We start from the raw sequence: 220,408 nt of genomic DNA on the forward strand, positions 1-220,408 counted from the left end.
TCGGGCCGATGCTCGATGATGCGAACTTTGCGAACGACGTCGTTACCGAGGCAATCCTTGTCGTCGATGTAGGCGGTGGACCCGGCATACGGGTACGGGGCGCTGACGTTCAGCATGTCGTTCTCCAGCAGGCGGGGTGCCTGATGGACCAACACATGCGATATTCGCACTTACGGCGTCAAGCGATAAAAGTGCGAATATCGCATTCCGCGTTTTCACGCCTTCAATTGGTTCGCTTTTTGTTCTTATAATGACGCTGAACTTTTGAGCGAATCTAGATTGGAGGTAACGATGCTGCTCTATCGGGTACGAGTTTTCGGGAAGCCTAAGGCACCTTGGAGGCGCGTGAAAAAGCAGGCGCAGCAAGACGCGCTTCAGCTGGGCCTGGGGGCATTTGATGAGTGGGGTAAGTTCTTCGTCTCAGTGCCGGGAGAGATCGAAGAGCTTCATGAGCGGTTTGTCAGCGAGACCGCCTAGGAAGGTCGACGTCACGCATCGTGTACGAGTATACCCGTCCAAGGATGATGATGGGCTCACTGCCGAGGAGCATTTCTTCGTGGCTATCGTCGGTTGATAGCGGAACAAGCCGAGCAGGATCGGCCTGGAATTCCTTGAAGGTCGTCTGCCCATCTTCGGTTTGAATTACGTAGCGTTTGCCAGGCCAAAGTGCCTTGTCATCGGGATCAATCGTTAAGGTGGTTCCATCTGGGACCACCAGATCCATGGAGTTACCGTCCACTGTCAGGGCGTAGGCATTGGGCGGTGTCTCTGGATCGGAAACAGCGATACGGCGACCGCCAATTTGTTCGGCAGCACGAAATTTGCCCGCCGGCACTGAACCGAGCAGCGGTATGGTCCGGATCCGGTTCCCCAAATCTTCTGGCGCCAACACGCCTTGGATCGCGATCATCTCATCCGCAGTGAGTTTCCGTCCCCCGCGTAGAGCTTTCCCTAGGTAATTGCTGTTCATGCCGATTGCTTCGGCAAGGTCGACGATCGACATGTTTCGAGCGTCTAGCTCGGCTCTGATCTCCTCTGGGCGCATAAGCCCTACCTGAATTGGGCTGCGATTATCGCAACGTCTTAAATCGCACTCACCCCACTTGACTGCAAAGTGCGAATATCGCATTCCACAGGCATGAACTTGCTCGCGAACATTGTGATCGATCATCTCGGCGGCACCTCAGCCGTGTCGAAGATGGTCGAAGCGCCGATGTCGACCGTCCATAGCTGGCGGAAGAATGGGATTCCTCGTTCGCGGTTGGCGCATCTTCGCCTTGCCGCCAAAGCGGATGAAAAGCCGCTGCCAGATGATCTCAATGAACTGCTTCATAGCGCTTCCAATGTCGCATCGCAGCATGACGGGTCTACCGGACAAAAATCTGAAATGTCCGGTTCGCTTGGAGGTGTGGCATGATCCCCGCCCTGGGCCGCATCAAGCGCGCCGTTCGTGAGGCCATAGCTGTGTGCGGTGGCATCGACGGCGCGGCGGCGACGGTATCTCGGGGTCGCTCGGTCGTTGGCGACTGGAACAACCTCAACCATGCCGCGATGCCGCCGCTCGACTGTGTGCTGGCGTTGGATGAGGTGAGTGTTGCAGCCGGCAGCAAGCCGGCGGTGCTGATGGCTCTGGCGCGCGAGCTGGGCCATGTCGCCATCCAGCTGCCCAGTGTTGACGGCGCTACCATGAACCTTGGCGAAGCGCTGATCTCCGCGATGGCAGAGTTCGGCGATATTGCCGCCGCCATCCAGGTGGCGCAGCGGGATGGCAAGGTCTGCGAAGACGACTGCGCAGAGATCCGGCGACAGATCCATGAGGCCCAAGTCTCGCTGGCGTTGCTGGACGCGCTGTATGCCATGAAGGCGGGGGCGGCGTGATCATGTCGGGGCGGCTCGATCGAGACAGCGCGCACTACCGGATCGGACCGCTGACGACCTATGTCGATGCGGCCGAGTTGGAGCGCAACTTCCGGCGTGCCCGTGCAGGCCAGCGCGTCACCTACGCGATCGGCCCTGCGGTCAGCCTGACCGCAACCACGGCGGCACTAGCACGCGCGTGGCATGACGAAGGTCTGTGCTACCTCCATCGCGAACGCGAGGCGACCGGGCGCGGCTTCCTTTACTTCGTGCAGAAGCGCCACGCGGCCACGACCAAGGCGAACGCGGTGTCGGCGGCTTGTCCGATCCGGGGGCGGCCGGAAGAAAAGCTGCTGCACGTCCTGACCGACATCGCAGAGCGCGGCGGCCTGCTCCCCAGCCTGGACCTTCTGGCCGACCGGGCGGAGCTGCCCACGCGGAATGCCGCCGACTACCGCCTTCGCCTGCTGGTGGAGGGCGGGTTCGTGCAGGTCCGGCGCGAGGGCGTGAACCGATACGTGGACATCCTGCGGCAGGAGGCCAGCCAGTGATGAAAGAAGACGAAGAACGCAGCGTCCGGATGCTGCCGCTGTACGCGATCGCGCTGGTGATCGCCTGCGGCGGCGCGGCGGTAGGATACGCCTGTGGTCTGGCTCAGCTGCTGGTCCGACCCTGAAGCCCGGCGCCCGCCGGCACTGATTGCAGCCTGTTTTTGATGAGGTGACCATGGCTACGAAACGTAGTCCGAAGACGCGCGTCCATCGCAGGGCGGCGCGGTGATGTCGGCGCATTCGGATCTAGGCCCGCAGGGGCCGACGCGGATGCAGGTTTGCCTGCTGGCGACCGAAGTCATGCGGATGGCAGGGCAGGCGCGCGAGCTTTGTGGTGCCGGGCCCGGTCTGGATGTCGCGCGAGCGGTCCGCACCCTGCAGAAAGCACGCGACTTGCTGGGCGACCTGACGAGCGATCCGGAGGCCCGCGATGCCGACGGTTGACGAGCGCAAGGCCGAGGTCCGGCGGCGACTGACTATCGGCGCGGTGATCGAACGGCACGTGAAGCTGACCGGCAATGCCAGCAGCGACCGGCGACGTGGCAAGTGCGAGTTTCACGGCAGCACGTCCCTGTCGTTCTCGGTCAAGGCCGCAAATTCCGGCGAAGGCTATGGCCATTGCTTCGGCTGCGGGTGGCATGGCGACATGTTCACGTTCCTGATGGAGCTGAAGGGCTGGCCGTTCATGGAGGCGCTGGCCGAGTTGGAGCGCATGGCGGGTATCTGCGAGACCGGCGGAGACGATCGCGCGGCGCGGGGCACCGTGCAACGCGCGAAGGTCGATCAGCCTCGGCGCGCGCCACGGCAACGCGAACCGGTCGAGCCGATCGATATGGGCCGGTGGATATGGAAGAACGCCGCGCGCAATGACCAGGCCGTGCGCCGGTACTTTATGGGACGGGGCATACCGCAGGCTCAGTTAGGCGCGGAGCGCCTCGCGCATTTCCTCTACATGTCGGACTGCCCGTGCATCAGCTGGCCGCAGGGATCGGACCCGCGGAAGGCGTTGCACGCCCCCGCTGTAATCGCTCTGGTGCGCGTGCCGACGATGGTGGGCAATCCCGCCGCGCTGGAATGGGTGCCGGTGGGTGTCCACGTCACCTATCTGAACCCCGAGGGCACCGGGACGATGAAACGGCGCGCGCCCTGGGCGAAGCCCGATTCGTCGGACCCGTGGCTGCCCAAGCGGCGGATGCTCGGCCCGGTCGGTCGGGGCTGCGTTGTGCTGGGCGACTATCGGCCCGATGCCCGCCTTTGGGTCGGCGAGGGCAACGAAACGGTGCTGTCGGCCATGGCGCTGGGCGATGCTGCTGTCGGCGATGTGGGCATTGCGACCCTCTCCCTCGGCAACCTGCAGGGCGAGATGCGCAAGTTCAATAACAACGTCTGGCCGCTCTATCGCGTGCAACCCGATCCGGAGCGGCCATGCTTCACCGTGCCGCGGCACCGTGGCCCGGTCATGGCCTGCATCGATGCGGACATGAAGCCGCTGAAGGGCATGAAGCACCGCAGTACCGGCGCGTTCCTCGGCGAAGCGCTGGTGGAACGAAAGGGCGGGCCGATCGTGCGGCGCGCGGTCACCGGCGCCGAGCGCGCGCGGATCTGCGCCGAGCTGGTCGTGAAAGGCTGGCAGGCGATCGGGTGCCACGCGCGGGCCGTGCAGCCGCCGCCGGGACAAGATTTCAACGATGCAATTCAGGAGGGATTATGAGCGCGCAGGATGTAGCTGGCGCAAGGGGACCGGCATGACCGGGGGCGAACTGATCGCATTGGCGGAGTGGTGTGAGGCTGCGGCGGGCGCCGACAGGGAGTTGGACGCAGCAGTGTTCCGGTCCATCGGCGCGCCTGTTCCGTTCCAATTTGCCAACAAGCTGTTGGCCTTGACGTTTGACGAGGCCAGGAACGCCTATTTTGCCGACATCGGTGAAATGCGCGTTCGATACGAGCCGCCAGCGTTCACCGCCTCCGTCGACGCAGCGATGACGCTGGTGCCGGAGGGGTGCCTTCACATGGCGCGCACCATTTGGGACGCAGCAGGCAAGACGGCAGGGATTGGGCGCGTTGACCGTTATGTTAGCGGCAAATGGACTGATGGCTTTGACAGCTGCGCAGCCTCGCCCGCGCTCGCCCTAACTGCTGCCGCTCTCCGCGCCCTCGCTTCCATGAAGGACGCGGCATGAGCGACGATCGCCTTCGAGGGCTCGTCCAACGCATCCAGCGGCTGCAGGCAGAGCGCGCCGATATCAGCAAGGACATCAGCGACGTATTCAGCGAGGCCAAGGCGGTCGGGTACGATACCCGGATTATTCGCCAGCTGCTGAAGCGCCTCGCCATGCGGTCGGAGGATCGCCACGAAGCTGATGAAATGCTCGAGCGGTATGAGGCGGACGTCGGGATCACCGGCTCCTCGACGCCGCACGTCGACATGGCGCCGCGTCATCGCGAGCCGTTCGTTGCGCCTGCCGGAGCGACCAGCGAGGAGCAGCTGCGCGCGATCATCAGCAAGATGCTGGAGCTGCGCGCCGAGCGGGTCGAGATGAACGCCGGCATGGCGCTGGAACTGAAGCGGGCCCGATCTGCAGGGTTCGATCCGCGCAAGATCGTGGAGGCCTGCATGTGGATCGAGAAGTGCGACAAGCATGGCCGTCCGCAGATGCTGGCGGCTGAGGAGCTGTTCCAGATTTACCGCGAGATCGGTGAAGGCCCGCGGCCTGAACCCAGGGTCGAGGGCGACAGCAAGCTGGTCGAGATGTTCGCCGGGCCCGCCCCGGCCGAGAAGAAAGCGCCGACGCTGAAGCAGCGCAAGGTCAGCGACGCGCTGGCCTATGCGCAGATCAGCCGGAAGAACAGGGGACTGACGTGAGCGACAAGATAATTGAGGTTCCCGTAGACGACCCGGCCGAGCTGGCTTGGTGGGAACTGAACGACTACGGCAATGCGCGGCGGCTTGAAGTGCTGTCGAAGGGTCTGCTCAAGTGGGTGGACGACCGATACTGGGTAGCGTTCGATGGTCAGAGGTGGTCGGAGCGTGAAGGCCAGTTCCGCGCGCGGGCTGTGGCGCACCTGGTGGCCCAGCATATCCACGATGAGGCGTTCGCGCTGGGCGAGCTGCTTGGCGATCCCACGAGGTCGGACGGGAAGGCACTGGCCGAGCGATACGGAGAATGGTGCACGCCAGAGCGCGCCAGCGACAGGCTGGACATGTTGCACAAGTGGGCGATGAAGAGCGGCAATGCCGTGCAGACCAATGCCATGCTGTCTCAGGCACGCGATATGGAGGGGATGCGCGCCTGGTCAGAGGACTTCGACAAGGATCCCCTGACATACAACGTCCAGAACGGCACCTTGCGGTTCGTGCGGCGCGCCGATGACGGCAAATGGGTGGTACTGTTCCAGGAGCACCATGCGCCCACCGACATGCTGATGCAGATCTCCAACTTCGTCTACGATCCGGCGGCCGAGTGCCCGATGTGGCGGGAGCGCCTGGCGCTGATTCAGCCGGAGCCGGAGCAGCGGGCCGTATTTCCGCGCATGTACGGGCAGACGCTGACCGGGCTGACGGACTGCGAGGAGTTCTACGTCCACAAGGGTGCCGGCGGCGATGGCAAGACGAAAACGCACGAAGTGATCGCGCATGGGCACGGCGATTACTACCGCCATGCCAAGGTGGCGACGTTCCTGAAGGCGGCGTTCCAGAAGGGCGGCAGCGAGCACCGGTCGGACCTTGTGCGCCTGTCAGGCGACGTTCGCATGGTGATTTGCGATGAGCCACCGCTGCATGCGACATGGGATGGCGAAACGCTGAAGCAGGTGACAGGCGGCGGCAACGTCACAGCCCGCGGGGCAAACGAGAAAACCGAGATGACCTTCAAGCCGCGCTGGAAGCTGTTCGTGGAGGTCAATCCGACGCCGAACATGCCCGGTGACGACAAGGGCTTCCGGCGCCGTTTCCGCCTCATCCGGTGGCCAGTGGACCTTTCCAAAACAAAAGATGGGTTCGAGCCTCCTGCCCAGCTGTTCAAGCGACTCACCAGTGAGCTGAGTGGCATCCTGAACTGGATGATCGAAGGCTGCCTTGAATGGCTTGGCGATCGACGTGTGCCTGTGCCGCAGATCGAGGCGGAGCAGCTGGCCGACTTCTGGGCGTCATCCAGTCCGCTGGGCGAATGGCTGGGCGAGCGATGCGAAACCAACGATCGAGAAGCGCAGACGTCATCCAAGGTGCTGCTCGAAGACTTCCGCGCCTGGATGGAGCGGAACGACATCGATGAGGATACGCGGAAGAAATGGACGCCGACCAAGTTCGGTCGCGATCTGTCGCAGCGAACATTCATCGGCAAAAAGGACGGACGGGGCAACAAGGTGCGGGTGGGCATCCGATTGCGTGACCCGAACGCCCATCCGGGTGGAAACGGTCTGGATTACCCCGATAGGGCAACCGAGCAGCCGGCGGAGCCGGCTCGCGATTTCTCGCATGGAACGGGCGGCTTTGATCAGCATGAAAGCTGGGCTGGGCGCGGTTTCGATGACGACGATTTGCTGGGTGACGACTGAAATGCAGGCGGCAATTTCCAAGGTACGGACGGTTACGGACGGTTGGGGTTCAACTGTCCGTATATTGCAGGGCGGCGCGGTTGCGCGTAACCTGATTGGCACCGCCGCTGGGACCAATCGCGCTCGATACGGACGGCTTTACGGTCGGTTTACGGTCGGTTTAAAGGCCAACAGTCCGTATGGTAAGGCCCCGCAAATGCTGGGTTTTTCGGCAATTACGGACGGTTACGGACGGTTCACTAGGGTTCTGGCCCCTTACATGTGCGCCTGCGCGCCTTACGCGTAGCCCCATAACCTACCAACCGTCCGTACCGTCCGTACCTCATCCCATCTTCAAATCATGGTTGTTGATAAAAGGGGAAAATGAATGACTTTGGTGACGTGGCAGGAAGCCGAAGACACCCTGACCGCCGCCGTGGAGTACCTCGGCGCGATGCCGGATCGGGAGCGCGGCTTCCTCGCCGCAGGGCAGCGCTCGGCGTGGCCTGCCATCGTGCGCGATCTGCAGGCCGACTATGCCGATGTGGATGCCAGCCCGTCGCCGCAGCTGACCAGGCGCTGCGCCAACCTCGTGGAGCGCATGCTCACCGGCGAGCGGCCGCTGGCCAATGCGATTCCGGAAGGGCACCGCCCGCTGGTCGGCCGCGTGATCGTGATGAAACGATGGCCTGGGCCTGATGGCTTTGGATGGGATCGTGTGTTCCGCGCGCTGGGTGGCGAGCTTTACAACCTTGCCCGGCGCGATGTGCTGCCGACCACCAGCGACGGTATGCGCAAGGCCTATGAGCGCGCCATCGGGCGGCTTGCCGTGCAGTTGGAGCGGGCGGCGGTGGCAGTTTGAACAAGAGGCAGTGCCAACGAATCGTGGTTGTCCCTGTGTTCAACGCGTCAAGAGTCCCAGATTTTGAACACGAAAATATTGGGTGTCCGTTTGAACAGCTTTCCGGTGTAGCCAGTGGGCACGCTGATCGACGTATGCGGATACAACGGTCGGCTCTCTCCCCTCGTGATGGCGGGCGGCAGTGGCTTAGGCTCCTGCCGCCCGTTCCGTTTGGAACCGTGATGGGTCGCCTCAAGTCCATGCCCTCGCGCCTCGGGGCGCTGCCCTCACGGGTGAAGGCGATGCCCAAGGTGGCGGACCGGTTCTACCAGTCGGCGGAGTGGGCAGAGGCGCGCAAGCGCCAGCCCAACAAGTGGTGCGCGGTATGCGGATCGACCAAGCGGCTGATCCTCGATCATAAGCAGGAGCGAAAGGACGGCGGCGCCGATCTGGACCCTGCCAACCTCGAATGGCTCTGCACCCCCTGCCACAACACCAAGACGGCCGAGGCTAGGGCGAGGCGGGCGAGGGGAGGGCGCTGACCCGCGCCCTGACCGGATGGTTCAGGCAGACGGCGATAAGGCTGAACGGAGGGGGGTGGTCGAAAGTTCGGAGGCCCGGCGGCCCCATGACCGCCGCCCCTCTCATTCGGAGATTTTTTTTGTCGGACGACGGAATTTCTGAGGGCCAGACCGACATGTTCGGCCTGCCGCTGCTGCCTGAAAAGGGTCGCGGTAGGCCTGCGCATGTATGGACCGCCGAGAATTCCAACAAAGTCAGTCTGTTATTCGCGTGCGGGCATAAGGCGGTCGACATTGCCAAGGTGCTCGGCATCACTAAGCCCACGTTTTACAAGCATTATTTTAACGAAATTGCCCGGGCTGGCCACGCGCCGCTGATGATGCGGGCGCGCCAGTTGGAGCGGCTCAACAATGCTGCCGAGGCGGGCAGCGTACCTGCGGAGAAGGCTCTGGCCGGGATGATCCAGGCGGAGCAGGTCCGCACCATGGGCGAGAAGATCAAGGATCGCGGGCGAACCGATGCGCCGCCGGCACCGCGCCTCGGCAAGAAGGAAGCCGCCAAGGAAGCGGCCGCCAGCGCCAGCGGCAAGTTTGCTGCGCGCACGCCGCCGCCTATGCTGCTGAATTGACGGCATGGCTGCCGCGCTGAATTGGTCTACCGCCTGCCCAGACTGGCGGGAGCGGATCGTGGCGCGCGAAAGCCTAGTGCCCTGTGAGCCGCTGTTCCCCAGCAAGGCCGAAGATGCCCTCGGGGTTTTCAAGTCCTTGCAGGTGGTCGACCTGCCGAAGAACGAGAGCGGCCAGCACCCGACGCTGGGCGAAGTTTGCGATCAGTTCGTGTTCGACCTGGTCGCAGCCATCTTCGGTGCGGAAGATCCCGACACGGGCAAGCGGCTGATCAAGGAGTTCATGCTCCTGATCAGCAAAAAGAATGGCAAGTCGATGATCGCGGCCGGCATCATGGTGACGGCGCTGATAGTAAACTGGCGCCCGAACGCGATCCTGCAGATCCTGGCGCCGACGCTGGAAGTCGCCAACAACAGCTTCGAGCCCGCTATGGGAATGGTCCGCGCCGACCCGGACCTGTCTGTGGTGCTGAAGGTCGTCGAGCACCAGCGGCAGATCAAGCACCTGGACACCGGTGCGGTACTGAAGGTCATTGCTGCCGACAGCGATACGGTGGCTGGTGGCAAGGCGTCGATTACGCTGATCGAGGAGCTGTGGCTTTTCGGTAAGAAGCCGAAGGCTGCGGCGATGTTGCGCGAAGCCTTGGGCGGTGGTTCGGCACGGCCCGAGGCATTCACGCTGTACATCACCACCCACTCTGACGAACCGCCCGCCGGTGTGTTCAAGTCCAAGCTGGCATATTTCCGCGACGTTCGTGACGGGGTGATCGACGATCCCGCCACCATGGCGATGCTCTACGAGTGGCCACTGGAGCTCCTGGACGCTGAGACGTACCTGGACCCCGCATTCTTCTACGTCACCAACCCCCACATCGACCGGTCGGTAACGGTGGAGTGGCTGAAGGCCGAGCTGGCCAAGGAACAGATCGGCGAAGGCGAAGGCCTACAGATTTTCCTCGCGAAGCACCTCAATGTCGAGATCGGCATGCGGCTACGCCGGGATCGCTGGCGCGGCGCGGATTACTGGGAAATGCGTGCAGACAGCACGTTGACCCTGACCAGCTTGCTAGCCCGCTGCGAAGTCGTCGTGGTTGGCGTCGACGGCGGCGGACTGGACGACCTTTACGGGCTGTGCGTTGCCGGTCGCGAGCGCGGTACCGGGCGCTGGCTCTACTGGTTCAAAGCCTGGTGCTGGCCTGACGTTCTGGCCCGCCGCAAGGAAATCGTAGCGCAGCTGCTCGATTATCAGAAAGCCGGCGATCTGGTCATCTGTGATGAGGTCATGACCGACGATGGTCTGGGTGAAGACGAGGCCGATTATGAGCGCCCGCAGGACATCCGTGAGATCGTAGCGACGATCAAGCAGGTGAAGGACAGTGGTCTGCTCCCCGAAGCCAGCGCGATCGGTCTGGACCCGCAAGGTGTCAGCGACCTTGTCGACGCATTGGCGGAAATCGGCCTTGAGGCTCCTGCGGTAGTGTCGGTCGGTCAGGGCTATCGCCTTATGTCGGCTATCGTGGGCCTCGCGCGAAAACTGAAATTCTCCGGCGCACTGCATGACGGGTCGGCCATGATGGCTTGGTGCGTCAGCAACGCCAAGGAAGAGCTAGGACGGCAAACCGTGATGATCGTGAAGAACACCCAGGGGACGGGCAAGATCGACCCGTTCATGGCTGGTCTGAACGCCACGAAGCTGCTTGAGCTGAATCCCGTGGCCGCGAACGATAATTCGACGTCGGTCTACGAAAGCCGCGGGCTGGTCGTCCTATGAGCATCGTAAGCGGCTATCGCCTGTCGGCTCAAGCCGCAGCGCGGGAACGGGCGTGGAGCGCGTCGCCCCAGCGCGATGCAGGCATGCACGCAGCTGGCGCTTCGCCGCGGGCGTACTCAGTCGTCGATCTCAAGGCGGAGAGCCTGCCGGACTATCTGCGCGGCGGATATGCATATGGTGCCGGGCGCGCGGTGACCGAGAAGTCGGCGCTGTCCAATGCTACCTTCTTTCGCGCCGTGAACCTGATCGCGTCCACCATCGGCATGCTGCCGCTGAACCTGCATGTAAAGCGGGGCGACAAGCGGGATAAGGCTGACAGCCACCCGGTTTGGAAGCTGTTGCGCACGAAGCCGAACGATTGGCAGACGCCGTATCAGTTCAAGAGCTACATGCAGGGCCGTGCCCTGCTGCGCGGCAATGCCTATGCGTACAAGGTGCCGGGCGTTCGCGGTGTCCAGGCCCTTGCTCCGCTCGACCCCGCGCGCGTGCGGCCGGTGCTGGGTGACGATTTCACGCTTGCTTATGAGTATCAGCCCAAGGTGGGCGGGGTAAAGCGCTTCAAGCCCAGCGAGATCTTCCATCTGCGAGCGCCCTGGTCCAGTGACGGCATCTGCGGGGACGGGTTGCTGAAGGTAGCTGCCGAGGCGCTGGGCCTCGCGCAGGTCACGGACGAGGCCGCAGCGCGCCTCCTGCGCAACGGTGCCTACGTCGGCGGTGTGCTGGAGCATCCGAAGTCTCTGTCGCCCGAGGCCGTGCTGAATCTGCGCGGCCAGTTCGAAGAGCGCTTTGTCGGGACCGAGAACGCGGGTCGATGGGTGGTCGCCGAAGAGGGCATGCAGGTCAAACCGTTCGGGGCGACGGGCAAGGATGCCGAGGGCCTCGCCCAGCGCAAGCACCAGGCTGAAGAGGTCAGCCGCTATACCGGCGTCCCCCGGCCCCTGCTGATGTTCGACGAGACCAGCTGGGGTAGCGGCATCGAGCAGCTGGGCCTGTTCCTGGTCACTTACTGCCTGCTGCCATGGTTCAATGCCTGGGAAGAGACGATCGCGGCCTCGCTTCTCAGCGATGCCGAACGGGACAGCTACTACGCCAAGTTCAACGAAGCCGCCCTGCTACGCGGCTCGCTGAAGGATCAGGCGGAGTTCTTCGCCAAGGCAATCGGTGGACCAGGCGCTGGCGGCTTCATGGTGCCGAATGAGGCGCGCGAGAAAATGGACATGAACCCCGAGCCCTGGGGCGACACCCCGGCATGGATGCAAGGAACTGACGATGCGTAATTCCCCTCGCGTGATGGCGATGGCGCGTCCCGGCGCGCTGCCTGTGCCGGCCGATCGCAAGATATCCGCGCTGACGATGCCATCGGTACTGGACCGGTGGAGCGAGGATGCCGCAGGCCTGCGCGCTCTGGCGCAGGGCGACGCCACCATCACCATGTTCGACGTGATCGGCGAGGACTTCTGGTCCGGCGGCGGGATAACCGCGAAGTCGGTGGCTTCCCAGCTGCGCGCGATCGGCGATCGTCCCGTCGAAGTGCAGGTCAATTCGCCTGGCGGGGACATGTTCGAGGGCATCGCGATTTACAACGTGCTGCGCGAGCATGCGCAGCCCGTCACGATCAAGGTGATGGGCATGGCGGCCAGCGCTGCCTCCATCGTCGCAATGGCCGGTGACCGGGTCGAGATCGGGGCAGCATCATTCCTGATGATCCACAATTGCTGGGTCATGGCGATCGGCAACCGTCACGACATGGCCGAGACCAGCGAGTGGCTGGCGCCCTTCGATCAGGCCATGGCCGAGGTCTACGCCGCGCGCAGTGGCCGCTCCGCTGCGGAATGCGCGAAGTGGATGGACGCCGAATCGTACATGAGCGGGTCGGTTGCCATCGAGCGGGGCTTCGCCGACGCGCTGCTTCCCGCCGATCAGGTGAAGGTGGACGACGACGCGAAGGCCCGCGAGCAGTCCGCCAACAAGCTGCGCTCCATGGAACTGACCCTCGTATCTGCCGGGATGTCCCGCAGTCAGGCGCGAGCGCGCATCAACGAAATCAAGGGCACGCCCGGCGCTGCCCCGGATGACGGCACGCCTGGCGCTGCCGGTGACCAGACCGCCGATATTCAGGCGGATCTCACCTCCCTCCTCGCTGCCGTCACCGGCCGCTAACTCAAGGACTGCCCATGAAAAAGATCGCCTTCGTGGCGGGCACCTCGCTCGCCGCTCTCGCCGCCATGCCCGCTCCCCGCGCGGTACAGGCCGCTCCTCGCGCCGATGCATCCGACCCCAAGGCGCTGATCGCGCAAATTCAGGCCGCCGTGCAGGAGATGCGCGAGACCAACGACACGCGCCTGAACAAGATCGAGGCGAAGATCGACCCGCTCGACGTCGCCAAGTTCGACCGGATCAACAGCGACGTCTCCGCGCTCGAATCCTCTCTCGACGACGTCATGAAGCAGCTGGCCGCCGCCAAGCTGGGCGGCAATGGCGTCGGTCCGACCAATCCCGAGCATACCGAGCAGATCTCTGCCTACATCCGCAAGGGCGTGGAACCGACCGTTCAGGCGGCCATGTCGGAAGGAACCGACTCCGCTGGCGGCTATATCGTTCCAATCGAGTGGGACCGCACGATAACCGACAAGCTGAAGCAGCGTAGCCCGATCCGGGAGAACGCGCAGGTCATCACTGTGGGCGACCGGGGCTTCATCCGCGTCTACAACGATGGCGTGGTGGGCTCCGGCTGGGTCGGCGAGACTGCGGCGCGCCCGGAAACCACGACCCCCGGCCTGTCCACGCTTCAGTTCGACCTGGGCGAGATCTACGCGAACCCGGCCATCACCCAGCGCATGCTGGACGATGCCGGCTTCGATCTGGAACAGTGGCTGACCAGTGAGGTCGACGGCGAGTTCGCCATCCAGGAGAACATTGCCTTCATCTCCGGCAACGGCGTCAACAAGCCGTTCGGCATCCTGACCTACGTCACCGGCGCGGCCAACGCGGCGAAGCATCCGTTCGGCGCGATTGCGACGACCACTGTTGCCGGCGCCGCGGCAATCACGGCGGACGAGCTGCTGACGCTGGTCTACTCGATGCCCAGCGAGCGCGAGGACAACGCCAAGTTTTACCTCAACCGTTCGACGCTGGGCGCGCTGCGCAAGCTCAAGGATGGCCAGGGGAACTACCTGTGGCAGCCCAGCTACGTTGCGGGTGAGCCGCAGAACCTGGTTGGCTATCCGGTGGTCGAAGTGTCCGGCATGCCGACGCTCGCGACCGGCAACGTCACGGTGCTCTTCGGCAACATGGAGAAGACGTACCTCGTCATTGATCGCTTCGGCACTCGCGTCCTGCGCGACCCGTTCACCAACAAGCCCTACGTCCACTTCTACACGACCAAGCGCGTCGGCGGCGGCGTGCAGAACCCCGAATACATGAAGGCCATCAAGCAGGCCTGACGAAACAGGCGGGCGCGGCCTCGGTCGCGTCCGCCCTCCTTCCGGCTCGCGCCGAGTGCGCGAACCTGAAGGGGTGGCAATCGAAGGAGTTTTCGCATGACCGCAACCAAAGACACCAAGGCTAAGTCGGACGACAAGGAACTGGCCAACAAAGACAATCTGACCCCGGCGACTGACGTGGCTGCATCTGGCGCGATCGTCGAGCCCGAGATCCTGGAAGGCATCGATACCTCGCACCCGGCAGTCGACGCAAATCCCCGTGCCGAGGTGCCGAAGCAAAGCAATCAGATCGACTTCAACGATCCGACCATCAGCCAGGAGGAAGCGGTGGAACGCAACCTCAAGGGCGACGACTGACCACGCTGGCTGACCGGACCCGCAGATGATCTTCGAGCTGCTGCATGCGCCGTTTCCGAACGGGTACAGCGATGCCCTGCTACCGCTGGCGGAGTGCAAGAAGCATCTGCGGGTTACCAGTCCCGATGAAGACGATCTGATCAAGGTGCTGCGCGACGCGGCGATCGAATTCATCGAGCAGTATTGCGCGGTGCGGCTTGGGCCCATGACGGGCCTGCGGTGGCGGGCGCAGGCATTTCCATGCGCTGCCAGCATTCCGCTGATGCTGAGTGTCTCACCAGTCACAGAGATCTCGGCGGTGACCTGGCGCGATGGGGCTGGGGTGGAGGTAATCGGGGTGGCGAGCAACTATCGCTTTTCCGCGTCGGGCGATGTGCTCCCTGCCATCAATGGCCGGTGGCCTACCGGGGTTGGGGGATCGGTGGTTATCGAATTCAGCGCGGGATATCCCGCCAACGGCGCGCCGCGGTCGCTGCTGATGGCGGCGAAGATGTTCCTGGGGCACCTTTGGATGCATCGCGAAGCGGTGGTCGACAGCGGTTCCACCGGCGAGGTGCCGTTCGGCGTTCGTCAGCTATGTTCGCCTTTTCGCCGGGTGCTGATCTGATGCGGCCGGCGGGGCAGCGGGACAAGCTGGTGCGGATCGAACGGACCAGCGCAGCAGAGGACGATCACGGCGAGCAGGTTTCGGACTGGGCCGAGATCGGGCGCGAGTGGTCCCGGGTGCTGTTCGGCACCGGCTATGAGCGTCGATCCGGCGCCGTCCAGGCGGGTGCACAGCCGGCGACGTTCCAGGTGCTGGACAACAGCCTGACGCGCGATCTGACAGTGCGCGACCGGATCGTCTGGAACGGCATGGCGTGGAGCATCGTCGGGATCGCGCCGATCAGCCGGGGTGAAATCGAGATCACGACTCTGGGCGTCGCGCTGTGAGCTTCGAGGCCGATCTGCGCAAGCGCCTGCTGGACGATGCCGCCGTGGACGAACTTGCCGCTGGAAAGGTGCACTGGGCGCTGCGCCCCGACGGGGAAGAGCCGCCCAGCGTGGTCCTGCTGGTGGTGTCCGACAACCGGGGGCAGCACCTGGAGGGGTTTCACAGCCTGTGGGACACGCGGGTGCAGCTGGATTGCTATGGCGCGCGGCATACCGATGCCTGCGCGCTGCGCGACGCGGTGATTGCCTGCATCGCCCCCTACGCCGTGGTCGGCGGAACCCGCTTCGACCACGCCGAGATCAACAACGTCATGGACCGGGGCGAGGACGCCCCGTCCTCCACAGCGCCGATCAAGTTCATCCACCGCCAGATGATCGACGCGACATTCTGGCGCGGAAAAGCAGGAGCATAGTACCATGCCTTCAGAAGTGACGACGGGCCACGGCTCCCAGCTGTGGATCACGATCGCCGGCACGCCCGTGCGTGTCGCCGAAGTCGACGACATCCCCGAAGAGCCCAATTTCACCACGACGCTGTACGAAACCAGCAGCTTCGACACCGTAGCGGTCAAAGAATTCAAGAAGCACCCGCTGAAGGAAGGTGCGGAATTCACCATCAGCGGCAACCGCGTACTGGGATCGGCATCGCAGGTGGCACTTGCGGCGGCCGAGGCGGCGGAGGGGGCGCTGCCCTATCGCATCGTCCTGCCGCAGGGCGAGGATACCTACGAGGTGACCGGTTCGGCGCTGTTCTACAACCTCAAGTACCTGAATAACGCCAACGAAAAGCGCCGCTTCCAGATCACCATGAAGCCGACCAGCGCATCCACCACCGCCGAAGAAGACGAGACGCCCTGATGCTGGCCCCGTTCGACGCGCGCACGGCGCTGGAAGTTGAAGGCGAGGCCGTGACGCTGCGGCTGAACTTCGCCGGGATCGCCATGTGCGAGGAACTGGGCGTGGACCTGTTCAGCGCCGACGGCGTGCCCCAAACGATGAGCCGCATCGCGCTGGTGGTGAAGGGCCTTGCCATCAGCGAACATCCCGAGATGACGGCAGACCAGGCGCTGGCGATCGTGGCCGCCCTGGGCCCGGTGAAGGTAGTGGAAGCCGTGCTGGCCCTGATCGGCCGGTTCGGCGCGCAGGCCGAGGAAACGGAGGGAAACGTGCAGACGGCGAAGGAGAGCGTGCCGACTGTCAACTAACGGTCCCCGATTTCTTCGCCATGTGGTGCCAGGCCGGTTTCGATCCGGACCGGTTCTGGCGCCAGACGCCGCGGCATTTCCAGATGGCGATGCGCGGGGTGCGCAAGCGGTTGCGGTCAGAGGCGGACGGCCGGCTGCGGCAGGCCCACATGACGGCGACGTTCACGGCGCTGACGCAGAGCAAAGGCGGGCTGAAGCCGGTGGACCACTACCTGCGGCGGGAGGCGCGCAGGCAGTCGCCCAAGGAACTGCACGGCATCTTCAAGGCGATGAAGGCCAGCGGGATGCCGTTGCGGATCAGGAAGGTGCGGAAGGGTAGAACGTAACGCTGCGTGATGTATTCATGCCGTTATGCGAATCGCTTTTCTTTTGTTGGTCATGGCAGTCGCGGCCTGCGGTGCAGAACCTGATGCACGCGATAGCCGAGATCCGATTGTTTGGGAGCCAGCGCCCGGCGGCGGATTCTTTCGTCTCGAACGTCGCCTTGTCGGCGATACTTCGATGCCTGAAGCCGAGCGCTGCTGGGGCGAAAAAGGAAATTACACATGCGTGAACGTCCGTGGCATCGGCGAGCACACAACTGTTAAGAAGATCTTCTACAAAAGCCTGCCCAGCAATGCGCAGCGATATCCAGATTCAACAGAGAGCGCCTATAGCTGCGGCTACTCGACGTTGATGGGAACAACCATCGATGAGAGAATTAGTAAAGGCGATGCGCTGCTATTAGAGAACACGGTTAAACCTCCGATCGGAGAGAATAGAAAACCGTGGCGCAAAGGATATGTCCTCGGGTTCTTGCGGGACAATAAGCTGAAATCGGAAGAAGCATACTTCGAATGCTTAAGAATCGTTGATGTAATTCGCGATGGGAGTTTGGAGTCGCTTGGTACCACCCTACTCGCGAAATCAGCTCTCGACTGAAAGTTTTGCCCTGAGAAGACGACGAATTGCCTCAGGCCTTGACGGAGCATCTTTCTGGTCAGCGATCCAAGCATCCAGCAAGTCCAGGAGCGAGCGCTCAACTCGAATGTTCACTGCCTCGCTGTCGATACGCGGGCGGCCACGGGACGGTTTTTTAGCAGGATTTATTGACACGCGCATTTTATAGCGCGATAAAAGCGGGGACGGAAGAGTGTTCGAGCACTCCTCCGCCCCTAACCATCAACATGGAGTCACCCATGTATCAGGCTGATTTCGCCCCTAGCACGGGGCTGCTGGTCGCTGCGACCGGATTTTTCCGCAGAAAGTCCACCCCGTGGTTGGACGTGCTGTTCTGTTCCCATCGCGAGGTGGCGACCCTGCGGATCGCCGCGCCGGGCATGACCGACGAGGCGCTGTCCGATGCCGCCGACATTCTGGTTGCCAACATCGAGGCGGTGCAGTTTCCCAAGGTGTTGCAGCCGCTGGCGAACGGCGCGGTCAACGCGTTGATCTCCATCGCCAGCGTGGGGGATACGCTGCGCCGCGATGAAGCGAACGTGGAATGCGAACTGGCCGAGGCGGAGGATTACTTGGCGACGGCCCTGGCGCTGGTGGAGACGGTGCGATGACGAGGCTGTCCCGCCGGGCCGCGATCACCGGCGCGCTTGTGGCCATGCCGATCGCGGCGATGCCGGTGATAGCGGCTGCGCCTGTGGACGCGCAATTCTGGGGAGCACACGCCACGTGGCGGAACGCGCACCAGGCATGGGTGACCGATTGCGACATGTCCGACGAGAGCTGGGGCTGGCATGTCAGTGCGGTTTCCTCCGCCTACATCACGATGCTGCGGATGCCGGTCCAATCGGTGAAAGCCGTGATGGCGAAGCTGGAAGCGGCGCAGCCGGACGAATGGGATAACCACGAGGCAGGCGATATTCTGGCTTTGATCAAGGCTGACCTGATCCGCCTGACTGAGAACGGAGTGGCGGCGTGAACGCGCTGGTCCGGGTGGCCGAGGGCCGCGTGGTGGCGGACAGTCGCGATGTGGCAGCCGAGTTCGGCAAACGCCATGACAATGTGTTGCGCGCTATTGATACGATGCTGAAGGATCAGTCGGGGTTCGCCCTCAATTTTGAGGTCGAAGCCTATCCTGCGGTCGCAGGCTCTGGTGGCACTCGAATGGCCCGCCGGTTCGACATGGACCGCAAGGGCTTTATGCTGCTGGTGATGGGCTTCTCCGGATCGAAGGCACTGGCCATCAAGAGCCGGTGGATCGATGCCTTCGATGCGATGGAGCGGGCGCTGCTCGACGGCCCTGTCCGCGCCAGCAACGATACGGCGGTGCCGCCGATCGGCGAGATGACGCGGAAGGTTGCAGTGTGCGAAGCCTATCGCCGGATGTTCGGCCCCGACGCCGGGCGCTGGATGGTGGGGGTGCTGGGCCTGCCGGTGCCGCCGGCCGCGATGATCGCCTACGAACCGGATGGCATGGTGCTTGCCGCCGACAACGTGACGGCTTGGGTAACCGAATGCTGCGTGCGCGATCCGGAGGCGAAGGCGGCAGCCGGAGACCTGTACGCCAGCTATGGCGAATGGTGCGCCGAAGGAAAGCGGGTGCCGGAAACCCAGACCGGGTTCGGCCGCGCGCTGTCCCGCATGGGGTTTGCGCCGTACAAGAGCGGCGCGGGCCGGATGGTGCGGCGGGGCCTGTCCCTGCTGATCTGATTTCGCAGACGAGTGATCAATTTCAACCGCCTCCGGCAGCGATGCCGGGGGCTTTCTGGCGTGGAGCGTGCGATGGCGGAGGACATCTTCGACTTCCAGATCAGCAGCAACGTGCTGGAGAGCCTGGAAGACCTGAAGAAGGCGACCGAGCGCACCCTGCTGCGCCGGATGGCGATGCAGGCGCTGGAGCCGATGCGGGATGAGGCCAAGCGGCTTGCCCCGCGACACGAAGGGTATCTGCGCGATTCCATCGTGATCGGCACAAACCTGACCGCAGGCGCGGCGGCGGAGATGCGGGAGCAGCCCAGCGGCGGTGTGCGCGTGTTCATGGGCACCGCCAACCGCAAGGCCATACCGCTGGAGTTCGGTTCGATCCGCGCCCGCGCCTTTCCGTTCATGCGGCCCGCCTTCCAGACGAAGGTGCAGGCGGCGATCAACTTCGTCATCGACAATCTGGAAACCGAAATCGTGAAGACCGCAGAGAGGGCCGCGAAGCGCGCGGCGAAGCGCGTATGAGCATCAAGATCGGTTCGGCCAATGTCGACCTGACGATCAATTCCGCCCGCTGGGCCAGCAGCCTTGCCGAAGCGCAGACGCGCCTTTCCGCTGCGACGCGGGGCTGGAAGGCCGACTTCACGCAAGTGAAGCTGGCCGCGAAGGACGTGGGCATCACCACCAACCAGCTGGTGCGCGAATTCAATACGCTTCGCGCGGAGCTGAACCCGGCGGCCACCGCGGCGGCGGGGTATCGCCAGCAGATCAAACTGCTAGACCAGGCGCTGAAGCTGGGCGTCATTTCCCAGAAGGAATGGGCTGCCAGCGTCAAGACGGCGCACGTGGCGTATCAGCAGAACATCAGCAAGACAGCATCCGCCAATGCCCAGGCGCAGGCGGGCATGCAGCAGCTGTCCTTCCAGCTAAACGACATCGCCACCATGTGGGCCATGGGTTCGAAGCCCATGCAGATCTTCGCGTCTCAATCCGGTCAGGTCATCCAGGCTGTCCAACTGATGACCACTACAACATCCCGGTTCGGTGCCTTCATGGCAGGGCCATGGGGGATCGCAGTGACGGCGGGCATCATCGTTCTATCGGCATTGATCCCAAAATTGCTCGAAACCGAAGATGCCATGAAAGACGTGCAATTTGCGTCCAACGCGATGGCTGACGCCCAGAGCATCCTCGGCAATGTCATGGATCTCACCACAGGCAAGATCACGACGCAGTCGAAAGCGCTGATGGGCCTTGCTCGCGCGCAGGCGATCGCGGGACAGATCGATGCTCGCCGCAAAATTGTGGATGCGAGAGCCGAATTGCAGGGCCTGACCAATCAGTACGGCGGTTCCACGGTCGATGCCCTTGTCGGAAAGGGCGTCACGGCTGGCAGCGCCGCCGAGGCACTGGCTGGCGGTAAGGTCAATCGATCGATGCTGACGCCCTCGGCGCGTGTTGCCACGTCCGTTCTGGCGGGCTGGAATACCGATGCTGCCGTGAAGGCGTTGGATAAGCTGCGCGAATCCGGCAAGATCACCGACAAGCAATTCCTCAGCCTCGGGAAAACTATCTCAGACCTTGGTGTGGAAGGAGAGAACCTCAAGAAGTTCGAATTGCTGGAGAAGGCATTGGACGGGGATCGCGAGGCGATCTCCGCATTTCTCGATCCCAAAAAACCTGCAAAGGGCAAGCAGAAGAAAGCCCCTGACATGGCCACCACCGCCGAGCAGGCGGAAGCGCTTGGCCGCTACGACATGGAGATCCTGCGCGCCCGGCTAGACCTTGCCACCACGGCCGAGGATCGCGCCGATCTGGAAGGCCAGATGCTCGATCTGGAAAAGGCCCAGCGCTACGCGGAGATCGAGACAGACAAGAAGCTGACCAACGCGCAGAAGGCCCAGCAGCGCAAGAAGCTGGAAGCGCTGTACGGCCCGCAGGCCAGCGCGAACGGTGACATCACCGTGGGCAACGGACTGCTGTACCAGCAGCAGCTGCGCCGCGATGCCGAGCAGCAGGCCCGCCTGTCCGCAGACATGCTAGCGCGGCAGGCGGATTCTCTTCAGGCCTGGGCGGTGATCGAGCCCAACACGCGCCGTCGTGCGGAGATGGAGGAACGCGCGCTCGTCATGTTGCAGAACATCGAGCGGAGCCGCCTTGAAGAGCAGATCGCTGCCGGGCAAGTAGCCAACGCCGTGAAAGCGCGGGCCGATCTGGAATCGAAGCTGGCGGCCCAGCGTGAGCAGCAATCGCTCAGCACGATGACGCCCATGCAGCGGTATCAGTACAACCTGCGGGCGGACGTGGCGAACATCAACGATGCCATGGAAGGCGTGCAGGTGGACGCGATGGAGGGTCTGAACGACGGCATAGCCAACGCCATCGCCGGAACGCAGAAGCTGGGCGACGTGTTCAAGCAGGTGGCCCAGCAGATCATCGCCGACCTGATCCGCATCCAGATCCGCAAGGCCATCGTCGGATCGCTGAGCAATGCGCTAAACCTGTTCGGCGGAGGAGGCCGGACCGCGTGGGAAGGCAGTATCAACGTGTTGGGTGGCAGCGGCGGTCCGCTGAGCGTGGCGGGCGACAACACGCTGAGCGCTGTGCCGCGGTTCGCCAAGGGCACTCGCTTTGCGATGGGCGGACTGTCCATGGTGGGCGAGTACGGCCCAGAGCTGGTGGACATGCCGAGGGGATCGCAGGTGATTTCCAACCGCGAACTTGCAGAACTGGGCGGCGGGGGCGGTGGGGATACCTACATCTCGTACACGCTGCCCTCCGAAGAGTTCTGGGGCCAGGTGGACAACGCCGCATCGAACCGGGCGAACATGACCATGGCGCGCGAGCGGAAGACCAGTGTGCGCAAGGGCAACCGCAAGCTGGGGCGCAGCTGATGATCGACCTGACCAAGCTGCGCTGCATGGCCGCTGATCCCGCGTTGCTGAGCTGGGCAGTGTTGCAGGAGCCCGCGATGGGCGCCGGCGTGACGCAGCGCGTAGGCCGGATGGGCGATCGGTTTTCGCAGGGGTTTTCCACCCCGGAGATGACTTACGAGTCCGAAGGGCGCCGGGCCATTGCGCTGTTGCAGATGGCGCAGCGCCAAGGTGGCCGTGTGCGGTACCGCCAGCCCGGGTTTCGCGTGGGCGCGCCGGGAGCGCCGCTGGTCAACGGCGGGCATATGGGCGGGACCACGCTGGCGCTGAAGGCGCTGACGCCGCGCTATGCCGTCAGCCAAGGGCAGGCGCTGAACGTGACGGTGGCAGGCCGTTCCTACCTGTACTTCGCGGCGGAAAACGCGATCGCGGACGCGGCCGGCAACACCAGCGTGTTGCTGACCACGCCGATGCGCACTTTCCTGTCCGGTGAAGAAGCGGTCGAACTGGCGCGCCCCGTCATCGAGGGCTGGCTTGACGGCAATCAGCGCGACTGGAGCGTAGACACGGCCTGCACCGTGGGGCTGAAATTCACCGTGACGGAGCGGGCGTGACCGATCTTTCCCCGGCGCTGGACGCCGAACTGACCAAGGATGTGGTGACCGTGTTCGCGGCGCTGACCCTGAACATGGACGGCGGGCATGTGATGCGCCTGCTGGACGGTTCTGCCCATCTGAGCCTGCTAGGGCAGATCTACACCGGTGAGGACGCGACGCTTGGCACCTGGGGGGCGATGGACAGCCTTGACGATGGTGCGGGTGACGAAGCGCCGGGACTGGCCATCACGCTGCTCCCTGCGGACGATGCGGCGGCGCTGGCGCTGTCCGGCCCGGCGATGCAGGGCCAGCCGGTCCAAGTGCACATCGGTGCGCGCAACGACGCCACCGGCGCAGTGGTGGGCGATCCGTTCCTGCTGTTCGACGGCGAAGTGGACGTGACGAAGCACGAGTTCGGCAAGAACATGCTGCAGGTCGAACTGGAATGCGTGGGCGGCATGGAGCGCCTGTTCTTCGACGACGAAGGCATACGGCTGGCGCCCAGTTTTCATCAGCAGGTCTGGCCGGGCGAGACAGGCTTCAACCATGTGACCGGCATTCGCGACACTATCTACTGGGGATCGAACGCCCCGACCCGCCAGACCGGCTACACCTTCAACAGCTCCTGGACCATGTAGCGGATATGAACCTTGCGGAACGGGCGGAAGTGACGCGAGCAACGCTGGAGCGGTTCGCGGGGAAGCCGTTCGCCTTTGGCACGTGCGACTGCGGCCTGATCGTGATTTCCCACCTGAAAGCGATGGGCTGGCAGATCCGCACCGGCGGCACGTGGAAATCGGCGACGGCGCTTCGCCGCTTCCTGAACCGGCATGGCGGATCGGGTGCGGCCTGCATCGACAGCTGGGGCGTATCCCGCATTCCGCCGGCGGCGGCGATCGTGGGTGACATCGTGGAGATCGAAGGCGAACCGCCCTTCGGGGCCTTCGGCGTGTGCCTGGGCAATGGCCGCATTCTGGCGTTTCATGAGGACGTCGACACAGCGGCGGTCCTGCAACCGTCTACGCCGCCCTTAGCGGCTTGGAGAACCTGATGGCAAAGGCGCTTCGTATTGCCGCGCTGGTCGTGGCGGTAGCAGCCGCGATCCCATCCGGTGGTACATCGTTGTTGGGCGCAGGCCTGGTCAGTGCGGGCGTTGCCACGACTGTCAGTGTCGCCACGGCGGGGCTTATCGCCTCAGCCGTGGGCCTCGCCTCCGGACTGGTGTCGACACTCACGGCGAAATCCCCTGCCATCGAGGGCGGGCAAACCGAATGGCAAAGCGATCCCAACGGCGCTAGCCCGATCGTTTTCGGTGACACGCTGGTCGCGCCGTCGATCACCTACCGCAAGACGAGCGGCAGCAAGAACAAGTACCAGTTCCTGTGCGGCGTGATTTCCGCCTGCGGACCGATCGAGGCGATCGACGCCACCCGCATCGACGAGGTGACGACGACTTTCGCCGGTTACAACGCGGTGGGCAGCCTGCACGACCGCGTATACCAGCGAACCCAGCTGGGTGCCTGTCCCGAGCCATCGGCGCTGATCCCGACCGGGCCGTGGGGTGCGATCCCAGGGTGGAGCGCTGCAAGCAAGCTGTCGGGCTATGCCGCGGCGATGACCGTCTACGTCTTCGACGGCAAGGGCAAGAACACCTTTACGCAAGTGCCGACGACCCAGTACCGCGTGCGGGGCGTGAAATGCTATGATCCGCGGTACGACAGCACATATCCCGGCGGATCGGGCCCGCAGCGCTGGAACGATCCGACGACGTGGGCATACAGCGCCAACGGGTGGATACAGGCGCTGACTTTCGCCCTGGGCTGGCATCAGGGGCCGAACGCGATCCGGGTGGGGGGCGTAGGGATGCCGCTGACGTCGATCGATGTTCCCGCCTTTGTCGAGGCGGCGAACATCGCCGATGCCAACGGGTGGCTTTCCGGTGGCCGCACGAAGTCCACCGACAGCAAGTGGGACGTGATGAAATCCCTGTGCCAGGCGGGCGGCGGTGAGCCGGTGCGTCTGGGGGCAAGCCTGTCGTGCATCATCAACACACCGCGCGTCTCGATCGGCACGATCAGCCGGGGCGACCTGATCGGCAACGCTTCGGTCACCACGACGCAGACGCGCCGGGACCGGGTGAACGGCATCATCCCGACCTATCGCAGCGAGGATCACGGATTCGAGCAGGTTCCTGCCGGCGTCGTCCGCAACCCCGCATATCTTGCGCAAGATGGCGGAATCGAGCGCACGCGCGAGAAAACGTACCCGATGGTCCAGTGCTATGCCGGGGATAGTCCGGACCAGGTGGCGCAGCTGGCCGGATACGACATCGCCAACGCGCGCGAGGCGGGTCCGGCCGTATTCCCGCTGAAGCTGCGGTGGCTGGGGTATCGCGCGGGCGACTGCCTGACGATAGAGGACACGCCCGAGTTCGGCTATCTGGCGGGCAAGGACGTGATCGTGCTGCGCCGGCAGTTCGATCCGGACACGGCCAGCGTGGTACTGACGCTGCGCGAAGAAACCCGCAGCAAGCATCCATGGGCGCTGAGCCTGATGGGCGTTGCCGCGCCGACCACGACCGGCAACCCAGTGTTTGAGACTGAAGCACCGGCGGAAGGCAGCTGGTCGGCTTCGACGCACATCGAGTACCTTGAGGGCACCCCAACCGGCACAATAGAACTGGAAGGCTCCGTCGACGATGACAGCGCCACGCAAGTGCTGATCGAATACCGGGAAACTGGCACGACGAACTGGATACAGGCCGCGCTGCTGCCGGCATCGACCACCAGCTATGAACTGATGGGGCTATCGGTCGCGCGGACGTACGATGTCGCGATCAGCTATTTCAACGAACTGCGCCTGATCTTCACCGGGCTCGACTTCGATTACACGGCGCCAGTGCCCACGGCCACCGGCGTCACGGCCGATGCTTCGAGCAACCCGCCGATCATCACCTGGCAGATGCCGAGCATCGCCGGGTGGACGACGGCGCGGGTGTTCCGCAATACGACGGACAACCCGGGCGCTGCAGTCGCAGTGTCCGATCCGGTCACCGGAGGCTTATTCGCCGACATGACTTTCGAGGACGATCCGCTGCCCGCCGGAACCTACTGGTGGTGGGTGCGGATCTTCAACGGCGCGACGCTCGTTTCAACATCGATCGCCGCGACGGGGACGGTTGCCTGATGGGCCGGTTCCTGCGCCCGCCGGCTGTCATCCGTCAGGGCGAAAGGCTGATCCCAGAGTTCGACGGGAAGGTGGCAATCCCCGATTTAGGCGTGCTGATGACGGGCGGGCGCGCCGTCATTCGCGTTGACGGCCTCATTATGGGCGACATGGGCAGCGTGTCCGGCATGTACGTCGCACCGGATGGCCTTACGTCCGACCCCTCGCTAGCCACGGATATTCGCGGAGGGCCGGGGCAGAGCGTCAAGGGCGATGCCGGCAACCCGGCATGGACGCCGATGCTCGCGATCGAGACTGACGGCACCGCACGCTATCTGAAGGTGACGGACTGGGCCGGCGGCGCTGGCGCCAAGCCGGCTACGGGATATGTCGGCACGACGGGCATCACCACAAAGGCAAATGCGCCCAACCTCAATGCCGCCAAGAAGTTCGGCGTCTTCAGCGGTGTGAGCAACGCCCAAGGCATCGCCACGATCAGCTTTGGCACTACCTTCGCCGATTCCGCTGCCGCTCCGACCATCGGCCACTGGGGCATTCCAGCGACAGCTGTCGGCGGCACGAGGACGTCGGTCGTAGCAAACACGCTCAGCAAGACGGGCGTCCAGATCAAAGCGGAGGCTCCCGGCTTGCTGGGGAGCGTCCTGAACCTTCTCGTCGGCGCCACCGTCTTCGTCATCGCTACCGAGCAATAGGGAGCACCCATGCCCATCCAACCGCTGTACGCGGCGCGGAACATCGATTTCGCGCCGACGCTGAACTTCGACTATCGCGGCGGGCCTCTACCGCTGACCGGGGCGACAATCTCCATGCAGGTGCGGCTGTATCCCGGCGCCGCCGGGACGCCGCTGGCCGCCGATGCGTCCGCCGACTTCACCGACAGCGTGCATCCCGATCTGGAGCCCGGCAGCGCCGAGGACTGGCGCCGCCTGATCGTCACCCCGAGCATCGGCAGGGCCGCGCTGGCGGCACTCCCCGGCCAGAACACGCCCGACCCCGGCGATCCGCAGACCTTCGCCTACGAAATCAAGATCACCTACGCCGATGACATGCAGGACAGCCTGCTGAGCGGCGAATTCATCCTCTCCGCCGGAGTTGACGCCACATGAGCCGCCTGACGACCCAGCTTACTTTTCAAATCGCCGGGATGCGCGGGCCGGCCGGGATCATCACGGCTGATCTCGCCGCGCTGGAGGCCAATGTCGTAGAGCTGGCAGATCGAACAGAGACGATCGCTGCCGCAGCGCAGTCGGCCGTAGCCCTTGCTTCGTTGGCGGTCCCTGGCTTCACGTTCGGACTTGGCTTCGCCACCGTCGACAAGACCGGCCGAGGCTTTGTCCTTGGCCCGCCTTCGTCATCGACGACCGGCGCATCCAGCGAAATCGCCCGGGGCTTCACGTTCGGAATGGGGCTTGCCACTGTCGATGCGCGCGGCGCGGGATCGGCAGTGATCGAGCCGGCGGGTGTAGGCTTCATCCCCCAGGAAATCGGAACTTATCCCGCCCGCGACGTCGCGATGACCAGCAACTTCGGCACTGTAAGGCTCACGTATTCCCAAGGGGACAACGCCGCGCCGCAGGTCACGCCAACTGGCGTGCGATGGGTCAATACCTCCGCGGCCGGGGCGAGCTCAATTCTTTCGGTCGATCTTCCCGCAAACCCGGCACCCGTTGCTGCTGGTGTCACCGAGATCAGCATGATCGCTGGAATTGGCCAGTCCCTGTCCATCGGAGCGAAGGGAGGGACGCCGGACCCTGATGGCATCATCGATCCATCTGGCCATCTGATGATGTTTTCCGGCGGGATCATGCCGGGGGCCGACAACACCACGACACCCATCCCTGACAGTCGGCTTGGACCGCTGGTTCCGCTTCAGGCAGGGGCGCAGGAGCGATCGGTCTATCCGCGGGCGGGAAACCGCCTTCGACAGGCGGTGGGTGCCTCGAAGGCCATCCTCATGGGTACGTTCGGTGTCGGCGGTGCCGCTTATGGATCGTTGCTGAAGGGCACCGTGCCTTATTCTCGCCTGGTGCGCGCCATGCTGCGCGCGCGGCTTCTTGCGTGGACGGGGCGCCTGCCGGTCAAAATGCGAGGCCTTATCTGCATCCACGGCGAAGCTGATCGTGAGGCTTTGAAGGCCACCTACATGGCGTGGCTGAATGTCTGGCGCAGTGATTTCCAGACGGACGCGCGGGCGATCTGGAATGACGCGGGCCTGATTCTCCCGATGTTCGTCAGCCAGGTCTCCAGCTGGACCCATTACAACATCGCGCGATCCGAGGTTCCGCTGGCGCAGCTTCAGGTGGCCTTGGACAGCCCCGCGCTCTTCTTCATGGTCGGACCGAAGTATCATCTTCCTTATGTCGACAACCAGCACCTGACGGGACCCGGTTACGCCCAGCATGGCGAGGAGATCGGTCGGGCGCTCGCTGCCGTTGCCAATGGCGGAACGTGGGATGGATCATGGTCCCCCTTGCGTGCTGGCTCTGCAACCCGATCCGGCACGACGATCACGGTGACGACGGTAGGCGGTGTAGGCAACACCGTCATCGACACCGGTGTTGTGAGTGATCCGGGCAACTTCGGCGTCACCTATCGCGATGGCAGCGGCGCACAGGTCGCCGTGTCAGGCGTCACCGTCTCAGGATCGACCATCCAGTTTACCATCGCGTCGGCAGTCGCAGGCGTAGCGGAGTTTGGGATGCGTGGCATTCCAGGGAACGGCGGAGGGCCGACGACAGGCCCGCGCACCTGCTTCCGCGATAGCTCCACCGATACTTACGCAGACGGGACAACCATGTCGAAATGGATGGCCCACTGCGAAGTCCCTGTTGCCTGAAGGAGAATACCAATGCCCGGACGCATCTTGAGGATGGCCGACTTCTCTTACCCGGCCTCGATGCAGGCCAGCTTGACGAAATTCCCCGTCGATGCCTTCAACATGGGGCTTGCAGCCATTGCCACAGACTTGGGGCTGACCCATCTTTTCGACCCAGCTTACCTTGCCGATGGCGTCGCGCCGGATCTGGAAACGACCGGCAAACTGGTCGCTACTGCCGTCACCACCCCGACGGGCGGCGATGCATCATTCACCATCAGCACTACGGCCGGATCGGCCACGATCAACGTCACAGCCGTCGGCGCTGGGAACCTGGTCGTTGGTCAGCCGGTAGCCGCTGCCGGCCTGCCTGCGGGCACTTACATTTCGGCGCTGGGCACCGGCGCCGGCGGGACCGGAACCTATACCGTATCCGCGAACGCGACCGCCACAGCGACGGGTGTCGCCATGACTGCCCCTGCGATGGCCCAGTTCGCCATCGCCAACAGCTCTGGAATACTAGCCGATTTCGCGAAGACCGAGACGAGCTTTTCGGCCCTGGTAGTTATCAATCAGACGGCAGCAGATATGGCGGTTGCTGGTTCGAAGGTGGCGCTCGGGACCATCAACGCATCGTTCTTCCTCGTGACCGCTGCAAATGTCCTGACAGTGGGCTTCAACGGCACGAACTCAACTTTCTCGCTCGCCGCAGGCACCCACGTTCTGCTCATCTCCTACGATGATGCGTCGAAGATATGGCAGTTGCGCGGTGCCGCCGACAATCTCATTGGGACGGGCACATTGACGGCGACGCCAGCTAATGGATCGCCCTGGCGCGTCGGCAACCTCGACACCGGGCGCCCCTTCCAAGGCCGGATCGGAAACGCGATCATCTTCAATAAGGCGCTGCACTTGCCGGGCAACGCGGCTTTGCGCGCGCAGCTGCTAGCCTTGGCCCGTGCGAAATACGGCCTGTGAGGGCCTCGCTGGAACAAGCCTGATGACGAGAGGTGCATCATGACCACACTCGGATTGCTCAGCGCGGCGACCAGCCTCGTGGCCAGATCCGTCGAGGCGGGGCCGGTCACACCGATGCCGCCAAGCTTCAATGGGGACGGGCCGCTGTTCATGTTCAACCTGTTCCTGATGACGGCAACGACCTTCATCGGGATCATGATGGCGGGAAAGCAGGCGCGCAGGATCTGGATACAGCGGTATTTCGATCATCCCTTAGATCCGGTGTCGATCTACCGCTTCATTCTACTCTTCGCGGCTTGTGGTATCACCCTGCGATGCGCGGCGGCCGCGATGGAGCTGTGGGGCTGGAACCCTAAAGACCCCGTCACGGTCGCCCGGGTCATGATGGCTAAGCGCTGGCTCGATCCCATTGCCGTATTTTGCGGCCTACTGTGGATGCTCCTCGCCAATCTCGGGGAGCCGGGCGTGGAGCACCAGCTTCGCAAAGCTCCGCTCCCTGTCGACATGTGGAGCCGCTGGCCCACTCTCGCTCGCGCCGCAGGGGTCGTCCTGCTTAGCTTTGGCGCTGCTCTGGCAGCTGTATGTCTCCGCTGAAATTCTTCGCGGTGTTGGGGGCCGCCGCCATGGGTTCGTTCGTATCGCATCAGCAGCAGCCGGTGATCTGGTGGATCGCCGGGTATCCCTTCGTTGCAGGCCCGATGGTGGTCTGCATTCTCGCCGTCATCATCACCCGTCTCGTCATCGGCCTTCAAGCTGAGGGCAAGGCGCAATGGGCGCTGGACGTCGCCGTCTCTGCCCTGTGCCTGCTCGTCACCGTGCTTTGGGTGCAGGCCCACAATCTCGATCTGCTGAAAGCCGGGATTACCGGCATCGGCATCGGCTCCGCCGGCGCTGGCCTGATCGGCATCGCCAAGAATATCACGCTCGGCAAATGGAAGCAGGCGGCGTCCGCCGCGATCGACGTCTTCCGTTCTCCACCGAAGCCCTGACCTCATCTAGGAGACTGATCAATGGACGCACGCAAGCTGCAGTCCTCGCTTGGTGTCGTGCTCGACAACAAGCCGGGGCCGATCACGTTCACCGCGCTATTCCGCAAGCTCGGCGCTAAACCCGACCGGGCCGCCGTCCTTGGACAGGCCGCCGCCGCATACTTCCCTCGCTACGGGATATTGGAAAACCCGCTGCGCCTGATCCACCTGATGGGCCAGCTGACGCACGAAAGCGGCGCCTTTGCCTATATGGAGGAGGTCTGGGGCCCAACCCCAGCGCAAACCCGGTACGAAGGGCGCGCAGACCTCGGGAATACGCAGCGCGGGGACGGTAAGCGGTACAAGGGCCGAGGCCCTATCCAGATCACAGGCCGAGCCAACTACCGTGATTATGGCAAACGGCTTGGTCTCGATCTGGAAGGCAATCCGAACCTCGCCGCCGATCCCGCCATCGGGCTGCGAATCGCTTTGGAATATTGGAGCGTGAACCGTCTGAATGCGCTGGCTGACAGTGACGACCTGGTCGGTATCACGAAGCGGATCAACGGCGGTACCAACGGCCTAGAGGATCGACGCGCTCAGGTTGCGAAGCTGAAGGGCTGGGTCGGGTGAACCCTATCCCTATAGGCTGGTGCCTTGCGGGCGCCGGCGCGGCGGCGCTGCTGGGCGCGTGGGGCGGATACGCCGTCTGCGACTGGCGGCGGGACAGCGCCGACTTGGCAAAGCTGCAGGCGGCGGTTGCCCAAGTGGAAAAGGAAACCGGCCGCCTCAAGGCCGCTGGAGACAAGCTGGAGGAAAGTCGTGCCATCGAACGATCCGCGTCCACCGTGCGAGAGAGCACCATCCGTGAGATCTACCGCGATCGGCCTGCTGCTGCTGATTGCGCTCTCGATCCCGCTGCTGGCCGGGTGCTCGACGACGCGATTGCCACCGCAAACCGCCGCGCAGCAGGCGAACCTGACGGCGCCGTGTCCGCCCGTCGAGGCCCGCCCTGATCCCTTCGTAGACCCGGAGCGCGGAGCATGGGAAGCTCGCCTGATCAGCCAGTACGGCGACTGCGCCGAAGGCAAGCGCCTGCAAGCGGCCTCCTGAGGCCTTTGTGCGCGATGGCGGCCGTGACCACCTCGTTCCCTTTGCAGAGGGGCGCGCCCGCGATGGAGGTTCGCGGATCGTGGATCAGTAGCTGGCCCAGTCCAGTTCCGCGTCGTCCAGCGCCTCATGCATGTCCGGATCAGCACCCAGCGAGCTGATCCGCTTGCGCACCTCCTCCGGGTCACCGTCTTTGGGAAATTGGCGATCACCCTTGGCTGCCTTCGCCAGGTTGCCGATCAATCCCGGCCGGTCAGCTTGATCCAGCAACCAACGTCCGAAGGAAGGGCGGCCGTCTGCCGTCTTGGTGCGTCCCGCACTCGCAAGGCGGGCATCTGGCGGAGCCGGCGTGAATGCGCGGTAGTCGGTCGGCTTGGAAATGTCCTGCCAAGTGCCGCCGCCTGCCGCAATTCGGCCGACCTCACGCCGCAGATCTTCCAGCGATTGTCTTTCCATCGTCTTCTCCTGGATCATCTTACCCTCCTACATGCGGCCTTCCATGCGTGCTCGTCTGGCCAAGGCAGCGCGAAGTCACCCGGCATGGACGTCACCCCTTCGATTGAGATCGGTCGGACTTTCGCTCGCCACTTCGAGCCGCAGATCCGACACCAGAAGCGTTTTCGCGCTTCGCCAAACCGATCGTCCCAGTGCCGCTTCTGAAAGTGCCACCATAGCGGCGGCGCGTGAAAACGTGACGCATGTCCACATTTGCACTTGAGCTCCACAGACCCGCCCAAGGTGCCTGCCTCGAACAATGTTGTTGGGATCATGAATCCCTTCTCGGCCCATTTCACCAGTCATGCCGCCGCTCATTCCGGTTGTGGCAGCAGCATCTCGATCTGGGCTTCATCGCGCAAAGCGGTGCCACACAGGCGCGAATTTGAGGTCGGTGGGCCGAGTGTTTCAGGCTCGGCCACAGCGCGTTCCCGAAGCCGGTGCAGCAGGGCCGGAACGAAATCACGAAGCGCGGCCTGGTCATTCTCCGTTGCGTCGGAGCGATCGGCCATGCGGAAATACTGGCAGCCTAGCGAGATCATCATTTCGTCAGATAGTGGGCAGGTCATGGGTACAGCCTTTCGCGAATCAACATCGCTGGCCGTTATATATGTTCCACGTTTGTTCTTAAATCCCCGTCGGACCGCGATGGGGCGCCTGACAGGTAAATAGGATAGACAATGCCCGTCGGACGCCGCGGGAATGCGTCGGATAAGCCGGGTAGGTTAAACATCGACTCGCAGCGGATTTCTGCAAATCGCGAAGCCCGGCTCAGAATGCGATCGCTCCATTCATCCGCTAGACAATTTAATCAGCTCGCCGTGCAAAATTGACCCCCACATCAGGAAAAAGGCCCACGGGATCGTGCCGATGAGAGTGCCTATGGTGGCGGTTTTCAGAAACCCGTATTTACATTTTAAGATCTCGGCGTTGCGCCATATTTGTCCGCCAATATCAAATTTCAGATCGTCTTCAGTGAGCTTGGAATACTGTGAAACAAAATCAGCCTCTCGTAATTGTGCTATTTCGTTGAAATAGACCAAGGATCTTTGCCCGCCGGTTAGGTGCGGATATGTGCATCTATAAAGTTGCACATACACATAGGCTGCTGATAGCAAAAACAGGGCAAGCGGGATGGCAAGCGTACCCACCCGTAAGTCTCCCCATTTCGTATTAACGGCGGCGATTGCGATCTGCGCAGCAACTACTGCTAGTAAAGCAGTAACCTTGCTGTCGATTCTGGGAAAGAAATTCAAGGTCCTGTCAAGCTGCCGCTCGTAAACCTCAAGGCTAATTAGGTTTGGATCATCCATTTTTAAACTGACCACGTCCAACCTGACCGATAGACGGAAGCGTTATTCATCTTTGTCCAGCTTCGAGCTTCCCACATATTCTGTTTGGTGGGGCCACCGAATTTGGCTTCGTCTAGCATCTGATCGTAGACGGCTTTCGTAATCCAAGTGGGATAGTCATGACCTAGCGTGCACAGTTTAGCAGCCCAGTTTGCGGCGCGACCAACCCAAACCAAATCGTTATCACCACGTACGCCGATCCTAGCGGCCATAAGTTGCGATGTATCAATTCCAACTGTGTGGCGAACCACATAAGTTTCGTTGGTGTAGATCTTCTTCATCTCTGGCGTCACAATATTTTTGACAGCCCAATTGATTTTTAGTCCTGTTTTAACCGCGTCGGTATTTTTACGCCGTCCTACAAAGACAGCCATGATGCGGTCGCCGTCATACGCCGTGATTACCCCATTGTGGGCTTTTACAATCTTTGCTGCGCAATGTAGAAAGGACTTATACACTTCAGCGGAAAATTGCTTTGCTTTGGTATCAACTAACTTTGTGGACTCTGATAAGTCTGCATAAAGCACAGTACCTTCTAGGTTAACCCCGTCGTTTGACAGTTTAACTGTGTCCGCGGCAGGTACAACTGTCCCATCCCGCTCCGTCCAGACTGCGCGAAAGATAGAGCTGCATTCGGTTCTCAGGTCGTCAACTAAAGCCATGTTGCCCCCATGCGTTAATTGTCAAAGCTGGGGAGCTTGTGCGAAATTCCAAGTCACGATCACAGCTTGTGTATCATTTTGACGCAATAGTGTGTGAACAGGTTGCGGAAGGCGATGATGGAAGGGGCCTTCACCCCTGCATAGGTAGTCTATAGCGCCAGCTTCTGGGTGTGTGATCAGTCGGCGTTGACCTAGTCTGGTATCGCTCGCGCTACAGCGGTAATGGCATTATCCAACCCAATTAGGTTTTCAGCAATCTGTTCGAGTGCCCACACTTGCTTGAGAGCCACGTACGCTTGCACCATATCGAGCGGCAGCTCTTCTCCGGGTTGAGCGTCGAATGCGATTCGCCGGCCAGCTTCGTCCTCAATGTACGTGAATTTCGCCATCTTCGTCTCTTTCGCCAACTAATCGATCAAAAAGTCATCTTCATCGCCTGACACCCTCGATCTCATTGCGAGCGGCCTGGGTGATAAATGCGCTACGGGTCAGGCTACGTTCGCGCGCTGCCGTATCAATCGCATCGAGCATACCCCTTTCCATTGAGAGGTTGACGCGGGTGACCCGGTGATCGTTTACGATGCGAGGGACCGCAATCAGGGTGCCGCCGTTCGCTAGATCGTCGACGGCCATGTCGCGAACTTGATCAAGACGGCTCGGCTCAATCTCCAGCTGATCATCGAACCACAATTCTAGTGCTTCGCATGCATTAGGAAGCACGTCTTTGATGTCGTCAGCCGCCGAATTGCAACCCGGCAGATCGGGGAAGGTAACACCAAATGCGCTATCGCCTTCCTGATGCATGACTGCATAAAAATACTTCATGTCGTTTCCTTTCGCATCCTTAGCCGAACGCCTTAAGGGCGCGGGGGATGATGGGGCTGGTCAAAGCCAGCCCGCTATCTTTGCAATGCTCCGTGCTAATCCGCTCGGAAGGTCTTTTTTGGGGTGTGGGACGATCACTGTCTGGCTCCCTCTGCGAAACTTGGCGTGTGAGCCCTTGGTTGAGATATGTTCCCAGCCTTCGCTTTGGAGGCGTTTGACTATCTTCTTGCTATCCCGTTCCATGCGCAAATAAATACACATTTCTTCGCAAGCGGTCAAGTGGATTTGCGCAAATATATGCGCATCATTAGCTTGGAGGTTTTGCTTATGCCCTGATCAAAGCCGCTCTCAACCAGCTGCTGCCAGTCGTCAGCAATCGCACGGACGCGGCCGAAGATCATGTCAGTGGGAGGTTTACAGTCGAGGGACAGGCTACGGAAATCTGCGGCGCGGGGAGGGTGGCGTTTACAGAACTATCGTTTATTATCAGCGCTGCATTGGAAATCATAATCCGCGTGTCGGGGGTTCGAGTCCCTCCTCCGCTACCACCTATTTTCCTACGTTTTTCCCGAAAATTTGTTAGACGCTAATTGTCCGGTTGGGCGATTAGTCGGGCGAAATGGTTCTGCCTTCGAGCTTTCGAATGGCAGCTTCGCCCAGTGCCGGGTCACGGTGTATGTAGTGGGCGTCGAGGATCGTCCCGACTTCCTTCAGGCTGTGACCAGTGATGGCGGCGATTTCTGGAACCGTGGCGCCTGCGATGGCGAGGCGTTACTGCCGTGCCGCGCAGGTCGTGGAAGGTGACGCCGGTTACGCCCGATTTGATGCATGCCTTGCGCCATGAGGCGCGGAGACCGGATTCGGTCCATGCCGTGCCGCGTTCAGTGCGAGGATGGTCAGGGGCAAGGGCTTGCTGTCCCGTGCGCTGCTTGCCTTAGCAGCGTCCAGCGCGGCCTTTAGGGGTGCGCCGACGGGCACGACAACGGCGACTTTGGTTTTGCGCTGGCGGAGGCGGATCGTCTGGCCGTCGTAAGCTGCCCATTGCAAGCATAGGAGACCGGCGGTTGCGGATCTCGCTGGTGAAGTCGGTGGCGCGGGCGCGGATGGTGATCTGATCGGGCGGGCCGGAATGGCTGACGTCGTCCACCTTGAAGCTGCCCTTCGATCAGCCCCAGCGTGACGTCGCGGCCCTGCTTCCAGCCTAGCTGCAGATGGAGCACGGCACCTTCGGGCGGGATGCCCAACATGCCGTCGTGATCGCTCAGCACGATGTCCAGCTGGTTGGCCTCATCCCCGCGCTTTTCCGAGAGGGTGAGCGAGACCGGGCGCGGGCGGATGCGATCGGACAGATCCTGCCCATCAAGCGTGACGCGCCAGTCAGGTGTATTGTTCACCGCGCGGTTCATGCGTCGGTCTGCTGCGTGGTCAGAGCGGCGGGATCATCGACGCCGAGCAGATCGATGCCGAAGTCGATCCGGCGCGGGGTTCCAAGGATTTCGCGGACGGACTGCGCGATGTGCTCGATGCCATCGAGCGCGGTGCCGCCGGTGCGTGACATGCCAGCCATCAGACCGGCCCTCCGCTCTGCGCACCGCCCGCCTGAACGCCTGTGTGCTTGTGGCCCTTGAGGCTGATGCCGCCGCCAACAACGTCTTGGGAGACCGTGACGGTAGAATTGACGGTGACCGCATCGTTGAAGGTTATCTTCCTCGACGGGCTTTACGACTACCAGCAGACATGGTGGAACGCGCTGAGCCAGCGCACCCGCATGATCCTGAAGTCGCGCCAGATCGGCGCGACGTATTACTTCGCCTTCGAAGCGCTGATCGACGCGATCGAGACCGGGCGCAACCAGATCTTTCTGTCAGCGTCGAAGGCGCAGGCCCACCAGTTCCGCTCCTACATTGTCAGCTTCGCCAAGCTGGTGGGCGTGGCGCTGACAGGCGATCCGATGCTGATCACGTCGGACCTGCGGCCCGAGGCGGAAGCCGCAGCCTAGATGCACTTCCTCGGCACGAACTTCCGAGCCGCCCAAGGCCGGCATGGCAATTTCTACTTCGACGAGTTCTTCTGGGTCCATTCGTTCGAGGAGTTGAACAAGGTCGCCTCGGGCATGGGGACGCACAAGAAGTGGCGCAAAACCTACTTCTCGACGCCGTCCACCGTCGCCCATCCTGCTTATCCGTACTGGACGGGGGAGCGGCGCAACCGGCGCCGGAAGAAGGAAGACAGGATCGACATCGACCTCAGTCATGCCGCGCTGGCGGCGGGCAGCGTCGGGCCGGATCGCATCTGGCGCCACATCGTCAATATCGAGGACGCGGAGCGCGGCGGCTGCTACCGGTTCGACATTGAGGAACTGCGCAACAAGTACGCGCCGGACGAGTTCGCCAACCTGTTCCTGTGCGACTTCGTGGACGACAGCCAGTCGGCCTTCAAGTTCAACGACAAGATCGCGTGCGGCTGTGACAGCCTGGTGGACTGGACCGACTTCAACCTTGAAGCCGATCGTCCCTATGGCAACCGCAACGTATGGGCGGGGTACGATCCGCAGGAGAGCGAGAACGGGGAACATCGAAGCGTTTTTGGATGAAGAATGCGTGTGAGGCTTGTTTCGGCCGTCGCGTTGCCTGTCTCGGCTTCCAACGTTTTGGCAAGGCGTGCTATGCTTGCAGGTCGCAGGCTCATGGTACCCAGCGAAGAAAAGCTTCAAGAATTTCGGGAAAGTTCGGGCGATGGATATCCGGCAGGATTTCAGACCGAAGTCGCTGGTCCGAAGCCCACCACGGATGCTCCTTCCTGCTGGCAGAGGGCCGGACAGGGTGCCTGGAACGCTCTTGAAAGCAATTCCATAACGCTGCCTTGATTCCGGCGGGCTGTTCGAGCAGATGAGCGGCGTGCATTTCGCGGGGGCAACTATGGGTACGATTATGGGCGAAGGCGCGGTAAGCCATGTGCGGCCACCCGCTGAAAATCACCTCATCAATCTACTCCGGTTTGGTGCAGCCCTTGCCGTAGTCCTGTCTCATGCAAGAACGGTTCTGTTCGTGGACTACGATGCTGCTCCGCACGATGTCCTTACGACTTTGGCTTATGGGCTTACGGCTCTTGGCAAGGAAGCAGTCACGGTATTCTTTGTGCTCAGCGGCTTCTGGGTGGGCGGTGCGGCCATGAGAAAGGTCGAAAGCGGCAGGTTCGCCTGGCATGATTATCTGAGTGACCGGGCAATTCGGCTCTGGCTGGTATTGGTTCCCGGCTTGATACTGACTGCCCTGATCGATGTGATCGGCATGCAGTTCTTCGGGGAAGCCAGCGTCTATGCGGGGGACGGTCGATACCAGGGAGTGGTCGGGCCGGACCCTTTCCCTCGGGAAGCCTGGCTGTTCGGCGCGAACGTCCTGTTCCTGCAGGGCCTGTTTGTCGAGCCATTCGGGAGTGATGGCGCCTTATGGTCGGTCGGCTATGAGTTCTGGATGTACGTCGTAGGTGCCGCCATCATCGTTTGCACCTACCGCCGGTCGGCGATCAACTTCGTGATTGCGCTGCTGCTGTTGGCCGGGTGTACGATGGGCGAGCCGGGCAGATTCCCGCTTTACATGATGATCTGGCTGCTGGGTGCGATTGTCGCTCGGGCATCGCCGTACCTCAAAAAGGCGTCGTCGAGGCTGAGCCTGACTTACGTCAACGTTGTCCGGATCGGCTGTGCGGCGCTTCTGGTGGCGGGCGCTCTCATGGTCCGGGGGCTGAAGCTGCCGTTTGAAGCAGGCCTGTTCACCGTGGCGGCTTTGACGGCGGTTCTGCTGGCCACGCTGGTGGTCCGCGACGATGCTATTCGGCACGATAGTCCGTTTCGCTGGGCGTCCTGGATGGCGGCGTTTTCGTTCTCCCTGTACGTGATCCACCAGCCGCTGCTTCTGTTTCTTGTGGCCTTCGCAGGGATCGACATCGACAATCGTTGGCAACCGGATGCAGTTCATTGGATCGCATTCGGCGGCGTTATCGCCAGCCTGCTGGTGGCGGCGTATGCCTTTGCAGCGGTAACGGAGAAGCATACCGCCACGGTACGCTCCAGTCTCAAGGCGGCCATTCGTTTGCGCCGGATGCCGGCGGGTTGAGGTTCGTCGTCCTCGGCTGGTGTGCGTGCTGTCAGGGGTTCACCGAATAAGTCTGCGCTCTCGCTTAAGCCTCGCGCAACTGCCCGGACTTGAGCGAAGGCTTTTCCGCCAGACCGCCGCGTTCCATGATCATCTCGCGGAACTCGTCGCGCTTTTCGTGGATCGAGGCGATTACCGGGCCCATCGCCACGCCGGTTTCGACCAGCGCGGCTTCGGACAGCTGCAGCGAACTTTCCAGCGTTTCTGGCACGGCATAGCTGGCGCCGGCGCGGTAGAGCTGGGCGGCGTGTTCGGCATCGCGGGCGCGGGCGAGGATCGGGAGTTCGGGGAATTCAAGTCGCAGCTTGCGCACGATGCGCTGGGCGGTGACGGGTTCGTCCATGGTCAGGATCACCGCCGCCGCATCGCCTGCGCCCAGTCGCAGCAGTGCGTCGCCGCGCCCGGCATTGCCGAAGGCTACGGTGTAGCCAAGGCGGCGGCCCTGTGCGACGAGGTCGGCGTCGCTGTCGATCGCCAGATAGGGGCGGCCGTGGCGGGTCAGCATGTCCGCGACGAGATGGCCAACGCGGCCGAATCCGACGATCAGGGTGCGCGCCTTGCTGTCATCCGCCGTGGTTCCGGGGGCGGGGCGTTGCTGTGGCTCCAGGCCGTCCACCTGCTTAGCCATGACCTTACCCGCCAGCGCCAGCAGCGGCGTAACCGTCAGGCCAAGCGCGGTGACGATCTGCCAGAACTGAGCGGTGCCCGGCTGGATCAGCTGGGCGGTGCTGGCCGCCGTCAGCACGATCAGCGTCGTTTCCGAAGGGCTGGACATGAGGATGCCGGCCTCAGTCGCGGTGCCGCGCCGCGCGCCCATCAGGCGCAGCATCACGCCGGTGACGACCGACTTGAGCACGATCACCGCCACCGTCGCGACCAGGATCGACCACAGGTTCTCCCACACCACGGCCAGGTCGATGCTCATGCCGATGGTGATGAGGAAGACGCCCAGCGCCAGGCCCTTGAACGGGTCGGTCATTTCCTCGACCTCGGAATGGTACTCGGTCTCGGCGATGAGCAGCCCGGCAACGAGGGCGCCGACGATTGGCGACAGTCCGGCGGCGGCGGTGGCCAGCGAGGCGACGATCACCACCAGCAGGCTGGCGGCCAGGAACAGCTCCGGGCTTTTTGTGCGGGCGGCCTGCGCGAACAGCGGGGGAAGCAGGAAGCGACCGAAGATCAGCAGCCCGCCGACCACCACGGTGCCCCAGAACAGGGTGTTCAGCAGGTTGCCCACCCCGTCGCCAGCATGCGGCCCCAGCGCGCCCAGCAGGAAGATGATGGGGACGAGGGCGATGTCCTCGAACAGCAGCATCGCAAGGGCCGCGCGGCCGACCGGGGTAGTTGTTTCGGTGATCTTGAGCACCAGCGCAGTCGAGGACAGTGCCAGCGCCAGCCCCAGCGCCATCGCGCCGGACATCGACTGACCCAGAGCGGCGAGGATGAAGGTCAGTGACGCCGCGATGACGATCAGTTCCAGCGAACCCAGGCCGAAGACCATGCGCCGCATTTCCCACAGGCGCGCGAAGGACAGTTCCAGCCCGATCGAGAACAGCAGCAGGATGATGCCGAACTCTGCAAACAGGTCCAGCCCTTTGGGGTCGGTGATCGTCACGTAGTGCAGCCACGGCAAGTCGAAGACGTGACGGCCCAGCCCGAACGGGCCGACCAGCAGGCCGACCAGGATGAAGCCGATAACCGGCGTGATGCGGAACCGGTTGAACACCGGGATGACGATGCCCGCCGCGCCCAGGATCACCAGGGCGTCGGACATGACGGGGGAATAAAGGTCGCTGCTGCCTGCCATGGAGACAGCCTAGGGCGTGCGAGGCGGTTTGGAAATGCGCGCGACGCGGATTTCGCAGCCGCTATCGCGTCGGAAATGCTTGGGGGAATTTCCCGAACACCCCTTGCGACAATTGCGCTGTCACAACTTGTGCAACTTCACTTGGCGTTCAGCGATGCGCTGGCTATAGACCCCTCCATGTTCGCACGTTCGTCGCTCAGGATCGCCATTCTCGCTGCCGCTACCGGGGCGATCGTTCTCACTGCCGGATGCGGGGGCCGTGCGAAGACCCGCGATACCGCCTATGTCGCGCGCGATGTGGATACGCTCTATGCCGCCGCGCAGGAACGGCTGGAAACCGGCCGCACCAAGCAGGCCGCCGCCCTGTTCGACGAGGTTGAGCGTCAGCACCCCTATTCCCCCTGGGCCCGCCGCGCCCAGCTGATGAGCGCGTTCAGCTATTACGCCGCACGTGACTACAACAAGGCGATCCAGTCTGCGCAGCGCTTCCTGTCGATCCATCCCGGCAACAAGGACGCACCTTACGCCTACTACCTGATCTCGATCTGCTATTACGAACAGATCAGCGACGTCACGCGTGACCAGAAGACCACGCAGCAGGCCAAGCAGGCGCTCACCGACGTGATGCGCCGCTATCCCGGCACGCCTTATGCGCGCGACGCACAGCTCAAGATCGATCTCGTCAACGATCACCTTGCCGGCAAGGAAATGACGATCGGCCGTTCCTATGAAAAGAGCGGCAAGTGGCTGGCCGCGACGCTGCGCTTCCGCAACGTGGTGGACAACTTCCAGACCACCAGCCACACGCCCGAGGCGCTGTTCCGTCTGGTGGAAGGCTATCTGTCGATGGGCGTTCCCGAAGAAGCCCAGAAGGCCGCTGCCGTGCTGGAGCACAACTACGCCGGCTCCGAATGGTACGCCCGTGCCTACAAGCTGATGCAGAAGCACGCGCCGCAGGACGTCGCCGCCTGAGTTCAGCCGGATAGCGATTTCAAAAGGCCCTTCCGGAAACGGGGGGCCTTTTCGTTTTTGGGGAAGGCAGTCTCCCTCTTCGTCGTCCCGGACCTGATCCGGGACCGCTGGCGGACTTTAGGCGAGCACTATCGGCAGGGCGGCTTGCTGCGATGTGGGCTGTTCACGGCCAACGGTCCCGGAGCAAGTCCGGGACGACGGGCACGCGAAAACGTCCGCTGGCGAATGCGGACTTTACGCCGGGGAATTTCTCGACCGAAGGGTAACATCGGGTCGGCATCGGGGCGTCCCTGCGGGTGTGCGAGGGAGCATGGCACTGCATGATGCGACCGGACGGGTAGTGGCCACCAACACCTCGTCTCGACCCTTGGCGGAAGAACGGTCCGGATCGTCGGCGCGGGCTCGCGGACGGCGACGATCCTGCCTGCTGCGCCGTGCTGGACCTCGCAAGGTACAGGCTCGGGCGGCGACAGATTGGGTGGGCAGGCGAGGTTCCACGGAAAGAGCCGGGGAACGGGATCGCATGGCCGGTGAACCGTTTCCGGGAGGACGCTCGCGGCGTGGTCCACGGCTTTACGCTCGTACACCGCCCACGACACCGACCCGATACACCGCTGAAACCGAAGGCCTTCGGTTCGGCGGATGCTGCGGCATATAACCTAAATGGTTCATAAAGTCAATAAGCCGGAGCGCGCCTGCAGTTTCGCTTTGCCCCCTGATAGTGGAAGTCTATTGTCCACCAATTGAGTTGACTTTAGGCATGCGCATCAAGAGGACACGATGTCCCGAATGATGACGCATGAGGGCGCGCGGCGCAGGGCACCGCGATCTTTCCCGCATCTTCCGTTCGGCATTGCCTGCATCCCGTCCTGCAAGGGATGCGAAGCAGGCGTCCTTGCAAACCTGTCGGCCCTGAGAGGGGGCGGGCCGATGGCAGGCGCTGGCCGGGCAACCGGGCGGACGCGTTCAATTCCCCGACGAAGGGTTTGAATAATGAATTCGTTCGCCGGTAAAAATCATTGGCGCAGAACGCTTTGGGCGTCCACGATGCTGGCGTCGATGACTGCGGGGCTGACCGTTTCCGCCCAAGCCGAAGAGGCCGCGCCTGCCGACCAGAAATCCGAAAGCTCCGTTGGTACCGGCGCGCATGACCGCGGCGGCGACATCGTCGTCACCGCCCGCCGCCGCCAGGAGTCGAGCCAGGAAGTGCCGCTGGCGATCTCCGTGGTCGGGGGCGAGCATATCGATTCGACCGGCTCGTTCAACGTCGGTCGCCTGCAGCAGCTGACCCCGACGCTTCAGTATTATTCGTCGAACCCGCGCAACACCGCCGTCAACATCCGCGGTCTGGGCGTGCCGTTCGGCCTGACCAACGACGGCATCGAGCAGGGCGTGGGCATCTACGTCGACGACGTCTACAACTCGCGCGTGGCATCGGCCACGTTCGACTTCCTGGACGTTGCGCAAGTCGAAGTGCTGCGCGGGCCGCAGGGCACGCTCTATGGCAAGAACACCACCGCAGGCGCGATCAATATCACCACCAACCAGCCGACCTTCGACTTCGAGGGCAAGGCCGAAGTCTCGGTGGGCAACTACAACTTCAAGCAGGCCAAGGCGGCGATCTCCGGCCCCTTGAGCGAAACGCTGGCGGCTCGGATCGCGGTGTCGTCCACCAACCGCAAGGGCACGATCTACAACGTCACCACCAGCGAGCACATCCAGAGCCAGGACAATCTCGGCCTGCGCGGGCAGCTGCTGTGGAAGCCGATCGACACGCTGGAAGTGACCCTGGCCGGTGACTTCAGCAATCAGGACGCCAACTGCTGCGGCTCGGTCTACGTGCGCACCGGCCTGACCCAGCGTGCGCTCAACCGCCAGTTCGAGGCGCTTGCCGCCGCGCAGGGCTATGCACCCGTCAGCCGCAATGCGTTCGACCGCCTGACCGATCTCGACACCCCGCTGCGCGCGAAGAACAAGATCGGCGGCGCCTCGCTGCGGGTGAAATGGGATCTGGGCGAGGGCACGCTGACCTCCATCACGGCCTGGCGTTTCTGGGACTGGGATCCCTCGAACGACCGCGATTTCACCGGCCTGCCGATCGTCGCGCTTTCGCAGAACCCATCGCAGCAGGACCAGTACACACAGGAACTGCGATACAACTACAGCAGCGATGCGATCGATTTCGTGGTCGGCGCCTTCGGGTTCTACCAGCGGATAGACACGCAGGGCACCGAAGCGCAAGGTGCCGCCGCCAGCCGCTGGAGCATCGCGCCGTCCAATGCGCTGTCGCGCGACCCCACCGTGCTTGACGGGCTGGTCGCGTACAACACGCAATACCTGAAGAACACCAGCGCCGCGCTGTTCGGGCAGCTGAGCTGGCACATCACCCCGGAACTGACGCTGCAGCCCGGTGTGCGCCTGAACTACGACAAGAAGGAAGGCTTCTATCAGCGCCGCGTCTTCGATGGGCAGGGCACCGAGCTGCTGCTGAATGACGGCGTCACCAACGCCCGCAAGACCGCGCAGCTGGCGATCTACACGCCGCAGGAAATCGCGCCTGAATTCAGCGACTGGAACTTCAGCTACGACTTCACCGCCAGCTACAAGGTGGCACCGGACGTGCTGGTCTATGCAACGTATGCCAAGTCGTTCAAGTCAGGCGGGATCAACCAGAACGGCGTGCCGGTGGACGGCAGCAACAACCCGATCCTGGCCACCGCGACGGTTAAGCCGGAATCGGTCCACCATTATGAAGCGGGCATCAAGACCCAGTTCTGGGATCGCAAGGCCACGTTCAATCTCTCGATCTTCCGCACCGACATCTCCAACTATCAGGCCAACGTGAACAACGGCCAGTATGGGGTTCTGCGCGGCTACCTCGCCAACGCCGGCGAAGTGCGCTCGCAGGGTGTCGAGGCGGACTTCTCGATCCGGCCAAGCGAGCGGTTCAACGCCTATGCCAACGGCGCCTATACCGACGCGACGTACCGCAAGTTCGTCGACGCGCCGTGCCCGCCGGAACTGTCGGGCGGCACCACCGTCACCGGCACCCAGACGCCCAGCGCGCCGGGAACGCCGGGCGGCCTCAGCCCCGCCAACTGCGACATCTCGGGCTCGCGCCTGCCGGGCGTGTCGAAGTGGTCGTTCTCGTTCGGTGCGGAGGCCAACACCCCGGTCACGCTGCTGGGCAAGGAAGGTCAGGTCTACTTCGGCTATGACGGTTCGGTACGCTCGAACTTCTCGTCCAACCCGACCGCATCGGCCTATACCTGGGTGGACGGTTATAGCCTGCACAACTTCCGTGCCGGTTTCCGGACGGACAGCGGGTTCGACGTCTATGGCTGGGTGCGCAACGCTTTCGATGCGAACTACTATGAGCAGCTGTTCGTCGGGCCGGGCAACACGGGCCTGATCGCGGGGCTTCCGGGAGACCCGCGCACCTGGGGCTTTACCATCAAGTCCAACTTCTGAGTTAGTGCCTTTGCATCATGCCCTGTCCTGCATCCGTGCAGGGCAGGGCATTTCATATGCCATTCCCGCAATTTTTGACGGTGCGACGATGCGTAAATTCGCATAAATCGATTGCACTGTGAACTTTTAGTAATTTCTCGAAATCATAAATTGCGCTTATCCTGCCATTTACCAACTAGGGTTATCCTGCTGAGAGGAACCGGGGGCGAACCCGGAATACCGTCAGCAAGCCGGGGGCAGGTCTTTTTTCACGATGGACATGAAGCACGATTTCAAGCCGGATCCCGAAGTTGGCGCTGTCGATGCGCCGCGCTCGGGTCTTCCGGTGGAACTGATCCTGATCGGCGCGATCTTCGTTGCCGTGTGGCTGGCTTTCGGAGTGCAGCTGCTGGTCAGCGGGGGCCGCTGGTAAGGCAAAAGCGTGGCTGGCGCGTGAAGCGGGGTGACGGGGCTTTTTCCATCCGCTAGAACGCTTCGCGAACATGCTGAGCCGCCTTTCCATCCGCAACATCGTCCTGATCGAGGCACTTGACCTCGATTTCGCTCGTGGCCTTGGCGTCCTCACGGGCGAGACCGGGGCGGGCAAGTCCATCCTGCTCGATGCGCTGGGGCTGGTCCTTGGCAACCGGGCGGACAGCGGGCTGGTCCGCAGCGGGGAGGATCGCGCCAGCGTCACCGCCAGCTTCGACGTCGCGGCGCTGCCGCCGTCGGTGCTCGAAACGCTGGACGATGCCGGGATCGAGATCGAGCCGGGCGAACCGCTCATCCTGAAGCGCCAGCTCAAGGCGGACGGTGGTTCCAAGGCTTTCCTCAACGACCAGAGCGTGGGCGTGGCCCTGCTCCGCGAACTTGCGCCTGCGCTGGTGGAAATCCACGGCCAGCACGACGATCGCGGGCTGGTGAACGCGCGCGGTCACCGCGCCCTGCTGGACCGTTTCGCCGGTGGCGAGGTTGCGGGGGTAGAGGCTGCGTGGAAGGACTGGCGATCCGCGCAGGACGCGCTCGACCTTGCACGCGAACGGGTGGCCCGCGCCGCAGAGGATCAGGATCTGCTGCTGGCGCATCTGGCCGAACTGACCACGCTCGCCCCGGTGGAGGGGGAGGAGGACGAACTCGCCAGCGCCCGCGCTCAGATGCAGAAGGGCGAAAAGCTGGCCGACGATCTCTCCGCGCTGCAGCACTTGTGGCACGGCTCCGATTCGGCGCTGGCCCAGCTGCGCACCGGGTCGCGCCGGCTGGACCGTATCGCCGGGGAGCATGAACTGCTCGGCGAAGCGCTGGCCGCGCTCGACCGCGCCGTGATCGAGGCGAGCGAGGCCGAGGACAAGCTGGACAAGGCGGCAGAGGCACTGGCCTTCGATCCAGCCGAGCTGGACCGCATCGAGACGCGCCTGTTCGACCTGCGCGCCGTTGCCCGCAAGCAGGGCTGCCAGGTGGACGACCTACCCGCCAAGATGGTGGAGATGCGCGCCGCCCTTGACGACATAGAGGGCGGCAACGAACACATCGTCGAACTGGAAAAGGCCGCGCAGAAGGCCGCGCTGGCTTATCGCGAAAAGGCGGGGGCGCTGCACGACCTGCGCCGGGCGGCGGCGAAGAAGCTGGACGCGGCGGTCGCGGTCGAACTTGCCCCGCTCAAGCTGGACGCCGCGCGTTTCCAGACTTCGGTGGTGCGCCTGCCTGAAGAGCGCTGGGGTGCATCGGGTATGGACGGCGTGGAATTTCTCATCAGCACCAACCCCGGATCGGACTTCGCGCCACTGGGCAAGATCGCCAGCGGCGGCGAACTGTCGCGCTTCATCCTGGCGCTGAAGGTGGCGCTGGCGGAGGAGGGCGGCGCGGCGACGGTGATCTTCGACGAGATCGACCGCGGCGTGGGCGGCGCGGTGGCGGACGCCATCGGCGAGCGCCTGTCGCGCCTGGCATCCGGCGGGCAGCTGCTGGCGGTCACTCACTCTCCCCAGGTCGCCGCGCGAGGAGACCGGCACTACATGATCGCCAAGTCCAGTCAGGGCACGGTGACGCGCACCTCGGTCACCCCACTGACCGCCGCCGAACGCAAGGAAGAGATCGCCCGCATGCTCTCCGGTGCCGAAGTCACCGACGAGGCACGGGCACAGGCGGACAGGCTGCTGGTGCGGGTGTGAGGCTTGGAGCGATCATCGTCGGCTGCGCGGCAATGGGTGCTTGTTCCTCCCCTGTTATGTTTGCCGTGGCAATCGATGAGCCGGTAGAGCGGGCGTCCTTATCTCTGAACGGTAAGTCCGCAGCGTTGATGCTCAACGTCGATGGAGCTTATTGGGGCAAGTGGAATGGTTCCGATGCGCATGGCTACATCGAGGTCCGCTACCCTGATGGAGCGGTTGCGCGTTGTGCCGTTGGATACGTGACGCAGGGGCTGGACACGCAGCGTTTTGCGGTGAGCCGTCGGGTATGTTCGTCCGCTTAGCTATGAAAGTTAAAAAGGGGCTTGCTGCAAAATCGGGTTGCGCGGTCTGGCCCATCGCATCGTCTTTCGCGTGTTCATCGGGTTATCCTCATCGTTGCCGCGCGAAAGCGAGACTTCGCCAGAGCTGACGTCTACACGTCCGCAATGACCCGCCTTCGCCAAGCAGATGACTCATGACCGATACCCCGCCCACCGGACTGCCGAACGAAGCAGAAGCCGCCAACGAACTCATGCGGCTGGCCCGCCAGATCAACCGCGCCAACCGGCTCTATCATGCCGAGGATGCGCCGGAGATCACGGACGCCGAGTACGACGCACTGGTGCGGCGCAATGCGCAGCTGGAAGCGGCGTTCCCGCATCTGGTCCGGCCTGATTCTCCCAGCCAGAAGGTAGGGCACGAAATCGTCGCCTCGCCGCTGGGCAAGGTGGCGCACGAGGTTCGCATGATGAGCCTCGACAATGCCTTCACCGATGAGGAAGTGGGCGAATTCCTGGCCCGCGTGCGCCGGTTCCTGTCGCTGCCTGCCGACGAGCCGCTGGTGGTGACGGCGGAAGACAAGATCGACGGCCTGTCTTGCTCCCTGCGGTACGAGCATGGCAAACTGGTGCGCGCGGCGACGCGCGGGGACGGGCAGGTGGGCGAGGACGTTACCGCGAACGTCGCCCATATCCCGGATATCGTGCAGGACCTGCGTGGCGACGACGTGCCCGATGTGTTCGAGGTGCGCGGCGAGGTCTACATGGAAAAGGCCGCGTTCCTCGCGCTCAACACGCAGTTGATGGAAGAGGCGCGCGCCGTGGCGGAAGCGCGGGGCGAGGCGTTCGAGGACACGAAGGTCCGCCAGTTCGCCAACCCCCGCAACGCCGCCGCCGGATCGCTGCGCCAGAAGGATGCGGGCGTCACGGCCAAGCGCCCCCTGCGCTTCTGGGCGCACGGCTGGGGCGCGGCAAGTGATGTTCCGGGCGAGAGCCAGCACGAGGTGATCCGCCGCATCGAAGCGTGGGGCCTGCCGGTGTCACCGCAGTTCCGCCAGTGCCACTCGCTGGACGAGATGCTGGCCGCATATCGCGCGATCCGCGACGGGCGCAGCGCCCTGCCGTTTGAGATCGACGGCGTGGTCTACAAGGTGGACCGGCTGGACTGGCAGCAGCGCCTGGGCTTCGTGGCGAAAGCGCCGCGCTGGGGCATGGCGCACAAGTTTCCTGCCGAACGCGCCGAAACCACGCTGGAATCGATCGACATCCAAGTGGGGCGCACCGGCAAGCTGACACCTGTGGGCCGCCTTAAGCCAGTGCTGGTCGGCGGCGTGACCGTCACCAACGTGACGCTCCACAATCGTGACGAGATTTCGCGGCTGGGTGTTCGGCCCGGCGACCGCGTGGTGCTCCAGCGCGCCGGCGACGTTATTCCACAGGTTGTGGATAACCTGACGCGCGAGGAAGCGCGGGAGCCTTACCTGTTCCCCGATCATTGCCCGCAATGCCAATCAGAAGCGGTGGCCGCAGAAGGCGAAGTGGACGTGCGCTGCACCGGCGGGCTGATCTGCCCCGCTCAGCGGACCGAGCGGCTGAAGCACTTCGTCAGCCGTGCCGCGCTGGACATCGAAGGGCTGGGCGAGAAGACCATCGACGAGTTCTTTGCCCATGGCTGGCTGGAAAGCCCCGCCGACATCTTCCGCCTGCGCAGGCGCCGCGAGGAAATCCTGGCGCTCGAAGGGTGGAAGGACAAGTCTGTGGACAACCTGTTGGCTGCTGTGGAAAGCAAGCGTCGCCCGGATGCCGCGCGGCTGTTGTTCGGGCTGGGCATCCGCCACGTGGGCGCAGTCACCGCGCGCGATCTGCTGAAGCGCTTCACGACGCTGCCGGACCTGCGGGCGCTGGCCGAACAGGCCCACGTCAAGCAGGTCGAGGCGGAGGTTAAGGCCGCCAGCGATGCCTATGCCGAACTGGTATCCATCGACGGCGTCGGCCCGGTGGTGGTCGAAGCGCTGGGCGACTTCTTCCACGAAGAGCATAACCGCGCGGTGTGGGACGACCTGCTGAGCGAAGTTTCGCCGCCGCCCTATGTCGTCGAGACGAAGGAAAGCCCCGTCTCGGGCAAGACGGTGGTGTTTACGGGCAAGCTGGAAACCATGAGCCGCGACGAAGCCAAGGCGCAGGCTGAGCGGCTGGGCGCGAAGGCGGCAGGCTCGGTATCGCCCAAGACCGATCTGGTAGTGGCGGGGCCGGGCGCGGGATCGAAGCTGAAGAAGGCGGCGGAGCTGGGCATCGAAGTGATCGACGAAGCCGCATGGGCCGAGATCGTCAAAGCTGCCGGGTGATGATGCTGAGCTTTTCGCGCTGCGGGCAGGGGGTTGCCGCAGCGCGAAATGCTCAACAGCTGAAACCGGTCAGCTGAAACGACCGCGGCGCTCATGCACCTGGCGGTAATGCTGCACGCGCGTGGCGCGCAGGCCTGCCATGCCCTCACGCTCGATGGAACGCTGCCATGAGGCTAGCTCTTCCAGTGTGAGGTCGTAGCGTTCACAGGCTTCCGCGATCGTCAGCAATCCGCCGTTGACTGCCGAAACCACTTCCGCCTTCCTGCGCACCACCCAACGTCTGGTGTTGGCGGGCGGCAGGGTATCCCTGCTCATCGGTTCCCCGAGAGGTCCGGTCACCACGTTCGGGCGATCGGTCTTGATATCTTCCATGGTTGGCCTCGTAATCCTTGGCTGCCAACCCCCTGTCGATGGGTAATCTGCGTAGAAAACCTTAATATGCGGCGATCACGATTGGTTAACGCGCATTTACGATGATTTACCTGATGCCGAGCGGACTATTGTGAAAATACAATCGTTTCAGGGCGTAAATCTTTACGGACCGTTAACCAGTGTTAATTACCTTTCGGGAAGTTCGGTGAAGCCCGTCAGGAGAGGTAAACGTGTCCACCCGCCGCAAGCCATCCACACACGCCTCCGCAGTGGCGCGGCATGTCACGGCGGATGGCTGCCAGTTCGTGATCGAGCGAATCGGCGTGTCGGCGGGGCAGTGCTTCAGCTTCGTGCTGGACGATCACCCGCCGGTACGTGGCACCGTGCGCTGGGTGGTGCGCGACCGGATCGGCTTCGCCTTCGACCGCCCGATCTCACGCGCCACGCAAATGGCCATGCTGCGCCGCAGTAAAGTGGTGCAGGGGCTGGACCTTCAGCCGGCCTGATTTCCCTGCCCGGCGACGCCGGATCAGCGCCGCTTCCTCAGCCACAGGATTGACCAGTCACCATTGACCATGCGCGCGGCAAGGCGCAGCCCCGCTTTGCGGCAGGCGGCACGGACGGCGGCTTCCTGCGTTTCCAGCAGTCCCGCCAGCAGCAGGTGGCCGCCCGGAACCAGCGCCTTGCCGAAATCGGGGGCCAGGCTCACCAGCGGTCCGGCGAGGATGTTCGCCAGAATCAGATCATAGGGGCCGCGCGCTTCCAGCACCGGATGGGCCATGCCGTCCGCCACCGTCATTACCAGTTCGCCGTGGCGCGCGCCCATCGTCACACCGTTGGCGCGGGCATTGTCCTCCACCACGTCGACACAGACCGCGTCGATGTCGCTGGCGGTGGCAAGCGTGCGCGGCCATAGCGACAGCGCCGCGAAGGCAAGCAGGCCGGTTCCCGTGCCGATGTCGGCGCAGTTGCGCACCACAAGGCCCTGCGCCTTCATGTGCGTCAGCATCGCCAGGCAGCCGGCGGTTGTCGCGTGATGGCCGGTGCCGAACGCCTGACTGGCGGGGATCGCGAAGTCGAACACGCCCGGCTCGTCGACGGCGGGATGATCGGGCGTGTGGACGTGGAAGCGGCCGGCGCGGATCGGCTCAAGCCCTTCCTGGCTGACGACCAGCCAGTCGGTTTCGGGCAGTTCCTCGACGATCAGCTTTGGTTTCCCGTCAGCGAAAAGCGCGGTGATCGCGGTCTTGTCGGCCTTGGTGGGCTTGCGGTCCAGCCAGGCCTCCAGCGTCCAGTCCTCGGGCTGGTCCTCGGCGACTTCGCGGCCAGAGAGGACGATCTCGTGATCCCAGTCCCACGCATCTTCATGGGCGACGAGCGCGCCCTCAATCACGGGGCGAGGGGCGAAGACGGTGACTTTCCAGCTCACTTGGCGGTGTTCCCGGATTTCTCCCTGCCAAGTCGCTCGGCAAGGCGACCTTCGGAGGCTTTGGCGTAAGCGCGGCAGGCATTGGCATCGGCCAGCGGCTTTTTGCCTGCGAACCGTTCCATCATGTCGCTCTGGCTCGGATGTGGGGTTAGCAGGACGTCGCACGGGAGGGCGGCCATCACCGGCAGCCCCTTGCGAATGGCGGCAACCCGCTGCGGATGGTCCGTGAAGCGATAACCGTCGGACGAGATGGTCGAGGAACTGTCGGCATAGGCGATCCGGCGGCAGCCGCCCTTCGGCGCGCACGAAGTCCAGGTCCAGCTGGTGGAGCCGGGGGCATGGACCGGCGTGGCATGGGCGGTAAGCGCCAGCCTGCCCAGCGTCACGACTTCGCGGTCCTTCAGCACGCGATCAACGCGCACCGGATCGATCGGGTCGAGCCCGGCATACTGCGGGTCTTCGGCGCTGGACCTGCCGCTGGCGAGTGCCGCTTTCTGCGCGGGCAGAGCTGCAACTTTTGCACCTGTCGCCCGCTGCAGCGCCGCCAGCCCACCGACGTGATCGAAGTGTTCGTGCGTGGCGACGATCCAGCGCACTGCCTTGGGATCGAACCCGGCGCGTCGGATGTTGGCAAGGACCTGGGGCGCTGCCTTCGCCACGCCGGCATCGACAAGAATGTGCCCCTGATCTCCGGTCACCAGGATGGCGGAAATCCCGCAAGTCCCGACATACCACGTATTGCCGTATATATGTGCCGGCGGTGCGGGATCGGCCCATCCGTCCTTTCCTGCGCAGGCTTTGGCCAGAGCTGCGGGCGTCAGGGTGTCCCGGGGCGCGGCGTGAACCGCCAGTGGGACGGCCACCGGGAAAAGGGCGGTCATGATGGCCAGCGCGGCGGCCTTGCGGGTGCGACTCATGTGCGCTGCTTTACGGCTGACCGGCATGTTAGACCAGTGCACTATAGCCATGTTGCACCGCGACAGCTTGCACCATGGCGCGATTTGTCTAAGGGGGCATGCAACAGGGCAGTTCATGACACTGCCGCAGGCAAGGGGATTCGTAAGCGCCATGGCCAACGCCGGGACCAAGAACCGTCCGCTCTCGCCGCACCTCCAGATCTGGAAGTGGGGCCCGCACATGTTCGTGTCCATCCTGCACCGCGTCACCGGCGACGGCATGGCCTTCGCCGGCCTCGGCGTGCTGCTGTGGTGGCTGGGTGCACTCGCCGGAGGCCCCGCCTCCTACGCGACGTTCACTGCGGTGATGACCTCGCCGATCGGCTACCTGGTGCTCGTGGGCATCTCGTGGGCGTTCTTCTCGCACATGAGCAGCGGCCTTCGTCACCTCGTGCTGGACACCGGCGCGGGCTACGAACTGAAGACCAACAAGACCTGGGCCCTGATCTGCCCGGTCGTGGGCGTGCTGCTCACCGTCGCCTTCTGGGCGATCCTGCTGCTTCGCTGAGGTAAGGGAATATGGGTAACGGAACCTCCATCGGCCGCGTCCGCGGCCTCGGCTCGGCCAAGGGCGGCGTCCATCACTGGCTGCTGCAGCGCTTCACCGCGATCGGCAATCTGCTGACGGTGCTCTTCCTCGTCGTCTCGATCCTGCTGCTGCCGGACCTGTCCTATGGCACCGTGACCGAATGGATCGCCCGCCCGGTTCCCGCCGTGGCGATCATCCTGCTGGTCCTCTCGACCTTCTGGCACGCACGCCTCGGCCTGCAGGTGCTGGTCGAGGACTACGTGCACGAACACGCCAACAAGTTCGCTGCGATCGCCGCGCTGAACCTGATCGCTTTCGCAGGCCCGGCCTTCGCCGTGTTCTGCATCGTCCGCATTGCGCTGGGAGCACACGCATAATGTCCGCCCCTGCTTACAAGATCATCGACCACACCTACGACACCGTCGTCGTCGGCGCCGGCGGCTCGGGCCTGCGCGCCACGATGGGTGCTGCGGAGGCCGGTCTCAAGACCGCGTGCATTACCAAGGTGTTTCCGACCCGTTCGCACACCGTGGCGGCGCAGGGCGGCATCGCGGCCAGCCTCAAGAACAACACGCCGGACCACTGGACTTGGCACATGTACGACACCGTCAAGGGGTCGGACTGGCTGGGCGACCAGGACGCCATTGAATACATGGTGCGCGAAGCCCCGGCTGCGGTGTATGAGCTTGAGCACGCCGGCGTACCGTTCAGCCGCAACGCGGACGGCACCATCTACCAGCGCCCGTTCGGCGGCCACATGCAGAACATGGGCGAAGGCCCGCCGGTGCAGCGCACCTGCGCCGCTGCCGACCGCACCGGCCACGCCATGCTTCACGCGCTGTACCAGCAGTCGCTGAAGTACGACGCGGACTTCTTCATCGAATACTTCGCGATCGACCTCATCATGGACGGCGGCAAGTGCGTCGGCGTGATCGCGCTGTGCATGGATGACGGCACGATCCATCGCTTCCGTTCGCAGGCCGTGGTGCTGGCGACCGGCGGCTACGGTCGTTCGTACTTCACTGCTACTTCGGCGCACACCTGCACCGGCGACGGCGGCGGCATGGTCCTGCGCGCGGGGCTCCCGCTGCAGGACATGGAGTTCGTGCAGTTCCACCCGACCGGCATCTACGGCGCCGGCGTCCTCATCACTGAGGGTGCGCGTGGCGAGGGCGGCTACCTGACGAACTCCGAAGGTGAGCGCTTCATGGAGCGCTATGCACCCTCGGCCAAGGATCTTGCCAGCCGCGACGTCGTCTCGCGTTCGATGGCGATGGAAATCCGCGAAGGTCGCGGCGTCGGCCCGCACAAGGACCACATCTACCTGCACCTCGATCACATCGATCCCAAGGTGCTGGGCGAACGTCTGCCGGGCATCACCGAAAGCGGCAAGATCTTCGCAGGCGTGGACCTTACCCGCCAGCCGCTCCCGGTCGTCCCGACCGTTCACTACAACATGGGCGGCATCCCGTGCGACTATAACGGCCGCGTAATGACCATCGGCCCCGATGGCGATCCCGAAACCGTGGTTCCGGGCCTGTTCGCGGTGGGCGAAGCGGCCTGCGTGTCGGTCCACGGCGCCAACCGCCTCGGCTCGAACTCGCTGATCGACCTTGTCGTGTTCGGCCGTGCAACCGGCCTGTACCTGAAGGAAAACCTGACGCCGAACGGCACGCAGGCGGAACTTCCCAAGGATTCGGCGGACCTTGCGCTCACGCGTCTGGACCACTTCCGCAATGCCAACGGCTCGTCCTCGACTGCGGAAATCCGCACCGAGATGCAGCGCACCATGTCGCTTCACGCGGCGGTGTTCCGTACCGACGAACTGATGGTCGAAGGCAAGGAAAAGCTTGCCCAGACCTACCAGCGCATGAACGACATCAAGGTCACCGACCGCGGTCTGATCTGGAACTCGGATCTGGTGGAAACGCTGGAACTGGACAACCTGATCTCGCAGGCGACCGTCACGCTTCACGGCGCGCAGAACCGCAAGGAAAGCCGCGGCGCCCACGCGCACGAGGATTACCCCACGCGCGACGACGTGAACTGGATGAAGCACACCGCCACCTGGTTCAACGGCTGGGGCGGCAAGGGCGGCGAAGTCCGCATCGACTATCGCCCGGTCCACGAGTACACGCTGACGGACGATGTGGAATACATCAAGCCCAAGGCGCGCGTGTACTGATCTTCGGCGCAAGCTGAACAACGAGAGGAGGGCGGTGCAGCGGCAAGGCTGCACCGCCCTTTGTCGTTCCGGTTCGCGGCATTCAGGAGGAACCCCCCGGCGTTCCACGCATTGCAGCGGGTGAAAGGAACCCGCCCCCATGCAGCGCACCAAGATCGACCCGCTCCTCGAACCCAACGTGGACCGCGACCCACTGGTGCGCGAAATGGAACGTGCGCCCGGCAGCACCTGGGGCTGGGTGATGGGTTACGGCGTGCTGCTGATCCTCGCGGCGCTGATCGTCCTGCTCAATCCACTGGTCGCAGGCGTGGCGACAGGGCTGATGCTCGGCGTGATCCTGGTGGTAGCCGGCGTGGCCGCGATCGCGGCGGGCTGGACCTCGCTGTCCCACCGTGCCCGCTGGCCGGAAATACTGCTTGGCGCACTGGCGCTGCTGGCCGGCATCTTCGCCATCGCCGACCCGGTGACCGGCGCGCTGACGCTGGTGATCGCCATAGGCCTGTGGCTGATCGTCTCGGGCGCGATCCAGATTTCCTTTGCGCTCAAAGCGCGCCACGACAAGGGCTGGCGCCTGCTGCTGGGCGCTCTGGACGTGGTGCTGGGACTGGTTCTGCTGTTCTCCAGCCCGGCAACCGGCCTGGCTTTCCTGGCCATCATCGTCGCCATAAGCCTGACGGTGCGCGCCGTGTTCCTGATCCAGCTCGCTTTGGCACTGAAGAAGGCGCGCTGAGGGTTAGGCTTGCCAATCTGTAATCCGCCGCGCGCATAACGAGGTTGATCACGACGCACCGCTTTCGCCGATCTTAGGATCGCCGCTGACAGAGCAAACGACGGCAAATTGAACTAATACGCTGGCACTTACCATTCATCTGACGTTCATGTTTACAAACGTAGTCGATTACGTATGTAAACAATGGAGGAATGGGTGTCTGATTCCGCCCAGCAACCTGAAGCGCCGCCGGACAGGGTTTCCGCCGAGATCACCGGAGCGGAATACGCGGTTATGGAAGCGTTGTGGCAGCGTAGCCCGCTGACCGCCCAAGAGGTGTGCGAGGAAGTCTGCGGCCCGCGCGGATGGAGCCTCGCCACCGTCAAGACGCTGCTTTCGCGGCTTGTCGCCAAGCAGGCGGTCGACACTGAGCCCGATGGCAAGCGCTTCCTCTATTCCCCCCGCATCGAACGCACGGACTATGTGGGGGCCGAAAGCCGCCGACTGGTGGATCGCCTGTTCGGCGGGCGCGCAGCGCCGCTTTTTGCGCATCTTGCGCAAAGCGAAGCGCTGACGCACGATGACATCGCCGAGATCGAAGCCCTGTTGAAGGAGCTGAAGTCATGATGGAATGGCTTACCGATACGCTGGTCGCCACTGGCGCGCTGATGGCGCTGGTGCTGCTCGTGCGCCGCCCGGTCGGGCGATGGTTTGGCCCGGGCGCGGCTTATGCCTTGTGGGCGTTGCCGATGATCCGGCTGGTGCTGCCGCCGTTGGCACTGCCACGGTTTCTGACGGTTCCTGCCATTCAGTTCGACGTCGAGCCGCTTACCGCGTCTGCCAGCGCCGTCCGGGCCGCTCCGGTCGAGGGCACGCTTCGTCCCGCTGCGGAGACGCTGGCGGCCGTTTCTGCGAACGCGCCGACCGTGCCGGTTGAGCCGGGCCTGTTAGACCAGATCCCTTGGATGACCGTTGCGCTGGCCGTATGGCTTGGCGGCGCGCTGCTGTTCCTACTGTGGCGCACGGTGACCTATCGCTGGATGCGCAATGACCTGCTTTCGGGCGCACACCTTGTCGCGCATTCCGGGGCGGTGCGTATCGTCGAAACGCCTGCGATCAGCGCTCCGCTGGCGTTCGGCGTGTTCGACAAGGTGATTGCCCTGCCGCGCGGGTTCCTGGCGACTGCCGATTCCGAAACTTCCGACTTCGCTATCGCACATGAAATGGAGCATCATGCGGGAAGCGACCTGCTGGCCCTGATCGCGCTGCAGCCGCTGTTCGCGCTGCACTGGTTCAATCCGATCGCCTGGGCCGGCTGGCGTGCGGTGCGGGCTGACCAGGAGGCTTTCTGTGATGCTCGCGTGATGGCGGGCCGGACCCGGGCCGAGCGGGCACGCTATGGTCGCCTCATTGCATCGATGGCTGGCGGCACACGGCTGGGCCTCGCCGCGCCGATGGCCGGGCCGCTTTCGGGCGAGAAGCCGATCATTCAGCGGCTGAAGGCGCTGGCGGCGGCCGATGTTTCTCCGGCACGGCGGGTTCTGGCGCGCAGCCTCTTTGCGCTGGCGATCGTCGCCGTGCCTGCCACCGCGACTGTCAGCTATGCGGCGAGGGGTGCAGCGTCGGCGGAGCCGGAGGAGCAGGCATTCGTCCATGCGCAGGAACATGCGGCCTCCGCGCCAGAAGCGCCATTGCCGCCGACCGCTCCTGCGGCGCCGGCGCAGCTTGCCCATGCCGATGTTCCGCCGGCCCCTGCTGCACCCGAACCGCCCGAAGCACCGGCTGCCGATGGCGCGGAAGACATGGTCGCGCCGGTACCCCCGGTTCCGCCCGTGCCCCCCGAACCGCCAGTTCCTGCCGTCAGGGCAGCCTATCAGATGCAGGCGGATCATGAACGGATGACGCGCGATGCGATGCGCAGGGCAGCGGACGCCGGACGCATTGCTGCCGACGCCCAGCGCCGCGCCGCGCAGGCCTGGGCGCGAGCGCCCAAGGTGGAAGAGCATGTTTCCGCCGACGGCAAGCGGCACACCATTCGCATCGTCCGCAAGGACGGCGTCGTGGTGAGCGATCATACCATGGTGCTGGACGAGACGTGCCCCGCCGACCGCCCCCGTGCGCCAACGCCTGACGGCGTGCAGTTGATCTGTACCGGGGAACCCAAGGCGGCCAGGCAGGCAGCGCTGAACGGGCTGCGGGCGGCACGGGCCTCGATCGCAAGCCAGCGCTCGATCGACAGCGGCATACGCGCGCAAATTCTGGCTGAGCTTGATGGCGAAATCGCCCAGGCGCACCGCCAGGCGGGCGGGAACTGACCTCGCAAGTCAAAGGCAAAGTAGGGGCGGAGGCAATGCGCGCTACCGCCCCTTTTGCATGGCTCCGGTCAGGCGGGGCGCAGCTTCGCCGTGGTGATGTGCCAGCCCTGCGATATGCCCATGCCGCGATTGATCTGGCGCAGGGCATAGCTGCCAGTGAAGCGCTGGCGGGTGCCGTCGTCCAGTTCGGCGTCGATGGTCACGGGCACCGTGACATAAAGCGATCCGGCGCCCCCTTCGACATCTGACACCTTGCCTATGTCCACATGAACCCGGCGGGTGTGAACGAAACCGTCCTGGAACGCGGTGAGGGTCTTGCCGCTTGCGCCGCCGTCCGGCCCCCACAAGGCCCAGGCAGAGGCATAGTCACGCGCGTTGATGGCGTCGTAGTAGCGTTCGACCATGTCCGCAGCCGCCTGTTTGCCGATCGGGTCGACGCCGCTGCATTCGGCAGTCCCGGCGGCATCTTCGCCTAATATCGCACAGCCGCGCGCCACTTCGTTGCGGATCATCGCACAGGAGTTGGCCGCATTGCACGGCGGGCGGGTGGCTGGCGACACGGCAATACACTGCGCCACCAGCTTGCGCGCGGCGGCGTCGCCGACTTGCGCGGCGCAGGAGAGAGGCTGCGTATCGGCAACGGCGACGGATGCCGCCTTCGGTTCGCTCGATGGCGGACTTTGCGGCGCGGCAGCGGCTGAGGCTTCCACGCTGGCGGACGCAGCAGGCGTGGCATCAGAGGATGACGGGCCGCCGTCGCCACAACCGGAGACCAGCAATGCCAGCGTCGACACCACGGGCAGCATCAGGCGAGCCATGGTCATCCACGATCCTCACATTTTGACTGAATAACGGCCATCAACATGCTGCCGATATTCAGTTCTTCGGGCTTGTCTGTCGGACATCCGGCTCGGACTTGAAAGCAAGTTCGCCATCCTTGCCGCCCTTTTTGTTCTTTTTGGACGCCTTCTGCTGTTCCTCCGCTTCCATCGCAGCGGCATGAGCCTTTATAACGCTGGCCGGGGCGGGCGAGGCGGGGTAGCGGCATCCCTTGGCAGCGCCCACGCCCTTGAGGAACCCGCGTCGCGTCAGCCCGGCCTGGATCGCTGCGTTGACCTTGCGATCCTGGGCATTGGCGCCGGACACTTCACGGATCAGGCCCCGGAAGGGGATGAACGATGCGACGACCCATTTGCCCACGCGGCCTGCGTTGATGCGGTCACGCTCGGCGGCGGGCAGGTCGATGTCGGGCCCGAGCACTTCGTCCAGTTCCTGGATTGCGCCGGCGATCTGGCGGCATTTGGCCAGGTTCTGCAGCGCATAGGGCTGCTCCGTGGCGCTGACCAGCAGCGCGGGGATTTCGCCATCGCGCCCTACGTTCAGGTCGGTGATCGGCGTCTTGGCAACGTCCATCGCGTCGGGATCGCGCGACGTGATCGGCTTCTCATCCTGTCGTGCCATCGTAGGGGTTGCGGTCATGCTGACCATGACCCCGGCCAAAACCGTCGCACCCAGCCATTTGCGGCTCATGTCCCTGTTCTCCTGTACCGGCAACGGGCAGCCGCCAAGCCGCCCGTGTTTTCGGTGTCATCCTGTTGAAGAGAACGTGTCACAAGCATCCTCGTTCCCGGTGTCCAGGCCGCGCTTGAGCCAGCGCATCCGTTCTGCGCTGGATCCATGCGTAAAGCTTTCGGGGCTGATCGCCTGCCCGGCGTTCTTCATCAGCGTGTCGTCGCCGATGGCGCTGGCGGCGGTCAGGCCTTCTTCCATGTCGCCCGGCTCGATCCTGTCGCGGTTCTTCGCGGCCCAGACGCCGGCATAGCAGTCCGCCTGCAGTTCCATCTTCACCTGCAGGGCATTCTCCTGCCGCGGGTCGCTCTGCTGGGCCTGTCGCACCTGGCGGTCCAGCCCGGTAAGATGCTGGACATGGTGGCCGTACTCGTGCGCCATCACGTAATAGCGCGCAAAGTCGCCGCCTGCGCCCAGTTGCCGGTCCATCTGGTCATAGAAGCTGACGTCGATGTAGATGCCTTGGTCCGCCGGGCAGTAGAACGGACCCATCGCGCTGCTGGCCGCGCCGCAACCGCTGCGGGTGCCGCCGGTGTAGAAGTGCAGCGTGGGCTGTTCGAACGGGATCTGCGCCTTCTGGAACAGCGGCTGCCATGTGCGGTCGAGCGACGACAGTGCGTTGCAGGATTCGACCGAATAGGCATTCGATCGGCAGATTTCGGCAACGGAACGATTGCCCTCAGTCTGCCGGGTGGGGGCGGGGGCCTGCTGCTGGACGTTCTCCAGCGTACCCAGCATCTGGCCGGGATCGACCCCGAAGACCAGCGCGCCGATCAGCACGATCACCAGCGTTCCGCAGCCCAGCTTGCCACCGACGAAGGGCAGGCCGCCGCCGCTGCCGCCCTCTGTCACGCGGATGTTGTCGGGATCGAAATCGTCGAGCCGCATCGTCGTCCTGTCCTTTTCCTGCCGCCGTCCGGCGTCACGTTTCCACCGCGTGGCCCGGGTGGAACCAATGCGCCAGACTGCAAGGTGTTCCGCATCCCCAAGGGTGTTGCAAGCCTGCGTCATGTTGCGGATGCGGTCTTGAAAAATGCTGCACTGCGCGAATGCGGTGGAGATTTTTGAAGCACCGTCGGATTTGTGTCGTATAGATGGGCGGAAATGAAATCGGGCATCCGGGCAAGCAGGCGGGCAGAAGGAAGATGGACGTGGAGAACGGGGGCGTTCTTCGCGGCTTTGTGCGTGCTGGTTCCCGCGTCGGCCATCGCCGCTGGCGTCAGCCGCGCCGATCGTGAGATCGAGGAACGCCTGCGCGCTCATATCCAGATCCTTGCCAGCGACGATTTCGATGGCCGTGAACCCGGCACCGACGGTGAAGCCAAGACGCTGCGCTACCTGGCGAAGCAGTGGTTCGACATCGGTCTGGTGTCCGGCACCAATGATCCGGGGAATGAATGGTTCGCCCCTGTCACCGTCATCGCGCACGAGCCGCAGGCGGGCACTGCCCGTTTCCTGCGCAAGGGGTACCGCGCCACCATCGCGCCGAAAGACGTGCTGGTCTTCACATCCGGCAAGCGCGCGCTGGTGCGCAATGCGCCGATGCTGTTCGTGGGCCGCGCCCGCAGCCAGGATTTCACCCGCAACGAACTGGCAGGACGCATAGCCGTGGTTCTCGATGGTGACACGCCTGACAGCGTGCGCCAGAACGATCTGCTGGCGATGGGCGCATCGGCCGTGCTGACCGTGCTGGATGGGGAGCGCACGCTGGACGAAGTCGCCGCGCGGCGCCGCCGTTCGGGCTATGCATTGTCGGACGAATCGCTGGGCGGCGACCTTGAGGCGTTCATCGGCAAGGCGACGATGGAAACCCTGCTCAAGGGCACCGGGCAGTCGCTGGCCGAACTGGAGGAAGCTGCCGGTCGTGACGATTTCACGCCTGTCGTGCTGGACCTGACAGCCTCGCTCGAAGCCAGCACCGATGAAACCACGATCCGCACCCACAACCTGATCGGCAAGCTGCCGGGCCGCAACAGGCAGGCTGGTGCGGTGCTGTTCGTAGCGCATTGGGACCATTTCGGAGAATGCGGCGAGCCGCCCGCCGAAGACGTCATCTGCAATGGCGCGGTGGACAACGCCAGCGGGGTAGCGGCCATGACCGAAGTGGCGCGCCGCCTTGCCAAGGGTCCGCCGCTGGACCGCGACGTCTACTTCCTTGCCACCACGGCAGAGGAACTGGGACTGCTGGGCGCCCATGCCTTCGCCGAAAGTCCCCCGATGCCGCTGGAGCGGATCGTCGCTGCCTTCAACATCGATTCCGTGGCCATCGCCCCACGCCGCACGCCTTTCGCCATCGTCGGACGCGGCATGACGGGTCTGGACCCCGAGATCGCCAAAGTGGCGAAGGCCGAAGGGTTCAAGCTGCGCGACAACGACGATGCCAACGAATACGTCAAGCGGCAGGACGGCTGGGCGCTGCTCCAGCATGATATTCCCGCCGTGATGGTGACGACGGCCTATGGCGACATCGAACGCATGCGGGCCTTCTTCGACGGCGATTACCACCGGCCCGGAGACGACCTTTCGCACCCCATCGAACTGGGCGGGGCAAGCGACGACGTGAAGATGCTGACGGCGCTGGGGCGCTGGTACGGCGACACGCGGCGGGTGCCCGTGGCAGCACCGGGCAGCCGCGCGAAGAGGTGACCGCGGACGCGGTGCGCCGAGTGACTTGGGGGCTGCGGCTGCGCACCCGCGAAAAACCGGGATTCTCCCCCTAGCCCAAACCGCCCCCTTTGATTACATGAGCCGCCACGATTCTCCCCTCGAAGACATTGGTGGCGCACATGGATATCCAGCTCGGACTCACTTTCGACGACGTACTTCTGCGTCCCGCCAAGTCCGACATCGTGCCCACGCAGGCCGATACGCGCTCCATGCTGACGCGCACCATCGGCCTGAACATCCCCGTTATCTCCTCCGCAATGGATACGGTGACCGAGGCGCAGATGGCCATCGTCATGGCGCAGATGGGCGGCATCGGCGTGCTGCACCGCAATCTTTCGATCGAGGAGCAGGTCGCCGCCGTCCGCCAGGTGAAGCGCTTCGAAAGCGGCATGGTCGTCAACCCGATCACCATCAGCCCTGATGCCACCCTGGGTGAAGCGCAGGCGCTGATGCTGGCTAACAAGATCAGCGGCATCCCCGTGGTGGAGGCTTCGGGCAAGCTCGTCGGCATCCTGACCAACCGCGACGTTCGCTTTGCCGACAACGCCGCGCAGCCGGTGCGCGAACTGATGACGCACGAAAACCTTGCCACGGTAAAGGTCGGCGTGGATTCGGAAGAGGCGCGCCGCCTGCTGCATGCCCGCCGGATCGAAAAGCTGCTGGTGGTGGACGATGCATTCAAGTGCGTCGGCCTGATCACCGTCAAGGACATCGAAAAGGCCGTCCTCTTCCCCGAGGCCACCAAGGATGAGGCAGGCCGCCTGCGCGTCGCCGCCGCCACCACGGTGGGGGACAAGGGCTTTGCCCGTACCGAGGCGCTGCTGGCGGCCGAATGCGACGTCGTCGTCATCGACACCGCGCACGGCCACAACAAGGACGTCGCGCTGGCGGTGGAACGGGTGAAGAAGCTGTCCAACTCGGCGCAGGTCATCGCCGGCAACATCGCCACCGCCGAAGCGGCCAGGGCGCTGATCGACGCCGGCGCGGACTGCGTGAAGGTGGGCATCGGCCCCGGCTCGATCTGCACCACGCGCATCGTCGCAGGCGTGGGCGTGCCGCAGCTGACCGCCGTGATGGAAGCAGCAGAGGAAGCCGACAAGGCCGGCGTCCCGGTCATCGCCGACGGTGGCCTTCGCACTTCGGGCGACGCTGCCAAGGCGCTTGCCGCCGGTGCCTCGACCATCATGGTCGGCTCGATGCTGGCTGGCACCGAGGAAGCGCCGGGCGAGACGTTCCTGTATCAGGGCCGCGCCTACAAGTCGTATCGCGGCATGGGTTCGGTCGGCGCAATGGGCCGGGGGTCTGCGGATCGCTATTTCCAGGGCGACATCAAGGACCAGATGAAGCTGGTGCCCGAAGGCATCGAGGGCCAGGTTGCCTACAAGGGCCCGGCCAAGGACGTCATCCACCAGCTCGTCGGCGGCATCAAGGCCGCCATGGGCTACACCGGATCGCCGACGATCGATGCGCTGCGCAAGAACTCGCAGTTCATCCGCATCACCAACGCAGGCCTTCGCGAAAGCCACGTCCACGACGTGACGATCACCCGTGAAGCACCGAACTATCCGACGCGCTGAGAGGGGCGGGCTTAACCCGTGACCCCCGCAGCGCGCGTTCAGGCCGCGATAGACGTGCTCGACCTCGTGATCGAGGCGGCACGGGCGAACGGTGCGCCTGCCGACCGGCTCATTTCGGAATGGTTCCGCGCGCGCCGCTGGGCAGGCAGCGGGGATCGTCGTGCTGTGCGGGAACTGGCTTATCGCGCCATCCGCGCCTGCGGAGAAATCCCCGAAACAGGACGCGCCGCAATGCTGCGGGTGGCGACTGATGACGCGCCCTTGGCCGCTCTGTTCGACGGATCGCGCCATGCGCCCGCGCCGATCGACCCCGCGGAACCCGCCGCCGCCGCCGGTGTCGCGCCGGAATGGCTGATGCGGCGGCTTTTCGAGAGCGAAGTGGAAGGGCCGGAGGCGTTGCTCGACCGCGCGCCGCTGGACGTCCGCGTCAACACCCTGAAGGCGGCTTCGCCCGATCTTCCCGAGGGCGCAGAGAAAAGCGTGGCGGCCCATGGCTGGCGCTATCCGCCCGAAACCCGGATCGAACAGTCCGCCGCCTATCTTTCCGGCATGATCGAAGTGCAGGACACCGGCTCGCAGCTGACCTGCGAAGTCGTGGCCGCGCGCCCCGGGGAGACGGTGATCGACCTGTGCGCCGGGGCAGGCGGCAAGACCCTTGCGCTCGCCGCCGCGATGGACAACGCCGGAACGCTTGTGGCCTGCGATGCCGATCGGGCACGTCTGCAGCGCCTTCCGCCGCGCGCCGAGCGGGCCGGTGCTACCAATATCCGTACCGTCCTTCTCGACGCCAACCGCGAGATGCAGGCCCTCCAACCGTTCGTCGGCGCGGCGGACGCGGTTCTGGTGGATGCTCCCTGTTCCGGCACCGGGACATGGCGGCGCAACCCCGAAGCGCGCTGGCGGCTGACCGAAAAGCAGCTGGATCGCTACGCCGCCATCCAGTCGCGCCTGCTCGATGTGGCGGCCACGCTGGTGAAGCCGGGCGGGCGGCTGGTCTTCGTGACCTGTTCGCTGCTCGATGTCGAAGGCGCGGATCAGGCGCAGGGTTTCCTGGCCCGGCACCCCGACTGGCGCAGTGACAGGCCGGTTCTGCCCGCTGGCACCGCGCGGGGTCAGGGCATGCGGCTGTCGCCTTTCCATGATGGAACGGACGGATTTTTCGTCGCGCGCTTCGTTCGCCTGTGATAGCGTCGCGGCCATGATGAGGACGTCGAAGACCTCGGCCAAGGACTTGCTGATGCGTTATACGCCTGTTGCCGTTGCCCTTTCCCTGCTTGCCGCGACTTCTTCCAGCGTCCTTTTGTCGCAGCCGCCCGAACAGCTCGATCCGCGTGCATCCGCGCTGCTGGAAGAGGGGCGTAGTGCGGCTGCTGCCGGCAATATCGACGGCGCCATCGATGCATTTGAATCCGCGCTGACGGTTGAGCCGGGCAGCGTCACGGTGCTGCTCTCGTTGGCAGATGCCACCCGCCGGCAGGGTATGCAGGGCAAGGCGCTGCACTATTATCGCGTCGCCCTGACCACCGATCCGCGCAACGTCGCGGCGCTGGCGGGCGAAGGCGTGGCGCTGGCGGAAAAGGGCGCGACGGAAAAGGCCAGTCGCAATCTGGCCCGCCTGCAGACGCTTTGCGGCAAGGACTGCTCGGAAGCCCGTTCGCTGGCCTCCGCCATTGCCAAGGGTCCGTCGCCGCGCGTAGTCACCGCCGACGCGGTGACGCCCAAGACGGCGATCTCGGAGAATTGACGGCAGACGTCCCGGATCAGGCCCGGGACGACGGATCGATCAGATCAGCGCGCGAAATTCTTCGAGCACCGCGCGATAGACGCGCTTCTTGAAAGGCACGATCAGGTCAGGCAGCAGTTCCGGCTCGATCCACTTCCAGTCGGAAAACTCGGCAGGCTTGTGGGCGTTGAGGTCGATGTCGGCCTCCGTCCCATCGAAACGTGCAAGGAACCAGTGCTGGCGCTGGCCGCGATACTTGCCCTTCCATAGCTTGCCCATCAGTTCGGCAGGCAGGTCGTAGAGCAGTTCGTCCTTCGTCTGCGACAGCAGCGTGGCGGTCTTCGACGTAACGCCGGTTTCCTCCCACAGTTCGCGCAGGGCCGCTTCTTTCAGGTCTTCGCCGTCATCGACGCCGCCCTGTGGCATTTGCCAGAAATCACCTTCCTTGGTGTCGATCCGCTTGCCGACGAAAACCTTGCCGGCGGAGTTGACCAGCATGACGCCCACGCAGGGACGGTAGGGAAGGGACGAGAAGTCGTTCATCGAAATATGAAAATCCAGTGTGAAAAGGACCGGCTCTCTACGCGGATGTCCAGGAGGAGTTCCCATGCGTCGGCCATCCCGTCACGATGGCCGAACGGCGCGATTCGGGCCAGTCGATATTGTGCTTCACTGCGACGGACCGTGCGTTCGCCGGGCGATGACCGCAGGCGGGCTTGCCATCGTCGATCTCGAACCCGATAAAGCTTCGCCATGCAACCAGCGACAATCCATGGATAACCTGACGCACAGCCTGATGGGCTGGGCATTGGCCGAAACGGGCCTGAAGCGCCGCACGCGCAAGGGGCTGGCGGCCTGCGTGCTGGCGGCGAACATGCCCGACATCGACGTGTTCTTTGGCTGCGCGCCGTGGGAACCACTGGCGACCCATCGCGGGTTCACGCACGGGCTGGTGGGCGGGGTGCTGCTCATGCCGCCGCTGCTGGCGCTGCTGTTGTGGTTGCTCGACCGCTGGCAGGTGTCGCGGGGAGCGCTGTTCAGGAGCGGGCTTCCGATGCGGTTCGGCTGGCTGCTGGCGCTCTGTTACCTGGGCGCGATCACGCATCCGCTGCTGGACCTGCAGAACACTTATGCGATTCAGTTGCTGTCTCCCGCCAGCACGCAGTGGTTCCATACCGATGGGCTGTTCATCGTCTCGCCCTGGCTGCTGGCGATGGTGGGGGCCGGGATATGGGGCGCGCGGCGGCGAGCAAAGCCGGGTGCGGCAATCGCTGTCGTGGCGGGGGCGGTGGGCTTCATCGCCGTCAATATGGGAATTTCCGCTTTGGCGTGGCAGGCGACGCCGGGGCGCCCTGATCGCGTGTTCGCTTCGCCGCAACCGCTGCTGTTCTGGCGCCGGGACATGATTTGGCGGGGGAACGGCCTGATCGCCTACGGTCGGTTCGATCCGTTCAGGGGCATCGCCGTCGTGCCGGATGGGCCGCCGATCCCGGACCGCATGGACGATCCGCTGGTGCGCCGCGCCGGGGAGGCGACGGTGGAGGCGCGCAAGTTCCTGGCGTGGTCGCAACTGCCGATGGCGCGCGTGGACAAGGGGCATTGCATGGCGACCGTGACGTTCGGCGACGCGCGCTTCACCGGACCCCGGCTCAGCCGCAATTTCAACGTTTCGGTTCGGGTGCCGGTGCCGGGCTGCCGATGACCTCCTCCAGCGCTGCAGCCGTCATCCGGGCCGGGCGCGGGAGCAGGGCGGCGGCCAGGAACGCCCAGCCCGCACCGCCCAGCCATCCGGCGATCACGTCGGTCGGCCAGTGGACGCCCAGCCAGACCCGGCTCCACGCGATCGCCAGGGACAGGGCCATGGCGGTGCCGATGACCGTCCGGCGCACCGCTGGCCGCTTGCTCAGCGCCGCGAAAGCCAGCGCCATCGCGATATAGACGACCGCCGCGTTGAAGCTGTGGCCGCTGGGAAAGCTGTTGCCGCCCGCTTCCATCAGATGCGGCACGATCTGCGGGCGAGGGCGACCGACCAGTCCCTTAAGAGCACTGTTGACCGCCCAACCGCTCGCCACCGTCAACACCATCAGCGCCGCTTCCCGGCGCAGCCGCAGGAACAGCAGCGCCACTACCGCGCCCACCGCGAAGAGATTGCGCAGCAGCACGCCGCCCAGCGCAGTGACGTCGCGCACCGTTTCCAGCAGGCTGGGCGAGCCGGAGGGCTGCAGCGTGTCGTCGCGCCAGAACAGCAGGCCCGCGCGGTCCAGCCCCTGCGCATGGCCTGAATGAAGCGCCCAGGCAACGGCCAACACCCCCAGCCAGCAGCATAGCCCGGCGGCCACCAGCTTTGCAGGGGTAATACGAAAACCGTGTGCAGGAAGCGTCATCGGGCTAGGGAACGCGTGTAAGAGAAGGACGTTTCGCCGCTCATGAGTTCTCCTGTCATCGTCTGGCTGCGGCGCGACCTGCGCCTGTCCGACCAGCCCGCCATCGCAGAGGCCGCCCGCAAGGGGCCGGTGATACCCGTCTACGTCTGCGATGACGAGACGCCGAAACATCGGGCAATGGGCGCGGCTTCGCGATGGTGGCTGCACCATTCGCTGGAGCGGCTGGACGCCGACTTGCGGGACAAGGGGTCGCGACTGATCCTGCGGCACGGGCGCAGCGACGAGGTGCTTTCCGGGCTGGCCGAGGAAACCGGCGCCACGGAAGTCCACGCGCTGCACCACTACGAACCGTGGTGGCGCAATGCCGAGAAAGCCGTGGGCAACCGGCTGACGCTGCACCTGCATCATGGAAACTATCTGGCCCCGGCTGGGTCCGTCACCACCGGATCCGGCGGCCTCTACAAGATCTACACGCCGTTCTGGCGGGCACTGCGCGAACGCCTGCCCCCGCACGAACCGGAGCGGCGACCGCAGAGCATTCCCGCGCCGTCGAAATGGCCCGCTTCGGACAAGCTGGCCGACTGGAACCTGCTGCCGACCAAACCAGACTGGGCGGGAGGCATGCGCGCCATGTGGACGCCGGGAGAGGAAGGTGCCCGCAAGCGCCTGCACGCCTTCGTCGAGGAAGCTGCAGCCTACGAAGGGCAGCGCAACCTGCCGGGGGTGGAAGGCACGTCCATGCTGTCCCCCCACCTCCATTTCGGCGAGATTTCGCCGGCGCAGGTGTGGCACGCAGTGGCGGATGCGGGCGGCTCGGTGGGGACGTTCATGGGCGAGCTGGGCTGGCGCGACTATGCGCAGAACGTCATCCTGCAGTACCCCGACTACGGCAGCCATCATGCGCGCGATCCGTTCGGCGACTTTCCGTGGCGGCGCAGCACCCGCGATCTGGAAGCGTGGCAGCGGGGCCGCACCGGGTATCCCATCGTCGATGCCGGGATGCGCCAGCTGTGGCACACCGGCTGGATGCACAACCGCGTGCGCATGATCGTCGCCAGCTTCCTCGTGAAGCATCTGCTGATCGACTGGCGACAGGGCGAGCAGTGGTTCTGGGATACGCTGGTCGATGCGGACTACGGCAACAATTCGGTCAACTGGCAGTGGACCGCCGGATCGGGCGTGGACGCGAACATGTTCGTGCGGATCATGGCTCCGCTGACGCAGTCCGAGAAGTTCGATTCGGCCAGCTACATCCGCGAATGGGTGCCGGAACTGGCCGAACTGTCGGACGCGGACATCCACGATCCTCCTGCCGCAAGGCGCCCGAAGAGCTATCCCGAGAAGCTGATCGAGCACCGCGACGCGCGCGAACGGGCGCTTTCGGCATGGCAGCAGGCCAAGGCAGGCTGAGGCTCTCTTAGGCAATTGCCCAAGGTCGCTTTCAAGTCCATGATCCGCGCATGAACGCACAAGTGCCGGGCAGGGGTGGGGAACTGGTCGCAGGCGGACGCGCCATCGGCGTCGGATCGCAGTGGCTTGCGCGGTTGTGGTCGGGCGGGGTGCATCGCATCCTCGACCGCATCGACCGGGGGCTTGAGCGTGGCTCGATCCTGGCAACCCTTCCGGGCGGTGAAACGCGGCTGCTGGGCGGGCGTGCATCGGGCTTCGATGCCGTGGTGGACGTTCGCAGCTGGCGCGCGCTGCTGCGGCTGGCAACGACGGGGTCTGTGGGCTGGTATCAGGCCTGGGATCTGGGCGAATGGGACAGTTCCGATCCCGTGCCGCTGTTCGCGCTGTTCATGGACAATGCCATCGCGCTGGGGGACACGGGCCGCGCGCATGGGCCGTGGCGGTGGCTGACGCGCACGATCCACGCGCTTAACCGCAATACCCGCAAGGGTTCGCTGCGCAACATCCACGCGCACTACGATCTGGGCAACGACTTCTACGAGCAGTGGCTGGGCGAGACGATGCTCTATTCCAGCGCGCTCTACGAAGGCATCGCTCCCGGACCCAACCCCTATGCGCAGTTCGTGACCGAACTGGACGTGGCGCAGTCTGCGAAGACGGGTGCGATCCTCGACCGGCTCGAACTTCAGCCCGGCGACCGCGTGCTGGAGATCGGCTGCGGCTGGGGCACGCTGGCGGCCTTCGTGGCCAGCCATGCGGGCGTCCATGTCGATGCGATCAGCCTTTCGGACGAACAACTGACTTATGCCCGCAGCCGCTGGAGCATCGAGAGCGGCGGCAGCGTGGACTTTCGCAAGCAGGACTATCGCGACGTGTCCGGCCAGTACGATGCGATCATGTCGGTGGAGATGGTGGAGGCGGTGGGCCGTGCCTACTGGCCAGCGTTCCTCGACTGCATAGCGCGCACCCTCAAGCCCGGCGGCGTCGCGGCGCTGCAGCTGATCTCGATGCCGGACGACATCTTCGAAGGGTATGCCGCCAGCGCCGACTTCATCCAGACCTTCATCTTCCCCGGCGGTATGCTGATCAAGGAAAGCGAGTTCCGCGCCCTTGCGCAGCAGCGCGGCTTGCAGTGGAAGGATCGGCGCGGGTTTGGCCCCGATTACGCCCGGACCTTGCGCGAATGGCGCGCGCGTTTCGATGCCGCAGTGGACGAAGGGCGTCTGCCTGCCGGGTTCGACGAACGCTTTGTGCGGCTATGGCGCTTCTACCTGATGTACTGCGAAGGCGGGTTCCTGGGCGGCGGCATCGACGTGGCGCAAGTGACGCTGGTGAAGACGCCTCAGGTCAGCGCCGGTCGCGGTTCCAGCGGGTCATGATCGCGTCGAGATCTGCCGGCTCCAGCAGATGTTCGAAGGCGCAGCCGACCAGACCGTTTTCCCACCACACGACTTTGGCGGGTAGCGCCCCTTCCTTGCCGGGCAGGGTCAGCCAGCACATCGTGCGCGGCGCGATGGGATTCATCACCGTGGCGGAAAAGCCGGAGAGCGACAGGTCGCGCACCGCCGTCTGCAGGCTCTTGGCGCCGGATGGACGCAGCGTGGCGGGGATGGAAATGCGGTTGCGCACGGCGCTGCGATCTTCCTGCGCAGCGGCGGCGTAGCGTTCCTGCTGGGTATGATCCATAAGCGGCCTCGCGCGTTTCCGACGCCTTTACAACGCCGGATCAGCGGGATGTGTCCCAGATCGGGGTTACGATCCGCTTACTGCGGTTCGTTAACCGGCGCGTTAACCGTTTCGCGATGGCCGGTGGCGAAGCCTTCGCCGAGCAGCGCCGTCAACCGGTCCGCCACGGCTTCAGGCGGCTTGACAGAGGCAGGCGCTTCGCCGGGATAGGCGCGCGCGCGCATCGCCGTGCGGGTGGCGCCGGGATTGACGATGGCAACCCGGATCTTCGAGGTCTTTTCGGTTTCCTGCGCGTAGCAGTCCAGCAGCACCTCGAACGCGGCCTTGGTGGCGCCATAGGCACCCCAATAGGCGCGCGGAGCCTGCGCCACGGTGGTGGTCAGGCCAACGACGCGGGCATTCGCGCTCTTCTTCAGCAGCGGATCGAAGTTGGCGATCAGCGCCTGCGTGGAGAGCACGTTGGTGGTGAGCGCCTTGTTGAACGCGCGCTGGTCGATGTCGGCCACGCTGGTCAGTTCGGGCAGGACCGCCGCGTTGATGACCAGCATGTCCAGCCTGCCCCAGCGGTCCTGTATGGCGCTGGCAAGGCGGGCGATGCCATCCGGCTCCACAAGATCGACAGGCGCGATGGTGGCAGAGCCGCCCGCTTCGTAGATGCGCTCTTCGACCCGTTCCAGCGCCTTGGTATCACGGCCCGTCAGGACGACGTGCGCACCCTGCGCCGCCAGTGAGACTGCCGTGGCCTCGCCGATGCCACGGCTGGCGCCAGTGACCAGAGCGACCTGATCCGCGAACATCATGCCCCCGGAACTCATGCGGCGTTCAGTTCCGCGAAACGGTCCGTGAAGTCGGTCAGCTTCGTCGGATAATCGCCGGTGAAGCAGGCGTCGCAGAACTGCGGGCACTTCTTGGCGCGCTTTTCCTCTCCGACCGCACGGTACAGGCCGTCGATGGAGACGAAGGCAAGACTGTCTGCCTTGATGAAGTCAGCCATCGCTTCCGTATCCATGGTCGCGGCGAGCAGCTTGGAACGTTCAGGCGTGTCGACGCCGTAGAAGCACGAGTTTTCGGTCGGCGGGCTGGCGATGCGCATGTGCACTTCGGCAGCGCCGGCATCGCGCATCATCTCGACGATCTTCTTCGAGGTCGTGCCGCGCACGATCGAATCGTCGATGAGGATGATGCGCTTGCCTTCGACGATGGCGCGGTTTGCGTTGTGCTTGCGCTTGACGTCGGCATGGCGCGCGGCGTCACCGGGCTGGATGAAGGTGCGGCCCACGTAGTGCGAGCGGATGATGCCCAGTTCGAACGGGATGCCGGACTGCTGCGCATAGCCGATGGCGGCGGGGACGCCGCTGTCTGGCACCGGGATCACCACGTCGGCGTCGGCGAAGGCTTCCTTGGCCAGTTCCATGCCGATCTGCTTGCGCACCTGGTAGACCGAGCGGCCATCCATGACCGAATCGGGGCGCGAGAAGTAGACATGCTCGAAGATGCACGGGCGCGGCGAGGGGTTGCCGAACGGGCGGTGGCTGGAAATCGTGCCCTTATGATCGACCTGCACCAGTTCGCCCGGTTCGATCGAGCGGACGAACTCGGCACCGATGACGTCGAATGCCACGGTTTCGGATGCGAAAACGGTGGCGTCGCCGATGCGGCCCATCACCAGAGGGCGGATGCCCAGTGGGTCACGGCACGCGATCATGCCTTCTGCCGTTGTGCAGATCAGCGAATAGGCGCCCTCGACCATGCGCAGCGCATCGACGAAGCGGTCGAGCAGCGTGGGATAGCGGCTGGTGGCGACGAGGTGAATGATGACCTCGGTGTCCGAGGTCGATTGGAAGATCGAACCCTTGGACACGAGGTCGCGTTTCAGCGTCATCGCGTTGGAAATGTTGCCGTTGTGGGCGATGGAGAAACCGCCCGCCGCAAGGTCGGCGAACAGCGGCTGGACGTTGCGCAGACCCGAACCGCCGGTGGTGGCGTAGCGCACATGACCCGACGCCATCGAGCCGGGCAGGGTGTCCACTTCCTTCTGGCTGAACACCTGCGCAACATGGCCGATGCCGCGGTGGGAGTGGAATTCAGCCCCCGAGAAGCTGGTGATGCCCACCGCCTCCTGCCCGCGATGCTGGAGGGAATGAAGTCCGGCGGCAGTGATCGCCGCAGCTTCGTTCGCACCGATGACGCCGAAGATACCGCACTCTTCGCGCAGTTTGTCCCCGTCGGCATCAAGGAAGGGGTGTGTCATGTTCATGGTGTTTTTCCAGCCCGCTGGCGCGTCTCAACGCGAGGCGCATTTGGCTGCGATCGCGTCGAAAAGCAAGGGGGAAGGAACAGTCCGCCGGACGCGGCGTTATGTGCGCCCGCGTTGTGACGGGAGAATGACGGCTGTCCCTTGCGCAAGATGGCTTTGACAAGCGCAGTGCAAGCGGAGTTTGAAGCGGAACCTGAACGCATCTGCTTTGTTCCCGCTCAGCCTGAGCCTGTCGAGAGCCTTGCGCCCTCGGCGCAACCTTGCCAGTCGCTCCGCCGCCCCCTAATGCCTCCTGCATCTCTTCAAGACGGACTTCCTCGCTTGATCCTATCCCCTTTTGAATGGACCATCGCCAAGCGCTACATGCTGCCCGGCAAGGGTGAGCGCTTCATCGCGCTGGTCGCCGGCATCAGCCTTGTCGCGGTGATGCTGGGCGTTGCCGCGCTGGTCATTGTCATGAGCGTGATGAACGGCTTTCGCGCCGAGCTTTTCGACAAGATCGTCAACCTCAACGGCCATGGGATCATCCAGGCCTACGGCGGTCGGCTCGACAACTGGGAAGGCGTGCTGGCTGACGTGCGCAAGACGCCGGGCGTCGTCCATGCTTCTCCGCTGATCGACCAGCCGTTGGTGGTGACGTTCAACGGACGGGTCGAAGGCGTGCAGGTGCGCGGCCAGACGGGCGAGGACATCAACCGCATCTCGGACAAGGTGAAGGCGGGCAACCTTGCGGAAGTTCGCCCCGGTTCGGACACGGTCGCGATCGGCACGCAACTGGCGCAGAACCTGGGCGTGCAGGTGGGCGATGTCATCACCGTGCTCAACCCGCTGGGCCGCTCCACCCCGTTCGGGACGGTGCCGCGATCGGTCGCCTACCGGGTGGCGGCGATCTTCGAGATCGGCGTCTACGACTATGACAACAGCTTTGTCGTCATGCCGATCAAGGACGCGCAGACGCTGCTGCTGACGGGCGATTCGATCGGCATGATCGAGGTCACCACCGACAATCCCGACCGTGTCGGCCAGATTCTTGCACCGCTGTCCCGCCAGCTTCAGGGACGCGCCGTCGTCACGGACTGGCGCACCATCAACGCCTCGCTGTTCGAGGCGCTGGCGGTGGAGCGCGTGGCGATGTTCGTGATCCTCTCGATCATCGTGCTGGTGGCGGTGTTCAACATCCTCTCCTCACTCATCATGCTGGTACGCGCGAAGACCCGCGACATCGCCATCCTGCGTACAATGGGCGCCACGCGGCGTTCGCTGCTCAAGGTCTTCGTGACGGCGGGCTTCTGCATCGGCGCGATGGGCACCGTGGCGGGCGTGATCATCGGCTTCATCTTCCTCTATTTCCGCCAGCCCATCGTGCATCTGGTCGAGATCCTGACAGGCCAGAACCTGTGGGATCCCTCCATCCGCTTCCTGACCGAGCTGCCCGCGCGCTCCGACCCGGTGGAGATCGCCACGATCTGCGTCATGAGCCTCGTGTTCAGCTTCCTTGCCACGCTCTACCCCGCATACAAGGCGGCGAGCACCGATCCCGTGCAGGTACTGCGTTATGAATGACGTTTCCAACCCCGTAGTTCGCCTGACCGATGTGACCCGCAGCTTCGAGCAGGGCGGCGTCCGCATCGACGTTCTGCGCGGCGTGAACCTTGAGGTTCGCCCCGGAGAGATCGTGGCGCTGCTCGGCCCGTCAGGCTCGGGCAAGTCGACGATGCTGCAGGCGATCGGCCTGCTCGAGGGCGGCTTTGGCGGAAAGATCGAGATCGCCGGCATCGACGCAAGCAGGCTGGGCAAGGACGAGCGCGCGGCCGTGCGGCGCGACCACATCGGTTTCGTCTACCAGTTCCATCACCTGCTGCCCGATTTCAACGCGATCGAGAACGTGGTGCTGCCCCAGCTCATCACCGGCAGGCCGCGCGCGGAATGCGAGACCCGCGCCACCGAACTGCTGACCGCGCTGGGCCTCGGCCAGCGGCTGGAGCATCGTCCCAGCAAGCTGTCGGGCGGCGAACAGCAGCGCGTTGCCGTGGCCCGCGCGCTTGCCAATCGCCCGCACATGGTCCTGGCGGACGAGCCGACCGGCAACCTCGACGAAGCCACCGCGGACAAGGTCTTTGCCCAGTTCCTGGCGCTTGTAAGGGGTGAGGGCAGTGCGGCGCTGGTGGCCACGCATAACGAACGGCTGGCCGCTGCCATGGACCGGGTGGTCCGTCTGCACGATGGGGTTCTTACTTAACACAAGTTACGGAACCGCCGTTGCGCTCAGGGTTTTCCTTTCCCACATCAGACGTCCAAACGACCAGTAAAAAGGACCGCGCCCATGAGCGACACTCCGTCCACGATCGAGACCGGCAACACGTATCCCAAGGGGTTCGGCTGGGACGATTCGGCCGAACTGCATAAGTGCGAGGACGGGGGCGGGCTGTTTCACCGGTTCAAGACGATCCGGCGCGGCACCGTGGCGCAGCTGATCGCTTTCGTGATGGGCCTGCCCGAGGACAAGCAGGATGATTACGCCATCCAGAAGGACGGCGACCACACGCTGCGCATCGGCGAAATCCGCCGCCTTTCCCGCCGCGACGATTTTCCCGCGCAGTAAGGGGCTCCGTGCAATTATGGCAGCCGATCCCCGCACAATTGCGGACTTCACCGCCACGCTGCCCAATGGCGAGAAGACCAGCCTTGCCGATCGCGTCGGCAAAGTGGTCCTCGTCGTCAACACCGCCAGCAAGTGCGGCTTCACCCCGCAGTATGCCGGGTTGGAAGAACTGTGGCGCAGGCACCGGGACCAGGGGTTCGAGGTGGTCGCCTTCCCCTGCAACCAGTTCGGCGGGCAGGAGCCGGGCGATGCCGACGAAATCGCGTCGTTCTGCGACGTCAATTTCGGTCTGTCCTTCCCGCTGATGGGCAAGGTGGATGTCAATGGCCAGAACGCCGATCCGCTGTTCGACTGGCTCAAGGCCGAGGCGCCCGGCGTGCTTGGATCGAAGTTGATCAAGTGGAACTTCACCAAGTTCCTGATCGACCGTGCCGGCAAAGTGGTGCGCCGCTATGCTCCCACGGATAAGCCCGCCGCGCTGGAAAAGGATATCGAACGCCTGCTGAAGGCGCCTGCGCAAACCTGATCCGATATCGCGGCATCTGCCGCCGCACCTCTTGGCAGGATGGCCTGCCGGATGGCACTCGGTCTAACGCCGACCCGCTCTGCGTAAGGTGGCGATTCTCAACGGGGGACGTTGCGTGAAGTTCCATTCTCTCATGCTGCCTGTCGCGGTGGTTCTTCTGGCCGCCATCGCCTGCGCGCCGCTCGCCGTGGCCGATCCCGTCGCCGGGACGCCGGGCGGCGAAGTCAGGGGCGCGCAGGCTCACGGCGTCGTCAGTTGGAAGGGGATCCCGTTTGCCGCGCCGCCGACTGGTGACCTGCGCTGGCGGGCGCCGCAGCCGGTCGCATCCTGGCAGGGCGTGCGCGATGCGACCGCCTACGGGCATGATTGCATGCAGAAGCCGTTCCCCAGCGATGCAGCGCCCCTTGGCACGCCACCGGCAGAGGACTGCCTCTACCTCAACGTCTGGAAGCCCGAAGGGGCAAAGGGCAAGCTGCCGGTGCTGGTGTGGATCTATGGCGGCGGCTTCGTCAACGGCGGCTCCTCGCCCCCCACGTATGCGGGGGATGAACTGGCGCGCAAGGGCGTGATGGTGGTAAGCTTCAACTACCGGCTCGGTCGTTTCGGTACGTTCGCCCACCCGGCGCTTGCGGCCGCGAATGCCGATGGCGGGCTGCTGGGGAATTACGGCACACTGGATCAGGTTGCCGCGCTCAAGTGGGTGCGCGCCAATATTGCGGCCTTCGGTGGCGATTCGGCGAATGTCACTGTCATCGGAGAAAGCGCGGGCGGTATGTCGATCCACATGCTGCTCACTTCTCCGCTCAACCGTGGCCTGTTCGACCGCGCCATCATCATGTCCGGCGGCAACGGTTCTGCGCTGGGAACAGGCGGACTTGCCGAAGCGATGGAAGTCGGCGCGGCTTTTGCTGCACGCAAAGGCGTGAAGGCCAAGGATCCACGGGCACTGGCAAAGCTGCGCGCGCTTCCGGCGGAACAGGTAGTGGACGGCCTGAACCTGGCTGGCGTGTTCGGCGGGCCCAAACCGCCATTCTCGTCCCCCTTCGTCGATGGCCGGATCGTGGTCGATCCTGCGAAGGCCTACATGGCAGGGCAATTCGACAAGATCCCGGTGATGATCGGCGCAACCAGCGGCGACATCGGCGGCGCGGATGGCTTCATGGTCAAGGGCGCCCGTGATCTGGCCGGTACGCTGGCCAGAGCAGGATCGCCGGTCTACGCCTATCGCTTTTCCTATGTGGCATCGTCCCTGAAAGATCCTGCCGCCGGTCATGCCAGCGACATCCCGTTCTTCTTCGATACGCAGGCGATCAAGTATGGCCACGCCACCACTGCGCGCGACAATGCCGTGGGCGAGACGATCAGCGATGCCATCGTCGCCTTTGCGAAGTCGGGCGGCCCCAATGGCGGTACACTGCCCGCATGGCCCCGCTACGATCCCGGCAAGGACGTAATCATGGATTTTGCCGCCGACGGCACGGCCCGCGTCGGGCCTGATCCGTTGACGAAACGCCACTGATCCCTTCCCGCCAAGGTATCCCCCGCCTTGTCATGCCGCGGTCTTGATACGTCGGGGGGAGGGTGCCTAGATTTACCGTATGCCGCACGCCAACTTCGTACCCCTTCGCATCTTCTCCAGTTTCACCATGCTGGACGGCGCGATCGATCCGAAGGCGATCGCCAAGCTGGCCAAGGAGCGCAAGTTCCCCGCCGCCGCCCTGTGCGACCGCAACGGTCTCTACGCCGCGCCGATCTATGCGGGCGCTGCCAAGGGCATGGGCGTCCAGCCGGTGATCGGCACATTTCTGGCGATCGCGCGTCCCGGCGCGGCGAAGCAGGGGCAGGACCGTCCGATAGACTGGCTGGCCCTGTTCGCCCAGAACGAGGCGGGCTGGCTCAACTTGTGCCATCACGTCAGCCGTGCGCACCTCGACCGCCCGCTGGAGCTTGATCCGCATGTCGAGCTGGAATCCCTGCGCGGCCATACCGACGGATTGATCTGCCTTACCGGCGGGAACGAGGGGGCGCTGGCCCGGCTCTACGCCGCCGGTCGCCACGAACAGGCGGAAAGCTACTGCGACACGCTGCAGTCGCTGTTCGGCGACCGCCTCTACATAGAAATCACCCGCACTGGTGAACCCGAAGAGGACGAGAGCGAGGAAGACCTGATCGCGCTCGCCTATAACCGCGACATTCCGCTAGTTGGCACCAATCCTGCGCAGTTCGCGGAGAAGACCTTCCACGCGGCGCACGATGCCATGCTGTGCATCGCCAACTCCACCCAGGTCGATGCGCCTGACCGTCCGCGATCTTCGTCAGAGCGCTGGGTGAAGCCGGCCTCCGAAATGGCGGAACTGTTCGCCGACCTGCCCGAAGCGCTGGCGAACACGCTGGTCGTGGCGCAGCGCTGCGCCTATGTGCCCCCGCGCCGCAAGCCGCTGTTGCCCAGCCTTGCCGGCGACCGCGAGGGCGAGGCGCGGATGCTGGCTGACGATTCGCGTCGTGGCCTTGCCGCCCGTCTTGCCCCGTACTGGCCTGACGTGACCGAGCAGGAACTGGACGAGGCGATGGCGCTGAAAGGCGACGAACGCCGCGCTGCCTACGAAGCCCTGCGCGAAAAGGGCGTCACCGAAGACTTTCTGGAATATGCCGACCGTCTCGATTTCGAGGTCGGCATCATCGTCGGCATGGGCTTTCCCGGGTACTTCCTGATCGTTGCCGACTTTATCAAGTGGTCGAACGACAACGGCATTCCGGTGGGGCCGGGACGTGGCTCGGGCGCCGGTTCGCTGGTGGCTTGGGCGCTGACCATCACTGGGCTGGATCCGCTGAAGCTGGGCCTGCTTTTCGAACGCTTCCTGAACCCTGAACGCGTCTCGATGCCCGACTTCGACATCGATTTCTGCGAAACCCGGCGCGGCGAAGTGATCCGCTACGTCCAGAAGAAGTACGGGCACGACCACGTCGCGCAGATCATCACTTTCGGCAAGATGAAGGCCCGCGCGGTGCTGCGGGACTGCGGGCGCATCCTGCAGATGGGCTATGGCCGCGTGGACAGCCTGTGCAAGATGGTGCCCAACCATCCGACCGATCCGTGGACGCTGACCGAGACCATCCAGGGCCGCAAGGCACATGGCGTGACGAAGGATCCGCCGGTCGCCGAGTTCAAGCGCGAATACGACAACGACGCCGAAGTGCGCCGTCTCGTGGACCTTGCCGTGCAGCTGGAGGGCCTGCCGCGCAACTCGTCCACGCACGCAGCGGGCGTGGTGATCGGTGATCGCCCGCTGGCGCAGCTGGTCCCACTGTACCGCGATCCGCGGTCCGACATGCCGGTGACGCAATTCGACATGAAGTATGTCGAGGATACCGGCCTCGTCAAATTCGACTTCCTCGGCCTCAAGACGCTGTCTGTGCTGCGCAAGGCATGCGACCTGCTGGAGCGGCGCGGCATCACCATCAACCTGTCCACGCTGGCGTGGGACGATCCGGGCGTCTACGAACTGCTCAAGCGTGGTGATACCGTTGGCGTGTTCCAGCTGGAATCGGAGGGGATGCGCCGCACGCTGGCGGCGGTGAAACCCACCAACTTCGGCGATATCATCGCGCTCGTCTCGCTCTATCGCCCCGGCCCGATGGACAACATTCCGCTGTTCGGCCAGCGCAAGAACGGCCTTGCGCCCATCGAATACCCGCACGAAAAGCTGGCCGGCATCCTGAGCGAGACGTACGGGATCTTCGTCTATCAGGAGCAGGTCATGCAGGCCGCACAGATCCTGGCAGGCTACTCGCTGGGCGACGCCGACCTTCTGCGCCGCGCGATGGGCAAGAAGGTGCAGGCCGAGATGGACAAGCAGCGCCAGCGCTTCGTCGACGGCTGCAGGCAAGTTTCCGGCATCGAAGCGGCCAAGGCCAATGAACTGTTCGATTTGATCGACAAGTTCGCAGGCTACGGCTTCAACAAGTCGCATGCTGCGGCTTATGCGCTGCTGGCGTACCACACCGCGTGGTTCAAGGCGCACTATCCGCACGAATTCTATGCCGCGGCCATGTGCTTCGACATGCACCAGTCGGAAAAGCTGGCGATCTTTGTCGATGACGCGCGCCGCAACGGTATCGAACTGGCCGCGCCGGACATCAACAGGTCGGAAGCCGAGTTCATCGTTGAGGAGACGGCGGAAAGCCATGCGGTGCGCTATGCGCTGGCAGGCATCCGCAACGTCGGCGAAAAGGCGATGGACGCCATCGTCGCAGAGCGCGAGGCGAACGGGCCGTTCGTCGATCTCGACGATGTATTCCGCCGCGCGCCCGCCGGGTCGATGAACCGTCGGCAGCTGGAAAGCCTGGCTGCGGCGGGCGCCTTCGATGCGCTGGAGCCCAACCGCGCAAAGGTGCTGGCCAATGCCGACACTCTGCTGGCCGAGGCCGACCGCTCTTCGCGGGAGCGCAATTCCAGCCAGCACGGCCTGTTCGGGGGCGAAGACCATGTCGAGCAGGGCTTGCGACTGGTCGAGGCGGACAAGTGGGACCGCGCCGAGCAGATGGCCAAGGAGCGCGAGACTTTCGGCTTCTACTTCGCCGCGCACCCGGTGGAGGCCTATCGCGCGGTGGCGTCTGCCAATGGCGCGCGTACATACTCCAGCCTCATGGCGGGCGGGGGCGGCGGTGGCCGCACCGGCGCGGTGATGGCGGCGATGGTGGAGAACGTCCAGAAGCGCAAGACGCGCAAGGGCAAGGACTTCGTGATGGCGGAGTTCTCCGATTCGTCAGGCAACTTCTCCGCCTCGTGCTTCGAGGAAAGTCTGGTCGAAAACTTCGTGAAGTGGGCCCGGGAAGGGGAGTGCATCCTCCTCAACGTCGAGTTGGATTCACCCAGTCCGGACGAACCGCCGAGGGTGACGGTGCGCGGCGGACGCCCACTCAGCGAGGTCAAGGCGGACGCTCGGATGGTGCTGAAGCTGGAACTCGATCGGGTGGAGGCGGTGCAGGAACTGGCGCTGTTGATGCGTCCGGGCGCGCAGGGCGCGGGCGAGGTCATCGCCACGCTCCTGCTCGGAGATGGTCGCACGCAGAAGGTGCGCCTTGGCCGGGATTTCGCGCTGGACGGCGAATTTGCCGAACATCTTCAGAGCGTGGAAGGCATCGCGAACGTCTCGCTCACTGCCAAACGCGGGCCAGAGCGGGTCGCGATGGCCGCCTGATCGTTTGCACACGATGAAGTCGTCCCGGAGGAGGTCCGGGACGACGCGTGATTACTTGTCCTGCTGCACCGCGTCCTGCGCGGCGTCGCCCACCTTGGTGGCAGCATTGCCGACGTCGTTGGCCGCTTCGGCGATTGCATTGTCCTTGATGGATTCGCTGCTGTTCTGACTGAACAGATAGATGCCGCCGACGATGGCAACCAGCAGGATCACCGCCAGAACGATCCCGGTGCCGCCGCCAGTACGGGTTTCGCGGATGATTGTCGTATGGCCCGGAGCGGCCTGAGGCGCGGCGGACTGCTCAGTAGTGACGGTTTCTTCAGCCATGGATGGCTCCTGTCCCTATTGGATACTGCCCGGATGAACGCTCCGCCCTTCAGGAGGTTTCCGAAGGGGGTCACAGCAGGCTCAACTGTCCGTCAAGCGAGGGCTGCCTGAACTGCGCGCAGTCCAGATCGACGTGCGGGCGCGTCATGCCCAGCCTGGCAGCGGCGACGCGGAACCGGCGGCGGAACAGGTCGGCCCAGACGCCCTCGGGGCGCATTCGGGTGACGAAGTTCGGATCGTTGTCTTTCCCGCCCCGGATGGAGCGGATCGTCGCCATGACCTTGCCGGCACGATCGGGAAAATGCGTGTCGAGCCATTCGCGGAACAACGGTGCGACTTCGTGCGGCAGGCGCACCACGATCCACGATGCAGAGCGCACCCCGCGCCCGGCAGCATCTCCCATGATCGCCTCCATGAAACTGTCGGTGATCGAAGGTATGACGGGCGCGATCGAGACATGCGCCGGCACGCCTGCCTCTGCCAGCCTGCCCAGCGCCGCCATCCGCTTGGCCGGAGAGGCTGCGCGCGGCTCCAGCTTCTGCGACAGGACCGGGTCGAGGCTGGTGATGGATATGCCGACATGGACGAGGTTGCGCGCGGCAAGTTGCTCCAGCAGGTCGAAGTCGTGCAGCACGCGATCGGACTTCGTGGTGATCGTAACCGGGTGGCCGGTTTCCAGGCACAGTTCCAGCACCGCGCGGGTAATGCGGTAGCGGCCCTCTATCGGCTGGTAGGGATCGGTGTTGGTGCCCATGGCGATCGGTGCCGGGCGATAGCCGGGCTTTGCCAGTGTCTGGCGCAGGAGCTTTGCCGCTGCGGGCTTGGCGAACAGCTTCGTTTCGAAATCGAGGCCGGGGGAAAGGTCGTGATAGGCATGGGTGGGTCGCGCGAAGCAGTAGATGCAGCCATGTTCACATCCGCGATAGGCGTTCACCGAACGGTCGAACGGCACGTCGGGCGATTTGTTGAACGAGAGGATCGAACGCGGATGTTCTTCGGTGACCGTGGTGGCCGGGTGCCGGGCCGGGCCGTCCACCGTTTCCAGCGCATCGAGCCAGTCGCCGTCGACCTCCCGCGTGGGCAGGTTGAAACGGCTGCTTGCCGCATCGCTAATCGCGCCTCTGCCCTTGATCGCTGCCATGGACCATGGATGAACAAAAGAAGAACAAATGTCAATTCGCGCGCGAGCAGGCCATGAAAAAGCCCGCCCCTCTTGCGAAGGGCGGGCGCTTTTTCGTCGAAGTGGCTGGGGCTTAGGCCCAGGTAGCCATTTCGGTTTCGAGGTTCTCGACGATGGCTTCGAAGAACTGCTCGGTGGTCATCCAGCTCTGGTCCGGGCCGATCAGCAGCGCGAGATCCTTGGTCATCTTGCCCGATTCGACGGTCTCGATGCAGATGCGCTCAACGGTTTCGGCGAACTTGACGACGTCGGGCGTGTTGTCGAACTTGCCGCGATAGGCGAGGCCGCGCGTCCAGGCGAAGATCGACGCGATCGGGTTGGTCGAGGTCGCCTTGCCCTGCTGGTGCTGGCGGTAGTGGCGGGTGACGGTGCCGTGCGCGGCTTCGGCCTCGACGGTCTTGCCGTCGGGCGAGAGCAGGACCGAGGTCATCAGGCCCAGCGAGCCGAAGCCCTGCGCCACGGTGTCCGACTGGACGTCGCCGTCGTAGTTCTTGCACGCCCACACGAACTTGCCCGACCACTTGAGCGCCGAGGCGACCATGTCGTCGATCAGGCGGTGTTCGTAGACGATGCCCTTGGCCTTGAACTGCTCGGCAAAGCCTTCGGTGTCGAATACTTCCTGGAACAGATCCTTGAAGCGGCCGTCATAGGCCTTGAGGATTGTGTTCTTGGTGGACAGGTACACCGGCCAGCCGAGGTTGAGGCCATAGTTGAACGAGGCGCGGGCGAAGTCGCGGATCGATTCGTCCAGATTGTACATCGCCATGGCGACGCCCGGAGCCGGGAAGTCGAACACGTCGAGGTCGATCTTGTCGCCGTTCTCGCCGTCCCACACCAGACGCAGCTTGCCGGCGCCGGGGATGAGGGTGTCGGTGGCCTTGTACTGGTCACCGAAAGCGTGACGGCCGACGACGATCGGGCTGGTCCAGCCCGGAACCAGACGGGGCACGTTCGAGATCACGATGGGCTCGCGGAACACGACGCCGCCCAGGATGTTGCGGATGGTGCCGTTGGGCGACTTCCACATCTTCTTGAGGTCGAATTCGGTGACGCGCGCTTCGTCCGGGGTGATGGTGGCGCACTTGACGGCAACGCCATACTGCTTGGTGGCGTTGGCGGCGTCGATGGTGATCTGGTCTTCGGTCTCGTCGCGCTTCTGGACCGAGAGATCGTAATACTTCAGGTCGATGTCGAGGTAGGGGAGGATCAGACGTTCACGGATCCACTGCCAGATGATGCGGGTCATTTCATCGCCGTCCATCTCGACGATGGGGTTCACAACCTTGATCTTTGCCATTCTAGAAATACTCCCCAGGGGTGAGAATTGCCGCCGTACTAGGCAGGCAGGGAGCGCATGGCAAGGCCAAGGCGTTCCGAATCGGGCCACGCAGACCTGACACTTTGGAGGCTATTGCACCTGATTGGCATTATCTGAAGCCGGCGCGCCGGGCGGACCGGCGGCGTGTAATGAAAAACCCCGCTAGATCCGAAGATCCGCGGGGTTTTCTGGAATGGTGGGCGTAGCAAGGATTGAACTTGCGACCCCTACGATGTCAACGCAACGCCACGACTCGGAAATGACGGTAATCTGCGGTTCCGTTCCGGAGCGAAATCCCAGAAAACGCGAACGATCCGAGAACAAACCGGCCTTTTGCGCGAGCTTCACGCAAAACTCACGCAAGGATTTCGCGGGTCGAAGTTGGTGGCGCTGCTCGCAGGTATCGAACTTGCGACCCCCGGTTTTCGAACTGCAAAGGAGGGCTAATCATGGCTGATAAAGGCATCATCTTCAGCGCCGCCATGGTACGCGCGCTACTCGACGGCAGGAAGACCCAAACGCGGCGGCTCTGCGCCTGGGCGAACAATCCGAACAGCCCGCCGCTATCGCGCATCGTTCCTCTCGATCACGCGCCGGGCTGGTTCGGTGACGAGGAAGGCGAGGTCTGCTTTTCCGCCGGGTATGCGCCTGGGCAGCGGCTGTATGTCCGCGAAGCGTGGACGCTGCGGGGTCAGTTCACCGACGTGGTTGAGGTTGGATACCGTGCGTCGGAGAACCGGGGCCACACCGAGTATGTCGAGCAATGGCCGGTCGCGGTGGCGGTCCCAGGCAAAGCAAAGCCGGGGCGGCCGGCGCCCAAGTGGCCGGAGTGGCCCAAGTACGGGCCGTCTATCCACATGCCCCGCTGGGCGTCGCGGATGTGGCTGGCGGTCACTGAGGTGCGCGTGCAGCGCCTACAGGAATGCAGCGAAGCCGACGCGATCGCAGAGGGCATCGAGGGTTTCGCCTGCATAGGCGGCCAGGCTTGGCGCGACTACGGCGGCGGCTCCGGGTTCAACAAAACCGATCCCGCGTCCCCGGCGACGCGCAGCTATCACACGCTCTGGAACAGCCTGCACACCGCTGAGGACGAACGCTGGGAGGACAATCCTTGGGTCGTCGCCGTCACCTTCAAGGTGCACCACGGCAACCTTGATGCAGAGTAGGGAACTAGACTGGCATGCCACGGCGTAGCCTTACGCCGGCAGCACGCCAGCCAGAGACCATCCTGCTCCGAAAACGAAACATACCAGAGAGCCAATGATGATGAGGACGCCGATATTCACGTATCTATTTCCGCGCTGAAAGAACGCTAGCTCCCTGGTCATATCTCTGTCGACGACACCGGTCGTAAGGGAGCGCCGGTGTCGCCACATTTCTTGTGCAGATTGATTGTAAAAGGCCAGCTGGCTGAGAAATGCGAAAATGTGGGCGACTAAGCTAAGTACGACGCCCATCGCAAAGCACGTAAACGCCGCCCACAGGAATGTAGCATTCAGCCGAAGTGGCGCTTCTGACTTGCCGACCGTATTCCCTATGAAAGTGAACATCGCGATTAGGGCCCCCCCGTTCGCGAGCATGATCGCCGCCAAAGCTTTCTCTGCGAACGTCATTTGGTTTTTCAACCGGTCGACTGTGTCTACCTGCGCATTCTTCAGATCAAACTCAATGTCCTCGCGAACGTTGGGGGTGAGAGCATCGGTCATCGGTCGGCCTCGTGTTTTGAAGTGCTTGGCGCAGTGAGGGAGGTAAGATAGCCTCTCGGCATGACGAATGATAATCACCCTGTAGAAAGCAATGACAACCTGCGAGACCTCTCGGAGGCCGATGTCATCAAAGCAACGGAAGTGGCCGGCATCAGTCTGCCGATCAGCGATTCAAGCGCTCTGATAAAGGCGGCGACGGCGGTGCTAGATCAGCCCGTTTCGCCGGCTGAGATCGAAACAGCGCTGCGAACCGCCTACGTCACTCTGCCGCTCAACACGCCCGCGGATCTGCTTGATGCAGTCAATCGGGTGCTCGACGTGAAGCTTGGTGATCCCGGGGAGGGCGAGGGCGAGTGAACGCGGCGGGGTATCGGCGGAGCATTTTACGTCCGAGAGGCCGCTCTTCCTCGCGATCGCGACGGACGAGGTAACCACCGTTAAGGTCCTAACGATGCCAGCGATGGCAGAAAACGCACGTCTTTTCGGAGCCGAACTGTCAATGTCGGAAAGTAGCAGCATTTGGGGTTCTTACTTGCGTCTCGTGAGAGCCCTTTCCAAGAACGCGGTAATTCCGGTGCTCGTCGCTGGTTTGGGGATGGCATCCTTTGGCATGTTCATAACCCTCCGTGATGAGGGGCAAAAGGGACTGCTCGCGTTCACGTCTGGCATGTTGAGCGTTGGCGCCTTGACCGCTGCCCTTGGTATGTTCTCCGTAACATTTCTACAGAAGACGGCGAAGGTTCGAACCATAAGACCTTCCCGTGCGGGGTCGCGAACGGTCGCAGGTCGGCCACTCACCCAAAGCCCTGTCACGAAGGATCTCGAATACCGGCTTTCTCGCCTCGAATCCGGGGTGAGCGCCTTCAATGCAGCCTCAGCAAGCCAGCAAGCGAAGATTGCTGCTGATGTCCTTGGTGAAGTGCATCTCGCCCTCACTGATGAACTGATTGATCGCGCCCGCGAGAGACTAGAAGCGCAGTTGAGCAAGGAAACTGCTACAGCATACGTCCGCGAAGCCTTCGAGGGAACGTGCGGTAGATTGAGCCGTGAGGGCGAAAAGACGAGAATAGCAGGGACGTACATGCTTGCCATCGGCGGGGCCATCAGTGTTTTTGGAATGAGTATACTTGCCTTTTACCTTTTTGTTGAAAAACCCTTTTCGCTAACCAACGGGATAGCGGAAGCTGCGATGCATTACGTGCCTCGGTTGAGCTTGGTCGTAATCGTCGAGGGCTTTGCTCTATTCTTTCTGAAGCTTTATAAATCCTCTTTGGAGGACATGCGATATTTCCAAAACGAGCTTACAAATATAGAGCAAAGAGTAGTGGCTTACGAAATCGCGTCAGCGCAAGAAGAAGATAGTTTGCTTAATGAGGTCGTGCGCACCGTTATAGCGACTGAGCGCAACTTCACTTTGAAAAAAGGTGAAACGACTATCGGGATAGAAAAGGCAAAAATTGAGAGTGGTGCTGGAGCCTTGGCTGCACTGAAGGATTTAGGTCCTATCCTAGGATCCCTGCGCGCAAAGTGAGGCTATGTGCTGCTCGCGGCGAAGGGTGTTTTCGCTGGTTTCCAAATACCCGGGCACAAGACGTCAGGCTGACATTTACGCTCCGACCCGGGGGCGATCGTCTCGCGCGCTGCATCGAAAAGAGGCCACTGCGTGACTGATGCCGATGCGCGGCCTCAAAGCAAAAGGCCCTGTCGGGGCGGCGGGGGCTGTACCGGCTTGAACCACGCTTCTGCGGTACGGTCGACCGCCAGTCTGCCGGACCACACGTTCAGTAGCGCTGCGGCCTCCTCCGGTGTGCCATCGGTCCAGCGCGAATAGTCTTCGGGCTTTAAGATGGTCGGCATGCGGTCGTGCACGTCTGCCATTTGCTCAGAGCCGTCGACCATTACCATCGAATAGGCATTCCCCCACTCGGACGTTGCGCGCCAGACACCAGCGACGGCGAATATGTCCTGATCCGGCAGGGAATACCAAGTACGGGTCATCTTGCCTCGCGGGCCTTCAGCCTCCGCCCAGGCGGTCACCGGGATCAGGCAACGGCGCTTGTTGAAGCTGTCGCGCCAGAAGGCAGTGCCCAGCTTGTTCTCGCGTGCATTGTTCACCGGCTTCGGCTTGAGGGGCAGGCCGGTCGTCTTGCTCTTCAAGACCAGCGGGAATCCCCATGCCATGGACGCCACGCCTTCACCCGTCACTACCAGACCCGGATAACCAGGGTAGACCTCGGCGGCGGAGTTGGCGCCAGCGTCCGCGGGCACGCGGAACAGATTCGCCACCTCGGTCTGGGCTTTGTTTATGCGGTACAGGTTGCACATCAGGGCATGATGCGGGGTTGCAACCGGGAGTCAACGCGAGCCGGTAGCCATCGCCCGCCACCGGGTGACGCAGATCGTCATGTCGCGGGCGCGGCAGTAGGGCCCCATGTTGGCGTCGAAGGGCGGCTTGGTAGGGCGGTCCAGTACTGCTTGACCTGCCAATCCTCGGAAACGCCATTGAGGTTCAGCCACGCCAACGCCAGGCGAACTTCGGGGCCAGGCTTGATCGGCTCCTTCTCGCCGAGATCCCGCGCCGCTTCCAAGACATCGATCGCCAGCCGGTTCATTCGTCCCAGCGCTGGCTTACCCATCGTGCTGATGATCCCGCTGGGCGGCGTTGAGAAAGACGCGGGCGTAGTTCCGGAACATGCCCTGCCAGTACGGTCCGGCCTTCTCCCATTCCCGCGTCCAATCGGTCCACTCGTCGACCGTCTCGCATGACGCCCACATCTTGGCGGCCAGCTCTTCAATTAGCGCCTCAGTGTCATTGGTGGTGCAGAAGCGGCAGGGCATCAGTCGTGCGCCGCCGGGCCGCACTGAACATCACGATTGTCGCAAGCCGAGCACTTCAACCGGGCGCGGATCGCCGGGATGCGGAGGTCGAGGCCCTTGCGGACACAGACCTTCGAAACCTCCTTTGGATCGAGAAAGGCCTTATGCCGACAGGCACACATGACCGCGATTACGCAGCCATTCTTGCTGCAGTCGAAGACGGTATCGAATCGTCGCGTTCCCATAACGTTCTCATAACGCATTGCGGAACGAATGTGGAACAGATACCAAGGCAGCAATCCCCACCGGAGTGATTCTGCCATGCCCACCCTGATGAAAATGGAAGGTCCGCTCGACCTCGAAGGCTATGAAACCGAAGCCAGGCCGCTGCCGTTTGGCCGCTGGATCTTGGAGCAAGTAGACCGGGGCGGCTTCATCGGCCAGCTTGCGACCATCGCCAAAGCCGACAGGGGATTTCCTAAAGAAGGCGGCCCCGACGCCGTACGCAAGCGGCTGGGCGACACCGGTGCCGATCCTGAGATGTTCGACGCGATCGACGACGCGGAGCTAGACTGGGCAGCGCTATGACCCAGCCGATGTCGGATGACGCGCTGATCGCGCTGGCAGAACATCGGTTTGCCCAGGCGGATCGTGCAGGGGCGACGCATGAGGACTGCCGGCAGTTGCGCGACATCTTCCCTGCGGTGTTGCAGCGGTTGCGCGAGAAAGTCGAGATCACCCGCGATCTCGTCTCGATCGAGTACATTGACCTGCGTGACCAGAAGGCGTGGGAGCGGATGGCCGCTGCCGCCAACAAGAACGAACCTGACGACCAGCTGCAGCTGGCGCTTACGCACCTCTGATCAAGAGGTCAGCTATCAGGCCCTTGCCCCGGGGCGCTGATGACGGTGGGTGCGGTAATCCGCACGCCGCACCCACATTTTTTGAGGCGTCAGCAACTATGTGCATCCGTGACGCCAGGCGGCCCTGCGAGGGCTACGCAGCGTTAGCGAATGGCGGTATGTTGGGTCCGTCCACAACGATCGAAGGCAGGGACCGGAAGCCCGGCTTTGCCAAAAAATAGCCCTGAGCATATCGTATGCCGATCTGGCGTATGGCGTGCAGTTCTGCGGCGGTTTCTATGCCTTCTGCAATCAGTGCGACGCCCAAGGACTTTGTAATCTCTACGATGCCCTCCACGATCAGCCTGCGACGCGGGTTCCTGTCGATGCCGCGTATCAATGCCATGTCGAGCTTGATGAGATCAGTCGGCAAATCGGCAAGCAGGCCCAAGCCTGCATACCCTGCACCGAAATCGTCGATGGCCGTGCTGAATCCCATCTTTCCGTATGTTTCAACAATTCGGCGGACGTGGGAAGGATCGCGCATCTCTTCGTTTTCCGTGAACTCGAAGATGAGCCGTTCCGGAGGGAAGCCAGTGGCGCGCGCTGTCTGAAGCGTCAGCTGTATACAGGCCATCGGTGAATAGACCGCATCCGGCAAAAAATTGATCGAAAGCCGTGCGCCAGTCGCGAGTATGCCCGCTTCTACCGCGCCAGCAATTGCCGCCACACGGCACTGCTGGTCAAAGGCATATCGATTTTCGGGCGTGACAGCGGCGAGTACCTCAGCAGCCCCCTGCCGTTCAGGACCGCGCACCAGCGCCTCGTAAGCGAACGGCAGTCCTGTGGTCATGTCCACGATGGGCTGGAACGCCATCGCCAGATCGAAGGTCTGCGCTTCGGACCGGCATCCCTGACAACCTGCTTGCATCTAATCACTCCTAGCCCCGCAAAAGCATACAAAATTACGACCTAAGAAGGAGTTAACCAAAATGCCTCGAGAATTGAGCTGACTATGGGCTGATGAACCTTTGGTTCTTGGACCGATGAGGTCGGGAACAGACGTATGGAGACATTAGAAGAAAAAAAGGGCCGACCCTTGGGCCAGCCCTCGTAGAAGTTTGGGAGAGGTGCCTAAAAAGGCACGATCTTTATCCCAAAACTCCTTTTATGCTGCAAGCGCGAAATTAGCCGATGGGGTGCGCTAATTTCCCGATGACCCCGTACTGATTGATGTCGATGAGCGGCGAGGCCACGGGACAGGTGGCCTCGCCGCAAGGTGTCAAAGCGTGCGGTCACGGGCACGACTAAGATCTTCGGCAGGTTATGTACCCCCCCGCTTGAAGCGAGCGCGCTTTATCAATCAAATGCGTCGCTCCAAATGAAATATCATTTTGTGAAATCGCTATCCGTTTGTCGGTTATTACCTTCCATGCGTTCGCCGGGAAGCAGGTGGCCCGCTTCGGGCTCAAACTATTAACGCAGCATCATCGGTGGCACGTGTCAACGGCATGCAGAATAATGAAACTGCGACTTATAACTGACATAAACACTAAATCTCATGGTTTGTATTTAATTCGCGGTTCTTAAGCGCTTTTCACAATGAATAGTCGCAGGGAGGACCCGCAATTTATTGTAGACGAGCGCGTTTTTTGCTTGCGCTGCGCTCGCCATCATGTCTTTCTTGTCCCTGCCGCTGGTCACTTACCAGCCTGATACAGAGAGACATGACATGATCGCTTCGAACAATGGACGCGCTTCGCGCCGTCCTACTCCCTTCTTCCTCTTCCCCATCATCGGCCTTGGTCTGCTTGGCGCCTCCGCGCTGCATGCCTCTTACAGCTGGGGTCCTGCTGAGGCTGGCTATCAGCTAGTCATGGAATACCGCAGCGAGGCCTACGTGCTCGACAGTGACCTGACGAAGGATGACTGCAACGAGGCTTTGCCGTTCGGTGATCAGCTCAAGCACGTGCACTTTGTCTGCGTGGCGGAGGGCTGAGCCATGGACGCCATCGCACTTCCCACCACAGTGGCCGATATCATCGACGAGTACGCCAGCAAGGACGCTGCTATCGAGCAGGCCATTGCCGACTTCGAGCAGGCCTATGACCGCCTCGGCATGTCTGCCACCGTGCAGGGCGTCTATGTCGAGAGCGTGGGCGGATCGAAGCCCTACCTTCACGCCGGTAGCCTGCGCGGCAACCTGCTCAAGTCCGCATGGCGTGCGGTCTACAACCGCCTGCAAATCGACAGCATCGCGCCCGTGAAGGACAAGAAGCTATTCGACCAGGCGCTGGCGTCGCCTCCGCCTCTCACCATGGAGACGGCCAAGGCGACCTTCGGTGATTACCTGACTAGGCCACGTTTCCATATCCTGCGTGGCTTGGCTGAGGTCTTCACCACCTTGGATCCAGCATACAAGTCGCACGGCAAGGTTCGCATCGGCGTCAAGGGTTTGCCCAAGCGCGTCATCCTCAACAGCTTCGGCGAGTATTCCAGCAACTACGGGCGCGAGAAGTTCAAGGACATGGCCAACGCTCTTGCGGCGGTGCGGGGCCAGCCCGGCTTTGAGTGGTCCGAGTGGAGCGCCATGGATTGCGCTTTTCGCCTCGGCGAAGACGCCATGCTTGATGGGCGGGAATACAGCCGCACCGATCGCTACGGGAAGACGGAGACGTTCAAGACCGCCGACCGTGGCCTGACCGTCCGCAAGTTCGCCAACGGCAACGCGCACGTCTTCTTCGACAAGTGGGCGCTTCTCGACATCAACAAGGCGCTGGCCGAGTTCTATGGCGAGGTGCTGCCGGACGCGGAAGAGGAGGACGTGAGGCCCAGCGCCAGCACGGCGGTTGCCAAGGATCTGCAGTTCTACTGGTCGCCGCCGGAGGTCATCGAGGCCGCGCTAGAATTCGCGCATGTTCCGAACCCGGCTCATTACAGCTCTAACCGCCATCAGTGCCCTGTCGTGCGGGTACTCGAACCCTCCTGCGGCGACGGTCGTATCCTCGATATGATTCGCGCGCGCGGCCATAAGTCGTTGGGCATCGAATACCACCCGAGCCGCGCAGACGAGGCGAAGGCCAAGGGCCATGCCGTCCTTGCTGCCAATTTCCTTGAGCATCCAGCCACGCCCGATTTCGACGCCGTCGTGATGAACCCGCCGTTCTATGGGCGGCACTATGCCCAACATGTAAGGCACGCTTACAAGTTCCTGAAGCCGGGCGGGACGCTCGTTGCTATCCTGCCAGCGACGGCGCGCTACGATCATGACGAACTGACGGGAGAATGGCGCGACCTGCCAGTGGCCAGCTTTGCGGCGGCGGGCACCAACGTGCCTACCACCATGCTGCGTCTTGTGAAGCCGAGGGCTTGAGCCATGGCAAACGCAGACACCATCGCGGGTTGTATCAACAGCCCCTTCCTTGATGCCCTATCGGCAGAGCGGTCGGACCGCCTGCTATTGGATTGTCATCGCAGGGACGGATACTGCCGTGTTCGGGGTAAGGCGGGCCACCTGCTCTTCATTCACCGAACCCCTTGTGCCGCAGCTTGGGCAGGCAAAGAAGCTCACTCCACCGGCGCAAAGCTCATCGTCGATGTCGAACTTGTGCCCGCACGAGCATTCCGCGGAAACGTGCATGTGATGGTGGTTCATAGGTCGTTCCCCCTCCAGAGAATCGGTTCCTCGTATTCGCCCCTTGGATCGAGGATGCGCGTTATCCACAGGGAGAGCAATGGGGGGCGAGGGGGCCGCCGTTCTTCTGCCTCGCGTACGCGACGAGTGGTGTGCCCGGGTATTGCCGCATGAGCAGTCTGTGTCAGCTCGCCGGCGACTGGGACGGCACCACGCCCACCGGAGGTCTTATGGTAGAGCGGAAGTGGGACGGGTGGCGCGCGCTCCGCTTCCGCGGCATCGACCGCAAGCCTCGACTCTGGTCCCGCAACGGCCAGCCGCTCAACGGTGCCGACCATATCGCGTACCAGCTCGACCTGTTCGAACGGGTCGCGGGCGTGCCGCTCTTCCTCGACGGCGAAGTTGTGGTCGACGAGACGCTGAACGCAACGAAGCACTGGTTCGAAAGCGGCTGGCGCAGGGGAGGGGGTAGGGGCCGCCTCTACCTTTTCGACGTGCTGACGGAGCAGGAGTGGCGCGCAGGCGGATCGGACAAGCCGCTACACGAGCGCAAGGCCTGGCTGCAGCAGCTGGCGGGCGCGGTACGGGATGATCCGGCGCTATCCTGGGACTGGCGGCCGGGAAGCCGGGGCGGCGACGATCCGGAAGCGGTGCAGGTCGTGGCCGACGAATGGGCCTTCACCGAATCGGACGTCGAGGACATGGTGCAGCGGGTGTGGGCCGATGGGGGAGAGGGGCTGATGCTCAAGGATCCCGAAGCCCCCTACCGGCGCAAACGCGGGCCAGCCTGGCTCAAGGTGAAGTTGGAAAACTGGTCCAAGTGGGCGATGCCCAGGCGGGCCGCATGATGATGCTTATCGCCTCGAATGAGGCACCCCACCGGGGGAAACCGAGGAACGCGACGACCGTGGAAATGCAGCAGAAGAGCATCAGGCAGCGGCGCGGGCCGACGATCAAGTTCACCGGCGCGTTGATTGCAAAGGCAGAATTTGAGATCCGTGGCGGCCGGGAGATGCGATTGGAGATCTGGGAGACGAAGGGCAGGGCGCTCATCCCGATCTCGATCACCGACGAGGAAACGCGCGCGGCGATCGTTGACCCCGGCGATGAGACCGAAATGCGCTGTGCCGTGATGGACTTCTTCGACTGGGACAGTCGTGCCCGGGAAATGGTAAAGGATCAGCTCAAATGGCGCCTTCACATCCACGTGCAGTAAAACCTGCGCTCGAGCGTATGGCGCGGGCACTCTGCACCGCTGACGGTCTACCGGAGAACACGCATTTCGAGGGCAAGCCGATGTGGGAGAACTTTATCCCCAGAGCCCGCGCCGCGTTGGAAGCAATCCGTACTCCAACGATGGCAATGGCGAAGGCTGGCGACAAGCTCCTGTCAGATGACCGGGGCCATTCGTTAAGCGCGTTGGATCTGGCCGACGCTTGGGAACTGATGGTCGACGCGGCACTGCAGGGAAACTGACTGAACAGGCAATAAAGCGGCGATGACGGAGCCAAGCGCGATCGCACTATGCCCCCTGAGAACTACCAATGTCATCTGGGCCGCGTTGGTCCATCATGGTGTCGCTGGGCGCGAAGGGGGCGCCCATCATGTCGGTAGCTGTCGGCCACGGGCAGTCTTCGGCGGTAAGCGGGCGCGACGGTAAGAGATTGCCGCCGCGCCCGCCCCGGCGGCCACCCCATGGCGCCGAGCTGCAACCGAATGATGTTCTTCGATTCATCGAAGAAGAGGAGCCTACGTGCAGAAGTGCATAGTCACCGCGACCCATCCCGCGTCTAGCGCGCATCGGACGCGGCGACTTGCAGGGGATCGTCGCGGCCGATCACTTCCTTCAACAGCATTCTTGTTGTCGTGTCTTGAGGCAGCCCGGCAGGACCTCTAAGGCCCGGGCAGCAGGTGAAAGCGTCGCCCGTGCTTTCCGATGCAGCCCCCGTTGTGCAACCTGGGGTCTAGCAGTCCTCAACGGGCAATGAGAATGCTTCTCATCTGGAACTGGCGCAAAACAATTCTGTTCAAGATTCCGATCCAGTTCAGGAGAGGTACCATGGCAGAAGTTCGTGAAGACGCTTACGGAAATCGAGTAGTCGTAGAGAAGCGCAGTAATGCTGGCCGTACGATCGCGATTATCGCGCTGATAGTGCTGGCAATTGTCGCCCTCTTGTTCGCAACCGGTTTTTGGAAGGCTGACGTGTCCGGCGGCGATCTGCCGGAGGTGAGCGTGAAGGGTGGAGACCTGCCGAAGGTCGATGTCGATTCCAAGGAAGTCGTGGTCGGCACTAAGAAGACCGAAGTCGACGTTCCCACCGTTGGCGTCAAGGACAACGGCGAAGACTAAGCTCGAAAGTTTCTAAGGTCAGGCCCTCAGCATGCGCTGGGGGCATTTTCATTTGTCCTGCCGACGCGTTGCTTGTGATCAGATCAGCGACCTGATTTGCAACTCCATCGCCATCGTCCGAGGCTTCGCACTGCCGCGCGCGAACGGCGCGCGCCCTAGGAAGCCGAGATAGGTCCGGTTCTGCCGCCACGGCGTCTCCCCCGGATCGAAGCAGCAGTAGAGCGGCAGCGATGTTCCCAGCCTGTAGGTCAGAGGCGCGAAGGTTTCCTCGTACTCGGCCTCGCCCAGCCAGGACAACGTGAACAGCAGCGTGCGCAGCGTGACGCCGAGGGTGGTGCTGGGCACTCCGAAGCGGTTGATGTCGACCCCGCCCAGCGGTTCGATCCCGCGCTCGAAATCCCGATCGTAGAAGCGGGCCGGCTCAATGGCCTCGCCCATGACGATGCCACCCGCCTCGAACGCGCCGGTGTGGCCCTCGACATCGATCCGCCAGAAAAGCGTGCTGACCGGCGCGGCCAGGCGGAGGAAGCTATGATAGAGGCCGTCATCGCGCGTAATCGCTGGTGAGATGAAGGGTAGGGCACCACTGTCATACGGGGCCGCGCCGTCGACCTCTGCCTGGGTCGCCCCCAGCCGCAGCCGATACGTAGTCCCGGGCTGGGCGTTGGCCGAGATGATGGCTAGGAAGTCGATCGCCTTCTCCTCCTCAAACATACCGCGCGCCCAGATTGCGCCGGTGCCCGAGCTGCGCCAGGTCAGCCCCATCGTCTCGAGACGGCCGAGCGCGGAGGCGGCATGCCCCGCCTGTGCCGAGCTGACCGCCACGGTGCCCAGCGGAACCGGGTCTACGAATATGGGCTTCTTGATCTCGGCCATGCCTTACCCCCAGACCTTTGCTGTGGCGACGTTCGCTTCGGTGTCCACGACCACATCGGTGATGATATAGCGCCCATCGATGCCGCGCTCGGGATCAATCAGGCGTGCGGTGACGATCTCCTCGCTGTCGAGCAGGTCCAGCGCCGTATCGACGTCGAGGATGGCCATGCTGAACCGTCGGCGGTCGGGGGAGAGCAGGTCTTGGCGCTGATCGGCACGTTCCTGCGCATCCAGGACCGTAGCAAAGTAGGATTCAAGCGGATCCGCGGTCTCGCGGGCGAGGTTGCCGTGACGCGCGGTGACGGCAAGCGTTTCGGTCACGGCACGGCGATAGGGCTCGATCACGAACCCGATCCGGGCGGGGGTGGCGGTCATGATTTGCTGTCCCAAAGTTAGATTGCTGCAGTGCAGTATTACAATTCTGTAATTGCACGATCTGGTGTAAGGAGGGTGCTGCGCCGATCTCGGAAGATGACGGCACGGAGGTCGCAGATGGTAAATTTGTTAGTTCGCACGGTCTGCTTCCTGGGGAAGCATTCGCCGGATAGAACTCGCGTAAAGTGGGACGGCCTGCGATACGCAACGACCTGCGAAAGCTGCGGGTGTTCGATGTACCGTGTCCGAAAAGGCGTGTGGCGTAAGGGCTAGGAGTTATGGGCTGGGCGTGTCGGAGCCAGCCCTGCGTGAGCTAAATGCTGCAACTGGCGCTTACCCACTTTTGATCAAGAAGGTTTGTTATCAGGTCCCGCCCCGGAGCTTTGATGACGTTGGACGCGCTAATCAGAACGCTGCATTCGAATGTTACGACGAAAAGGATTCAGTTATCCAGCCTCGATTCACTCAATGCCAACGTAAATATGTGAAAGCGAATCCCGTTCGGCCAAGGGGCAGAAAACACATTTAGCCAGGAGGGCGCAGTGGTTCCTAGACGTCTTCTTTGCGTATTAAATCGACATGTGCCTCGGCCATCTCTGGATTGGGATGGCGTGAGATATTGCATCCGCTGCCGGCACTGCGGTAGCCGCATCAAGCGCGTCAGCCGCGGCAAATGGCGTCGGATGACGCTCGACGAATTGAGGTTTGGGCATGCTGGTGGCGATGAACCGTCACGCCCAAGCAAGTTCGACTAATAGCTTAATGCCGCTTGAGGTTGCCTAATGGGCCGGGCAGCATTTGCACCAAGTACTTGCAGCATAGACCGCCCGGAGCTCATTTGCCGCAATCGGCCTTCGGCAACCCGCTTCGCTTGTAGAAGCGGCACAACCGCATTCCCGCGGCATGCAGTCGGTCGCCCCAGCCTTCCAATGAGCTGTTGTACCGATCGTTTGCTATCGGATCCGTCAGGGTCTCCGGGCCAGGTCTCGGTTTTGCTTCCGTGATCGCTGCGATGTCCTTCGAATCTGGATAGCCGCTGCCTGTTTGACACATCGCACCAGGCAGACACAGCATGATGGCCGCGAGGCCGGCAATTATCTTCACTTTACTGCTCCCGATAGGATTAGGTGTTCGCGCGGCCGATGCGGCCTATAGCTCCGGCGCGCGCCTGGGGTTATGCGTGCCGGCCAGTTGAATACGTGTGACCGGGGAAAACGATGACCACTGCCGATACGCCCTTGGGCGGAGCAAGCGCCAAGCCTGCTGCCGTGATGCAAGAGCCAGCGAAGAAGCCGCGCACTCGTCTGCTGCATCTGGATGCGAGCAAGGGGATGCTGATCATCCTGGTACTGTTTGGCCACTCCATACAGTATTTCTCTTACTCGAGCAGCGGGCAGTTCTGGGCCGACCCGGTATTCAAGCTCATCTACATGTTCCACATGCCTTTGTTTGCGGCCTATAGCGGGTACTTCTCTCCCGGTCGCCCGGTGGGCCAGAATGACGTCAGAAACCGATTGTTCTCGCTGATCTTGCCCATGATCGTTTGGGTCCTGATCGCCTATGTGATCCATGCCGCGATCACCGCAGACCTGAGCCGGGCGCCAGTAAACATCGCAAAGGGGGTTATAGGTCGCTACTGGTTCATCTGGGCGATCTTCTTCTCGCTAGCGGCCTGTTGGCTGTGCGAGAGCATACTGCGCCGGCCGCGGCTCGGCTACGCGGCGATATTCCTGATGCTGTTGTTGCAGGGCACTGGGTCGGACAGCATCGCCAAGTTTGGCTTCATCTTCCCCTACTTCGTGGCCGGACGCCTGTTTCGAACGCAGCCCGGCCTTGCGGCATTCGCCAGTGCCAACAGGGCAGTGATCTTCGCGGTGGGGGCGGTGGGCACGGCCTTCGCCTATCGATACTGGACGTTCGACACCTACATCTACAACAACCACCTGCAGACGGTGGCCCTGCCTGGCGCGATCGGCCTGATGCTTGCGGGATCGGCATGCGCCACTGCCTGCTCCGCCATCGGCATCGACTGGATCGCCCGGCTCGTGGTGAACACCTCGCCCGGGCGGGTGCTCCAACGGATCGGCGTGGTCACAATGGAGATCTACCTGGTGCAGAGCATCTTTTTCGCCGAAGCACCTAGATTGACCAAATCGTTTCTGGGGCAGGATGCAGCGGCGCTGGGCGCACGACTGGCGGTGGCGGTTGCCGCATGCATAGTGTGCTTGAGCTTGATTATGGCCGTGATTGCCCTCACCCGGCGGTCCCCGGCTGTAGGTAAGGCACTGTGGGGACGCTGATGAGCGAGGTCGCCCTTCCAACACCTACATGGTCCGGGCCATAGGCGCGCACACTCGCTGGTACTCGGACATCTTAGCCAGTTCGGCAGAGCTATAGGCTTGGCGCAGCCTCTGGCAGTTGAGCGCGATTGTGGTCGGCGGGAGCGTGGCGCGCTGCTTAGGCTGCTTCGCCTGCTCCGACGCCGCCGCTTTGGCTATCTCCTCCTCGCGCGTTTGGCTGGCGATCATCTCGTGGATGGCGTCGTCGGCGCGCTCCTCGGCGCTGCGCCCGCGCGCGTCGGCCGTCGCGACCTGCTGCTTCACCTGCTCGGCCTGGACCGCGTTTGCGCGCTCGTTATCGAGCCAAGTATTCCAAGCCCATCGCCCGGCGCTAAGAAGGGTGCCCACGACTAGGATCACCGCGACGCCCAGCAGGGCATATGCTACAGCCTTGCGGAATCGCTCCTGCACCAATCGACCCGCAAGCGTGAGGAAGAATGCTTCGATCATGGCTTGCCCTCCACCGGCACAGGGTTGTCGGCATGGTTCACAACCTCGACAGGCTGCGGCGTGCTGGCGGGGGCCGACTGCGAGAGCTGATCGGTAAGCTTCTCCCGCTCCCTGCCGCCCGACAGCGACACCAGCGCTGCGAGGACGTCGGAGAGCTTCACCACGGCGCCGCCAATGATCGCGCCAAACACCGACTCGGCGTAATCCGGCATCGGCTCATGCAGGGCCAACGCCGCGATGATGCTCAGAATGATCAGGATGATGCCCCCGCCGATCAGCTTGAGGACGTTGCGGTCGCCGTCCCTGTCGCACCTGCTGCTCATGCCGTCAGGCCAGCTGGTAATGGGGGCCATCAAGGAAGTCCGGGCCGGGGTGGCGTTTCTTGTACGCCTCGACTTCGGCCTTCAGCTCCGCGGCCCCACCGCCGTATTGATCCATTCGCCGATCCCAGACGGCGCCCCAGATCACTTTGACGCCCAGCTCTTCGCTCGCCTGATCGACGGCCTGAGCGATTGCCCAGATCAGTGGCCACTCCCAGCGAGGCTGGCCGTTGATCCACGGCACCAGGTCTACGGCGTGGCCGTAGCCGTCAGGCTGCTTCAGGTGCTTCGAGTTCATGGTCTTCGAGACGCCGCGCTTCACATAAAGGCGCTGCGTTTCGGTGGACCGCAGGCCTTCTTGGACCGTGAAGTCCTGCGAGGTGAGGGCGATTGCGCGCTTCACTACGGAGACGAGCTTCGGGCGCACGCCAGCGAGCTGCGCCAGCGAGCGCTGGCCCAGGATATAGGTCATGAGTATTCCTTTCAGTAAGTGCGGCTTTCAGACCGCTTGGGTTTGGCGCGATCGGATCTCAGGACCCGCCGCCCTCCGACTGGTGGTACCGCTCTAGCCGCGTGATACGGCGGTCGAAGTCGGTGAAGCGGCTGTCGAGGACTTCACTCTGCGCCTTCTGTCGCTCGTCCATGCGGGCAAGCGTCTCCTTCATTTCGGTCACCGACGACGCCACCCAGGCAAGAGCTCCGGTGATGAGGAACGCGATCACGCCTGCGACAATTCCCGCGACCCACTTCAACACTGGGCTCTTCATCTCGTCGTCAGGCTCCGGGACTGCGCCATTGAGCCGGGCGACGGCGCGCTCGAGTTGAGCGATTTGCGGGGCTACCTCGCCCAGCGCTATGGTTGCGGCCTGCTGAGCGAGCAGCTTGGCTTGCTCCATGTGCGCGAGGTCAGACATGAGCAAAGCGCCAGATGTCAGCCCAGTATTCTGCGATGGCGGGGGTCATATCGGCTCGGTCCGGTGGGTGACACGAAGCGCAGACACTGCGGCCTTATTGATGGTTCCCGCCATCAAAGCCCGTACTTCGCTCGAGCAAGGGCCAGTAGAGCATTGCGCGCGTCAGCATTCGCGGGAAGCCCGAGAGCTTTGTTGAAAATTATGACGTTGCCAATCCTGCCCTGGAATGGCCTCACCGTATCGAGATTCCCTATCCTCCAAAGCCCGCCATTTGCGGGAGTGGCGGAAGCAGTAAGACTGCCGATGCCGGTGCCTTGCGCGTTGTGAAGACTGACAGCCTTGGTCGCGTCGTTGTATGACAGCAGCGATAGAAATGTGCCGGCGCCCACGGTGTATGCGCCTGCGGTTCCAGCGACCGAAAACTGGAAGTTATTGCCGTTGGTCAGCATGAAAAACGCAGCTTGGTTTGCTCCCACGAAGGCCTTGTTGCCAGCCACCGAGAGATCTGCGGCCGTCTGATGGATGACTGAGAGCACCGAGAAACTTGTCTCCGTTTTCGCGAAGTCAGCAACGATGCCGGAATTGCCGGCGACCGTGAACTGAGCCATCGCAGGAGCGGTCATCGGCACATTGCTGGCGGAGGCCGTCGCACTTGCGGAAAGCGTGTATGTCCCTGTTCCCCCGGTACCAGTGCCGAGAGCAGCAATGTACGAACCTGCCGCTAGGCCGGGTGCTACCACCGGCTGACCTACCGCGAGGTTCCCGTTGGTCACGGCAGTCACGGTCAGCGTCGTGGAACCACTTGCGATCGTCGCATTGAATGCGCCGTCCCCACCGGTAATCGCCGCGACCGAGGAGGCAGTCATTTTCCCGGTCGTCTCAAGATCGTTGGCGACACCATCGACCAGATAGGCCGGGTCAAAAATGTGGGTCAATCCGAGGGTCGTAGCCATGGCAGCTAAGCTGGTGTTGAAGGCATCGACAGGGAACTTGGTCAGTCCATTGACCGTCGGGTAGCTGAACTCCGACATCTTGATAATGCGGCCTGGCATGTCTGATTCCTCTTCGTTCAGGATACTGCGACTTCGCTGTGAACCATCCATTTCCACATGCGGGAGCCATTGGCGTAAGTGTCTGCGGAGCTGTCGTGGATGCAGGTGCGGGGGCCGGTCGTCGGACCACCGCCACTGCCTGACGGAGCCCTGAGACCAAACTCCGCGAAACCCGGGGCGGGGGAAGCGATGGTGAACTGGACAGTGCTGCCGGACACAGTCACACCAGAAACGGCGATCGGATTTCCAGAAGTGTCGCGGTAGCTGATGCCGTAATTCCCGGGGTCCGATACGACAGTGGTGTCGATGACAAGATCTCCGACGCCTCCTGCGGTGGCGACAGTGACAACGGTGCCTGAGCGAGAAGCCGATGCTGGGTAGAGCGGCAGGAATGCACCATCCCAAGTTCCGCCATTTGCGATCGCCACCAGCGCTCGACCAATCTCCTCTCCGTGCTGGGCGTAACCCGCGCCGGTCAGGTGTCGAATGTCAGAATAGGGCAGGTGATACTTCGGGCCTGCAAGGAAGAAGAGCGCCGGGAACTCAAGGGCCACCTGCAACTGCGCGAGCGGCACTCCGGTGGTGGCGTCCGCGTAGCTCGTCCAACTTGATACTTGGCTGATAACCATCGGCAAAATGAGTGTCGGCTCATTTCGGATGGCGCGAGCATCCGTTTGGTAGTCATTTTGCCAGGTAATGAGCCACGCGCGGTAGGTTGCCTTGCTGGCTGTCCTGTCCGTTTCTCCATGAACGCAAACCGTGGCTCGGAGCTTGACAGGAACTCGGGCCAAGACCCCAAGGAATTGGGCCTGCATTATGCCGCGAAGGCTTCGATTGTATGGTGCAGTGTCTTTTTTCAGGGAGCCGTAAGCTGCGCCGCCGATGGCGAAAGACGACATGAGCGCGGCCTTGGTGGCGCCAAGAGCAAGGCGCAAACGGTTCCCGGCCCGAGGCCAGAGGCCGCGATCCTGTCCGCCAGACTGCAGTTGAACCATCGGGCCGAACGCGGTGCTGGTCGCGCTCGCGCTATTTGAGATGGCGTTCACTCCGCTGGCGAACATCATCAGATGGCTTGTCGTGTCGATTATCCCGTCCGGATCGGGCGTGCCGCCGTTTTCTCCACGTCCGAGCGACTGGCCTATGCCCAAGATGTGGCTGATCTCCACCACTCCTGACGCCACCGGAGCCGGTGCGAGAGGGAGTTCGACCGTCTGGATGGACGATACGCCAGCCAACGTCTTCGCCCAGCGAACGAGGGTTCCCGCGGCGTTCAGCTGGGTTCCTGCGTTATCGCCTTCATTATACGAGAGCCTCGCGATGCCCGCAGTGCTTGTGAGGGCTGCGTCCCGTGTGGGGTATGCGCCAATATCATGCGCGATAAATGGAGGAACGGCTGAGGGCTGCGAAGATGCGGCGCCCAAGATCGTGCCGTATCCATTCTGGTCCGTTATCGCTGCACCAGAGCCAAACGTGAAGGCCGGTGCATAGCTTAGTCCGGCTCCGGCTGCTGGTCCACCGCCGGGGGGGGACACGAGGAACCCCAACCCATTCCGGTCTACGACGGCCAGCCCGCCGCCGAACGTGAACGCGGGTGCTCTAGCTTCAATAACAAGGGCTTTTGTGTCCGCAGCTGCGTTCGTGGCAATGGTAGCAGCCGCTTGTGCCTGACCCACAAGCGGACCAACTACAGCCGCCGCCTCAGATCCGGCGTTTTCGCCCGCCTCGCGCGCCTGATCGCGATACTGGCGGGCTAATGCGACATCAACGTTCTCGTAGATCGTCGGTGGATTCCTCCGCCCGTCTATGATGACCACGCCCATCAGTCGCCGATCCCCGGGTGGAGGGTAAAGGTCCCGAAGCAGACGGCGCGTTGCGGCGCGCTGACGGGCGTCATCAGCAGGTCGTAGTAAAGCTCGAGCGGAGCCGTCACGTCAGCGCCCCACGCCAAGCCCTCGAAGGTCGCTTCATTGATCTGGGGGCGGATGATCGTCGCGCTTCCGACCTCACCGGTGACGGGGTGGGTGAACGGGTTCTCGAACGTCGCGGACACACCCTCGGCGCCGGCGGCAGCATTGGTGAGCGTCTTGAGCGCGGCGCTACCCGGCGCGGCGGCAAGCGTCAGCACGAATGCGGTGCCGCTATAGTCGGGGCCGAAAAGGATGACGTCGGCGTCGCCCACGGCACCGCCCCACTGTACGTGCCTGCTGTAATGATCGATCGGGTAGTTGAACGCTGCCATGGTCGCCCCTTCAGACGGTCTGGTTCCAGTTGATCGACGAGAACGCGGCTTGCTTCGCCGCCGGCGTCGTCGCCGCCTTGATTGTCTGCACGGCCTTCCATTCGATCGCGGAGAGCCGTGCCAGCTCCGCATCGGACGCAGCCTTGCTGGCCCGGTAGCGGGCGAGGACAGCCGAGAGCGTCTCGCCTGTGATCGTCCGTTCGGCGTGGGCCATCGGGTACTGTGCCGCTGCGTTCGTGACGCTCAGGGCGTTGAGCACGGCGGCGGTCAGGGTGGCGGAAGCTGCGGCTTCCTTGCCCTTCTGCACGTACTCCTGGGCTTTGGCGTTGCCGGCCGAGAAGGTCTGCATCTTGCGCCGTTCCGCTTCTCGCTTCACCGATCCGGCCAGCCGGGTATCTATGATGGTGAGGTCGACCCCAATTGTCAGGGACGTCCAGTTCACCAAGGCGGTCGCAGGGTCGAAATCGTCGGCGACCTCGACCACCTTGCAGCCTGTGACGTCGGTGTGCGTCAGCACTTCTGCGCTGACCACCTGCAGGGTGCGCAGATCTGGCCGCAGGATCAGCTTCCTCATGCCGCGCCCGCCCACTGGGCCGCCATCTGACCTTCGAACCCGAAGAAGGTGGCCCCGACTCGACGCATCATTAGGCGAACGGCCACTGCCTGCGATGTCGTCAATCCCAGCGCGGACCCGGAGCTGCCGGCGCTGCCCTCGTACGACCCAGTGTCGGCACCACCGACTGCGGCTTCGGCGGTGAACGTCCCTGGCAAAGTGACCCAGCTGCTGCCGCCGCTCAGACTGACCTCGAAGTAGCCGTCGACACTCAGGCTACCGCCGCCGGACTTGGAAAACGATCCGTTAGCGTCGGCGGTGACCTGGCCGTTGGGGCCCATCTGCAGTGTGACGCGTGCGACCTCTCCGAAGGTTGTAGCGCCGGGCGTGACGATGCCGGCGCGACCGGTCACGAACGGAGCCCCGTCCTTGGCTTTGGTGTACGGTACCCGCAGCACCGTTCCAGCACCGCCGAAGCTGAACTGGATCTCGACCCACCCCGTATCTGCCGACATGCCTGATACGGTGAAGACGCCGCCGCCTGTATGCGTCACGCCGGTGAGGCCGGACGAGGTCACCGCCCCCAAGGCGTCTAGGGTCACATCTACCTCGCCCAGGAAGCACTTCACGGTGAAGCCCGGCACGCCGTTCTTCGGCGTGCCGTTGTAGGTCGAGGCCACAGTCACGGCGGCGGGCAGGGCGGAGGCGTTCATGGCCGACTGCCCGGCGATAGCCTTGGCGATGGAGTAGACGCGATCGAAGGTGATCGTGTCCTTGGTGGCGCGCAAGGTCGCGGTTCCGGTGTTCGCCGACATGCCGGTCACCTCGTAGACGCCGGTCGCGGGATCGATACTGACGTCGACCCCGGTCTCGCTTTCGACGGAGAAGGTGAAGCCCGAGACGGGCGCACCGTCCGCGCCGGTTACACGGTAGACGCCCCCGGCACCGGCGAAGCTGGGCACGGTCCCGTCCGAGGTGGCCGCAACGGTGTGGCTTTCGTTCGACAGCTGGGCGTAGTAGCTGGCGGCGATGGGGCCGCTCATGAAGGCCCACACCGCCGGGTTCGTGCCCGGGGTCACGCCTGCCTGCGGATTGGTCGAGACGTATTCCCACTTCGAGCCGTCGGGCATCGAGACGATGTTGCCCTCGCGGTAGGTCGTCGCCGGATCGTAGGCCCCGCGGTCGATCAGCTCGGCGGAGGTTGCGATCTCGTCGAAGCTGTGGACGCGCCAGGAGCGCGCCGCCGCCATGACCGTCTTCTTGTACGGGACGCTCACCGCCTCTTCGGTTGCGGCACCGCACAGCGGCTCGCGGCGGCCACCGGTGTGGAGGACAAGGGCAACGTCCTGCGCGATGGCGGTCCGCATCGGCAGCAGCACGCCCGTGTTCGAAATCACGACCTGCCAGTTGCAGGGCAGGATGAGCCGGCGTGCCGCTTCAAGGAAGCTGACCTGTTCGGTGACCATGACGTCGCTGGCCGTCGCGCCCTCTGCGTCGAGGGCATCCAGCCGGGTACGCGACACCAGCGCAGAATCTACGCCGCACAGTTTCGCCAGGAGCTTGACGATCGCCCCGGCGCCGACCGGGGCCGCTGTACCGACGACATGGCCGCGGATGTCGCCGGTGATGACGCCCGCCGCCGGCGCGCCGAGGCGGATCAGACCCTGCGCCAAGCAGGTCGCCCAGTGGCCGGGCGCGATGGTGGCAGCGACCAGCGCGGCATAGTTGGGGTAGTCGGCACTGGCGGCCGGGAAAGCGCTGGCCCGCTCGAACAGCGTCTCGACCGCCTCGATAGGGCCATACGCGCTAAACTGGTAGACCGAGTCGACGGCGTTGATCAGGACGGGTTCGACATTGCGCGGGCGGCCCAGCGCAAGCGGCTTGACCTTGTCCTTCAGATCGGCGCCGCCCTCAATGCCGGTGGTACCTGCATAGGTGGCGCCAAGGACGTCAACGTCGAACGGCTCGGTGTCGATCGACGCCGTGATCTTCATCGCCGGGTACTCGGTCCCGGCGTAGCTCGTCACCCGCCCCTTGAAGCGCGTCTTCCATGGCGCCGGGGCACCGACCCGCCCCACGGCAACTTCGACAAGGGCGCCCTGCCAGACCGCGTTGATAACGGCAGGATGGGCCTTGCGCGCCTGTTCGAGGTCGAAGGTGAAGTCTGCCTTGCCTGCCTCGGTGCCTTGCTCGAAGTCCCCGTTCCAGAACTGCATGCCGATCGCGGGTGCCTGCGTGATGCAAGGCTCCCAAGCCGTGCCGCCCAGAGCTGTGACACGGCGGTCGGCGACCGAGCACAGGTTTATCGTGGCGCGTCTGTCCGATCCGCTCAGGAGCGGGCGCAGGGTCACCAAGCAGGCGAGCATCAGTAGGAACCGGGGAAGAAGAGGCGCTGGAAGGCGGTGCTGGAACCCTTCGAGCCGGTCGACGCGATCTGTCCGAGCAACGAGATGATCGTCCCTTGATTGTCGTTGAGCGCCGTGAACTGGGATTGCAGCATGTCGGTTTGGCTCTGGATGGACTTGTTCACGGCCCCGGTGTTGTCGAACGGGCTGTCGCGGTTCTCATTGATGCTGACCACGCTCGTTTCAGCATCGATTCGGGTTTTCGTGAGATCGATCACCTGGTTGAGGCGGTCGAAGTATTCCTGCTGTGAGCCGTACAGATCGCGCTCGATCCCAAGGAGGGTCTGCGCGGCATTGGTGTAGTCGTCATAGGCGGTGGAATCACCAGCCTTCACCCGCGCCGAGAGGGCGTCATACTCGGTCAGCGCCGCAGTACGGCGATCGCGCAGCGACAGGCCGTTGTCGCCGGTGGTGAGATCGGACAGGAGCGACTTGAGCGACCCTACCAGCGTTTCCGTCTGCTCCTTGATGATCTCGTTGCGCTTGAGGCCGTACAGTTCTTCGAGCTGCGCCATTTCCTCCGCCGACGCGCTGCCCGCCTTGCCGAGGTCGATGAGCTTCTCGAACTCCTTGTCGAGATCGTCGAGCGCTGCGCCGAGCGGGTCTTTGTATCTCTTCAGCTCCTTGAACGCGCTCTCCCAGTCGAGAGCATCCTGAAGGGCGGCGTCGAGGTCGTCGCCCGCTTGGAGAAGGCGCTGGGTCGATGCGCGAATGCCCGTGATGACGCCGCGGTCGATGGCGTACTCCATCGCCGCACGGATTGCTTCTTCCTGGCTGTCGTAGGTCTGGCGGCCCGCCTTGTTGCCCGGCGTCGGATCGAAGGTGTACTTGTCCTTCCGCATCCCCAGCGAACCGAGATTGAGCCGGGTGTTGAGGCCGCCTCCCAGCTGGTCCGCTATCGCGTCGAGCGCGGTACCCAAACCGTCGGCGGCTTTGCCCGCGGCGTCGCGGCGCGATCCAGAGTTCCCCACGAGCGAATAGGACGCATCACCTCCTGCGCTCAGGTAGATGTTGTCGGCATAGCCTTTCTTGGTCTTTTTGAAGAGGCCGCCCAGAATACCGCCGGCTATGGAGCCGATGATCTCCCCGCCGGGGATGGGGATGAAGCTGCCGATGGCGCCGCCGATCTGCGCGCCGGTCGTGCTGGTCTTCAGGCCCAGAGACTTCATGATGCCGGAAGCCATGGTCCCGGTGGAGGCGCCCTTCATGGCTCCGCCCAGTGCAGCCGAGACGCCGCCCGATGCACCGCCGAATATGTCGGTCCCGTCGACAATGCCTTTCAGGCCACCGAGAATACCGCCGGTGGTCCCACCTGTCAGCTTCCCTGCGATCACGCCCTGCAACACGCCCCCAAGCATTGATCCAAGCTTGGTGCCGAGCAGATCCTTCATCACTTCCGTGATGGGGGCGGCGGTTGCTCCGCCGATCTCATAAGCCAGATCCATGACAGACCTGCGCGAGATTTCAGTCGGCTTGCGGGCAGTGACGATGATGTCGCCACCTTCGGTTCCGGCGGCCGACATCGCTCCCGGGGGGTTGAGGCCACCGTGCCAGCCTACGGACTGCCCAGAGAAGAGCGAGGCAACAGCGCGCTGAAACGCCGGATCAGCAGAGCTGGTCGTGACTAGGCCGTTGTCGTTGGTCGCTGTGATGCCGCCCGAGAACTTCTTCACCGCTTCGGTGGCTACGCTCAACTCATCCGCGAATCGCTTGCTTTCGCGTCCAAGCGGCGACTGGCCGCGCAGCTCGTCCTCGATCTGCTGGAACATGTCGCCGAACAGGCCGTCGAACAGGCGCTTGCCTTGCAGGTCCTTCAGGCTTTGCCCGACGTCCTTGAAGAAGTTCGAAGAGCGACCGGAGAGGAGGGCTGTCAGGCTGTCACGCGCTTGGTCGAGCACGTCGAGCTGGGCTTCGAAAAGCGCGCGCTGACGTTCCAGTTCGCGGGTCCGGCGCTGTTCCTCTTGAACGACGGCCCGGACCGCATCCTTCTGATCGTTGGTGAGGTCGCCGATCTGATCCTCGAGGCGGAAGATCTCCTGCAGAGCCGCCGCCTCGTCCTGCCGCCCAGTGGCAAGCGCTGACTGGATCTGCAAGCGACGCTGCGAATCCTCGGTCATGCGCTTGAACGGAATGACCAGAGCCTGCTCGACGGTGTCCTTCGCCGCGCGCGCATCCTCAATCATCTGCTTGAAGCCGGGGGGCTGACGCTTCTCGAGGTCGGCTATGACGTCGTCGAGCTGGCGCGTGGCCTGATCAGCTTGTGAGATCAGGCGCGGCTGCTCACCGAACCGCTCGTTGATCCGGGCGATGCTCTCGGCGCTGCGCTGGCCGAACTGCTCGAGCTGCTCCTGCGCACGCGCCAGCTGCTCTGCTTCGCGCACCGCCTTGTCCGCGCCCTTGGTGCTCCACTCGATGTGGAAGTGGCCGTCTTCCTTGAGCAGCTTGGTCAAGCGAACGCCGGCGTCGGCGTAGGCCTTCTTGATCAAGGCCTCCGAAACACCGTTGCCGAAGGCGATGTCGAGGGCATTGCCGCGCTCGTGTGCGCTGGTGCCCGGCACGGCGACAGGGTTCGTCGGCGTGCGGACGGTGTCGTAGAGACGCTGTTGCTCGGCACGGCTGCGCAGGCCGCTGGTCACGCGGAAGCCGGCGGTTGCGGCGATCGACTTCGCAGCGTCGAGGTTGATCTCGCGCCCGAACTGCTTTGTGACCTGATCCCCTTGGCGCTTCGCTTCCTGCGCAGCTTTGATCGCGGCGTCGCGGGTTTCCCGAAGTTCCGTAAGCCGCTTGCGATACTGCTGTTCGCTAAGAGAGCCGGAACCCAGCGGGTCGTCATCGAGATCAAGCTTGAGCGACTGCTCGCGCTGCCTGTTGAGGTCAGCCACGGCATTATTGTACGCGATGGTCGCAGCAGCTCCGGCGTCCATCGCTGCAGTGACCCTCTGCTGAGACAAGGCAATGTCGGCATTCGATGCCGCTTGGCGAGCGCTTTCGAGCGCACGTCTGTCGGCGGCGTCGTCTGTCTGAAGTTGCTTTAGGCGGTTCGCCTTCCAGAAATCGCCGGCATCCAGCGTGAGAGATTCGGTGATGGTGCGCGTCGAAGCATCGGCGCGCAGTTTGTCCATCTCCTTGCGCCGTTCCGCGATCCGAGCTTCGATCTTGGCTACTGCGTCGTTTGCGGTTGCTGCTTGCTGATTGAGGTAACTTCCCTGCTCCGCGATGGCGGATTTGGTGGCATCAGCCAGCTGCTGCATCGCATCGGCGGTGCTCTTGGCGCTCATGCCGAGCACATCGATGCTGCGCGAGAAGTCGTAGGTCTTGGTCGTGGCCTCTTCGGCCTTGTCCCCTGCGTTGAGGAACTCGTAGGCCAGAGTGCCCAGCGCGCCGACAGCGAGGCCGACCGCCAAGCCCCACGGGCCAGACAGGAACGTGGCGAAACGTCCGATCCGGTCGTAGGTCTTGTTCGTGCTGCCTTCCAGACCGGACAGGGCAAACGCCAGCTGGGGCAGCTGCTGCGCCGCCGCGACAGCCGCGCTCTGGCCCGAGTAGACCTGAATGGCGAAGTCCTGCATCTGCTGACCGCTCTGCAGCATCGCCTGGTTGAAGCGTCGGCTCGATACGGTGGTCAGCTGGTGCGCTTCGTTGAGCCGAAACAGGGCTTGATAGCCCTCGCTCAGGTTCTGGCGCGCGAATTCCTGAGCCTGCCCATATTCACGGGCCCCGATAGCGCCCTGCTGGAACAGCCGCTCGGCGCGATCCATCTCAGCGTCGAACCGCTGCTGCACTGCCAGCGCCGGGTCCATGGCTAGCCGGAGGGAATTCGCTTCCTGCGCCAGCGCTTCCTGTGCCCGTTCCGCTTCGATGAAGGCCTGTGCGCTGTCCCGCGCGCTCTTCGTGGTATGGTCAAAGGCGAGGGCGGTGTTCGCGTGGGTGGCCTGAAGGAGGCGGTTGCTCTCCACCAGCCCAAGCTCGGCGCGGCGGAGTTCGTCCAGAGCTTCGCGCTCTGCCAGTGCGGAGTAGCCGGCGCCGCCGCTGGTCGCGCTACGGTCGTAGCCGAAGGAGGATGCATAGCCGCTCTGGACCGACCGTGCCGTGACCTCTTGCTGAGCAGCGCGGGCGGCTTCGGCGTACTGCTCGCGCTGGGAATGCGCCAGTCGGCCCGTTGCGCTGGCGGCGGCGTCCAGCGCGCCCTGCAGCCGAGTGTAAGTTGTGATCTGGGCGTCAGCGACAGACAATGCCCGAGTGGCCTCGTCCCGCTGCGTTGCAAGCGCCTTGAGGTATTCGCGGGTGCGGACAGAAGTGTCTTCGGTCTCTCGTGCGAGCTTTGTCGCGACGCTGGCCACTTCGTCTAAGGCATCGCGGTAGAGACGGATGTCGGCCGCCTGCTGGCGCATGTCACCCAAGCCGAGGTCTAGCTTGCCCGCCTGCGAACCGATCCGGCCGAGTGATCCAGTGACGGAGGTTTCGACTTCGCTGAACGCATTCTTGAGGCGGCGTTGCGCCATCTCGCTGGCATGGGCGACACGACTTTCGAACTTGTCGAAAACACCGTTCTCTTCATAGCGCAGCGCGATGTAGGCGGGCAGCTGCGTCGGCGCATTCGATGCCATGTCAGCGCTGCTCCTTTGCGAGGTTGGTTGCGAAAGTCTCCGGCAGCTGGGCGCGGAGGGAGGTGAGGAGTTCGGTCACATTCACGCGCGCGGCGCGGGAGGTGTGGGGAATGCCGATGAAGGCCACGACCATATCCTTCTGGACCTGACCCTTGCGGGGCATTCCCTTCTTGGTGAGCGACTTGGCGCTGCGCTTGCGGCCGGAGAGGTCGACGCCGACGTTGCGCACGATCAGGAGCGGGTAGCCGTTGACCGACCGGATCAGGACGAGCGGGCCGATCTTGCTGTCGAACCCGCGCTCGCGCCACAGGGCCGGGGTCATGCGTTGCCCCTGACCCTTTAAATTGCTCCCGGCGAGGCGGCGGATCTGGTCGGTAGGAATCCAGAGCCACCGCCCGCGCCGGGGCATGATGTCGGCGCCATCGGTGTAGGAGGCGATCGCGCCCAGTGTGCGCTCCGCGCGCGACCGGATGAAGAACTGAGCTGACACCGAGAAGCGCTCGCCGCCGTACCGCTTCACCTCGTCCTCACCGCGCGCATCAATGGCGTTGCCGAGGCGGCCAAGACTTGCGGAGGCGAAGCGGTCGCGGATGGCGGCCTTACCGCGCCTCGCCAGCTGATCGACGGTACGCACCGCGGCGCGCTCGAAGGTCTGGATGGCGTGGCGGCGATAGTCGGCGACCATGCCGCGCGAGGGCGTGCGAAAGTCAGCCGTGAACACAGCTTTTCAAATCCGTTGCTCCAAAAAGAAAAGGGGCCTCTCAGCCCCTCATTGCGATCTCTCAGTACCCCCAGGATTACGGGCGGTGCATCATTCCGAGACCGGCATTACAAAACATCAAGTTGACTCGAGCGCCATTCGGCTGTTCCAAATCGGCGGATGTCATCCAGTGATAAAGAATATGGCTACATCGCTTACATCGATGAAGCTGGTGACCCCGGGCTTAAACGCGTTCGTCCGATAGACGAAAACGGCGCAAGCGAGTGGCTGGTCTTGAGCGCAGTTGTCATGCAGGCGAAGCGCGAACCGCATGTTTTGGGTTGGACCGAGAATATTATCTCCAACCTCGGAGTGCGCCAGCGTCGAGACCTTCACTACCGAACACTCTCGCCGACACGCAAAATCGCGGCCGGAGAGCAGATAGCGGCGCTGCCAATACGCGCGTTTGTGATCTGCTCCAATAAGAAAAACATGCGGGGGTATCAGAATGCGAGAGCATCCAAAATTCCATCGCAACAATGGTACTACAACTTCTGTATACGACTACTGCTTGAAAGGGTGACAGCTTTCTGTGCTGCACGAACAGAGAAAGATCATGGCAAGCATACTTTGATCAAGATAGAGTTCTCTGAGCGCGGCGGGATAAGATATAGCCAAACTGCAGCATACCAGTATTATCTGGGTCAGCAGCAGCAAGGCGGCCAGATATATCTCAAAAAACGTGAGCCAGTGATGTCGATGCTGGATTGGGACTTGATGGCTGCTTTCCCTCATCAGGAACGCGCCGGTCTTCAATTGGCGGATTATGTCGCAAGCGCGTTCTATCAGGCGATCGATTGTGGTGGGCCCGGCGTCTGGGACCTAAATCCCGCCAAGACGTTGTTTCCTATCCTGCCGAAGGAAGCCGGAATGCACCGCGACTTTGGCGTTGCGCTTTTTCCCACCCCAGCATGGCGAGCAAACCTAACCGATGATCAGAAGAAGATTTTCGAATTCTATGGGTATGATTTCGCTAGGTGGTAGGCCCCTGGCACCCGAACCTTGCATGCTTTCAGGATACCATCCTTAGGGCAACCGTCATGCAAGATGCCGCTTGTTCTTTCCTCAAGCGGCGAGGCTTATCCAGCGTTGCCTACCGACGCTGACACTATCGGCCTGCTGTGGATAAGTCAAGAAGACGCCAAGGATTCCAGAAGCTTAAGGCTAAGTCCTTGGAATTGAATCCTTTCGATATTCGCAGGGAAGCAATGGCTCCTAAGATTTCCTGCTGAGAGTAGGATCGAAGTCGTGGAGGCCGAGCGCGATCGCGTCGAACGCTTCGATGAGGATCATGGGCTGGTCGAGGTAGGCGCGGCCATCCGGCCACACCCGCCCGGCCATTCCCATGTCACAGCGCCGGTACATCGCGATCAGCGACCACTCTGCTTGGCTGACGAGCGCGCGGGGGTTTTCCGTGAACGTGCCGACCCCGTCAACTTCCCATTCTTTTCGCCCGTGCCAGTCTTCGAAGTATCCGGGGTCGCTTCGGATGGCACAGGCGAGTCGGAGTTTCCCTCCGATGCCTTGTCGAGGAAGAGGCGCTTCATGCACTCGATGCTCAGTTCCTGCGAGGGGCGCAGGGCTGAGCCGGGGGCATGCTTCGCCCCGTACTTGTCCAGGCGATCCGCGACGTTCAGCAGGCAATCGAAAGTGAGATAGCGACCGCGCTTGATGACGGCGGTGTCGAGGTTGTCGAAGCTGACAACGATAGCCGAGTTGATGGCGTGGTGGAGCTTGCGCTGGTACTCGTTGTTGTCGGCCTGCATCAGGCGGTAGGGCCGCCAGTCCCGTGCGATCTGCTCGAGCACCTCGCTGACGACGTCCTGGTCCTCGTAGACCAGCGGATCGCGTTCGGCCACCGGCACGTCCTTGTTCTCGGCTTCGTATGCGTCGACGGCGTCCCACCAACCCTTTACCTGAGGTTGCCAGAGGTCAAAGTCTTCGGGGCCGAGCAGTTCGCGCATGCCGCGCAGGATCTCCGCGCGCATGGTCTCGCTCGCGTAGGTCACGGCGCCTTCCTCGTCCATGACGCGGCGCTGCTGCTCCTTCTCGCGCGGGGTTCCCCAGCGCAGGAAGAAGGTCGGGGGATTGGTGAGGTGTTCCAGCGAGGCGGGCACGAACGGCTCTGCCTCACCGGCTTCAAGCGGGTAAGTGGTCATGGGGTGGCGACCTTGATTGGGGTGGCTGGTGGCCCCTCAGGGCCGGGGGATCAGGCCAGGTAGGGGAAGTTGATGCAGACGTTGCGGCTGAACACGTCCACCCACATGTCACCCTGCTCGGTGACGAAGTCCTGACCCAGGTTGGGCGACTGGTAGTTGAACCGGGCATCCGGGACCACGATCTGGGCCATCTTGCCGCCGGTGTAGCCCCACTGGGCAAAGACCGGCTGCTGGGTTTGCGCGTCGGCCATCGCCAACGTGTCGAACTGCGCCTTGAGATAGGCCTGACGGTCCATGTTGATGGTCGTCCGACTCTCCACCAGTTCGCCTGGGCCGGAGCCATCGGTGTAGTTCGGATCGGGCGGGTAGGCGGTGCGCAGCCCGAAGTCGATCGTCAGGCTGGAACCGCCCACGGCCTTGCCGGCGACCCAGAACTTGCCGTCCTTGAACAGCGGGACGGCGCCCAGCGCGGGGACGGTCGGGGTTGGCTGATCGACGTAGGCACTGATCGTCGCGGTGAAGCTGACTTCGAACATGGGCTGCGAGGCGCTGTCGCGGGTGCTGACCGGCACGTTCCAGCGCAGGCCAGACACGGCGAAGTCGACGAGGTCGTAGCGGATGCCATCGATCCACAGGCTGGTCGACAGGAACGGTGCGTCCGCCTCAGTCATGTCGCGCTGGAAGGAGAGCTGCTTCGGCACCTGATAGTTGGCGGCGGGCGCCGCCGGCAGCACCTCCATCAGCTCGGCGCTCTTCGCTGCGCCGGCGTAGCGGCGCACTGCGGTGACGCGGTCATAGGGGGTGGCGGCAATGTCGGAGAGGACTAGCGCCATGCCCTTGTAGAGGTCGTCGGACGATCCGGCCCCCGCGCCGAGCACGGCGTGGGTGTTGTCCGATCCGACGCCCAGGGCGGCGGGGGCGGCGGGGATGGCGGCGGTGGTCCGCACCTCGGAGAACTTCGCGGCCTTGAGGAAGCGGCCCGGGATATAGCCGTCGGCGGCGGGAACGTCGGCACCGCCCGGCGGGCGTAGGTAGATGTTGAACGATCCTGAGACGGTCTTGCCGGCTACGTCATCGCCGTTCTTGTGGATGGTGCCGGTGTACTCGGCATTCTGCACTGTCACGCCTGCGATCGAAAACTGCAGGTTCGAGATGGCGATCATGTCGGTGAGGGCGCTGGGCGCGCTGAATACGCCCTGCGCCGCCTGCATCTTGACCGCAAGCGCGGTCTTATTGGTCTTGCGAGCCATGATGGTCCTTCCTTGTTGGCGTCAGTCGCCGTCGGCGCCGTCGGGCGCGGCGGGTTCAGTGGTTGTGCTCTCGGCGGTAGGCGGGGGCGGCGGTGCCTGTTCGATGCCGGTGGCACCCATCAGCTTGCTGACGCGACCGGCCTCGATGGCGGCGATGATCTCCGGGATGGTGGCATCCTCGGCGTGGGATACGCCTTCGTCCTTGGCGATCCGGGCGAGCTGGTCGCGCTTCTTGCCGGTGAGGCCGGCGCCTTCGTCGATGGTTTCACCGCGACCGGCGGCGACGGCCTTGGCAGCGGCCAGGACCGGATCGTCGCCCGCTTCGAGGGCGTCATGCAGCACATTGAACTCGACCGGAGCCGAGGGGAGGGAGGGCAGGCGGGACATGGGTGTCTCCTTGCGGTTCAGAGAAGGTCCCCGCCGACGCCGATGATCGTGAAGTGATCCCGCCGGGGGGTGTAGAAGGCGCAGACGCCTTGGAGGCTGCTGCCCCCGATGCTCTTGCCGTTGTCCATAGGGGGAGCGACGTCGCGCTCGTCGAAGTCTTCGAGCCGCCCGCCCAGCGTCGGGTCGGTGCCGATGGCGGCAAGGATGAAGGCTACCTTCTCCATCGCGGCCCGGCTGACCTGTCCGGCGCGGGCGCTGGTTTCGAGGTAGTCGAAGTTGACGACCATCCGGTGGCGCGATTGTCCCTGGCTGTAGTCGTTCTGGAACGTCCAGTTCTCAACCGAGATGACGATGCAGGCCAGCTCCGTGTCGGCGTCCAGGCCATCGTCAGGGTCGCGTTCCGTGTAGACCGGCGTTCCCGAAAGATCGGGGAAGGCGCGCAGGAGCGCGGCGAAGGCATCCACGATCTTGGACTGGGCGGTGGGCAGCGGCTCAGGCATTGCTGTTCACGTCCTTCAGCTCGAACATCCAGCTGGTGCCCATCCTGTCGCGGCGGACGTTGATCGGGTGGAAGGTGCGGGCTGTCACCTTGGGAAGCTGCAGGCGGACGCCCCTGCCGGGCTTGGCAGGAACGTCGACCATCAGGACCGAAACGGTGACGTCCTGGGCGATCACTTGGCCGCCATCGAACGGCAGCTCTCCATCGACGTAGTTCACGTCGGCGGAGAGTGTGCCGTATGCCGGTTCGCCGGCAGGCCGATAGCGGATGGTGTCGCCCAGGGCGTCGGTAGTGATGCGGTCGAGGATACGGTCCATATCCTCGAGGCGGGGCAGGGGCATCAGGCCGGGGGTGCGTCGTCTTCGCTGCCGCCGGCGCGAGCAGCTTCGATGCTCTCGACGATCTGCGCGTTGGTGGCGCCGTCGGCGATCGGCACGCCTTCGTCCTTGGCGATCGCGAGCAGCTCGGCCTTGTTCTTGCCGGTGAGGACCGGCGGGTCCTGCGGCAAGCTACCACCCGGATTGCCGTCACCGTCCGGATCGAGCTTCGACAGCTTCTCGTCCGCCGCATTGAGTTCGGTGATCAGCTCGTCTCGCTCGGTTTCAAGTTCGGTCACCCTCGCGCGCAGCGTGGCCAGATCGGCGTTCTCCGCTTCCAGGACGAGAATGCGTTCGCGGAGGTCGGCGAGTTCCGAATCGTCCTCCTCTTCACCTTCGGTGTTCAGCCGGAGGAAGCGCTCCTCTGGATCTTCGACGATGCCCTCATCGACGAGGCCGGCGACACGGCTGCTGTCGATTTCCTGATCGCCCGGCTTCAACACCACCATGCTGGTGCCATCGTGAAACACCTTCTGACGAAGAACGGTGACTTCGATTTTGTCAGCCATGCCGCCCTCCTCAGACTTCAGCTTCGAGGACGAGGTCCGGACGAGCGTTCACGAACAGCGGGTAAGCGTAGATCTCCGGCTGCACCCACTGCTTCTTGGCGCTCTGGTCGCGCTCGAGCACGGGATAGTAGCGACGACCCAGCTGGTTGAGCGTCTCTTCCATCTCGTTGCAGGGGCCCATGATGTGCTGGAACATGCCTGGCACGCGGTACGGGAAGATCTTCGCCTTGTTCGAAGGGATGCCGATCTGGTTGGCCGCATCCGGGTTGGTGCCGCGATAGTGGAACCACAGGACGCCACCGAAATTGAACGTTTCCCAGGTCTGGTCATTCAGACGATCCTGAGCGGCGGCCTGGCCCTCGTAGATCTTCTCAATCGCGGGATGGCCGGTGAGCTTGTACCAGAAGTCGTCGCCGCAAACCGCGCGGATAGCGGGCTTGCCGATGGTGTTGGTCGACAGGCCCTGCGAGAGCGGGATGACGATGGAAGCGCCGATAATCGCGCGCAACTCGCCGATGGTTTTGGTGTCATCGTCCAAGCCGAGGTCAATCGTCGCGGGGCGGGCGATGCTGAACTCGGTGTAGTAGTCGACGATGGTTGAGCCATCCTTGTCCCGGACCACGCCATCGAGCGCACCGAGGCGCATATTTTCCTCGGTCATCTCGACGTCGCCGATCAGGTCTTCCTGAATCTCGCGGATGCGTGCTGCGACAAGATCTTCGTCCGTCTCATCCTCGAACGGCACCAGATTGGCGAATTCGTGGATGAAGAGCTGGTCGCCCTCGGCAATGCGGGGGATGCCGATGGGACGGTAGTTCTTCGTCGGGCGCGAGCGCATCTCGATCGGTGCGCCGCGCAGCGTGGTCTGGATAACGCCGTTGGTGCGGTTGGTCTGACCGATGTAGACGGTATCCGTGCCAACGCTGCGGGGCTCGAAGCCGATGATGCTGTCGAGGCCCTGGGGGATGTAGGTCCGCTTGTCGATCCCGCGGATCATGGACGCTGCGGTGAAGGCGTCGCCGCCGAAGACCGCCATAGTGATAGGCATGGTAGTTTCCTTTCGGAGGAGGCTGGATCAGCCGGCGTGCTGCGGGAGGACCTTCATGCCCTTGAGGCGGAGAGCAGCGTTGACCGCCTTCTTCGCCGCGTCGGTCATGCCGGCCTTATAGGTGAGGTCGTTGCCGTTGATGGTCGCCGGGCCGTTCACGGTCGCCACAGCCTTGCGGTCAGCGGCGGTGGCATCGACACGGCTGAACAGAATCACGGCGTTCGCCGGAATCTCGGCTCCGTTCGCAAGGGCGGTGTCGTGGACCACGTACTTGCTCGAAGCCGTGATCTTGGCAAGGACAGTGCCGGGGTAGAGAACTCCCGCGCCAGAAGCGACGACGATTTCCTCGTTGATGATGTTGAGGGCTGCGCTCTCGCCGAGGTAGCAGCCATCTCGGCGGTTTTCGTAGTTCAGTACAGCCATGACTTATGCTCCCTTCCTGCGGGCTTCGACCTTGGCCGCCGCGCGATCCCAGACAGCATCGGCCGCCGCCCGACCGGTTTTCCAGTCCTTGGGCTTCTGATCGGTGCCGAGGTCGGCGTTGGTGCGGTTCATGTTCTCGTTCATCTGCTCGCGCGCCGCTTCTTCGGCGGCGGCAGTGACGGCGGCCTGATCCACGGGCTGGGCGGCGGGCAGGTCAGCGAGAACGGTGGTAATCTGCTCGGCACTCATGTCGGTGCCGAGATACTTGGCGGCCTTGGCCTCGCGACCGGCGAAATGCTCGGAGGCGAAAACCGCATTCATGCGGTCGGTGGCGGCCTTGCGACCGGCAGCTTCGCCGGCCTGATAGGCTTCCGTCTGCTCGACGGGGGTGTCGGTGGTCATGTCCGGTTCCTCTTCAGGGTCGGGGCTGGTGGTCGGCTCCGCTTCAGGCTCGGCCGGTGGGGCAGGAAAATCTTCGGTCCCGCGTACGTCCTGCGTGTTCGCCGCGGGCAAACCAGCGGTGAGCCGCTGGCTGAAGTTGTCGAAACGGCGGCTCATGCGGCGCGCCTCCTCTCTTGCTTGATGCGGTCCACCTCGTCTTCCAGGCGGGTCCATGCCTGGCGTTCGGTCAGCACCTCATCCATCAGGCCAAGGCGCACGCCTTCCTCGCCTTCGAACCAGTCGGCCTCAGTCGCGAGCACGTCGTCCACTGGAATGTCGCGGCCCATCGCCACGAGATTGGCGAACGTGATCCGCGTTGCGTCGACAGCGCCTTGGAATTTCTCCATCGTGGCGTCGTCCAGATCCTCGTACTGGTTGCCGCGGTACTTGCGCTCGCCACTCCGAATCACGGTGACGTTGATGCCGTTCTCTTCGAGGGCGCCGGCGAGGCTGGTGTGCACCATGACGCAGCCGATGCTGCCCACGGTGGCATCGCGGGGGCCGAAGATCTTGTCGCACACCGATGCGATTGCATAGGCGGCGCTGCATGCCATCTCGTTGACCCAGGCATAGGCCGGCTTGCCGCCCATGCTCTGGGTATGCATTGCCAAGAATTCTACGAACTGCATCAGCCCGGCGACAGAGCCGCCAGGGCTATCAATCTCGACCCAGATGCCGAGGACGTCGCTGTCCTCGAATGCCGCTTCGAACTGCCTCTGCAGCATGTTGTAGCCGCAGAAGCCGGACATCGCGTCCAGCCAGCCCGCCTTTTGGACCAGCGTGCCCTCGATCGTGATGACTGCGATGTTGCCGTCCATCCGATAAGGCTTCGAGCCGTCGGGCGAATAGGTCGCGTCGCGCGCCAGCGCGTCCTTCCGAGCGAAATCGGCTCGGTCGAGCATCTCCTTCGCTTCGAGGGTGACGCCATCGATCGTCTTCATTTCGACGATGCCAAGGCGCTGCTGCAGCGCGCAGACCAGCACCTCGGCTTTGTGCGGATGGATTGCGAGCGGGCGGTTGAGGAGCTGTCCCGCGATGTTCGGGAAGCCTTGGGGGCGGGGAGGCCTCATTCTTCGGGTTCCGTTTCAGTGGGGGCGAGCGGCGATGACGCGGTCGGTGGCACTGCGGCTTGCGGCCCGATCATGTCTTCGAGTCCGAAGCCTTCGATCAGCGCCTTGTCGCGGGCGCGGCCCATGAGGATATCGCGGGCATCGCGCCCCTGCTCACCAGCTTCGATCGAGAGGTTTGTCCGGCCGGCGGCGAGATCGAGGTCCGACGCATCCGACTCTTTCTTCCGGTCGATGCTGCCCCGGCCAGGGCCGAGCCATTCGCTCATTGTCAGCTCAGCGCGGTACCGGAAGAAGCCGAGAGGACCGCCGGGCGCTTTGACCTTGCCGATGGCAACCGCCTCTTGAAGCCATGCCGCGTAGACAAGCGCCGGCATGGACTGCGTGAAGTTCCAGCGGTCGTCGAGCAGGCCGCGCCAGATCTCGTTCAACAGAGTGCGCGCTGAGGAGTAGTTCACGTCCTCCCAGTTCTGCGCGAGCTGCTGATGGGATAGGCCGAAGTCGCTGGCGACAGAACGCAGGCCCTCGGCGCGGAAGTCGGCGTAATGGGAAGGCGGCCCTTCGACGGTCGCCCAGCCGATTTCTTCGTTCGGAAAGAGGGCCGTGAAGCCGACGCCCTCTATGTAGAGGGGCTCTTCCTCACGATAATCGAACCACTTATCGACGAACTGCTCGCCGCCTTCATTGCCCGTTGGGGCCTGCCCCATCCCTTGCCGAACTTCATCGGTCGACGCTGTCGTGCGGACGTACGGGGCGCGAGTTGCACGAAGAAGGGCACCCTCAAGCTCCGCATCATCGTACTTGTCGAGCATGCGGATTTTGCGCATCGACGCGACCAAGCGCGATACGCCTCTCCGCTGCTGAGCGCGGTTCCGCTTGAACGCATGAATGACACGAGGGCGACCGTCCCGGTCCTCACGCTCGATGCGATCCGTCTCCTTGACGGATTTGCGATAGGTCAGCGAGTCGGGATGCTGGACCCGAATGTGGTAGGCGACCACTACACCGTCGGTATCGATCTCGACCCCGCCTACGACCTGGTTGCCGTTGGGCAGAACGGTTTCGTCCTGCACGCTATCTGGATTCTGCAACCTGTCCGGGTCGATGAGGCGGATGCAGGTCTGGTAAGCGCTGCCGCGGTCGCGCATTTCCACGTAGGCCAGCGCTTCGCCGTCGACCCACCAGTGGCGATACGCCGTTTCCATCATCTGCCCGAATGTCTGAGCGCGCTCAGCATCGCACAGGCGGCGAGTGTCTCGGTCCCAGACTCGGAACTGGGACTCCACATTGAGCGCCCAGGCCGAGGCCCACTGCCAGTCTCGGCCCATCGCTTCGAAGTCAGGCATTGCCTGCAGACGAAGGCGAGATCCAACAACCGCCTCAGCGCGCCGGTCCAAGCCGCCGCTGATGACCGGGTTGTTCCGAACAAGGTCTCGAGCTCGCGCAACGATCGTATCGCGCGAGCCAAGGGCCTCACGGTCTGCCCCGCCGATCCGGGGGTCCCACGACTTCATCTGGCGGTGACCGCGGATGCCAGCGTCGTAGGCGCGAGTGCCGCCTATGCGCAGGCGATCATCGACGAACGCCCCCTTCGCCGGAGCTTGAGCTTCGGCGGTTGCTTTGCCGTCGCCAAACTGGCGACGGTAATGATCAGGACGCATTACCCGAAAGAGACGCCGATGAAGCGGCGCCGGGGTCGCGCGCCGGAAGCTGCACTCTCGATGTCCGCGATCTGCCCGCTCAGATCAGTGATATAGCCGTCGAGGTCGCCCTTGTTGGCTTCTGAGAATTTCAGGCGCTTGCCGTCGCGCCAGACTTCAACGACGCGCGTACCCATAGCCAGCGCATGACGAGCTTCCTCGGCCTCGGCGAGCCGGGTCTTCAGGGTTGCAAGATCAGCCATTGGTCCTCGGTTTGCGATTCAAGCGCCGGTGGCGGTCGAAGATGGTTTCGGGATGCGTCGGCGCTGCCTGGTCGTCTCGCCCGCCGTTTTCTGGATCACCCCCTTTCGGCTCGGGTGAAACGGGCGTGGCCCAGGGCGGCAGCTTGCCCTCGGACCACTTGATGTCTGCGCGGTCGGGCTTGAGCAGCAGCCGTCCGCATTCGGTGTAGGCGAGCAAGTCGATGGTCTCCTGCGCGCCGTTGCGCACATACTTCCCCTCGATCTTGGGCTCGCGGAAAAGCTCGTCGTATCCCGCCTGCGGGAAGTTCGAGGCGAAGTAGATCTGGCCCGGGGAGCCATCGTCGATCAGCAGCACGCCGGTGCCCTCATCGTTGCCGAAGAGGTCGTCCTTCAGGCCATCCACGCCTGCGATGTGCAGCGGCACGGGCGGTTCGATCTTCCTGCCATCGTCATCCACGCTCAGCCAGGTCGGCTTGAGGCCGAGGTGCGGGCGGTTGCCCCCCATGCCCTTGATGGGCCGAACCCTGTTCCAGGAACCCCACCGCCGGTTCGCCATCCGGCTTGCGTATTCGTACGCCTTCGCAGTCGAGTTGCCGTCGCCGCTGTCGATCAGCAACACCGCTACCGGCATCGCGTACCCGGGCCTGCTCTGCATCGGCAGCTTCCGGTCGATCACGGCGTCGAGGACGTGCCAGTCATCCTGCACGTTCACCAGATCGATGTCGCGCATGATGCCGTCATCGTGGCGCCGCTGCCGGATCGTGTACCGGTCGATCAGCCATGACCGGCCGTGCAGGTCCCAGCCGCGGAGTAGGACGTCGACCTTGCGGTGGCCGGGGTCCGCGGCGGCGGTGATGAAGCGGACCCCATCGGGCACGGTGCCCATGATGAAGTCGACCAGCTGACGATCGTCATCCCCCTTCGCGGGCTTGGCCAAGGCTTCGGTCCGGCGCCGCAACGATGCCGCATCGATGCCCTTCAGGTCAGCCTCGCTCTCGAAGGCTTCACCGAACGTCCGGACCAGCACCTGCTTGAGCTTGTCGTTCTTCCCGGTGCGCTCCTTATGCTCGAGCGCGCCTTCCAGCTGCTGGGCGAGGCTGGACAGCGGGACCTGTCCCGACATCAGGACGTGGACCCAGAAGCCCCAGGTCTCATTGTCTTCGACGTCGCCGAGGATGCCGGCTTCGAGGTCGAGCACCTGGCCCTTGTGCATGTAGCAGCCCTCGTCGATCATCTGGCCGCGTTCCAGCTCGCCCAGCGCGCAGCCATTGGGGCAGGCGATCGATGCCGTTCGCCGTGCCAGCGCGAGGCGCTGATCGATCGGCGTTCCCTCAGGGGCCTTGGTGTAGTCGAGCCGGAAGCGCGGTACGTCCGGCCAGTGCTTGGTCGGGTAGGGCGAACCATGAACCCCGCAGCTGGGGCAGCGGAACACGAAGATACCCTGCGTCGACAGGATCCAGGCCGCTGCGATCCCGCCCGACCAGCCGACGTCCGGGTGGGCGCAAGCGTAGATCTTGCGGTCGGTGCCCAGATCGCTTTGACGCTGGCGACCCTGCTCGAGGAAGTTCGAGCGCCAGGCCTTTCCGTAGCTGTCGGGCTCGTCGAACACGATGTAACCGGCCTGGCGGTTGGTCGTGGTCGTCTTCGACATGACCATCAGCTCGAAGGTCTGCGATCCGACCCGCTTGAGCGTCTTGGTGTTGCCGTCGGTGCCGGGCTTCGGCAGGCGTCCAGCGAAATGATCCTCCATGATCGGCCGCAGGACACGGTCGGCGTAGGAGGTGACTTCGTTCGGGCCGGCCAGGTACCACATGACGTCCCAGGACGGGCCGTTGTCGAGGCACTTGGCCGCGAAGTTCTCCGCGATCATGGTCCCGCCGATGCGCGAGGGTTTCGGGACGACGATCTCGCGGACGTTCGGGTTGTCGTGGGCCTCCGCGATGGGAAGCAGCGCCTTGGACCGGGTCGGCGACCAATCGGTCCGGGTGCCGTCAGGCTTGCGGACTACCCGCCGGTTGGTCGACCATTCGATGGTGGTCAGGGTGTCCCGGGGCTTGAGCAGCTCCACCGCGCCGGCGGCGATATCCCAGGGCGTCTCGCAGAACTCATTGGCCGCTAGCAGTCGTGCCTGCTCAGCCAACTCCCGCCTGCTATAGACCCGCACCTCGTCGCTGCTCCTCGATAAACTTTGCAGCAGCCCCATGGACCTGTGTCGCCACGCTGCGCAGGTAGTCGTCCACCGCGGCCCTCACATGCGGCGGCAGGTTGCCGTTGGGATCCACCCGGGTTCGCACACCGAGGATCGCAGCGGTGACGGTCTGGTTGTAGCCTTCGATGAAGGACATCATTTCGCCCTTGGGCGTGTACTCGCGTTGCCGCTCGCGGGCGGCGACGACGGACAGGGTCATGTCGACCATCTGCTTCGTCTCGGCGAAGGTGGCCGCGTCTTCGTCTTCCGGCAGGCTCACGCCCACAGCCCTGCGGATCGCCTGGTTCTTCTTCGCCTGCTTCTCGGTCCGTGCGGTGAAGTGTGCAATCAGCAGGTCGATGGCCCGGAGAGGTTTGAACTCCCAAGGCACACCGTTCCCGCCGCGCTTTACCGCGCCCTTGCTCTCAAGGGCGGGTGTTGCATCGACCCAGTCACGGAGGGTGGGCCAGCCCAGGCCGAGCAGTTCGGCCATGGGCTTGGCGTCGAGGATGGTTCCCCGGCGCAACTCCTCCGCTTTCGGCCGCGCGCGGCGCAGTCGATCGAGCTTTATCCGGTCGCCTTGAGCGGGACGGGCCATTCAAGAAACCGCGGAAATCAGGGGGTTTTCGGGAAGCATCGAAGTGCGTGTCGGGCCTTGACCCACTTCTTCTGACCGTGATGAGTTACGTCGTTTCTCAGGCACAGTCAACACCCTCGCGATACTGTTGACTGCTCTACACGCAAACGCGCCCATTCAACGTCGCGGTCGTCTATGTCCCGCGCTACGTCTTCCCGGACCTTGATCCAGTTATCAAGCGCGTCAATCAGCAGCTTCCGGGCTCTCGGCCACCCGAGGCGGTACTTACGCGCTTTCGCCTTTAACGAACCTTGTTCGAGGATCATATCGAGGATCATTCGTTTGGGCATGGGCAGCATGTTGCGCCACTTGGTGTACGCCACCGACAGGCGGACCTGGGCAACCTGTTCAAGGATGGCGTCGTGCGCTGAAGCTGAACTATCGACCCTCGGCTCAAAGTTGGATGCCAGCATACCAGTCGCCCTGGTGAGGATTTCCGCTGCAGCGGTAATCTCGACCGATGCCCCGTACTGGTCCTTGTCGATGACGCCGCGAAAGAACAGATCCGCAAATGGCGAGGTCGCCATGTTCCGCTTCGTCCGCGCCAGCGTAAACGTCTCGATGTGGAGGACGAACTCGTCCTTGTACTCGGCATGGTTCTCTGCCTCAGGCGTGACCAGCGGGCCGTTGTGCCGCAAGCGCAGCTGCTCCTCCTGTTCGACGCGCGCTCGCCATTCGAGGTTCGTTTCCGCCGGTCGCTTCTCCCGCCAGCTCTCTTCCGCCCCGCTCATTCAATCTTCCCTTTCGCCGTAAATCTTGCCCACGATCTGCTGGATCAGCTCCCGGTCCTGCCAAGGCAGGCGGGCGATGCTGTCCGGCATGAGGATGACGGTGCCGTCCTCGTGCCACTTGCGCGCCGCCATGCGCCGGGCGCCGGTCGGATCGGGGTCCTGCATCTGACGCGCGTACGGCGTCAGGCTCGTTCGGTTGATGCCCGTCACAGCAGGCCTCCCTGCATCAGCGAGTGATATCGCTCGTTGGTCATGCCGCGGCGGACGTGGGCGCGAAGCCAGGAACGGTATCCCTGAGTGCGCTCCTCCGTCCAACCCGCGAAGTCGGTAAGCTCATTCCGGATCAGCTTGCGCAGCGCGCTGGCGTCGACACCTTCGAGGGCCTGGATCTGGTTGCTCTGCCCGTTGGGCCCGTCGATCGTCTCGACGAAGTACCAGCGCTCCATCTCGCGGCTGAAGGGCCGCGTGTTGTTGTCCTCGCACCACGCCAGCATGTCCTCGAAGGGCCAGCGCGATCCGGTAGCGAGCCAGGCGTCCGCCGCGTCGCTCATCCCCGCTTCCTCGCCAGCCGGGCGGCGGCCAATTCGCGAGCGGCGCTTTGCCGCAGGGTGTAACTGCCGTCCTCCTCAAGCCGCAGTAGCGAACGGGTTTCGGCCATCTGCTTCCACGTCTCGGGCAGGGCATCGATCCATGCCTGGGGCACCTCATCGTCCGCGACCAGCCGGAACATCGCCTCATCGAAGCGGGTAGTATGCTCGGCGCTGATGCGGCGCAGGACCTCGGATCGCTTGACCGCCAGCGGGTGACGAACGGTGAAGCCCTTGAGGATGTTCAGGCACTCGGCGATGGTAGGGAACCACTGGCACCGCTTCAGGACCTCAGCCTCGAGATACTTCATCGCCGCCAGCGGGTATTCGCCCAGCATCCGGCGGTATCCCTCGGCCTGCGCCTCGAGCGAGATGTCGCTGCGGCTCTGGCTGGGCAGGCAGGCCTGCAGCCCGGCCATGATCGAGTAGAACTCAGCTTCGGGGCAGGGCACGGGGGGCGGCAAATGGCAGGCCGTCATCGCTTCCAGCTGGGCCAGCATCCCATCGTTCAGCCTCTTCGGCAGCGCGGCGAGATTGAGCCGCGACAGCGCGGCGCTGGAACCCTGCGGCGACGGGCTGGCCGGCTCCACGACCCTGAGGGTAGGAAGCACCTGAGCGAGCGGGCGAGCTGCGGTTTCCATTGGTAATCCTTCGTTCCTCGGACTTGGCAATCCACGTGCCGAAAGCCCCATTCCAGTTCTTGGCCAGCCGGCCGGTGCTCTCCGCGTGGCTGCAGAAAGCGAACAGTTCACGGTCCAGCATTCCGGGCGGCCAACCGTCGACAATCCGCTGCGCGGCAGAGCCAAGCGACGGCACGAACGGGTCGGGCAGGGGGGTGTCCTCACCAATGGCGCGCTTCGCCGCCGAGGTGCGCTTCGGCTTCGGCTTGGCAGGAGGCTGATCACCATCGAACAGGTCCTCGCCTGCTTCGCCCGCGCCCGCGCCTAGAGAGGGAGAAGCTTTAGCTTCTTCCTCTATTGTTCCCTTGTTCCCTTGTTCTTTAGTTGTCCGGTGGCTGTCCGCTCGCTGTCCGGTTGCTTGTCCGGTTGCCTGTCCGGCCTCGTCCCCGACGTCCTGATATTTGTCGTAATTACAGATAGTTATGATTGTGCGGCCTTGTCCGGTTTCCCGTCCGATCATCTGTTCGGTTTCGAGACGGGTCAAAAACCGCTCAACCGACGACGGCGACAGCCCCCAAGCGGCCGAAAGCTGGGCGCGCGAGGCGCAGAGTTGACCGCGCTCGAGCATGACGGTGGTGCCGCCGATGGTGAACCGGGTCGGCTTCCAGCAGGCAGATGCGACCATCCAGAACCACGCCCCAAAGCGCTCCGCATTGCCTGCGAAAAGGGGGTGTTCCCGCGCTTCGCGGTGGAGGGCGATGAAGCCGCTCACTCGCACACCGCGTACTGGCTCTGGCAGCGCGAAGGCTCTTCGGCAAAACTGGCGTCACCGATCACTGAGAAGATGTCGAAGTTGCGACCGCCGCGACCAGTCCGGGACCATTCCACGGCGCGACGGATGCTGGCGCGGATCATGCCGTTTTCGTCCGCCGGCACCTTATCGGTAGGCAGAAACGAAGAGATCATCTCCTCGCGCTCTTTCCGGATTAGCGAGGTGTACGCATGGCGAGCTACGCCACCGACGATCGATTCCCATTCCTCAATGCGGTCGATCTGCTCAGGGAAGCGACGTGCAATCTCTCGCAATTCGCCTTTCTTGCACATGATGCACGGCATGCAGCCGACGCGGCTCATACCCATCTGATACAGCGGGTTCGGCTTGAGCCCGTGGCGCCGCGCAATCTCGAAGGTATCCTCCGCCTTCCATTGATGGATCGGGCGGTAGAGAACGGTCGGCGCCATGATGGCGCAGCGGATCAGCTCCAAAGCGGGCTTTGCTGCCCGAGCCTCGCTTTCGTCAGCGCGTTCGCCGATCCATTCGATGGTAGGCGTACCCGCGAAACGCAGAGGCTCCTTGAGCTCCGCCATCGGCTGCAGCTTGAGCTCATCAGTGCAGAACCGCGTTTGCGATCCAGGGAAGCGGCCATGTAGCATGCCCATGTCGAGGAATGGGTTTCCCGTCGGCTGCATCAAGGCGATGGCGCGCTCAACAAGTTCAATTGGAAGCGGCGGGGTTACCTTGACCGGGCATTCGCACTCTTCGCGGATGAACGCTTTTTCGGCGTATTTGAGGTCTTTGCAGGCGGCCAGACAGCTGCGGCTGTGCTGCTTACGGCGAAGTTCTTTCACCCAATCACGACGCATCGCCTCCCGCCGGGCCGGGAACTTCGCGGTGAAGTCGGCACGTACGGTTTCGATAGTCACGCCAAGGCGATCAGCGAGATAATCGACATGGGCCAGAGTGATTGGGTGTTCATTACCGGTGTCGGCGAAGATGAAGCGCACGTTCATTGATCGGCGCTGGGCGCGCTCGATGGCGAGACACATCGTCGCGGTGCTGTCCTTGCCTCCGCTGATCGATACGAAGTGGACAGGCTTCACTGCGCATCCTCCTGATACGGCAGGAGGTGCTCACAGCCTTTGACCGTGCGGGCGCCGCAGCGATGGCATTCGCCGTTGAAGACCGCCCGACGCGTCGGCACCTTGCTGAAGGTCTTGCCCAGCTTCATTTCGCGATGGACGGCGGCAACATGGCGCCCGTCGATCTTCGGCTCCGAAGCCATCGGCGCGCGGGCAGCTTGCTTCGCCAGAACCCGGCGCCGCAGCTCTTCGAGCGCTTCTTCGCCGGTAACGTCTTCCAGTTCGGCCGGATCGACACGCATGGAGCGCGGCTTTTCACGGCGCGCCATTGAGCGAAGTGGCTGCTCTTGGCGGCGCGGTGCGACGGCGGCCGGATGGGCGACCGTCAGGCGGCGAGCTTCGCGGAAGCGCGCCTCGCGATCGGCGGATTCCGCCGCGCATGCTGCCCGCACCTTATCGGCTGCCGCACGTTCAGCTGCCTGGCGCCGGGTCGGCTGACCGGCAGCAAGGACTACGACGGCGGCCACTACCGCTGCAGGATTCCGGACCGCAGGCGGCCAGAGCAACCCGGCGGCATCGAGCATATACCGGCCCGGCGGAATCTGGCGCAGCGGATGGATCGGTGAGAGGGGCTTCATGCCGCAACACCTCCGAGCTGAGGTCGCAGCGTCTCGGCAGCGAGCCAGGGGGGCGTCACGCCGTCGAGCAGGATGGCGTAGGTCAGGATGCCGATCGCGTCGGCTTCGTCGTTCTTCTTCGGCGCAAAGCCCAGCTGCTTGCACCGTTCGATGACCAGCTTCTTGAGCAGATCGGTGCTGCTGGCCTTCTTGTCGCCTTCCTTGCGCCGGCGCCGGGTCCCGGCCTTGACCTCGCGGACGACCATGTCGCCGATGAAGTCCTTGCGCCAACGCTCGACGTTGACCTCCTTCACGATCCGGCACCGCTTGATGTGGCCGAACGATTGGGCATGGGAGGCCAAGCCGCCCAGGAGCCAGATTGTCTGTACCGTGGTGCCGCCCTGCAGATGGCCGGGCGTGATCGGCTCCTCGAAATACATGCGGTCGAAGCCCATGACCTTGTGGAGGTCAGAGAGGTTGCGATGCAGCTTGGCGTAGACGCCGCCGTTCGAGGTGTACTCGGATCCGAGCACCCAGTGGCCGTACCGCGGCGCGTCGGTGCCGGGCGTCCAAAGCGCCCAGCCGGTGGATGACTTGCTCAAGTCGAGAGCGAGGTAACTCATGGGATCTCCGCAACTTCTGCGCGATCCTCGCCCTGGCAGGCCTTCCGAGGCATATGCCGCCTGCCAGGGTCCGGTCGCGCCCGGGGTGAAAGCCCGGACGTGAAGGTCAGTGCGCGCGCGCTTCCGGCGCGGGCTTGGTGGGCGGGTTGATGCGCGTCACGGTCGACGGGCGGGCGGTGCGCCGGGGCTTGCGGCCGGCCTGCTGCTCGACTTCCTCTTCAGACGCTTCGGTGAACGTCTCCGGCTCGGCCGCGAGAGGCAGTTCACTGCTGCTGGCGTCGTCATCCTCGTCCTCGTCGACCAGAAGATCGTCGTCTTCCCGCGCTTCCGTCCCGACGACGTCCTGCTCGGCCTCGCCATTCGCCATCGTGACGAGATCGCGCGGCAGGAACAGCTTGCGGTGCTTCAGGCCCTCGGACAGCGCGAGGAGGAGGTGGTCGCGCTTGGCATCTTCCTCGCCTTCCAGCGAGATGATGAAGTTCAGCACCTTGCGCGGGAAATGCGCCTGTTCCTTGATGTCGTCATACGGCCGGGACAGGTCGCCCTTGAGGGTGTCCATCTTCGCCAGCTTCGGCTTGATCTGCTTGTCGTAGATCTCGAACGCCTTTCCGGCGTCGGGGCGCTGGTATTCGCCTGCTTCGTCTTCCTTGGCCACGGCGGCCTCCTTTGTGCTGGACGCATCCGCCGGTGCGTCGGGATCGTAGAGGAGCGTGTAGGCCTCCTCAGGCGGGGGACTTTTGAGGTCGTCGGCGGCGATCAGCCTGGCGGTGGCTAGGTCGTAGCCGGAGCGCTGCGCAGCATCCTCGACGCTCAGGCCGTCACGGATGCCGCGGCGCAGGAGGCGCATCTGCTGCGATCCATGGCCTGATACGAATGTGCTGCTCACTGCCGTCTCCTCAGATGGTGGGGGCGGGAGAGGATTCCGGCGCGGCGGTTGAATGGGCTGGTACATTTGGCCCCCGCTTCGATCGCGCCCTTAGGGTACTGGCTGACCCATCCTCTCTCTTTCGCGTCCGCCCCGGCCGCGTCGAATTCACTTCCCTCGCTGAGCCGGCATCGCTGCGACGCCGCGCCGCGAATTGTCGGCGTCAACGATGGCCTGCATCTGCGGGATGATCGGGCGGAACAGGCTGGCCAGCGCGCCGTCATCGATGTGGCAGCGGCGGCCATCGGCCATGCGGCGAAGATATTCAGCGACAGCGCCCGACAGGCTGGTGATCAGGTCCATGTCGCTGATCTCGCCGCTGTCCTTGGGCGTAGCGGTCAGGCCGTAGAGGCTGAGCACTTCGTTGAGCGCGGTGGGATCAGCGGCGAGGCTGTTGAGCAAGTTCTCCGACGAAGGGAGAGACGGCCCCGAGATACCACGACGGACCGTGACCTGATCCATGTCACTCGCATCTGCGAAGACGCCTTGGCCCATCGAGAGGGCGCAGCGGCTCCACGCGGCGGAGATGGCCTGCGACAGCTTCGTCTTGGACATTGGTGCGGTGCGACAGACCTGCGCGTCAGACATGGGATACCTCGGATGCATGGAAACGATGTTCAGAAGGGCCCGAGCCGCTCGGCACAGGGGGTTCAGGGAGCGGCCCGGGCAGGGTGCTTCCCGGTGCGGTGGTCGTGCTGCCGGGAAGGTGAGGGTGCAAACCTCGACGGGCCAGTTCGGCAAGCAGGGCCTGCACCGGGACGGCGGTAAGGTCGGGCTGCTGATCGATGATCTCGATCGCGCGGGCTCGACCAGGAAGGCGACGGATCATGCCGCGTTCCTCAAGGGCGGAAAGCAGGCGGTGGACGCCGGACTTCGAGAGGAGGCTCATGGCAACCATCATCTGCGTGAAGGTCGGCGCGATCCCGCCGCTCTCAGCCATGAACCGCTCGATGTATTCGAGCAGACACAGCTGGTGTTCGGTCAGGCCGGTCATCGCGCCATGCCTCCGCCGAGGCGGCTTGACGCCGCCCCGGCTTCGGTCATCGTGCAGTCGTCACAACCAGCACGAGGTGAAACATGCAGCAGACCACCGCATTCGCGATCCGAGGCATCATCAAGGTTTTGCGAGATGAAGGTATTCTGGACCAACGCCAGACGGCCCTCATTATCGACGAATTGGCCGCCGCCGATGCCGAAGCCGAACGCAGGCGTCAGGCCTCGCCAAATGAAAGGTACCATCTCAGGTTGCTCGCCATCGACGTTGCGAAGGAAGCGGGGATCAACCCTCCGTTCGAGCATGCTGTGTCTCATACTTGAGGGCGGTGGCGTTGCCGTCCAGCAATGCCTCCAAAATCGGTGCGAGGCGTTCATCCTTGATGCGCCGTTCTCGGACAGCCATGTAGATCGCCGCATCGGGATCGACTGGCCAAACGCCACCGAACAACACGCGATCGGCTGCGATCTCTTCGCGGATGATTGCGCGGAGGTTGAACTCGCTCACATCGACGCCCTTGGGCAGAGCATGCCGACGGTCGGGCTTCGCCATGACGCGAAGCACGGGATCCCGGCTCAGCTCATGCTGACGATCGTAGTTCCGCACCCAGCGCTCATCGACGCGGCGCTCGAGCCACGTCTGCAGCCCGGTCTGGCGCGGTTTGCGCGCGGGGCTGGTCACGCCGCCTCCGAGGAGGGGGTGGGGGACGAGAGCTTCGTGGCTGCGGCAGCGGCCAGCTCCCCGAGAGTGGCAAGACCTTCGTCGGCGATTCTCTGCCAATGAGCAGCAGGTATGCTGTTGAGGCGGTTCCAGCCTTTCACCGTATTGGGATCAACATCGATGCAACGGCCTGTGGCCGCAGGGCCGCCAGACCTGGCGATGATGTCCCTATGGGACGGCTGATCTGATGATGTCGCAGCTGCCATGCGAGGAGAGGTATAAAACATACCCGACCAAGTCAATCGCATTCGGTATGACACATACCCGTGCCACCGTTAGCCGAAATGACATGAGCGAACAGGCCGACCGACTAAATCAAGCGATTCAAGAAACCGGGCTCACGAAAAAGGAGCTGAGCGAGCGGTATGGTTGGTCCTACGACACACTGAAAAGCAACGCTAATGGCAGCATGCGCTTCAGCTATAAGAAGGCACTTGTTTATGCCCACCGCTTGAAGGTGAGGGCGGAATGGCTGTTCGAGGGCACTCCTCCCATGCGGCCGGAACCGATGACCGACCAGCGACAGGTTTCTGAGGTGCCGCTCGTCGGATGGGTCCAAGCGGGGCAGCTCGGCGATATCACTGTGATGCATGATTTGGGCGAGGTCGAGACAGCCATCACGGATAACCTGGGCCCAGGAGATTGGTTCGCTACCACAGTCAAAGGTGACAGCATGGATCGTGTGTCACCAGAGGGTTCGCGTATTTTTGTGAATGCCGCAGAGAGAACACCGGTCAATGGTGGTTTTTATTTGTTCTCTCGCCGCGGAGAGACAACCTACAAGCGTTACTATGACGATCCGGTGCAGCGGTTAGAGCCGTTTTCGACAAATCCCATAAACAAGACCATATTTATTAACAAGAAAGAGAATTGGATAGTCGTGGGGCGCGTACATCGAAGCGTGTATGATTTGATATGAAGTCCATTCGTCAGGTTTGTTAGAGGCTGCTTATGGATAGGGATCAGAAAACGCGTCTATGGTTTTGGGGAGGCATCTTCTTGATCCTAGCCATCGTGGTGCTCAGTTCGATGGACCTATCGACGAGCACGGGAGATCGGGAGGCGTCAGTTTTCCAACATATGTCGGAAACGGGCAGGTCACCCCAAGAGATTTGCGACCAAGCCAAGACGGTAGAGGATGCATACGCCAGAGGCGGAGATGAGCGACAGGCCGCGTCTTGGACGGAACGTCGGCAAATGGCCTGCCTCCACGCTGATGTATGCAAGCATGTAGAGGGCGGCTGTCCAAACGCGCAATGATCGGCAGAAGCAACCTTGAGGCTCAAGAGAGCTTTTGAGGCTGCTGGGTATGTTCCATACCTTTTCGCTTGACGCATTAGGGTATGTTTTATACCCAGTCTCCAACAGGCACCCGCCTGATCGGAGATGGCAATGCTTCACGCACCCCCGCTGGCGCCGACCGGCTCTCGCTTCACGCAGATCACCCCAGTAACCGAGATCGAGCCGTACCAGGGCTGGTCGCTGTTCAGCGACATCGACGCTGACGGCGACGGTTTCACGTACTGCGAATATTACGCGCGCGGGCCGAAGGCTGACGTGCATCTGCCGGTCAGCCGGTTCGCCTTCCATCCCACGCAGGACCGCTTCGAGTGGCTGGTGCGCAACGGCTTTGCGCAGAAGCCGGCGCGTCACTGCTCCGGCCCTTGGGACGATCAGGACATCGACCGCGAGCTGGCCGCTGAGCGCCGGGCGGTGGCGGCGTGACCCGCGCCTCCTCCATCCTCATCCTCGCCGCGTTCACCGCGTTCCTCTTCGGCTTCGATGCCTGGTCGACGGCGTACCTTGATACGCACCCAGCCGCGCGCGAGTTCTTCGCCAGCCGGGCATTCACGCTCGCCCTCATTTTTGGTGGCACGATGGCGGTTTCTGTCGCGTCGATCATAATAGCAGCATTGGCGCTTTACCCCGAGCCCTCCTCGGGTCGCGCGGAGCCGGAGGACCACGTCTGATGGTCCCCGGCTCCAACAACGCTCCTTCGACCGACGGCGTCGTCCTTCCCGTCCTCTTGCTCGGTGCAGTTCTGGCGCTTGGCTTCATCGCGGGAATGCCGCTGTGAGCTGGGCCGTCGGAGATTTGGCCCTGTGCGTAGCGTCCGGATGGCGCCTGGTTGAAAATGATCAACTCGACACGGGTTTCCGCCCGCGATCGGGAGGCATCTACAACGTCAGTTCGCTGGTGGTTGTTGGCGGTCGAACTTTCCTCGCGTTCGACGGGAGCGGTTCAAACGCATTCATCCACGAAGCCTTTCGCAAGATCGAGCCGCTCACTGATTGGGAGCACGGCCAGTTCGAGATCGAGCTGATGGTGGACGCGCGCCGGCAGAAGGAACGCGCGCTGTGAGCCGCGCCCAGCGCACCTATGACGAAACGCGCCACTTCACGCCGGCGGCGCGCGGCGTCGATGTCGAGACCCCAGTGGCGGGCTTCTACCGCTACCGGCTTGGGCAGGGCACCGTCCGGGGCGGTGTTCGTCTCTGGTACGGCCCGCCACACGATCCGGTGACCGGTGAGGAGCTGGACCGCTCCTGGCGTTGGCAAGCCGAGTTCGACGGTGAGCCGATCGACTTCGACCGCGTCTGGCCGGCGTGCGCCAAGGACCCGCTCACCGACGCCGAATACCGCGCGCTGATCAGCCGCAGGGCGTGGGCACGCCAGCATGCGCCTGACAGCGCCTACGCCCAGATCGGCCGGCGCCATGACCCTCTCGCGGCGTCCGCGCCGCTTCCCTTCTGACCACCCCCGAAAGGAACCGCCATGCCCATCAAGCAGGCCGTCAAGGAAGAACCCCAGATCCTGCCGGGTGAGAACCCCGCCAGCGCGCCCGTCGGTATGGGCCACAACAAGCCGCCGCTCGAGGAGCTGATCCCCGAGGAGTTCCGTGCCGAGCTGCTGCGCGAGCGTCCGGACTTCCTGATGAAGCTGGACCAGTACGTCGGCGCGGCGGGCAGGGCAGTCGCGACCAACGACGATGAGCTGGCTCGCTGCGGCGACCTCGTCAACGCATACCGCGCGCTGCTCAAGCACATCGATGCGACCCACACCGCCGTGAAGGCGCCGCACCTGCTGGCCGGTCGTCTGGTCGACGCCGAGAAGAATGTCCTCAAAGCTTCGGTCGAGGAAGCGAAGTCCAAGGTCGAAGGCATCGGCAACGCCTATGTTGCCGACCGCGAGGCGAAGCGCCGGGCCGAGGAAGAGCGTGTCGCCGCTGAACAGCGCGCCGCCGCCGCCCGTGCCGCTGCAGCCGAGCGTGAGCGCCTTGAGGCCGAGCGTCGCGCCGCTGCGGCAGCTGCAGCCGCCACCAGCGCGGAAGAGCGGGAAACCGCTGAACGCGAGGCCGAGGAAGCCCGCCAGCGGTCCGAGGAAGCGATGGCCGACTCGGCTCTTTCCGCGGCGGCCCCCGGCAAGGTCGAGCCGGTCCGCTCCGATGCTGGCGCCGCCGTGTCGGGCAAGGTCGAGTACCAGAGCCAGGTCGAGGACTACGCCAAGGCTTTCCGCGCCGTGAAGGATGACGATCGCGTGAAGGAGGCCGTCGACAAGGCCATCCTGCGCCTCGTTCGCGCCGGCAAGCGCGAGATCACGGGCGTCCGCATCTGGCCTGTCGCCAAGGCCAGCTTCCGCTGAATTCAACCTCTCAGAAAGTCCACACCATGTACCTCGTATTCGATACCGAGACGACGGGCCTTCCGCTCTGGAATGACCCGAGCGATCATCCCGGCCAGCCCTACATCGTCGATCTCGCCTGCAGCCTCTACGACGCCACCGGCCTCGAGGTGGAGCGGTACGACGTCCTGATCAACAATGGCGTCGAAATCCCTGCGGAGGCCACCGCCATCCACGGCGTTACGCGGGATATGTGCGAGGCCGACGGCGTCGATCCTCGCGAAGCGCTCTCGAACTTCATGGCGATGGTGTCCAAGTCGATGGTCATCGTCGGGCACAACGTCAGCTTCGACGTCCGCCTGAAGCGCATCATGGCCGCGCGCCTGATGGGCGAGAAGTGGGACTGCCCGCGTCCGACCTTCTGCACGATGCGCAAGACCACCACGATGGTGAAAGTCCTGAAGGCCAATCCCCGCTTCGACACCGACTGGAAGTGGCCGACGCTGGGCGAGGCCACCCAGCACTTCTTCGGCGAGCCGCACGTCGATGCCCACCGGGCCCGCCCGGATTGCGACGCCTCGGCCCGCATCTTCTTCCACCTCCGTGAACAGGGACTTGCCTGATGACCGTCACCACCGCCCGCTCGCGCGCCGTTGCGCAGGAAAGCCGTCAAATCGATGCCAGCCAGCAGCGCGCAATTGCTGCGCGTCAGGGCGCGTCGAAACCCCGCACCGCTCTTGAGGCCATGGCTGCGCGGCTCGAAGTTTCGCCTGCGACCCTGCAGGATACGCTGACCAACACAGTGTTCGCCGCGTGCCGCTCACGCGAAGAGTTCGTGGCGCTCGTCATCGTCGCGAACACCTATGGTCTCAATCCCCTGCTCAAGGAGATCTACGCCTTCCCCACAAAGGGCGGCGGCATCACACCGATGGTGTCGGTGGACGGGTGGATTCGCCTCATGAACACCCACCCGCAGCACGACAGCATCGAGTTCGAGGATCATGTCGACGAGAACGGCGGGGTCTACGCCATCGAGGCGACGATCTATCGCAAGGACCGCGAGCGCCCCACGAAGATCATCGAGTACCTGAGCGAGTGTAAGGGCAACAGCGCGCCCTGGCAGAAGTCGCCGCTGCGCATGTTGCGTCACCGAGCCCTCATCCAGTGCGCTCGTATCGCCTACGGCTTCTCCGGCCTCGCTTCGGACGAGGGCGAAGCCATCGACGGCGGCGACCTGACCCCGACGACGCTGCCCAGCCAGCAGAGCCTTGCTCAGGAACTGGATGACGAGATCCCGAACTTTGACCAGCAGGCCGACCGCGAGACGGGCGAGGTTCTCGAGCGCGACAGCCGCGGCATGACACAGGTCGACGAGGCGACCGCGCGTGAGCTGGACGCAGGCAACGACGGCACGTTCTCGTCTGAGAACCCGATGGCACGCGAGGGCCGCGACGACGCTCAGATGGGCGAGCAGCAGGTCACTGAGGAAGAGCCGATCTGGCTCGCACAGGTCCGCGACATCGAGGCCAAGGTTCGCAACGCCGCGACCATCAAGGCCATCGAAGCGGTCGAGCGCGACTGGACCGGCCGCGTGATGAACGGCGTGTCGGATGACGGCGTGGTCCGCGACGTCGAGAAGGCGATCGCCGCCAAGAAGCGCAAGCTGCAGCAGGAGGCGAAGTGATGGCTGAGCCGACCACGCAGCAGCGCGCCATCGCGCTGATCTACAAGATGCTCGACCGCGAACCCAGCGACCACGCTGATCCGCTGGCGGCAACGCTGGCCGACCTGGGCGCCGATAGCCTCGACGTCATCGAGATCAGCATGGAGCTGGAACAGGCGTTCGACGTCGAGATCACCGACGAGGAGGTCGATGCGCTGAGCATCCCCGAGGCGAACAAGACCGTGGGCGACTGGTGGCTGCTGGTCGAGGCAAAGCTAGGGGCGCCGGCAAATGGCTGACAGTCACGAACAAGCTGACGCACTGCTTGCGGACGTCACGTGGTGGTTCAAAGGCTACCGCGCCGGAGCACAGCAGATCGAAGCATGGGGCACGTTGGATCCAACGGATGGACTCGGCACTGCGATACTGGGCGTCCGCGAATGGATCGGTCGACTCGCTCGTGGAAAACGTCGGGTGCTCGGCATCAGCGATCGCAATCTCGGTGTCGCGATGACGGAAGCCGAGTTCGAGCGGCTGCACGATGGCTTGCGCGAGCACTCCGGCGATGGCGACCGTGCCCTGGCCCGAGAGACCATCGAGTTGATCTACCGCGAGTTCGTCGCCGAGCGGCGTGAGCCGAAGAATGACGGCGAAATCCCCTTCTAGCCATTCGCGGGAGCGCTCAGCCGAAAGGAGATCAAGTCCTCCGGCGCTCCCATCCCCAAACCGCAATCCCGCGGTGAGTTCGGACGCGCCGAGGGCCGCGGGGGGAAGCCCTCATTTCAATCGAACGAGAAAGGCACGAACATGCACGGTCTGATCATCGACAACGACTCAAGTAGCCACCGCGCAAGCATTGAGACCGTGCGATCAGCGCGCCTGCCAATGCTCTCGATGATACCGCAAGAACGCAGAATCAATTTCATGGTCGGGGTGGATGGTGATCGCCCCTGGCAATCCGATCAGCGAGAAGTCGTCTGCGATCGTGAAGCCACCATTGTCGAACATCACGTGATGGTTCGGGCAAAGGCACAGCAAGTTTGCGGCGACGTCCGGTCCATTATGAGGTCGGCCGAGCGCACGAATGTGTGCTCCTTCCGCGTAAGGCCCGCCAGTGCATTCGAGACGGGTGCCGCAGACCTGGCAGCAGTAGTCATGCAGCCGCTTCACGGATCGGCTCATGGCGGTGTCTCTGACGATGCGCTGCACCGTAGTGGCCACCCTTGGACTTGCATCTGCGCCGCTTGGTGCCGCTCCTATCGGAGGGCCGTCCTGAGCGACAAGTCGGAAACGGCACATTCGGAAGCCGTCTTGGCCAACATCGTACCAGTAGCTCTCAACACGATAGAGGCCGTCGTACCGATAGCCAGATTTCGGGCGAAACTCCTTATGTTTCCCGCCACGGAATACGCGGACGGGGATGCCGTCTCGACAGCTTTTTGCAAGAGCCGCATTGCCCCAGGCTTCGAAGGTTTGGTCTTTTACCTGAGCCGTGGTGCCGCGCCCGCCGCGGCCACCATGACCAGTGTAAATGACCACGTCACCATGATCCTCGTCGTCGGGGTACCCGCCAGAAAGCACGACCGCCGTGGCGCCAGTTTGCCTGTTACCAGCGATTCCTGCGTCGGTGCTCGTGTGCCAATCTGCATCATAGAGCGCTCGACGGTTCTCGAAGATGGCCCCTCGCTCAGGCTCAAGAATGCTGTCAGCCATCAACTTCCTCCACGCGAATCTCGACGTCAGTGCGACACAACACTGAATTTCCAAAAAAAAGCTCGATCGGCAATCATTTCGGCGCGCCTTGAGCGGGAGGTGCAAGCGGCATGAATACGATCATTTATCATGGCACGCCGCTGACGCCGCGTTCGGCACTGAAGGACGTCGGCGTGGGGCGCGCGATGTGCGTTTCGTTCTTCCGTCCGGACGATGTGGAGGTGGTCGAGGCAATCAGTCCCGACATCATGTTTCGACAGCGGCGCCTTTTCATTCTGGCAGGCTGCCCTTCGGCGTGGCGAGGTCTGGAGCGAGATGGCGGACTGGCGTCCGTACTTCGTGTGGCTGGAGCGTCGCCTTTTCATGCCGGGCCGCTGGGCCATCATGCCAGACATTCCTGGAGCGCCGTCCCAGCTCAACGACAGCATCCTGAGCGATTGGCCATTCGGGCAGAAGGGATCTCCGGTCTGGCATATGGATGGGCCGATGGAGAGGCTGCTGCGGCTATGCGATCGACACGACCGGGTCTGCCTTGGCTGGACTGGGCCGAACGTTGGATCACCAGACTATCACGCGCGCATGGACGAAGTGGGCAGGGCGTTCGGCAACCGCTGGCCGGTCGTGCACATGCTGCGCGGGACCGCGGTGGCCTTCGATTATCCGTTTGCCTCAGCCGACAGCACCAGCCTCGCGCAGAACGGTTGGCGGTATGATGCGGCGCTTGATTTCGGGGACCCCTGGGCCGGCCGCCGGGCGTACGCCGACCGGCTCGAGACGAAACGGCGAGCGACACGCGCAACAACACGCCCAGTTCCTTCGCCCGTATATCCATTGGCGCTGCAACCATCACTCTTCGACGGGTAACATCATGATTTCGGAGCATCACTCAAACCCAGGAGGCCGTCATGTAACCGGCAGCGCGGTGCGCGCACACGAAAGCCAATCCGAAGCGGGACGGCGTTGTGCCGGAACAGCAGGGAGGGGGGAGACCTCCTCGCGTCGTCCCCATCCCTCAGTCGCAGGAAAACGTGGAGTTGAAGGTCGATATGTAGACGTTGTCGGGAAATACGTCCCATCGCCGCATAAGGCGCGCCTTCACCGAGTCGTAGATCAGACCTTCTTCAACCGGTAGAAAATTGACCTGCCAATGAGATCCGTACTCGTTCCGTTGTACCGTGCGCATAACGCTAGCTTTTTCGATCTCAAAACGAGGATCGCGAGCGAGCGCCAGACGATAGAGCTCGTCTTCGATCTGAGGAATAGTTCGCAGAAGGTGAAGAATGACGAATTCCTAAGAGTGTCGCCCCTAATTTCATATCCTAGTTGCGACGAAATAGCGAACACCAAACGCCATCGACCCAGTTTAATGCGGTTCGCTAATTATTTCGAACACCCATTGGATGGTCTTTCACAGATCATGGAAGGGCAAGCGCAAACGGCGAAGGGCCATCGCGTCATCTTCCAATGGAATTTACCAGTCGATTGTCGGCAGCTCGATCTTAAGGGCTTCGATTCGCTGCTTTGCGTGTCGCAATCCTGCCATGTCGAACGGACCCCTCGGGTAGGCCATAGCCTGCCAGTTAGCCAGCCCACTGTTCGGTGTCGGTCGGTAGGGGCCATCGATCCAGTAGCCCGGAAGCTCTCCTTCAAGAGAATCCAGGCGCAGCCGAAGCGCGCAAAGCGACAAGGTTTCAGGTTTCATAGGCTGTGCAAGCTCCTCCGACCGGAAAGGCTGCTTCGCTGCAATGCATATCGTGGCGGGTGCGTGTCATGGGCCTAAGAGATTGGCCGTTCGCCGGCCTAACCCCACTCAGCTACGACATGATCATCGCGGACCCGGCGACGAGGTTCAAGACATGGTCGGCTGCTGGCGAGGGCAAGTCCCCGCAGGCGCAATACGACACGATGACGTGGGAAGATTTGGCCGCGCTGCAAGTCGCCCAGCTCGGGCGGGGCGACACGATCCTGATGCTGTGGGCCTGCTGGCCTACGCTGCGCCAGTCGATCCAGCTTATGGACGACTGGGGGTTCCGGTACGTCACCGGCGGCGCCTGGCACAAGCGGACGAAGCACGGGAAGACCGCCTTCGGAACGGGGTACGTCCTGCGCAGCGCTAGCGAGCCGTACCTTATCGGAACGCTTGGAAGCCCGCTGACCGCGAAGAACGTCCGCAACGTCATTGAGACCGAAGACCTCGACGTCATCGATGCCGAGGCCCGCGGGCACAGCCGCAAGCCCGACGAGCAATACGACTACTGCCGCCGCCTCGCGCCGCGCGCGGTCCGCTTCGCCGAGCTGTTCGCTCGGCAGGCGTGGCCGGGCTGGGACGCCTGGGGGAACGAGATCGGCAAGTTCGAGGAGAAATCCATCATCACCGCAGACCAAGGAGACAGGACGTGACCACCTGCGAATCACTGGTCCATCTGGACCGCAAACTGTCCCGCGCAATGTTCAGCCGGCGCGGGATTAAGCTCACTGCCGACGATCTCGATCTTCTGGCATCGTTGGGGATGCCGGCGAAAGTGGCGCAGGCGAAGGCGAAAGCATTAGAGGACGAAGCGAAATGTCGGCAGTTAAGGGTGGTGTCTACCAACGGGGGCCGTTCTGGCTCGATCTCGTCCGTGGGGCGGATGGAAAACCAGCAAGCGATCGATGGTACATCTGGTGGTACGATGCCGGGTCAGGGCGCCAGCAGCGGCGAAGCACGCGCACGGCAGATGTTCGGGCGGCGTGCGAATGCCTAGACGAGCATTACCTGGCCTCGCACCGGCCCACGAAGCAGGAGCAGGAAGGGTACGGCGTGGCTGAGGCCATGGCGGACTACTACGTCGAGCATGGGCGCAACCTGCCCAGCGCTGAGCCGATCCGCGCCCGTCTCGGCCTGTTCACCCGCTTCATGGAGTTCGAGCAGGGGCAGGGCCTGATGCCGTCTCCCCTGATGCCCGACCAGATCGACGACAAGATGCTGAACCGCTTTCGCAAGTGGGGCGTCGAAGTCGACATGATCGTGGCGCGCAAGAAGGATGGGCAAGGCAACTGGATCGACGGCAAGAAGCGGAAGCGAAAGGCATCGACCGTCGAGGAGAGCATCATCCAGCTCAAAGCGACGCTCAACCACGCGTTCAAGAACCGGCGCGTCCGGTATGTGCCCCCGCTCGCACACAAGACCCGAGATCAGGTCACGTCCGTCAGCACCTATCGCCTCTCGATCGACGCCCTAGGCGAATTGCTCGATTACAGCCTCAAAGGCGCTGGGAGCTACGCTGGGCACGGCGAGCGGCTTCTACCCCTGCGGAGGTACCTCATCGCCGGGATTTGCACTCTCGCGCGTCCTGACGCCATTTTTGACATGAGCGTCGATCGCGATCGCGAGCAGTGGATGCAGAACGAGCGTCGGTTCGCCCTCAATCCGGCCGGGCGCCTGCAGACGAAGAAGGTCCGTCCGGTCCTGCCGGTGGTAGACCTGCTGCACTCCTGGCTGACGGCTACCGACGAATGGATGGTTTGCAGCGAGCGAACCTCGTTCGACGAGAAGCAGCAGATCGAGGTCGTCGAGCAGATCGGCGTCGGGTCGGTTCGGAAGGCATGGGACGGCGCTCGTGACGCGCTGGGCATCCCCGGCGGCTTCGGTCCGAAGCTGATCCGTCATTCGATGGCGACCATCCTGGCAAATCGCGGCGTGGATCTCGTGCAGCTGGAAATGGCGCTTGGCCACCGCGTGCTCAGAAAGACCTCAAGCCGCTACGCGATCTTCGATCCGAGCTATCTCAGCACCATCCGGGACGGCATCGAAGACGTCGTCTCCGACCTCACCAGGATCGCCGGTCCGGCGCTTCACGCAAAACTCACGCAAAAGGATGAGAACGTTGTTGTCCTACGTGCATAAGAAAACCCCGGCTAAGCCACTGGCCTGCCGAGGTTCTGGAATGGTGGGCGTAGCAAGGATTGAACTTGCGACCCCTACGATGTCAACATAGTGCTCTACCACTGAGCTATACGCCCATTCCATTCAACGACTTAGCTGACGAACCAGAGTGGTCGTTCGAGCGTCTCCGGTGAGTGTCCCCGCCGGAGGACTGGCCCTCTAGCCGTGGCCGTTCAGGCTGGCAAGAGGCTTTTTTGAAAAAATTGAACTCAGAGTGTTGCCTGCTCTGTCAGGCCGAAAATGCGCTGCACTTCCATCACGATGTCGCGCAGGTGGAAGGGCTTCGAAAGGACCTTGGCCTGGGGCGCCTCGCGGCTGGCGCGCAGGGTCACGGCGGCAAAGCCGGTGATGAACATGACCTTCGTGGCGGGCGAGATCTCTGCGCATTTCTGCGCAAGTTCGATGCCGTCCATCTCGGGCATGACGATATCCGACAGCAGCAGATCGAAATCGTCGTTCTTCAGGTGCGGGATGGCGGCGGTTCCACGGTCGACGGCGACCACGCTGTAGCCGGCGTTCTGCAATGCGCGTGCAAGGTAAGTGCGCATGGCGTCGTCGTCTTCGGCGAGGAGAATGCGGATCATCGCTGGTGTCCAGTCTCGTAGGGTTTCTTGTATCGTGGGCGACGCGGGCTGTCTGTCCGTAGCCTTACAGCCCAAGGGTTTAAATTTCTTGTCTCGATTTCGAGGTGACCGGTATCGGGACGCTTTGACACGACGGAGTGAAACGCACAGCTTCGGATGGATGACCGAACGGTTCGATGAGAATGATTCGCATGGTGAGCCGGGTGGGCGGATAGCCGGCGCGCCGGGGCAGGCCGCCTTCACCATGTTCGAGCGCAGGCCGTCCGAGGTCCCGGTGCTGATCGCGGTGCCTCACGCGGGCCGCGCTTATTCGCGCGAGCTGCTCGCGGACATGCGCCATGGCCCGGCGGTGGCGCTGAGGCTGGAGGACCGTCACGCCGACGTGTTGGGGCGCGGCGTCGCCAAGGCTACCGGGGCCAGTCTGCTGATTGCGCACGCACCGCGGGCACTGGTCGATCTCAACCGGGCGCCCGACGATGTGGACTGGGAGATGTTCGTGCGTGATGCCCGGCCGGTACATGGCGCCGGACAGCCGAGTCGGCGCGTGCGCAGCGGACTGGGGCTGGTGCCCCGGCGGCTCGCGGCATCGGGCGACTTGTGGCGGCGCCGCTTCGGCAAGGACGATCTGGTCCAGCGCATCGATGGCGTTCATGTGCCGTATCACGCCGCGCTCGCCGGCGCGCTGGCCCGGCTGCGCGATCGCTGGGGAGCGGCATTGCTGATCGATCTGCACTCCATGCCGCCGCTGGGATCGCCCGGGGGAGGTGCAAGCGCGCAGATCGTGGTCGGGGACCGCTTTGGTGCCAGCTGCCATGGCAGCCTCGTGGCTTCGGCCTTTGCGCATTTCGGGCAGGTGGGGCGCGAGGCGGCGCACAACCGGCCTTATGCCGGAGGCTATGTGCTGGAACGACATGGTGATCCACGCGGCAACGTTCATGCCATGCAGATCGAGGTTGATCGCAGCCGCTATCTTGATTCGGCGCTGGTCGATCCGGGTGAGGGCATGGCAGCGATGATCGAGGATCTGAGCGGCCTGGTGCGGCGGCTTGCCGATGTCACCGCCGAACTCGGGCGCGACGCAGGCGCTGCGCAGTGGCCCCTGGCGGCTGAATGACGTGAGGAGAAATCCCTGAAGGCATTAAAAAACCACCTCGTGCGATGCACGAGGTGGCCAAGGTTCAGGGAGGAGGTGCACGATGTGCACCAACCCGAACGGGCCATGAGGGTAGCGCCGGTCGGGTAAAGCCTACATAGGCCCACCGTTTCCGACATTCAAGCGATTCTTGAAGCAGCGCTCACAAGAAATGTCCAGCGACCTATGAGCGATGCTTCTCGAATTGGGTGGGAGTGTGACAAAAGTGTCATAACTCCCACCCTTCAAAGGTTAATGGGCGCTGAGGAACTCAGGCTTCAGCGCCTGCAGGCGCGTCTTCCGCGGTCGGCAGGGTGAAGTTGGGAACCTTGCCCTGAACGGCCTGGCGATTGAAGATGTCACGCACCAGTTCCAGCGAGAACAGGTGCGCGTAGACGAGCGGCAGCAGTCCGCTCTGGTTCCACTGGCGCAGAACGTCGCCGCGCACTTCGCGCAGCTTGTTCTCGTCGACCATCTGGAAGCCGCGATAGTTGAAGGGCTGCGGGCCGCCGACTTCGATGTTCAACTCGCCGTCCATCAGCAGCTTGTGCTTCTGGAGTTCGGCCATGAACTGCGCGGTCTTGGTGCCGGCGATCTCGAAGTTCTCGCAGAACTTGAGCATGTTGGTGGTGGCTTCGGTGGGCTGTTCGCCTTCGAACAGGGGCTGGCCGTCCTCGATCTCACCGACGAGATCGCTGGTCGGATCGACGCAGAGCGACAGTTCGTCGCTGTCCTGACGCAGCTTGGCCAGCATGAACGGATAGCGGCGCGCATAGGCAGGCACGTAGATCGGGGTGTTCACCGAACCGTCTTCGTCGACGAAGACGTTCACGCCTTCGTTCATGCCCATCAGCACGATCGGGATCGGATTTTCGCCCGAAGTGAACACGATCGGGAAGTTGCGCTGCGCCTGGGCGAATTCCTCCACCGTCAGCGGCACCGAATTGATGCCCGCCAGCCAGGTGGCCTTGTCCGTCGAACGGGTCTTCCAGTTCGCGTGCTGCTGCGAATTGAGCGGGATCAGGTCCTTGTAGAACAAGGGCAGTGCAGGATTCTGAGGCGCGCTGGCCATGGGTACTCTCCGCAAGGGTGTGCAAACTTCGGAAGGCGCTCGCTTTAGTGGCTCGAAAGCGGGCGCGCAAGCGCGAGTCGGGTGGCTTTCAGGGATTTGCCACCCGGAATGGAGCAGTCTCTCCTCACAGACAGTTCAGACCAGCTTGCCCGGGTTCAGCAAGCCTCGAGGATCAAGCGCGTGCTTCACCGAACGCAGCATGGAAAGCGCCACCGGATCGCCGAGCCGTGCCAGTTCGTCACGCTTCAGCTGGCCGATGCCATGCTCCGCAGAAATGGAGCCGCCCCATTCGGTCACAAGATCGTGGACGCGCCGGCTGATCGCTTTGCCCTGCGTTGCATTCCAGGCGCGGGCGTCGGGCGCTTCCGGGGCGATGACGTGGTAGTGAACGTTGCCGTCACCCAAGTGGCCGAAGGCGATGGCCTCAGTGCCGGGGAACTCGGCCTCCAGCATCGGCGCGGTCGTCTCGACGAAGGCCGGCATAGCCTCGACTGGAACCGAGATGTCGTGCTGCACGGCGGGCCCGCGCGCGCGTTCGGCTGACGGAACGGTTTCGCGGATCAGCCAGAACGCCTCTGCCTGTGCCTCGCTGGCAGAAAAGGCGGCGTCCTCGACAAGGTCGTTTTCAAAGGCTGCTGCCATCATCGCCTCGCAGCGGTCGCGCAGGGTCTCGGCCGTGCTGCGATCCGCGACGACTTCGACAAGGACGTGCCAGGCGTGGCGGCCCTCCAGCGGCGGGCGCGCCGTGGGCAGGTGATCGACCACGGCATCGATACTGGCTTGCGGCATGACCTCGAACCCCTCCAGCGCGTTGCCTTCCGCAGCCTCGCAATGAAGGAGCAGGGCGCGCGCGGCGGGCAGGGAGGATACGCCCGCCCAGATCACCACGCGCTCGGCCACGGCAGGCTCCAGCTGCAGGGTAACGGCAGTGACGATGCCCAGCGTCCCTTCCGAGCCGATAAGCAGTTGCTTGAGGTCGAAGCCCCGGTTGTCCTTCTTGAGGGGGGTAAGCTGGGAGAAGACCTGCCCGTCCGGCAGTACCGCTTCCAGCCCCAGCACCAGCGCCCGCATCGACCCGTGGCGCAGCACCTGCGTGCCGCCCGCGTTGGTGGAAACAAGGCCGCCGACCGTGGCTGACCCCTTGCCGCCCAGCGACAGGGGAAAGCGCAAGTCCTGTGCCTCGGCGGCTTCATGCAGGGTCTGCAGGATGACCCCGGCCTCGCAGGTGGCGCGGCGGGCTTGGGTATCGATCGCACGGATGGCGTTCATCCGGCGCAGCGACAGGAGCAGCGCTGTCCCCGTCTCATCGGGAGTGGCACCGCCCGACATGCCAGAATTGCCCCCCTGCGGCACGATCGGCACGCCATGTTGGGCGCAAAGCCGCACCAGCGCCGAAACTTCGCTGACGTCGGCCGGAGAGGCCAGCGCACAGGCACGCCCCGTGAAGCGTCCGCGCCAGTCAGTGAGCCAGGGGGCCAGCAGGTCGGGGTCGGTAGTCAGGCCGCGGGTGCCGAGCAAGGTGCCGGCGGCTTCGAGGAAGGATGCAGAGACGGTCATGAGCGGGCTTATGGCACAGGCATGGGTCTGTTTCACCATCGACGGAAAATCGTCATACAGGGCAAGGATCGCAACAGGTTAAGCGGGCGTTCAAGCTCTTGCCCTATGGGGCGTGATCGTCCTGCGCGTGGACAACCGATTTTTCGGGATTCGATCGAGGAATGAGTTTTGCCTCCGCCGTGCTGTATCCTTTCCTGCTGCTGCTTCCGGCAGCCGGAAGCGGCGACGCTGTTGCAGAGAAGCCGGTAGAGGCTGCAGTTCCGGCAGAGATGGCGCTCTGGCCTGCGCCCGACTCGATTACGCCGCTGCCGGATGCGCCTATCATGGCGGGTTTGTTGGCCGGGATCGCTCCCGAAGATGCCTGGCAGGTTCGCATCGAGCAGCGCATGACCATTCGCATCACGCCGCGCGCGTCGGTGCCGATGCCGCAGATGTTTGTCGGCATGCCGGAAGAAGGGCGGGGGGATATTACCGAACGCAAGATCGGCAAATGCCTGCCTGTCGCGGGCATCCTCAGCGTCCGTCCGGATCGCGCCAACCGGCTCCTCCTCCTCATGCGCGACAGCAAGGTGGTGAGCGCTGAACTCGACCGGTCGTGCCGCGCGCGCGATTTCTATTCGGGCTTCCTGATCAAGCGGAGCGAGGACGGGCGGCTGTGCGTCGATCGCGATACGCTTCTTTCGCGCGGAGGGATGAGCTGCCGCCTGACGCGCATCCGCCAGCTGGTCGAAGAAGACCGCTGAAGGCGAGAGGCGGGCGCTGCAAATCCCGGCGCTACGCGGATTTCCTTGACTTTCCCGCCTTTTTCCGCAAAGGGGCCGCAGTCTCGCGGCAGGCGTCGTGGGCGGCGTTCTGGTCCGCTCCGGCTTCGTGCCGCTGTTTTACATTATATTTTCCGGAAAAACCAAACGCCTATGAGCTTTGCCGATCTCGGCCTGTCTGACGAATTGCTGCAAGCGGTTGACGCCGCAGGCTATACGGAGCCGACTCCGATCCAGGCGCAGACGATTCCTCCTGTCCTCATGATGAAGGATCTGATCGGCATCGCCCAGACCGGCACCGGCAAGACCGCTGCCTTCGTTCTGCCGATGATCGACATCCTGGGCCATGGCCGCCGCCGCGCGCTGATGCCGCGTTCGCTGATCCTCGAACCGACGCGCGAACTGGCCGCCCAGGTCGCCGAGAACTTCGAGAAGTACGGCAAGAACCACGACCTCAAGATGGCGCTGCTGATCGGCGGCGTGCAGATGGGGGACCAGCTCAAGGCCCTGTCGGCAGGCGTCGACGTGCTGATCGCCACGCCGGGCCGCCTGATGGACCTGTTCGAGCGTGGCAAGATCATGCTTACCGGCTGCGAACTGCTCGTCATCGACGAAGCGGACCGCATGTTGGACATGGGCTTCATCCCCGACATCGAAACGATCTGCTCCAAGCTGCCGACCAGCCGACAGACGCTGCTTTTCTCGGCGACAATGCCGCCGGTGATCAAGAAGCTGGCCGACCGCTTCCTGACGAACCCCAAGTACGTTGAAGTGGCGCGTCCGGCCTCCACCAACACGAACATCGTCCAGCACAAGGTGGCGGTGTCTTCGCGCAAGAAGCGCGAGGCGCTGCGCCACCTGCTGCGCACCGACAACGTCGGCACCGCAATCATCTTCGCGAACCGCAAGACCACTGTGCGCGAACTGGCCAAGAGCCTGAAGCAGCACGGTTTCTCTGCCGGTGAAATCCACGGCGACATGGACCAGTCCGCGCGTAACGCCGAGCTTGAGCGCTTCAAGGCGGGCGAGATCAGCATCCTGTGCGCTTCCGACGTCGCTGCGCGCGGCCTCGACGTCAAGGGCGTGAGCCACGTGTTCAACTTCGACACGCCCTGGCACCCTGACGACTACGTGCACCGCATCGGGCGCACCGGTCGCGGCGGCGCTACGGGCCGTGCCTTCACCTTTGTCGCTCCCGAGGACGCGGAGGCGATTGCCAACGTCGAGAAGCTGACCGGCGGTGCGATCCCCGTCTACCAGCTCGATCTGGACAGCGCGGGTGAGGCAGACGAAGGCCGACCCGTCCGTGCCGCAAGGTCTACGCGCGAGGAAAAGCCCGCGCGGTCGCCGCGCTCGGCCCGTGCCACCAGGCCGGAGCGCGAAGAGCGCCCCTTGCGCGAAGAACGTGCCGAGCGTGCGCCCCGCCGCGAGCCGAAGGCCGAGGAGCCGCGTCGCAGTCGCCGCCGCGAACAGCCCGAGCCGCAGGACGACGGCGGCTGGAACGGCCCGATCCCGGGCTTCCTCAACATCTCGGCGCTGGCGTAAGCCCGCCGAACAGATGAAACGAAAAACCGCGCGAGGAGCTATCCTCGCGCGGTTTTTCTTTGGAATGATGGGGCGGTTCGGCGCGCCTCAGGCCGCTGCACGCCGCCGCCGCCAGAACAGCAGGCCGCCTGCCGCTGCAGCCAACAGGCCCAGCATGCCCGGCTCCGGCACCTTGGTGCCGCCCGAAGAAGTCGAACTGCCGGTGGACGTACCGGGATCGCTGGGTGCGGGGTTGTAGCTGCCCGTATACGTACCGACGTGCATCTCGCCGTTCTGGACAAGGCTGCCGAACACCGCCGAACCCTGGATGTAGTTACCCGTCGTTGCCGCCGCGCCGGGGGCCAGCACTGAGCCGCCCCACGCAGTCGTCAGGGACAGATCCTTGGCATCGGGGAAGTTCCAGATGACATGCTCGCCAAGGTTCTGCGTGCCGCCCAGGAAGTTGTCGTTGAGCGAGATCGACGTGCCCGAGACGTTGACGATCGCGGTGTCGGCGCCGTTCAGATTGAACTGAATCTCGCCGATCCTGTCGAGGTCGGCGGAGGAGATGTTGAACACCGCCACGCCGTTCGCGTCGGGCTGCGCATTGAACGTGCCGCGATTGCCGCTGATGGTCAGCTGGCTGTTGACCGCCTGCTGGCTCATCGTGGTCGACAGACCCGTCATCGAGGTTTGGATCAGGCTCGACTGCTGGGTAAGGTTCTGGCTGAACGACGGATCGCTGGCAGAAAGGCCCGCGGTCACCGTGTTGTTGTTCACGTTGGTATTGCTGATCGATCCGCCGACCCGGACCGTCTGTGCCGCACCGTTGAGGTTGAGGCCGCTGTTGACGTTGCCGCCGACGATGGCGCCAGAACCGTTGTTGAGGTTCTTGGCGCCTCCGTTGACGTCACCCACCACGGTCAGCCCCGGCGTACCGGTGGCCGAGGCTGCGATCGGCTGGATCTGGTAGTTCGACGAGTTGCCGTTGAGGTTCCCGCCCACGAACGTGCGCCCCTCCACCTCGGAAGAGGACGTCAGGTCGCCCAGCACCACGAGATTCCAGGTGCGCAGCACGTCGGTGCCCGCGATCATCCCGGAACTGGCAAGGAGCGGACTGGCGGAAAGAGCGGCAGCCATGGCGACGAACGAAAGCGAAACGGTACGGTAGGAAGCCACGGCATATGTCCCGAACTGGCGTGAAGCGATGCCGGGATCAGTATATCTACCCGAGCTTTTGGAAAGCATCACTTTTCCGCTGTCCCTTGCTGGAACAGGGAAGGGGTGCGAGGCCGGTCTTTACGATATTTGAAGAATTGCCGTCAGGCACCGCCCCGGCCCTCTTTCTTCCATACGGAGAGGACCGGGGCGTGGAAGGAAGATCAGCTCTTGACCTTGTTCTGGAAGCTCTTGCGCAGCTTCATCAGCTTGGGCGGGATCACGGCAAGGCAGTAGGGGTTGCGCTGCCCTTCGCCGTCCCAGTATTCCTGGTGATAGTCTTCCGCCGGATACCACGGAGCAGGGCCTTCGATGGTGGTCACCGCCGTCTCGCCGGCGTGGTCCGCGTTCCACCGCGCGATGGCGGCAGAGGCTTCCTCACGCTGCGCATCGTCGAGCGGGAAGATCGCCGAGCGGTACTGCGTGCCGACGTCGTTGCCCTGGCGGTTGAGCTGCGTCGGATCGTGCGTGCCCAGAAACACGTCGAGCATGTCGGCATAGGAAATCACGGCGGGGTCGTATTCCACCATGATCGCCTCGGCATGGCCGGTCGTGCCCGAGCAGACCGCCTTGTACGTGGGGTTCTCCACTTCGCCGCCGATATAGCCGCTTTCCACCTTTTCCACGCCGACCACGTCGCGGAACACTGCTTCGGTGCACCAGAAGCACCCACCGGCTACGATTGCCGTTTCCATTTTCGTCACTTGTCCTCAGTTCCAGAAGGGTTGGCGGCTAGATAGGGAGCGCGATGGCGGTTGTCATTGCCCGCGCTGCGAGTAGTCTCGCGCCATCGACCTTTCGAGAGGAGAATCCGATGCGCCGCGCCCCCGGAATTTTGGCCCTGACCCTGACTTCGCTGATCGGACTGGCAGCGGTTCCGCTGGCCGCGCAGGCCGCCCAAAAGGAGACTGGCGAAAAGGCGCCGCCGCCCTGCGTCGGGTGCAAGGCGCCGCTCGAAGCCGTGGCGGCGAACCCGCTGCGCAAGGACGATCGCGCTCGCGACCAATATCGCCGTCCGGTGGAAACGCTGGAGTTCTTCCGCATCCGCCCTGACATGAAGGTCGGCGAATATGCTCCGGGGGGTGAGTGGTACTCGCGCTTCCTCGGTCTTTATCTGGGGCAGAAGGGCCACCTGGTGGGGCTTTATTTCAATCCGACCAGTGGCGCGTTCAAGCCTGAGCGGCAGGACGGCATCCGCAAGGCAGCCGCCGCCTATCCCGCCGACGTCGCCAAATTCACCGGCCTGCCGGCGGATCGCTTCGCCGCCTACACGCTGGACGCTGCCCCGGCAGGCGAGGCGGGCACGTTCGATGTCATCGTCATCCCGCGCATGATGCACAACCTGATCAACTGGAACATCGCCGGCAACGAGATCAGGGCGATGCGGGGGCTTCTCAAGCCCGGCGGCCTGATCGGCATCGAGCAGCACCGCGCGAAGGCAGACGCACCCTATTCCTACACGGACGGATCGAAGGGCTACTTGCGCGAGGCCGACGTGATAGCCTTGATGAAGGTCTATGGCTTTGATCTCGTCGGCACTTCGAACGCCAACGCCAATCCCAAGGATTCTGCGAACTGGCCCAACGGCGTGTGGACTTTGCCGCCGACTTACGCGTTGAAGGATCAGGACAAGGCCAAATACCAGGCCATCGGCGAAAGCGACCGCATGACGCTGCTGTTTCGCAAGCGTGACTGATGCGGGCTGCTCTGGACTTCATGCGGCCCAATCCATAACTGGGGCCGCATGACCCGCCAGATAACAGTCGCCGCCCTGCAACTCGCCCTCGGTTCCGCCGACGAGGCGCAGAATATCGCCGCCGTCTCTGCGCTGGTGGAGGACGCGGCTGCGAAGGGCGCGCAGATCGTGCTGCCGCCCGAACTGTTCTCCGGCCCGTATTTCTGCAAGACGGAAGAGGAAGCGCTGTTTGCGTTGGCCCGCCCGACCGCCGAGCACCCGTCTGTGATTGCCATGCGTGAACTCGCAGCGAAGCTGAAGATCGCGATCCCGACCAGCTTCTTCGAGCGGGACGGGCATCATTACTACAACACGCTGGCCATGATCGACGCCGAGGGCGAGATCATGGGCACGTACCGCAAGAGCCACATCCCGGACGGACCGGGGTATGAAGAAAAGTACTATTTCCGCCCCGGCAACGATGGGTTCAAGGTGTGGGATGTGTTCGGCACCCGCATCGGCGTGGGCGTGTGCTGGGACCAGTGGTATCCCGAGTGCGCGCGCGTCATGGCGCTGATGGGCGCGGAACTGCTGTTCTACCCCACGGCGATAGGGTCGGAGCCGTATGATGCCACGCTTGACACCAGCCGCATGTGGCGCCGGGCGATGGTGGGCCACTCGGTGTCGAACTGCATGCCGGTCATCGCTGCCAACCGCATCGGTGCAGAAACCGAATGCGACAGTGACCAGACGTTTTACGGCCACTCCTTCATCACGGATGAGTGGGGCGACTACGTCGCCGAGTTCGGACGCGACGAAACCGGCGTACTGGTCTCCACCCTCGACCTTGACCGCGCTGCGACGCATCGTGCAGGCATGGGCTTCTTCCGCGACCGGCGGCCACAGCTCTACACGCGCGTGGCCCAGGACATCTGAGGAAGAGCGGGGGGCGGATGGGCCAGCATCGCTATCTGGTGGCGCTGGGCTCCAACATGCGCCACCCCCGCCACGGCAGCCCACGCCGGGTGTTGGGGGCTGCGCTGGCGGCGCTCGATCGTGGCAAGCTGCACGTCGTCGTCGCATCTCCGGTGATGGAAAGCGCGCCGCTTGGCCCTTCGCGCAGGCGCTATGCCAATGCCGTCGCGCTTGTCCGGTCGAAGCGTGAGCCTGACGAACTGCTGCACAAGCTGCACCGCATCGAACACAGGTTCGGTCGCCGCCGCCGGGGCAGTGCCTGGGGCGCGCGGGTGCTCGACCTCGACATCGTGCTGTGGAACGGCGGGGCCTATGCCAGCGATGCCGGGGCGCAGGGTCTGGTTATCCCGCACCTGGCCTTTCGCGAACGACGCTTCGTGCTGGACCCGGCGGTCAAGATCGCAGGGCAGTGGCGCGATCCGCTGACGAACCTGACTGTGGGACAATTGCGAGCACGCTTGACCAAGCCGCGCGCGGCCCCTAGGTGACGCTTCCGCAACGCCGCACGGCATCGGGGGCCCGTAGCTCAGTAGGTAGAGCAGCTGACTTTTAATCAGCGGGTCACAGGTTCGAATCCTGTCGGGCTCACCATCCCGTTCGGCGTTGCGAAATGAAAAAGGCCCTGCAGGTTCGTCCTGGGGGCCTTTTCGTTGTGAGGCTGCGCGCGGTCAGGCCGGTTTGACGAAGCTGTCCAGCACGCGCTTGGTGCCGGCCTGTTCGAAGTCGATTTCCAGCTTGTTGCCGTCCTGCGCCAGAACTGCGCCATAGCCGAACTTTTCGTGGAAGACGCGGGCGCCCACGGCGATGTCGGTGCGGGGCTTGGCGGCGAAGCTGGCGGCGCTGCGGGTGCTTTCGACGACGCGCTTGGGCGTGGGATCGTATTCGGTGGCCGCCGCGCGCTTCCAGCCGGGCCCGCGCGTGGTAATGCGTGAGGGCTGCAGGCGCGCCACGTCGGCGAAGGGGTCGGCATGTTCCGACCACTGCGCCCGCCACAGCGATGCGCCGCCCGACAGGGTGGTCTCGCTCTCGACGTGCTCCTCGGGCAGTTCCGCGATGAAACGCGAGGGGATGGAACTGGTCCACTGGCCATAGATCCGCCGGTTCGCGGCGTGCAGGATCGTGCACTTGCGCCGCGCGCGGGTGATGGCGACGTAGGCGAGGCGGCGTTCCTCCTCAAGGCTGGCAAGGCCGCCTTCGTCCAGCGCGCGCTGCGAGGGGAACACGCCTTCCTCCCAGCCGGGCAGGAACACGTTGTCGAATTCCAGCCCCTTGGCGCCGTGCATGGTCATGATCGTGACCTTTTCCTCGTCCGCCGCATTCTCGTTGTCCATGACGAGGCTGACGTGTTCGAGGAAGTCGCCGAGGCTGTCGTACTCCTCCATCGCGCGGGCAAGCTCGACGAGGTTTTCCAGCCGCCCGTTGGCTTCGGCGGTCTTTTCCGCCTGCAGCGCATCGGTATATCCGCATTCGTCCATGACGGTGCGCAGCAGGTCCGCCGGGCCTTCGGTGGCAGCTAGGTCGCGCCAGCGGGCGAAATCGCGCATCAGCGCCAGGAAGGTGTTGCGCGCGCGGGCGGGAAGCTCGTCGGTGTCGGCGATTTCGATCGCGGCGTTCGACAGCGGGATGGCGCGGTTGCGGGCAAGCCGGTGCAGCGCTTCGAGCGCCTTGGCGCCAAGGCCGCGCTTGGGTGCGTTGTAGATCCGCTCGAACGCAAGGTCGTCGGCGGGCTGGGCGATGACGCGCAGGTAGGCCAGCGCATCGCGGATCTCGGCGCGTTCGTAGAAGCGAAAGCCGCCGACGATCCGGTACTTCATGCCGATGGAGATGAAGCGGTCCTCGAACTCGCGCGTCTGGTACTGCGCGCGCACGAGGATGGCGATCTGCTCCAGCGGCGCGCCTTCGCGTTCGAGCCGCTCGATTTCGTCGCCGACCCGGCGGGCTTCCTCCGGCCCGTCCCACACGCCGATCACGCGCACCTTTTCGCCCGCGTGACGCTCGGTCCACAGGGTCTTGCCAAGGCGCTGCGTGTTCTCGTCGATCAGGCCCGACGCCGCTGCCAGAATCTGCGGGGTGGAGCGATAGTTCTGTTCCAGCCGGATCACCTTGGCGCCGGGAAAATCCTTTTCAAAGCGCAGAATGTTCGCCACTTCGGCGCCGCGCCAGGAATAGATCGACTGGTCGTCGTCACCCACCACGCAGATGTTCTGGCGCCCCTGCGCGATCAGGCGGAGCCACAGGTACTGGACTTGGTTGGTGTCCTGATATTCATCCACCATGACGTACTTGAAGCGATTCTGGTACTGCGCCAGCACGTCACGGTCGGTGCGCAGGATGTTGAGCATGTGCAGCAGCAGGTCGCCGAAATCGCAGGCGTTCACCGCCTTCAGGCGATCCTGGTAAAGCTGGTAGAACTTCTGCCCCTTGCCGTTGGCGTAAGCCTCGTTCTCTCCGGCATCGAGATCCTGCGGGTTGAGGCCGCGGTTCTTCCACCGGTCGATGCAGCCGGCAAGCTGCCGGGCGGGCCAGCGCTTTTCGTCCAGCCCCTCTGCCTGGATGAGCTGCTTGAGCAGGCGCAGCTGATCGTCGGTGTCGATGATCGTGTAGTTGCTTTGCAGGCCGACCAGTTCGGCGTGACGGCGCAGCATCTTGGCGGCGATGGCGTGGAAGGTGCCCAGCCACGGCATCCCCTCCACCGCCGGGCCGATCAGGTGGCCCACCCGTTCGCGCATTTCGCGCGCGGCCTTGTTGGTGAAGGTGACGCACAGGATTTCGCTGGGCCAAGCCAGGCGGCTGTGCACGAGGTGCGCCAGACGCCGGGTGAGCGCCGCCGTCTTGCCGGTGCCTGCGCCCGCCAGCATCAGCACGGGGCCTTCGGTCGTCAGCACGGCGTCGCGCTGCGGATCGTTGAGCCCGTCGATCAGCGGATCAGAGCCGGACGGGGCGGGGGCTTGCAAAGTGTTCACCGTGAACAACTAGGGAACGTCATGGCTTGGTGCAAGCCCGCTTCATCGCTTGGGGGGAACGATTCCCGGCGTGGCTCGTCGTTCGTCCAGAAGAATAACGATAATGGAGAGCGAACATGCACAAGTTGTTGCTCACAGGGACGGCTGCGCTGGCGATGATCCTGCCAGCTGCACTTCAGGCGCAGGACGCGCCGCCCGCTGCCACTCCGCCAACCGCTGCCACATCCGCTTCGCCGACGCTTACTCCTGAGCAGAAGGGTGTCTACGATGCATGGACCCCGGCTCAGAAGACCGATTACGAAGGCTGGCCCAACGACTACAAGGTCTATTACTGGACGCTCGATGGGCAGCAGCAGAAGGGCTACTGGGCACTGACGGCGGACCAGCGCGGCCAGATCTACAAGATGACGCCCGAACAGCGCCAGATGGCTTGGAACTCGGTATTGCAGCAGTTGAAGGGAGAAACGCCCTCGACGCCCGCAGGACAGGCGAACCCTCCGGGGCCGGGCGTGCCGACCGAGGGCGTACCCGATCCGCAAAGCGCGGATCAGGCGGCCCGCCCTGCAATGCCCGCAGACCAGAACTATCAGGGCGGTCCCTACAAGGGTGCGCTTACCCCGCCGCCTGCAACGGCGATGGAAAAGGATTATCCGCGTTGCAGCAAGACAGTGACCGACAACTGCCGCAACCCCGGCGGTAAGTGAAACAACGTCGTCCCGGAGCGATCCGGGACAACGTTTCCTGCCCGGATCAACCCACCTTGCGCAGCAGGTGGAGGCGCGCCTTGCCGACGTCGCGCGTGGCATCCGCCTCGAATCCCTTGATCGAGACGCCTTCGCCTTTGCCGGTTTCGAGGCTTACCCACGTTCCTTCGCCAATCCAGCCCAGCCGTGCCAGCTTGTCGATCGCCACTGCGCCCGCCCCGGTATCGTAAGGCGGATCCAGCAGCACCAGATCGAGCGGTTCCTTCGCTGCGCCAAGGGTCAGGGCAGAAGATGCGCGCACGTCGCTGCGGGACTGGGCCTGAAGATTGGCGATGTTCTTGCGGATGGCGCGAATCGCGGCGGCGTCCTGATCCACGAACAGGCAGTGCGCCGCCCCGCGCGACAGGGCTTCGAGGCCCAATGCGCCCGACCCGGCAAATAGGTCCGCCACTTTCAGGCCATCGAAGTCGCCGAGGCGGCTGACCAGCATCGAGAAAAGCGTCTCGCGCGTGCGGTCGGCGGTGGGGCGGGTGGTGTCGCCTTCCGGTGCGGCCAGCTTGCGACCGCGCCATTCGCCCGCAATGATGCGCAAGGTTCCGCTCATCCCCGGCTGCTTTCCAGCGAGCGGCGGAAGTTTTCCAGATCGCGCGCAGAGACTTCGCCCGCCATGCCCTTGGGCAGATCGCCCAAACGGAACGGGCCGTAGGCTGTGCGCAGCAGGCGGCTCACCTGCAGGCCCAGCGCTTCGAGCACGCGGCGCACTTCGCGGTTCTTGCCTTCGGTCAGGGTCATTTCGATCCACTGGTTACGCCCGGTGCGGCGCTCCATGTTGGCGTCGATGCGACCGTAGATGACGCCGTCCACCTCGATGCCTTCCATCAGCTCTTCCAGCTGCGCCTGCGTGATGTCGCCGAAGGTGCGTGCGCGGTAAGTGCGCGGCACGCCGGTGGCGGGCAGTTCCAGCTGGCGCTTGAACTCGCCGTCGTTGGTCAGCAGCAGCAGGCCCTCGGTATTGAGGTCGAGGCGGCCCACCGGCATGACGCGGCCGGTGCCTTCGGGCAGGGCGTTGCGAAGCGCGGTGTAGATCGTTGGGCGACCGGCGGGATCGCGCTCTGCGGTGATGAGGCCGGACGGCTTGTGGAACAGGAACAGGCGCGTGCCTTCGGCTTCGGCGATCGGGTTGCCGTCGACCGTCACGCCGCGCAGGGAGGTGAGCACGGTGGACGGCGTCTCGATCACCACGTCGTTCAGCGCCACGCGGCCTTCGATGATAAGGCGCTCCACCTCGCGGCGGCTGGCCACACCGGCGCGGGCCAGCAGCTTGGCGATGCGTTCGCCTTCGCGGGCGGGGAGCGTCGGATCCTTGGGCGTGGGCGCAGCGGCGCGGGGGGCGGCGCCGGGCTTGATGTTCGGACGCCGAACGGTCGGGGCAGGGCCGCGCGATGCACGGTCGGAACCGAAGCGTTCGCCTGACGGGCGGTCGTCGCGGCGGGACCGGTAGCTGCGTTCGCCGTCACGAGGAGCGTCGTCGCGTCCACCATCCTGGGCGGAGCCGCTGCGATAGGAGCCGCGCGGGGCTTCGTCCCGCGCACGGGGTGCGCCATCGCGCGCAGGACCGCTGCGGTAGGTATTGCCGCGCGGCTTGTCGTCGCGGGCGCGTTCGCCGTCGGGCCGTTCATTGCGGGCAGCTCCATCGCGCGCACCGCGACGGGGCAATTCGTTGCGGAAATCCTCGCGCGTGCCAATGCGCGGTGCTTCACGGCGACCGCGTCCGCCGCGTGGAGCTTCGGCGCCGGCTGCATCGTCGCGCCCGGATCTGCCGCGCGCACTGCCGCCGGCTGCGTTGTAGCGCGGCGAATCTCCGCGCGAAGAGCCGCCTCGTGCGGAGCCGCCGAACGAGGAGCCGCTGGAAGAGGAGCCGCGGCCACGGCCTGAGCCGCCTGATCTGCCGCCTGAAGACTTGCTGGGAGGTTTGGACATGCCTGCGCCCATACCTGTTGATCGCGACTTCATCCAGCCTTCCCTTCACGCGCAGGCGCGTTAGGGTCGCGCGATGACGAACGAGAAGGTATCTCCGGACGCCGCAGCGGTACGCAAGCCCGGCTGGAAGGCCGTGGGCCGCGCACTGGGAAATCGCAAGACCGGCTTCATGGCGGTCTTCGGGTTCGCGGCGGGGCTGCCCTATTCCCTGCTGCTGGGCACGCTTTACGCTTGGCTGTCGGACGCGCGTGTGGATCTGGAGACGATGGGCGTCTTCTCGCTGATCGGGCTGGCCTATGCGTTCAAGTTCCTGTGGTCCCCCGCGCTCGACCGGCTGAACCTGCCGGGGCTGAAGCGGCTGGGGCGGCGCAAGCAGTGGATCGTCACCGCCCAGATTTTGCTCGGCGCGATCCTTGTCACGCTGTCACGGCTGGATCCGGTAGCGGCGCTGGGGCTGTTCTCGCTGCTGGCGGGGATCGGCGCCTTTGCCTCGGCCACGCAGGACATCGCCATCGACGCCTGGCGCGTGGACGTCGCCGACGAGGACGCGACGATCGACATGCTCTCTACCGTGTTCCAGATGGGATACCGCACGGCGGCACTGGTCGGCGGTGCGGTATCGCTGATCCTGGCGGAGCGGATCGGCTGGTCCACCGTGTTCCTGACGATGGGCGTGATCCTGCTGGCGGCGGGCGCGATCTGCCTCTTTGCGCCCGATACCGACGCCGACGCGCAGGCCGCCCGTGCGGACGAGGCGCTCGGCGATCTGCGCAAGCCCGGCCAGTTGACCCCCAAAGTACGCGCCGTCGCCCTTGCCGGTGTGGCACTGCTGTGGGGCTGGGCGTTGGTGACGGTGGTGGTGTTCATGATCCGCTCGCTGGGAAGCGAACCCGCTGACCGGCCCGATGCGGTCGATTTCGTGGCGACCACCGGCCCGCTCATCGTGCTGGCGACGATCGTGCTGCCATCGGTCATCGCGGCGGTGATGGTCTGGCTCGAGCGCAGCGGGCGCCATCTGCTGGCAACCGACGCGCCCCCAGAAGGCACCGGCGGACAAGTGCTCGACCATCTTTACCGCGCGCTGATCCTGCCGCTGACCGAGCTGGTCGGGCGCATGGGCTGGGGGCTGGTGCTGGCGCTGGCGCTGGTGCTGACGTACCGCATCTGCGATTCGATCTGGGGCACGTTCGCCTATCCGTTCTATCTAGGCGAACTGAAGTATTCCAAGGACGAGGTCGCCATCGCCTCGAAGTTCTTCGGCGTCGGCGCGATCGTGCTGGGGCTGGCGCTGGGGGGCACGCTGCTGACAGTGCTGGGCCGCATGGCGACGCTGACGCTGGGCGCGGTGCTGGCGGCGGTGACGAACCTGCTCTACGCCGACCTTGCGCTGGGCGGCGCGCGGATGGCGCTGCTCAGCGACGCGCTGGGCGTGACTTGGCTGGTGGAGCATCTGGGCGGCGAACCGCGTCTGGGCGCGCTGATGGTGACCATCGGGACCGAGAACCTTGCCACCGGCATTGCCGGCGCCGCCTATATCGCGTGGCTCTCCTCCATCGTGTCGAAGCGCTACAGCGCGGTGCAGTATGCGTTGCTGTCCTCGCTGACGCTGCTGGTAGGAACGCTGGGACGCGGCGCGCTGGGGCACCTGATCGAGCAGCAGGGCTATTACCGCATGTTCGTGCTGGTAACGTGGATCGGCACCGTCGCCATCGTCCTCAGCCTGCTGGAATGGTGGCGCACGGCGCGCCGGGCGCCAAAGACGGTGCCGAGCTAGACCGGCAGTTCGCCGTTCGCCGCCAGCACCGTCCCGGCAAGATAGAGCGACCCGGCGATCAGCACCGCGCGGGGATTGCGCGCTTCCAGTTCGCGCAGGGCCGTGGGAACATCGGGCGCGGCGGTGACCGGGATCGACCAGCCGTCCAGCGCCTGCGCAAACGCTTCGGGCGGGTGGCAGTCATGCCCCGGCACCGGCACCAGCGTCACACTCTCGACAAGGCGGTGCAGCGGATCGAGCAGGGCGCCGGGATCCTTGCCCGCGATCATGCCCAGGATCAGGTGCGGCGCGATTTCGCGGTCGCGCAGGAACGCTTCCAGCGCCAGCCCGGCGTCGCGATTGTGGCCACCGTCCAGCCATACCGGGGTGCCGGGGACCAGGCGGGTCAGCGGGCCGTCGCCGAGCAACTGCATCCGGGCGGGCCAGCGGGCGGCGCGGATGCCGTCCGCAAAGGCCTGCGGATCGACGCGCAGCACGTCCTGCGCGCGCAGCATGGCAGTGGCCAGCGCGGCGTTGTCCGCCTGATGCGCTCCGGGCATTTCGGGCAGGGGCAGGGTGAGCGAACCGAGCCGATCCTCGAACCAGATCGCGTCGCCGGTGGCCTGTGCCTTCCACCCCGCGTCGCGTGCCAGCAGCGGCACACCTTCCGAAGCGCACAGCGAATCGAGAAACGCGGCAACGGCCTTCGGATAGGCCTGCGTCACCAGCGGCACTTGCGCTCGGCGGATGCCCGCCTTCTCGAAGGCGATGCGGGTGAGCGGTTCGACCGGGGTGCCGTCCTCGGGCGCAAGGAGGAAGCGTTCGTGGTCGATGCCCAGCGTGGCGATGCCGCAAACCAGCGGCGCGGGCAGCACGTTGGTTGCATCGAAACGCCCGCCAAGGCCGACCTCGATCACGCAGACGTCCGCCGGATGGCGCGCGAAGGCAAGGAAGCTGGCGGCGATGGTCGTCTCGAAGAAGCTGACTTCCAGCCCCTCTGCCGCGTCCAGCACTTCGCCCAGCAGTGCGGCGAGTTCGTCGTCGCCGACCAGTTCGCCTGCAATGCGGATGCGTTCGTTGTAGCGCACCAGATGCGGGCTGGTGATCGCGTGAACGCTGTAGCCCTGCGCTTCAAGGATGGCGCGCAGGAAGGCGCAGGTCGATCCCTTGCCGTTGGTCCCGGCGACGTGGAACGCCGGGGGGATGCTCAGGTGCGGGTCGCCCAGCCGAGCCAGCAGCGCGCGGATCGCCTCCAGCCCGATGCGGCCCTGCGGCAGCGAAAGCGCGGCAAGGCGATCGAGCTGGGCCTGGACTGCGGGCGAGTCCGACACCGCGAAGTCGCGCACGTCAGCGGGCCGAGTGAACCGCAGCGGCCAGCGATGCCGTATAGTCCTGCAGCGGGCCGGGGGCCGCGTCGCCATGCTGCTTGACGATGTCGATGAAGGCCGAGCCGACGACCACGCCATCCGCCACGCGCGCGATGGCGGCGGCCTGTTCGGGCGTGCGCACGCCGAAACCGACGGCGACCGGAACGTCGCTGGCGGCCTTTAGCCTTGCCACGGCATCCTCGATCGAGGCCTGCGCGGCCTGCTGCATCCCGGTGATCCCGGCAACGGAAACGTAGTAGAGGAAGCCCGAAGACCCTTCGAGCACCTTGGGCAGACGCGCCGCGTCTGTGGTGGGCGTGGCGAGGCGGATCAGCGACACGCCCCTATCGCGCAGGGCCGGGCCAAGGGCGCCGTCCTCCTCGCTGGGAATGTCCACGCAGATCACGCCGTCCACGCCCGCCTTGGCGCACTCGTCAGCGAACCATTCGGGGCCGCGGATGGTCATCGGGTTGGCATAGCCCATCAGCACCAGCGGCACGTTGGGGTGGCGCTGGCGGAACTCTGCGGCCATCCGGAAGATGTCCGCCGTGCGCGTGCCCTTGGCCAGGCTGCGCAGGTTCGCCTCCTGGATCGCCGGGCCATCGGCCATGGGATCGGTGAACGGCATGCCCAGTTCGATGACGTCCGCCCCGCCCGCGACCAGCGCGTCGAGGTTCGATGCGGTGTCGCCGTCGCCCCCGGTGATGAAGCAGACGAGCGCGGGGCCTTTTGCGAAAGCGTTTGCAAAACGGGTCATCAGGAGAACAGCGTCTTTCCGGTAAAGCGGAGGATGGCGGCGGTCAGGCCGACGTAAAGGGCAAGGTAGGCAAGGCTCATCGCGATGTCGGCCCAGCTGCCGCGAAACGCGAAGGCCCAGTAATAGCCGGCGCCCGAAAGGTCGAAGGCGCGCACCCGGACAAGGTCGGCCAGAACCTTGATCGCGGGGAACACCGCCATCCAGAGCACGGCGGCGTCGATCAGCGACCGCTGCCACCCACCCTTTTTCAAAGCTCTACCCCCAGCGCCTCGGCCACCGTGAAGATGTCCTTGTCGCCGCGGCCCGAGATGTTGACGACGAGCAGCCTGTCTTCGTCCAGTTCCGCCGTCAGCTGCGGCAGGGCAGCCAGTGCATGCGCGCTTTCCAGTGCGGGAATGATGCCCTCCAGCGCGCAGCACAGCTGGAAAGCCTCAAGCGCCTGCGCATCGGTCACGGGCACGTAGCGCACCCGGCCGATCTCGTGCAGCCAGGAATGCTCCGGCCCCAGACCCGGATAGTCCAGCCCGGCGCTGATCGAGTGCGCTTCGGTGATCTGGCCGTCCTCGTCCTGCAGCAGGTAGGTCTTGTTGCCGTGAAGGATGCCGGGGCTGCCGCCCGCCAGCGATGCCGCGTGCTTGCCGGTCTCCACACCGTGGCCCGCAGCCTCGATGCCGACCATCGCCACTTCGGGATCGTCGAGGAAGGGGTGGAACATGCCGATCGCGTTCGATCCGCCGCCCACGGGCGCCACGACCATGTCGGGCAGGCGACCTTCGGCCTCAAGCATCTGCACGCGCGTTTCCGTGCCGATCACGCTCTGGAAGTCACGGACGAGTTCGGGATAGGGGTGCGGCCCGGCGGCGGTGCCGATGATGTAGAACGTGTCGTGGACATTGGCCACCCAGTGGCGCAGCGCCTCGTTCATCGCGTCCTTGAGCGTTTCCGCGCCGCTGGTGACGGGAACCACCTCTGCACCGAGCAACTTCATGCGAAAGACGTTGGGCTTCTGCCGCTCCACGTCCTTGGCACCCATGAAGATGGTGCAGGGCAGGCCGAAGCGCGCCGCGACGGTCGCGGTGGCGACGCCGTGCTGGCCGGCACCGGTCTCGGCGATGATCCTGGTCTTGCCCATGCGCATCGCCAGCAGGATCTGGCCCACGCAATTGTTGATCTTGTGCGCGCCGGTGTGATTCAGCTCCTCGCGCTTGAAGTAGATTTTGGGGCCTTTGCCTGCAGGCGCACGTTCGCGGAAATGCTCCGTGATGCGCGGGGCCGGATAGAGCGGGCTGGGCCGGCCCACGAACGTCCTGAGCAGATCGTCGAACTGCACCTGGAACGCGGGATCCTGTCTGGCCGCGCGGTATTCCTTTTCCAGATCGAGGATCAGGGGCATCAGCGTTTCGGCGACATAGCGCCCTCCGAACTGGCCGAAGTGCCCCGACTCATCGGGGTAGGAACGCAGCGAGTTTACAGGCGTTTGGGCGGTCATGACATCGGCGCTTGGCAGAGGCCCCGGCGCTTGTCCAGACGCTTGTTGCGGCGCTGTCCAGTTACGGTGAAGTGCGCAAAAGCGTGGTTCCTGAGGATGCCTTGGGAATGGCAAGGCCAATCTTCAATTGCAAATAACGCAACTGAATTGCGCCAAAAGCATCATAATGACTCAAAGCTGCAGTTTTGTGACGTTTTGACCTGTTCCGGGAAATTATCGTTCATTGACGTGAAAGGTTCCAGGTTCCAGCGGGCGGTCGTCCCGGTGAGGGCCGGGCATGAAAGAATACTGGAGTTCATAATATGCGTATTGCACTTGTTTCGCTCGCCGCGGTTGCTGCCGTGGCCGCCGCCACTCCCGCCCTGGCCAACGAGGCTCGCGTCGAAGCACGCGGCGGTGTGATCTGGGACGGTAGCGACAGCGAAGCAACCGCAGGCGTGGCCGCTGGTTACGACTACGACCTCTCCGACAAGCTTTTCGTGGGCGTGCAGGGTTCGGCTGACAAGATCCTGACCAGCAACACCCGCGTTTCGTGGGGCGTCGGCGGCCGCATCGGCGTGCAGCCCGTCCCCGGCACCAAGGTCTATGCCCTGGCTGACTGGCAGTCGAAGAACTGCCGCTTCTGCAACAGCGCCGTCGGCGTTGGCGGCGGCATCCAGCAGGACGTCGGCTCGCGCTACTACGTCAAGGCTGAATACCAGCACCTGCTGATCGGCGACAACACCCCCGACGCCGATCGCGGCCTGGTGGGCGTTGGCGTCAAGTTCTGATTTCAGAACAAGGGATCACTGCCAACGCAGTGTAAGCCAGGAAAGGGGCGGTCCGATGGGCCGCCCCTTTCTTCGTGCGGATCACCGCTTGCGCAAGGGATTGGGCGAACCCGGCCCCGGCTCTCAGGACGCGGCGGCCCGAACTGCCGCGCAGAAGGCGGCGATGCGCGCTTCGTCCTTGACGCCCGGCGCGCTTTCCACCCCAGACGACGTATCGACCAACGGCGCGCTGGTCAGGCGGATCGCCTCTGCCACGTTCGACGGATCAAGGCCGCCTGCCAGTCCCCAGGCCAGCGGACTCTTCCAGTTGTCAACCAGCGTCCAGTCGAAGCTGAGACCCATGCCGCCGGGCAGGGTGCCCTTTGGCGTCTTCGCATCGAACAGGATCAGGTCCGCCGCGCCGGCATAAGCATCGGCGCGCGCCACATCGGCAGCGCTGGCAACGGACAGTGCCTTCCACACCGGAATGCCGAACCGCGCGCGCAACTGGGCTGCACGTTCCGGCGTCTCCGAACCGTGCAGCTGCAGCCCATCGAGCCGGGCGGCGCCCACGGCCTCGCCCAGCAGCGCATCGTCCGCATCGACGAACAGGCCCACACGCCCGATCCGCCCCGCCGCCTGTTCGGACAACTGCGCGGCGAGCGCGGGAGACACCGCACGCGGGCTCCTGTCGAAGAACACCAGGCCGATATGCGCCGCCCGCGCCCGGATCGCCGCCTCGAGACTATCGCCGGTACTGATTCCGCAGATCTTGATTGCGGCTGTTGGCATATTCGCGTCCTGCCCTAAAGCTGTGGTCCTGCATCGTGGAAGGACGTTGAGTGAATCGACTGGGTCGCTATCTAATGGCATTCGCCGCAGCGGCAATGCTTGGCGGGTGCAGCATCAAGGAGACGATGCGCAGCGCCGACGCCGCCGTCGTGCGGTTCCACGACGATCTCGACGCAGGGCGCTCCCGCACGATCTGGGACGCGACCGGAGAGGATATGCGCACCGCCACGACGCAGAAGCAGTTCGTGGCGATGCTGGATGCCATCCACCGCAAGCTGGGCAACGTGCGGTCGAGCAGGCAGGTAGGCTGGAACCGCAACGCCAGCACGCGCGGCAGCTTCATGACGGTGACGAACGAAACCGTGTTCGATCGGGGCAGCGGCACCGAGAAGTTCGTGTTCCGCAAAGGAAAAGCCGACGAACTCGCGCTCGTCGGCTATCACATTCAATCGAACGAGATGATGGTGAATTAAGGCGCCAGCTCGAACTGGACGGTGACGTTGACGTTCATCTCCAGTTCGCCTGCCGCTACCGGCGGGGCGGCGGCCATGTCCGCAGCAGCCTTGCGCACGAACATCACCGGCTGCGGGGAATAGCCGCTGCTTTCGCTGATGGAGACGATGCGCGCCACCCGCAGACCTGCTGCGCGGGCATAGAGATCGGCGCGCGCACGCGCGGACTTCATCGCCTCCACACGCGCTTCGTCCATCGCCGCTTCGGGCTGCGACAGCTGGAAATTGGGGCCGTTGACCTGGTTGGCACCCGCCGTCACCAGCGCATCGATCACCTTGCCCATGTCGGCCAGCTTGCGCTGGCGAACGGCGACGGTGTTGTTGGCCTGATAGCCGACAATTTTCTGCGGGCCGTCCTCGTAGTTGCCGTCAGGCAGGCGCTTGGGCTGCGCGTAGACGGGGCTGACGCTGAGGTTGCTGGTTTGCACGTCCTTGTCGGCAATGCCTGCACGCTTGAGCGCGGCGATGACCTTGCTCATCTGCGCGGAATTTGCCGAAAGCGCCTCGCTGGCGGTGGCACCCTGCGACGTCACGCCCGCGCTGTAGCTGGCAAGGTCAGGCTCGCGGGTAGAGGAACCCTGCGCGGTGACGGTGAGCATCGTGTGGCCGGATTCGATGGCGGGCGCAGGGGCCTGCTGGGCAAGCGCAGCGGGGGCAGACGCAGCCATGGCGGTGGCGGCAAGCAGGCTCAGGGTCTTCATGTGGGGTCGCACTCCCGGGGGTTGTTGGGTGCGAACGATCTGGAACTTTGAAGGTTGCAACGGGCTGAACGGTGGAATGTGCGATTGTTAAGGTGAGGCGAAGAACAAGGAAACGCAGGGGTTTACCACCCCTGCACCCCGTATATCGTCGGTGTTCGGCGGGAAACCATGTCAGGCGAGTACGCTGCCTCGGAAAGCAGATGGCCTGCGGCGCAAAGGAGCCCGGCGCTGCTGCACGCGCGGCGACGACGGTAACGGGGTCTGGGGCGATGGCCCCAGTATCCCGTTTTCCTGCCTTAAAGCGTAGCCTCGATAGCCTTTGCCGCCGCCAGCGGATCTTCCGCGCGGCTGATGGGGCGGCCGATCACCAGTACGCTGGCCCCTGCGTCGCGGGCTTCGCGCGGGGTGACGGTACGCTTTTGGTCGCCCAGCTTGCCGTCGGCGGGGCGCAGGCCGGGGACCACGAAGTACCCATCCTTCCACTGCTTGTGCACGGCGCCGACTTCGTGACCAGAGCAGACGATGCCGTCCAGCCCGGCCGAATGGGCAAGGTCGGCAAGGCGCAGGGCCTGGTCGTGGGGGGCGGCATCCACGCCTATGGAGCTGAGATCGTCGCCGTCCAGGCTGGTAAGCACGGTGACGGCCACGACCTTGCAGTTTTCACCGGCAGCGGCCTTGGCGTCTTCCATCATGGCGCGGCCGCCGGCAGCGTGGATGGTGACGATGGAAGGCTGCAGCACATGGATCGCCTGCATCGCGCCGGCGACGGTATTGGGGATGTCGTGTAGCTTCAGGTCGAGGAAGATCGGCAGGCCGATCTTGTGCAGTTCGTGGACGCCGTGATGGCCGTGGGCGCAGAAGAATTCGAGGCCCAGCTTGATCCCGCCGATATGCCCCGCGACCTTGCGTGCGAGCGCTTCTGCGGCATCGAGGCGGGGAAGGTCGAGGGCGAGGTAGACGGGATTGCGGTTCATGGCTTTGCGAGATCCGACGGGGTTTCAAGAGGGATAGCCGGCACGACTTCGGGCGTCTCGGTGCTTGGCGGCAAAGAGGCAAGCGAGGTGGCGCGCAGCGAGTTTTCAAGGCTGGCGATACGACGGTTCAGCCGCCAGCGCACGGCGCGCAGGTAAGCCCAGACCGGCAACATGCCGAGCACGAAGAACAGCAGTGCCACAAGGCCGACCGGCCATTCGAAATGGAAGTAGTTGCCGTCCTGCAGCGGCCAGAAGTTCACCGGCACATGCGTCCAGTTCATCGCGATGAAGGCGACGAGGACGGCGGTGAGCACGACCCATGCGATGGTGCGGATGACTTGCATTGTTCCTCCTGCTTCCCCCCGCGGAAACGCGTGATGCTAGGCGGGAATACCGAGCAAGGGAAGGGGTTCCACCGCCGTCCCGGATCGCGTCCGGGACAACGGATGGTTTCAACCGAAGACGCGCGCGAAGATCGTGTCGACGTGCTTGTAGTGGTAATCGAGGTTGAACTTGTCCTCGATCACCTCTGCCGGAAGCGCGGCGGCGACTTCGGGGTCGGCCTTGAGCAGTTCGAGCAGCGACAGTTCGCCGTCCGATTCCCACACCTTCATCGCGTTGCGCTGGACCAGCCGGTAGCTTTCGTCACGCGACAGGCCCGCCTGCGTCAACGCCAGCAGCACCCGCTGCGAGTGGACGAGGCCGCCCATGCGGTCGAGGTTCTTCTGCATGCGCGCAGGATAGATCAGCAACTTGTCGATCACGCCGGTCAGGCGCGCCAGCGCGAAGTCGAGAGTGATCGTCGCGTCCGGGCCGATGAAACGCTCGACCGAGGAGTGCGAGATGTCGCGCTCGTGCCACAGCGCCACGTTCTCCATCGCGGGAACGACGGCGGATCGCACCACGCGGGCAAGGCCGGTGAGGTTCTCGGTCAGGATCGGGTTGCGCTTGTGCGGCATCGCCGACGAGCCCTTCTGGCCGGGCGAGAAGTATTCCTCGGCCTCCAGCACTTCGGTGCGCTGCAGATGGCGCACTTCGACGGCAAGCCGCTCGATCGAGCTGGCGATGACGCCCAGCGTGGCGAAGAACATCGCATGGCGATCGCGCGGGATCACCTGCGTCGAGACCGGCTCGATGGCGAGGCCCAGCTTGTCGGCGACGTACTGTTCCACCGCGGGGTCGGTGTTGGCGAACGTGCCCACCGCGCCCGAAATCGCGCAAGTGGCGACTTCCTCACGCGCGGCGACAAGACGTTTCCTGCAACGGGCGAACTCGGCATAGGCTTCAGCGAGCTTGAGGCCGAAGGTAACCGGCTCGGCGTGGATGCCGTGGCTGCGGCCGATGGTGGGGGTGTACTTGTGCTCTTCGGCGCGGCGCTGGATCGCGGCGAGCAGCGCGTCGAGGTCGGCCAGCAGGATGTCGGCGGCCTTTACCAGCTGCACGTTCAGGGTGGTGTCGAGCACGTCGGAGCTGGTCATGCCCTGGTGCATGAAGCGGGCTTCGGGGCCGACCTGCTGGGCCACCCAGTCGAGGAAGGCGATGACGTCGTGCTTGGTCACGGCCTCGATCGCGTCGATGGCGGCGACGTCGATCTTCGGGTTGGTCGCCCACCAGTCCCACAGGGCCTTGCCGGCAGAGGCGGGGACGGTGCCCATTTCGCCCATCTTGACGGCGGCGTGCGCCTCGATTTCGAACCAGATGCGGTAGCGGGCTTCGGGTTCCCAGATCGCGGTCATCGCGGGACGGGCGTAGCGGGGGACCATGTTCGACTCCTTGCAGCTGACGCGGGTGTTCGGCCAATTCGTTGCCGGTGCCGCTAGGCGGGGCGACTGCGAAAGGCAAGGGTGGGGGCGGGGCGCGGGCAAGTAAAATGCGCCGGTGTCGATCTTTCAGGATGGAATCTTAACCACTGCCGGCACAAACCTTTGCAAGGGAACGCCGCACAACGGTGTGTGAAGGGACGCCAGAGAGCGAACAAGGATGCCGCAGGTCAGAACCGTCATCGCTCCGTTGCTGGCCGCTGTGCTGTGCTTCGTGCTGTCGGCAACGATGATCAGGCACTTGAGCTTTCAGGGCAACCTGGCGTCGGTCTGGCCATCCAATGCGGTGGTGCTGGCGCTTTTGCTGGGGCGATCACGGCGCGAATGGGTGCCGTTCCTGATCGCCGGGTTCGTCGCCACTGTCGCAGCGGGGGCGGTCACGCGGGGGACGTGGACTGGGCCGCTCGGCTTTGCGGTTGCCAACACGGTGGAAGTGGCGCTGGCGGCCTGGCTGCTGCGCGGCACGATCGAAACGGACGGTCGGCTGCTTCACCACCATGCCTCGGTCGCGCGTTTCGTGGTCAGCGCCGGGATCGTCGCCCCGGCGCTGGGCGCTCTGATGGGGGCGGGGATCGCGTTCGCCGCATTCGGGCTGCCGGTCGGCATCGCGCTGGCTACCAAGTTCAGCGCCGACGCACTGGGCATGCTGATCTTCACCCCGTTTTTCTACGGTCTGTTCCAGGGGGAGTACGCCGCCAGCATCCGTAGCGCGACCGGGCGCGAGAGGATCGCCATGCTGGGCCTTTACGGAACCGTGCTGGCCGTCAGTCTGGCGGTATTCTGCCAGGACCGCTTTCCGCTGCTGTTCCTGTCGATGGTGCCGCTGATGCTGGTGTCGTTCCGGCTGGGATGGCAGGGCACCAGCCTTGGCGTCCTGCTGGTGGCGGTGATCGGCGGCGTGGCGACCTTCCACGGTCATGGCCCGGTCAACCTCACCGGAGAGGAGATGGGCGTCAAGCTGACGTTCCTTCAGTTCTATCTGGCGACCGTGCTGGTGCTGATGATGCCCGTGGCTGCCGCCCTAGCCGCGCGCCGCGACCTGATCGAGCGGTTCAGCGAAAGCGAGCGCACGCTGAAGCTGCTGGCGGCGCGCTCCTCCATCGTGCTGCTGCGCTTCGACGTCGACGGCGCCTGCACCCGTGCAGTGGGTGATGCGGCGATGCTGGTGGGCGCGGACGCCGCCGACCTGCTGGGTGCGCATGTCGGCGAACTCGACCCGCCGCTGGGCGAAGCGCTGTTCTCCGGCCACTTGCGCGCGCTGGGCAGCGCCGCTGCCGTAGTCGTCGAAATCGAGCGGCCCGGTGGCCTGTGGGTTGAGGCGACATTCCGGGCCGAGCATGACGAGAGCGGCGCCGTCACCGGATCGGTCGCCACGCTGGCGGACGTGACTGCCCGGATCGCCCGCGAAGGCGAACTGGCGCGGCGCGCGGAAACCGACGAACTGACCGGCCTTGCCAACCGCAGCGGCTTCCTGCGCCGGTTCGAGACGGCGCTGGCCACCGGCGACGGGCTGAGCATAGCCTTGATCGACGTGGATAACTTCAAGGCATTGAACGACGGCCTCGGCCATGTCGCGGGCGATGCGGTGCTGGCCGAGATTGCCGGACGCATCGCCCACGGGGTGCGCGCGAGTGACCTTGTGGCGCGGCTGGGCGGCGATGAATTCGTGGTCATGCTGGGCACCGGAGACAAGGACGCCGCCACAGACGTATGCCGCCGCATCGTCGAGACCGTGGCCGCCATGCCCGTTGCACTCCCGCTGGGCGGGCAGGCCGATGCGCGTATCAGCTGCGGCCTCGTCCACCGCGCGCCGGGGCAAGGCGGCATCGACCTGCTCAACCGCGCCGATATGGCGCTGTACGAGGCCAAGCGGAACGGACGGGGCAGGCTGATCGCGGCCTGAAGGTATTCGTTGAAAGCCCGTGATTTCAGCGTTCGCCAGGGTGACGGTGTGTTGGAACGCGGACCGCCCCCCGCTCGATCTCAGATCAGCCCCTTTGCCCTCAGCGAAACGTGCCCTTCGCGACCGATCACAACGTGGTCGTGAACGGTGATGCCAAGCAGGCGCCCGGCTTCGGCGATGCGGTTGGTGATGTCGATATCGGCGCGGCTGGGCTGGGGGGAGCCGCTGGGGTGATTGTGCACGAGAATCACTGCCGTCGCGCCCAGGTCCAGCCCACGGCGGATCACCTCGCGCGGGTGGATGGCAGCTTCGTCGATGGAGCCTTCGCCCACCAGATCGTCCAGGATCAGCATGTTACGCGCATTCAGATAGAGTACGCGCACCCGCTCCACGGTCAGGTGGGCCATGTCGATCGTCAGGTAATCGATCAGTGCATTCCATGACGAGAGTACCGGAGCCTCGCGCACTTTCTGGCGGGCCATTCGGGTGGCCGCGACAGTGACCACGCGCAGCGCGGCTGCCGTCGCCTCGCCCATGCCGGGATGGCTGGCCAGCGCGCGCGGCTCTGCCTGAAGCACCCCCGCGAGTGAGCCGAATCGATGGATCAGGCTGCGGGCCAGCGGTTTCATGTCGCGCCGCGGAACGGCCTGCATCAGGAGGAGTTCAATCACCTCATGATCGCCCAGAGCCTCTGCTCCGCCATCCAGAAGCCGTTTGCGCAGCCGCCCGCGATGGCCGCTGGGGTCAGTGCCGAATTCGGCGCGAACATCGGCCACGCCGCTGCCCTTGCCATTTGCGGGACCGGGTTCGTCGAACAGGGGAGGTTGCTGCGCCATGATATGCACAAACAATTGCCTTTCCGATCCGCCCGGCGCAAGTGAACGATTGGATGTCGCAAGAGCAGGATCACCCTCCCATTTCCGATCACCCGGACACCGACACGCTGGCGCAGCGCCGCCGTGGCTGGCGCGCGCCTGCACTGGTCGTGGGCGGATTGCTGGTCGCTGCGCTGGGAGCGGCCTGGTTGTCGCGCAAGGAGATCGCCGACGACCTGATTCGCGATCAGCTCGATTCGCTGGGTCTTCCTGCGCAGTACGAGATCGTGCGTATCAGCCCTGCAGAGCAGGTGATCCGCAACCTCGTCATCGGCGATCCGAAGCGCCCCGACCTGACCGTGCGGGAATTGCGCGTCGCCACGCGGCTATCGTGGGGACTGCCCGGCGTCGGACGGATCACCGTGGTCGATCCCCGGCTTTACGGGTCGTACCGCGGCGGCAGGGTCACCTTCGGCAGCCTCGACAAGGCGCTGTTCTCGGGCAAGGGCGGGCCGTTCGAGATGCCCGACCTTGATGTCAAGGTTATCGACGGGCGCGCGCTGATCGACAGCGACCATGGCCGGGTCGGCGTGAAGCTGGCGGGCGAGGGGGAACTGCGCGGCGGTTTCTCGGGCGAACTGGCGGCGATTTCTCCGGGGATTGCGGCGCAGGGCTGCAGCACCGGCCGTGCGACGCTCTACGGGCGGCTGACTACTTCGGCGCAGAAGCCGCGCTTCGTCGGGCCGGTCAGGCTGGCCCAGCTGGCTTGCCCCGATCGCGCATTCACGCTGGCGAAGGCCGGGATGCAGCTGGACGTCACGCTCGACAAGGCGCTGGACGGCGCTGAGGGCAAGCTGGGCATCGCCGCTGGACCAGGCCGTTACGGCGTGCAGAAGCTCGCAGGGCTGAGCGCAAGCGGGCGCTTCAGCTATCGCGATGCCGCGCTCAACGGCACCTATCGCGTGACCGGGCGCGGGCTGGAAACACCGCAGGCGCGGCTGAGCGAACTGACATTCGAGGGGCGCATGCGCTCAACCCACGGGCTGGCGCGGTTCGACATGGACGGTGACCTGACCGGCAAGGGTGTGGCCATCGGCGACACCGTCGATCGCGCGATAGTATCGGCGCAGCAGGCAGCGGCGGGCACGCTTGGCGCACCCATCGCCGCGCAGGTGCGCCAGCGGCTCGCGCGCGAAATGCGCGGCAGTTCGCTGGGCGGCAGCCTAGTGCTGCGCAAGTCGGACGAAGGCTTGAGCCTTGTTGTCACGCGCGGATCGCTGCGGGGCGGCAGCGGCGCGGCGCTGCTGGCGCTGTCCCGCGTGCAGGCGCTGTTCGGCAAGGGCCGCCTGCCGCAGATAACCGGCAACTTCACCACCGGCGGGCAGGGCCTGCCGCAGGTATGGGGCCGGGTGGAGCGGGCGGAGGACGGCCATCTGGCGATGAACGTCTCGATGCCCGATTACCGCGCCGGCTCCGCCTCGGTCGGCATCCCGCGACTTGCGCTGGAGCAGAACCATGGCGGCGCGCTCACTTTCACGGGGCAGGTGCTGATGAGCGGCGACCTGCCGGGCGGCAGCACCCGCAACCTGCTGCTGCCGCTTGACGGGCGCTGGGGCGCCGATGGCCGCCTGGAGGTCTGGCGTGGCTGCACCGACGTCGCTTTCGACATGCTGCAGTTTGCCAGCCTCAGCATCGACAAGCGCAAGCTGACCCTGTGCCCCGCGCGCGGCGACGCCATCGTCGAAGGGCGCCCCGACGCATTGCAGATCGCGGCAGGGGCGACCTCGCTCGATATTACCGGGCGCCTTGGAGAGACACCGATTCGCATCGCCAGCGGGCCGGTGGGCTTTGCCTTGGGCGGCAACAGGTCCGGCGTCATCAAGGCCAGCGCGCTCGACGTCGCTCTGGGGCCGAAGGACACCGCATCGCACTTCACCGTCAGCCGTCTCGATGCGGAAGTGGGCAAGGACATCGCCGGCACGTTCGACGATGCCGACGTGCGCCTCGCCGCCGTCCCGCTCGACCTGAAGCAAGTGGCAGGGCGCTGGCGCTACGCGGGCGGCGTCGCCTCCATCGAAGACGCGCGCTTCACGCTGGTGGACCGCCAGCCGGTGGCCCGGTTCGAACCGCTGGTGGCGCGCGACGCCACGCTGACGCTGGCCGACAACCGAATCCACGCGCAGGCCCTTCTGCGCGAACCGACCAGCGACCGCGAAGTGGTCCGGGCCGATATCGCCCACGATCTGGGCGATGCCAGCGGCCATGCCGACCTTGCGGTGAACGGCATCGTCTTCGATGAAAAGCTGCAGCCGGAAAAGGTATCAAGGCTAGTGCTGGGCGTCGTTTCCGACCTCAAGGGGCTGGTGCGCGGCACCGGGCGGATCGACTGGAACGAGAAGGGCGTGACCAGCCGTGGCCGCTTCGCCACCGACGGCGTGGACTTCGCCGCCGCCTTCGGGCCGGTGAAGGGGCTGTCTGGCGAAGTCGTGTTCACCGACCTGCTGGGCATGGTCACTGCCCCGAACCAGAACGTGCGCATCGCCTCCATGAACCCTGGCATCGAAGTGACCGACGGCACGCTCTCCTACGAACTGCGGCCAGGCTACAACCTGATCGTTCACGGCGGAAAGTGGCCGTTCATGAGCGGTACGCTGACGCTGGACCCGGCCCGGATGCAGATCGGCGTGGCGGAAACGCGCCGCTACACGCTGCGGGTCGACGGGTTGAACGCGGCCGACTTCGTGCAGCGGCTGGAACTCACCAACATGAACGCCAGCGGCATTTTCGATGGCGAGCTGCCGCTGGTATTCGACGAGAACGGCGGGCGGATCGAGAACGGCTTCCTGCGCTCGCGCGATCCGGGCGGCAATGTCTCCTACGTCGGCGCGCTGACGTACAAGGACTTGTCTGCTATGGGCAATTTTGCTTTCGATGCGCTGAAATCCGTCAACTACAAGCGGATGGAGATCGGCCTTGGCGGTTCGCTTTCGGGCGAGATCCTGACGCGGATCAGCTTCGATGGCCTCAGCCAGGGGCAGGGGGCAAGCAAGAACTTCATCACCAAGCAGGTCGCCAAGCTGCCGATCCGCTTCATCGTCAACGTCAAGGCGCCGTTCTTCAGCCTGTTCGGGTCAATGCGCTCCCTTTACGATCCGGCTTACGTCACCGATCCGCGCGTGCTGGGGCTGGTCAACAGCGACGGCAGCCGTTCGCGGGTGGACGCAGCGCTGAACCCGGCGCCGCCGCCTGCAACCTCTCCTGCGCCGTCGAAAACTCCATCCGGCGCTATTCAGCCTCCAGTCAGCGAGAAAAAGCCATGATGCCCTCGGAATTGACCGGAAGCCTTCCGGCTGCGACAAGCCCTTCGATGATCGACGGGCAAGTTTATCCGCAGCAGCTAGGCGCACGGTACGGCAGGCGCGCCGTTCGCGCCGCATACTCGGGTGCGATGATGACGGCGCTCGCGTTCGGCCTTGGCGGCTGCATCCAGGTTGCAGCGCCCGACAAGCCGATCGTGATCGAACTCAACATCAACATCCGGCAGGAAGTCGTCTACCGCCTGGCCGCCGACGCGGCCAAGACGGTGGAGCAGAACGAGGGCGTATTCTGATGAAGACCATCGGTATCCTTGGAGTGACGGCCGCAGCGGCTCTCACGATCGCCGGTGTCACCGGCGCCGCCAACAGTGCGTTCGCGCAGCGCAGCCCCGAATATGCCGCGGCCCGCGCCGCCGGTCAGGTGGGTGAACAGCGCGACGGCTATCTGGGCGTTGTCAGCGGCGGCGGAGACATCTCTGCCATGGTGCGCGACATCAACAACAAGCGCCGCTCGATCTACACCGGCGCCGCTGCCGGCAAGAGCACGATCGAGGAATATGCCTTCACCACCGGGTGCAAGCTTATCCGCGACACCAAGCCGGGCGAGAAGTATCAGGGCCTTGACGGTTCGTGGAAGACGCGCGGCGGCGGCGCTCCGGAACTGGACCCGCGCTGCCCCTGATGGTCCCGCCGTTCAACATATCGCAGGCTTGACCGACCAGCGAAGAAAAGGCCGGAAGCGGATACGCTTTTCCGGCCTTTTTCGCGGCCGGAAAGGCATTTTGCCGGAACGGTATTCGCCCGTGCAGGCGCGTTCTTCTTGATACCACGTCGATCTTGGCGCTGTCTGCTGTCGACAACGGATGCTGTCCAGCGCCGGCCACGGTTGACTCGGGATTAGCCCCACCCTAAGGGGCCGGTGCTCTAGGCGGGCAGCCGTCGTGTATATGTTGCGTTCCTGTCATCATGAGGAGGAGCATGACATGACCGACGAACCGTCCGCCCAGGACCCTGTTGGCGAGGATGCACGCATCGATTCGCTCGACGAAAGGCTTAATGCCCTTCGTGAGCGTGAGGAGCAGCGCAACCGACCGAAAGCCGGCACGGAAACCGATGCGAGCTATCGCATGGGCAACCGCGTCCTTTCGGAACTGCTGGGGGGGCTTGCGGGTGGCCTGTTCCTGGGGTGGTTGATCGACCACTTCGCCGGAACGTCGCCCTGGGGTCTGATGGTGATGCTGTTCGTAGGAATTGGCATTGCCTTCAGGAACATCATAAGGATTTCCAACCAGCGCTCCGACTGACCCGGCAAATGGGGAAGGGGGCGCTGTGGTTCAATAGGCGACAGGGGTAACGCGTGGCAGCCGAAGCGAAGCTCGATCCGATGCACCAGTTCCAGCTTGAAAAGCTGGCGGGCGTGGACTGGAACATTGCCGGTTACAACATCGCCTTCACCAACAGTGCGCTGTGGATGGCTATTGCCACCCTCGCGCTGATCGTGTTCGTCGGCGGTGGCATGAAGCGTCAGCTGGTGCCCGGTCGCTGGCAGATGGCGGTGGAAACCTTCACCGGCTTTATCGACGGGATGCTGGCCGCGAACGTCGGCAAGAACGGCAAGAAGTACGTTCCGTACATCTTCTCGCTCTTCATGTTCATCCTTTTCGCGAACTTCCTGGGCCTGATGCCGCTGGGAGTGCTGGGCGTTCACGCCTTCACATTCACCAGCCACTTCTCGGCTACCGGCGTTCTGGCGATCCTGTCGTTCGGCATCGTGCTGATCGTCGGCTTCGCCAAGCACAAGCTGCATTTCTTCTCGCTTTTCGTGCCGCACGGCACGCCGGTGGCGATGATCCCGATCATCTTCGTGGTCGAGCTGATCTCGTTCCTGGTGCGCCCGTTCAGCCTTGGTCTGCGACTGTTCGTTGCCATGATGGCCGGCCACGTCCTGCTCGAAGTGCTGTCCAGCTTCGTGATCTCTGGCGGCAACGCCGGCCCGGCGCTGTTCGTGATCGCAGGTCTGCCCAGCTTCGTGCTGATGGTCGGCATCTGCGCACTGGAATTGCTGGTTGCCGGCATCCAGGCCTACGTCTTCGCACTTCTCACCTGCGTCTATCTGAACGACGCCGAGAATCTTCACTGATCTTTTTTCGCCACATTGCGGGCACACCAAAGGGAGTTTTTGATATGGACGCAGAAGCTGCAAAGCTGCTCGGAGCCGGTTTCGCTGCAATCGGCGCAGGCCTCGCCTCGATCGGCGTGGGCAACGTTTTCGCCAAGTTCCTCGAAGGCGCGCTGCGCAACCCGGGCGCCGCTGACGCCCAGCAGGGTCGCCTGTTCATCGGCTTCGCCGGTGCAGAGCTTCTCGGCCTGCTCTCGTTCGTCATTGCCGCGCTGCTGATCTTCGCCTGATCGCTCGCATCTGACCGGATCTCCCGTCGCCTGAACCCTTTGGTGAGGCGGCGGGACGTTCCGGCCACACGTTTTTTCCGGCTACCTTCGAGACAGGGCTGAACCCATGCCTCAGATCGCTCAGCTAGGCGAGTTCTACTCCAGCCAGATCTTCTGGCTGCTGATCTTCTTCGGGATCACCTTCTTCGTCGTCGGACGGGGCATGGTGCCGAAGGTGATGGACACCGTCGCCAGCCGTGACAACCAGATCGCCGCCGACCTCAAGGCAGCCGAAGCCGCTCGTGCCCAGGCCGATGCCGAAGAGGCTGCCTGGCGCACCCGTGAGAACGCCGCCCGCGCCGAAGCACAGGGTGCGATCGCCGACGCTCGCGCCAGGGCCGCAGCCGCTGCCACACAGCGTCTCGCCGTCGCCCAGGCTTCCATCGACGCCACTCTGGCCGGTGCGGAAACCCGCATCGCCGAAGCGCGCCGTGCCGCTGCCGACGACATCGAAAACGTCGCTGCCGAAGCGACCCGCGACATCGTCAGCCGCATCGCCGGCCTTTCGCTCGACGACGCTGCCGTGCGCGGCGCCGTGAAGGAGAACCTGGTCCATGGCTGAAACCAACGCTTCCGTTGAGCACGGCCTCGACCACGAAGGCGCCGAAGTGACCGGAGCCGAGGTGGCGCACGCCTCGACCGAACATCACGCCGAACCGCTGCTGCTCGGCTTCGCGCCGCCGGTCGCGGTCGTCAGCGCCTCGATGATCGTCCTGCTGGCCATCCTGGCGTGGAAGGGCGTGCCGAAGCTGATCGGCAGCGGCCTTGACGCCAAGATCGCCGAGATCAAGTCGCAGCTTGCCGAAGCCAGGGCCCTGCGCGCCGAGGCTGAAGCCCTGCGCAAGGAATACGCCGACAAGATCGCGAACGCTGAAAAGGACGCGACGGCAATGCTCGACCATGCCCGCCATGAAGCCGAGGCGATCGTCGCCAAGGCCGAAGCGGACACGACCGAGACGATCGCCCGCCGCGAAAAGATCGCCCAGGACAAGATCGGTGCCGCCGAACTGGCCGCCGTGACCGACCTGCGCAACCAGGCCGCTGCCGCTGCCGCCGCAGCCGCTAAGGGCCTGATCGCCGCCAACCACTCGGCCTACGCCGACAAGGCGCTGGTCGATCAGGCGATCGCGGGAATCTGATCCTCTCGCCCTCGTGGTGCGTGCAAGAAGCCTCCGTCCTGCGACGGGGGCTTTTTTGTATGGCCCGTCGGCATCCGGACTTCGCGCATTGAAGCTCCGCCCCATCGTGAAAGACGCCCATGATCCGCATCCTCATCGACGCCGACGCCTGCCCCGTGAAGGAAGAGACGTACAAGGTCGCGCTGCGCCACAATGCTGCGGTGGTGGTGGTCAGCAACAGTCCGATCCGGGTGCCGCAAAGTGCGCTGATCTCGCGCAAGGTCGTGGGCGATGCGTTCGACGCTGCGGATGACTGGATCGTCGAGGCCATCGAGAGCACCGGCGGCGCGAGCGTGGTCATCACGGGTGACATCCTGTTGGCCGACCGCTGCCTAAAGCTGGGCGCCAGCGTGGTGGCGCCGAATGGCAAGCCGTTCACCACCGCCTCGATCGGCGGTGCCATCGCCACCCGGGCGATCATGGCGGACTTGCGGGCAGGCGGCGACATCGTCGGCGGTCCGCCGCCGTTCTCGAAGCAGGACCGCTCGCGCTTCCTGTCGACGCTGGACGAAACGCTGGTGCGCCTGACTCGAGTTTCGCCCAAGGCCTGAACGGCGTTGGCGGAGCCGTGCTTCGACAAGCTCGGCATGAGCGGGCAGCAGGTCGGGCCGTGCGGTGGAAGGGCGGTGACCCATATGATGCTTGTGCGGGATGGCCGGCGCGGATCTGGTGTGGTGTTGGTCAGCGGTGCGGGACCGGCGCGTCCTCGTTGATCCGTCGAAAGCGGGACGCCTATTTAGGTTGAATGACGTTGTGGGAAAGACGCTGCGGCGGACCATAGCGGCAGGTTCCGTGTGAGCCGAAGGTGATGGCGGTCCTAGACGGGCACGGCGCGCACTCGCATCCGCCATGCCCGTTGAGGAATTACCGCAACACAGCCCCCGAAACGACAAACGCCGCGCGTGATCCGAAGATCGCGCGCGGCGTTTGTTATCAGTTGTTATAGCGATTATTCGCCGAAGGTGCGCTGCCACCAGCCGCGACGGGGCGCCGGGGCGCTTTCCGGTCCGGCTGCGGCTTCCGCAGGTGCTTCCTCGGCGACCGGCTCGGGCGCTGCAGGCGCTTCGACGACCGCTTCGGCTTCCACGTCCGCCTTCTTGCGGCGGGTGCGCTTCGGCTTGGCGGGCGCTTCCTCGGCTACCGGCTCGGCAGCGGGGGCCGCTTCGGCTTCCACGTCCGCCTTCTTGCGGCGGGTACGCTTCGGCTTGGCGGGCGCTTCCTCGGCGACCGGCTCGACAGCGGGGACCGCTTCGGCTTCCACGTCCACCTTCTTGCGGCGGGTACGCTTGGGCTTTTCGGCAGCGGGCGCTTCCTCGACGACCGGCTCGGCAGCGGGAGCCGCCTCTGCCTCTACGTCCGCCTTCTTGCGGCGGGTGCGCTTCGGCTTGGCAGGTGCTTCAGGCGCTTCTTCGGCGACCGGCTCCGCAGGGATCACCGGCTCTGCACCGATGCCACCGTCGGCAACCGGCAGCGCAGCGGCTTCGGCGGCGAGTTCGAGGCCTTCAGCGCCGATCACGGCGTCATCGCCCTCGGCAGCCTCGGCGCCGTTTTCGGCTTCACCGTCACCACGGCGACCGCGACGGCGGCGACCGCCACGGCGGCGGCGCTTCTTGGGTGCATTGGCATCGTCACCCTCGGCAACGGCTTCCACCTCGTCTGCGTCCTCGGCATCGTCGCCTTCGTCGCTGGCTTCGGCACCGTCGACTTCAGCGGTTTCGGCAGCGTCTTCGCGGCGATCGCGGTTGCGACCACGACGGCGCTTGCGGCGCTTGCGGCCACGGCCTTCACCGTCGCCTTCCGACGCTTCGCCACGCTCGGCAGCGTCTTCCGCTTCCAGCTCTTCGTCCTCGTACTCGTCCTCGACGAAGTCGTCCTCGACGTCTTCGGCGATGGGATCGAAGCGGGGCACGAACTCGTTGCGCGGGCCGGACGACAGGACGCGCATCTTGGCGCCTTCGTTCTCACCTTCGGGAATGACTTCGACGGTGACGCCGTAGCGTTCCTCGATGTCGGCCAGATCGGTGCGCTTGGCGTTGAGCAGGTATACGGCGGCTTCGGTGCTGGCGAACAGCGACACGACGATGCCCTTGCCCTTTGCCGCTTCGTCCTCGATCAGGCGCAGCGCCGAAAGGCCCGCCGAGCTGGCGGTGCGGACAAGGCCGGTGCCGTCGCAGTGCGGGCACGAGCGCGTGGTCGCTTCGAGAACGCCGGTGCGCAGGCGCTGGCGGCTCATCTCCATCAAGCCGAAGCTCGAGATGCGTCCAACCTGGATGCGCGCGCGGTCGTTCTTGAGCGCTTCCTTCATCGCCTTCTCGACCTTGCGGACGTTGGAGCCGTACTCCATGTCGATGAAGTCGATCACGACAAGGCCGGCCATGTCGCGCAGGCGCAGCTGGCGGGCGATTTCGGCGGCGGCTTCGAGGTTGGTGGCGACCGCCGTCTGCTCGATCCCGTGCTCCTTGGTGGCGCGGCCCGAGTTGATGTCGATCGAAACCAGTGCTTCGGTCGGGTTGATGACGATGTAGCCGCCCGAACGCAGCTGCACGACGGGGTCGTACATCGCGGTCAGCTGGTCTTCGGCGCCGAAGCGCTGGAACAGCGGAACAGGGTCGGCGTAGGGCTTAACCTTGCGGCCATGGCTGGGCATCAGGAGCTTCATGAAGTCCTTGGCCGCGCGGTAGCCTTCCTCGCCCTCGACGATCACTTCCTCGATGTCGCGGTTGTAGATGTCGCGGATGGCGCGCTTGATGAGGTCGCTGTCCGAGTGGATCAGCGCCGGCGCGGCCGAACGCATCGTCTGTTCGCGCAGTTCGTCCCAGAGGCGGGCGAGGTAGTCGAAGTCGCGCTTGATCTCGGTCTTGGTGCGCTGCAGGCCGGCGGTGCGCACGATGCAGCCCATCGAACGCGGCAGGTCCATTTCGGCGATGATCGACTTCAGGCGCTTGCGGTCCGATGCCGAGCTGATCTTGCGGCTGATGCCGCCGCCGTGGCTGGAATTGGGCATGAGCACGCAATACCGGCCCGCCAGGCTGAGGTAGGTGGTGAGGGCCGCGCCCTTGTTGCCGCGCTCTTCCTTGACGACCTGCACCAGCAGCACCTGGCGGCGCTGGATGACGTCCTGGATCTTGTAGCGGCGGCGCAGCGCCATGCGCTTGGCGCGCAGGTCGTCGGCTTCCTTGGAGCGGCCCGAGGGCTTGCCTTGACGACGACGGCCACGACCGCGACGGCCATTGCCTTCGCCGTTGCCTTCGGATTCCTCGTCGCCGTGATCGCCTTCGTCGTGGTCGTGGAACGGGTTCTCGACCGAACCGTCCTCGATCGTGGCGACGTGGTCCTTCTCGGACGTGTCGACTTCGGTCAGGCCGCCTTCATCGTCGCTGTAGTCGTCCTCGTCGTCGCCTTCGGAGGCGCGCAGGGCGGCTTCTTCCTCGGCATGCGCGGCTTCTTCGGCCAGCAGGGCCTCGCGGTCCTCCTTGGGGATCTGGTAATAGTCCGGGTGGATTTCGCTGAAGGCGAGGAATCCGTGACGGTTACCACCGAAATCGACGAAGGCGGCCTGGAGCGAAGGCTCCACGCGCGTCACCTTCGCGAGGTAGATGTTGCCCTTGATCTGCTTGCGTTCGGTCGACTCGAAGTCGAACTCTTCAATACGGTTGCCCTTGACGACCGCCACCCGCGTTTCTTCCGGGTGGCGCGCATCGATCAGCATGCGCGTTGCCATGTAATAGTCTCCGTGCGCGTCGACGCCAGGCCGGATCAGCCAGGCGGATGCGCTTATGTTCAGTGTAGGCGAATGCGCCCCGCAGCATCACGACGCGGCCACTTTGGGCGGCGTTCCACGCTTTTGGGGCGAGATTTGGCGCAGTGTCGGAGCAATCCAGCGCTCCGTGCGCGGCGAAAGTTTGGACCGCCGGGGCGGTATCCGGGTCAGTGTCTTCCGCCCGAGGGGCGGAGAGCGTGTCTGCGAGCAGCGAAACGCGCGGCGTATCCGAACGCGCGAAAAGTTGCGACCACGCCGCCCGCGCCCTTTCAGGCGTCGAATGGCAAGGCGGCAACTGGCTTCTCATGGCTCGCTTCAACCTGTGAGGTGCGCCGAAAAAAGGATTATTCCCGGCTCCCTGGACCGGGGCTTGCATCTGGCTTTTGCCGGTCCTGCACGCTGCCATATGGGTATGGCATGCCGTTTATGCGAGGACCGACGCGCAATTCTCGCTCCGGTTGTGTTGGCGTAGCATTCATGACGCAAGACGGCAAGTTGCTTGACCTGCTGGAATTCGCACCGGAAATTTCTGGCGGTCGGGGGCGCTGCTATTCTGCTGTGGGAAAGCCCCTGGGCGCGGGATTGCCGACGTGGGCAACCCGGCTTAGTTCTTGGCGTCGATGTCGCGCACCCTGCAGTTGACCCTTCTGTTCATTGCACCGCTGGCGGTTCTCGTCGGAGTTCTGGCGGCGAAGGGCGTGTTTCCCGTCCGCGACGGCGGTTATGAATACGTCGTGCGCTTCGACCTGCCGGGCGCGAACGCGCCGGTCGATCTGCCGCGCGTCGATGGCCCGCCCGATGCCAGCCGTCCGCTCGTGGTGATCGATGCCGGGCACGGTGGTTTCGATCCCGGTGCAGGTGGGGGCGCCCTCAAGGAAAAGGCGGTGGCGCTGCAGATCGCGCTTGCTCTGCGGGAAAAGCTGTTGGCTGGCGGCGGGCTGCGGGTGGCGCTGACGCGCGATGCCGATCGCTTCATTGCGCTGGCGGATCGGCCTGACATTGCCCGGCGGCTGAATGCGGACCTGTTCGTTTCGATCCACGCCGACAGCGCCGACGCCGATTCGGCGCGCGGGGCGAGCGTCTATGTGCTCTCCGAGAAGGGCTCCAGCCAGGCGGCGGAACGCTTTGCGGAGCGGGAGAACGGCGCGGATCGGGTGAACGGGGTCAGGCTTTCGCGAACCAGCGCGCAAGTGGGCGCGATCCTGCTGGACCTGTCGCAGCGCGGGACGCAGGCGAAATCTACCCAGGCGGCGGGCCTGTTGCTGCGCGAACTTGGCGATGCCGGCGTCGGCATGCATCGCGACCGGCCCGAAGCCGCCGCGCTGGCAGTGCTGAAGGCGCCCGACATCCCCTCGATCCTGTTCGAGACGGGGTACATCAACAATCCCGACGATGCCAAAGTGCTGGGTTCGCGGCAGGGGCAACAGGCGCTGGCCGATGCCGCCGCCCGCGCGATCCGCGCCTATTTCGCAAGGAATGCCGGTGTTTGACGGCGCGGGAGCACGACGAGTTGCGACGAGGGTGGTTCCCTTGCGCGGAAACGCCGTGCTAGAGGGCGCACGCAATGACCGACGCGATTGATCCCGGCGAGCAGCCGTCCGAAGACGCGACCTACCGCATCCGCCGCAAGGGCGGGGGGCGGTTCGCAAGGCTTGGAAAAGCGTGGGGCGAGCGCAAGTGGCTGCGCCGTTTCAGCTATCTGTGTCTTGCAGGGCTTGTCGGCATCGCAGGGTTCTGGGTCTTTCTCGCGCACGATCTGCCGGACGCGAACAAGCTGCTTGAATACCAGCCACCGCTGCCGACGATGGTGCGCGGGAGCGACGGTGAAATCGTCTATTCCTATGCCCGCGAACGCCGTGTGCAGCTGCGCTACGTCGATTTTCCGCGGTCGATGGTGAACGCATTCCTTTCGGCTGAAGACCGCACGTTCTGGACGCATGGCGGCGTTGATGTGGGCGGTCTGGCGGGCGCGGTGGTGGATTATGTCACCAAGTACGGGTCGGGTGTGCGCGCCAAGGGCGGCTCCACGATCACGCAGCAGGTGGCCAAGAACATCCTCATCGGCGATGAATATTCGGTGACGCGCAAGCTCAAAGAAATGATCGTCGCGCGGCGTATCGAAGGCGTGTTGAGCAAGCAGCAAATTCTTGAGCTCTACCTCAACGAAATCCCGCTGGGCCGCCGATCCTTCGGCGTTCAGGCCGCGTCGCGCGCGTATTTCGACAAGGACGTCGAGGATCTGACGCTCAGCCAGAGCGCGTTTCTGGCGATCCTGCCTCGCGCGCCCGAAGTATATGGCCGCAAGAAGAACGAGGAGCGCGCCATCGAGCGGCGCAACTGGGTGCTCGACCAGATGGTGCGCAACGGCTGGGCCAGCCCGCAGGACGCTGCCGCCGCCAAGGCCGAACCGCTGGGCCTCGTCACCCAGCGCGCCAGCACCTACGAACCGTCCAACGGCTATTTCCTTGAGGAAGTTCGCCGCCGCCTGATCGGCAAGTACGGCGAAAAGGCCGAGGACGGCCCGAACAGCGTCTATGCGGGCGGCCTGTGGGTGCGCACCTCGCTCGATCCGGCGCTGCAGGTCGCGGTGCGCGATGCGCTGCGCAAGGGTCTGCTGCTTTATCACGGCAACCGTGGTTTCGTGCGTCCGATCGCGCATCTCAACGATCTTGAAAACTGGCAGAGCCAGCTCGTCGTCGCCAACAAGACGATCGATTACAAGGATTGGCGCGTGGGCGTGATCCTCGACCGGTCGGGCAACACCGGTCGCATCGGCTTCTCGGACGGCAACGTGGCAACGCTTACCGGCGTTTCCGAGAAAGCCAAAGTGGGCGATCTGGTCGCTGCGCAGCCGGTCGGCGCCGGCAGCTGGGCGCTTCGCGGCATTCCCGAAGTATCGGGCGGGATGATCATCGAACAGCCGGGTTCAGGCCGCATCCTGGCGATGCAGGGCGGATTCGATTCCGGCATCGACAGCTTCAACCGTGCCACGCAGGCGGAACGCCAGCCCGGTTCGACAATCAAGCCCTTCGTCTACGCCACCGCGCTGCAGAACGGCATGACCCCGGCGACGCAAGTGCTCGACGGCACGTTCTGCGTGTTCCAGGGCGCAGGGCTGGGCAACAAGTGCTTCCGCAACTTCGGCGGTGCGGGCGGTTCGGGCAGCCACACGCTGCGCTGGGGGCTGGAACAGTCGCGCAACCTGATGACGGTGCGCATCGCCAACGACGTGGGCATGGGCAAGGTCACCCGCACGTTCCACAACGTGGGTATCGGCGACTACCGGAAGTACCTTTCGTTCGCACTCGGCGCGGGCGAGACGACGGTTGCGCGCATGATCAACGCCTATGCGGCGCTGGCCAACAATGGCGTGCAGTTCTCCGGATCGGTCGTGGACTATGTGCAGGACCGCAACGGCAAGGTCATCTGGCGCGCCGACAAGAGCACCTGCAACGCCTGCAACATGGCGCAGTGGGACGGCAAGCCGATGCCGCGCGTCCAGCGCGTGGGCAAGCAGGTCATCGACGCGCCTACCGCGTACCAGACCGTGCACATGCTGGAAGGCGTCGTCACGCGCGGCACGGCAGAGCGGCTGCGCGACCTCAAGCTGCCGATGTTCGGCAAGACCGGCACCACCAACGGCCCGACCGACGTGTGGTTCATGGGCGGCAACCAGGATTACGTCGGCGGTGTCTACATGGGCTACGACAATCCGCGTTCGCTGGGCGGCTATGCTCAGGGCGGGCGCATCGCCGCGCCGATCTTCAAGGACGTGGTGCTGGCAACGCCGGGCCGGTGGTCGCACCAGCCGCTGGTGGCGCCGCAGGGCATCCGCATGGTCCGCATCGACCGCGTCACCGGCAAGCGCGTGATGGGCGCCGAACCCACCGACGAGCCCAAGGCTTCGGTGATCTGGGAAGCCTTCAAGCCCGACACCGAACCCCGGCAATATACCGCCGAGGACGAGTTCAGCCGCCGCCGCGATGCGCTTGTCGCCTCCATCCGCAATGCCCGTGAGGCACGCGAAGCCAGCGCTGCGAATGCGGCGGGCGACATGGGCAACTTCGCCGAGCAGCAGGGCGGGGTCTACTGAGGCCATCGTCCTGCGGCGCAGGTCTCGCCACTGGTCCCTGTCCCTGGGGCGTTTGGTCGATCTGCGTGAATATCCGGGAAACTTCCTGTCTTTGAAGGGTTTGGGCTGCGACCCTTCCCCCCGACCGGAGTTTCCCATATGCCGCTCAAGGCCCTGCCGCTCAACTGCACCCTGAAGGCCGATCCGGCTGAAGCATCTTCCACCGATGCGATGATCGACGTCCTGCGCGAAGCGTTCGCAGCTCGCGGCGTGGAGGTGAGCGACACCGTCCGTGTCGCCGCGCTCGACATCAGGCCGGGGGTCACCTCCGACGAAGGAGAGGGCGACGCGTGGCCGGACCTGCGCGAGAAAATCCTCGACCATGACATCCTGATCCTGGGCGGTCCGATCTGGATGGGGCAGATCGGCAGCGTCGCCAAGCGGGTGCTGGAACGCATGGACGCGTTCCTGTCCGAGACCGACGACGATGGGCACATGCCGAGCTACGGCAAGGTCGCGGTGCTGGCGATCGTCGGCAATGAGGACGGGGCGCATTTCTCCTCGGCTCAGATGTTCCAGGCATTGAACGACGTCGGCTGGACGATCCCGCCGGTCGCCGCATGCTACTGGGTGGGCGAGGCAATGGGATCGACCGACTTCAAGGATCTGAAGACCACGCCGGAAATGGTGGAGAAGACCGCGAAGATGGTGGCCGCCAATGCCGCGCATCTCGCCAGCCTGCTGTCGGGCGCCCCGTTCCCGCCGCAGGACTGACGGTCAACCCAGCACCGCCTGTTCGCGTTTTTCGGGGCGGATGTAGATCGAGGTGATCTTGGGCGACAGCGCTTTCATGCGCGTTTCCAGCTCCTCGATCAGCGTCTCGGCCTGACCCATCGGCAAGTCGTCAGCGAAGTCGGCGCTGATGGCGACGAACACCGCGTCTGGGCCGGTATGGACGGTGCGGACGTGGTTCACATGGGTGATGGTGGGAGTGTCCATCATCACCGCGCGCAACCCGGCGATGAGGGCGGGGTCCGCAGCCTCGCCGATCAGCAGGCCCTTGGATTCACGCGCCAGAAGCACGGCCACGGCGGCCAGCACCAGCCCGATCACCACCGACGCCGCGCCGTCCAGCCGGGCATCGCCATAGTGGCGGCTTGCCCAGATTCCCAGCGCCGCTACCACCAGGCCGATCAGCGCCGCGCTATCCTCGAACAGGACGATGAATCCCGGCGGATCCTTGGAGCGGCGGATCGCCTGCCACCAGCTCTGCCCGCCGCGCCCGGCATTGAACTCCTTCACCGCGATCGCCCACGACGCGCCTTCCATCAGGAAGCCGATGCCCAGCACGATGTAGCTGAGCGTGGGGTCCTCGACCATGTGCGGCTCGCGGATGTGGGCGATGCCTTCGTAGATCGAGATGCCCGCGCCGCCCGCGAAGATCAGGATCGCGACGACGAAGGCCCAGAAATACAGCTCGCGCCCGTAGCCAAAGGGATGGGCGGCGTCGGGCGGGCGGCGGCCCTGTTTCTGGCCGTAGAGCAGCAGCACCTGGTTGCCGCTGTCCACCAGCGAGTGCACGCCCTCGGTCGCCATGGCGGAGGAACCGCCGATGCCTGCCGCCACGAACTTGGCGACGGCAATGCCGAGGTTGGCGGCAAGCGCGCCGTAAAGGACGATGTTGTCGCGGATATGCCCGGAGTGTCTGGCCATGGACGACATAACGGGCAGGGCGTCCCGGCGTTGCATGGCGTGTGGGCAGAGCAAGACATCGCGGCTGCCGGACGGCCACATGCGTCAATTCCTGCTATCACGGGCAGCAGAAGTTCTGTCCTGTTTCCAGCGGTCAAAGCCATGGATAGTTCCTGTGCGGAAGGGTATCGGCCTACCGTCCCCGCGACAGACAATTCCGCCGCTCGTTCTCCGATTTCAGCTTACCAGGTTGGCCGGCAAGCCGGCCTTGCGAAGGTCCAAGGAAAGTCCGATGAAGACCCTGACCCATCTCGAACGGCTCGAAGCCGAAAGCATCCACATCATCCGCGAAGTGGTGGCCGAGGCCGAGAAGCCGGTGATGCTCTATTCGGTGGGCAAGGACAGTGCGGTGATGCTGCATCTGGCGCGCAAGGCGTTCTATCCTTCGCCGCCGCCGTTTCCGCTGCTGCATGTCGATACGACGTGGAAATTCAGGGCCATGTACGAGTTGCGCGACAGGATGGCGCGCGACAGCGGCATGGAACTGCTGGTCTACCAGAACCCCGAGGCGAAGGAGAAGGGCATCAACCCCTTCGACCACGGCGCGCTTCATACCGATATGTGGAAGACGGAAGGGCTCAAGCAGGCACTTGACAAATACGGCTTCGACGCGGCGTTCGGGGGCGCCCGCCGCGACGAGGAGAAGAGCCGGGCGAAAGAGCGCATCTTCTCGTTTCGCACGTCCAGCCACGGATGGGATCCCAAGAACCAGCGCCCCGAATTGTGGAACCTCTACAATGCCCGCAAGGCGAAGGGGGAATCGATCCGCGTCTTCCCGATCTCCAACTGGACCGAGTTGGACATCTGGCAGTACATCCACCTCAACGACATCCCCATCGTCCCCCTCTACTTCGCCGACAGGCGCCCTACGGTGGAGCGCGACGGCATGCTGCTGATGGTGGACGACGATCGTTTTCCGCTGCGCGAAGGCGAAGTTCCGGTGGAGCGCTCCATCCGGTTCCGCACGCTGGGCTGCTATCCGCTGACCGGCGCGGTGGAGAGCGAGGCGAAGACGCTGCCGGAAGTGATCCAGGAAACCCTGCTCACCACCACCAGCGAACGCCAGGGCCGCGCCATCGACAGGGACGCGGGCGGTGCCGGCATGGAAGTGAAGAAGCAGCAGGGGTATTTCTGATGGCCGATATCGACACCAAAGCCCCGGTCTATGTCACCGACAGCCTCATCGCAGAGGACATCGACGCCTATCTCGTCAGCCACGAACACAAGACGATGCTGCGCTTCATCACCTGCGGCAGCGTCGACGATGGCAAATCCACGCTGATCGGGCGGCTGCTTTACGATTCCAAGATGATCTTCGAGGATCAGCTGGACGCGCTGCAGTCCGATTCCCGCAAGGTCGGTACGCAGGGGCAGGAGATCGACTTCGCACTGCTGGTGGACGGTCTGGCCGCCGAACGGGAGCAGGGCATCACCATCGACGTGGCCTATCGCTTCTTCAACACCGAGAAGCGCAAGTTCATTGTCGCCGACTGCCCGGGCCACGAACAGTACACCCGCAACATGGTGACGGGCGCATCCACCGCCGACCTTGCGGTGATCCTGATCGATGCGCGCAAGGGCGTGCTGGTGCAGACGCGCCGACATTCGTACCTGTGCCACCTGATCGGCATCCGCAACGTGGTGCTGGCGGTGAACAAGATGGACCTTGTCGATTACGACCAGCAGGTCTTCGACGCCATCGTCGCCGATTATACCGAGTTTGCGAAGTCGATCGGGATCGACAGCTTCACCGCACTGCCGATCTCGGGCTTCAGGGGCGACAACATAACCACGCTATCGGCCCGTACCCCGTGGTACAATGGGCCGACGCTGATCGAGCACCTCGAAACGGTCGAGGTGCTGTCCTCGGTCGATGCGGAAAAGCCGTTGCGTCTGCCGGTGCAGTGGGTGAACCGCCCCAATCTGGATTTCCGCGGCTTCTCCGGCCTGATCGCCACCGGCTCGGTGAAGCCGGGCGAGCGGATTCGCGTCCTGCCTTCGGGCAAGACCAGCACGATCACCCGCGTCGTCACTTATGATGGCGACGTGGATGAGGCGGTTGCCGGGCAGTCGGTCACCGTCTGCTTCGCCGACGAGATCGACTGTTCGCGCGGCTCGGTGATCTCGGTCGCGGACGAACCGCCGCAGACCGCCGACCAGTTCGAGACGACCATCGTATGGATGGCCGACGAAGCGATGGTGCCCGGCCGCGCCTACTGGCTGAAGCTGGGCACGCAGACGGTTTCCGCCACCGTCGCTGCCCCGAAATATACCGTCAACGTCAACACGATGGAACATCTGGCGGCCAAGACGCTGGACCTCAACGCGATCGGCGTGGCGGAACTGACGACAGACAAGCAGATCGTCTTCGAGCCTTACGCCGAAAATCGCACGCTCGGCGGGTTCATCCTGATCGACAAGATGACCAACGCCACCGTCGCTGCGGGGATGTTGCACTTCAGCCTGCGCCGTTCGCAGAACGTGCACTGGCAGGCGGTGGACATCGACCGGGCGCAGCACGCCGCGCTCAAGAACCAGAAGCCTGCCGTCCTGTGGTTCACCGGGCTGTCCGGCTCGGGCAAGTCCACGATCGCCAACATGGTCGAGAAGAAGCTGCACCGGATGAACCGGCACACGTTCCTCCTCGATGGCGACAACGTGCGCCACGGCCTCAACAAGGATCTCGGCTTCACCGAGGCGGACCGGATCGAGAATATCCGCCGCGTGGGCGAAGTGTCCAAGCTGATGACGGACGCCGGCCTGATCGTCATCACCGCCTTTATCTCGCCGTTCGAGGCGGATCGCGAAATGGTGCGCGCGATGATGCCTGAGGGCGAGTTCATCGAGGTGTTCATCGACACCCCGCTGCGCATCGCCGAGGCGCGCGATGTCAAGGGCCTCTACAAGAAGGCGCGTTCCGGCGAACTGAAGAACTTCACCGGGATCGACAGCCCTTATGAAGCACCGCGCAATCCGGAGATCCGCATCGACACCACGCTGGTGTCCCCGGAGGAAGCCGCCGAACTGATCGTCAACACGCTGCTGGGCGACGCCTGATGACCGACGGCGCGCTTCTGCCGGACGACGGCGAACTGGCCGCGCGCCTTGCCGGGGCTGCAGGACGTATCCTGCTGGAGGTGCGCGGTTCCGGGCTGTTTTCCGGCCCGGCGCTTGGCAAGGCAGGCGACCAGACCGCCAACCAGTTCCTTTGCCACGCCTTGCGGGCGCAACGTGCCGGGGACGGCCTTCTCTCCGAAGAGGAGAAGGACAGCGCCGAGCGTCTGACCAAGGAACGCGTCTGGATCGTCGATCCGGTGGACGGCACCCGCGAATATGGCGAGGAGCGGCAGGACTGGGCCGTGCATGTCGCGCTGGCGGTGAACGGCGAGCCGGTGCTGGGTGCCGTGGCGCTTCCCGATGCGGGGCTGGTGCTGCGCTCGGACCGACCCGGCACGATCCCGCCTGCGCCCGAGGTGCTGCGCATGGTCGTCAGCCGCAGCCGGCCCGCGCCCGAAGCCACCGCCGTCGCCGCCCGGATCGGCGCGCAATTGGTGCCGATGGGGTCGGCGGGCGCAAAGGCGATGGCGGTGCTGCTTGGCCAGGCCGACATCTACCTGCATTCGGGCGGGCAGTACGAATGGGACAGCTGCGCCCCCGCCGCCGTGGCGCTGGGCTGGGGCCTGCATGTGTCGCGCATCGACGGCTCGCCGCTGATTTACAACCGGCGAGACGTCTACATGCCCGACCTGCTGATCTGCCGAAAGGAACATGCCGCCATGGTGCTGCGCGAAGTCGCGGCGCTGGCGTGAATATCTAGCCTTCGCCCCGGGCGGTGACGTTGTCGTGCATGCGCGCCATGAAGCCCAGCAGCGCATCGATTTCCGCCTTGGAAAAGCCCGCCAGCATCGTGCTTTCGCTGTCGACAGCGATGGTCCCCAGCCGGTCCAGCAGCGGGCGGGCCTGTTCGGTGAGGTAGACCGCGCGAGTGCGGCGATCGCCGTTGCGTTCCCGCCTTTCCAGCAGCCCTTCGGTGCACAGGCGCTCAATCAGGCGACCCACAGCGGCTTCGGAGGTTTCGAGGTGTTCCGCCAGGGTGCGCTGGCTAGCGCCGGGATGGCGCGCAACCACCGCGATCATCGCCCATTGCGCGCGCGTAACGCCCAGCGACGCGACACTGCGATCGAAGATGGTGCGCTGCAGCCGCGACACCGTCGCCAGCAGCAGGCTGACCTGTCGAGTGGGTGTCTCGTGGCCTACGTCCAGCGTGTTACCGATTTGCGCGGTTCTGGTCGTTGGCTCCCCTGTCGTGGTCGTCACCAAATGGCCCCCTGCCGGTTTTTTTGTAGCCGTGCAGATTGCGCCTGCCGCCTGCGCGGTCAAGCCTGCCGATCATTCAGGAAAACCACGGGAGCCGCTCAGTTCCCGGTGGCCGCAGGCGTACTTCCCGAGGCCCCGGCGGGGGCGGTAGCCTGATCGCCACCGAGCACGCGATAGAGGGTAATCCGGTTGTTCGCCTGCGCCAGTCGTACGGCGATCTCCGACTGCCGCGCCGAATAGAGGCTGCGCTGCGCATCGAGATTGTCGAGCGAACTGGAGATGCCCCGCCGGTACGATGCATCCGTCAGCGTTGCGGTGTCCTGCGCGGCACTGGTGAACGCGCTGGCGGCCCGCAGGCGTTCGGCCAGCGTGCCTTGATCGGCCAGCGCATCGGCGGTTTCGCGGAACGCGGTCTGGATGGCTTTTTCGTAAGTCGCCAGCGCCGCGTCGCGCTGGGCCTTGGTGACTTCCACGTTGGCGACGCGCCCGCCTGCGTTGAACACCGACCAGCTGCCGTTGGCGCCAAGCGTCGTCGTGCGCGATGCGCCCTCGAACAGGCTCGAAAGCGACTGGCTGGCAAAGCCGATCAATGCGCTGAGCGAGATCGTGGGGAACAGCTGGGCGCGGGCCACGCCGATGTCGGCATTGGCGGCGCGCAGCTGGTATTCGGCCTGCACCACGTCCGGGCGGCGCAGCAGCACTTGCGTCGTCGTGCCGGCAGGCGCCTCGCCCAGTTGCGCGTTCACCTCGTCTATGCCCGCAGGGAGCAGGGCGGTATCGAAGTCAGTACCTACCAGCAGGCGGATGGCGTTGACGTCCTGCGCCAGCGCAGCCGTCTGAGAAGCGACATCGCCGTTGGCGGTTTCCAGCACCTGCTGCGCCTGACGCAATTCGGTGCGCGCCGCCACGCCGCCGCGCAGGCGGGCGGTGGAAAGGCGCACGCTGTCCTGCGCATTGGCGGCAGTCGCCTTGGCCAGCTTTAGGAGGTCCGTGTCGGCGGCATAAGTCGCCCACGCCGCTGCCAGATCGCCGACAAGGCCAAGTCGCACGGTGCGGGCCGCGGCCTCTGTGGCGAGGGCGGTGTCACGTTCTGCCCGGGTGGCATTGGCAAGCCTGCCGAACAGGTCCAGCTCAAAGCTGGAGATGCCGCCCTGCAGCGAATAGTTCATGCCGTTGCGACCGAAGCCGCCGCCGGTTTCGCTGTCGGTGGCAGAGCCGGTGATGCCCACGGCCGGGAACTGGTTCGCGCGCGTCACGCGCACCTGTGCCCGGGCAGCGACGACGTTGGCCGCAGCAACCCGGATGTCGCGGTTGTTGGCAAGCGCCTGTTCGACCAGCGACTGCAGCCGCAGATCGCGGAAAACGTCGGTGTAGGACACCAGCGGCAGCGTCGCTTCGTTCTGCGCCAGATAGGCGTCGCCTACCGGCCATGACGCAGGTGCGGGCATGGCGGGTTGGACGTATTTAGGCGCCAGTGAACAGGCGCCCAACGCCAGCGCGGGCAACACGCCAAGGACAAGCCGGGATGCGCGGTTCATGCCGGATCTCCTGAATGCCCGGTTGCATGATCGCCCGTGTGCTCACGGTGCTCGTGCAGCTTCTCCTTGGCCAGGGCAAGACCGTCGCGAACGCCGCGGCGCACCAGCACGAAGAACAGCGGGATGTAGAAGATCGCCAGAAGCGTGGCCGTCAACATGCCGCCGACTACCGCCGTGCCGATGGCGACGCGGCTGTTGGCACCGGCGCCGGTCGCCATCGCCAGCGGCAGCACGCCGAAGATGAAGGCGAAGCTGGTCATCAGGATCGGGCGCAGGCGCAGCTTTGCCGCTTCCAGCGCAGCGTCGATGACGCGCTTGCCCTGACGCTCGGACTGCTCGGCGAATTCGATCATCAGGATCGCGTTCTTGGCGGCAAGGCCCATCGTCGTCAGCAGGCCGATCTGGAGGTAGACGTCGTTCTCAAGCCCGCGCAACGTCACGAACGCAATGGCGCCCAGCAGGCCTAGCGGAATGACGAGGATCACCGCCACCGGGATCGACCAGCTTTCGTACAGCGCGGCAAGGCACAGGAACACCACCAGCAGCGACAGGGCGTAGAGGATAGGCCCCTGACCGGACGACACGCGCTGCTGATAGGAAGAGCCCGCCCAGGCAACGCTGACGCCGGGGATGTCTGAAACAAGGTCCTCCATCACCTGCATTGCGGTGCCCGAACTGACGCCCGATCCCGCATCGCCGGAGAATTCATAGGCGGGAAGACCGTTGAAGCGGCTGGTCGAACTGGGGGCGGTGGACCATCCCACGGTGGAGAAAGCCGAGAATGGCGCCATCTGTCCGCCGCTGCCGCGCACGAACCACTGGGCGAGGTCTTCCGGGCGCGAGCGGAATTGCGCGTCGCCCTGCACAAACACGCGCTTGACGCGGCCCTTGTCGATGAAGTCGTTGACGTAAGTTCCGCCCCACGCCGTAGACAGTGTGGAGTTGACGTTGGCGGGGGTCAGGCCAAGCGCGGTCAACATGCGGGTGTCGGTGTTGATCTTCAGCGTCGAGACATCGGGCAGGTTGCTCAGGCGTACGCCCGAAAGCTGATCGTTCCGGGCTGCGGCGGCCAGCAGCTGGTCGCGCGCGGCCGCGAACTTGTCGGTGGACAGGCCGCTGGCGTTCTGCAGCTCCATGGTGAAGCCGGATGAGGTGCCAAGCCCGCGAACTGCGCCCGGCACCAGCACGAAGACCTGCGCATTGCGAAGATTGCCGAATGCCGCCGTGGCACGCTTGACGATGGCCTGCGCGCTGTTCTCGGCGCCTTCACGCTTCGACCAATCGGTCAGGTTGATGAAGGCCTGGCCGCTGTTTTGGCCCGAAGCGCCCTGACCGCCACCCGTGACGGAGAACATGCCCGCGACGTTGCTCTTTTCATACGTGGTGAAGTATTTTTCCACCGCCCGCTGGACTTCCTCGGTTCGTGCGCGGGGGGTGCCGGCAGGCAGACGCCACTGCACCATGATGTTGCCCTGGTCCTCGTTGGGGAGGAACCCGGTGGGCAGTCGCTGGAACAGCATGAAAGTGCCGATGCACGTGACCGCGAACAGGGCCAGCCAGCGCCACTTGTGAGCAACCACGACCTCCACCTTGCGCACGTAGGCATCGGTGGTGCGTTCGAAGGTGCGATTGAACCAGGTGTGGAACTTCTCCCACCCGCGCGCCAACCAGGGTAGGCGGTGATCGATCCATGTGGGCGGGTGCCCATCCTCGCCATGGGGTTTCTTGGCCTTGAGCAGCGTGGCGGTCAGCGCCGGGCTGAGGATCAGGGCGACGAACACCGAGAGGACCATCGCCGTCACGATGGTCAGAGAGAACTGGCGATAGATCACTCCGGTGGAGCCGCCGAAGAACGCCATCGGCAGGAACACCGCCGATAGCACCAGCGCGATGGCGATCAGCGCGATCTGGATCTCGTCCATCGACTTGATCGTCGCATCGCGCGGGGACATGCCGGGGTTCTCTTCCAGCAGGCGCTCCACGTTCTCGACCACGACGATCGCGTCGTCCACCAGCAGGCCGATGGCCAGCACCAGGCCGAAAAGCGTCATCGTGTTGATGGAGAAATCCATCACGTAAAACACCGCGAACGTGCCCAGCAGAACCACAGGCACGGCGATGGCGGGGATCAGGGTTGCGCGCCAGCTCTGCAGGAACACGAACATCACGATCACGACGAGCACGATCGCTTCGAACAGCGCCTTTTCGACTTCCTCGACCGAGAGCTTGATGAACGTGGTGGAATCGCTGCCGTAGATGAACTTCAGGCCATCCGGCATTTCGGTGGCAAGGTCCTGCATCTTGGCTTTCACGGCTTCTGCCGTGCGCAGCGCGTCGGCGCCGGGAGCCAGCGAGATCGAAATGCCCGCGCCTGGGTGCGCGTTGACGCGGCTGATCGTGGTGTAGCTGTCGGCGCCGATCTCCACGCGCGCGACGTCGCCGATGGTGACGGTGGAGCCATCGGCATTGGTCTTGAGCACGATCTGGCGGAACTGGTCGGCGGTCTGCAGCCGCGATCCGGCGGTGACCACGGCGTTGATCGCCTGGTTTTCCACCGCAGGCATGCCGCCGATCTCGCCGGCGGCGACTTCGGTGTTCTGTGCGGTGATTGCCGAGGTCACGTCGCCGGGCATAAGCGCAACTGCAGCCAGCTTGCGCGGATCGAGCCAGATGCGCATGGCGTGCGGGGCACCGAATACGTTGACGTCACCCACGCCCTCCACGCGGGACAGCGGATCCTGGATGTTCGATGCAAGATAGTCCGAAACGTCCTGGTTCGAACGCTGGTCCGTCTCGTCGTAGACCGCCACCAGCAGCAACTGGTCCGGGTTGGACTTCGTCACGGTCACGCCGCGAGCCTGCACCGTCTGAGGCAGGCGGGGAATGGCGGACTGAACCTTGTTCTGGACCTGCACCTGCGCGATGTCGGGATCCGTGCCCTTGGCGAAGACGGCGTTGATCGTCGCCTGACCTCGATTGCTCGATTCCGAACTGAAATAGAGCAGGCCGTCGATGCCCGTCAGCTGCTGTTCGATGATCTGCGTGACCGAGTTCTCGATCGTCTGGGCCGATGCGCCCTGATAGGTCGCGCGGATGTTCACCTGCGTCGGCGCGATGTCGGGGTACTGCTCGTTGGGCAGGAAGTTGAGCGCCCCCAGTCCGGTGAGCATCACGATGATCGCCAGAACCCAGGCGAAGATCGGGCGGTCGATGAAGATGCGCGACATGAGAGGTTCAGGCGCCCTTGTTCGCGCCGGAGCCTGAGCCTTGGCTCTGGCCCTTGCCCTGCTTTGCGGGTTCGACCTTCTGTGGAGCGGTGCTGATGACCGGCTTGATGGCTGCACCCTGCCGCAGGCCGTTGAGGCCCTGAACGATGACCTTCTCGCCGCGCTTCAGGCCTGAGGTGACCACCGCATATTCCTTGTACGTGCGATCGGCCGAGACCTTGCGGCGTTGCGCCTTGTTGTCCGGTCCCACCAGCATGACGAACGCGGAACCGTCGAAATCGCGCTGGACGGCAACCTGCGGAATGAGGATCGCGTTGGGGTCCGACGCCTGGTCGAACATCGCGGTGACGAACATGCCGGGCAGCAGCAGCCCGTCCGGGTTGGGGAAGCGCGCGCGCAGGGTGACCGTGCCGGTCGTCTGGTCCACCGTGACTTCGGAGAACTGCACGGTGCCTGCCAGCGGATACTTCGCGCCGCCGTCCAGTTGCAGATGTACTTCGGTGCTGCCGGGCGTGACGCCGCCGGCAGCAAGACGCTGGCGCAACGCGGTCAATTCCGCTGCCGACTGCTGCATATCGACATAGATCGGGTCCATCCGCTGGATCACGGCAAGCGGATCGGCCTGCGTGGCGCTGACGAGCGCGCCGACGGTGAACAACTGGCGCCCAATCTTTCCGCTGATCGGCGCAGGCACCGTGGTGAAGCGCAAGTTGATCTTCGCGGTATCCAGCGCCGCCGCGTTCTGGGCGATAGCAGCCTTGGCCGTGCGCGACTGTGCCAGCGCGTCGGTATAGTCCTGCTTGGCGATCGCCTCCATGTCGGCCAGCGGGCGATAGCGCTCCGCCTTGACCGAAGCGGCGTCGGCGGTGGCTCGGGCGCTGGCAAGGTTGGCCTGCGCCTGGTTCACCGCTGCCCGGTAAAGGCTGGGGTCGATCTCGAACAGTGGCTGGCCGGCCTTTACGGTGCCGCCTTCGGTGAAGAAGCGGCGCTTGATGACGCCGGTGACCTGGGGGCGCACTTCCGATGTCTCGAAAGCTACGGTACGCCCGCTCAGCGTGGCGGCCAGCGGTACGCTGCTGGTCTGCGCGACGATGTAGCCGACCTGAGCGTCACGCTGTTCGCGCCCTTTGGACGATTCGCCCGAGCAGGCGGCCAGCGAAGCACCGGCAACGAGCAGGAGCGGCCAGCGCCAACCGGCAGGCCGGGGGAAGTCTTTGGGGGGGAAGGTGGTCAAGTCGCGCGCCTTGTTGGATGTCGCGCCACCTATTCAGCAAAGCGGTGCGCGGGCAAGCGCCCATTTCGCTGGTGCGACAATTTGCGACCAAAGATCAAACTCGCACGACATTCCAGCAAGTTCGAACAGGCACCGCATCCCCGTCAGGGGAGTTTTTCAAGCGAAGCACCATGGAAAGGAAAATGGTGCCCGAGGGCGGATTCGAACCACCGACACTGCGATTTTCAGTCGCATGCTCTACCAACTGAGCTACTCGGGCATCCGTTCGGCGGCGGCCTCCGAAGAGACCGGCGAGCGGTGTGGGCGGGCCTATGGCGAAGCGCGCAGACCTTGGCAACCCCTAAATGACGAAGAAATTTCAATCGCCCTGTGGATTGTTTTTTTCGGCGCCCATCATTCCGTCGGCAAAGTCCTCGGGATCGTGCGGCTGGCCGGGCAGGGCATAGCCGTCATCCAGCCATTGCAGCAGGTCGCGATCGCGGCAGCGCTTGGAGCAGAACGGCGCATGTTCGGCGACGCGCGGCTTGCGACAGATGGGGCATTTGCGGGGGGAAGAGGTCATACCGGCACCGCCTGCGCGAATCCCGCGCTAAGCGCAAGCGTGCGATCCTCGTGCCAGCGGATCGTTCGGCCGGTGCGGCGTGCAAGGGTGGTTAGCCAGCCCTCGCTCGTTGCCGCGCGCACGGCGGGGTGGGCGCTCAGCAGCAGCGCGCCGGGTTCCGCCACGCCTTCCGCGCTGCGCATCAGCAGGCGGGCGGCAGCGGCGGCGGGCGCGGCGCGGACGCGCTGCGGGATCGAGGGGCGTTCCAGCCGGGCGACAAGTTGCACGAGGCCGAAACCGTTCATGGCGGTGCGCTGGTGCGGCCAGTGATCCAGCGCCGCCGCCAGTGCATCGTCCACCGCGCGGCGATCATCCTTACGCTCCAGCGAGGGGAAGTCGATGCCGATCGACCCGGCAAGGTCCAGCCGCCCCACGGCATCGGCGATGGCGGGAACGGCGGCCAGCGCCAGTGCGCCCAGAGGCAGGATGCCGTCGATGTCGATGAGCGTCATCGCAGGCGTCGGCGTGACCACCAGCGAGCCGCCATCGAACGCGATCACCCCATCCAGCGCCTCTGCGAAGATCTCGGGCCAGGGATCGTCGGGAAAGCGGCGCACCGTCCGTACCGGCAGTCCGCCGCCAAGCAAGGTTTCCGCAAGCGCAGGGGCGGCTCGGGGGGCAAGGTCGCTGGGTCTGGTCTGGGCGAGCTTGTAGCGCCCGGTCTCGGCCACTGCGGCGCGGGTAACGATCACCCGCAGCCGAGCACCTTCGCTGGCAGACTTGGGCAGGCCGTCGACGAACGCGTCCTCTCCCGAATCGAAGCGGACGGTTCCGCGAGCGGACCCGGCCCGGCGCGATACCAGTACGGCGTCGGCCACTTCACCGGAGGCAAGGCCGCCGGGCCAGTCCAGTCTGGCGGCAAGGACCTGGCCGTTCCCGACAAGAATCGCGCGCGTTTCGCCGATCCCGTCCTCGACCAGCCATTCAGCCAAGGGGGAACCCGGCACCGCGCAGAAGTGTGCGCGTTTCGAACAGGGGCAGGCCGACAACGCCGGAATGGCTGCCCGATATCCAGGCGATCAACCCTTCGGCGGTGCCTTGTATGGCGTAGCCGCCGGCCTTGCCCTCCCACTCGCCACCGACAACGTAGGCGTCGATCTCTTCTTTCGAGAGCTGCTTGAAGCGGACGACGGTTTCGCTGAGCCGTTCGTGCACGCTGCCGTCCGGCGCGCGCAGGGCGATGGCGGAAAGGACGCGGTGGCGTCGGCCTGAAAGCAGCGCAAGGCATGCGCGCGCGGTCGCCTCGTCCTCCGTCTTGGGCAGCACGCGGCGGCCACAGGCGACTACGGTGTCGCCCGCCAGCACGAATGCATCGGTCAGGGGCAGGGCAAGCGCCTTTTCGCGCGCCATGCGCCGGGCGTATTCGCGCGGCACTTCGCGGGCGTACGGAGTCTCGTCGATGTCGGCGGCTTCGACCGTGAAGTCGCTCATTCCGATGCGGGAGAGCAGTTCTCGGCGGCGCGGACTGGCGGACGCAAGGACGAGTCGGCGGGGATGCGATCCCGCCGACATGTCGCCGCCGCTCATCAGGTCAGCGGCAGTCAAATCGGATCAGGATCCGAACTGGCCGGGGCCGCCACGGCCCGGCATGAAGCGGTAGGTGATGCGACCCTTGGTGAGGTCGTAAGGCGTCAGCTCGACGAGAACCTCGTCGCCGACCAGCACACGGATGCGGTTCTTGCGCATCTTGCCCGCCGTGTGGCCGAGGATCTCGTGGCCGTTCTCCAGCTCTACGCGAAACATCGCGTTGGGGAGAAGTTCGACCACGCGGCCGCGCATTTCGAGGAGTTCTTCTTTCGCCATCGGCGATCAGTTTCCGTTGTTCTGGTGTGTCATCGGCGCGCGACATAACCACGACTCTGCCAAAATGGAAGCCTTGGCGGCATTTTTGCGACGCATGTGGCCGCATTGCCGACGATTACGGACCCGCAAGAGACCGGCAACCACTTCGCGACGACCCGTACAGTAGTCCCGCCAGCCAGTTCATCTGCCCGCAAGACGATTGCGACAAAATGATACCCGCCCGCTGCTTGTGGTTCGATGAGGGCCGGGGCATTAGCGCGACTGGGGAAGGAACACACGACAAACCAATGACATTTGCACCGTGGCGGAGATTGCATTTGCGTTCCTTACCTTTGATCAGCCTTGCGGCATGTCTTGCGATGCCTGCGCCTGCCTGGGCTGCGGATGCTGCCGACACGCCGAGCGCGCCCGTCATCAAGGACGACGGCACCGATTCCGACGATCCGCTGGAAGTTCATGGCGACGAGATCATCGTCACCGCGCCGCGCATCATCGGCTCGATCGACGTGCCCCAGAAGCCGATCGAGGTGTTCGACGAAAACGACATCGCTTCGTATGGCGTGGCCTCCATCGAGGAGCTGCTGGACGCGATCAGCCCGCAGACGGGCAGCGGACGCGGACGTGGCGGTGGGCGGCCGGTGATGCTGCTCAACGGCCAGCGCATATCCAGTTTCCGCGAGATGCGCGGCATTCCGCCCGAAGCGATCCGGCGGGTCGAAGTCCTGCCCGAAGAAGTCGCGCTGCGCTTTGGCTATTCGGCAAATCAGCGCGTCGTGAACATCATCCTGAAGGACCAGTTCGCGGCGGTGACCACCTCAGGTGAATACAACCGCCCGACGCGCGGCGGTTACGACAATTACGAGCTGGAAGGCGGCCTGTTCAGGATCGCCGGGCCGCGCCGCTACAACATCAACGGCAAGCTCGACAACACGAGCATGCTGACCGAGGCCGAGCGCGGCATCACGCAGGACGAATCGCGCATGTCGCAGGTGGCGGGCGATCCCGATCCTGCACGCTACCGCAGCCTGGCGGCGCAGGACCATGAACTGACGCTGGAAGGCACGATGACCCAGGGTCTGGGCGAAAAGGGCCTGGCCGGTGCGGTCACGGTGACGGGGGGCTACACGCGGTCGAACACGGTGTCGCTGTCGGGCCTCGACACGATTCCGCTGGAGTACGACGGGCAGACGCTGCGCCGGACGTTGCCCGATCCCCTGACCAACCGTTCGATCAGCGACACGTTCGAGGGCGGCCTCGGCTACAGCACGATGGTGGGGGAGTGGCAGCTGAGCGCCACTTCCAACGCAACGTATGCCGACACGAGCACGCGCGTGGACATACGCCGTGGCTCCGCGCAGTACGGGGACGTGCAGGCGGCGGTGGCGTCGGGCGCGCTCTCCATCGCTGGCGCCTTGCCGGATGTGCCCGGTGCGGGTGTGGACGTGGCGACGACCCGCCAGCTGACCCTGTCCAACCTTGTCACCGTGTCGGGCAAGCCGTTCCGCGTTCCTGCGGGTGAGGCGAACCTGACGGTGAAGGCGGGCTACGATTACAGCCGGTCCATGAGCGCGGATACGCGCACATCGCTGGGCGACGTCACGCTCAAGCGCGGCGACGTGCTGGGCGGTGTCAATCTGGCGCTGCCGCTGACCAGCAAGGGAGAGGATTTCCTTGGCGCGGTGGGCGACATCACGCTGAACCTCAGCGGCGGGCTGGATCATCTATCTGACTTCGGCACCCTTGCCGACTGGAGCGCGGGCATCACGTGGTCGCCCACGGAGGCGCTGACGCTGCAGGCGAGCTATATCGTCGATCAGGCGGCACCGGGGTTGACCCAGTTGGCTGCGCCGCAGGTCGCGACGTACAACGTCGCCGTCTACGACTTCACCAATTCACGCACGGCGCTGGTCACCACGGTGACCGGCGGCAATCCCGATCTTCGCAAGGAAACCCAGCGCGACTGGAAGATCTCGGCGCAATGGAAGCTGCCGTTCATGCAGCGCTCCAACGTGGTCGTCGAATATTTCCGCAACCGGTCCAGCAACGTCACCCAGTCCTTCCCGCTGCTGACTTCGGCGATCGAGAACGCCTTCCCCGACCGCGTGACGCGTGACGCGGACGGCAACCTGACGCGCATCGACCGGCGGGCGGTGACGTTCGACGAGGTGAAGACATCCTCGATGCGGTGGGGCTTCAACATCTCGGGCAGCCTGGGCGGTTCCTCCTCATCGGGCAGTGCGGGCGGCAGTCCGTCCGAAGGCCGGGAACAGCGGTCGCAGGCCGCTGCGCCGCAGCCTGTCGTCGGACCCAATGGTCCCGTTGCAGATGCGGCGCCGGGTGCGGCAAGGCCCGGCTTCGACCCCGCCCGCTTCACCGCGATCCGCGAGAAACTGTGCGCGCCGGGTGCGGCAGATCCGGATCCGGCCTCCCTGCCGGAAAGGCTGCGTGAGCGGCTTGTCGGAGCGGATGGCAGGATCGACCCCGCAAAGCTGGCCGAATTCAGGCAGCGCGCGTGCTCTGCCGACGGTGCCGGTCCGGGCGCCGACGGTGCGGACGGTCAGCGCGCGGGCAGGGGGCCGATGGACCCGGCCCGCTTCGAACGCATCCGCACAGCCCTGTGCGCTGGCGGCAGCGGCCCGCCGGACGTAGCCAGCCTGTCCGACCGGATGCGCGAACGCATCATGGGCGCCGACGGCAAAGTCGATCCGGCCAAGCTGGCGGAATTGCGCGAACGGTTCTGCAACGCGCCCGCCCCGTCTGCCGGCAGTGCGCCCGGCGATGGCGCGCAGCAGCCGATGTTCCCGCTTGGAGGCAACGGCGGCCCGCCACCGATCGCGTCTGGCGCGGGCGAGCGTGGTGCGGGCGGTACTCGGACTGCATCCGCCGATCGCGGGCCGGGCGGAATGCGCGGTGGACCTCCGGGCGGGGGCTTCGGCCCTCCGGGTGGTCGCAACGGCAGCCGCTGGAACCTCTCCGTGTACCACACCTGGCGCTTCACCGACACGATCCTGATCGCGCCGGGCGTGCCGGTGCTGGATCAGTTGAACGGCGATTCTACGTCTGCGGGCGGCACCCCGCGCCACTCGATCGAGGCCGAAGGCGGTTTGTTCAAGAACGGCTACGGCCTGCGCCTGAAGGGCGAATGGAACGCGCCGGCCCGGGTCGACGGATCGGGCGCGCCCGGCAGCCAGGACTTGCGGTTCGGCAGCACGTTCGATCTTTCGCTGCGCATCTTCGCGGATCTGGGACGCAATGAGGGCCTCGTGGCGAAAATGCCCTTCTTCAAGGGCGCGCGCCTGTCGTTCGTGGCCGACAACCTGCTCGATTCGCGGCAGAAGGTCACCGACCAGAACGGCCTCACCCCTATCGCCTACCAGCGCGCCTATCGTGCGCCGCAGGGCCGGGTGTTGGGGATCGACTTCCGCAAGATGTTCTGAGCCGATTATCCGAAGTTTGCGGATTAGGCCGGGTCGGGGGCTACCGATCCGGCCATTTCTTCCCTATCTGCACGAACATGGCCAGAACATCCGGTAGCACACCCGCCGGCACTCCCGATCAACCCAACCGCCTCGAACGCTTCAACGAGGAGCGGGCGACCTACAGCGTGCGCGGCTCGGACCAGCCGGACCTGCAGGCTGGGGTGGAAGTGATCCGCGACACCGTCCGCACGCTGCCCGCCAAGCCCGGCGTCTACCGCATGCAGGACGCGCGCGGCGACGTGCTCTACGTCGGCAAGGCACGGGTGCTGCGCAACCGCGTGGCCAACTACACGCAGTGGGAACGCCTGCCGGGCCGCCTGCAGCGCATGGTCAGCCAGACCCGCTCGATGACCATCGTCACGACCAATTCCGAGGCCGAGGCGTTGCTGCTGGAAGCGCAGCTCATCAAGCGCTTCCGCCCGGCGTACAACGTGCTTCTGCGGGACGACAAGTCGTTCCCGTTCATCCTGCTGCGCACCGATCACGACTTTCCGCGCATCATGAAGCATCGTGGCGCGCGACGGATGAAGGGCAATTACTACGGCCCCTTCGCCAGCGCCGGTTCGGTGAACACCACGATCAACGCGCTGCAGAAGCTGTTCCTGCTGCGCAGCTGCACCGACAGCTTCTTCGCCCGGCGCGACCGGCCCTGCCTGCTGTACCAGATCAAGCGCTGCTCGGCCCCCTGCGTCGATCGGATAGATGCGGCGGGTTATGCAGAACTGGTGCAGGAGGCGAAGGACTTTCTTGGCGGTCGATCAAGCGCGGTGCAGCGCAAGATCGAGGCGCAGATGGCCGAAGCCGCTGCCGACCTCGACTTCGAGCGCGCCGCGATGCTGCGCGACCGGCTGCGCGCGGCCACCTTCATCCAGGGCAGCCAGGCAATCAATGCCGATGGGCTCGACAATGCCGACATCTTCGCGATGGCCAGCAAGGGCGGGCAGATCGGGGTCCAGGCCTTCTTCATCCGCGGCGGCCAGAACTGGGGCCACCGCGCGTTCTTCCCCACGCACACCGAGGGACTGAGCGAGGAGGAAGTGATGCAGGCGTTCCTGGCCCAGTTCTACGAGGAAGTGCCGCCTGCGCGCTGTATCCTGATCGACCGCGAGCTGCCCGAGGCGGCCCTCATCGCCGAAGCCCTGCGCGAAGGGGCGGGCGGCAAGGTGGACATATCCGTCCCGCAGCGCGGCAATCGTCGCCAGCTGATGGCGCAAGCCACCCGTAACGCGGTGGAAGCGCTGGACCGTCGTCTCGCAGAGCGCGGCACCCAGGCCAAAGTCTGGCGCGAGATGGCCGATTTCTTGGAGCTGGCCGATCTGCCCCAGCGCGTCGAAGTCTACGACAACAGCCATATTTCCGGCACCAAGGCATTGGGCGCGATGGTGGTGGCCGGGCCTGACGGCTTCCAGACCAGCCAGTATCGCAAGTTCAACATCCGCAGCGCGCAGACCGACGACGACTATGCCATGATGCGCGAAGTCATGACGCGCCGGTTCGGGCGGGTGCAGGAAGAAGATCCCGAGCGTACCGGCGGCACCTGGCCCGACCTTGTCCTGATCGACGGCGGCAAGGGCCAGATGAACGCGGTGAAGGACGCGCTGGAGGAACTCGGCATAGAGGACGTCAACCTCATCGCCATCGCCAAGGGGCCGCATCACGGGCGCGAGGGGCGCGAGGTGTTCCACTTCCCCGACGGCCGGGAAAAGATGCTGCCGGTCAATTCGCCCGTGCTGTTCCACCTGCAGCGGCTGCGCGACGAAGTGCACCGTTTCGTCATTGGCGCGCACCGGGCCAAGCGCAGCCGTGCGATCACCGCCAGCCCGCTGGACGAAATTCCCGGCATCGGGCCGGCCCGCAAGCGCGCGCTGCTGCTCCACTTCGGCACCGCCAGCAAGGTCCGCGCCGCAAGCCTCGAAGACCTGCGTCGCGCCCCCGGCGTCAGCGTGGCAGTGGCGCAGACCATCTACGACTTCTACCATCCGGGCGGATAGGCGGCCTCTTCCTTGCGGCAGGTCGGGAAACGGAATCGGCGCTGGCCGGTTCAAGTCCTGACAGGAATGACGTAAACCGGAGAACCGACGTGACGACATCTGGCGCCCTTGCCATCGCGATAGGCCTGATCGTGCTGGCCGTGGTCATCGGGATAGCGGTTACAGCCATGCGCCGGCGCCATTCCGCCCAGCTTCGGGACCGGTATGGAGAGGAGTACCACCGCGCCGTCGATGCGGCGGGCGGGGTGCATCGGGGAGAGACCGTCCTGCACGATCGCGAGCAGCGGGTCGCCGAGTTTCATATCCATCCGCTGACCCTGGCCCAGCGCGAGACGTTCATCGTCGCATGGCGGCAAGTGCAGGCCCGCTTCGTCGATGATCCCGCAGGCGCCGTTACCCAGGCCGACGTGCTACTGACCGATGTAATGACGGCGCGCGGCTATCCAACGGTCGATCTGGAGCAGCGGTACGAAGATCTGTCAGTCGATCATGCCGAGGTGGTCGCGCATTACCGCACCGGCCACGCCATCGCGCAGAACCATGCTCAGGGCGGTGCAGAAACGGAGGAATTGCGCCGCGCGATGATCCACTATCGCGCGCTGTTCGATGATCTCGTCAACGAGCCGGAAGCGTCGGACGTGGTGATCGAACATCGCGGCGGTCGCGTGATCGATTTGCGCCGGGAAACCACGCGCCGGGGCTGATAGCGTTCAGAGGCCCAGTCTGCGTGCGATGCGCCAGCCCAGCGCCTTGGCACGGTTGCGGGCCGGCCAGCGTCCGGGCGCGGCAGGCCGGATGCCGATGCGGCGCAGCAGCCCGTTGAAGGCGCGCGCATCGGCTTCGGCAAAGCTCCATTCCGACCGCCAGGTGATGGAGAACGACACTGACGGCGCTGGCCCGTTGCGCACGAAATGCGGAGCCATAACCGGCACGTAGACCGCTTCGCCCGGACCCAGCGCAAATTCGCGACCGCCCGCCAGCAGTTCGTCCCGCCACTTCAGTTCGCGCCCGCCGCCGGTGTGGTAGGTTTCGTGAACTTCGTCGGGCGCGTAAAGCGCGTTTCCGGCGGGAAACTGCGTCATCACCTTCGATCCGCGCACCTGCAGCAGGATGTTGTGCTCGGGATCGAAGTGGTAAGGCGTTACCCCGCCTGCGCTGGTGATGAAGATGAAGGCCTGCGTCTTCAGCATGCGCCCGGTTCTGGCCTCTATCGCCGGGCGGATTTCTTCCAGCAACTGGGCGAGCAGCCTGGCGTAGGCGGGCTCCTGCTCGACGTTCTTGAGCACCGCCCAGGACCGCGCGGTCTCGATGTTCCGGATGGTTTCGCCGATGGGAATGCCGGTTTGTGCGGGCTTGCCTTCTACACCGACCGGCTGGTCACTGGCGTTGTATTCGATGGAATGGGCAGGCAACGCTTCAGCCAGCCGGGCGAGGGCGTCCAGTTCCATCAGCGGATGCGCGCCCAGCGCATGGGCCAGCGTATGGGGCTGTTCAGGATAATTGACGGCGAACAGCGTGCGAGCGCCTTGCGGAAACACTGCAGAGGGGGCCAAGGGGTGGGCAGGGGCGTTCATGATCGGGGTCCGGCGGGATGGCGGGCGGTTTCGGCGCGCACGAACTGGCGAAAGGCGACACGGCGCAAGCTGCCGCCGATTGCGATGGAGAGCCTGCCGATTTCGCGACGTTCGCGCCACAGATGGTCGATCATCGGGTGGTCGGCGCTGGCGCAGCTGTCACTCCATGCAATCTCGGGGCGCTCCAGCATCGCCAGATTTTCCCGCTGCAGCAGCACTCCGGGAGAATAACGCGAATAGGCCTCGTCGAAGGCGGTCTTGAACGAATAGGCGCCGGGCGGCGTCAGGAACGTCGCCAGCATGGCAATAGGGCGCTCGTCCAGCGTCAGGGTCAGCCTTTCAAGCCGTCCCTGTGCCGCCGCGCCTTCCAGACTGGCGCGGAACAGCCGGGCAGTGCCCTGCGCGGAGCCGAGCGCGGAACCCGCTCGCCCCTTCCACCCGGACATTTCCAGCCGCAGGAAATCGTCGCACCACTGCGCGATGCCATCGTCGTCGTCGCGCCGATCGACGCTCAAGGGGCCCTCTTCTGCAAGGCGGGCTGCCTGCCGCCGCAGTTCCTTGCGCTTCTTGCCCGACAACGACGTTTCCAGATAGGCAGCGGGGGCAAGATCGGACGCAAGCATCGCACGCGCTTCGCGGTGGACGACTTCGACTTGCCGGCCATCCTGCGCCGCTGCGATCTGCAGGGAGGTGTGGATAGGGCCGCCCACCACGATGCCGCGCAGATGCATGAACAGCGCCGGTCCCGGCTGCGCATCCGCCCAATCCAGCACCGCCCGCCAGAACGGCACCTCCGCCCCGGCTTCCACCAGCGGCACGCCGCAGAAGCAGTTGTCGTGCAGCCAGTTGGAAATCTGCGGCACTGGCCAGCGATAGTAGCGTGAAGACCGAAAGACCGGCAGCAGCCCCGCGATCCTGCCGTCCTGTTCGAACCGCAGGATCGAAACGGTGTCGGTGCCCGGCAGATGACGCAGCGAAGGAAGCAGGTACCAGCTTTCGAAGAACGGGTTCGGCTCTGCCGCCGTGCGGGCAAGACGGTCCCACGCGGCGACCTCGGCTTCCAGCGAGCGCCAGGGGACGCAGGTCACGCGCGAAGTCCCGGCATGGAGTGCCGGGACTTCGTCCTCGCGATGCGCCTTGCTTGCCACCTGATGCGAATTCCCGTTGGCCAGACAGTCTGGGGTTGCGGGGTACCTCTATCCGGCAGAAATCAAGGAAAAGCTAACGGTCAGGTACCGTGCGGAAAGCTCCGTCCGGTGCCCGATCGCTTCATGCCCCCGGCATCAACTCCCGGCCATCGCCGCCAGCAGGAGCAGCGCGACGATGTTGGTGATCTTGATCATCGGGTTCACCGCCGGGCCTGCGGTGTCCTTGTAGGGGTCGCCCACGGTATCGCCGGTGACGGCGGCCTTGTGCGCCTCCGATCCCTTGCCGCCGTGGTGCCCGTCCTCGATGTACTTCTTGGCGTTGTCCCATGCACCGCCGCCCGACGTCATCGACAGGGCGACGAACAGCCCGCCCACGATCACGCCCAGCAGCAGCGCGCCCAGCGCCGCAAAGCCGTTCTCCGGCCCGGCCACCCATGCGATGACGAAGTAGACCGCGATCGGCGCCAGCACCGGCAGCAGTGAAGGCACGATCATCTCCTTGATCGCCGCCTTGGTGACGAGATCCACGGTGCGGGCATAGTCGGGCTTTTCCGCATACGTCATGATGCCCGGCTTTTCGCGGAACTGTTCGCGCACGTCGACTACCACGTCGCCCGCCGCGCGGCCAACCGCCGTCATCCCCATCGCCGCGAACAGGTACGGCAGCAGCGCACCCAGAAGCAGCCCGACGATCACATAGGGATTCTCGAGGCTGAAGTTCACTTCCAGCAGCGGGAAGAATTCCCTGAGGTCCGTAGTATAGGCCGCGAAGAGGACAAGCGCCGCAAGTCCCGCAGAGCCGATGGCATAGCCCTTGGTCACGGCCTTGGTGGTGTTGCCCACCGCGTCGAGCGCGTCCGTCTTTTCCCGCACGGCATCGTCAAGGCCCGCCATCTCGGCGATGCCGCCCGCGTTGTCGGTGACCGGCCCGTAGGCGTCGAGCGCGACCACCATGCCCGCCAGCGCCAGCATCGCCGTCGCTGCATAGGCAATACCCAGCAGCCCGGCGAGCTGGTAGGCGACGATGATCCCGGCAACGATCACGATCGTCGGCAGCGCCGTCGCCTCAAGGCTGATGGCCAGCCCCTGGATCACGTTGGTGCCGTGCCCGGTGACGGAAGCCTTCGCAATGGAGCGCACCGGGCGGTAATTGGTGCCCGTGTAGTATTCGGTGATCCAGATGATCAGCCCGGTGATCGCCAGTCCCACCAGCGCGCAGTAGAACAGCGTGCGCCCGGTGAAGTCGCCGCCCGCGATAGGTGCATTCATGTCGCCCAGCGCATGGCTGGTCGCCCACCAGATCGCCGGGATGGAGAGCACCGCCGTCACCAGGAAGCCCTTGTACATGGCGCCCATGATGTTGGTCGATCCGCCGAGCCGCACGAAATACGTGCCGATTATGGAGGTGACGATGCACACGCCGCCGATCAGCAGCGGCAGCGCCATCATGGCCGACAGGTTGTCCGCGCCTTTCAGCAGCAGCGCGGTCAGCACCATCGTCGCGCCGACGGTGACGACGTAAGTCTCGAACAGGTCGGCGGCCATGCCAGCGCAGTCACCCACGTTGTCGCCCACGTTGTCGGCGATGACGGCGGGGTTGCGGGGATCGTCCTCGGGGATGCCGGCCTCAACCTTGCCGACCAGATCGGCGCCGACGTCGGCGGCCTTGGTGAAGATGCCACCGCCCAGTCGCGCGAAAATGGAGATGAGGGACGCCCCGAAGGCCAGCGCCGTCAGCGCCTCCACCACGGTGCGGTCCTCTCCGCCTACGGTATGCCCGGCGGGCCCGGTCAGATACCAGTAGAACACCGCGATCGCCAGCAGCGCCAGCCCCGCCACCAGCATGCCGGTGATGGCACCGGCGCGGAAGGCCAGCGTCAGCCCGTCCTGCAGGCCCTTCTGCGCGGCCGCCGCCGTGCGCACGTTCGATCGCACCGAGATGTTCATGCCGATAAACCCGGCCACGCCCGACAGGATGGCGCCGATAACGAACCCGACCGCCGACACGGCGCCCAGCGTGAAGGCCAGGATCAGCGCAACGATAACGCCGACAACGGCGATGGTGGAATACTGCCGCTTCAGATAGGCCTGAGCCCCTTCCTGAATTGCGGCGGCGATCTCCTGCATCTTTTCGGAGCCTGCGGGAGCACTGAGCACCTGGCGACTGGTGATGAAGCCATAAGCGATGGCCAGAAGTCCCAGGACTATTGAAATCGTGACTATATCCACGAAGACGTCCCCTTCCCATTTTTGTGTCACGACGGGTTTTCCCGTTCGAGGCAACTAGGGCTATAGGGAAGCCGGACAGGTGGCAAGCAGGTTGTGGACCGGTATGGAGCGGCTGGGCCCGGTAGCCGGACGATGCACGGCGAGGCGCACTTTGCAGTGCGGCTCCGCCGTGTCAGTTCGGGCGCAGCGGCATGGTGAAACTGAAGCAGGTCTTCCCGGCCGAAGACGTGACGTCGATGTTGCCGCCGTGTGCTTTCGCAATGGTCTGCGCGATGTACAGGCCTAGACCGATCCCGTCCCGCGCCCCGCTTTGTCCGCCGCGTTCGAACGGCTGAAACAGGGCGGCACGGGCTTCCTCGCTGATCTCCTTGCCGCCGTTGGTCACATCGATGCAAAGCGATCGCTCGTCCGTGGTGCAGGTGATGGTGACCGGCTCGTCCGCAGATCCATGCGTCACGGCATTACCCAGCAGGTTGGACACAAGCTGGGCAAGGCGTTCCGGATCGCAAAGCACCGGCGCGTGGGCATGTTCTTCAACGATCAGTTCACGGTGCGGGTGATGTGCGGCCAGCTCGTCGATCACATGACCGATCAGCGACGGCACCTGGGTCTCTGCCAGATCAAGCGCGATTCCGCTGCCCATGCGCCCACGCGAAAAGTCCAGAATATCTTCCACCAGATGCTCCATGCGAAGCACGCTCGACTGCATTCTGTCCAGGATGGTCGTCGCCCGCTGCTCGTCAGGCCGACGCCGCATCATCGTGATGCCTGCCCGCACCGATGCCAGCGGATTGCGCAGGTCATGGCCAAGGACGGCTATGAACTGTTCGCGCTGAATACCGGTTGCGCGTTCGGCACTCAGGTCGTTTTCGGATGCATCGAGGAGCCCGGCCATGTTAAGGTGGAAGCCGATGAGTTCCGCGAACATCGCGAAGATATTCCGTACCTCGGGCCGGTCCAGCAGCCGTGGATGGGGATCGATCGCGCAAAGCGTTCCCCACATCTCGCCGTTCGCCAGCATCACCGGCACCGACACATAGCTGCGGAATCCGTAGATGCGGGGCGTATGGTGATCGCGGTAGACCGGATCCTCGGCGGTGTCGGATATGATGACCGACTGCCGAGACTGCCTGATTTCGTTGCAGATGGTCGTTTCAAGCTTCAGGTCGCCGCCCGGCAAAAGGCCGAAGTCGATTTCATCACGAACGGCGCATGCCACCCATTCGCTTTCCGTGACCCTGGCAACCGCTGCAAAGCCCATGCCGGTTATGCGACATACGGTCTCCAGGATCGTCGGTATCGCTTCGATCCGGCCGATGATCTCGATTGCCTCGACCTGCTTTTCCATGTTTTCTTCCGTCGGCTTTGGTCGGGTCTTAGCCCGGCTCCCGGTCATCGTTCAAGCTGATCATGCGGGTGGACCAAGGGCCGCGCATGCCTTTTTATGCGGGTTTTTTTAGTGCTGATAACCCAGCTTTTCAGGCAGGGGCATCGGTATGCCATCTTGCAGCAGAGACAGGCCTGCGCCTGACGCGACGGCCCCGATCGCGGTCACTTGCAGGCCCAGCGCACCGGCAGCCCGGCATATGGCGTTGGTATGGCGGGGCGGGGCGGTGAACAGGAGTTCGTAGTCATCACCCGCAGCCATTGCAGTCAGCCGGGTTTCCACGGCTTCCCCCGCCATCGAGACGAAGGCGGAGGACAGCGGCACGCTGCCCACATCCAGCGTGATGGCAGTTGCACTGGCCTCGGCCATGCGGGCGGCATCGACCAGGAGACCGTCGGAAACGTCCATCATCGCATGGACCAGCGGGGCCAGCGCGGCACCAAGCCGCGGCTCCGGCGCGGGGCGGCGGTATCGGGCGAGGAGGGCGGCAACGGCGCTCGGGTCGCCATGCAGTTCGCCCAGCGCCGCTTTCAGGCCCAGCCCCGCATCGCCGATGGTGCCGCTCACCCATACCCGGTCTCCGGGCTGCACGGCGGTTCGCGATGGTACGGGCGAGCCTCTGGTTCCGGTGCCCAGCGCGGTCAGGGAGAAGCTGCGCGGCGCGTCCCGTGGCATGCGCACGGTGTCGCCGCCCAGCAACGAAATGGCGAAGCGGCGGCACGCTTCGTCCAGCCCGGCGAGGAACGCGGTGTCCCACGCCGTGTCACCCAAGGCATGCGAATAGAGGCAACCGACCGGCACCGCGCCCTTGGCCGACAGGTCTGAGACGTTCACCGCCACCAGCTTCCACGCAACATCGCCAGGCGGATCGTCTGGCAGGTAGTGGATGCCTTCGACGACGGTGTCCATCGTCAGCACCAGCGCTTCGCCGCCGATCTGCAGCACTGCGGCGTCGTCCGCCAGCCTGCGCGCCGCCGGGTCGGTGGCGATCGCGCGCAGGGCGTGGATGAAGGCGCTTTCGCCGTTCAGCGGACGGACTTCGCCACCGAATCCAGCACGCCGTTGAGGAACTTCGCCTCGCGCGGGTCGAAGAAGGCGTGGCAGACGTCGAGGTATTCGCTGATTGCCGCACCGGTCGGAATGTCGGCGCGGGCGAGCAGTTCGTAGGCGCCCGCGCGCATGATCTGCAGCATCGTCTTGTCGAGACGGCCGAGCGACCAGCCTTCGGTGAGCTTGGATGCCAGCAGTTCGTCGATCTCGTCGCGGCGGGCGATGGTGCCCTTCACCACGTCGTCGAAGAAGGCGACTTCGGCGGCCACGAACTGCGCGTCATCGATCTCCATGCCCAGACGATGGCGGTGGAATTCGTCGAGCAGGGAGGCCATCGGCGTACCTTCCATGTCGAACTGGTACAGCGCCTGAACGGCGGCGAGACGGGCGGCGGCCCGCTTCTGCTTGGGATTGCTCATGGATTCAGCCTTACGGAAATGGAGCGCGCGTGCGCGGGAAGCCCTTCCGCTTCGGCAAGGGCAACGGCGGCGGGACCGATGGCCTCCAGCGCCGCGGTATCGAGCTGGATGAAGCTGGTGCGCTTCATGAAATCGAGGACCGAAAGGCCCGAGGAGAACCGCGCCCGGCGCCCGGTGGGCAGCACGTGGTTCGGCCCGGCGACGTAATCGCCGACGGCCTCAGGCGTCATGCGGCCAAGAAACACCGAACCGGCGTGCCGGATGCGGCGCATCAGGCTTTCGGGATTGTCGGTGGCGATCTCGACATGCTCTGCGGCCAGGGCGTTGGCAAGCGCGGGCGCTTCGTCGAAGCTGGCAACGTCGATGATGACGCCGTTGACGGTCCAGCTTTCGCGGGCGGTCTGCTCGGTCGCCAGCATGGCAAGTTCGCGTTCGACCGCTTCGGCCACCATGTCGGCGTATGCCGCATCATCGGTGATGAGGATCGACTGCGAGGTAGGATCGTGCTCGGCCTGGCTGAGAAGGTCGGCGGCGATGCGGGCGGGTTCGTTCTTCGCGTCGGCGATGACGAGGATTTCGCTCGGGCCAGCGACCATATCGATGCCGACGACACCGTAAAGCTGGCGCTTGGCTTCCGCGACCCAGGCGTTGCCGGGGCCTGTCACGACGTCGACAGGGGCGATGCGGCCAGTGCCATAGGCGAGCGCGCCTACGGCATGTGCGCCGCCCACGCGCCACACTTCGTCCACGCCGGCAAGATGCGCGGCGGCGAGCACCAGCGGGTTGACCTCACCTTTCGGCGTCGGGGTAACGACGACGAGCCGCTCCACGCCCGCGACCTTGGCGGGGATGGCGTTCATCAGCAGCGACGACGGGTAGGCCGCGCGCCCGCCGGGTACGTAGAGGCCCGCTGCATCCACCGGGTTCCAGGTGGCACCGAGGCGCACGCCGACGGCGTCGGTATAATCGCGGTTCTCGGGAAGCTGGGCGGCGTGATAGGCGCGGATGCGTTCCGCAGCCAGTTCCAGCGCCTTGCGCAGATCGGTGTCGAGCGCGTCGAACGCCGCCTTGCAGGTCTGCGCGTCGACGTTCCAGCCGGTCTGGTCGAGGTCGTGGCCGTCGAACTTCGCCGTCAGCTCCGCCAGCGCGGCGTCGCCGCGTTCGCGCACGTCGCGGATGATTGCGGCGACGTCGGCCGCCACGTCGACCGCGCTTTCGCGACGGTCGGAGACGACGCGGGCGAACGCTTCGGCAAAGCCGGGGTCACTGCTGGACAGGCGCAGCATCAGGCGGCTTCCTTCTCGGCCACCAGCGCGCGGAAGGCTTCTACCAGCGCGGCCACGCGCTCATCGGTCTTGAGCGCGGCGCGGTTAACGATGAGGCGTGCGGAAATGTCGAGGATGCGGCTGGTTTCGACGAGGCCGTTTTCCTTTAGCGTGCGTCCCGTCGATACGAGATCGACGATCCGGCTGGACAAGCCGAGCGACGGCGCCAGTTCCATCGCGCCGTTCAGCTTCACCACTTCGGCCTGCACGCCCAGCTTCTCGAAGTGGCGGCGGGTGAGATTGGGGTACTTGCTGGCGATGCGCAAGTGCGAGGGCAGGGCGCCGCCCGTCTCTCCCACCGGTTCCGCCACTGACAGGCGGCAGTGGCCGATGGCAAGGTCCACCGGCGCGTAAAGGTCGGAATAGGCGAACTCCTCAACCACGTCCGATCCGACTATGCCGACCTGCGCCGCGCCGTGGGCGACGAACGTGGCGACATCGAAGGCGCGCACGCGGATCAGGCGCATGTCGCTGCCTTCGCAGGCGAACGATAGCGCGCGCGACTTCTTGTCATGGAACTCCGCCTCGGGAATCACACCGGCGCGCGCCATCAGCGGCAGCGCCTCGTCGAGGATTCGGCCCTTGGGCACGGCGAAAGTCAAAGGTGTCGGCATGGTGCGCGCCTTAATCGCGCGGGCGACAAAGGGCAACAAGGGATGAAGCGGGTTCGGGGGCGAAGCACAAGGCCCGTCATCCCGGTATCCGCCGGGATGACGGGCGGTTCGTTTCACTCGCCCGGTGCGCGGGCCTTGATGGCCACCGCATGGACGCGGTTGCCCGGAATGTCGCCCAGAACGGCATTGACCAGGCGCTGGCGCTGCAGGCGTGACACGCCGGCGAACTGCGGGCTTTCGATCACGATCGTGAAATGCGATTCGCCGCTGCCGTCATCGCCGGTATGGCCGCTGTGGCTGGCGGAATCGTTGACCACGTCCAGCGACGTGGGGGCGAAGGCGGCGGTCAGCAGCTGCCGCATTTCCTGTTCTAGTGGTCCGGACATGGGGTTTTATTTAGGCGATCGATGCCCCATCTGGAAGCCGGTGAGACAGCATAGATTTCATGGACGTTACGAATCCTCCGGGCGCGAATGTTCCCGCCCGGGGTGTGAGGAGGCGGGCGAGTTTCGTGCGCCTGGCGGGCGGGCGTCGGGCTTCGACGGACCGGGCGACTATCGCTGGTTCTGCCTGGACCATGTGCGCGAGTTCAATTCGGGCTACGATTACTTCGAGGGCATGGAAGCCGAAGAGATCATGCGCGCCCAGTCGCCCTTGCATGGCTGGGAAACGCAGACCCGCGCCTTCCGGCCGGATGCCGGTGTGGATCAGGCGCCGAACTGGGCGAATTTCTCGGACCCCCTCGAAGCGATACAGGCGCGGGCACGGGCGCACGTAAAGCGGCGGCGGGCCGACATGAAGCCAGAGAATGCCCGCTTCACCCCGAACGAGCGCCGCGCTCTGGAAACGCTGGGGCTGGATGCGGACATCGACCGCAAGACCCTGCGCCTGCGCTACACGCGCCTGCTTCGCCAGTACCACCCGGACCATAACGGCGGCGATCACAGCCATGCCGCGCGGTTGCAGGCCGTGGTGGAGGCGTACCAGCTGCTGAGGAACGCCGCAGCGTTTACGTGATCCATCGTCCCGGATCAGTCCGGGACGATGCGGTTCAAACTTCTCCCTCGCAGATTGCTGCAAGCTGGTCGGCACAGGCCGCCCATCCTTGCGTGAAGCCCATGTCTTCGTGCTGCTTGCAGGTTTCCTCGCTCCAGTGGCGGGCAGTGGCGGTGTAGCGGGTGCCGTCGCCTTCGGGGGCGATTTCCCAGATGC

General features: G+C 64.3%; 241 protein-coding genes, 3 tRNA genes and 1 pseudogene (2 of these 245 only partly in view). 129 read left to right on the plus strand and 116 right to left on the minus strand.

Annotated elements, in window-relative coordinates:
• On the minus strand, positions 1–152 hold the start of the coding sequence (locus GGR40_RS01150; RefSeq protein WP_429274361.1) for a hypothetical protein. Its footprint begins 160 nt before the window's first position; 152 of the gene's 312 nt are visible here — the first part of the coding sequence; its start codon is at positions 150–152; its stop codon lies off the left edge, out of view.
• A gap of 193 nt (positions 153–345) precedes the next feature.
• Here GGR40_RS01150 and GGR40_RS01155 point away from each other — a divergent pair, with 193 nt between their 5' ends.
• Positions 346–477, plus strand: a complete 132-nt coding sequence (locus GGR40_RS01155; RefSeq protein WP_429274362.1) for a hypothetical protein — start codon at positions 346–348, stop codon at positions 475–477.
• On the opposite strand, the gene GGR40_RS01160 is transcribed toward GGR40_RS01155, so the two are convergent.
• A complete protein-coding gene (locus GGR40_RS01160) occupies positions 461–1,171 on the minus strand; it encodes a LexA family transcriptional regulator (protein WP_429274363.1) in 711 nt (236 codons plus the stop codon). The two genes, GGR40_RS01155 and GGR40_RS01160, sit on opposite strands and share 17 nt — an antisense overlap.
• On the opposite strand from GGR40_RS01160, the gene GGR40_RS01165 reads away from it, so the two are divergent.
• The 24 genes from GGR40_RS01165 to GGR40_RS01280 all read left to right on the plus strand — a co-directional run bounded on the left by GGR40_RS01165 (position 1,139) and on the right by GGR40_RS01280 (position 17,559).
• The gene (locus GGR40_RS01165) at positions 1,139–1,417 is read left to right on the plus strand and encodes a hypothetical protein (protein WP_429274364.1); all 279 of its coding nucleotides are present in this window, start codon (positions 1,139–1,141) and stop codon (positions 1,415–1,417) included. The two genes, GGR40_RS01160 and GGR40_RS01165, sit on opposite strands and share 33 nt — an antisense overlap.
• Positions 1,414–1,878 carry a phage regulatory CII family protein gene (locus tag GGR40_RS01170; RefSeq protein ID WP_429274365.1) on the plus strand — a complete coding sequence of 155 codons (465 nt, stop codon included), beginning with the start codon at positions 1,414–1,416 and terminating at the stop codon, positions 1,876–1,878. Before GGR40_RS01165 ends, GGR40_RS01170 begins: the two co-directional genes overlap by 4 nt.
• Positions 1,875–2,408 (plus strand): hypothetical protein, encoded by a 534-nt coding sequence (locus tag GGR40_RS01175; protein ID WP_429274366.1) that lies wholly within the window; start codon positions 1,875–1,877, stop codon positions 2,406–2,408. The genes GGR40_RS01170 and GGR40_RS01175 overlap by 4 nt, the downstream gene beginning before the upstream one ends.
• A complete protein-coding gene (locus GGR40_RS01180; protein ID WP_429274367.1) occupies positions 2,408–2,533 on the plus strand; it encodes a hypothetical protein in 126 nt (41 codons plus the stop codon). Before GGR40_RS01175 ends, GGR40_RS01180 begins: the two co-directional genes overlap by 1 nt.
• A 103-nt stretch (positions 2,534–2,636) precedes the next feature.
• A complete protein-coding gene (locus GGR40_RS01185; RefSeq protein WP_429274368.1) occupies positions 2,637–2,852 on the plus strand; it encodes a hypothetical protein in 216 nt (71 codons plus the stop codon).
• The gene (locus GGR40_RS01190) at positions 2,839–4,119 is read left to right on the plus strand and encodes a CHC2 zinc finger domain-containing protein (protein WP_429274369.1); all 1,281 of its coding nucleotides are present in this window, start codon (positions 2,839–2,841) and stop codon (positions 4,117–4,119) included. The genes GGR40_RS01185 and GGR40_RS01190 overlap by 14 nt, the downstream gene beginning before the upstream one ends.
• Positions 4,120–4,153: 34 nt before the next feature.
• Positions 4,154–4,588 (plus strand): hypothetical protein, encoded by a 435-nt coding sequence (locus GGR40_RS01195; protein ID WP_429274370.1) that lies wholly within the window; start codon positions 4,154–4,156, stop codon positions 4,586–4,588.
• Positions 4,585–5,271 carry a DUF2312 domain-containing protein gene (locus tag GGR40_RS01200; RefSeq protein ID WP_429274371.1) on the plus strand — a complete coding sequence of 229 codons (687 nt, stop codon included), beginning with the start codon at positions 4,585–4,587 and terminating at the stop codon, positions 5,269–5,271. Before GGR40_RS01195 ends, GGR40_RS01200 begins: the two co-directional genes overlap by 4 nt.
• Positions 5,268–6,962 (plus strand): DNA primase family protein, encoded by a 1,695-nt coding sequence (locus GGR40_RS01205; protein WP_429274372.1) that lies wholly within the window; start codon positions 5,268–5,270, stop codon positions 6,960–6,962. Before GGR40_RS01200 ends, GGR40_RS01205 begins: the two co-directional genes overlap by 4 nt.
• Positions 6,963–7,329: 367 nt before the next feature.
• A complete protein-coding gene (locus GGR40_RS01210) occupies positions 7,330–7,803 on the plus strand; it encodes a hypothetical protein (protein WP_429274373.1) in 474 nt (157 codons plus the stop codon).
• A 221-nt stretch (positions 7,804–8,024) separates the two neighbouring features.
• On the plus strand, positions 8,025–8,324 hold the full coding sequence (locus GGR40_RS01215; protein ID WP_429274374.1) for an HNH endonuclease signature motif containing protein: 300 nt from the start codon (positions 8,025–8,027) through the stop codon (positions 8,322–8,324).
• Between the two features lie 86 nt (positions 8,325–8,410).
• Positions 8,411–8,932 carry a hypothetical protein gene (locus GGR40_RS01220; protein WP_429274375.1) on the plus strand — a complete coding sequence of 174 codons (522 nt, stop codon included), beginning with the start codon at positions 8,411–8,413 and terminating at the stop codon, positions 8,930–8,932.
• Between the two features lie 4 nt (positions 8,933–8,936).
• Positions 8,937–10,700: a terminase large subunit gene (locus GGR40_RS01225; RefSeq protein ID WP_429274376.1), complete on the plus strand. Its 1,764-nt coding sequence runs from the start codon at positions 8,937–8,939 to the stop codon at positions 10,698–10,700.
• On the plus strand, positions 10,697–11,977 hold the full coding sequence (locus GGR40_RS01230; protein ID WP_429274377.1) for a phage portal protein: 1,281 nt from the start codon (positions 10,697–10,699) through the stop codon (positions 11,975–11,977). Before GGR40_RS01225 ends, GGR40_RS01230 begins: the two co-directional genes overlap by 4 nt.
• Complete coding sequence (locus tag GGR40_RS01235) at positions 11,970–12,860, plus strand: head maturation protease, ClpP-related (protein WP_429274378.1); 891 nt, start codon at positions 11,970–11,972, stop codon at positions 12,858–12,860. The genes GGR40_RS01230 and GGR40_RS01235 overlap by 8 nt, the downstream gene beginning before the upstream one ends.
• 14 nt (positions 12,861–12,874) lie before the next feature.
• A complete protein-coding gene (locus tag GGR40_RS01240) occupies positions 12,875–14,143 on the plus strand; it encodes a phage major capsid protein (protein ID WP_429274379.1) in 1,269 nt (422 codons plus the stop codon).
• Positions 14,144–14,239: 96 nt separating this feature from the next.
• Positions 14,240–14,500, plus strand: a complete 261-nt coding sequence (locus GGR40_RS01245) for a hypothetical protein (protein WP_429274380.1) — start codon at positions 14,240–14,242, stop codon at positions 14,498–14,500.
• 25 nt (positions 14,501–14,525) lie between these two features.
• Positions 14,526–15,107, plus strand: a complete 582-nt coding sequence (locus tag GGR40_RS01250) for a head-tail connector protein (RefSeq protein ID WP_429274381.1) — start codon at positions 14,526–14,528, stop codon at positions 15,105–15,107.
• Positions 15,107–15,433: a phage head completion protein gene (locus GGR40_RS01255; RefSeq protein WP_429274382.1), complete on the plus strand. Its 327-nt coding sequence runs from the start codon at positions 15,107–15,109 to the stop codon at positions 15,431–15,433. Before GGR40_RS01250 ends, GGR40_RS01255 begins: the two co-directional genes overlap by 1 nt.
• The gene (gene gp17 / locus GGR40_RS01260; protein ID WP_429274383.1) at positions 15,430–15,846 is read left to right on the plus strand and encodes a tail completion protein gp17; all 417 of its coding nucleotides are present in this window, start codon (positions 15,430–15,432) and stop codon (positions 15,844–15,846) included. Before GGR40_RS01255 ends, gp17 begins: the two co-directional genes overlap by 4 nt.
• Positions 15,847–15,850: 4 nt before the next feature.
• Positions 15,851–16,291 carry a hypothetical protein gene (locus tag GGR40_RS01265; RefSeq protein ID WP_429274384.1) on the plus strand — a complete coding sequence of 147 codons (441 nt, stop codon included), beginning with the start codon at positions 15,851–15,853 and terminating at the stop codon, positions 16,289–16,291.
• A complete protein-coding gene (locus GGR40_RS01270; protein WP_429274385.1) occupies positions 16,291–16,638 on the plus strand; it encodes a hypothetical protein in 348 nt (115 codons plus the stop codon). The genes GGR40_RS01265 and GGR40_RS01270 overlap by 1 nt, the downstream gene beginning before the upstream one ends.
• An 83-nt stretch (positions 16,639–16,721) precedes the next feature.
• Entirely contained in the window at positions 16,722–16,964 is a 243-nt protein-coding gene (locus GGR40_RS01275; RefSeq protein ID WP_429274386.1) for a hypothetical protein, read from the plus strand.
• Between the two features lie 25 nt (positions 16,965–16,989).
• On the plus strand, positions 16,990–17,559 hold the full coding sequence (locus GGR40_RS01280) for a hypothetical protein (protein WP_429274387.1): 570 nt from the start codon (positions 16,990–16,992) through the stop codon (positions 17,557–17,559).
• On the opposite strand, the gene GGR40_RS01285 is transcribed toward GGR40_RS01280, so the two are convergent.
• Positions 17,545–17,739, minus strand: coding sequence for a ribbon-helix-helix protein, CopG family (locus tag GGR40_RS01285; RefSeq protein ID WP_429274388.1), 195 nt, complete (start codon positions 17,737–17,739; stop codon positions 17,545–17,547). The two genes, GGR40_RS01280 and GGR40_RS01285, sit on opposite strands and share 15 nt — an antisense overlap.
• 77 nt (positions 17,740–17,816) lie before the next feature.
• On the opposite strand from GGR40_RS01285, the gene GGR40_RS01290 reads away from it, so the two are divergent.
• From GGR40_RS01290 to GGR40_RS01370, 17 genes are all read left to right on the plus strand, one after another.
• Positions 17,817–18,188: a hypothetical protein gene (locus GGR40_RS01290; protein ID WP_429274389.1), complete on the plus strand. Its 372-nt coding sequence runs from the start codon at positions 17,817–17,819 to the stop codon at positions 18,186–18,188.
• Positions 18,185–18,553 (plus strand): hypothetical protein, encoded by a 369-nt coding sequence (locus tag GGR40_RS01295; protein ID WP_429274390.1) that lies wholly within the window; start codon positions 18,185–18,187, stop codon positions 18,551–18,553. Before GGR40_RS01290 ends, GGR40_RS01295 begins: the two co-directional genes overlap by 4 nt.
• Positions 18,550–19,284, plus strand: a complete 735-nt coding sequence (locus GGR40_RS01300) for a Rha family transcriptional regulator (RefSeq protein WP_429274391.1) — start codon at positions 18,550–18,552, stop codon at positions 19,282–19,284. Before GGR40_RS01295 ends, GGR40_RS01300 begins: the two co-directional genes overlap by 4 nt.
• Positions 19,285–19,356: 72 nt before the next feature.
• Positions 19,357–19,800 carry an HK97-gp10 family putative phage morphogenesis protein gene (locus tag GGR40_RS01305; protein WP_429274392.1) on the plus strand — a complete coding sequence of 148 codons (444 nt, stop codon included), beginning with the start codon at positions 19,357–19,359 and terminating at the stop codon, positions 19,798–19,800.
• On the plus strand, positions 19,797–22,169 hold the full coding sequence (locus GGR40_RS01310; RefSeq protein WP_429274393.1) for a phage tail tape measure C-terminal domain-containing protein: 2,373 nt from the start codon (positions 19,797–19,799) through the stop codon (positions 22,167–22,169). The genes GGR40_RS01305 and GGR40_RS01310 overlap by 4 nt, the downstream gene beginning before the upstream one ends.
• Positions 22,169–22,762 carry a hypothetical protein gene (locus GGR40_RS01315; RefSeq protein ID WP_429274394.1) on the plus strand — a complete coding sequence of 198 codons (594 nt, stop codon included), beginning with the start codon at positions 22,169–22,171 and terminating at the stop codon, positions 22,760–22,762. The genes GGR40_RS01310 and GGR40_RS01315 overlap by 1 nt, the downstream gene beginning before the upstream one ends.
• Positions 22,759–23,382 carry a hypothetical protein gene (locus GGR40_RS01320; protein WP_429274395.1) on the plus strand — a complete coding sequence of 208 codons (624 nt, stop codon included), beginning with the start codon at positions 22,759–22,761 and terminating at the stop codon, positions 23,380–23,382. Before GGR40_RS01315 ends, GGR40_RS01320 begins: the two co-directional genes overlap by 4 nt.
• A gap of 5 nt (positions 23,383–23,387) precedes the next feature.
• Entirely contained in the window at positions 23,388–23,795 is a 408-nt protein-coding gene (locus GGR40_RS01325) for a DUF6950 family protein (RefSeq protein ID WP_429274396.1), read from the plus strand.
• Positions 23,795–25,930 (plus strand): phage tail protein, encoded by a 2,136-nt coding sequence (locus tag GGR40_RS01330; RefSeq protein ID WP_429274397.1) that lies wholly within the window; start codon positions 23,795–23,797, stop codon positions 25,928–25,930. The genes GGR40_RS01325 and GGR40_RS01330 overlap by 1 nt, the downstream gene beginning before the upstream one ends.
• Positions 25,930–26,622, plus strand: coding sequence for a hypothetical protein (locus tag GGR40_RS01335; protein WP_429274398.1), 693 nt, complete (start codon positions 25,930–25,932; stop codon positions 26,620–26,622). The genes GGR40_RS01330 and GGR40_RS01335 overlap by 1 nt, the downstream gene beginning before the upstream one ends.
• A gap of 9 nt (positions 26,623–26,631) precedes the next feature.
• Positions 26,632–27,036 carry a hypothetical protein gene (locus GGR40_RS01340; RefSeq protein ID WP_429274399.1) on the plus strand — a complete coding sequence of 135 codons (405 nt, stop codon included), beginning with the start codon at positions 26,632–26,634 and terminating at the stop codon, positions 27,034–27,036.
• Positions 27,033–28,766: a hypothetical protein gene (locus tag GGR40_RS01345; protein WP_429274400.1), complete on the plus strand. Its 1,734-nt coding sequence runs from the start codon at positions 27,033–27,035 to the stop codon at positions 28,764–28,766. Before GGR40_RS01340 ends, GGR40_RS01345 begins: the two co-directional genes overlap by 4 nt.
• Positions 28,767–28,778: 12 nt before the next feature.
• Entirely contained in the window at positions 28,779–29,723 is a 945-nt protein-coding gene (locus GGR40_RS01350; protein ID WP_429274401.1) for a hypothetical protein, read from the plus strand.
• A 39-nt stretch (positions 29,724–29,762) separates the two neighbouring features.
• Positions 29,763–30,317 carry a hypothetical protein gene (locus tag GGR40_RS01355; RefSeq protein ID WP_429274402.1) on the plus strand — a complete coding sequence of 185 codons (555 nt, stop codon included), beginning with the start codon at positions 29,763–29,765 and terminating at the stop codon, positions 30,315–30,317.
• Positions 30,305–30,712 carry a hypothetical protein gene (locus tag GGR40_RS01360; RefSeq protein ID WP_429274403.1) on the plus strand — a complete coding sequence of 136 codons (408 nt, stop codon included), beginning with the start codon at positions 30,305–30,307 and terminating at the stop codon, positions 30,710–30,712. The genes GGR40_RS01355 and GGR40_RS01360 overlap by 13 nt, the downstream gene beginning before the upstream one ends.
• A gap of 21 nt (positions 30,713–30,733) precedes the next feature.
• Positions 30,734–31,324 (plus strand): glycoside hydrolase family 19 protein, encoded by a 591-nt coding sequence (locus tag GGR40_RS01365; protein WP_429274404.1) that lies wholly within the window; start codon positions 30,734–30,736, stop codon positions 31,322–31,324.
• Positions 31,321–31,707, plus strand: a complete 387-nt coding sequence (locus GGR40_RS01370; RefSeq protein ID WP_429274405.1) for a hypothetical protein — start codon at positions 31,321–31,323, stop codon at positions 31,705–31,707. The genes GGR40_RS01365 and GGR40_RS01370 overlap by 4 nt, the downstream gene beginning before the upstream one ends.
• 181 nt (positions 31,708–31,888) lie before the next feature.
• On the opposite strand, the gene GGR40_RS01375 is transcribed toward GGR40_RS01370, so the two are convergent.
• The 10 genes from GGR40_RS01375 to GGR40_RS01420 form a co-directional block, all read right to left on the minus strand.
• On the minus strand, positions 31,889–32,275 hold the full coding sequence (locus GGR40_RS01375) for a hypothetical protein (protein WP_429274406.1): 387 nt from the start codon (positions 32,273–32,275) through the stop codon (positions 31,889–31,891).
• A gap of 335 nt (positions 32,276–32,610) precedes the next feature.
• Positions 32,611–32,865 carry a hypothetical protein gene (locus GGR40_RS01380; protein WP_429274407.1) on the minus strand — a complete coding sequence of 85 codons (255 nt, stop codon included), beginning with the start codon at positions 32,863–32,865 and terminating at the stop codon, positions 32,611–32,613.
• A gap of 222 nt (positions 32,866–33,087) precedes the next feature.
• Positions 33,088–33,609, minus strand: a complete 522-nt coding sequence (locus tag GGR40_RS01385; RefSeq protein WP_429274408.1) for a Pycsar system effector family protein — start codon at positions 33,607–33,609, stop codon at positions 33,088–33,090.
• 2 nt (positions 33,610–33,611) lie between these two features.
• Complete coding sequence (locus tag GGR40_RS01390; protein WP_429274409.1) at positions 33,612–34,310, minus strand: adenylate/guanylate cyclase domain-containing protein; 699 nt, start codon at positions 34,308–34,310, stop codon at positions 33,612–33,614.
• Between the two features lie 191 nt (positions 34,311–34,501).
• Entirely contained in the window at positions 34,502–34,699 is a 198-nt protein-coding gene (locus GGR40_RS01395) for a hypothetical protein (protein WP_429274410.1), read from the minus strand.
• Between the two features lie 40 nt (positions 34,700–34,739).
• Positions 34,740–35,135, minus strand: coding sequence for a type II toxin-antitoxin system HicB family antitoxin (locus tag GGR40_RS01400; RefSeq protein WP_429274411.1), 396 nt, complete (start codon positions 35,133–35,135; stop codon positions 34,740–34,742).
• A 60-nt stretch (positions 35,136–35,195) separates the two neighbouring features.
• Positions 35,196–35,396, minus strand: coding sequence for a type II toxin-antitoxin system HicA family toxin (locus tag GGR40_RS01405; RefSeq protein ID WP_429275193.1), 201 nt, complete (start codon positions 35,394–35,396; stop codon positions 35,196–35,198).
• A 695-nt stretch (positions 35,397–36,091) separates the two neighbouring features.
• A complete protein-coding gene (locus tag GGR40_RS01410; protein WP_429274412.1) occupies positions 36,092–36,529 on the minus strand; it encodes a hypothetical protein in 438 nt (145 codons plus the stop codon).
• A gap of 8 nt (positions 36,530–36,537) precedes the next feature.
• Complete coding sequence (locus tag GGR40_RS01415) at positions 36,538–36,702, minus strand: GPW/gp25 family protein (protein WP_429274413.1); 165 nt, start codon at positions 36,700–36,702, stop codon at positions 36,538–36,540.
• Positions 36,702–36,839, minus strand: a complete 138-nt coding sequence (locus GGR40_RS01420) for a hypothetical protein (protein ID WP_429275194.1) — start codon at positions 36,837–36,839, stop codon at positions 36,702–36,704. Before GGR40_RS01420 ends, GGR40_RS01415 begins: the two co-directional genes overlap by 1 nt.
• A 64-nt stretch (positions 36,840–36,903) precedes the next feature.
• On the opposite strand from GGR40_RS01420, the pseudogene GGR40_RS01425 reads away from it, so the two are divergent.
• Both GGR40_RS01425 and GGR40_RS01430 read left to right on the plus strand, forming a co-directional pair.
• Positions 36,904–37,728: pseudogene (locus tag GGR40_RS01425) on the plus strand (terminase large subunit domain-containing protein).
• A gap of 325 nt (positions 37,729–38,053) precedes the next feature.
• Positions 38,054–39,250, plus strand: coding sequence for an acyltransferase family protein (locus tag GGR40_RS01430; RefSeq protein WP_429274414.1), 1,197 nt, complete (start codon positions 38,054–38,056; stop codon positions 39,248–39,250).
• A 64-nt stretch (positions 39,251–39,314) separates the two neighbouring features.
• On the opposite strand, the gene GGR40_RS01435 is transcribed toward GGR40_RS01430, so the two are convergent.
• Positions 39,315–41,096, minus strand: a complete 1,782-nt coding sequence (locus tag GGR40_RS01435; protein WP_429274415.1) for a cation:proton antiporter domain-containing protein — start codon at positions 41,094–41,096, stop codon at positions 39,315–39,317.
• Positions 41,097–41,273: 177 nt separating this feature from the next.
• Between GGR40_RS01435 and GGR40_RS01440 the strand changes: the two genes are divergently transcribed.
• The 5 genes from GGR40_RS01440 to ligA all read left to right on the plus strand — a co-directional run bounded on the left by GGR40_RS01440 (position 41,274) and on the right by ligA (position 50,309).
• Positions 41,274–42,068 carry an outer membrane protein assembly factor BamD gene (locus GGR40_RS01440; RefSeq protein WP_429275195.1) on the plus strand — a complete coding sequence of 265 codons (795 nt, stop codon included), beginning with the start codon at positions 41,274–41,276 and terminating at the stop codon, positions 42,066–42,068.
• 1,047 nt (positions 42,069–43,115) lie between these two features.
• On the plus strand, positions 43,116–45,539 hold the full coding sequence (locus GGR40_RS01445; RefSeq protein WP_429274416.1) for a TonB-dependent receptor: 2,424 nt from the start codon (positions 43,116–43,118) through the stop codon (positions 45,537–45,539).
• Between the two features lie 259 nt (positions 45,540–45,798).
• On the plus strand, positions 45,799–45,951 hold the full coding sequence (locus tag GGR40_RS01450) for a hypothetical protein (protein ID WP_429274417.1): 153 nt from the start codon (positions 45,799–45,801) through the stop codon (positions 45,949–45,951).
• Positions 45,952–46,021: 70 nt separating this feature from the next.
• Positions 46,022–47,686: a DNA repair protein RecN gene (gene recN, locus GGR40_RS01455; RefSeq protein ID WP_429274418.1), complete on the plus strand. Its 1,665-nt coding sequence runs from the start codon at positions 46,022–46,024 to the stop codon at positions 47,684–47,686.
• A gap of 475 nt (positions 47,687–48,161) precedes the next feature.
• On the plus strand, positions 48,162–50,309 hold the full coding sequence (gene ligA / locus GGR40_RS01460; protein WP_429274419.1) for an NAD-dependent DNA ligase LigA: 2,148 nt from the start codon (positions 48,162–48,164) through the stop codon (positions 50,307–50,309).
• Positions 50,310–50,378: 69 nt separating this feature from the next.
• Here ligA and sciP read toward each other — a convergent pair whose 3' ends face one another.
• Positions 50,379–50,681, minus strand: coding sequence for a CtrA inhibitor SciP (sciP, locus tag GGR40_RS01465; protein WP_429274420.1), 303 nt, complete (start codon positions 50,679–50,681; stop codon positions 50,379–50,381).
• Between the two features lie 230 nt (positions 50,682–50,911).
• Here sciP and GGR40_RS01470 point away from each other — a divergent pair, with 230 nt between their 5' ends.
• Complete coding sequence (locus GGR40_RS01470; RefSeq protein WP_429274421.1) at positions 50,912–51,187, plus strand: PilZ domain-containing protein; 276 nt, start codon at positions 50,912–50,914, stop codon at positions 51,185–51,187.
• Between the two features lie 23 nt (positions 51,188–51,210).
• On the opposite strand, the gene GGR40_RS01475 is transcribed toward GGR40_RS01470, so the two are convergent.
• On the minus strand, positions 51,211–52,110 hold the full coding sequence (locus GGR40_RS01475) for a 50S ribosomal protein L11 methyltransferase (protein ID WP_429274422.1): 900 nt from the start codon (positions 52,108–52,110) through the stop codon (positions 51,211–51,213).
• Entirely contained in the window at positions 52,107–53,027 is a 921-nt protein-coding gene (bla, locus tag GGR40_RS01480) for a subclass B3 metallo-beta-lactamase (protein WP_429274423.1), read from the minus strand. Before bla ends, GGR40_RS01475 begins: the two co-directional genes overlap by 4 nt.
• A gap of 151 nt (positions 53,028–53,178) precedes the next feature.
• Here bla and sdhC point away from each other — a divergent pair, with 151 nt between their 5' ends.
• From sdhC to GGR40_RS01510, 6 genes are all read left to right on the plus strand, one after another.
• The gene (gene sdhC / locus GGR40_RS01485) at positions 53,179–53,574 is read left to right on the plus strand and encodes a succinate dehydrogenase, cytochrome b556 subunit (protein ID WP_429275196.1); all 396 of its coding nucleotides are present in this window, start codon (positions 53,179–53,181) and stop codon (positions 53,572–53,574) included.
• Positions 53,575–53,585: 11 nt separating this feature from the next.
• Positions 53,586–53,972: a succinate dehydrogenase, hydrophobic membrane anchor protein gene (gene sdhD / locus GGR40_RS01490; protein ID WP_429274424.1), complete on the plus strand. Its 387-nt coding sequence runs from the start codon at positions 53,586–53,588 to the stop codon at positions 53,970–53,972.
• Positions 53,972–55,780 carry a succinate dehydrogenase flavoprotein subunit gene (gene sdhA / locus GGR40_RS01495; RefSeq protein ID WP_429274425.1) on the plus strand — a complete coding sequence of 603 codons (1,809 nt, stop codon included), beginning with the start codon at positions 53,972–53,974 and terminating at the stop codon, positions 55,778–55,780. Before sdhD ends, sdhA begins: the two co-directional genes overlap by 1 nt.
• A 139-nt stretch (positions 55,781–55,919) precedes the next feature.
• A complete protein-coding gene (locus tag GGR40_RS01500; RefSeq protein ID WP_429274426.1) occupies positions 55,920–56,510 on the plus strand; it encodes an HdeD family acid-resistance protein in 591 nt (196 codons plus the stop codon).
• A 183-nt stretch (positions 56,511–56,693) separates the two neighbouring features.
• Positions 56,694–57,116, plus strand: a complete 423-nt coding sequence (locus GGR40_RS01505; RefSeq protein WP_429274427.1) for a BlaI/MecI/CopY family transcriptional regulator — start codon at positions 56,694–56,696, stop codon at positions 57,114–57,116.
• Positions 57,113–58,804, plus strand: coding sequence for a M56 family metallopeptidase (locus GGR40_RS01510; protein WP_429274428.1), 1,692 nt, complete (start codon positions 57,113–57,115; stop codon positions 58,802–58,804). The genes GGR40_RS01505 and GGR40_RS01510 overlap by 4 nt, the downstream gene beginning before the upstream one ends.
• Positions 58,805–58,872: 68 nt before the next feature.
• Here the strand turns inward: GGR40_RS01510 and GGR40_RS01515 are convergent, their stop codons facing one another.
• The 3 genes from GGR40_RS01515 to ypfJ are packed head-to-tail and all read right to left on the minus strand — an operon-like array spanning position 58,873 to position 61,261.
• Entirely contained in the window at positions 58,873–59,628 is a 756-nt protein-coding gene (locus GGR40_RS01515) for a nuclear transport factor 2 family protein (RefSeq protein ID WP_429274429.1), read from the minus strand.
• Between the two features lie 52 nt (positions 59,629–59,680).
• Positions 59,681–60,334, minus strand: coding sequence for a hypothetical protein (locus tag GGR40_RS01520; protein WP_429274430.1), 654 nt, complete (start codon positions 60,332–60,334; stop codon positions 59,681–59,683).
• A gap of 57 nt (positions 60,335–60,391) precedes the next feature.
• Positions 60,392–61,261: a KPN_02809 family neutral zinc metallopeptidase gene (ypfJ, locus tag GGR40_RS01525; protein WP_429275197.1), complete on the minus strand. Its 870-nt coding sequence runs from the start codon at positions 61,259–61,261 to the stop codon at positions 60,392–60,394.
• A gap of 216 nt (positions 61,262–61,477) precedes the next feature.
• Between ypfJ and GGR40_RS01530 the strand changes: the two genes are divergently transcribed.
• From GGR40_RS01530 to GGR40_RS01545, 4 genes are all read left to right on the plus strand, one after another.
• The gene (locus GGR40_RS01530; protein WP_429274431.1) at positions 61,478–63,019 is read left to right on the plus strand and encodes a M28 family peptidase; all 1,542 of its coding nucleotides are present in this window, start codon (positions 61,478–61,480) and stop codon (positions 63,017–63,019) included.
• A 140-nt stretch (positions 63,020–63,159) separates the two neighbouring features.
• Entirely contained in the window at positions 63,160–64,617 is a 1,458-nt protein-coding gene (gene guaB, locus GGR40_RS01535; protein WP_429274432.1) for an IMP dehydrogenase, read from the plus strand.
• A gap of 18 nt (positions 64,618–64,635) precedes the next feature.
• On the plus strand, positions 64,636–65,802 hold the full coding sequence (locus tag GGR40_RS01540) for an RsmB/NOP family class I SAM-dependent RNA methyltransferase (RefSeq protein ID WP_429274433.1): 1,167 nt from the start codon (positions 64,636–64,638) through the stop codon (positions 65,800–65,802).
• 13 nt (positions 65,803–65,815) lie between these two features.
• A complete protein-coding gene (locus GGR40_RS01545) occupies positions 65,816–66,361 on the plus strand; it encodes a tetratricopeptide repeat protein (RefSeq protein ID WP_429274434.1) in 546 nt (181 codons plus the stop codon).
• A 39-nt stretch (positions 66,362–66,400) separates the two neighbouring features.
• On the opposite strand, the gene GGR40_RS01550 is transcribed toward GGR40_RS01545, so the two are convergent.
• Complete coding sequence (locus GGR40_RS01550) at positions 66,401–66,883, minus strand: RNA pyrophosphohydrolase (protein WP_429274435.1); 483 nt, start codon at positions 66,881–66,883, stop codon at positions 66,401–66,403.
• Positions 66,884–67,112: 229 nt separating this feature from the next.
• On the opposite strand from GGR40_RS01550, the gene GGR40_RS01555 reads away from it, so the two are divergent.
• Positions 67,113–68,042 (plus strand): metal-dependent hydrolase, encoded by a 930-nt coding sequence (locus GGR40_RS01555; protein ID WP_429274436.1) that lies wholly within the window; start codon positions 67,113–67,115, stop codon positions 68,040–68,042.
• Here the strand turns inward: GGR40_RS01555 and GGR40_RS01560 are convergent.
• Complete coding sequence (locus GGR40_RS01560) at positions 68,002–68,724, minus strand: phosphatase PAP2 family protein (RefSeq protein WP_429274437.1); 723 nt, start codon at positions 68,722–68,724, stop codon at positions 68,002–68,004. The two genes, GGR40_RS01555 and GGR40_RS01560, sit on opposite strands and share 41 nt — an antisense overlap.
• Before the next feature lie 42 nt (positions 68,725–68,766).
• Here GGR40_RS01560 and GGR40_RS01565 point away from each other — a divergent pair, with 42 nt between their 5' ends.
• On the plus strand, positions 68,767–70,134 hold the full coding sequence (locus GGR40_RS01565) for a cryptochrome/photolyase family protein (RefSeq protein ID WP_429274438.1): 1,368 nt from the start codon (positions 68,767–68,769) through the stop codon (positions 70,132–70,134).
• Positions 70,135–70,184: 50 nt separating this feature from the next.
• Positions 70,185–71,513 (plus strand): class I SAM-dependent methyltransferase, encoded by a 1,329-nt coding sequence (locus GGR40_RS01570; RefSeq protein WP_429274439.1) that lies wholly within the window; start codon positions 70,185–70,187, stop codon positions 71,511–71,513.
• Here GGR40_RS01570 and GGR40_RS01575 read toward each other — a convergent pair.
• The 3 genes from GGR40_RS01575 to purF all read right to left on the minus strand — a co-directional run bounded on the left by GGR40_RS01575 (position 71,482) and on the right by purF (position 74,077).
• Positions 71,482–71,820 carry a PilZ domain-containing protein gene (locus GGR40_RS01575; RefSeq protein ID WP_429274440.1) on the minus strand — a complete coding sequence of 113 codons (339 nt, stop codon included), beginning with the start codon at positions 71,818–71,820 and terminating at the stop codon, positions 71,482–71,484. The genes GGR40_RS01570 and GGR40_RS01575 overlap by 32 nt on opposite strands.
• 77 nt (positions 71,821–71,897) lie before the next feature.
• A complete protein-coding gene (locus GGR40_RS01580; protein WP_429274441.1) occupies positions 71,898–72,635 on the minus strand; it encodes an SDR family NAD(P)-dependent oxidoreductase in 738 nt (245 codons plus the stop codon).
• Positions 72,632–74,077, minus strand: coding sequence for an amidophosphoribosyltransferase (gene purF, locus GGR40_RS01585; RefSeq protein ID WP_429274442.1), 1,446 nt, complete (start codon positions 74,075–74,077; stop codon positions 72,632–72,634). The genes GGR40_RS01580 and purF overlap by 4 nt, the downstream gene beginning before the upstream one ends.
• A 321-nt stretch (positions 74,078–74,398) precedes the next feature.
• On the opposite strand from purF, the gene GGR40_RS01590 reads away from it, so the two are divergent.
• The 6 genes from GGR40_RS01590 to dnaE all read left to right on the plus strand — a co-directional run bounded on the left by GGR40_RS01590 (position 74,399) and on the right by dnaE (position 82,406).
• Positions 74,399–75,640, plus strand: a complete 1,242-nt coding sequence (locus tag GGR40_RS01590) for a lipoprotein-releasing ABC transporter permease subunit (RefSeq protein WP_429274443.1) — start codon at positions 74,399–74,401, stop codon at positions 75,638–75,640.
• Entirely contained in the window at positions 75,633–76,316 is a 684-nt protein-coding gene (locus GGR40_RS01595; protein WP_429274444.1) for an ABC transporter ATP-binding protein, read from the plus strand. Before GGR40_RS01590 ends, GGR40_RS01595 begins: the two co-directional genes overlap by 8 nt.
• An 84-nt stretch (positions 76,317–76,400) precedes the next feature.
• Positions 76,401–76,679: a hypothetical protein gene (locus GGR40_RS01600; protein ID WP_429274445.1), complete on the plus strand. Its 279-nt coding sequence runs from the start codon at positions 76,401–76,403 to the stop codon at positions 76,677–76,679.
• 16 nt (positions 76,680–76,695) lie between these two features.
• Positions 76,696–77,205, plus strand: a complete 510-nt coding sequence (locus GGR40_RS01605) for a glutathione peroxidase (protein WP_429274446.1) — start codon at positions 76,696–76,698, stop codon at positions 77,203–77,205.
• Between the two features lie 133 nt (positions 77,206–77,338).
• Positions 77,339–78,724: a carboxylesterase/lipase family protein gene (locus GGR40_RS01610; protein ID WP_429275198.1), complete on the plus strand. Its 1,386-nt coding sequence runs from the start codon at positions 77,339–77,341 to the stop codon at positions 78,722–78,724.
• Between the two features lie 79 nt (positions 78,725–78,803).
• Complete coding sequence (gene dnaE / locus GGR40_RS01615; protein WP_429274447.1) at positions 78,804–82,406, plus strand: DNA polymerase III subunit alpha; 3,603 nt, start codon at positions 78,804–78,806, stop codon at positions 82,404–82,406.
• Positions 82,407–82,457: 51 nt separating this feature from the next.
• On the opposite strand, the gene GGR40_RS01620 is transcribed toward dnaE, so the two are convergent.
• From GGR40_RS01620 to GGR40_RS01630, 3 genes are all read right to left on the minus strand, one after another.
• A complete protein-coding gene (locus GGR40_RS01620; protein WP_429274448.1) occupies positions 82,458–82,733 on the minus strand; it encodes a hypothetical protein in 276 nt (91 codons plus the stop codon).
• 70 nt (positions 82,734–82,803) lie between these two features.
• Positions 82,804–83,874: a PA0069 family radical SAM protein gene (locus GGR40_RS01625; RefSeq protein ID WP_429274449.1), complete on the minus strand. Its 1,071-nt coding sequence runs from the start codon at positions 83,872–83,874 to the stop codon at positions 82,804–82,806.
• Between the two features lie 112 nt (positions 83,875–83,986).
• Complete coding sequence (locus GGR40_RS01630) at positions 83,987–85,210, minus strand: NADP-dependent isocitrate dehydrogenase (protein WP_429274450.1); 1,224 nt, start codon at positions 85,208–85,210, stop codon at positions 83,987–83,989.
• Positions 85,211–85,680: 470 nt separating this feature from the next.
• Here GGR40_RS01630 and GGR40_RS01635 point away from each other — a divergent pair, with 470 nt between their 5' ends.
• The gene (locus GGR40_RS01635) at positions 85,681–86,397 is read left to right on the plus strand and encodes a hypothetical protein (protein WP_429274451.1); all 717 of its coding nucleotides are present in this window, start codon (positions 85,681–85,683) and stop codon (positions 86,395–86,397) included.
• 30 nt (positions 86,398–86,427) lie between these two features.
• Here GGR40_RS01635 and GGR40_RS01640 read toward each other — a convergent pair whose 3' ends face one another.
• Positions 86,428–86,937, minus strand: coding sequence for a hypothetical protein (locus GGR40_RS01640; protein WP_429274452.1), 510 nt, complete (start codon positions 86,935–86,937; stop codon positions 86,428–86,430).
• Between the two features lie 60 nt (positions 86,938–86,997).
• Between GGR40_RS01640 and GGR40_RS01645 the strand changes: the two genes are divergently transcribed.
• Both GGR40_RS01645 and GGR40_RS01650 read left to right on the plus strand, forming a co-directional pair.
• Positions 86,998–87,294, plus strand: coding sequence for a hypothetical protein (locus tag GGR40_RS01645; protein WP_429274453.1), 297 nt, complete (start codon positions 86,998–87,000; stop codon positions 87,292–87,294).
• Between the two features lie 94 nt (positions 87,295–87,388).
• On the plus strand, positions 87,389–88,468 hold the full coding sequence (locus GGR40_RS01650) for a hypothetical protein (protein ID WP_429274454.1): 1,080 nt from the start codon (positions 87,389–87,391) through the stop codon (positions 88,466–88,468).
• A gap of 155 nt (positions 88,469–88,623) precedes the next feature.
• Here GGR40_RS01650 and GGR40_RS01655 read toward each other — a convergent pair whose 3' ends face one another.
• The 3 genes from GGR40_RS01655 to GGR40_RS01665 all read right to left on the minus strand — a co-directional run bounded on the left by GGR40_RS01655 (position 88,624) and on the right by GGR40_RS01665 (position 89,775).
• The gene (locus GGR40_RS01655; RefSeq protein WP_429274455.1) at positions 88,624–89,262 is read right to left on the minus strand and encodes an SOS response-associated peptidase; all 639 of its coding nucleotides are present in this window, start codon (positions 89,260–89,262) and stop codon (positions 88,624–88,626) included.
• Positions 89,263–89,339: 77 nt separating this feature from the next.
• A complete protein-coding gene (locus GGR40_RS01660) occupies positions 89,340–89,573 on the minus strand; it encodes a hypothetical protein (RefSeq protein WP_429274456.1) in 234 nt (77 codons plus the stop codon).
• Positions 89,566–89,775, minus strand: a complete 210-nt coding sequence (locus tag GGR40_RS01665) for a hypothetical protein (protein ID WP_429274457.1) — start codon at positions 89,773–89,775, stop codon at positions 89,566–89,568. Before GGR40_RS01665 ends, GGR40_RS01660 begins: the two co-directional genes overlap by 8 nt.
• A 300-nt stretch (positions 89,776–90,075) precedes the next feature.
• Here GGR40_RS01665 and GGR40_RS01670 point away from each other — a divergent pair, with 300 nt between their 5' ends.
• Positions 90,076–90,342, plus strand: coding sequence for a hypothetical protein (locus GGR40_RS01670; protein WP_429274458.1), 267 nt, complete (start codon positions 90,076–90,078; stop codon positions 90,340–90,342).
• Positions 90,339–90,617 (plus strand): hypothetical protein, encoded by a 279-nt coding sequence (locus GGR40_RS01675; protein WP_429274459.1) that lies wholly within the window; start codon positions 90,339–90,341, stop codon positions 90,615–90,617. Before GGR40_RS01670 ends, GGR40_RS01675 begins: the two co-directional genes overlap by 4 nt.
• 133 nt (positions 90,618–90,750) lie before the next feature.
• On the opposite strand, the gene GGR40_RS01680 is transcribed toward GGR40_RS01675, so the two are convergent.
• Complete coding sequence (locus tag GGR40_RS01680) at positions 90,751–91,527, minus strand: EAL domain-containing protein (protein ID WP_429274460.1); 777 nt, start codon at positions 91,525–91,527, stop codon at positions 90,751–90,753.
• Between the two features lie 744 nt (positions 91,528–92,271).
• Here GGR40_RS01680 and GGR40_RS01685 point away from each other — a divergent pair.
• The 6 genes from GGR40_RS01685 to GGR40_RS01710 all read left to right on the plus strand — a co-directional run bounded on the left by GGR40_RS01685 (position 92,272) and on the right by GGR40_RS01710 (position 96,580).
• Positions 92,272–92,595: a hypothetical protein gene (locus GGR40_RS01685; RefSeq protein ID WP_429274461.1), complete on the plus strand. Its 324-nt coding sequence runs from the start codon at positions 92,272–92,274 to the stop codon at positions 92,593–92,595.
• A 3-nt stretch (positions 92,596–92,598) separates the two neighbouring features.
• Positions 92,599–93,969, plus strand: coding sequence for a DUF4942 domain-containing protein (locus GGR40_RS01690; protein WP_429274462.1), 1,371 nt, complete (start codon positions 92,599–92,601; stop codon positions 93,967–93,969).
• 431 nt (positions 93,970–94,400) lie between these two features.
• A complete protein-coding gene (locus GGR40_RS01695) occupies positions 94,401–95,078 on the plus strand; it encodes an ATP-dependent DNA ligase (protein ID WP_429274463.1) in 678 nt (225 codons plus the stop codon).
• Positions 95,075–95,446 (plus strand): hypothetical protein, encoded by a 372-nt coding sequence (locus GGR40_RS01700; RefSeq protein WP_429274464.1) that lies wholly within the window; start codon positions 95,075–95,077, stop codon positions 95,444–95,446. The genes GGR40_RS01695 and GGR40_RS01700 overlap by 4 nt, the downstream gene beginning before the upstream one ends.
• Positions 95,419–95,706: a hypothetical protein gene (locus tag GGR40_RS01705; protein WP_429274465.1), complete on the plus strand. Its 288-nt coding sequence runs from the start codon at positions 95,419–95,421 to the stop codon at positions 95,704–95,706. The genes GGR40_RS01700 and GGR40_RS01705 overlap by 28 nt, the downstream gene beginning before the upstream one ends.
• 583 nt (positions 95,707–96,289) lie before the next feature.
• Positions 96,290–96,580: a hypothetical protein gene (locus GGR40_RS01710; protein ID WP_429274466.1), complete on the plus strand. Its 291-nt coding sequence runs from the start codon at positions 96,290–96,292 to the stop codon at positions 96,578–96,580.
• A 78-nt stretch (positions 96,581–96,658) separates the two neighbouring features.
• On the opposite strand, the gene GGR40_RS01715 is transcribed toward GGR40_RS01710, so the two are convergent.
• The 3 genes from GGR40_RS01715 to GGR40_RS01725 form a co-directional block, all read right to left on the minus strand.
• A complete protein-coding gene (locus GGR40_RS01715) occupies positions 96,659–97,456 on the minus strand; it encodes a hypothetical protein (protein WP_429274467.1) in 798 nt (265 codons plus the stop codon).
• A 3-nt stretch (positions 97,457–97,459) separates the two neighbouring features.
• Positions 97,460–97,831 carry a hypothetical protein gene (locus GGR40_RS01720; protein WP_429274468.1) on the minus strand — a complete coding sequence of 124 codons (372 nt, stop codon included), beginning with the start codon at positions 97,829–97,831 and terminating at the stop codon, positions 97,460–97,462.
• A gap of 834 nt (positions 97,832–98,665) precedes the next feature.
• Positions 98,666–98,935, minus strand: coding sequence for a hypothetical protein (locus GGR40_RS01725; RefSeq protein WP_429274469.1), 270 nt, complete (start codon positions 98,933–98,935; stop codon positions 98,666–98,668).
• Positions 98,936–99,048: 113 nt separating this feature from the next.
• Here GGR40_RS01725 and GGR40_RS01730 point away from each other — a divergent pair, with 113 nt between their 5' ends.
• Positions 99,049–100,131 carry an acyltransferase family protein gene (locus tag GGR40_RS01730; RefSeq protein WP_429274470.1) on the plus strand — a complete coding sequence of 361 codons (1,083 nt, stop codon included), beginning with the start codon at positions 99,049–99,051 and terminating at the stop codon, positions 100,129–100,131.
• A gap of 24 nt (positions 100,132–100,155) precedes the next feature.
• Here the strand turns inward: GGR40_RS01730 and GGR40_RS01735 are convergent, their stop codons facing one another.
• The 11 genes from GGR40_RS01735 to GGR40_RS01785 all read right to left on the minus strand — a co-directional run bounded on the left by GGR40_RS01735 (position 100,156) and on the right by GGR40_RS01785 (position 113,395).
• Positions 100,156–100,620: a hypothetical protein gene (locus GGR40_RS01735; RefSeq protein ID WP_429274471.1), complete on the minus strand. Its 465-nt coding sequence runs from the start codon at positions 100,618–100,620 to the stop codon at positions 100,156–100,158.
• Positions 100,617–100,973 (minus strand): hypothetical protein, encoded by a 357-nt coding sequence (locus GGR40_RS01740; RefSeq protein ID WP_429275231.1) that lies wholly within the window; start codon positions 100,971–100,973, stop codon positions 100,617–100,619. The genes GGR40_RS01735 and GGR40_RS01740 overlap by 4 nt, the downstream gene beginning before the upstream one ends.
• The gene (locus GGR40_RS01745; protein WP_429274472.1) at positions 100,948–101,412 is read right to left on the minus strand and encodes a M15 family metallopeptidase domain-containing protein; all 465 of its coding nucleotides are present in this window, start codon (positions 101,410–101,412) and stop codon (positions 100,948–100,950) included. Before GGR40_RS01745 ends, GGR40_RS01740 begins: the two co-directional genes overlap by 26 nt.
• A 58-nt stretch (positions 101,413–101,470) precedes the next feature.
• On the minus strand, positions 101,471–101,854 hold the full coding sequence (locus GGR40_RS01750; protein ID WP_429274473.1) for a hypothetical protein: 384 nt from the start codon (positions 101,852–101,854) through the stop codon (positions 101,471–101,473).
• A 113-nt stretch (positions 101,855–101,967) separates the two neighbouring features.
• Positions 101,968–102,906, minus strand: coding sequence for a hypothetical protein (locus tag GGR40_RS01755; RefSeq protein ID WP_429274474.1), 939 nt, complete (start codon positions 102,904–102,906; stop codon positions 101,968–101,970).
• A 17-nt stretch (positions 102,907–102,923) separates the two neighbouring features.
• Positions 102,924–104,726, minus strand: a complete 1,803-nt coding sequence (locus GGR40_RS01760) for a hypothetical protein (protein WP_429274475.1) — start codon at positions 104,724–104,726, stop codon at positions 102,924–102,926.
• On the minus strand, positions 104,726–105,145 hold the full coding sequence (locus tag GGR40_RS01765; RefSeq protein WP_429274476.1) for a hypothetical protein: 420 nt from the start codon (positions 105,143–105,145) through the stop codon (positions 104,726–104,728). Before GGR40_RS01765 ends, GGR40_RS01760 begins: the two co-directional genes overlap by 1 nt.
• A gap of 10 nt (positions 105,146–105,155) precedes the next feature.
• Positions 105,156–105,719, minus strand: a complete 564-nt coding sequence (locus GGR40_RS01770) for a hypothetical protein (RefSeq protein ID WP_429274477.1) — start codon at positions 105,717–105,719, stop codon at positions 105,156–105,158.
• Complete coding sequence (locus GGR40_RS01775) at positions 105,716–108,064, minus strand: hypothetical protein (RefSeq protein WP_429274478.1); 2,349 nt, start codon at positions 108,062–108,064, stop codon at positions 105,716–105,718. Before GGR40_RS01775 ends, GGR40_RS01770 begins: the two co-directional genes overlap by 4 nt.
• Entirely contained in the window at positions 108,064–112,710 is a 4,647-nt protein-coding gene (locus GGR40_RS01780) for a phage tail length tape measure family protein (protein ID WP_429274479.1), read from the minus strand. Before GGR40_RS01780 ends, GGR40_RS01775 begins: the two co-directional genes overlap by 1 nt.
• 1 nt (position 112,711) lies before the next feature.
• A complete protein-coding gene (locus GGR40_RS01785; protein WP_429274480.1) occupies positions 112,712–113,395 on the minus strand; it encodes a hypothetical protein in 684 nt (227 codons plus the stop codon).
• Between the two features lie 195 nt (positions 113,396–113,590).
• Here GGR40_RS01785 and GGR40_RS01790 point away from each other — a divergent pair, with 195 nt between their 5' ends.
• Positions 113,591–114,454: a DUF3800 domain-containing protein gene (locus tag GGR40_RS01790; RefSeq protein ID WP_429274481.1), complete on the plus strand. Its 864-nt coding sequence runs from the start codon at positions 113,591–113,593 to the stop codon at positions 114,452–114,454.
• Between the two features lie 231 nt (positions 114,455–114,685).
• Here the strand turns inward: GGR40_RS01790 and GGR40_RS01795 are convergent, their stop codons facing one another.
• The 26 genes from GGR40_RS01795 to GGR40_RS01920 all read right to left on the minus strand — a co-directional run bounded on the left by GGR40_RS01795 (position 114,686) and on the right by GGR40_RS01920 (position 133,315).
• Positions 114,686–114,811 carry a hypothetical protein gene (locus GGR40_RS01795; RefSeq protein WP_429274482.1) on the minus strand — a complete coding sequence of 42 codons (126 nt, stop codon included), beginning with the start codon at positions 114,809–114,811 and terminating at the stop codon, positions 114,686–114,688.
• Between the two features lie 29 nt (positions 114,812–114,840).
• Complete coding sequence (locus GGR40_RS01800; RefSeq protein WP_429274483.1) at positions 114,841–115,629, minus strand: hypothetical protein; 789 nt, start codon at positions 115,627–115,629, stop codon at positions 114,841–114,843.
• Positions 115,630–115,679: 50 nt separating this feature from the next.
• Positions 115,680–116,879 (minus strand): hypothetical protein, encoded by a 1,200-nt coding sequence (locus tag GGR40_RS01805; RefSeq protein WP_429274484.1) that lies wholly within the window; start codon positions 116,877–116,879, stop codon positions 115,680–115,682.
• A gap of 21 nt (positions 116,880–116,900) precedes the next feature.
• Positions 116,901–117,266 (minus strand): hypothetical protein, encoded by a 366-nt coding sequence (locus tag GGR40_RS01810; RefSeq protein WP_429274485.1) that lies wholly within the window; start codon positions 117,264–117,266, stop codon positions 116,901–116,903.
• Positions 117,267–117,283: 17 nt separating this feature from the next.
• Positions 117,284–117,766, minus strand: coding sequence for a hypothetical protein (locus tag GGR40_RS01815; RefSeq protein WP_429274486.1), 483 nt, complete (start codon positions 117,764–117,766; stop codon positions 117,284–117,286).
• Positions 117,759–118,106, minus strand: a complete 348-nt coding sequence (locus tag GGR40_RS01820; protein ID WP_429274487.1) for a hypothetical protein — start codon at positions 118,104–118,106, stop codon at positions 117,759–117,761. The genes GGR40_RS01815 and GGR40_RS01820 overlap by 8 nt, the downstream gene beginning before the upstream one ends.
• Positions 118,106–118,651, minus strand: coding sequence for a hypothetical protein (locus GGR40_RS01825; protein ID WP_429274488.1), 546 nt, complete (start codon positions 118,649–118,651; stop codon positions 118,106–118,108). Before GGR40_RS01825 ends, GGR40_RS01820 begins: the two co-directional genes overlap by 1 nt.
• A gap of 10 nt (positions 118,652–118,661) precedes the next feature.
• Positions 118,662–119,699 carry a major capsid protein gene (locus GGR40_RS01830; protein ID WP_429274489.1) on the minus strand — a complete coding sequence of 346 codons (1,038 nt, stop codon included), beginning with the start codon at positions 119,697–119,699 and terminating at the stop codon, positions 118,662–118,664.
• Positions 119,700–119,726: 27 nt separating this feature from the next.
• Positions 119,727–120,122, minus strand: coding sequence for a head decoration protein (locus tag GGR40_RS01835; protein WP_429274490.1), 396 nt, complete (start codon positions 120,120–120,122; stop codon positions 119,727–119,729).
• 3 nt (positions 120,123–120,125) lie between these two features.
• The gene (locus GGR40_RS01840) at positions 120,126–120,680 is read right to left on the minus strand and encodes a hypothetical protein (RefSeq protein ID WP_429274491.1); all 555 of its coding nucleotides are present in this window, start codon (positions 120,678–120,680) and stop codon (positions 120,126–120,128) included.
• Positions 120,677–121,633: a S49 family peptidase gene (locus GGR40_RS01845; RefSeq protein ID WP_429274492.1), complete on the minus strand. Its 957-nt coding sequence runs from the start codon at positions 121,631–121,633 to the stop codon at positions 120,677–120,679. The genes GGR40_RS01840 and GGR40_RS01845 overlap by 4 nt, the downstream gene beginning before the upstream one ends.
• Positions 121,630–123,291 carry a phage portal protein gene (locus tag GGR40_RS01850; RefSeq protein ID WP_429274493.1) on the minus strand — a complete coding sequence of 554 codons (1,662 nt, stop codon included), beginning with the start codon at positions 123,289–123,291 and terminating at the stop codon, positions 121,630–121,632. Before GGR40_RS01850 ends, GGR40_RS01845 begins: the two co-directional genes overlap by 4 nt.
• Positions 123,291–123,533: a gpW family head-tail joining protein gene (gene gpW / locus GGR40_RS01855; protein ID WP_429274494.1), complete on the minus strand. Its 243-nt coding sequence runs from the start codon at positions 123,531–123,533 to the stop codon at positions 123,291–123,293. The genes GGR40_RS01850 and gpW overlap by 1 nt, the downstream gene beginning before the upstream one ends.
• The gene (locus GGR40_RS01860; RefSeq protein WP_429274495.1) at positions 123,526–125,736 is read right to left on the minus strand and encodes a terminase gpA endonuclease subunit; all 2,211 of its coding nucleotides are present in this window, start codon (positions 125,734–125,736) and stop codon (positions 123,526–123,528) included. The genes gpW and GGR40_RS01860 overlap by 8 nt, the downstream gene beginning before the upstream one ends.
• The gene (locus GGR40_RS01865; protein ID WP_429274496.1) at positions 125,684–126,319 is read right to left on the minus strand and encodes a hypothetical protein; all 636 of its coding nucleotides are present in this window, start codon (positions 126,317–126,319) and stop codon (positions 125,684–125,686) included. The genes GGR40_RS01860 and GGR40_RS01865 overlap by 53 nt, the downstream gene beginning before the upstream one ends.
• A 107-nt stretch (positions 126,320–126,426) precedes the next feature.
• Positions 126,427–127,089 (minus strand): hypothetical protein, encoded by a 663-nt coding sequence (locus GGR40_RS01870; RefSeq protein WP_429274497.1) that lies wholly within the window; start codon positions 127,087–127,089, stop codon positions 126,427–126,429.
• The gene (locus GGR40_RS01875) at positions 127,090–127,299 is read right to left on the minus strand and encodes a hypothetical protein (RefSeq protein ID WP_429274498.1); all 210 of its coding nucleotides are present in this window, start codon (positions 127,297–127,299) and stop codon (positions 127,090–127,092) included.
• Positions 127,296–127,640 carry a vWA domain-containing protein gene (locus GGR40_RS01880; RefSeq protein ID WP_429274499.1) on the minus strand — a complete coding sequence of 115 codons (345 nt, stop codon included), beginning with the start codon at positions 127,638–127,640 and terminating at the stop codon, positions 127,296–127,298. The genes GGR40_RS01875 and GGR40_RS01880 overlap by 4 nt, the downstream gene beginning before the upstream one ends.
• On the minus strand, positions 127,637–128,128 hold the full coding sequence (locus tag GGR40_RS01885) for a hypothetical protein (RefSeq protein ID WP_429274500.1): 492 nt from the start codon (positions 128,126–128,128) through the stop codon (positions 127,637–127,639). Before GGR40_RS01885 ends, GGR40_RS01880 begins: the two co-directional genes overlap by 4 nt.
• On the minus strand, positions 128,109–129,068 hold the full coding sequence (locus GGR40_RS01890; RefSeq protein WP_429274501.1) for a hypothetical protein: 960 nt from the start codon (positions 129,066–129,068) through the stop codon (positions 128,109–128,111). The genes GGR40_RS01885 and GGR40_RS01890 overlap by 20 nt, the downstream gene beginning before the upstream one ends.
• Positions 129,065–130,177 (minus strand): phosphoadenosine phosphosulfate reductase domain-containing protein, encoded by a 1,113-nt coding sequence (locus GGR40_RS01895; protein ID WP_429274502.1) that lies wholly within the window; start codon positions 130,175–130,177, stop codon positions 129,065–129,067. The genes GGR40_RS01890 and GGR40_RS01895 overlap by 4 nt, the downstream gene beginning before the upstream one ends.
• Positions 130,174–130,740 (minus strand): hypothetical protein, encoded by a 567-nt coding sequence (locus GGR40_RS01900; RefSeq protein WP_429274503.1) that lies wholly within the window; start codon positions 130,738–130,740, stop codon positions 130,174–130,176. Before GGR40_RS01900 ends, GGR40_RS01895 begins: the two co-directional genes overlap by 4 nt.
• 50 nt (positions 130,741–130,790) lie before the next feature.
• Positions 130,791–131,396, minus strand: coding sequence for a hypothetical protein (locus GGR40_RS01905; protein WP_429274504.1), 606 nt, complete (start codon positions 131,394–131,396; stop codon positions 130,791–130,793).
• Between the two features lie 106 nt (positions 131,397–131,502).
• Entirely contained in the window at positions 131,503–132,243 is a 741-nt protein-coding gene (locus GGR40_RS01910) for a hypothetical protein (protein ID WP_429274505.1), read from the minus strand.
• 186 nt (positions 132,244–132,429) lie between these two features.
• Positions 132,430–132,876, minus strand: a complete 447-nt coding sequence (locus GGR40_RS01915) for a hypothetical protein (protein ID WP_429274506.1) — start codon at positions 132,874–132,876, stop codon at positions 132,430–132,432.
• A gap of 25 nt (positions 132,877–132,901) precedes the next feature.
• Positions 132,902–133,315, minus strand: coding sequence for a LexA family protein (locus GGR40_RS01920; protein ID WP_429274507.1), 414 nt, complete (start codon positions 133,313–133,315; stop codon positions 132,902–132,904).
• A gap of 83 nt (positions 133,316–133,398) precedes the next feature.
• Between GGR40_RS01920 and GGR40_RS01925 the strand changes: the two genes are divergently transcribed.
• Positions 133,399–133,638 (plus strand): hypothetical protein, encoded by a 240-nt coding sequence (locus GGR40_RS01925; RefSeq protein ID WP_429274508.1) that lies wholly within the window; start codon positions 133,399–133,401, stop codon positions 133,636–133,638.
• On the opposite strand, the gene GGR40_RS01930 is transcribed toward GGR40_RS01925, so the two are convergent.
• Positions 133,601–133,996, minus strand: a complete 396-nt coding sequence (locus GGR40_RS01930; RefSeq protein WP_429274509.1) for a hypothetical protein — start codon at positions 133,994–133,996, stop codon at positions 133,601–133,603. The genes GGR40_RS01925 and GGR40_RS01930 overlap by 38 nt on opposite strands.
• A 328-nt stretch (positions 133,997–134,324) precedes the next feature.
• Here GGR40_RS01930 and GGR40_RS01935 point away from each other — a divergent pair, with 328 nt between their 5' ends.
• From GGR40_RS01935 to GGR40_RS01980, 10 genes are all read left to right on the plus strand, one after another.
• Positions 134,325–134,954 (plus strand): S24 family peptidase, encoded by a 630-nt coding sequence (locus GGR40_RS01935; RefSeq protein WP_429274510.1) that lies wholly within the window; start codon positions 134,325–134,327, stop codon positions 134,952–134,954.
• A 473-nt stretch (positions 134,955–135,427) separates the two neighbouring features.
• Complete coding sequence (locus GGR40_RS01940) at positions 135,428–135,760, plus strand: hypothetical protein (RefSeq protein WP_429274511.1); 333 nt, start codon at positions 135,428–135,430, stop codon at positions 135,758–135,760.
• Entirely contained in the window at positions 135,757–136,005 is a 249-nt protein-coding gene (locus GGR40_RS01945) for a hypothetical protein (protein ID WP_429274512.1), read from the plus strand. Before GGR40_RS01940 ends, GGR40_RS01945 begins: the two co-directional genes overlap by 4 nt.
• A gap of 103 nt (positions 136,006–136,108) precedes the next feature.
• Complete coding sequence (locus GGR40_RS01950; RefSeq protein WP_429274513.1) at positions 136,109–136,396, plus strand: hypothetical protein; 288 nt, start codon at positions 136,109–136,111, stop codon at positions 136,394–136,396.
• Positions 136,393–136,788 carry a hypothetical protein gene (locus GGR40_RS01955; RefSeq protein ID WP_429274514.1) on the plus strand — a complete coding sequence of 132 codons (396 nt, stop codon included), beginning with the start codon at positions 136,393–136,395 and terminating at the stop codon, positions 136,786–136,788. The genes GGR40_RS01950 and GGR40_RS01955 overlap by 4 nt, the downstream gene beginning before the upstream one ends.
• A gap of 21 nt (positions 136,789–136,809) precedes the next feature.
• Positions 136,810–137,676 (plus strand): hypothetical protein, encoded by an 867-nt coding sequence (locus tag GGR40_RS01960; RefSeq protein WP_429274515.1) that lies wholly within the window; start codon positions 136,810–136,812, stop codon positions 137,674–137,676.
• A gap of 26 nt (positions 137,677–137,702) precedes the next feature.
• Positions 137,703–138,278 carry a 3'-5' exonuclease gene (locus GGR40_RS01965; RefSeq protein WP_429274516.1) on the plus strand — a complete coding sequence of 192 codons (576 nt, stop codon included), beginning with the start codon at positions 137,703–137,705 and terminating at the stop codon, positions 138,276–138,278.
• Entirely contained in the window at positions 138,278–139,339 is a 1,062-nt protein-coding gene (locus GGR40_RS01970) for a RecT family recombinase (RefSeq protein ID WP_429274517.1), read from the plus strand. Before GGR40_RS01965 ends, GGR40_RS01970 begins: the two co-directional genes overlap by 1 nt.
• Positions 139,339–139,617 carry a phosphopantetheine-binding protein gene (locus GGR40_RS01975; RefSeq protein ID WP_429274518.1) on the plus strand — a complete coding sequence of 93 codons (279 nt, stop codon included), beginning with the start codon at positions 139,339–139,341 and terminating at the stop codon, positions 139,615–139,617. The genes GGR40_RS01970 and GGR40_RS01975 overlap by 1 nt, the downstream gene beginning before the upstream one ends.
• Complete coding sequence (locus tag GGR40_RS01980; RefSeq protein ID WP_429274519.1) at positions 139,610–139,984, plus strand: hypothetical protein; 375 nt, start codon at positions 139,610–139,612, stop codon at positions 139,982–139,984. The genes GGR40_RS01975 and GGR40_RS01980 overlap by 8 nt, the downstream gene beginning before the upstream one ends.
• Positions 139,985–140,188: 204 nt before the next feature.
• Here GGR40_RS01980 and GGR40_RS01985 read toward each other — a convergent pair whose 3' ends face one another.
• Positions 140,189–141,031, minus strand: a complete 843-nt coding sequence (locus GGR40_RS01985) for a YDG/SRA domain-containing protein (RefSeq protein WP_429274520.1) — start codon at positions 141,029–141,031, stop codon at positions 140,189–140,191.
• Between the two features lie 315 nt (positions 141,032–141,346).
• On the opposite strand from GGR40_RS01985, the gene GGR40_RS01990 reads away from it, so the two are divergent.
• A complete protein-coding gene (locus GGR40_RS01990; protein ID WP_429274521.1) occupies positions 141,347–141,895 on the plus strand; it encodes a hypothetical protein in 549 nt (182 codons plus the stop codon).
• 607 nt (positions 141,896–142,502) lie between these two features.
• On the opposite strand, the gene GGR40_RS01995 is transcribed toward GGR40_RS01990, so the two are convergent.
• Positions 142,503–142,733 (minus strand): hypothetical protein, encoded by a 231-nt coding sequence (locus GGR40_RS01995; RefSeq protein ID WP_429274522.1) that lies wholly within the window; start codon positions 142,731–142,733, stop codon positions 142,503–142,505.
• A gap of 119 nt (positions 142,734–142,852) precedes the next feature.
• Between GGR40_RS01995 and GGR40_RS02000 the strand changes: the two genes are divergently transcribed.
• The 3 genes from GGR40_RS02000 (at position 142,853) to GGR40_RS02010 (ending at position 144,917) form a co-directional block, all read left to right on the plus strand.
• Entirely contained in the window at positions 142,853–143,431 is a 579-nt protein-coding gene (locus GGR40_RS02000) for an MT-A70 family methyltransferase (protein WP_429274523.1), read from the plus strand.
• The gene (locus tag GGR40_RS02005) at positions 143,428–143,775 is read left to right on the plus strand and encodes a hypothetical protein (protein ID WP_429274524.1); all 348 of its coding nucleotides are present in this window, start codon (positions 143,428–143,430) and stop codon (positions 143,773–143,775) included. The genes GGR40_RS02000 and GGR40_RS02005 overlap by 4 nt, the downstream gene beginning before the upstream one ends.
• A 68-nt stretch (positions 143,776–143,843) precedes the next feature.
• Positions 143,844–144,917, plus strand: a complete 1,074-nt coding sequence (locus tag GGR40_RS02010) for a tyrosine-type recombinase/integrase (RefSeq protein WP_429274525.1) — start codon at positions 143,844–143,846, stop codon at positions 144,915–144,917.
• A 41-nt stretch (positions 144,918–144,958) separates the two neighbouring features.
• Here GGR40_RS02010 and GGR40_RS02015 read toward each other — a convergent pair.
• Positions 144,959–145,033: transfer RNA gene (locus GGR40_RS02015), tRNA-Val, on the minus strand.
• Between the two features lie 132 nt (positions 145,034–145,165).
• Positions 145,166–145,540, minus strand: coding sequence for a cell cycle two-component system response regulator CpdR (cpdR, locus tag GGR40_RS02020; RefSeq protein WP_429274526.1), 375 nt, complete (start codon positions 145,538–145,540; stop codon positions 145,166–145,168).
• 160 nt (positions 145,541–145,700) lie between these two features.
• On the opposite strand from cpdR, the gene GGR40_RS02025 reads away from it, so the two are divergent.
• Complete coding sequence (locus GGR40_RS02025; RefSeq protein WP_429274527.1) at positions 145,701–146,654, plus strand: N-formylglutamate amidohydrolase; 954 nt, start codon at positions 145,701–145,703, stop codon at positions 146,652–146,654.
• A 289-nt stretch (positions 146,655–146,943) separates the two neighbouring features.
• Here the strand turns inward: GGR40_RS02025 and GGR40_RS02030 are convergent, their stop codons facing one another.
• Entirely contained in the window at positions 146,944–147,744 is an 801-nt protein-coding gene (locus GGR40_RS02030) for a SapC family protein (RefSeq protein WP_429274528.1), read from the minus strand.
• 135 nt (positions 147,745–147,879) lie between these two features.
• Complete coding sequence (locus tag GGR40_RS02035; RefSeq protein ID WP_429274529.1) at positions 147,880–149,301, minus strand: FAD-binding oxidoreductase; 1,422 nt, start codon at positions 149,299–149,301, stop codon at positions 147,880–147,882.
• Positions 149,302–149,570: 269 nt separating this feature from the next.
• Here GGR40_RS02035 and GGR40_RS02040 point away from each other — a divergent pair, with 269 nt between their 5' ends.
• Positions 149,571–150,044, plus strand: a complete 474-nt coding sequence (locus GGR40_RS02040; RefSeq protein WP_429274530.1) for a hypothetical protein — start codon at positions 149,571–149,573, stop codon at positions 150,042–150,044.
• A 171-nt stretch (positions 150,045–150,215) separates the two neighbouring features.
• Positions 150,216–151,607, plus strand: a complete 1,392-nt coding sequence (locus GGR40_RS02045) for a DEAD/DEAH box helicase (protein WP_429274531.1) — start codon at positions 150,216–150,218, stop codon at positions 151,605–151,607.
• Positions 151,608–151,694: 87 nt separating this feature from the next.
• On the opposite strand, the gene GGR40_RS02050 is transcribed toward GGR40_RS02045, so the two are convergent.
• Together GGR40_RS02050 and msrA are read right to left on the minus strand one after the other, a co-directional pair.
• Complete coding sequence (locus tag GGR40_RS02050; RefSeq protein ID WP_429274532.1) at positions 151,695–152,765, minus strand: choice-of-anchor A family protein; 1,071 nt, start codon at positions 152,763–152,765, stop codon at positions 151,695–151,697.
• A gap of 203 nt (positions 152,766–152,968) precedes the next feature.
• Positions 152,969–153,499, minus strand: coding sequence for a peptide-methionine (S)-S-oxide reductase MsrA (msrA, locus tag GGR40_RS02055; RefSeq protein ID WP_429274533.1), 531 nt, complete (start codon positions 153,497–153,499; stop codon positions 152,969–152,971).
• Positions 153,500–153,618: 119 nt separating this feature from the next.
• On the opposite strand from msrA, the gene GGR40_RS02060 reads away from it, so the two are divergent.
• The 4 genes from GGR40_RS02060 to GGR40_RS02075 all read left to right on the plus strand — a co-directional run bounded on the left by GGR40_RS02060 (position 153,619) and on the right by GGR40_RS02075 (position 156,045).
• A complete protein-coding gene (locus GGR40_RS02060) occupies positions 153,619–154,500 on the plus strand; it encodes a class I SAM-dependent methyltransferase (RefSeq protein WP_429274534.1) in 882 nt (293 codons plus the stop codon).
• Positions 154,501–154,548: 48 nt separating this feature from the next.
• Positions 154,549–155,415, plus strand: a complete 867-nt coding sequence (gene aguB, locus GGR40_RS02065; protein ID WP_429274535.1) for an N-carbamoylputrescine amidase — start codon at positions 154,549–154,551, stop codon at positions 155,413–155,415.
• 17 nt (positions 155,416–155,432) lie between these two features.
• Positions 155,433–155,942 (plus strand): 2-amino-4-hydroxy-6-hydroxymethyldihydropteridine diphosphokinase, encoded by a 510-nt coding sequence (gene folK, locus GGR40_RS02070; RefSeq protein ID WP_429274536.1) that lies wholly within the window; start codon positions 155,433–155,435, stop codon positions 155,940–155,942.
• Between the two features lie 27 nt (positions 155,943–155,969).
• Positions 155,970–156,045 (plus strand) — tRNA-Lys (locus GGR40_RS02075).
• A gap of 77 nt (positions 156,046–156,122) precedes the next feature.
• On the opposite strand, the gene GGR40_RS02080 is transcribed toward GGR40_RS02075, so the two are convergent.
• Complete coding sequence (locus GGR40_RS02080) at positions 156,123–158,417, minus strand: ATP-dependent helicase (protein ID WP_429274537.1); 2,295 nt, start codon at positions 158,415–158,417, stop codon at positions 156,123–156,125.
• 116 nt (positions 158,418–158,533) lie between these two features.
• Between GGR40_RS02080 and GGR40_RS02085 the strand changes: the two genes are divergently transcribed.
• Complete coding sequence (locus GGR40_RS02085) at positions 158,534–159,121, plus strand: hypothetical protein (protein ID WP_429274538.1); 588 nt, start codon at positions 158,534–158,536, stop codon at positions 159,119–159,121.
• Positions 159,122–159,167: 46 nt separating this feature from the next.
• Here GGR40_RS02085 and rsmD read toward each other — a convergent pair whose 3' ends face one another.
• Both rsmD and GGR40_RS02095 read right to left on the minus strand, forming a co-directional pair.
• Complete coding sequence (gene rsmD, locus GGR40_RS02090; protein WP_429274539.1) at positions 159,168–159,725, minus strand: 16S rRNA (guanine(966)-N(2))-methyltransferase RsmD; 558 nt, start codon at positions 159,723–159,725, stop codon at positions 159,168–159,170.
• A complete protein-coding gene (locus GGR40_RS02095; RefSeq protein WP_429274540.1) occupies positions 159,722–161,101 on the minus strand; it encodes a pseudouridine synthase in 1,380 nt (459 codons plus the stop codon). Before GGR40_RS02095 ends, rsmD begins: the two co-directional genes overlap by 4 nt.
• 73 nt (positions 161,102–161,174) lie before the next feature.
• Here GGR40_RS02095 and GGR40_RS02100 point away from each other — a divergent pair, with 73 nt between their 5' ends.
• Positions 161,175–162,875 (plus strand): AmpG family muropeptide MFS transporter, encoded by a 1,701-nt coding sequence (locus tag GGR40_RS02100; protein ID WP_429274541.1) that lies wholly within the window; start codon positions 161,175–161,177, stop codon positions 162,873–162,875.
• On the opposite strand, the gene GGR40_RS02105 is transcribed toward GGR40_RS02100, so the two are convergent.
• From GGR40_RS02105 to trpB, 4 genes are read right to left on the minus strand one after another with little or no spacing between them, the layout of a single operon-like run.
• Positions 162,872–164,200, minus strand: coding sequence for a bifunctional folylpolyglutamate synthase/dihydrofolate synthase (locus tag GGR40_RS02105; protein ID WP_429274542.1), 1,329 nt, complete (start codon positions 164,198–164,200; stop codon positions 162,872–162,874). The two genes, GGR40_RS02100 and GGR40_RS02105, sit on opposite strands and share 4 nt — an antisense overlap.
• 1 nt (position 164,201) lies before the next feature.
• Positions 164,202–164,978, minus strand: coding sequence for a tryptophan synthase subunit alpha (trpA, locus tag GGR40_RS02110; RefSeq protein ID WP_429274543.1), 777 nt, complete (start codon positions 164,976–164,978; stop codon positions 164,202–164,204).
• Positions 164,978–165,229 carry a hypothetical protein gene (locus GGR40_RS02115; protein WP_429274544.1) on the minus strand — a complete coding sequence of 84 codons (252 nt, stop codon included), beginning with the start codon at positions 165,227–165,229 and terminating at the stop codon, positions 164,978–164,980. The genes trpA and GGR40_RS02115 overlap by 1 nt, the downstream gene beginning before the upstream one ends.
• On the minus strand, positions 165,226–166,467 hold the full coding sequence (trpB, locus tag GGR40_RS02120; protein WP_429274545.1) for a tryptophan synthase subunit beta: 1,242 nt from the start codon (positions 166,465–166,467) through the stop codon (positions 165,226–165,228). Before trpB ends, GGR40_RS02115 begins: the two co-directional genes overlap by 4 nt.
• A 302-nt stretch (positions 166,468–166,769) precedes the next feature.
• Here trpB and GGR40_RS02125 point away from each other — a divergent pair, with 302 nt between their 5' ends.
• Positions 166,770–167,237: an outer membrane protein gene (locus tag GGR40_RS02125; protein ID WP_429274546.1), complete on the plus strand. Its 468-nt coding sequence runs from the start codon at positions 166,770–166,772 to the stop codon at positions 167,235–167,237.
• Positions 167,238–167,360: 123 nt separating this feature from the next.
• Here GGR40_RS02125 and GGR40_RS02130 read toward each other — a convergent pair whose 3' ends face one another.
• Positions 167,361–168,008 (minus strand): phosphoribosylanthranilate isomerase, encoded by a 648-nt coding sequence (locus GGR40_RS02130; protein WP_429274547.1) that lies wholly within the window; start codon positions 168,006–168,008, stop codon positions 167,361–167,363.
• Positions 168,009–168,058: 50 nt separating this feature from the next.
• Between GGR40_RS02130 and GGR40_RS02135 the strand changes: the two genes are divergently transcribed.
• On the plus strand, positions 168,059–168,481 hold the full coding sequence (locus tag GGR40_RS02135) for a DUF4019 domain-containing protein (protein WP_429274548.1): 423 nt from the start codon (positions 168,059–168,061) through the stop codon (positions 168,479–168,481).
• Here GGR40_RS02135 and GGR40_RS02140 read toward each other — a convergent pair.
• From GGR40_RS02140 to purB, 4 genes are all read right to left on the minus strand, one after another.
• Positions 168,478–169,221 carry an SIMPL domain-containing protein gene (locus tag GGR40_RS02140; protein WP_429274549.1) on the minus strand — a complete coding sequence of 248 codons (744 nt, stop codon included), beginning with the start codon at positions 169,219–169,221 and terminating at the stop codon, positions 168,478–168,480. The genes GGR40_RS02135 and GGR40_RS02140 overlap by 4 nt on opposite strands.
• Positions 169,222–169,517: 296 nt before the next feature.
• Entirely contained in the window at positions 169,518–170,195 is a 678-nt protein-coding gene (gene pyrF, locus GGR40_RS02145; RefSeq protein WP_429274550.1) for an orotidine-5'-phosphate decarboxylase, read from the minus strand.
• Positions 170,192–170,539: a lipopolysaccharide assembly protein LapA domain-containing protein gene (locus GGR40_RS02150; protein WP_429274551.1), complete on the minus strand. Its 348-nt coding sequence runs from the start codon at positions 170,537–170,539 to the stop codon at positions 170,192–170,194. Before GGR40_RS02150 ends, pyrF begins: the two co-directional genes overlap by 4 nt.
• 108 nt (positions 170,540–170,647) lie before the next feature.
• Positions 170,648–171,958, minus strand: a complete 1,311-nt coding sequence (gene purB / locus GGR40_RS02155; RefSeq protein ID WP_429274552.1) for an adenylosuccinate lyase — start codon at positions 171,956–171,958, stop codon at positions 170,648–170,650.
• A gap of 217 nt (positions 171,959–172,175) precedes the next feature.
• Here purB and GGR40_RS02160 point away from each other — a divergent pair, with 217 nt between their 5' ends.
• Positions 172,176–173,918: a sensor domain-containing diguanylate cyclase gene (locus GGR40_RS02160; RefSeq protein ID WP_429274553.1), complete on the plus strand. Its 1,743-nt coding sequence runs from the start codon at positions 172,176–172,178 to the stop codon at positions 173,916–173,918.
• An 80-nt stretch (positions 173,919–173,998) separates the two neighbouring features.
• Here the strand turns inward: GGR40_RS02160 and radC are convergent, their stop codons facing one another.
• Positions 173,999–174,754 carry a RadC family protein gene (gene radC / locus GGR40_RS02165; protein ID WP_429274554.1) on the minus strand — a complete coding sequence of 252 codons (756 nt, stop codon included), beginning with the start codon at positions 174,752–174,754 and terminating at the stop codon, positions 173,999–174,001.
• Positions 174,755–174,795: 41 nt separating this feature from the next.
• Between radC and GGR40_RS02170 the strand changes: the two genes are divergently transcribed.
• The 9 genes from GGR40_RS02170 (at position 174,796) to GGR40_RS02210 (ending at position 182,227) form a co-directional block, all read left to right on the plus strand.
• Positions 174,796–178,053, plus strand: coding sequence for a YdbH domain-containing protein (locus tag GGR40_RS02170; RefSeq protein WP_429274555.1), 3,258 nt, complete (start codon positions 174,796–174,798; stop codon positions 178,051–178,053).
• Between the two features lie 47 nt (positions 178,054–178,100).
• Complete coding sequence (locus tag GGR40_RS02175; RefSeq protein ID WP_429274556.1) at positions 178,101–178,343, plus strand: YnbE family lipoprotein; 243 nt, start codon at positions 178,101–178,103, stop codon at positions 178,341–178,343.
• Positions 178,343–178,732, plus strand: a complete 390-nt coding sequence (locus GGR40_RS02180; RefSeq protein WP_429274557.1) for a YdbL family probable chaperone protein — start codon at positions 178,343–178,345, stop codon at positions 178,730–178,732. Before GGR40_RS02175 ends, GGR40_RS02180 begins: the two co-directional genes overlap by 1 nt.
• Before the next feature lie 301 nt (positions 178,733–179,033).
• The gene (locus tag GGR40_RS02185) at positions 179,034–179,354 is read left to right on the plus strand and encodes an AtpZ/AtpI family protein (protein WP_429274558.1); all 321 of its coding nucleotides are present in this window, start codon (positions 179,034–179,036) and stop codon (positions 179,352–179,354) included.
• A 53-nt stretch (positions 179,355–179,407) separates the two neighbouring features.
• Positions 179,408–180,190: a F0F1 ATP synthase subunit A gene (locus GGR40_RS02190; RefSeq protein WP_429274559.1), complete on the plus strand. Its 783-nt coding sequence runs from the start codon at positions 179,408–179,410 to the stop codon at positions 180,188–180,190.
• 44 nt (positions 180,191–180,234) lie between these two features.
• Entirely contained in the window at positions 180,235–180,459 is a 225-nt protein-coding gene (locus GGR40_RS02195; protein ID WP_008833283.1) for a F0F1 ATP synthase subunit C, read from the plus strand.
• Positions 180,460–180,565: 106 nt separating this feature from the next.
• Positions 180,566–181,060 carry a F0F1 ATP synthase subunit B family protein gene (locus GGR40_RS02200; RefSeq protein ID WP_429274560.1) on the plus strand — a complete coding sequence of 165 codons (495 nt, stop codon included), beginning with the start codon at positions 180,566–180,568 and terminating at the stop codon, positions 181,058–181,060.
• Complete coding sequence (locus GGR40_RS02205; RefSeq protein ID WP_429274561.1) at positions 181,053–181,637, plus strand: F0F1 ATP synthase subunit B family protein; 585 nt, start codon at positions 181,053–181,055, stop codon at positions 181,635–181,637. Before GGR40_RS02200 ends, GGR40_RS02205 begins: the two co-directional genes overlap by 8 nt.
• 119 nt (positions 181,638–181,756) lie before the next feature.
• Positions 181,757–182,227, plus strand: coding sequence for a YaiI/YqxD family protein (locus tag GGR40_RS02210; protein WP_429274562.1), 471 nt, complete (start codon positions 181,757–181,759; stop codon positions 182,225–182,227).
• Between the two features lie 398 nt (positions 182,228–182,625).
• Here GGR40_RS02210 and GGR40_RS02215 read toward each other — a convergent pair whose 3' ends face one another.
• Complete coding sequence (locus GGR40_RS02215) at positions 182,626–185,397, minus strand: Rne/Rng family ribonuclease (protein WP_429274563.1); 2,772 nt, start codon at positions 185,395–185,397, stop codon at positions 182,626–182,628.
• A 236-nt stretch (positions 185,398–185,633) separates the two neighbouring features.
• On the opposite strand from GGR40_RS02215, the gene GGR40_RS02220 reads away from it, so the two are divergent.
• The 4 genes from GGR40_RS02220 (at position 185,634) to GGR40_RS02235 (ending at position 190,282) form a co-directional block, all read left to right on the plus strand.
• Positions 185,634–185,762 carry a hypothetical protein gene (locus GGR40_RS02220; protein WP_429274564.1) on the plus strand — a complete coding sequence of 43 codons (129 nt, stop codon included), beginning with the start codon at positions 185,634–185,636 and terminating at the stop codon, positions 185,760–185,762.
• Positions 185,763–186,056: 294 nt separating this feature from the next.
• Positions 186,057–186,926 (plus strand): N-acetylmuramoyl-L-alanine amidase family protein, encoded by an 870-nt coding sequence (locus GGR40_RS02225; protein ID WP_429274565.1) that lies wholly within the window; start codon positions 186,057–186,059, stop codon positions 186,924–186,926.
• A 74-nt stretch (positions 186,927–187,000) separates the two neighbouring features.
• A complete protein-coding gene (locus GGR40_RS02230; RefSeq protein ID WP_429274566.1) occupies positions 187,001–189,529 on the plus strand; it encodes a penicillin-binding protein 1A in 2,529 nt (842 codons plus the stop codon).
• Between the two features lie 138 nt (positions 189,530–189,667).
• Positions 189,668–190,282 (plus strand): flavodoxin family protein, encoded by a 615-nt coding sequence (locus GGR40_RS02235; RefSeq protein ID WP_429274567.1) that lies wholly within the window; start codon positions 189,668–189,670, stop codon positions 190,280–190,282.
• A gap of 3 nt (positions 190,283–190,285) precedes the next feature.
• Here GGR40_RS02235 and GGR40_RS02240 read toward each other — a convergent pair whose 3' ends face one another.
• Positions 190,286–191,221: a cation diffusion facilitator family transporter gene (locus GGR40_RS02240; protein ID WP_429274568.1), complete on the minus strand. Its 936-nt coding sequence runs from the start codon at positions 191,219–191,221 to the stop codon at positions 190,286–190,288.
• Between the two features lie 79 nt (positions 191,222–191,300).
• On the opposite strand from GGR40_RS02240, the gene cysD reads away from it, so the two are divergent.
• Genes cysD through GGR40_RS02255 form a run of 3 tightly spaced genes read left to right on the plus strand, consistent with a single transcriptional unit; the run spans position 191,301 to position 195,069 of the window.
• Positions 191,301–192,395: a sulfate adenylyltransferase subunit CysD gene (gene cysD / locus GGR40_RS02245; protein WP_429274569.1), complete on the plus strand. Its 1,095-nt coding sequence runs from the start codon at positions 191,301–191,303 to the stop codon at positions 192,393–192,395.
• Positions 192,395–194,317, plus strand: coding sequence for a sulfate adenylyltransferase subunit CysN (gene cysN, locus GGR40_RS02250; protein WP_429274570.1), 1,923 nt, complete (start codon positions 192,395–192,397; stop codon positions 194,315–194,317). Before cysD ends, cysN begins: the two co-directional genes overlap by 1 nt.
• Positions 194,317–195,069, plus strand: coding sequence for a 3'(2'),5'-bisphosphate nucleotidase CysQ (locus tag GGR40_RS02255; protein WP_429274571.1), 753 nt, complete (start codon positions 194,317–194,319; stop codon positions 195,067–195,069). Before cysN ends, GGR40_RS02255 begins: the two co-directional genes overlap by 1 nt.
• 4 nt (positions 195,070–195,073) lie before the next feature.
• Here GGR40_RS02255 and GGR40_RS02260 read toward each other — a convergent pair whose 3' ends face one another.
• From GGR40_RS02260 to infA, 9 genes are all read right to left on the minus strand, one after another.
• Positions 195,074–195,577, minus strand: a complete 504-nt coding sequence (locus GGR40_RS02260; protein ID WP_429274572.1) for a MarR family winged helix-turn-helix transcriptional regulator — start codon at positions 195,575–195,577, stop codon at positions 195,074–195,076.
• 98 nt (positions 195,578–195,675) lie between these two features.
• Complete coding sequence (locus tag GGR40_RS02265; RefSeq protein WP_429274573.1) at positions 195,676–197,115, minus strand: efflux transporter outer membrane subunit; 1,440 nt, start codon at positions 197,113–197,115, stop codon at positions 195,676–195,678.
• A complete protein-coding gene (locus tag GGR40_RS02270) occupies positions 197,112–200,342 on the minus strand; it encodes a multidrug efflux RND transporter permease subunit (RefSeq protein ID WP_429274574.1) in 3,231 nt (1,076 codons plus the stop codon). The genes GGR40_RS02265 and GGR40_RS02270 overlap by 4 nt, the downstream gene beginning before the upstream one ends.
• A 7-nt stretch (positions 200,343–200,349) precedes the next feature.
• Positions 200,350–201,576 carry an efflux RND transporter periplasmic adaptor subunit gene (locus GGR40_RS02275; protein WP_429274575.1) on the minus strand — a complete coding sequence of 409 codons (1,227 nt, stop codon included), beginning with the start codon at positions 201,574–201,576 and terminating at the stop codon, positions 200,350–200,352.
• A 183-nt stretch (positions 201,577–201,759) separates the two neighbouring features.
• A tRNA-Phe gene (locus GGR40_RS02280) sits at positions 201,760–201,835 on the minus strand.
• A gap of 99 nt (positions 201,836–201,934) precedes the next feature.
• On the minus strand, positions 201,935–202,138 hold the full coding sequence (locus GGR40_RS02285; protein ID WP_429274576.1) for a DNA gyrase inhibitor YacG: 204 nt from the start codon (positions 202,136–202,138) through the stop codon (positions 201,935–201,937).
• Complete coding sequence (locus GGR40_RS02290; protein ID WP_429274577.1) at positions 202,135–203,109, minus strand: ribonuclease; 975 nt, start codon at positions 203,107–203,109, stop codon at positions 202,135–202,137. The genes GGR40_RS02285 and GGR40_RS02290 overlap by 4 nt, the downstream gene beginning before the upstream one ends.
• Positions 203,102–203,608 carry a Maf family protein gene (locus tag GGR40_RS02295; RefSeq protein WP_429275199.1) on the minus strand — a complete coding sequence of 169 codons (507 nt, stop codon included), beginning with the start codon at positions 203,606–203,608 and terminating at the stop codon, positions 203,102–203,104. Before GGR40_RS02295 ends, GGR40_RS02290 begins: the two co-directional genes overlap by 8 nt.
• Positions 203,609–203,728: 120 nt before the next feature.
• Complete coding sequence (gene infA, locus GGR40_RS02300) at positions 203,729–203,980, minus strand: translation initiation factor IF-1 (protein ID WP_103729615.1); 252 nt, start codon at positions 203,978–203,980, stop codon at positions 203,729–203,731.
• 359 nt (positions 203,981–204,339) lie between these two features.
• On the opposite strand from infA, the gene GGR40_RS02305 reads away from it, so the two are divergent.
• The 3 genes from GGR40_RS02305 (at position 204,340) to GGR40_RS02315 (ending at position 210,154) form a co-directional block, all read left to right on the plus strand.
• The gene (locus tag GGR40_RS02305; RefSeq protein ID WP_429274578.1) at positions 204,340–207,417 is read left to right on the plus strand and encodes a TonB-dependent receptor domain-containing protein; all 3,078 of its coding nucleotides are present in this window, start codon (positions 204,340–204,342) and stop codon (positions 207,415–207,417) included.
• 77 nt (positions 207,418–207,494) lie between these two features.
• On the plus strand, positions 207,495–209,450 hold the full coding sequence (gene uvrC / locus GGR40_RS02310; RefSeq protein ID WP_429274579.1) for an excinuclease ABC subunit UvrC: 1,956 nt from the start codon (positions 207,495–207,497) through the stop codon (positions 209,448–209,450).
• Positions 209,451–209,539: 89 nt separating this feature from the next.
• Entirely contained in the window at positions 209,540–210,154 is a 615-nt protein-coding gene (locus GGR40_RS02315; protein WP_429274580.1) for a hypothetical protein, read from the plus strand.
• A gap of 6 nt (positions 210,155–210,160) precedes the next feature.
• Here the strand turns inward: GGR40_RS02315 and GGR40_RS02320 are convergent, their stop codons facing one another.
• The 9 genes from GGR40_RS02320 to GGR40_RS02360 form a co-directional block, all read right to left on the minus strand.
• Entirely contained in the window at positions 210,161–211,024 is an 864-nt protein-coding gene (locus GGR40_RS02320; RefSeq protein WP_429274581.1) for a cupin-like domain-containing protein, read from the minus strand.
• Positions 211,021–212,172 (minus strand): GNAT family N-acetyltransferase, encoded by a 1,152-nt coding sequence (locus tag GGR40_RS02325; protein WP_429274582.1) that lies wholly within the window; start codon positions 212,170–212,172, stop codon positions 211,021–211,023. The genes GGR40_RS02320 and GGR40_RS02325 overlap by 4 nt, the downstream gene beginning before the upstream one ends.
• A gap of 135 nt (positions 212,173–212,307) precedes the next feature.
• On the minus strand, positions 212,308–214,401 hold the full coding sequence (locus tag GGR40_RS02330) for a sodium-translocating pyrophosphatase (protein WP_429274583.1): 2,094 nt from the start codon (positions 214,399–214,401) through the stop codon (positions 212,308–212,310).
• A gap of 172 nt (positions 214,402–214,573) precedes the next feature.
• Complete coding sequence (locus tag GGR40_RS02335; protein WP_429274584.1) at positions 214,574–215,749, minus strand: sensor histidine kinase; 1,176 nt, start codon at positions 215,747–215,749, stop codon at positions 214,574–214,576.
• A gap of 108 nt (positions 215,750–215,857) precedes the next feature.
• Positions 215,858–216,817, minus strand: coding sequence for a thiamine-phosphate kinase (gene thiL, locus GGR40_RS02340; protein WP_429275200.1), 960 nt, complete (start codon positions 216,815–216,817; stop codon positions 215,858–215,860).
• Positions 216,814–217,257 (minus strand): transcription antitermination factor NusB, encoded by a 444-nt coding sequence (nusB, locus tag GGR40_RS02345; RefSeq protein ID WP_429274585.1) that lies wholly within the window; start codon positions 217,255–217,257, stop codon positions 216,814–216,816. Before nusB ends, thiL begins: the two co-directional genes overlap by 4 nt.
• Positions 217,254–218,543, minus strand: coding sequence for a histidinol dehydrogenase (gene hisD, locus GGR40_RS02350; protein WP_429274586.1), 1,290 nt, complete (start codon positions 218,541–218,543; stop codon positions 217,254–217,256). Before hisD ends, nusB begins: the two co-directional genes overlap by 4 nt.
• Complete coding sequence (gene hisG / locus GGR40_RS02355) at positions 218,543–219,196, minus strand: ATP phosphoribosyltransferase (RefSeq protein WP_429274587.1); 654 nt, start codon at positions 219,194–219,196, stop codon at positions 218,543–218,545. The genes hisD and hisG overlap by 1 nt, the downstream gene beginning before the upstream one ends.
• Positions 219,197–219,309: 113 nt before the next feature.
• On the minus strand, positions 219,310–219,582 hold the full coding sequence (locus GGR40_RS02360; RefSeq protein ID WP_429274588.1) for a BolA family protein: 273 nt from the start codon (positions 219,580–219,582) through the stop codon (positions 219,310–219,312).
• A 40-nt stretch (positions 219,583–219,622) separates the two neighbouring features.
• Between GGR40_RS02360 and GGR40_RS02365 the strand changes: the two genes are divergently transcribed.
• Positions 219,623–220,213, plus strand: a complete 591-nt coding sequence (locus tag GGR40_RS02365; RefSeq protein ID WP_429274589.1) for a J domain-containing protein — start codon at positions 219,623–219,625, stop codon at positions 220,211–220,213.
• Between the two features lie 34 nt (positions 220,214–220,247).
• Here GGR40_RS02365 and GGR40_RS02370 read toward each other — a convergent pair whose 3' ends face one another.
• Positions 220,248–220,408, minus strand: partial view of an SRPBCC domain-containing protein gene (locus tag GGR40_RS02370; protein ID WP_429274590.1) — the end only. The gene runs 286 nt beyond the window's last position; the window shows 161 of its 447 coding nt (coding positions 287–447); its start codon lies off the right edge, out of view; it ends in the stop codon at positions 220,248–220,250.

It is taken from the genome of Novosphingobium gossypii (genome assembly GCF_050433305.1).
Taxonomy (GTDB): domain Bacteria; phylum Pseudomonadota; class Alphaproteobacteria; order Sphingomonadales; family Sphingomonadaceae; genus Novosphingobium; species Novosphingobium gossypii.

Excerpts from the sequence above, each read along its gene's own strand:
- GGR40_RS01165 (WP_429274364.1), top strand. The coding sequence starts at position 1,139 with ATGAACTTGCTCGCGAACATTGTGATCGATCATCTCGGCGGCACCTCA.
- GGR40_RS01160 (WP_429274363.1), bottom strand. The coding sequence starts at position 1,171 with ATGATCGATCACAATGTTCGCGAGCAAGTTCATGCCTGTGGAATGCGA.
- GGR40_RS01170 (WP_429274365.1), top strand. The coding sequence starts at position 1,414 with ATGATCCCCGCCCTGGGCCGCATCAAGCGCGCCGTTCGTGAGGCCATA.
- GGR40_RS01180 (WP_429274367.1), top strand. The coding sequence starts at position 2,408 with ATGAAAGAAGACGAAGAACGCAGCGTCCGGATGCTGCCGCTGTACGCG.
- GGR40_RS01185 (WP_429274368.1), top strand. The coding sequence starts at position 2,637 with ATGTCGGCGCATTCGGATCTAGGCCCGCAGGGGCCGACGCGGATGCAG.
- GGR40_RS01190 (WP_429274369.1), top strand. The coding sequence starts at position 2,839 with ATGCCGACGGTTGACGAGCGCAAGGCCGAGGTCCGGCGGCGACTGACT.
- GGR40_RS01195 (WP_429274370.1), top strand. The coding sequence starts at position 4,154 with ATGACCGGGGGCGAACTGATCGCATTGGCGGAGTGGTGTGAGGCTGCG.
- GGR40_RS01200 (WP_429274371.1), top strand. The coding sequence starts at position 4,585 with ATGAGCGACGATCGCCTTCGAGGGCTCGTCCAACGCATCCAGCGGCTG.
- GGR40_RS01210 (WP_429274373.1), top strand. The coding sequence starts at position 7,330 with ATGACTTTGGTGACGTGGCAGGAAGCCGAAGACACCCTGACCGCCGCC.
- GGR40_RS01215 (WP_429274374.1), top strand. The coding sequence starts at position 8,025 with ATGGGTCGCCTCAAGTCCATGCCCTCGCGCCTCGGGGCGCTGCCCTCA.
- GGR40_RS01220 (WP_429274375.1), top strand. The coding sequence starts at position 8,411 with ATGACCGCCGCCCCTCTCATTCGGAGATTTTTTTTGTCGGACGACGGA.
- GGR40_RS01225 (WP_429274376.1), top strand. The coding sequence starts at position 8,937 with ATGGCTGCCGCGCTGAATTGGTCTACCGCCTGCCCAGACTGGCGGGAG.
- GGR40_RS01230 (WP_429274377.1), top strand. The coding sequence starts at position 10,697 with ATGAGCATCGTAAGCGGCTATCGCCTGTCGGCTCAAGCCGCAGCGCGG.
- GGR40_RS01235 (WP_429274378.1), top strand. The coding sequence starts at position 11,970 with ATGCGTAATTCCCCTCGCGTGATGGCGATGGCGCGTCCCGGCGCGCTG.
- GGR40_RS01240 (WP_429274379.1), top strand. The coding sequence starts at position 12,875 with ATGAAAAAGATCGCCTTCGTGGCGGGCACCTCGCTCGCCGCTCTCGCC.
- GGR40_RS01245 (WP_429274380.1), top strand. The coding sequence starts at position 14,240 with ATGACCGCAACCAAAGACACCAAGGCTAAGTCGGACGACAAGGAACTG.
- GGR40_RS01250 (WP_429274381.1), top strand. The coding sequence starts at position 14,526 with ATGATCTTCGAGCTGCTGCATGCGCCGTTTCCGAACGGGTACAGCGAT.
- GGR40_RS01255 (WP_429274382.1), top strand. The coding sequence starts at position 15,107 with ATGCGGCCGGCGGGGCAGCGGGACAAGCTGGTGCGGATCGAACGGACC.
- GGR40_RS01265 (WP_429274384.1), top strand. The coding sequence starts at position 15,851 with ATGCCTTCAGAAGTGACGACGGGCCACGGCTCCCAGCTGTGGATCACG.
- GGR40_RS01270 (WP_429274385.1), top strand. The coding sequence starts at position 16,291 with ATGCTGGCCCCGTTCGACGCGCGCACGGCGCTGGAAGTTGAAGGCGAG.
- GGR40_RS01275 (WP_429274386.1), top strand. The coding sequence starts at position 16,722 with ATGGCGATGCGCGGGGTGCGCAAGCGGTTGCGGTCAGAGGCGGACGGC.
- GGR40_RS01280 (WP_429274387.1), top strand. The coding sequence starts at position 16,990 with ATGCGAATCGCTTTTCTTTTGTTGGTCATGGCAGTCGCGGCCTGCGGT.
- GGR40_RS01285 (WP_429274388.1), bottom strand. The coding sequence starts at position 17,739 with ATGCGCGTGTCAATAAATCCTGCTAAAAAACCGTCCCGTGGCCGCCCG.
- GGR40_RS01290 (WP_429274389.1), top strand. The coding sequence starts at position 17,817 with ATGTATCAGGCTGATTTCGCCCCTAGCACGGGGCTGCTGGTCGCTGCG.
- GGR40_RS01295 (WP_429274390.1), top strand. The coding sequence starts at position 18,185 with ATGACGAGGCTGTCCCGCCGGGCCGCGATCACCGGCGCGCTTGTGGCC.
- GGR40_RS01305 (WP_429274392.1), top strand. The coding sequence starts at position 19,357 with ATGGCGGAGGACATCTTCGACTTCCAGATCAGCAGCAACGTGCTGGAG.
- GGR40_RS01310 (WP_429274393.1), top strand. The coding sequence starts at position 19,797 with ATGAGCATCAAGATCGGTTCGGCCAATGTCGACCTGACGATCAATTCC.
- GGR40_RS01315 (WP_429274394.1), top strand. The coding sequence starts at position 22,169 with ATGATCGACCTGACCAAGCTGCGCTGCATGGCCGCTGATCCCGCGTTG.
- GGR40_RS01325 (WP_429274396.1), top strand. The coding sequence starts at position 23,388 with ATGAACCTTGCGGAACGGGCGGAAGTGACGCGAGCAACGCTGGAGCGG.
- GGR40_RS01330 (WP_429274397.1), top strand. The coding sequence starts at position 23,795 with ATGGCAAAGGCGCTTCGTATTGCCGCGCTGGTCGTGGCGGTAGCAGCC.
- GGR40_RS01335 (WP_429274398.1), top strand. The coding sequence starts at position 25,930 with ATGGGCCGGTTCCTGCGCCCGCCGGCTGTCATCCGTCAGGGCGAAAGG.
- GGR40_RS01340 (WP_429274399.1), top strand. The coding sequence starts at position 26,632 with ATGCCCATCCAACCGCTGTACGCGGCGCGGAACATCGATTTCGCGCCG.
- GGR40_RS01345 (WP_429274400.1), top strand. The coding sequence starts at position 27,033 with ATGAGCCGCCTGACGACCCAGCTTACTTTTCAAATCGCCGGGATGCGC.
- GGR40_RS01350 (WP_429274401.1), top strand. The coding sequence starts at position 28,779 with ATGCCCGGACGCATCTTGAGGATGGCCGACTTCTCTTACCCGGCCTCG.
- GGR40_RS01355 (WP_429274402.1), top strand. The coding sequence starts at position 29,763 with ATGACCACACTCGGATTGCTCAGCGCGGCGACCAGCCTCGTGGCCAGA.
- GGR40_RS01360 (WP_429274403.1), top strand. The coding sequence starts at position 30,305 with ATGTCTCCGCTGAAATTCTTCGCGGTGTTGGGGGCCGCCGCCATGGGT.
- GGR40_RS01365 (WP_429274404.1), top strand. The coding sequence starts at position 30,734 with ATGGACGCACGCAAGCTGCAGTCCTCGCTTGGTGTCGTGCTCGACAAC.
- GGR40_RS01375 (WP_429274406.1), bottom strand. The coding sequence starts at position 32,275 with ATGATCCAGGAGAAGACGATGGAAAGACAATCGCTGGAAGATCTGCGG.
- GGR40_RS01380 (WP_429274407.1), bottom strand. The coding sequence starts at position 32,865 with ATGACCTGCCCACTATCTGACGAAATGATGATCTCGCTAGGCTGCCAG.
- GGR40_RS01385 (WP_429274408.1), bottom strand. The coding sequence starts at position 33,609 with ATGGATGATCCAAACCTAATTAGCCTTGAGGTTTACGAGCGGCAGCTT.
- GGR40_RS01390 (WP_429274409.1), bottom strand. The coding sequence starts at position 34,310 with ATGGCTTTAGTTGACGACCTGAGAACCGAATGCAGCTCTATCTTTCGC.
- GGR40_RS01395 (WP_429274410.1), bottom strand. The coding sequence starts at position 34,699 with ATGGCGAAATTCACGTACATTGAGGACGAAGCTGGCCGGCGAATCGCA.
- GGR40_RS01400 (WP_429274411.1), bottom strand. The coding sequence starts at position 35,135 with ATGAAGTATTTTTATGCAGTCATGCATCAGGAAGGCGATAGCGCATTT.
- GGR40_RS01405 (WP_429275193.1), bottom strand. The coding sequence starts at position 35,396 with ATGTGTATTTATTTGCGCATGGAACGGGATAGCAAGAAGATAGTCAAA.
- GGR40_RS01415 (WP_429274413.1), bottom strand. The coding sequence starts at position 36,702 with ATGGCTGGCATGTCACGCACCGGCGGCACCGCGCTCGATGGCATCGAG.
- GGR40_RS01430 (WP_429274414.1), top strand. The coding sequence starts at position 38,054 with ATGGGTACGATTATGGGCGAAGGCGCGGTAAGCCATGTGCGGCCACCC.
- GGR40_RS01435 (WP_429274415.1), bottom strand. The coding sequence starts at position 41,096 with ATGGCAGGCAGCAGCGACCTTTATTCCCCCGTCATGTCCGACGCCCTG.
- GGR40_RS01440 (WP_429275195.1), top strand. The coding sequence starts at position 41,274 with ATGTTCGCACGTTCGTCGCTCAGGATCGCCATTCTCGCTGCCGCTACC.
- GGR40_RS01445 (WP_429274416.1), top strand. The coding sequence starts at position 43,116 with ATGCTGGCGTCGATGACTGCGGGGCTGACCGTTTCCGCCCAAGCCGAA.
- GGR40_RS01450 (WP_429274417.1), top strand. The coding sequence starts at position 45,799 with ATGAAGCACGATTTCAAGCCGGATCCCGAAGTTGGCGCTGTCGATGCG.
- recN (WP_429274418.1), top strand. The coding sequence starts at position 46,022 with ATGCTGAGCCGCCTTTCCATCCGCAACATCGTCCTGATCGAGGCACTT.
- ligA (WP_429274419.1), top strand. The coding sequence starts at position 48,162 with ATGACCGATACCCCGCCCACCGGACTGCCGAACGAAGCAGAAGCCGCC.
- sciP (WP_429274420.1), bottom strand. The coding sequence starts at position 50,681 with ATGGAAGATATCAAGACCGATCGCCCGAACGTGGTGACCGGACCTCTC.
- bla (WP_429274423.1), bottom strand. The coding sequence starts at position 53,027 with ATGAGTCGCACCCGCAAGGCCGCCGCGCTGGCCATCATGACCGCCCTT.
- sdhC (WP_429275196.1), top strand. The coding sequence starts at position 53,179 with ATGGCCAACGCCGGGACCAAGAACCGTCCGCTCTCGCCGCACCTCCAG.
- sdhD (WP_429274424.1), top strand. The coding sequence starts at position 53,586 with ATGGGTAACGGAACCTCCATCGGCCGCGTCCGCGGCCTCGGCTCGGCC.
- sdhA (WP_429274425.1), top strand. The coding sequence starts at position 53,972 with ATGTCCGCCCCTGCTTACAAGATCATCGACCACACCTACGACACCGTC.
- GGR40_RS01500 (WP_429274426.1), top strand. The coding sequence starts at position 55,920 with ATGCAGCGCACCAAGATCGACCCGCTCCTCGAACCCAACGTGGACCGC.
- GGR40_RS01505 (WP_429274427.1), top strand. The coding sequence starts at position 56,694 with ATGGAGGAATGGGTGTCTGATTCCGCCCAGCAACCTGAAGCGCCGCCG.
- GGR40_RS01510 (WP_429274428.1), top strand. The coding sequence starts at position 57,113 with ATGATGGAATGGCTTACCGATACGCTGGTCGCCACTGGCGCGCTGATG.
- GGR40_RS01515 (WP_429274429.1), bottom strand. The coding sequence starts at position 59,628 with ATGACCATGGCTCGCCTGATGCTGCCCGTGGTGTCGACGCTGGCATTG.
- GGR40_RS01520 (WP_429274430.1), bottom strand. The coding sequence starts at position 60,334 with ATGAGCCGCAAATGGCTGGGTGCGACGGTTTTGGCCGGGGTCATGGTC.
- ypfJ (WP_429275197.1), bottom strand. The coding sequence starts at position 61,261 with ATGCGGCTCGACGATTTCGATCCCGACAACATCCGCGTGACAGAGGGC.
- GGR40_RS01530 (WP_429274431.1), top strand. The coding sequence starts at position 61,478 with ATGAAATCGGGCATCCGGGCAAGCAGGCGGGCAGAAGGAAGATGGACG.
- guaB (WP_429274432.1), top strand. The coding sequence starts at position 63,160 with ATGGATATCCAGCTCGGACTCACTTTCGACGACGTACTTCTGCGTCCC.
- GGR40_RS01545 (WP_429274434.1), top strand. The coding sequence starts at position 65,816 with ATGATGAGGACGTCGAAGACCTCGGCCAAGGACTTGCTGATGCGTTAT.
- GGR40_RS01550 (WP_429274435.1), bottom strand. The coding sequence starts at position 66,883 with ATGAACGACTTCTCGTCCCTTCCCTACCGTCCCTGCGTGGGCGTCATG.
- GGR40_RS01555 (WP_429274436.1), top strand. The coding sequence starts at position 67,113 with ATGGATAACCTGACGCACAGCCTGATGGGCTGGGCATTGGCCGAAACG.
- GGR40_RS01560 (WP_429274437.1), bottom strand. The coding sequence starts at position 68,724 with ATGACGCTTCCTGCACACGGTTTTCGTATTACCCCTGCAAAGCTGGTG.
- GGR40_RS01565 (WP_429274438.1), top strand. The coding sequence starts at position 68,767 with ATGAGTTCTCCTGTCATCGTCTGGCTGCGGCGCGACCTGCGCCTGTCC.
- GGR40_RS01570 (WP_429274439.1), top strand. The coding sequence starts at position 70,185 with ATGAACGCACAAGTGCCGGGCAGGGGTGGGGAACTGGTCGCAGGCGGA.
- GGR40_RS01575 (WP_429274440.1), bottom strand. The coding sequence starts at position 71,820 with ATGGATCATACCCAGCAGGAACGCTACGCCGCCGCTGCGCAGGAAGAT.
- GGR40_RS01580 (WP_429274441.1), bottom strand. The coding sequence starts at position 72,635 with ATGAGTTCCGGGGGCATGATGTTCGCGGATCAGGTCGCTCTGGTCACT.
- purF (WP_429274442.1), bottom strand. The coding sequence starts at position 74,077 with ATGAACATGACACACCCCTTCCTTGATGCCGACGGGGACAAACTGCGC.
- GGR40_RS01595 (WP_429274444.1), top strand. The coding sequence starts at position 75,633 with ATGAATGACGTTTCCAACCCCGTAGTTCGCCTGACCGATGTGACCCGC.
- GGR40_RS01600 (WP_429274445.1), top strand. The coding sequence starts at position 76,401 with ATGAGCGACACTCCGTCCACGATCGAGACCGGCAACACGTATCCCAAG.
- GGR40_RS01605 (WP_429274446.1), top strand. The coding sequence starts at position 76,696 with ATGGCAGCCGATCCCCGCACAATTGCGGACTTCACCGCCACGCTGCCC.
- GGR40_RS01610 (WP_429275198.1), top strand. The coding sequence starts at position 77,339 with ATGCTGCCTGTCGCGGTGGTTCTTCTGGCCGCCATCGCCTGCGCGCCG.
- dnaE (WP_429274447.1), top strand. The coding sequence starts at position 78,804 with ATGCCGCACGCCAACTTCGTACCCCTTCGCATCTTCTCCAGTTTCACC.
- GGR40_RS01620 (WP_429274448.1), bottom strand. The coding sequence starts at position 82,733 with ATGGCTGAAGAAACCGTCACTACTGAGCAGTCCGCCGCGCCTCAGGCC.
- GGR40_RS01625 (WP_429274449.1), bottom strand. The coding sequence starts at position 83,874 with ATGGCAGCGATCAAGGGCAGAGGCGCGATTAGCGATGCGGCAAGCAGC.
- GGR40_RS01630 (WP_429274450.1), bottom strand. The coding sequence starts at position 85,210 with ATGGCAAAGATCAAGGTTGTGAACCCCATCGTCGAGATGGACGGCGAT.
- GGR40_RS01635 (WP_429274451.1), top strand. The coding sequence starts at position 85,681 with ATGGCTGATAAAGGCATCATCTTCAGCGCCGCCATGGTACGCGCGCTA.
- GGR40_RS01640 (WP_429274452.1), bottom strand. The coding sequence starts at position 86,937 with ATGACCGATGCTCTCACCCCCAACGTTCGCGAGGACATTGAGTTTGAT.
- GGR40_RS01645 (WP_429274453.1), top strand. The coding sequence starts at position 86,998 with ATGACGAATGATAATCACCCTGTAGAAAGCAATGACAACCTGCGAGAC.
- GGR40_RS01650 (WP_429274454.1), top strand. The coding sequence starts at position 87,389 with ATGCCAGCGATGGCAGAAAACGCACGTCTTTTCGGAGCCGAACTGTCA.
- GGR40_RS01655 (WP_429274455.1), bottom strand. The coding sequence starts at position 89,262 with ATGTGCAACCTGTACCGCATAAACAAAGCCCAGACCGAGGTGGCGAAT.
- GGR40_RS01660 (WP_429274456.1), bottom strand. The coding sequence starts at position 89,573 with ATGGGTAAGCCAGCGCTGGGACGAATGAACCGGCTGGCGATCGATGTC.
- GGR40_RS01665 (WP_429274457.1), bottom strand. The coding sequence starts at position 89,775 with ATGCCCTGCCGCTTCTGCACCACCAATGACACTGAGGCGCTAATTGAA.
- GGR40_RS01670 (WP_429274458.1), top strand. The coding sequence starts at position 90,076 with ATGCCCACCCTGATGAAAATGGAAGGTCCGCTCGACCTCGAAGGCTAT.
- GGR40_RS01675 (WP_429274459.1), top strand. The coding sequence starts at position 90,339 with ATGACCCAGCCGATGTCGGATGACGCGCTGATCGCGCTGGCAGAACAT.
- GGR40_RS01680 (WP_429274460.1), bottom strand. The coding sequence starts at position 91,527 with ATGCAAGCAGGTTGTCAGGGATGCCGGTCCGAAGCGCAGACCTTCGAT.
- GGR40_RS01685 (WP_429274461.1), top strand. The coding sequence starts at position 92,272 with ATGTCTTTCTTGTCCCTGCCGCTGGTCACTTACCAGCCTGATACAGAG.
- GGR40_RS01690 (WP_429274462.1), top strand. The coding sequence starts at position 92,599 with ATGGACGCCATCGCACTTCCCACCACAGTGGCCGATATCATCGACGAG.
- GGR40_RS01695 (WP_429274463.1), top strand. The coding sequence starts at position 94,401 with ATGAGCAGTCTGTGTCAGCTCGCCGGCGACTGGGACGGCACCACGCCC.
- GGR40_RS01700 (WP_429274464.1), top strand. The coding sequence starts at position 95,075 with ATGATGATGCTTATCGCCTCGAATGAGGCACCCCACCGGGGGAAACCG.
- GGR40_RS01705 (WP_429274465.1), top strand. The coding sequence starts at position 95,419 with ATGGCGCCTTCACATCCACGTGCAGTAAAACCTGCGCTCGAGCGTATG.
- GGR40_RS01710 (WP_429274466.1), top strand. The coding sequence starts at position 96,290 with ATGGCAGAAGTTCGTGAAGACGCTTACGGAAATCGAGTAGTCGTAGAG.
- GGR40_RS01715 (WP_429274467.1), bottom strand. The coding sequence starts at position 97,456 with ATGGCCGAGATCAAGAAGCCCATATTCGTAGACCCGGTTCCGCTGGGC.
- GGR40_RS01720 (WP_429274468.1), bottom strand. The coding sequence starts at position 97,831 with ATGACCGCCACCCCCGCCCGGATCGGGTTCGTGATCGAGCCCTATCGC.
- GGR40_RS01730 (WP_429274470.1), top strand. The coding sequence starts at position 99,049 with ATGACCACTGCCGATACGCCCTTGGGCGGAGCAAGCGCCAAGCCTGCT.
- GGR40_RS01735 (WP_429274471.1), bottom strand. The coding sequence starts at position 100,620 with ATGATCGAAGCATTCTTCCTCACGCTTGCGGGTCGATTGGTGCAGGAG.
- GGR40_RS01740 (WP_429275231.1), bottom strand. The coding sequence starts at position 100,973 with ATGGCCCCCATTACCAGCTGGCCTGACGGCATGAGCAGCAGGTGCGAC.
- GGR40_RS01745 (WP_429274472.1), bottom strand. The coding sequence starts at position 101,412 with ATGACCTATATCCTGGGCCAGCGCTCGCTGGCGCAGCTCGCTGGCGTG.
- GGR40_RS01750 (WP_429274473.1), bottom strand. The coding sequence starts at position 101,854 with ATGTCTGACCTCGCGCACATGGAGCAAGCCAAGCTGCTCGCTCAGCAG.
- GGR40_RS01755 (WP_429274474.1), bottom strand. The coding sequence starts at position 102,906 with ATGCCAGGCCGCATTATCAAGATGTCGGAGTTCAGCTACCCGACGGTC.
- GGR40_RS01760 (WP_429274475.1), bottom strand. The coding sequence starts at position 104,726 with ATGGGCGTGGTCATCATAGACGGGCGGAGGAATCCACCGACGATCTAC.
- GGR40_RS01765 (WP_429274476.1), bottom strand. The coding sequence starts at position 105,145 with ATGGCAGCGTTCAACTACCCGATCGATCATTACAGCAGGCACGTACAG.
- GGR40_RS01770 (WP_429274477.1), bottom strand. The coding sequence starts at position 105,719 with ATGAGGAAGCTGATCCTGCGGCCAGATCTGCGCACCCTGCAGGTGGTC.
- GGR40_RS01775 (WP_429274478.1), bottom strand. The coding sequence starts at position 108,064 with ATGCTCGCCTGCTTGGTGACCCTGCGCCCGCTCCTGAGCGGATCGGAC.
- GGR40_RS01780 (WP_429274479.1), bottom strand. The coding sequence starts at position 112,710 with ATGGCATCGAATGCGCCGACGCAGCTGCCCGCCTACATCGCGCTGCGC.
- GGR40_RS01785 (WP_429274480.1), bottom strand. The coding sequence starts at position 113,395 with ATGGTCGCCGACTATCGCCGCCACGCCATCCAGACCTTCGAGCGCGCC.
- GGR40_RS01790 (WP_429274481.1), top strand. The coding sequence starts at position 113,591 with ATGTCATCCAGTGATAAAGAATATGGCTACATCGCTTACATCGATGAA.
- GGR40_RS01795 (WP_429274482.1), bottom strand. The coding sequence starts at position 114,811 with ATGGCCGGGCGGGTGTGGCCGGATGGCCGCGCCTACCTCGACCAGCCC.
- GGR40_RS01800 (WP_429274483.1), bottom strand. The coding sequence starts at position 115,629 with ATGACCACTTACCCGCTTGAAGCCGGTGAGGCAGAGCCGTTCGTGCCC.
- GGR40_RS01805 (WP_429274484.1), bottom strand. The coding sequence starts at position 116,879 with ATGGCTCGCAAGACCAATAAGACCGCGCTTGCGGTCAAGATGCAGGCG.
- GGR40_RS01810 (WP_429274485.1), bottom strand. The coding sequence starts at position 117,266 with ATGTCCCGCCTGCCCTCCCTCCCCTCGGCTCCGGTCGAGTTCAATGTG.
- GGR40_RS01815 (WP_429274486.1), bottom strand. The coding sequence starts at position 117,766 with ATGCCTGAGCCGCTGCCCACCGCCCAGTCCAAGATCGTGGATGCCTTC.
- GGR40_RS01820 (WP_429274487.1), bottom strand. The coding sequence starts at position 118,106 with ATGCCCCTGCCCCGCCTCGAGGATATGGACCGTATCCTCGACCGCATC.
- GGR40_RS01825 (WP_429274488.1), bottom strand. The coding sequence starts at position 118,651 with ATGGCTGACAAAATCGAAGTCACCGTTCTTCGTCAGAAGGTGTTTCAC.
- GGR40_RS01830 (WP_429274489.1), bottom strand. The coding sequence starts at position 119,699 with ATGCCTATCACTATGGCGGTCTTCGGCGGCGACGCCTTCACCGCAGCG.
- GGR40_RS01835 (WP_429274490.1), bottom strand. The coding sequence starts at position 120,122 with ATGGCTGTACTGAACTACGAAAACCGCCGAGATGGCTGCTACCTCGGC.
- GGR40_RS01840 (WP_429274491.1), bottom strand. The coding sequence starts at position 120,680 with ATGAGCCGCCGTTTCGACAACTTCAGCCAGCGGCTCACCGCTGGTTTG.
- GGR40_RS01845 (WP_429274492.1), bottom strand. The coding sequence starts at position 121,633 with ATGAGGCCTCCCCGCCCCCAAGGCTTCCCGAACATCGCGGGACAGCTC.
- GGR40_RS01850 (WP_429274493.1), bottom strand. The coding sequence starts at position 123,291 with ATGCGTCCTGATCATTACCGTCGCCAGTTTGGCGACGGCAAAGCAACC.
- gpW (WP_429274494.1), bottom strand. The coding sequence starts at position 123,533 with ATGGCTGATCTTGCAACCCTGAAGACCCGGCTCGCCGAGGCCGAGGAA.
- GGR40_RS01860 (WP_429274495.1), bottom strand. The coding sequence starts at position 125,736 with ATGGGGCTGCTGCAAAGTTTATCGAGGAGCAGCGACGAGGTGCGGGTC.
- GGR40_RS01865 (WP_429274496.1), bottom strand. The coding sequence starts at position 126,319 with ATGGCCCGTCCCGCTCAAGGCGACCGGATAAAGCTCGATCGACTGCGC.
- GGR40_RS01870 (WP_429274497.1), bottom strand. The coding sequence starts at position 127,089 with ATGAGCGGGGCGGAAGAGAGCTGGCGGGAGAAGCGACCGGCGGAAACG.
- GGR40_RS01880 (WP_429274499.1), bottom strand. The coding sequence starts at position 127,640 with ATGAGCGACGCGGCGGACGCCTGGCTCGCTACCGGATCGCGCTGGCCC.
- GGR40_RS01900 (WP_429274503.1), bottom strand. The coding sequence starts at position 130,740 with ATGCTCGATGCCGCCGGGTTGCTCTGGCCGCCTGCGGTCCGGAATCCT.
- GGR40_RS01905 (WP_429274504.1), bottom strand. The coding sequence starts at position 131,396 with ATGAGTTACCTCGCTCTCGACTTGAGCAAGTCATCCACCGGCTGGGCG.
- GGR40_RS01910 (WP_429274505.1), bottom strand. The coding sequence starts at position 132,243 with ATGCGCCTCCTGCGCCGCGGCATCCGTGACGGCCTGAGCGTCGAGGAT.
- GGR40_RS01915 (WP_429274506.1), bottom strand. The coding sequence starts at position 132,876 with ATGTCCAAGACGAAGCTGTCGCAGGCCATCTCCGCCGCGTGGAGCCGC.
- GGR40_RS01920 (WP_429274507.1), bottom strand. The coding sequence starts at position 133,315 with ATGACCGGCCTGACCGAACACCAGCTGTGTCTGCTCGAATACATCGAG.
- GGR40_RS01925 (WP_429274508.1), top strand. The coding sequence starts at position 133,399 with ATGCAGCAGACCACCGCATTCGCGATCCGAGGCATCATCAAGGTTTTG.
- GGR40_RS01935 (WP_429274510.1), top strand. The coding sequence starts at position 134,325 with ATGAGCGAACAGGCCGACCGACTAAATCAAGCGATTCAAGAAACCGGG.
- GGR40_RS01940 (WP_429274511.1), top strand. The coding sequence starts at position 135,428 with ATGCTTCACGCACCCCCGCTGGCGCCGACCGGCTCTCGCTTCACGCAG.
- GGR40_RS01960 (WP_429274515.1), top strand. The coding sequence starts at position 136,810 with ATGCCCATCAAGCAGGCCGTCAAGGAAGAACCCCAGATCCTGCCGGGT.
- GGR40_RS01965 (WP_429274516.1), top strand. The coding sequence starts at position 137,703 with ATGTACCTCGTATTCGATACCGAGACGACGGGCCTTCCGCTCTGGAAT.
- GGR40_RS01970 (WP_429274517.1), top strand. The coding sequence starts at position 138,278 with ATGACCGTCACCACCGCCCGCTCGCGCGCCGTTGCGCAGGAAAGCCGT.
- GGR40_RS01975 (WP_429274518.1), top strand. The coding sequence starts at position 139,339 with ATGGCTGAGCCGACCACGCAGCAGCGCGCCATCGCGCTGATCTACAAG.
- GGR40_RS01980 (WP_429274519.1), top strand. The coding sequence starts at position 139,610 with ATGGCTGACAGTCACGAACAAGCTGACGCACTGCTTGCGGACGTCACG.
- GGR40_RS01985 (WP_429274520.1), bottom strand. The coding sequence starts at position 141,031 with ATGGCTGACAGCATTCTTGAGCCTGAGCGAGGGGCCATCTTCGAGAAC.
- GGR40_RS01990 (WP_429274521.1), top strand. The coding sequence starts at position 141,347 with ATGGCGGACTGGCGTCCGTACTTCGTGTGGCTGGAGCGTCGCCTTTTC.
- GGR40_RS01995 (WP_429274522.1), bottom strand. The coding sequence starts at position 142,733 with ATGAAACCTGAAACCTTGTCGCTTTGCGCGCTTCGGCTGCGCCTGGAT.
- GGR40_RS02000 (WP_429274523.1), top strand. The coding sequence starts at position 142,853 with ATGATCATCGCGGACCCGGCGACGAGGTTCAAGACATGGTCGGCTGCT.
- GGR40_RS02010 (WP_429274525.1), top strand. The coding sequence starts at position 143,844 with ATGGCGGACTACTACGTCGAGCATGGGCGCAACCTGCCCAGCGCTGAG.
- cpdR (WP_429274526.1), bottom strand. The coding sequence starts at position 145,540 with ATGATCCGCATTCTCCTCGCCGAAGACGACGACGCCATGCGCACTTAC.
- GGR40_RS02025 (WP_429274527.1), top strand. The coding sequence starts at position 145,701 with ATGACCGAACGGTTCGATGAGAATGATTCGCATGGTGAGCCGGGTGGG.
- GGR40_RS02030 (WP_429274528.1), bottom strand. The coding sequence starts at position 147,744 with ATGGCCAGCGCGCCTCAGAATCCTGCACTGCCCTTGTTCTACAAGGAC.
- GGR40_RS02035 (WP_429274529.1), bottom strand. The coding sequence starts at position 149,301 with ATGACCGTCTCTGCATCCTTCCTCGAAGCCGCCGGCACCTTGCTCGGC.
- GGR40_RS02040 (WP_429274530.1), top strand. The coding sequence starts at position 149,571 with ATGGCGCTCTGGCCTGCGCCCGACTCGATTACGCCGCTGCCGGATGCG.
- GGR40_RS02045 (WP_429274531.1), top strand. The coding sequence starts at position 150,216 with ATGAGCTTTGCCGATCTCGGCCTGTCTGACGAATTGCTGCAAGCGGTT.
- msrA (WP_429274533.1), bottom strand. The coding sequence starts at position 153,499 with ATGGAAACGGCAATCGTAGCCGGTGGGTGCTTCTGGTGCACCGAAGCA.
- GGR40_RS02060 (WP_429274534.1), top strand. The coding sequence starts at position 153,619 with ATGCGCCGCGCCCCCGGAATTTTGGCCCTGACCCTGACTTCGCTGATC.
- aguB (WP_429274535.1), top strand. The coding sequence starts at position 154,549 with ATGACCCGCCAGATAACAGTCGCCGCCCTGCAACTCGCCCTCGGTTCC.
- folK (WP_429274536.1), top strand. The coding sequence starts at position 155,433 with ATGGGCCAGCATCGCTATCTGGTGGCGCTGGGCTCCAACATGCGCCAC.
- GGR40_RS02085 (WP_429274538.1), top strand. The coding sequence starts at position 158,534 with ATGCACAAGTTGTTGCTCACAGGGACGGCTGCGCTGGCGATGATCCTG.
- rsmD (WP_429274539.1), bottom strand. The coding sequence starts at position 159,725 with ATGAGCGGAACCTTGCGCATCATTGCGGGCGAATGGCGCGGTCGCAAG.
- GGR40_RS02095 (WP_429274540.1), bottom strand. The coding sequence starts at position 161,101 with ATGTCCAAACCTCCCAGCAAGTCTTCAGGCGGCAGATCAGGCGGCTCA.
- GGR40_RS02100 (WP_429274541.1), top strand. The coding sequence starts at position 161,175 with ATGACGAACGAGAAGGTATCTCCGGACGCCGCAGCGGTACGCAAGCCC.
- trpA (WP_429274543.1), bottom strand. The coding sequence starts at position 164,978 with ATGACCCGTTTTGCAAACGCTTTCGCAAAAGGCCCCGCGCTCGTCTGC.
- trpB (WP_429274545.1), bottom strand. The coding sequence starts at position 166,467 with ATGACCGCCCAAACGCCTGTAAACTCGCTGCGTTCCTACCCCGATGAG.
- GGR40_RS02125 (WP_429274546.1), top strand. The coding sequence starts at position 166,770 with ATGCGTATTGCACTTGTTTCGCTCGCCGCGGTTGCTGCCGTGGCCGCC.
- GGR40_RS02130 (WP_429274547.1), bottom strand. The coding sequence starts at position 168,008 with ATGCCAACAGCCGCAATCAAGATCTGCGGAATCAGTACCGGCGATAGT.
- GGR40_RS02140 (WP_429274549.1), bottom strand. The coding sequence starts at position 169,221 with ATGAAGACCCTGAGCCTGCTTGCCGCCACCGCCATGGCTGCGTCTGCC.
- pyrF (WP_429274550.1), bottom strand. The coding sequence starts at position 170,195 with ATGAACCGCAATCCCGTCTACCTCGCCCTCGACCTTCCCCGCCTCGAT.
- GGR40_RS02150 (WP_429274551.1), bottom strand. The coding sequence starts at position 170,539 with ATGCAAGTCATCCGCACCATCGCATGGGTCGTGCTCACCGCCGTCCTC.
- purB (WP_429274552.1), bottom strand. The coding sequence starts at position 171,958 with ATGGTCCCCCGCTACGCCCGTCCCGCGATGACCGCGATCTGGGAACCC.
- GGR40_RS02160 (WP_429274553.1), top strand. The coding sequence starts at position 172,176 with ATGCCGCAGGTCAGAACCGTCATCGCTCCGTTGCTGGCCGCTGTGCTG.
- radC (WP_429274554.1), bottom strand. The coding sequence starts at position 174,754 with ATGGCGCAGCAACCTCCCCTGTTCGACGAACCCGGTCCCGCAAATGGC.
- GGR40_RS02175 (WP_429274556.1), top strand. The coding sequence starts at position 178,101 with ATGATCGACGGGCAAGTTTATCCGCAGCAGCTAGGCGCACGGTACGGC.
- GGR40_RS02180 (WP_429274557.1), top strand. The coding sequence starts at position 178,343 with ATGAAGACCATCGGTATCCTTGGAGTGACGGCCGCAGCGGCTCTCACG.
- GGR40_RS02185 (WP_429274558.1), top strand. The coding sequence starts at position 179,034 with ATGACCGACGAACCGTCCGCCCAGGACCCTGTTGGCGAGGATGCACGC.
- GGR40_RS02195 (WP_008833283.1), top strand. The coding sequence starts at position 180,235 with ATGGACGCAGAAGCTGCAAAGCTGCTCGGAGCCGGTTTCGCTGCAATC.
- GGR40_RS02200 (WP_429274560.1), top strand. The coding sequence starts at position 180,566 with ATGCCTCAGATCGCTCAGCTAGGCGAGTTCTACTCCAGCCAGATCTTC.
- GGR40_RS02205 (WP_429274561.1), top strand. The coding sequence starts at position 181,053 with ATGGCTGAAACCAACGCTTCCGTTGAGCACGGCCTCGACCACGAAGGC.
- GGR40_RS02210 (WP_429274562.1), top strand. The coding sequence starts at position 181,757 with ATGATCCGCATCCTCATCGACGCCGACGCCTGCCCCGTGAAGGAAGAG.
- GGR40_RS02215 (WP_429274563.1), bottom strand. The coding sequence starts at position 185,397 with ATGGCAACGCGCATGCTGATCGATGCGCGCCACCCGGAAGAAACGCGG.
- GGR40_RS02225 (WP_429274565.1), top strand. The coding sequence starts at position 186,057 with ATGTCGCGCACCCTGCAGTTGACCCTTCTGTTCATTGCACCGCTGGCG.
- GGR40_RS02230 (WP_429274566.1), top strand. The coding sequence starts at position 187,001 with ATGACCGACGCGATTGATCCCGGCGAGCAGCCGTCCGAAGACGCGACC.
- GGR40_RS02235 (WP_429274567.1), top strand. The coding sequence starts at position 189,668 with ATGCCGCTCAAGGCCCTGCCGCTCAACTGCACCCTGAAGGCCGATCCG.
- GGR40_RS02240 (WP_429274568.1), bottom strand. The coding sequence starts at position 191,221 with ATGGCCAGACACTCCGGGCATATCCGCGACAACATCGTCCTTTACGGC.
- cysD (WP_429274569.1), top strand. The coding sequence starts at position 191,301 with ATGCGTCAATTCCTGCTATCACGGGCAGCAGAAGTTCTGTCCTGTTTC.
- cysN (WP_429274570.1), top strand. The coding sequence starts at position 192,395 with ATGGCCGATATCGACACCAAAGCCCCGGTCTATGTCACCGACAGCCTC.
- GGR40_RS02255 (WP_429274571.1), top strand. The coding sequence starts at position 194,317 with ATGACCGACGGCGCGCTTCTGCCGGACGACGGCGAACTGGCCGCGCGC.
- GGR40_RS02265 (WP_429274573.1), bottom strand. The coding sequence starts at position 197,115 with ATGAACCGCGCATCCCGGCTTGTCCTTGGCGTGTTGCCCGCGCTGGCG.
- GGR40_RS02270 (WP_429274574.1), bottom strand. The coding sequence starts at position 200,342 with ATGTCGCGCATCTTCATCGACCGCCCGATCTTCGCCTGGGTTCTGGCG.
- GGR40_RS02285 (WP_429274576.1), bottom strand. The coding sequence starts at position 202,138 with ATGACCTCTTCCCCCCGCAAATGCCCCATCTGTCGCAAGCCGCGCGTC.
- GGR40_RS02295 (WP_429275199.1), bottom strand. The coding sequence starts at position 203,608 with ATGAGCGACTTCACGGTCGAAGCCGCCGACATCGACGAGACTCCGTAC.
- infA (WP_103729615.1), bottom strand. The coding sequence starts at position 203,980 with ATGGCGAAAGAAGAACTCCTCGAAATGCGCGGCCGCGTGGTCGAACTT.
- GGR40_RS02305 (WP_429274578.1), top strand. The coding sequence starts at position 204,340 with ATGCCTGCGCCTGCCTGGGCTGCGGATGCTGCCGACACGCCGAGCGCG.
- uvrC (WP_429274579.1), top strand. The coding sequence starts at position 207,495 with ATGGCCAGAACATCCGGTAGCACACCCGCCGGCACTCCCGATCAACCC.
- GGR40_RS02320 (WP_429274581.1), bottom strand. The coding sequence starts at position 211,024 with ATGAACGCCCCTGCCCACCCCTTGGCCCCCTCTGCAGTGTTTCCGCAA.
- GGR40_RS02335 (WP_429274584.1), bottom strand. The coding sequence starts at position 215,749 with ATGGAAAAGCAGGTCGAGGCAATCGAGATCATCGGCCGGATCGAAGCG.
- nusB (WP_429274585.1), bottom strand. The coding sequence starts at position 217,257 with ATGAGCAATCCCAAGCAGAAGCGGGCCGCCGCCCGTCTCGCCGCCGTT.
- hisD (WP_429274586.1), bottom strand. The coding sequence starts at position 218,543 with ATGCTGCGCCTGTCCAGCAGTGACCCCGGCTTTGCCGAAGCGTTCGCC.
- hisG (WP_429274587.1), bottom strand. The coding sequence starts at position 219,196 with ATGCCGACACCTTTGACTTTCGCCGTGCCCAAGGGCCGAATCCTCGAC.
- GGR40_RS02360 (WP_429274588.1), bottom strand. The coding sequence starts at position 219,582 with ATGTCCGGACCACTAGAACAGGAAATGCGGCAGCTGCTGACCGCCGCC.